The sequence below is a fragment of the Citrobacter sp. R4 genome, assembly GCF_026719175.1.
GTDB classification, from domain to species: domain Bacteria; phylum Pseudomonadota; class Gammaproteobacteria; order Enterobacterales; family Enterobacteriaceae; genus Citrobacter_A; species Citrobacter_A sedlakii.
Genome location: NZ_JAPPSU010000001.1, coordinates 461,374 through 692,059, shown reverse-complemented (window position 1 = coordinate 692,059; position 230,686 = coordinate 461,374). Strand labels below are relative to the sequence as shown.

Annotated in this window: 210 protein-coding genes, 2 tRNA genes, 4 pseudogenes and 1 riboswitch (2 of these 217 running past the window's edge); of the genes and pseudogenes, 94 read left to right on the top strand and 122 right to left on the bottom strand. The window is 54.0% G+C overall.

Annotated features, from left to right (window positions below; all coding sequences use genetic code 11):
- The 4 genes from OOJ60_RS03205 to OOJ60_RS03190 form a co-directional block, all read right to left on the bottom strand.
- Nucleotides 1–496, bottom strand: partial view of a Y-family DNA polymerase gene (locus OOJ60_RS03205; RefSeq protein WP_042287622.1) — the 5' portion only. Its footprint begins 770 nt before the window's first position; the window shows 496 of its 1,266 coding nt (coding positions 1–496); the start codon lies at nt 494–496; its stop codon lies beyond the left edge, outside the window.
- Nucleotides 497–498: 2 nt separating this feature from the next.
- Entirely contained in the window at nt 499–918 is a 420-nt protein-coding gene (locus OOJ60_RS03200; RefSeq protein WP_042287741.1) for a translesion error-prone DNA polymerase V autoproteolytic subunit, read from the bottom strand.
- A gap of 209 nt (nt 919–1,127) precedes the next feature.
- Entirely contained in the window at nt 1,128–1,778 is a 651-nt protein-coding gene (gene zinT, locus OOJ60_RS03195) for a metal-binding protein ZinT (RefSeq protein ID WP_042287624.1), read from the bottom strand.
- A 141-nt stretch (nt 1,779–1,919) separates the two neighbouring features.
- Entirely contained in the window at nt 1,920–2,246 is a 327-nt protein-coding gene (locus tag OOJ60_RS03190; protein ID WP_042287626.1) for a four-helix bundle copper-binding protein, read from the bottom strand.
- Between the two features lie 230 nt (nt 2,247–2,476).
- On the opposite strand from OOJ60_RS03190, the gene uspF reads away from it, so the two are divergent.
- Complete coding sequence (gene uspF / locus OOJ60_RS03185) at nt 2,477–2,905, top strand: universal stress protein UspF (protein WP_042287629.1); 429 nt, start codon at nt 2,477–2,479, stop codon at nt 2,903–2,905.
- A gap of 29 nt (nt 2,906–2,934) precedes the next feature.
- On the opposite strand, the gene sedR is transcribed toward uspF, so the two are convergent.
- A complete protein-coding gene (gene sedR / locus OOJ60_RS03180; RefSeq protein WP_205611922.1) occupies nt 2,935–3,795 on the bottom strand; it encodes a beta-lactamase transcriptional regulator SedR in 861 nt (286 codons plus the stop codon).
- A gap of 197 nt (nt 3,796–3,992) precedes the next feature.
- Here sedR and blaSED point away from each other — a divergent pair, with 197 nt between their 5' ends.
- Complete coding sequence (gene blaSED, locus OOJ60_RS03175) at nt 3,993–4,880, top strand: SED family class A beta-lactamase (protein ID WP_060569629.1); 888 nt, start codon at nt 3,993–3,995, stop codon at nt 4,878–4,880.
- 132 nt (nt 4,881–5,012) lie between these two features.
- Nucleotides 5,013–5,303 carry a DUF1471 domain-containing protein gene (locus OOJ60_RS03170; protein ID WP_181821452.1) on the top strand — a complete coding sequence of 97 codons (291 nt, stop codon included), beginning with the start codon at nt 5,013–5,015 and terminating at the stop codon, nt 5,301–5,303.
- A 76-nt stretch (nt 5,304–5,379) separates the two neighbouring features.
- On the opposite strand, the gene OOJ60_RS03165 is transcribed toward OOJ60_RS03170, so the two are convergent.
- The 5 genes and pseudogenes from OOJ60_RS03165 to OOJ60_RS03145 form a co-directional block, all read right to left on the bottom strand.
- Nucleotides 5,380–5,454 (bottom strand) — tRNA-OTHER (locus OOJ60_RS03165).
- Nucleotides 5,455–5,604: 150 nt separating this feature from the next.
- Complete coding sequence (locus OOJ60_RS03160) at nt 5,605–7,968, bottom strand: autotransporter outer membrane beta-barrel domain-containing protein (RefSeq protein ID WP_181821453.1); 2,364 nt, start codon at nt 7,966–7,968, stop codon at nt 5,605–5,607.
- Between the two features lie 586 nt (nt 7,969–8,554).
- A complete protein-coding gene (locus OOJ60_RS03155; RefSeq protein WP_181821454.1) occupies nt 8,555–8,728 on the bottom strand; it encodes a hypothetical protein in 174 nt (57 codons plus the stop codon).
- A 22-nt stretch (nt 8,729–8,750) separates the two neighbouring features.
- Entirely contained in the window at nt 8,751–8,939 is a 189-nt protein-coding gene (gene ymcF, locus OOJ60_RS03150; RefSeq protein ID WP_042287743.1) for a cold shock small protein YmcF, read from the bottom strand.
- A gap of 18 nt (nt 8,940–8,957) precedes the next feature.
- A pseudogene (locus tag OOJ60_RS03145) lies at nt 8,958–9,143 on the bottom strand (cold shock domain-containing protein); the annotation flags it as partial.
- A 293-nt stretch (nt 9,144–9,436) separates the two neighbouring features.
- Between OOJ60_RS03145 and cspF the strand changes: the two are divergent.
- The gene (cspF, locus tag OOJ60_RS03140; RefSeq protein ID WP_042287635.1) at nt 9,437–9,649 is read left to right on the top strand and encodes a cold shock-like protein CspF; all 213 of its coding nucleotides are present in this window, start codon (nt 9,437–9,439) and stop codon (nt 9,647–9,649) included.
- Between the two features lie 152 nt (nt 9,650–9,801).
- On the opposite strand, the gene icd is transcribed toward cspF, so the two are convergent.
- The gene (gene icd, locus OOJ60_RS03135; RefSeq protein ID WP_042287636.1) at nt 9,802–11,052 is read right to left on the bottom strand and encodes an NADP-dependent isocitrate dehydrogenase; all 1,251 of its coding nucleotides are present in this window, start codon (nt 11,050–11,052) and stop codon (nt 9,802–9,804) included.
- 201 nt (nt 11,053–11,253) lie between these two features.
- On the opposite strand from icd, the gene rluE reads away from it, so the two are divergent.
- The 8 genes from rluE (at nt 11,254) to roxA (ending at nt 19,107) form a co-directional block, all read left to right on the top strand.
- Nucleotides 11,254–11,889: a 23S rRNA pseudouridine(2457) synthase RluE gene (gene rluE, locus OOJ60_RS03130; protein WP_205611921.1), complete on the top strand. Its 636-nt coding sequence runs from the start codon at nt 11,254–11,256 to the stop codon at nt 11,887–11,889.
- 3 nt (nt 11,890–11,892) lie between these two features.
- Complete coding sequence (locus OOJ60_RS03125; protein WP_042287638.1) at nt 11,893–12,354, top strand: NUDIX domain-containing protein; 462 nt, start codon at nt 11,893–11,895, stop codon at nt 12,352–12,354.
- A gap of 54 nt (nt 12,355–12,408) precedes the next feature.
- Nucleotides 12,409–13,515, top strand: coding sequence for a tRNA 2-thiouridine(34) synthase MnmA (gene mnmA / locus OOJ60_RS03120; protein WP_060569624.1), 1,107 nt, complete (start codon nt 12,409–12,411; stop codon nt 13,513–13,515).
- A gap of 33 nt (nt 13,516–13,548) precedes the next feature.
- Nucleotides 13,549–14,190: a high frequency lysogenization protein HflD gene (gene hflD / locus OOJ60_RS03115; protein WP_042287747.1), complete on the top strand. Its 642-nt coding sequence runs from the start codon at nt 13,549–13,551 to the stop codon at nt 14,188–14,190.
- Between the two features lie 3 nt (nt 14,191–14,193).
- Nucleotides 14,194–15,564, top strand: coding sequence for an adenylosuccinate lyase (gene purB / locus OOJ60_RS03110; protein ID WP_205611920.1), 1,371 nt, complete (start codon nt 14,194–14,196; stop codon nt 15,562–15,564).
- A gap of 181 nt (nt 15,565–15,745) precedes the next feature.
- Nucleotides 15,746–16,417, top strand: coding sequence for a two-component system response regulator PhoP (gene phoP / locus OOJ60_RS03105; RefSeq protein WP_042287748.1), 672 nt, complete (start codon nt 15,746–15,748; stop codon nt 16,415–16,417).
- Nucleotides 16,417–17,880, top strand: a complete 1,464-nt coding sequence (gene phoQ, locus OOJ60_RS03100; protein WP_042287641.1) for a two-component system sensor histidine kinase PhoQ — start codon at nt 16,417–16,419, stop codon at nt 17,878–17,880. Before phoP ends, phoQ begins: the two co-directional genes overlap by 1 nt.
- Before the next feature lie 105 nt (nt 17,881–17,985).
- On the top strand, nt 17,986–19,107 hold the full coding sequence (roxA, locus tag OOJ60_RS03095) for a [50S ribosomal protein L16]-arginine 3-hydroxylase (protein WP_042287642.1): 1,122 nt from the start codon (nt 17,986–17,988) through the stop codon (nt 19,105–19,107).
- A gap of 69 nt (nt 19,108–19,176) precedes the next feature.
- On the opposite strand, the gene pepT is transcribed toward roxA, so the two are convergent.
- Nucleotides 19,177–20,412, bottom strand: a complete 1,236-nt coding sequence (gene pepT, locus OOJ60_RS03090) for a peptidase T (protein WP_042287643.1) — start codon at nt 20,410–20,412, stop codon at nt 19,177–19,179.
- A gap of 228 nt (nt 20,413–20,640) precedes the next feature.
- Between pepT and potA the strand changes: the two genes are divergently transcribed.
- Genes potA through potD form a run of 4 tightly spaced genes read left to right on the top strand, consistent with a single transcriptional unit; the run spans nt 20,641 to nt 24,504 of the window.
- Nucleotides 20,641–21,777 (top strand): spermidine/putrescine ABC transporter ATP-binding protein PotA, encoded by a 1,137-nt coding sequence (gene potA / locus OOJ60_RS03085; RefSeq protein ID WP_205611919.1) that lies wholly within the window; start codon nt 20,641–20,643, stop codon nt 21,775–21,777.
- A complete protein-coding gene (gene potB, locus OOJ60_RS03080) occupies nt 21,761–22,618 on the top strand; it encodes a spermidine/putrescine ABC transporter permease PotB (RefSeq protein ID WP_060569621.1) in 858 nt (285 codons plus the stop codon). Before potA ends, potB begins: the two co-directional genes overlap by 17 nt.
- Nucleotides 22,615–23,406 (top strand): spermidine/putrescine ABC transporter permease PotC, encoded by a 792-nt coding sequence (gene potC / locus OOJ60_RS03075; protein WP_042287646.1) that lies wholly within the window; start codon nt 22,615–22,617, stop codon nt 23,404–23,406. Before potB ends, potC begins: the two co-directional genes overlap by 4 nt.
- A gap of 51 nt (nt 23,407–23,457) precedes the next feature.
- Nucleotides 23,458–24,504 carry a spermidine/putrescine ABC transporter substrate-binding protein PotD gene (gene potD, locus OOJ60_RS03070; RefSeq protein WP_042287648.1) on the top strand — a complete coding sequence of 349 codons (1,047 nt, stop codon included), beginning with the start codon at nt 23,458–23,460 and terminating at the stop codon, nt 24,502–24,504.
- Nucleotides 24,505–24,546: 42 nt separating this feature from the next.
- Here potD and OOJ60_RS03065 read toward each other — a convergent pair whose 3' ends face one another.
- Genes OOJ60_RS03065 through OOJ60_RS03040 form a run of 6 tightly spaced genes read right to left on the bottom strand, consistent with a single transcriptional unit; the run spans nt 24,547 to nt 30,494 of the window.
- On the bottom strand, nt 24,547–25,176 hold the full coding sequence (locus OOJ60_RS03065) for a helix-turn-helix transcriptional regulator (RefSeq protein WP_205611918.1): 630 nt from the start codon (nt 25,174–25,176) through the stop codon (nt 24,547–24,549).
- An 18-nt stretch (nt 25,177–25,194) separates the two neighbouring features.
- Nucleotides 25,195–25,710 (bottom strand): fimbrial protein, encoded by a 516-nt coding sequence (locus OOJ60_RS03060; protein ID WP_052406284.1) that lies wholly within the window; start codon nt 25,708–25,710, stop codon nt 25,195–25,197.
- A 12-nt stretch (nt 25,711–25,722) separates the two neighbouring features.
- Nucleotides 25,723–26,802, bottom strand: a complete 1,080-nt coding sequence (locus OOJ60_RS03055) for a fimbrial protein (RefSeq protein ID WP_233470870.1) — start codon at nt 26,800–26,802, stop codon at nt 25,723–25,725.
- Entirely contained in the window at nt 26,696–29,206 is a 2,511-nt protein-coding gene (locus OOJ60_RS03050; protein WP_205611917.1) for a fimbria/pilus outer membrane usher protein, read from the bottom strand. Before OOJ60_RS03050 ends, OOJ60_RS03055 begins: the two co-directional genes overlap by 107 nt.
- Nucleotides 29,207–29,235: 29 nt before the next feature.
- On the bottom strand, nt 29,236–29,913 hold the full coding sequence (locus tag OOJ60_RS03045) for a fimbria/pilus periplasmic chaperone (RefSeq protein WP_205611916.1): 678 nt from the start codon (nt 29,911–29,913) through the stop codon (nt 29,236–29,238).
- Between the two features lie 50 nt (nt 29,914–29,963).
- A complete protein-coding gene (locus tag OOJ60_RS03040) occupies nt 29,964–30,494 on the bottom strand; it encodes a fimbrial protein (RefSeq protein WP_205612145.1) in 531 nt (176 codons plus the stop codon).
- Between the two features lie 349 nt (nt 30,495–30,843).
- Here OOJ60_RS03040 and OOJ60_RS03035 point away from each other — a divergent pair, with 349 nt between their 5' ends.
- Both OOJ60_RS03035 and OOJ60_RS03030 read left to right on the top strand, forming a co-directional pair.
- Nucleotides 30,844–31,506: a winged helix-turn-helix transcriptional regulator gene (locus OOJ60_RS03035; protein ID WP_205612144.1), complete on the top strand. Its 663-nt coding sequence runs from the start codon at nt 30,844–30,846 to the stop codon at nt 31,504–31,506.
- Nucleotides 31,507–31,582: 76 nt separating this feature from the next.
- A complete protein-coding gene (locus tag OOJ60_RS03030; RefSeq protein ID WP_060569617.1) occupies nt 31,583–32,215 on the top strand; it encodes a winged helix-turn-helix transcriptional regulator in 633 nt (210 codons plus the stop codon).
- Here OOJ60_RS03030 and dhaR read toward each other — a convergent pair.
- On the bottom strand, nt 32,212–34,122 hold the full coding sequence (dhaR, locus tag OOJ60_RS03025; RefSeq protein ID WP_205611915.1) for a dihydroxyacetone kinase operon transcriptional regulator DhaR: 1,911 nt from the start codon (nt 34,120–34,122) through the stop codon (nt 32,212–32,214). The two genes, OOJ60_RS03030 and dhaR, sit on opposite strands and share 4 nt — an antisense overlap.
- 221 nt (nt 34,123–34,343) lie before the next feature.
- On the opposite strand from dhaR, the gene dhaK reads away from it, so the two are divergent.
- Genes dhaK through dhaM form a run of 3 tightly spaced genes read left to right on the top strand, consistent with a single transcriptional unit; the run spans nt 34,344 to nt 37,483 of the window.
- Nucleotides 34,344–35,414 carry a dihydroxyacetone kinase subunit DhaK gene (dhaK, locus tag OOJ60_RS03020; protein WP_181821462.1) on the top strand — a complete coding sequence of 357 codons (1,071 nt, stop codon included), beginning with the start codon at nt 34,344–34,346 and terminating at the stop codon, nt 35,412–35,414.
- Between the two features lie 10 nt (nt 35,415–35,424).
- Entirely contained in the window at nt 35,425–36,057 is a 633-nt protein-coding gene (gene dhaL, locus OOJ60_RS03015) for a dihydroxyacetone kinase subunit DhaL (protein ID WP_042287666.1), read from the top strand.
- A gap of 10 nt (nt 36,058–36,067) precedes the next feature.
- Nucleotides 36,068–37,483: a dihydroxyacetone kinase phosphoryl donor subunit DhaM gene (dhaM, locus tag OOJ60_RS03010; protein ID WP_205611914.1), complete on the top strand. Its 1,416-nt coding sequence runs from the start codon at nt 36,068–36,070 to the stop codon at nt 37,481–37,483.
- A 57-nt stretch (nt 37,484–37,540) separates the two neighbouring features.
- On the opposite strand, the gene OOJ60_RS03005 is transcribed toward dhaM, so the two are convergent.
- Nucleotides 37,541–38,896, bottom strand: a complete 1,356-nt coding sequence (locus tag OOJ60_RS03005) for a glycoside-pentoside-hexuronide (GPH):cation symporter (RefSeq protein ID WP_205611913.1) — start codon at nt 38,894–38,896, stop codon at nt 37,541–37,543.
- Between the two features lie 324 nt (nt 38,897–39,220).
- Here OOJ60_RS03005 and OOJ60_RS03000 point away from each other — a divergent pair, with 324 nt between their 5' ends.
- Nucleotides 39,221–40,927: an alpha,alpha-trehalase gene (locus OOJ60_RS03000; protein ID WP_205611912.1), complete on the top strand. Its 1,707-nt coding sequence runs from the start codon at nt 39,221–39,223 to the stop codon at nt 40,925–40,927.
- 48 nt (nt 40,928–40,975) lie between these two features.
- Here OOJ60_RS03000 and OOJ60_RS02995 read toward each other — a convergent pair whose 3' ends face one another.
- From OOJ60_RS02995 to emtA, 3 genes are all read right to left on the bottom strand, one after another.
- Nucleotides 40,976–43,087, bottom strand: coding sequence for a TonB-dependent siderophore receptor (locus OOJ60_RS02995; RefSeq protein ID WP_233470876.1), 2,112 nt, complete (start codon nt 43,085–43,087; stop codon nt 40,976–40,978).
- Nucleotides 43,088–43,222: 135 nt separating this feature from the next.
- A complete protein-coding gene (locus OOJ60_RS02990) occupies nt 43,223–43,477 on the bottom strand; it encodes a GlsB/YeaQ/YmgE family stress response membrane protein (RefSeq protein ID WP_042287677.1) in 255 nt (84 codons plus the stop codon).
- A gap of 188 nt (nt 43,478–43,665) precedes the next feature.
- Nucleotides 43,666–44,277, bottom strand: a complete 612-nt coding sequence (emtA, locus tag OOJ60_RS02985; RefSeq protein WP_205611911.1) for a membrane-bound lytic murein transglycosylase EmtA — start codon at nt 44,275–44,277, stop codon at nt 43,666–43,668.
- Nucleotides 44,278–44,424: 147 nt separating this feature from the next.
- On the opposite strand from emtA, the gene ldcA reads away from it, so the two are divergent.
- Both ldcA and OOJ60_RS02975 read left to right on the top strand, forming a co-directional pair.
- The gene (gene ldcA, locus OOJ60_RS02980; RefSeq protein ID WP_205611910.1) at nt 44,425–45,339 is read left to right on the top strand and encodes a muramoyltetrapeptide carboxypeptidase; all 915 of its coding nucleotides are present in this window, start codon (nt 44,425–44,427) and stop codon (nt 45,337–45,339) included.
- Nucleotides 45,340–45,417: 78 nt separating this feature from the next.
- Nucleotides 45,418–47,154: pseudogene (locus OOJ60_RS02975) on the top strand (potassium/proton antiporter); the annotation flags it as partial.
- Here the strand turns inward: OOJ60_RS02975 and OOJ60_RS24815 are convergent.
- The 3 genes and pseudogenes from OOJ60_RS24815 to OOJ60_RS02965 form a co-directional block, all read right to left on the bottom strand.
- Nucleotides 47,122–47,211, bottom strand: a pseudogene (locus OOJ60_RS24815) (hypothetical protein); the annotation flags it as partial. The pseudogenes OOJ60_RS02975 and OOJ60_RS24815 overlap by 33 nt on opposite strands.
- A gap of 11 nt (nt 47,212–47,222) precedes the next feature.
- Complete coding sequence (dadX, locus tag OOJ60_RS02970) at nt 47,223–48,293, bottom strand: catabolic alanine racemase DadX (RefSeq protein WP_205611909.1); 1,071 nt, start codon at nt 48,291–48,293, stop codon at nt 47,223–47,225.
- Nucleotides 48,294–48,305: 12 nt separating this feature from the next.
- Nucleotides 48,306–49,604 (bottom strand): D-amino acid dehydrogenase, encoded by a 1,299-nt coding sequence (locus tag OOJ60_RS02965; protein WP_042287690.1) that lies wholly within the window; start codon nt 49,602–49,604, stop codon nt 48,306–48,308.
- A gap of 322 nt (nt 49,605–49,926) precedes the next feature.
- Between OOJ60_RS02965 and OOJ60_RS02960 the strand changes: the two genes are divergently transcribed.
- A complete protein-coding gene (locus OOJ60_RS02960; protein ID WP_205611908.1) occupies nt 49,927–51,459 on the top strand; it encodes a SpoVR family protein in 1,533 nt (510 codons plus the stop codon).
- Nucleotides 51,460–51,540: 81 nt separating this feature from the next.
- On the opposite strand, the gene fadR is transcribed toward OOJ60_RS02960, so the two are convergent.
- Nucleotides 51,541–52,260 carry a fatty acid metabolism transcriptional regulator FadR gene (gene fadR / locus OOJ60_RS02955; RefSeq protein ID WP_042287694.1) on the bottom strand — a complete coding sequence of 240 codons (720 nt, stop codon included), beginning with the start codon at nt 52,258–52,260 and terminating at the stop codon, nt 51,541–51,543.
- Between the two features lie 226 nt (nt 52,261–52,486).
- Here fadR and nhaB point away from each other — a divergent pair, with 226 nt between their 5' ends.
- The 3 genes from nhaB (at nt 52,487) to OOJ60_RS02940 (ending at nt 55,155) form a co-directional block, all read left to right on the top strand.
- Nucleotides 52,487–54,031 carry a Na(+)/H(+) antiporter NhaB gene (gene nhaB / locus OOJ60_RS02950; RefSeq protein WP_205611907.1) on the top strand — a complete coding sequence of 515 codons (1,545 nt, stop codon included), beginning with the start codon at nt 52,487–52,489 and terminating at the stop codon, nt 54,029–54,031.
- Nucleotides 54,032–54,172: 141 nt separating this feature from the next.
- Nucleotides 54,173–54,703, top strand: a complete 531-nt coding sequence (gene dsbB, locus OOJ60_RS02945; RefSeq protein WP_205611906.1) for a disulfide bond formation protein DsbB — start codon at nt 54,173–54,175, stop codon at nt 54,701–54,703.
- Between the two features lie 110 nt (nt 54,704–54,813).
- Entirely contained in the window at nt 54,814–55,155 is a 342-nt protein-coding gene (locus tag OOJ60_RS02940; RefSeq protein WP_042287700.1) for a DUF1971 domain-containing protein, read from the top strand.
- Nucleotides 55,156–55,178: 23 nt separating this feature from the next.
- Here the strand turns inward: OOJ60_RS02940 and OOJ60_RS02935 are convergent, their stop codons facing one another.
- From OOJ60_RS02935 to OOJ60_RS02925, 3 genes are all read right to left on the bottom strand, one after another.
- The gene (locus tag OOJ60_RS02935) at nt 55,179–55,625 is read right to left on the bottom strand and encodes a YcgN family cysteine cluster protein (protein ID WP_060569797.1); all 447 of its coding nucleotides are present in this window, start codon (nt 55,623–55,625) and stop codon (nt 55,179–55,181) included.
- Between the two features lie 93 nt (nt 55,626–55,718).
- On the bottom strand, nt 55,719–56,378 hold the full coding sequence (locus OOJ60_RS02930; protein ID WP_042287702.1) for a fumarylacetoacetate hydrolase family protein: 660 nt from the start codon (nt 56,376–56,378) through the stop codon (nt 55,719–55,721).
- 69 nt (nt 56,379–56,447) lie between these two features.
- Complete coding sequence (locus OOJ60_RS02925) at nt 56,448–56,741, bottom strand: YcgL domain-containing protein (RefSeq protein WP_042287705.1); 294 nt, start codon at nt 56,739–56,741, stop codon at nt 56,448–56,450.
- Between the two features lie 126 nt (nt 56,742–56,867).
- Between OOJ60_RS02925 and minC the strand changes: the two genes are divergently transcribed.
- The 3 genes from minC to minE are packed head-to-tail and all read left to right on the top strand — an operon-like array spanning nt 56,868 to nt 58,681.
- Nucleotides 56,868–57,575 (top strand): septum site-determining protein MinC, encoded by a 708-nt coding sequence (gene minC, locus OOJ60_RS02920; RefSeq protein ID WP_042287708.1) that lies wholly within the window; start codon nt 56,868–56,870, stop codon nt 57,573–57,575.
- A 23-nt stretch (nt 57,576–57,598) separates the two neighbouring features.
- The gene (gene minD / locus OOJ60_RS02915) at nt 57,599–58,411 is read left to right on the top strand and encodes a septum site-determining protein MinD (protein WP_042287710.1); all 813 of its coding nucleotides are present in this window, start codon (nt 57,599–57,601) and stop codon (nt 58,409–58,411) included.
- A 3-nt stretch (nt 58,412–58,414) separates the two neighbouring features.
- Complete coding sequence (minE, locus tag OOJ60_RS02910; RefSeq protein ID WP_001185666.1) at nt 58,415–58,681, top strand: cell division topological specificity factor MinE; 267 nt, start codon at nt 58,415–58,417, stop codon at nt 58,679–58,681.
- 127 nt (nt 58,682–58,808) lie between these two features.
- Here the strand turns inward: minE and OOJ60_RS02905 are convergent, their stop codons facing one another.
- On the bottom strand, nt 58,809–59,726 hold the full coding sequence (locus OOJ60_RS02905) for a LysR substrate-binding domain-containing protein (protein WP_199957401.1): 918 nt from the start codon (nt 59,724–59,726) through the stop codon (nt 58,809–58,811).
- 103 nt (nt 59,727–59,829) lie between these two features.
- On the opposite strand from OOJ60_RS02905, the gene OOJ60_RS02900 reads away from it, so the two are divergent.
- Nucleotides 59,830–60,921, top strand: a complete 1,092-nt coding sequence (locus tag OOJ60_RS02900) for a tartrate dehydrogenase (RefSeq protein ID WP_205611905.1) — start codon at nt 59,830–59,832, stop codon at nt 60,919–60,921.
- A 65-nt stretch (nt 60,922–60,986) separates the two neighbouring features.
- Here the strand turns inward: OOJ60_RS02900 and rnd are convergent, their stop codons facing one another.
- The 5 genes from rnd to OOJ60_RS02875 all read right to left on the bottom strand — a co-directional run bounded on the left by rnd (nt 60,987) and on the right by OOJ60_RS02875 (nt 67,397).
- The gene (gene rnd, locus OOJ60_RS02895; protein WP_205611904.1) at nt 60,987–62,120 is read right to left on the bottom strand and encodes a ribonuclease D; all 1,134 of its coding nucleotides are present in this window, start codon (nt 62,118–62,120) and stop codon (nt 60,987–60,989) included.
- Between the two features lie 69 nt (nt 62,121–62,189).
- Complete coding sequence (fadD, locus tag OOJ60_RS02890; protein ID WP_060569607.1) at nt 62,190–63,875, bottom strand: long-chain-fatty-acid--CoA ligase FadD; 1,686 nt, start codon at nt 63,873–63,875, stop codon at nt 62,190–62,192.
- A gap of 204 nt (nt 63,876–64,079) precedes the next feature.
- The gene (locus OOJ60_RS02885) at nt 64,080–64,661 is read right to left on the bottom strand and encodes a Slp family lipoprotein (protein ID WP_205611903.1); all 582 of its coding nucleotides are present in this window, start codon (nt 64,659–64,661) and stop codon (nt 64,080–64,082) included.
- A gap of 72 nt (nt 64,662–64,733) precedes the next feature.
- Nucleotides 64,734–65,429 carry a tRNA (adenosine(37)-N6)-threonylcarbamoyltransferase complex dimerization subunit type 1 TsaB gene (gene tsaB / locus OOJ60_RS02880; RefSeq protein WP_205611902.1) on the bottom strand — a complete coding sequence of 232 codons (696 nt, stop codon included), beginning with the start codon at nt 65,427–65,429 and terminating at the stop codon, nt 64,734–64,736.
- A 57-nt stretch (nt 65,430–65,486) separates the two neighbouring features.
- Nucleotides 65,487–67,397 carry an ATP-dependent DNA helicase gene (locus OOJ60_RS02875; protein WP_200033016.1) on the bottom strand — a complete coding sequence of 637 codons (1,911 nt, stop codon included), beginning with the start codon at nt 67,395–67,397 and terminating at the stop codon, nt 65,487–65,489.
- A gap of 128 nt (nt 67,398–67,525) precedes the next feature.
- Between OOJ60_RS02875 and OOJ60_RS02870 the strand changes: the two genes are divergently transcribed.
- Complete coding sequence (locus OOJ60_RS02870; RefSeq protein ID WP_060569604.1) at nt 67,526–67,870, top strand: RidA family protein; 345 nt, start codon at nt 67,526–67,528, stop codon at nt 67,868–67,870.
- A 4-nt stretch (nt 67,871–67,874) separates the two neighbouring features.
- On the opposite strand, the gene OOJ60_RS02865 is transcribed toward OOJ60_RS02870, so the two are convergent.
- On the bottom strand, nt 67,875–68,054 hold the full coding sequence (locus OOJ60_RS02865) for a YoaH family protein (RefSeq protein WP_042287725.1): 180 nt from the start codon (nt 68,052–68,054) through the stop codon (nt 67,875–67,877).
- A 73-nt stretch (nt 68,055–68,127) separates the two neighbouring features.
- On the opposite strand from OOJ60_RS02865, the gene pabB reads away from it, so the two are divergent.
- The 4 genes from pabB (at nt 68,128) to OOJ60_RS02845 (ending at nt 74,186) form a co-directional block, all read left to right on the top strand.
- Nucleotides 68,128–69,489 carry an aminodeoxychorismate synthase component 1 gene (gene pabB, locus OOJ60_RS02860; RefSeq protein WP_205611901.1) on the top strand — a complete coding sequence of 454 codons (1,362 nt, stop codon included), beginning with the start codon at nt 68,128–68,130 and terminating at the stop codon, nt 69,487–69,489.
- Between the two features lie 3 nt (nt 69,490–69,492).
- Nucleotides 69,493–70,071 carry a CoA pyrophosphatase gene (locus OOJ60_RS02855; protein WP_205611900.1) on the top strand — a complete coding sequence of 193 codons (579 nt, stop codon included), beginning with the start codon at nt 69,493–69,495 and terminating at the stop codon, nt 70,069–70,071.
- Between the two features lie 1,002 nt (nt 70,072–71,073).
- Nucleotides 71,074–72,438, top strand: a complete 1,365-nt coding sequence (gene sdaA / locus OOJ60_RS02850) for an L-serine ammonia-lyase (protein WP_042287775.1) — start codon at nt 71,074–71,076, stop codon at nt 72,436–72,438.
- Nucleotides 72,439–72,587: 149 nt separating this feature from the next.
- Entirely contained in the window at nt 72,588–74,186 is a 1,599-nt protein-coding gene (locus OOJ60_RS02845; protein ID WP_205611899.1) for an EAL domain-containing protein, read from the top strand.
- A gap of 6 nt (nt 74,187–74,192) precedes the next feature.
- Here the strand turns inward: OOJ60_RS02845 and yoaE are convergent, their stop codons facing one another.
- Both yoaE and OOJ60_RS24810 read right to left on the bottom strand, forming a co-directional pair.
- Nucleotides 74,193–75,752, bottom strand: a complete 1,560-nt coding sequence (yoaE, locus tag OOJ60_RS02840; RefSeq protein ID WP_042287780.1) for a CNNM family cation transport protein YoaE — start codon at nt 75,750–75,752, stop codon at nt 74,193–74,195.
- Nucleotides 75,740–75,880, bottom strand: coding sequence for a protein YoaL (locus tag OOJ60_RS24810; protein WP_373887566.1), 141 nt, complete (start codon nt 75,878–75,880; stop codon nt 75,740–75,742). The genes yoaE and OOJ60_RS24810 overlap by 13 nt, the downstream gene beginning before the upstream one ends.
- A 314-nt stretch (nt 75,881–76,194) precedes the next feature.
- On the opposite strand from OOJ60_RS24810, the gene manX reads away from it, so the two are divergent.
- From manX to mntP, 5 genes are all read left to right on the top strand, one after another.
- A complete protein-coding gene (manX, locus tag OOJ60_RS02835) occupies nt 76,195–77,163 on the top strand; it encodes a PTS mannose transporter subunit IIAB (RefSeq protein ID WP_205611898.1) in 969 nt (322 codons plus the stop codon).
- A 57-nt stretch (nt 77,164–77,220) separates the two neighbouring features.
- Complete coding sequence (locus OOJ60_RS02830) at nt 77,221–78,021, top strand: PTS mannose/fructose/sorbose transporter subunit IIC (protein ID WP_042287787.1); 801 nt, start codon at nt 77,221–77,223, stop codon at nt 78,019–78,021.
- A gap of 12 nt (nt 78,022–78,033) precedes the next feature.
- A complete protein-coding gene (locus tag OOJ60_RS02825) occupies nt 78,034–78,885 on the top strand; it encodes a PTS mannose transporter subunit IID (protein ID WP_024132703.1) in 852 nt (283 codons plus the stop codon).
- 57 nt (nt 78,886–78,942) lie between these two features.
- Complete coding sequence (locus OOJ60_RS02820) at nt 78,943–79,401, top strand: DUF986 family protein (protein ID WP_042287791.1); 459 nt, start codon at nt 78,943–78,945, stop codon at nt 79,399–79,401.
- Nucleotides 79,402–79,597: 196 nt separating this feature from the next.
- Nucleotides 79,598–79,700: riboswitch (yybP-ykoY riboswitch) on the top strand.
- Between the two features lie 113 nt (nt 79,701–79,813).
- Nucleotides 79,814–80,380, top strand: coding sequence for a manganese efflux pump MntP (gene mntP / locus OOJ60_RS02815; RefSeq protein WP_060569600.1), 567 nt, complete (start codon nt 79,814–79,816; stop codon nt 80,378–80,380).
- On the opposite strand, the gene rlmA is transcribed toward mntP, so the two are convergent.
- The 6 genes from rlmA to mgrB form a co-directional block, all read right to left on the bottom strand.
- On the bottom strand, nt 80,377–81,186 hold the full coding sequence (gene rlmA / locus OOJ60_RS02810) for a 23S rRNA (guanine(745)-N(1))-methyltransferase (RefSeq protein WP_205611897.1): 810 nt from the start codon (nt 81,184–81,186) through the stop codon (nt 80,377–80,379). The genes mntP and rlmA overlap by 4 nt on opposite strands.
- 63 nt (nt 81,187–81,249) lie before the next feature.
- Nucleotides 81,250–82,995 carry a peptidoglycan glycosyltransferase FtsI gene (gene ftsI, locus OOJ60_RS02805; protein ID WP_205611896.1) on the bottom strand — a complete coding sequence of 582 codons (1,746 nt, stop codon included), beginning with the start codon at nt 82,993–82,995 and terminating at the stop codon, nt 81,250–81,252.
- Between the two features lie 219 nt (nt 82,996–83,214).
- A complete protein-coding gene (gene cspE, locus OOJ60_RS02800; RefSeq protein ID WP_001062678.1) occupies nt 83,215–83,424 on the bottom strand; it encodes a transcription antiterminator/RNA stability regulator CspE in 210 nt (69 codons plus the stop codon).
- A gap of 39 nt (nt 83,425–83,463) precedes the next feature.
- Entirely contained in the window at nt 83,464–83,580 is a 117-nt protein-coding gene (locus tag OOJ60_RS02795) for a DUF2627 domain-containing protein (protein WP_042287799.1), read from the bottom strand.
- 655 nt (nt 83,581–84,235) lie between these two features.
- Nucleotides 84,236–84,523: a YebO family protein gene (locus OOJ60_RS02790; RefSeq protein ID WP_042287801.1), complete on the bottom strand. Its 288-nt coding sequence runs from the start codon at nt 84,521–84,523 to the stop codon at nt 84,236–84,238.
- A gap of 74 nt (nt 84,524–84,597) precedes the next feature.
- Complete coding sequence (mgrB, locus tag OOJ60_RS02785; RefSeq protein ID WP_042287804.1) at nt 84,598–84,741, bottom strand: PhoP/PhoQ regulator MgrB; 144 nt, start codon at nt 84,739–84,741, stop codon at nt 84,598–84,600.
- A gap of 158 nt (nt 84,742–84,899) precedes the next feature.
- On the opposite strand from mgrB, the gene OOJ60_RS02780 reads away from it, so the two are divergent.
- On the top strand, nt 84,900–85,139 hold the full coding sequence (locus OOJ60_RS02780) for a YobH family protein (RefSeq protein WP_181821474.1): 240 nt from the start codon (nt 84,900–84,902) through the stop codon (nt 85,137–85,139).
- Nucleotides 85,140–85,250: 111 nt separating this feature from the next.
- Here OOJ60_RS02780 and kdgR read toward each other — a convergent pair whose 3' ends face one another.
- The gene (gene kdgR / locus OOJ60_RS02775) at nt 85,251–86,042 is read right to left on the bottom strand and encodes a DNA-binding transcriptional regulator KdgR (protein WP_042287810.1); all 792 of its coding nucleotides are present in this window, start codon (nt 86,040–86,042) and stop codon (nt 85,251–85,253) included.
- Nucleotides 86,043–86,218: 176 nt separating this feature from the next.
- Here kdgR and OOJ60_RS02770 point away from each other — a divergent pair, with 176 nt between their 5' ends.
- On the top strand, nt 86,219–87,592 hold the full coding sequence (locus OOJ60_RS02770; protein WP_042287812.1) for an MFS transporter: 1,374 nt from the start codon (nt 86,219–86,221) through the stop codon (nt 87,590–87,592).
- 77 nt (nt 87,593–87,669) lie between these two features.
- Here the strand turns inward: OOJ60_RS02770 and htpX are convergent, their stop codons facing one another.
- From htpX to OOJ60_RS02750, 4 genes are all read right to left on the bottom strand, one after another.
- On the bottom strand, nt 87,670–88,551 hold the full coding sequence (htpX, locus tag OOJ60_RS02765; protein WP_042287815.1) for a protease HtpX: 882 nt from the start codon (nt 88,549–88,551) through the stop codon (nt 87,670–87,672).
- Between the two features lie 192 nt (nt 88,552–88,743).
- Nucleotides 88,744–90,792: a carboxy terminal-processing peptidase gene (gene prc, locus OOJ60_RS02760; RefSeq protein ID WP_199956043.1), complete on the bottom strand. Its 2,049-nt coding sequence runs from the start codon at nt 90,790–90,792 to the stop codon at nt 88,744–88,746.
- 19 nt (nt 90,793–90,811) lie between these two features.
- A complete protein-coding gene (proQ, locus tag OOJ60_RS02755) occupies nt 90,812–91,498 on the bottom strand; it encodes an RNA chaperone ProQ (protein ID WP_060569596.1) in 687 nt (228 codons plus the stop codon).
- A 97-nt stretch (nt 91,499–91,595) separates the two neighbouring features.
- Entirely contained in the window at nt 91,596–92,093 is a 498-nt protein-coding gene (locus tag OOJ60_RS02750; RefSeq protein ID WP_042287822.1) for a GAF domain-containing protein, read from the bottom strand.
- A 128-nt stretch (nt 92,094–92,221) separates the two neighbouring features.
- Here OOJ60_RS02750 and yebS point away from each other — a divergent pair, with 128 nt between their 5' ends.
- The 5 genes from yebS (at nt 92,222) to OOJ60_RS02725 (ending at nt 98,270) form a co-directional block, all read left to right on the top strand.
- Nucleotides 92,222–93,505: a membrane integrity lipid transport subunit YebS gene (gene yebS / locus OOJ60_RS02745; protein ID WP_042287824.1), complete on the top strand. Its 1,284-nt coding sequence runs from the start codon at nt 92,222–92,224 to the stop codon at nt 93,503–93,505.
- Nucleotides 93,474–96,107 (top strand): PqiB family protein, encoded by a 2,634-nt coding sequence (locus tag OOJ60_RS02740; RefSeq protein WP_181821478.1) that lies wholly within the window; start codon nt 93,474–93,476, stop codon nt 96,105–96,107. Before yebS ends, OOJ60_RS02740 begins: the two co-directional genes overlap by 32 nt.
- Before the next feature lie 78 nt (nt 96,108–96,185).
- Entirely contained in the window at nt 96,186–97,634 is a 1,449-nt protein-coding gene (rsmF, locus tag OOJ60_RS02735; protein ID WP_205611895.1) for a 16S rRNA (cytosine(1407)-C(5))-methyltransferase RsmF, read from the top strand.
- A gap of 105 nt (nt 97,635–97,739) precedes the next feature.
- Nucleotides 97,740–97,976: a YebV family protein gene (locus OOJ60_RS02730; RefSeq protein ID WP_167333858.1), complete on the top strand. Its 237-nt coding sequence runs from the start codon at nt 97,740–97,742 to the stop codon at nt 97,974–97,976.
- A gap of 102 nt (nt 97,977–98,078) precedes the next feature.
- Nucleotides 98,079–98,270: a YebW family protein gene (locus OOJ60_RS02725; protein ID WP_042287832.1), complete on the top strand. Its 192-nt coding sequence runs from the start codon at nt 98,079–98,081 to the stop codon at nt 98,268–98,270.
- Between the two features lie 71 nt (nt 98,271–98,341).
- On the opposite strand, the gene OOJ60_RS02720 is transcribed toward OOJ60_RS02725, so the two are convergent.
- The 4 genes from OOJ60_RS02720 to OOJ60_RS02705 all read right to left on the bottom strand — a co-directional run bounded on the left by OOJ60_RS02720 (nt 98,342) and on the right by OOJ60_RS02705 (nt 103,570).
- Nucleotides 98,342–99,610 carry a fimbrial protein gene (locus OOJ60_RS02720; RefSeq protein ID WP_205611894.1) on the bottom strand — a complete coding sequence of 423 codons (1,269 nt, stop codon included), beginning with the start codon at nt 99,608–99,610 and terminating at the stop codon, nt 98,342–98,344.
- 37 nt (nt 99,611–99,647) lie between these two features.
- Nucleotides 99,648–102,197 (bottom strand): fimbria/pilus outer membrane usher protein, encoded by a 2,550-nt coding sequence (locus OOJ60_RS02715; RefSeq protein WP_205611893.1) that lies wholly within the window; start codon nt 102,195–102,197, stop codon nt 99,648–99,650.
- Between the two features lie 42 nt (nt 102,198–102,239).
- A complete protein-coding gene (locus OOJ60_RS02710; protein WP_233467609.1) occupies nt 102,240–102,941 on the bottom strand; it encodes a fimbrial biogenesis chaperone in 702 nt (233 codons plus the stop codon).
- Nucleotides 102,942–103,012: 71 nt separating this feature from the next.
- Nucleotides 103,013–103,570, bottom strand: coding sequence for a fimbrial protein (locus tag OOJ60_RS02705; RefSeq protein ID WP_082636783.1), 558 nt, complete (start codon nt 103,568–103,570; stop codon nt 103,013–103,015).
- A gap of 1,002 nt (nt 103,571–104,572) precedes the next feature.
- Between OOJ60_RS02705 and OOJ60_RS02700 the strand changes: the two genes are divergently transcribed.
- Entirely contained in the window at nt 104,573–105,226 is a 654-nt protein-coding gene (locus OOJ60_RS02700; RefSeq protein WP_205611892.1) for a helix-turn-helix transcriptional regulator, read from the top strand.
- Nucleotides 105,227–105,676: 450 nt separating this feature from the next.
- Here OOJ60_RS02700 and OOJ60_RS02695 read toward each other — a convergent pair whose 3' ends face one another.
- From OOJ60_RS02695 to yobA, 3 genes are read right to left on the bottom strand one after another with little or no spacing between them, the layout of a single operon-like run.
- On the bottom strand, nt 105,677–106,015 hold the full coding sequence (locus OOJ60_RS02695; RefSeq protein WP_060569589.1) for a YebY family protein: 339 nt from the start codon (nt 106,013–106,015) through the stop codon (nt 105,677–105,679).
- A 16-nt stretch (nt 106,016–106,031) separates the two neighbouring features.
- Nucleotides 106,032–106,904 (bottom strand): copper homeostasis membrane protein CopD, encoded by an 873-nt coding sequence (gene copD, locus OOJ60_RS02690; protein ID WP_205611891.1) that lies wholly within the window; start codon nt 106,902–106,904, stop codon nt 106,032–106,034.
- Between the two features lie 2 nt (nt 106,905–106,906).
- Nucleotides 106,907–107,269 carry a CopC domain-containing protein YobA gene (yobA, locus tag OOJ60_RS02685; protein ID WP_042287846.1) on the bottom strand — a complete coding sequence of 121 codons (363 nt, stop codon included), beginning with the start codon at nt 107,267–107,269 and terminating at the stop codon, nt 106,907–106,909.
- Between the two features lie 137 nt (nt 107,270–107,406).
- On the opposite strand from yobA, the gene OOJ60_RS02680 reads away from it, so the two are divergent.
- The 3 genes from OOJ60_RS02680 (at nt 107,407) to exoX (ending at nt 109,088) form a co-directional block, all read left to right on the top strand.
- A complete protein-coding gene (locus tag OOJ60_RS02680; RefSeq protein WP_042287849.1) occupies nt 107,407–107,637 on the top strand; it encodes a DNA polymerase III subunit theta in 231 nt (76 codons plus the stop codon).
- Between the two features lie 108 nt (nt 107,638–107,745).
- Nucleotides 107,746–108,402 carry a carbon-nitrogen hydrolase family protein gene (locus tag OOJ60_RS02675; protein ID WP_205611890.1) on the top strand — a complete coding sequence of 219 codons (657 nt, stop codon included), beginning with the start codon at nt 107,746–107,748 and terminating at the stop codon, nt 108,400–108,402.
- A gap of 23 nt (nt 108,403–108,425) precedes the next feature.
- The gene (gene exoX / locus OOJ60_RS02670) at nt 108,426–109,088 is read left to right on the top strand and encodes an exodeoxyribonuclease X (protein ID WP_042287853.1); all 663 of its coding nucleotides are present in this window, start codon (nt 108,426–108,428) and stop codon (nt 109,086–109,088) included.
- Here exoX and ptrB read toward each other — a convergent pair.
- The 4 genes from ptrB to yebG form a co-directional block, all read right to left on the bottom strand.
- On the bottom strand, nt 109,085–111,145 hold the full coding sequence (gene ptrB, locus OOJ60_RS02665) for an oligopeptidase B (RefSeq protein ID WP_205611889.1): 2,061 nt from the start codon (nt 111,143–111,145) through the stop codon (nt 109,085–109,087). The two genes, exoX and ptrB, sit on opposite strands and share 4 nt — an antisense overlap.
- An 83-nt stretch (nt 111,146–111,228) precedes the next feature.
- The gene (locus tag OOJ60_RS02660) at nt 111,229–111,894 is read right to left on the bottom strand and encodes a tellurite resistance TerB family protein (protein ID WP_042287858.1); all 666 of its coding nucleotides are present in this window, start codon (nt 111,892–111,894) and stop codon (nt 111,229–111,231) included.
- Nucleotides 111,895–111,989: 95 nt separating this feature from the next.
- Nucleotides 111,990–112,340 (bottom strand): protein YebF, encoded by a 351-nt coding sequence (yebF, locus tag OOJ60_RS02655; RefSeq protein ID WP_181821529.1) that lies wholly within the window; start codon nt 112,338–112,340, stop codon nt 111,990–111,992.
- A 72-nt stretch (nt 112,341–112,412) separates the two neighbouring features.
- Nucleotides 112,413–112,694 carry a DNA damage-inducible protein YebG gene (gene yebG, locus OOJ60_RS02650; protein ID WP_042287862.1) on the bottom strand — a complete coding sequence of 94 codons (282 nt, stop codon included), beginning with the start codon at nt 112,692–112,694 and terminating at the stop codon, nt 112,413–112,415.
- Nucleotides 112,695–112,826: 132 nt separating this feature from the next.
- Between yebG and purT the strand changes: the two genes are divergently transcribed.
- Entirely contained in the window at nt 112,827–114,005 is a 1,179-nt protein-coding gene (purT, locus tag OOJ60_RS02645) for a formate-dependent phosphoribosylglycinamide formyltransferase (protein ID WP_199956137.1), read from the top strand.
- A 54-nt stretch (nt 114,006–114,059) separates the two neighbouring features.
- Here purT and kdgA read toward each other — a convergent pair whose 3' ends face one another.
- The 3 genes from kdgA to zwf form a co-directional block, all read right to left on the bottom strand.
- Entirely contained in the window at nt 114,060–114,701 is a 642-nt protein-coding gene (gene kdgA / locus OOJ60_RS02640) for a bifunctional 4-hydroxy-2-oxoglutarate aldolase/2-dehydro-3-deoxy-phosphogluconate aldolase (RefSeq protein WP_042287867.1), read from the bottom strand.
- 35 nt (nt 114,702–114,736) lie between these two features.
- Entirely contained in the window at nt 114,737–116,548 is a 1,812-nt protein-coding gene (gene edd / locus OOJ60_RS02635; protein WP_042287869.1) for a phosphogluconate dehydratase, read from the bottom strand.
- Between the two features lie 234 nt (nt 116,549–116,782).
- Nucleotides 116,783–118,258 carry a glucose-6-phosphate dehydrogenase gene (gene zwf / locus OOJ60_RS02630; RefSeq protein ID WP_060569584.1) on the bottom strand — a complete coding sequence of 492 codons (1,476 nt, stop codon included), beginning with the start codon at nt 118,256–118,258 and terminating at the stop codon, nt 116,783–116,785.
- 350 nt (nt 118,259–118,608) lie between these two features.
- Between zwf and OOJ60_RS02625 the strand changes: the two genes are divergently transcribed.
- Both OOJ60_RS02625 and pyk read left to right on the top strand, forming a co-directional pair.
- Nucleotides 118,609–119,478, top strand: a complete 870-nt coding sequence (locus tag OOJ60_RS02625; protein WP_042287873.1) for a MurR/RpiR family transcriptional regulator — start codon at nt 118,609–118,611, stop codon at nt 119,476–119,478.
- Nucleotides 119,479–119,602: 124 nt separating this feature from the next.
- Entirely contained in the window at nt 119,603–121,045 is a 1,443-nt protein-coding gene (gene pyk / locus OOJ60_RS02620) for a pyruvate kinase (protein WP_042287875.1), read from the top strand.
- A gap of 105 nt (nt 121,046–121,150) precedes the next feature.
- Here the strand turns inward: pyk and lpxM are convergent, their stop codons facing one another.
- The 3 genes from lpxM to znuA form a co-directional block, all read right to left on the bottom strand.
- The gene (lpxM, locus tag OOJ60_RS02615) at nt 121,151–122,122 is read right to left on the bottom strand and encodes a lauroyl-Kdo(2)-lipid IV(A) myristoyltransferase (protein WP_042287878.1); all 972 of its coding nucleotides are present in this window, start codon (nt 122,120–122,122) and stop codon (nt 121,151–121,153) included.
- Nucleotides 122,123–122,242: 120 nt separating this feature from the next.
- Nucleotides 122,243–123,565, bottom strand: coding sequence for a murein DD-endopeptidase MepM (gene mepM, locus OOJ60_RS02610; protein WP_042287880.1), 1,323 nt, complete (start codon nt 123,563–123,565; stop codon nt 122,243–122,245).
- A 15-nt stretch (nt 123,566–123,580) separates the two neighbouring features.
- Nucleotides 123,581–124,513, bottom strand: coding sequence for a zinc ABC transporter substrate-binding protein ZnuA (gene znuA / locus OOJ60_RS02605; protein ID WP_205612142.1), 933 nt, complete (start codon nt 124,511–124,513; stop codon nt 123,581–123,583).
- Nucleotides 124,514–124,591: 78 nt separating this feature from the next.
- On the opposite strand from znuA, the gene znuC reads away from it, so the two are divergent.
- Nucleotides 124,592–125,347 carry a zinc ABC transporter ATP-binding protein ZnuC gene (gene znuC, locus OOJ60_RS02600; protein ID WP_042287883.1) on the top strand — a complete coding sequence of 252 codons (756 nt, stop codon included), beginning with the start codon at nt 124,592–124,594 and terminating at the stop codon, nt 125,345–125,347.
- Complete coding sequence (gene znuB / locus OOJ60_RS02595) at nt 125,344–126,129, top strand: zinc ABC transporter permease subunit ZnuB (protein ID WP_042287886.1); 786 nt, start codon at nt 125,344–125,346, stop codon at nt 126,127–126,129. Before znuC ends, znuB begins: the two co-directional genes overlap by 4 nt.
- Nucleotides 126,130–126,197: 68 nt before the next feature.
- On the opposite strand, the gene phoH is transcribed toward znuB, so the two are convergent.
- From phoH to putP, 5 genes are all read right to left on the bottom strand, one after another.
- Nucleotides 126,198–126,986 carry a phosphate starvation-inducible protein PhoH gene (gene phoH / locus OOJ60_RS02590; RefSeq protein WP_042287889.1) on the bottom strand — a complete coding sequence of 263 codons (789 nt, stop codon included), beginning with the start codon at nt 126,984–126,986 and terminating at the stop codon, nt 126,198–126,200.
- Nucleotides 126,987–127,499: 513 nt separating this feature from the next.
- Entirely contained in the window at nt 127,500–128,783 is a 1,284-nt protein-coding gene (gene efeB, locus OOJ60_RS02585) for an iron uptake transporter deferrochelatase/peroxidase subunit (RefSeq protein WP_205611888.1), read from the bottom strand.
- Between the two features lie 5 nt (nt 128,784–128,788).
- The gene (efeO, locus tag OOJ60_RS02580; RefSeq protein ID WP_205611887.1) at nt 128,789–129,916 is read right to left on the bottom strand and encodes an iron uptake system protein EfeO; all 1,128 of its coding nucleotides are present in this window, start codon (nt 129,914–129,916) and stop codon (nt 128,789–128,791) included.
- Nucleotides 129,917–129,969: 53 nt separating this feature from the next.
- Nucleotides 129,970–130,803, bottom strand: coding sequence for an iron uptake transporter permease EfeU (efeU, locus tag OOJ60_RS02575; RefSeq protein ID WP_205611886.1), 834 nt, complete (start codon nt 130,801–130,803; stop codon nt 129,970–129,972).
- A gap of 254 nt (nt 130,804–131,057) precedes the next feature.
- On the bottom strand, nt 131,058–132,566 hold the full coding sequence (gene putP, locus OOJ60_RS02570) for a sodium/proline symporter PutP (RefSeq protein WP_042287900.1): 1,509 nt from the start codon (nt 132,564–132,566) through the stop codon (nt 131,058–131,060).
- A 397-nt stretch (nt 132,567–132,963) separates the two neighbouring features.
- Between putP and putA the strand changes: the two genes are divergently transcribed.
- A complete protein-coding gene (gene putA / locus OOJ60_RS02565; protein WP_205611885.1) occupies nt 132,964–136,926 on the top strand; it encodes a trifunctional transcriptional regulator/proline dehydrogenase/L-glutamate gamma-semialdehyde dehydrogenase in 3,963 nt (1,320 codons plus the stop codon).
- A gap of 101 nt (nt 136,927–137,027) precedes the next feature.
- Entirely contained in the window at nt 137,028–137,423 is a 396-nt protein-coding gene (locus OOJ60_RS02560) for a lysozyme inhibitor LprI family protein (protein ID WP_060569578.1), read from the top strand.
- Here the strand turns inward: OOJ60_RS02560 and rutR are convergent.
- Both rutR and OOJ60_RS02550 read right to left on the bottom strand, forming a co-directional pair.
- Complete coding sequence (gene rutR, locus OOJ60_RS02555) at nt 137,420–138,058, bottom strand: HTH-type transcriptional regulator RutR (protein WP_042287908.1); 639 nt, start codon at nt 138,056–138,058, stop codon at nt 137,420–137,422. The two genes, OOJ60_RS02560 and rutR, sit on opposite strands and share 4 nt — an antisense overlap.
- A 202-nt stretch (nt 138,059–138,260) precedes the next feature.
- On the bottom strand, nt 138,261–138,434 hold the full coding sequence (locus tag OOJ60_RS02550; RefSeq protein ID WP_042287910.1) for a general stress protein: 174 nt from the start codon (nt 138,432–138,434) through the stop codon (nt 138,261–138,263).
- Nucleotides 138,435–138,816: 382 nt separating this feature from the next.
- Here OOJ60_RS02550 and wrbA point away from each other — a divergent pair, with 382 nt between their 5' ends.
- Both wrbA and OOJ60_RS02540 read left to right on the top strand, forming a co-directional pair.
- Nucleotides 138,817–139,413 (top strand): NAD(P)H:quinone oxidoreductase, encoded by a 597-nt coding sequence (gene wrbA, locus OOJ60_RS02545; protein ID WP_042287913.1) that lies wholly within the window; start codon nt 138,817–138,819, stop codon nt 139,411–139,413.
- A 20-nt stretch (nt 139,414–139,433) separates the two neighbouring features.
- Nucleotides 139,434–139,661: a YccJ family protein gene (locus tag OOJ60_RS02540; protein ID WP_205611884.1), complete on the top strand. Its 228-nt coding sequence runs from the start codon at nt 139,434–139,436 to the stop codon at nt 139,659–139,661.
- 34 nt (nt 139,662–139,695) lie between these two features.
- On the opposite strand, the gene agp is transcribed toward OOJ60_RS02540, so the two are convergent.
- The 5 genes from agp to OOJ60_RS02515 all read right to left on the bottom strand — a co-directional run bounded on the left by agp (nt 139,696) and on the right by OOJ60_RS02515 (nt 144,677).
- Entirely contained in the window at nt 139,696–140,937 is a 1,242-nt protein-coding gene (gene agp, locus OOJ60_RS02535; RefSeq protein WP_060569577.1) for a bifunctional glucose-1-phosphatase/inositol phosphatase, read from the bottom strand.
- Between the two features lie 326 nt (nt 140,938–141,263).
- The gene (locus OOJ60_RS02530; protein WP_205611883.1) at nt 141,264–141,773 is read right to left on the bottom strand and encodes a protein disulfide oxidoreductase; all 510 of its coding nucleotides are present in this window, start codon (nt 141,771–141,773) and stop codon (nt 141,264–141,266) included.
- The gene (locus tag OOJ60_RS02525; protein ID WP_181821539.1) at nt 141,763–142,386 is read right to left on the bottom strand and encodes a DsbA family protein; all 624 of its coding nucleotides are present in this window, start codon (nt 142,384–142,386) and stop codon (nt 141,763–141,765) included. The genes OOJ60_RS02530 and OOJ60_RS02525 overlap by 11 nt, the downstream gene beginning before the upstream one ends.
- On the bottom strand, nt 142,383–144,263 hold the full coding sequence (locus OOJ60_RS02520) for a cytochrome c biogenesis protein CcdA (RefSeq protein WP_205611882.1): 1,881 nt from the start codon (nt 144,261–144,263) through the stop codon (nt 142,383–142,385). The genes OOJ60_RS02525 and OOJ60_RS02520 overlap by 4 nt, the downstream gene beginning before the upstream one ends.
- Before the next feature lie 48 nt (nt 144,264–144,311).
- The gene (locus OOJ60_RS02515) at nt 144,312–144,677 is read right to left on the bottom strand and encodes a hypothetical protein (RefSeq protein WP_042288212.1); all 366 of its coding nucleotides are present in this window, start codon (nt 144,675–144,677) and stop codon (nt 144,312–144,314) included.
- Between the two features lie 181 nt (nt 144,678–144,858).
- Here OOJ60_RS02515 and cbpA point away from each other — a divergent pair, with 181 nt between their 5' ends.
- The 3 genes from cbpA (at nt 144,859) to OOJ60_RS02500 (ending at nt 147,281) form a co-directional block, all read left to right on the top strand.
- Nucleotides 144,859–145,779, top strand: a complete 921-nt coding sequence (gene cbpA, locus OOJ60_RS02510; RefSeq protein ID WP_199956152.1) for a curved DNA-binding protein — start codon at nt 144,859–144,861, stop codon at nt 145,777–145,779.
- On the top strand, nt 145,779–146,084 hold the full coding sequence (gene cbpM, locus OOJ60_RS02505) for a chaperone modulator CbpM (protein WP_042287937.1): 306 nt from the start codon (nt 145,779–145,781) through the stop codon (nt 146,082–146,084). The genes cbpA and cbpM overlap by 1 nt, the downstream gene beginning before the upstream one ends.
- 117 nt (nt 146,085–146,201) lie before the next feature.
- Nucleotides 146,202–147,281, top strand: coding sequence for a 4Fe-4S binding protein (locus OOJ60_RS02500; RefSeq protein WP_205611881.1), 1,080 nt, complete (start codon nt 146,202–146,204; stop codon nt 147,279–147,281).
- A 38-nt stretch (nt 147,282–147,319) separates the two neighbouring features.
- Here the strand turns inward: OOJ60_RS02500 and OOJ60_RS02495 are convergent, their stop codons facing one another.
- Complete coding sequence (locus tag OOJ60_RS02495) at nt 147,320–148,435, bottom strand: AI-2E family transporter (RefSeq protein ID WP_205611880.1); 1,116 nt, start codon at nt 148,433–148,435, stop codon at nt 147,320–147,322.
- A 568-nt stretch (nt 148,436–149,003) separates the two neighbouring features.
- Between OOJ60_RS02495 and iraM the strand changes: the two genes are divergently transcribed.
- The gene (gene iraM, locus OOJ60_RS02490; RefSeq protein ID WP_205611879.1) at nt 149,004–149,360 is read left to right on the top strand and encodes an anti-adapter protein IraM; all 357 of its coding nucleotides are present in this window, start codon (nt 149,004–149,006) and stop codon (nt 149,358–149,360) included.
- 383 nt (nt 149,361–149,743) lie between these two features.
- Here the strand turns inward: iraM and OOJ60_RS02485 are convergent, their stop codons facing one another.
- From OOJ60_RS02485 to OOJ60_RS02475, 3 genes are all read right to left on the bottom strand, one after another.
- A complete protein-coding gene (locus OOJ60_RS02485) occupies nt 149,744–150,241 on the bottom strand; it encodes a GNAT family N-acetyltransferase (protein WP_205611878.1) in 498 nt (165 codons plus the stop codon).
- Between the two features lie 16 nt (nt 150,242–150,257).
- Complete coding sequence (locus OOJ60_RS02480) at nt 150,258–151,172, bottom strand: hypothetical protein (protein WP_205611877.1); 915 nt, start codon at nt 151,170–151,172, stop codon at nt 150,258–150,260.
- An 86-nt stretch (nt 151,173–151,258) separates the two neighbouring features.
- Nucleotides 151,259–151,879 (bottom strand): Crp/Fnr family transcriptional regulator, encoded by a 621-nt coding sequence (locus OOJ60_RS02475; RefSeq protein ID WP_042287957.1) that lies wholly within the window; start codon nt 151,877–151,879, stop codon nt 151,259–151,261.
- Between the two features lie 226 nt (nt 151,880–152,105).
- Between OOJ60_RS02475 and OOJ60_RS02470 the strand changes: the two are divergent.
- Nucleotides 152,106–152,417, top strand: a pseudogene (locus OOJ60_RS02470) (tyrosine-type recombinase/integrase); the annotation flags it as partial.
- A gap of 105 nt (nt 152,418–152,522) precedes the next feature.
- On the opposite strand, the gene OOJ60_RS02465 reads toward OOJ60_RS02470, so the two are convergent.
- Both OOJ60_RS02465 and OOJ60_RS02460 read right to left on the bottom strand, forming a co-directional pair.
- Nucleotides 152,523–152,610 (bottom strand) — tRNA-Ser (locus OOJ60_RS02465).
- Between the two features lie 13 nt (nt 152,611–152,623).
- Nucleotides 152,624–152,854, bottom strand: coding sequence for a hypothetical protein (locus OOJ60_RS02460; RefSeq protein ID WP_205611876.1), 231 nt, complete (start codon nt 152,852–152,854; stop codon nt 152,624–152,626).
- A 32-nt stretch (nt 152,855–152,886) separates the two neighbouring features.
- Here OOJ60_RS02460 and yccA point away from each other — a divergent pair, with 32 nt between their 5' ends.
- Nucleotides 152,887–153,546, top strand: coding sequence for an FtsH protease modulator YccA (yccA, locus tag OOJ60_RS02455; RefSeq protein WP_012905355.1), 660 nt, complete (start codon nt 152,887–152,889; stop codon nt 153,544–153,546).
- A 49-nt stretch (nt 153,547–153,595) separates the two neighbouring features.
- On the opposite strand, the gene OOJ60_RS02450 is transcribed toward yccA, so the two are convergent.
- Nucleotides 153,596–153,922 carry a hypothetical protein gene (locus OOJ60_RS02450; protein WP_233470868.1) on the bottom strand — a complete coding sequence of 109 codons (327 nt, stop codon included), beginning with the start codon at nt 153,920–153,922 and terminating at the stop codon, nt 153,596–153,598.
- A gap of 180 nt (nt 153,923–154,102) precedes the next feature.
- Here OOJ60_RS02450 and OOJ60_RS02445 point away from each other — a divergent pair, with 180 nt between their 5' ends.
- Nucleotides 154,103–154,366 (top strand): helix-turn-helix domain-containing protein, encoded by a 264-nt coding sequence (locus tag OOJ60_RS02445; RefSeq protein WP_205611875.1) that lies wholly within the window; start codon nt 154,103–154,105, stop codon nt 154,364–154,366.
- 66 nt (nt 154,367–154,432) lie between these two features.
- Nucleotides 154,433–154,762, top strand: coding sequence for a sulfurtransferase TusE (gene tusE, locus OOJ60_RS02440; protein ID WP_181821550.1), 330 nt, complete (start codon nt 154,433–154,435; stop codon nt 154,760–154,762).
- On the opposite strand, the gene yccX is transcribed toward tusE, so the two are convergent.
- Nucleotides 154,759–155,040 (bottom strand): acylphosphatase, encoded by a 282-nt coding sequence (gene yccX, locus OOJ60_RS02435; protein WP_205611874.1) that lies wholly within the window; start codon nt 155,038–155,040, stop codon nt 154,759–154,761. The two genes, tusE and yccX, sit on opposite strands and share 4 nt — an antisense overlap.
- A gap of 94 nt (nt 155,041–155,134) precedes the next feature.
- On the opposite strand from yccX, the gene rlmI reads away from it, so the two are divergent.
- Together rlmI and hspQ are read left to right on the top strand one after the other, a co-directional pair.
- Nucleotides 155,135–156,325, top strand: a complete 1,191-nt coding sequence (gene rlmI, locus OOJ60_RS02430; protein WP_042287985.1) for a 23S rRNA (cytosine(1962)-C(5))-methyltransferase RlmI — start codon at nt 155,135–155,137, stop codon at nt 156,323–156,325.
- Nucleotides 156,326–156,382: 57 nt separating this feature from the next.
- Nucleotides 156,383–156,700, top strand: a complete 318-nt coding sequence (hspQ, locus tag OOJ60_RS02425; protein WP_042287987.1) for a heat shock protein HspQ — start codon at nt 156,383–156,385, stop codon at nt 156,698–156,700.
- A gap of 40 nt (nt 156,701–156,740) precedes the next feature.
- Here hspQ and OOJ60_RS02420 read toward each other — a convergent pair whose 3' ends face one another.
- Nucleotides 156,741–157,160, bottom strand: a complete 420-nt coding sequence (locus OOJ60_RS02420; protein ID WP_205611873.1) for a CoA-binding protein — start codon at nt 157,158–157,160, stop codon at nt 156,741–156,743.
- 171 nt (nt 157,161–157,331) lie between these two features.
- Here OOJ60_RS02420 and csgI point away from each other — a divergent pair, with 171 nt between their 5' ends.
- Nucleotides 157,332–157,994, top strand: coding sequence for a curli synthesis inhibitor (csgI, locus tag OOJ60_RS02415; RefSeq protein ID WP_205611872.1), 663 nt, complete (start codon nt 157,332–157,334; stop codon nt 157,992–157,994).
- A gap of 93 nt (nt 157,995–158,087) precedes the next feature.
- Nucleotides 158,088–158,546, top strand: a complete 459-nt coding sequence (gene mgsA, locus OOJ60_RS02410; RefSeq protein WP_042287996.1) for a methylglyoxal synthase — start codon at nt 158,088–158,090, stop codon at nt 158,544–158,546.
- Between the two features lie 30 nt (nt 158,547–158,576).
- On the opposite strand, the gene helD is transcribed toward mgsA, so the two are convergent.
- A complete protein-coding gene (helD, locus tag OOJ60_RS02405; RefSeq protein ID WP_205611871.1) occupies nt 158,577–160,631 on the bottom strand; it encodes a DNA helicase IV in 2,055 nt (684 codons plus the stop codon).
- 123 nt (nt 160,632–160,754) lie between these two features.
- Here helD and OOJ60_RS02400 point away from each other — a divergent pair, with 123 nt between their 5' ends.
- Both OOJ60_RS02400 and yccS read left to right on the top strand, forming a co-directional pair.
- The gene (locus tag OOJ60_RS02400) at nt 160,755–161,201 is read left to right on the top strand and encodes a YccF domain-containing protein (protein WP_042288001.1); all 447 of its coding nucleotides are present in this window, start codon (nt 160,755–160,757) and stop codon (nt 161,199–161,201) included.
- An 18-nt stretch (nt 161,202–161,219) separates the two neighbouring features.
- The gene (gene yccS, locus OOJ60_RS02395; protein ID WP_205611870.1) at nt 161,220–163,382 is read left to right on the top strand and encodes a YccS family putative transporter; all 2,163 of its coding nucleotides are present in this window, start codon (nt 161,220–161,222) and stop codon (nt 163,380–163,382) included.
- On the opposite strand, the gene OOJ60_RS02390 is transcribed toward yccS, so the two are convergent.
- Nucleotides 163,336–163,965 carry a TfoX/Sxy family DNA transformation protein gene (locus OOJ60_RS02390; protein WP_042288007.1) on the bottom strand — a complete coding sequence of 210 codons (630 nt, stop codon included), beginning with the start codon at nt 163,963–163,965 and terminating at the stop codon, nt 163,336–163,338. The two genes, yccS and OOJ60_RS02390, sit on opposite strands and share 47 nt — an antisense overlap.
- 217 nt (nt 163,966–164,182) lie before the next feature.
- Between OOJ60_RS02390 and sulA the strand changes: the two genes are divergently transcribed.
- Both sulA and ompA read left to right on the top strand, forming a co-directional pair.
- A complete protein-coding gene (sulA, locus tag OOJ60_RS02385; RefSeq protein ID WP_042288011.1) occupies nt 164,183–164,692 on the top strand; it encodes an SOS-induced cell division inhibitor SulA in 510 nt (169 codons plus the stop codon).
- Between the two features lie 355 nt (nt 164,693–165,047).
- Nucleotides 165,048–166,100 carry a porin OmpA gene (gene ompA / locus OOJ60_RS02380; protein ID WP_042288222.1) on the top strand — a complete coding sequence of 351 codons (1,053 nt, stop codon included), beginning with the start codon at nt 165,048–165,050 and terminating at the stop codon, nt 166,098–166,100.
- A 78-nt stretch (nt 166,101–166,178) separates the two neighbouring features.
- On the opposite strand, the gene matP is transcribed toward ompA, so the two are convergent.
- Nucleotides 166,179–166,631 carry a macrodomain Ter protein MatP gene (gene matP / locus OOJ60_RS02375; protein ID WP_042288017.1) on the bottom strand — a complete coding sequence of 151 codons (453 nt, stop codon included), beginning with the start codon at nt 166,629–166,631 and terminating at the stop codon, nt 166,179–166,181.
- 186 nt (nt 166,632–166,817) lie between these two features.
- On the opposite strand from matP, the gene OOJ60_RS02370 reads away from it, so the two are divergent.
- Both OOJ60_RS02370 and fabA read left to right on the top strand, forming a co-directional pair.
- Complete coding sequence (locus OOJ60_RS02370; RefSeq protein WP_205611869.1) at nt 166,818–168,578, top strand: AAA family ATPase; 1,761 nt, start codon at nt 166,818–166,820, stop codon at nt 168,576–168,578.
- A 68-nt stretch (nt 168,579–168,646) separates the two neighbouring features.
- Complete coding sequence (fabA, locus tag OOJ60_RS02365; RefSeq protein ID WP_000227926.1) at nt 168,647–169,165, top strand: bifunctional 3-hydroxydecanoyl-ACP dehydratase/trans-2-decenoyl-ACP isomerase; 519 nt, start codon at nt 168,647–168,649, stop codon at nt 169,163–169,165.
- 96 nt (nt 169,166–169,261) lie between these two features.
- Here fabA and rmf read toward each other — a convergent pair whose 3' ends face one another.
- The 6 genes from rmf to rlmKL form a co-directional block, all read right to left on the bottom strand.
- A complete protein-coding gene (gene rmf / locus OOJ60_RS02360) occupies nt 169,262–169,429 on the bottom strand; it encodes a ribosome modulation factor (RefSeq protein WP_012905338.1) in 168 nt (55 codons plus the stop codon).
- 256 nt (nt 169,430–169,685) lie between these two features.
- Entirely contained in the window at nt 169,686–170,249 is a 564-nt protein-coding gene (pqiC, locus tag OOJ60_RS02355) for a membrane integrity-associated transporter subunit PqiC (protein ID WP_042288025.1), read from the bottom strand.
- Nucleotides 170,246–171,886 (bottom strand): intermembrane transport protein PqiB, encoded by a 1,641-nt coding sequence (gene pqiB / locus OOJ60_RS02350; RefSeq protein WP_060569555.1) that lies wholly within the window; start codon nt 171,884–171,886, stop codon nt 170,246–170,248. Before pqiB ends, pqiC begins: the two co-directional genes overlap by 4 nt.
- Nucleotides 171,876–173,138, bottom strand: coding sequence for a membrane integrity-associated transporter subunit PqiA (gene pqiA, locus OOJ60_RS02345; protein ID WP_205611868.1), 1,263 nt, complete (start codon nt 173,136–173,138; stop codon nt 171,876–171,878). The genes pqiB and pqiA overlap by 11 nt, the downstream gene beginning before the upstream one ends.
- 14 nt (nt 173,139–173,152) lie before the next feature.
- Nucleotides 173,153–175,060: an ABC transporter ATP-binding protein gene (locus OOJ60_RS02340; protein WP_205611867.1), complete on the bottom strand. Its 1,908-nt coding sequence runs from the start codon at nt 175,058–175,060 to the stop codon at nt 173,153–173,155.
- 12 nt (nt 175,061–175,072) lie between these two features.
- Nucleotides 175,073–177,181 (bottom strand): bifunctional 23S rRNA (guanine(2069)-N(7))-methyltransferase RlmK/23S rRNA (guanine(2445)-N(2))-methyltransferase RlmL, encoded by a 2,109-nt coding sequence (gene rlmKL, locus OOJ60_RS02335; RefSeq protein WP_042288037.1) that lies wholly within the window; start codon nt 177,179–177,181, stop codon nt 175,073–175,075.
- A gap of 97 nt (nt 177,182–177,278) precedes the next feature.
- On the opposite strand from rlmKL, the gene OOJ60_RS02330 reads away from it, so the two are divergent.
- Nucleotides 177,279–178,388 (top strand): YcbX family protein, encoded by a 1,110-nt coding sequence (locus OOJ60_RS02330; protein ID WP_205611866.1) that lies wholly within the window; start codon nt 177,279–177,281, stop codon nt 178,386–178,388.
- Here the strand turns inward: OOJ60_RS02330 and zapC are convergent.
- Both zapC and pyrD read right to left on the bottom strand, forming a co-directional pair.
- The gene (gene zapC / locus OOJ60_RS02325) at nt 178,385–178,927 is read right to left on the bottom strand and encodes a cell division protein ZapC (RefSeq protein WP_042288043.1); all 543 of its coding nucleotides are present in this window, start codon (nt 178,925–178,927) and stop codon (nt 178,385–178,387) included. The two genes, OOJ60_RS02330 and zapC, sit on opposite strands and share 4 nt — an antisense overlap.
- Before the next feature lie 179 nt (nt 178,928–179,106).
- Nucleotides 179,107–180,117, bottom strand: a complete 1,011-nt coding sequence (pyrD, locus tag OOJ60_RS02320; protein ID WP_060569551.1) for a quinone-dependent dihydroorotate dehydrogenase — start codon at nt 180,115–180,117, stop codon at nt 179,107–179,109.
- Nucleotides 180,118–180,359: 242 nt separating this feature from the next.
- Between pyrD and ssuE the strand changes: the two genes are divergently transcribed.
- From ssuE to ssuB, 5 genes are read left to right on the top strand one after another with little or no spacing between them, the layout of a single operon-like run.
- Nucleotides 180,360–180,935, top strand: coding sequence for an NADPH-dependent FMN reductase (ssuE, locus tag OOJ60_RS02315; RefSeq protein ID WP_042288049.1), 576 nt, complete (start codon nt 180,360–180,362; stop codon nt 180,933–180,935).
- Nucleotides 180,928–181,896, top strand: a complete 969-nt coding sequence (locus OOJ60_RS02310) for a sulfonate ABC transporter substrate-binding protein (protein WP_060569549.1) — start codon at nt 180,928–180,930, stop codon at nt 181,894–181,896. The genes ssuE and OOJ60_RS02310 overlap by 8 nt, the downstream gene beginning before the upstream one ends.
- Entirely contained in the window at nt 181,893–183,038 is a 1,146-nt protein-coding gene (ssuD, locus tag OOJ60_RS02305; protein WP_060569548.1) for an FMNH2-dependent alkanesulfonate monooxygenase, read from the top strand. Before OOJ60_RS02310 ends, ssuD begins: the two co-directional genes overlap by 4 nt.
- Nucleotides 183,039–183,049: 11 nt before the next feature.
- Nucleotides 183,050–183,841, top strand: a complete 792-nt coding sequence (gene ssuC / locus OOJ60_RS02300; RefSeq protein ID WP_042288057.1) for an aliphatic sulfonate ABC transporter permease SsuC — start codon at nt 183,050–183,052, stop codon at nt 183,839–183,841.
- Nucleotides 183,838–184,605, top strand: a complete 768-nt coding sequence (ssuB, locus tag OOJ60_RS02295) for an aliphatic sulfonates ABC transporter ATP-binding protein (RefSeq protein WP_205611865.1) — start codon at nt 183,838–183,840, stop codon at nt 184,603–184,605. The genes ssuC and ssuB overlap by 4 nt, the downstream gene beginning before the upstream one ends.
- A gap of 98 nt (nt 184,606–184,703) precedes the next feature.
- Here ssuB and pepN read toward each other — a convergent pair whose 3' ends face one another.
- A complete protein-coding gene (pepN, locus tag OOJ60_RS02290; protein WP_205611864.1) occupies nt 184,704–187,316 on the bottom strand; it encodes an aminopeptidase N in 2,613 nt (870 codons plus the stop codon).
- A gap of 266 nt (nt 187,317–187,582) precedes the next feature.
- Between pepN and pncB the strand changes: the two genes are divergently transcribed.
- The 4 genes from pncB (at nt 187,583) to aspC (ending at nt 193,436) form a co-directional block, all read left to right on the top strand.
- Nucleotides 187,583–188,785: a nicotinate phosphoribosyltransferase gene (gene pncB / locus OOJ60_RS02285; RefSeq protein WP_205611863.1), complete on the top strand. Its 1,203-nt coding sequence runs from the start codon at nt 187,583–187,585 to the stop codon at nt 188,783–188,785.
- A gap of 161 nt (nt 188,786–188,946) precedes the next feature.
- On the top strand, nt 188,947–190,347 hold the full coding sequence (gene asnS / locus OOJ60_RS02280; RefSeq protein WP_042288071.1) for an asparagine--tRNA ligase: 1,401 nt from the start codon (nt 188,947–188,949) through the stop codon (nt 190,345–190,347).
- Between the two features lie 599 nt (nt 190,348–190,946).
- On the top strand, nt 190,947–192,062 hold the full coding sequence (gene ompF / locus OOJ60_RS02275) for a porin OmpF (RefSeq protein WP_269468253.1): 1,116 nt from the start codon (nt 190,947–190,949) through the stop codon (nt 192,060–192,062).
- Nucleotides 192,063–192,245: 183 nt separating this feature from the next.
- On the top strand, nt 192,246–193,436 hold the full coding sequence (gene aspC, locus OOJ60_RS02270; RefSeq protein ID WP_060569544.1) for an aspartate transaminase: 1,191 nt from the start codon (nt 192,246–192,248) through the stop codon (nt 193,434–193,436).
- An 84-nt stretch (nt 193,437–193,520) separates the two neighbouring features.
- Here the strand turns inward: aspC and OOJ60_RS02265 are convergent, their stop codons facing one another.
- From OOJ60_RS02265 to cmoM, 8 genes are all read right to left on the bottom strand, one after another.
- Nucleotides 193,521–194,168, bottom strand: coding sequence for an MBL fold metallo-hydrolase (locus OOJ60_RS02265; RefSeq protein ID WP_205611862.1), 648 nt, complete (start codon nt 194,166–194,168; stop codon nt 193,521–193,523).
- 19 nt (nt 194,169–194,187) lie between these two features.
- Nucleotides 194,188–194,736, bottom strand: coding sequence for a YcbK family protein (locus OOJ60_RS02260; protein ID WP_042288084.1), 549 nt, complete (start codon nt 194,734–194,736; stop codon nt 194,188–194,190).
- 178 nt (nt 194,737–194,914) lie between these two features.
- Nucleotides 194,915–196,765 carry a L,D-transpeptidase gene (ldtD, locus tag OOJ60_RS02255; protein WP_205611861.1) on the bottom strand — a complete coding sequence of 617 codons (1,851 nt, stop codon included), beginning with the start codon at nt 196,763–196,765 and terminating at the stop codon, nt 194,915–194,917.
- Between the two features lie 187 nt (nt 196,766–196,952).
- Nucleotides 196,953–200,996, bottom strand: a complete 4,044-nt coding sequence (locus tag OOJ60_RS02250; protein ID WP_233470867.1) for an Ig-like domain-containing protein — start codon at nt 200,994–200,996, stop codon at nt 196,953–196,955.
- A gap of 511 nt (nt 200,997–201,507) precedes the next feature.
- Nucleotides 201,508–205,956 (bottom strand): chromosome partition protein MukB, encoded by a 4,449-nt coding sequence (gene mukB, locus OOJ60_RS02245; protein ID WP_060569540.1) that lies wholly within the window; start codon nt 205,954–205,956, stop codon nt 201,508–201,510.
- Nucleotides 205,956–206,660, bottom strand: a complete 705-nt coding sequence (gene mukE / locus OOJ60_RS02240; protein WP_042288098.1) for a chromosome partition protein MukE — start codon at nt 206,658–206,660, stop codon at nt 205,956–205,958. The genes mukB and mukE overlap by 1 nt, the downstream gene beginning before the upstream one ends.
- A complete protein-coding gene (mukF, locus tag OOJ60_RS02235) occupies nt 206,641–207,963 on the bottom strand; it encodes a chromosome partition protein MukF (RefSeq protein WP_042288102.1) in 1,323 nt (440 codons plus the stop codon). The genes mukE and mukF overlap by 20 nt, the downstream gene beginning before the upstream one ends.
- On the bottom strand, nt 207,956–208,768 hold the full coding sequence (gene cmoM / locus OOJ60_RS02230; RefSeq protein ID WP_060569539.1) for a tRNA uridine 5-oxyacetic acid(34) methyltransferase CmoM: 813 nt from the start codon (nt 208,766–208,768) through the stop codon (nt 207,956–207,958). Before cmoM ends, mukF begins: the two co-directional genes overlap by 8 nt.
- Nucleotides 208,769–208,901: 133 nt before the next feature.
- On the opposite strand from cmoM, the gene elyC reads away from it, so the two are divergent.
- A complete protein-coding gene (gene elyC / locus OOJ60_RS02225) occupies nt 208,902–209,681 on the top strand; it encodes an envelope biogenesis factor ElyC (protein WP_205611859.1) in 780 nt (259 codons plus the stop codon).
- On the opposite strand, the gene OOJ60_RS02220 is transcribed toward elyC, so the two are convergent.
- From OOJ60_RS02220 to OOJ60_RS02155, 14 genes are all read right to left on the bottom strand, one after another.
- Entirely contained in the window at nt 209,658–210,551 is an 894-nt protein-coding gene (locus tag OOJ60_RS02220; protein WP_205611858.1) for a YcbJ family phosphotransferase, read from the bottom strand. The genes elyC and OOJ60_RS02220 overlap by 24 nt on opposite strands.
- Before the next feature lie 153 nt (nt 210,552–210,704).
- Nucleotides 210,705–211,451, bottom strand: a complete 747-nt coding sequence (gene kdsB / locus OOJ60_RS02215) for a 3-deoxy-manno-octulosonate cytidylyltransferase (RefSeq protein ID WP_181821570.1) — start codon at nt 211,449–211,451, stop codon at nt 210,705–210,707.
- A complete protein-coding gene (ycaR, locus tag OOJ60_RS02210; protein ID WP_042288120.1) occupies nt 211,448–211,630 on the bottom strand; it encodes a protein YcaR in 183 nt (60 codons plus the stop codon). Before ycaR ends, kdsB begins: the two co-directional genes overlap by 4 nt.
- A 51-nt stretch (nt 211,631–211,681) precedes the next feature.
- Nucleotides 211,682–212,914 carry a winged helix-turn-helix domain-containing protein gene (locus tag OOJ60_RS02205; protein ID WP_205611857.1) on the bottom strand — a complete coding sequence of 411 codons (1,233 nt, stop codon included), beginning with the start codon at nt 212,912–212,914 and terminating at the stop codon, nt 211,682–211,684.
- A 41-nt stretch (nt 212,915–212,955) separates the two neighbouring features.
- Nucleotides 212,956–213,933 (bottom strand): tetraacyldisaccharide 4'-kinase, encoded by a 978-nt coding sequence (lpxK, locus tag OOJ60_RS02200; protein WP_205611856.1) that lies wholly within the window; start codon nt 213,931–213,933, stop codon nt 212,956–212,958.
- The gene (gene msbA / locus OOJ60_RS02195; RefSeq protein ID WP_042288128.1) at nt 213,930–215,678 is read right to left on the bottom strand and encodes a lipid A ABC transporter ATP-binding protein/permease MsbA; all 1,749 of its coding nucleotides are present in this window, start codon (nt 215,676–215,678) and stop codon (nt 213,930–213,932) included. Before msbA ends, lpxK begins: the two co-directional genes overlap by 4 nt.
- Nucleotides 215,679–215,714: 36 nt before the next feature.
- Entirely contained in the window at nt 215,715–217,979 is a 2,265-nt protein-coding gene (locus OOJ60_RS02190) for a ComEC family protein (protein WP_205611855.1), read from the bottom strand.
- Between the two features lie 204 nt (nt 217,980–218,183).
- Nucleotides 218,184–218,468, bottom strand: coding sequence for an integration host factor subunit beta (ihfB, locus tag OOJ60_RS02185; RefSeq protein ID WP_000167332.1), 285 nt, complete (start codon nt 218,466–218,468; stop codon nt 218,184–218,186).
- Between the two features lie 155 nt (nt 218,469–218,623).
- The gene (rpsA, locus tag OOJ60_RS02180) at nt 218,624–220,297 is read right to left on the bottom strand and encodes a 30S ribosomal protein S1 (RefSeq protein WP_042288135.1); all 1,674 of its coding nucleotides are present in this window, start codon (nt 220,295–220,297) and stop codon (nt 218,624–218,626) included.
- A 113-nt stretch (nt 220,298–220,410) separates the two neighbouring features.
- Nucleotides 220,411–221,094, bottom strand: coding sequence for a (d)CMP kinase (gene cmk / locus OOJ60_RS02175; protein ID WP_042288138.1), 684 nt, complete (start codon nt 221,092–221,094; stop codon nt 220,411–220,413).
- A 172-nt stretch (nt 221,095–221,266) separates the two neighbouring features.
- Nucleotides 221,267–222,028: a M48 family metallopeptidase gene (locus OOJ60_RS02170; protein WP_060569532.1), complete on the bottom strand. Its 762-nt coding sequence runs from the start codon at nt 222,026–222,028 to the stop codon at nt 221,267–221,269.
- A gap of 141 nt (nt 222,029–222,169) precedes the next feature.
- The gene (aroA, locus tag OOJ60_RS02165; protein ID WP_042288144.1) at nt 222,170–223,453 is read right to left on the bottom strand and encodes a 3-phosphoshikimate 1-carboxyvinyltransferase; all 1,284 of its coding nucleotides are present in this window, start codon (nt 223,451–223,453) and stop codon (nt 222,170–222,172) included.
- Nucleotides 223,454–223,524: 71 nt separating this feature from the next.
- The gene (serC, locus tag OOJ60_RS02160) at nt 223,525–224,613 is read right to left on the bottom strand and encodes a 3-phosphoserine/phosphohydroxythreonine transaminase (protein WP_060569530.1); all 1,089 of its coding nucleotides are present in this window, start codon (nt 224,611–224,613) and stop codon (nt 223,525–223,527) included.
- Between the two features lie 199 nt (nt 224,614–224,812).
- Nucleotides 224,813–225,505 carry a DUF421 domain-containing protein gene (locus OOJ60_RS02155; RefSeq protein ID WP_205611854.1) on the bottom strand — a complete coding sequence of 231 codons (693 nt, stop codon included), beginning with the start codon at nt 225,503–225,505 and terminating at the stop codon, nt 224,813–224,815.
- Nucleotides 225,506–225,641: 136 nt separating this feature from the next.
- On the opposite strand from OOJ60_RS02155, the gene ycaO reads away from it, so the two are divergent.
- From ycaO to pflB, 3 genes are all read left to right on the top strand, one after another.
- Nucleotides 225,642–227,402, top strand: a complete 1,761-nt coding sequence (gene ycaO, locus OOJ60_RS02150) for a 30S ribosomal protein S12 methylthiotransferase accessory factor YcaO (RefSeq protein WP_205611853.1) — start codon at nt 225,642–225,644, stop codon at nt 227,400–227,402.
- A gap of 405 nt (nt 227,403–227,807) precedes the next feature.
- Nucleotides 227,808–228,665 carry a formate transporter FocA gene (focA, locus tag OOJ60_RS02145; RefSeq protein ID WP_042288150.1) on the top strand — a complete coding sequence of 286 codons (858 nt, stop codon included), beginning with the start codon at nt 227,808–227,810 and terminating at the stop codon, nt 228,663–228,665.
- A gap of 57 nt (nt 228,666–228,722) precedes the next feature.
- On the top strand, nt 228,723–230,686 hold the 5' portion of the coding sequence (pflB, locus tag OOJ60_RS02140) for a formate C-acetyltransferase (protein ID WP_042288152.1). The gene runs 319 nt beyond the window's last position; 1,964 of the gene's 2,283 nt are visible here — the first part of the coding sequence; it begins with the start codon at nt 228,723–228,725; its stop codon lies beyond the right edge, outside the window.

The window sequence follows — 230,686 nt, the reverse complement described above, 5'->3', positions numbered from 1 at the left end:
ACAGATCCACCACCCCGCCTGTCTGCGGCCACTGCTTTGCCGCGTGGTTCGCCAGCTTCGCCAGCGTCTTGGTTGGGGCGATCCCGACACCAACCAGCAGATGCGTGCGCTGCAGCAGCGTGCGGCGAATCTCCATGCCGAAATCGGTCAGATCCCGGCAATGACGTACCCCCGTCAGATCGCAAAACGCTTCATCGATACTGTATATTTCCACGCGCGGCGTCAGCTCTTCCAGCGTGGTCATTACCCGGTTAGACATATCGGCGTACAGTTCGTAGTTGCTGCTGAAGCAGACGACGCCATAGCGACGAAACAGATCTTTTTGCTTAAAGTAGGGATCGCCCATTTTCACGCCCAGCCGCTTTGCTTCTGCGCTTCGGGCGATGACGCAACCATCGTTGTTTGATAACACGGCCACTGGCTTACCTTTCAGATCCGGCCGGAAGGCGGTTTCGCAGGATGCGTAAAAGGAATTCACATCCACCAGCGCAAACATGATTACTTTGTCGCTTTGATGATGTGCGTAACCACGCCGAAAATATCCAGCGTATCCTCACTGCTCACGCGGATAGGCGACCAGGCGCTGTTCATCGGGTTTAACTGCACCGTGGGCCGCAGCTGTAGCTGCTTTACCGTAAACTCCCCTTCAACTGCCGCAATCACAATGTCACCGTGCGTCGCCTGAAGCGCGCTGTCCACCACCAGCAAATCCCCGTCGCCAATACCGCCCTCAATCATCGAGTCGCCAGCGGCGCGGACAAAATAGGTTGAACTGGGATGCTGAATAAGCAGTTCGTTAAGGTCGATCCGTTGTTCCACATAATCTTGCGCGGGAGAGGGAAATCCGCACTGAACGATATCGGCAAAAAGCGGAGTCGTTACAATCTGGCGCAAGTCAACGGGTCTGTAGAACATCATCATCACACATCCATATATTTACTGTATTTATATACAGTAGATTTAAACAAAGGCGAGATCAAGCGGCGAACAGCGCGTGTTGGCGGGCGTTAAACTGCAGCATGTTGATTTTATTTATTTACGGGGAGAAAAAAATTTTGTGCGGCTCATTCGAATGATTATAAAAGCGCCAACTGAAAACCCGTCGGCATGCGACGGGTTCACAGGATTTAATGATGCAGCATTTCATCCACCACGGCCTGGGCCTTAAGCTGGTAAGGATAATAGGTTGGCCAGTTATCCATCTCTTCCAGCAGCGCCTGCTGTGAGGTATTGCCCATAAAGATATGGAAATGGCTCGACTTGCGCGGAGCGATGATATGATCGCTAAACTGCACATATTTCGGCGCGTTGCTGTTCGCCTCTTTGCACTCAAACAGATAACGGACGCCTTTCTTACCCGAGGTATAGGTGAGGATCTTGTGTCCAGCATAGTCATATTTACAGGAGGCGACCTGATCGCCGGTATGGAACTCCATCACGCCGTTTTCAATACCGATCGTTTCGACATCCGTTGCATATCCTTTGCGGTAATATGCTTTTATTTCCTCTGCTGATTTACGCTTATCTTTCTCTGCTTTCTGCGTAAACACCGGATCCAGTTCGCCGCTGACCAGATACGGGTAAACGGATTGCCACATACCGTCCCAGTCGGTCAACGCCCTGTCCCGAACGTTTTTATCGTCGAATACGCCTTCGGCCGCTTTCTGTTCCACCTCTGTCAGCGGAGCGCCATGTGAATGGTGACCGTGTGCGAAGGCATAACCGCTCGCCAGCAGCATTCCCAGAAACAGCGATAGTTTTTTAAAACGAATAACCACAATTGCACCCTCAGTTCATCCATAAAGATGCAATGTTATATTATAACAAAAGAAGATATTCAACTGTCCCGATGAAAACAACGAGGAAAAGCAGACCGAAAATCAACGGCCACCGCGCGGGTGGCCAATGGCAGGAGGCTGTCAGGCAGCCATCTTCAGGCAGGCGTCGGCGCACGCATTGCAGGCCTGGGCGCACGCCTGACAGTGTTGGTGCTCATGTCGGGCACATTCCTCGGCGCAGGCTTTGCACAGGTCCACGCAAAGACGACACGCCTGACTGAGATAATCGCTGTCCAGGGCCATAAATTGCGCCGCCAGACGGCACATTGCGGCACACTGGGTATCCAGACGGATACACGCTCTCATCATATCGATATCTTGTTCATTCAGGCATGACGCAGCACAGTGATCGCATGCTGCCGCACACGCATAACACATATCAATACATTCACGGTGTTCTTGCTGCATAACTCACTCCTTATTTTTGTCAGAGGAGTAGATAAGTCTGCACAAAATTTCCCACCTCGCCAGGCGGTAAGGCGCATTCACTTTTTTCCGAATAGCAGAATCCTTTTCCATTTCGTGTCGGCAATCACATATTCCACGCCCCGTTGTCCAGAACTTTGATCGGGTCACTTTTTCTACAAAAACCGAATTCGGTATGATGGAGGCGGACATAAAAAACAGGAGGTAATACTATGTATCGTTCTGTTCTGGTTCCAATTGATATCTCTGAATCCGATCTGACCCGCCAGCTCATCCCCCAGGTTGAGGCGCACACCAAAGCGGCAAAAGTCCACTTCCTGGCGGTGATCCCGTCAGTCCCCTTCTATGCTTCCATGGGACTTGCCTACTCCGGCGAATTACCGGACAGGAACGGTTTACAGGCCAAAGCCTTGCAGAAGCTGGAAGAGATCGTGAAGCAATTCACTATCCCTGAAGGCAGAGTGCAAACGCACGTGGTGTATGGTCCACCTAAAGATCAAATCCTGAAGGTGGCGGAGGCGGTGAGCGCCGATCTGGTGATTATTGCCTCGCACCAGCCAGGCATTTCAACCTATCTGCTGGGCTCAACCGCTGCGGCCGTGGTTCGCCACGCGCACTGCCCGGTGTTAGTGGTACGCTGATCCCCGAACGGGAGTCCGCTGGCTCCCGTTTATTCTGCCTTTACAATCCAGTCCCGAAAGATTTCCATTGCCGGGGTCACTGGCTTCGATTTCAGGTGCGTGAGCCAGTAGCTGCCCATATCGACTTCATTAGCAAAAGGACGCGCAAGCTGCCCGCTCGCCAGCTCACGGCTGAACATTTTTGCCGGAACCAGTGCCGCGCCGCCGCTCTGGATGACCGTTTCAACCATCAGGCGCGATGAGTCGAACATTGCGCCATTGATTCGCTCAGCGCTAACCCCTGCGGCCGCAAACCAGGCATCCCACTCATCTGCCCGGTAAGAGCGTAAAAGATTCTCTTGCAGGAGATCGGCGGGATGCGACAGTCGTTGCGCGGTATCGGGCGAACAAAGCACCGTCAGCGGCGCCTCGCACAGCATTTCGTTATGGGTGGCGGGCCACTGACCGCTACCAAAGCGGATGGCGAAATCCAGCCCTTCTGCGGCCAGGTTTACCACGTTGTTATTGGTGCGCAAACGCAGATCGACAAACGGATGCGCTTGCCGGAATTGTTCAATGCGCGGTAGCAGCCAGCCAACAGCGAAAGTCCCAACCGCCGCGACGGTGAGCACCTCACGGTATTCTCCTCCTTCAAACTGGCGGAAAATGGTGTCGATTTGCCCAAACGCATCGGTCAGCACCGCAAACAGCGCCTGCGCCTCATCCGTCATCTCCAGCCCTCTGGGCAGACGCTTAAACAGCACCCGGTTCAGGCGATCTTCAAGTATTCGTACCTGTTGGCTGACCGCCGCCTGCGTTACGCAAAGTTCAAGCGCGGCGCGCGTAAAGCTCAAATGACGGGCGGAAGCTTCAAAGGCGCGTAGCGCATTGAGAGGAAGATGAGAACGCATCGAAAAGACTCATAAGATTTTCTTTTATCCAGGGTAAATTCTTCTCGCTTGTTAAGCAAGCGCTGAATGGAGATAGTGCATCACGCCGGCAATCGGGAAACATTTTATTTTTATTGATGTCTCTGGCCTGGATATTTCTGCACCAAAAACAAAAGTGCCCTTATTTACCCATTCATTGACGATTAAGAAGGTTTTGTATGCTTAAAGAACGGTTTCGCCAGACGGTATTTATCGCTGCCGCTGTTATGCCCTTCATTTTTAGTAGCACTTCACTGCATGCGCAGGCGACGTCAGACGTGCAGCAGGTTCAGAAAAAGCTGGCGGCGCTGGAAAAGCAATCTGGCGGACGCCTGGGCGTGGCGCTGATTAATACCGCGGATAATTCGCAGGTGTTGTACCGCGCAGACGAGCGTTTTGCGATGTGCAGCACCAGTAAGGTCATGACCGCCGCCGCGGTATTAAAACAGAGTGAAACCCATGACGGTATTTTGCAGCAAAAAATGACCATTAAAAAAGCCGATCTGACCAACTGGAATCCCGTAACAGAGAAATATGTGGGTAATACGATGACATTAGCTGAGCTAAGCGCAGCGACGTTACAGTACAGCGATAATACCGCCATGAATAAACTGCTGGCGCATCTTGGCGGCCCCGGCAACGTCACGGCGTTTGCACGTTCCATTGGCGACACGACGTTTCGTCTCGATCGTAAAGAGCCGGAATTAAACACCGCCATTCCCGGCGATGAGCGCGACACAACATCGCCGCTGGCCATGGCCAAAAGTCTGCGTAAACTCACGCTGGGCGACGCGCTGGCAGGTCCCCAGCGCGCGCAGCTTGTCGACTGGCTGAAAGGCAACACCACCGGGGGCCAGAGCATTCGTGCCGGCCTTCCTGCACGCTGGGTGGTGGGCGATAAAACCGGGGCGGGTGATTACGGCACCACGAATGACATCGCGGTGATCTGGCCGGAAGACCGCGCCCCGCTGGTGCTGGTAACCTATTTCACACAGCCACGGCAGGATGCGAAATGGCGTAAAGATGTCCTGGCCGCGGCGGCGAAAATTGTGACGGAAGGAAAGTAATTTCTCTGAACAGAACCCTGCGCAGACACCTGACGGTGTCTGTGCGGAAAACAGCGCTTCGCTGGAAAATTGGTCTACACTAAAAAATGTGTGAATTCACTCTCACCAATCAACCTAACAAGGATGCGCGATATGAAAAAAATTGCTTTCGCTACCACACTGCTTGTCTCAGCCTTCTCTTTCAGCGCCATTGCCGCTGACCAGGTTTCAAAAGAAGAAGTTGATCATTTTAAACTGGAAAAAGTGGGGACGGTAAACGTTTCGCAGAGCGGCGGAGCCATCTCCTCACCAAGCGATCTGCGTGAAGAACTGTCGAAACTGACGGATGAAAAAGGCGCCAAATATTATCACATCGTCGCTGCCCGTCAGCATGGCCCGAATTTTGAAGCGGTCGCCGACATTTATAAAGATGCGAATAAATAAGCCCGTCGTGAACAGTATTCACCTGCTGGTCTGACAAAAGAAAAAGGCCCGGACAAATGTCCAGGCCTTTAAAATTTGGGCCGCCATCGAGGCCTCGAACCCCGTTCCCTACAACAAAAGTCGTTCGCTCTTCCAGATGAGCTAATGGCGGTTAGCCGTTTATCATTATCTGATTGAGAATTTACTCATCAGTGATAACGGGCTGAATAATACATAACTCAAATTAACCCTGCAAGAGCTAAAGTCCTTTTGAAACACCTTTAATTCACTGTTTGCTTATTATTTGCGCGCCGATAGCAAATCAAAAGCGCATCCGTATCCCAACAACACCCTGAATGGGTTCCTCAATATGGCGACCCTGTCGGTAATTCATTTCACCATACAGCGTGGCGGTGCGAGTTACGTCGGCAGACAGACCCAGGCCATACTTACCGGAGGTACCGTTAAGATTATTATCAAAATGATTCACATTATTGATTACCGTGCGATTCGATTTTGCTAATTCCTGTTCAACCTCCACCTGAATGTATGGCGCAATAACAGTGTCATGGCTGGAAAAATGGCCTCCCGTGCGTATACCCATCCCGGCAATAAGAGAACGCGCCGCGCCTGTCTTCGCCCTCATCCCGTTTGACAAACGAATATCCGCATCATTAATTTGCGTCCCGGTAAGGCGAAAAAATGGCTCAACAGTGATGGTATCATCCGGCTGGAAAAGTATTCCGCTTTCAGTCGCGGCGCTCAGACCATATTGATGCCATTCTCCCGTTGCATTACCACCATTGGTCATACGCACCCTGAGGTTATTATTTAATCTATTCGCTTTAACCACGCCATCAATATAAACGCCGTTGTGATGATACCAGGTGGCGTAGCCGCCAATACCGTAACTGTCCACATGGCTTTTTCCGCCCCGGGCGTGCAGGACATGATTTTTGGTCAGCGTGATAAACGCGCCGCTGACAAGCGTTCCATCCTGATATTCCGCCATTCGGTCTCCGCCCAGTTCCAAACCGTTTTGGTGCAGCGTATATTCAGCACCGCTACTGACCGAAACGTGGCTCTTTTTACCCAGATAATGGCCCCAGACATTCCCCTCGCCCGCCTTTCGCTCACGGCCTGAGTGATTACGGTAACTGCGCAGGCCGTCCATTTCTGAACGCATAACATTCAGGCCGACGGTCGCCAGGCTCAGGACTGCATCCGTAGAGGGGGTCGTAATCAGCGAACCGCCGCCATTGCCATTGTTATTCCCATTATCTCCTTCGCTGCCGCCGTCGCCCTCGTTGCCCTCGTTATCTTCATTATCTTCATCGCCTTCGTTACCTTCATTGCCATCGGTCATCGCGCCGAGATACCAGACATTGCCGCTGTAGCCATCCTTATTCTGTTGATGATACAGCGTATAAAGATACGTACCGCCATCAATCGCGGCTGAGCGATGATAATTAGCGCTCACCAGAGAAAATTCCGCTTCACCGCGTTGATCGTGAATAAGATTCACCGTAAGGTCCCTGTCGTCGGCGATTTCATGCCCCGAGTCAAAAACCATGATAGTAAAGCTGCCAGCGCCCTGACCTATCTCGACAAAATTCGCGTTCTTTTTAGCCAGCGATGAGTTAAATAAAAAGTGACCTGAGCCGCTAAGATTATCAATGGTCAGAGCCGCATATTCGCCGTAACTGTCGAGCAGAAAACTTACGTTTCCTCCCTGGAGAATGAGATTGCCGACATAAGCCGGGTCCAGATCCGCGGTGTCGTTATCAATGTCGGTAATGTACAGCGTCCCGGCTAGCGTGATGTTATCGGCTACCGCACCGGCATCCATATAGACGCCTCCCGCCTGCCCGACATTCATAAAACCAGTCGCGCGTGCGCCATCATATAAATAAGAACGACCGCCATTGATTGTGGTGTCATTAATAATGGCATTATTCGCCACCGACTGGATCCCGGCGTCAATCCTCGTTCTGTCCGCATAACCTTCGCTATAAACGATCTGATGGCCGCCGTTAATATGCGTGTCTTCGGCCTGCGAGCCGAAATAAATATACTGGCGCGACGTATCATTAAGCTGCGTTTTTTTCGCCGTGGAGGCGGAAAAGTAAACATACTGAACGCTGTTATCATTCAGTATCGTATTTTCCACGAAGCCCGGCGCCCAGGTCTGGAATTGAAGCGTCTGAACACTGTTTCCGTTGAGAGTGGTATTCACCGCCAAACCACCGGTAAGCTGCTGACGAGCCGTTCCATTAAGGGTTGTACCTTCTGCAACCGCATTTAAGCCAGAAATATACTGCGCGCCGTGATTAATCGTGGTGTCTGTCACCCGCGCGCTGTCACTCAGGTATTGTGAAGAGCCTTCCTCTATCGTTGTGTTTTTTGCATGCGCGTTATCCTTGAGCCATTGCTGCCCGCCGTTATTGAGCTGAGTGCCGGTGATTAGCGCATTTTCATAACCATACTGGCGTCCGCCGCTCCCCTGAACAACGGTATCCACCGCTTCAGAATAAACGTTTTGCGTACCATTGCTGTTGATAATCGTCCCCCTGGCAACGGCGTTATCTCTGACATTTTCAAAACCTTTATCGTTAAGAACCGTACCGTAAGACGTGGCGTTATCCTGTAATTCTAAAACACCACTAATTTTTTGCGGAACAGACATTTCGACAACAATATTTTTTACGACAGCATCTCCATTGTATATTACTGTCTCGCCAGAAATGAGGCAGTTAATATTACAACGCTCATTCGTCGTTTCTGTTTCTACAGGAATTAATGATACCGCCCCGACAGCGGGCGACAACACCGCAAAACCGCAGGCCAGCGTAGAGGCAACAACATGATGAATAAGAGTGCTTGCGGAGGTATTTGCTGACCATCCTTGTGTGCTCATTTAATTTCTCACTTCAGGGACGCCACGGCAAAACCTGATATAACAACAGTAAACCAGACGTATCCTTTCATTAAAAGACAATTGACCTGCTGCGCATAATCACGCACGGGAGGGAATAAAAACCAATGACAGGCTTAAATCAAACGCGTCCATCTAAACACAGATAATGTAAACCAACAGTAAACCGGGACCTGCGCAACAAGGCAAAATAATACGGAAATTCCTTATTAACACAGCAACATTTCTCGAATTATGTTGCTTATAGCGTATTCGCGACAATAAAAAACGAGAACCTTTTGGCTCTCGCTCTTATTAATTCCAGAAAGTAAGGTAGCGTAAAATGTGAAGACGCCGTTTACAGCGCCTGCGTCATCGGACGGAAAATAATCTCGTTCACACCGACATCTTCCGGCTCGCTGATAACAAATGCCACCCTGCGCGCAGAGGTGTCCGGAGGGATACCGACTTGAGTACCATAATCCTGATTAGCGCGTTTCATCACAAAAAGGAAGGGAGATAAAAATGCCAAAAGGCTCCCGGCGGAGCCTCAATTATTTTCGGTAGTCTACCGGTGTCTGACCGGAACGAATGTACTGTGTAATATTGTCAAATGTCACCATGACAGATTTGCAAAAAATGCATTTTGCGCCGAAAGGGTTTTTCTCGGTAACATCAAAAGCAGAGGTTCTGTACTGAGAACCATGACAACATGGACATCTGAAGTGGATATGAGGAGTCATAACGGTCACCTTAAAGTGCGGGCCTCTGGGGCCCTGGTCTACGCTAAATTCGACGTCCTGATCCTCATTTAACGTTTTAAAATTGTCGCTCTGAATTGCAGAAGAAGGGACAAACACATCTTTGCTGCCATCAGCCGGAGCAATAAAACCGAAACTTTTTTCAGCGTTGAATTCTTTTACTAAGCCTGTCTTTTTAATTGACATGATCGATACCTTAATTTGAGCCTTCCGGCGTAGGGTTTTTACAGAAACGACGAAGTGAATAGTGGGAAGACTCAAAGAAGGGACAAAGAGAATATACCTGAAATGAGAACTGCTTGAGTAAACAACTTTATAGATCGTTTGTTCTTAAACCGATGATGTCATTAACGCATGGACGTATCCGTTAAGCAATGTTTATTTTAGCCATCCGGATATCCTTATAGCCAGAAAATAACTCTGGCGTTCTCTTTAAGCACGTGTATAGTGCACCCTGTAATTAGCATTAAGGAATTTGTTTGTCCCGTAAAATGACAGGAATTGTCAAAACCTTTGACTGCAAAAGCGGTAAAGGTCTAATCAGCCCCTCCGATGGCCGCAAAGATGTTCAGCTTCACATTTCCGCACTCAGCCTTCGCGATTCAGAAGTACTGACCCCTGGGTTACGCGTTGAGTTTTGTCGAATAAACGGTCTGCATGGCCCTTCAGCAGCGAATGTTTATCTTTCGTAATCTGTATTAACACCTTTCGCCCAGGAAAAACCGTGGTGCATCATTAGCCATTCGCTAACAGCCCGCAGTCAGTCTATACCTGGCAGACGTTATCGGAAAAAATAAAAAACGGGAACCACTGGCTCCCGTTATGGTGTAACCCAGAATCTGAATTACATATTGGCGATGATCGCGTCACCAAACTCTGAACATTTCAGCAGCTTAGCGCCTTCCATCAGACGTTCGAAGTCATAGGTCACGGTCTTCGCGGCGATCGCCCCTTCCATGCCTTTAACAATCAGGTCTGCGGCTTCGAACCACTGCATGTGGCGCAGCATCATTTCAGCAGAAAGGATGATGGAGCCCGGGTTCACTTTATCCTGACCTGCGTACTTCGGCGCGGTGCCGTGAGTCGCTTCAAACAACGCGCACTCGTCGCCAATGTTCGCGCCCGGGGCGATACCGATGCCGCCAACCTGCGCAGCCAGCGCATCGGAAATATAGTCGCCGTTCAGGTTCATACAGGCGATAACGTCGTATTCCGCCGGACGCAGCAGGATTTGTTGCAGGAACGCATCGGCAATGACGTCTTTAATGACAATCTCTTTGCCGGTGTTCGGGTTCTTGATTTTCACCCACGGACCGCCATCGATCAGCTCGCCGCCGAACTCATCGCGCGCCAGCTGGTAACCCCAGTCTTTAAACGCGCCTTCGGTGAACTTCATGATGTTGCCTTTATGGACCAGGGTCACGGAGTCACGATCGTTAGTGATCGCGTACTCGATTGCCGCGCGCACCAGACGTTTGGTTCCTTCTTCAGAACACGGCTTGATACCGATACCGCAGTGCTCAGGGAAGCGGATTTTTTTCACGCCCATCTCTTCGCGCAGGAATTTAATCACTTTCTCAGCGTCCGCTGAGTCCGCTTTCCATTCAATACCTGCGTAGATGTCTTCAGAGTTTTCACGGAAGATAACCATGTCGGTCAGTTCCGGGTGTTTAACCGGGCTTGGGGTGCCCTGGTAATAACGCACCGGACGCAGGCAAACGTACAGGTCAAGTTCCTGACGCAGCGCAACGTTCAGAGAGCGGATACCGCCACCAACCGGGGTAGTCAGCGGGCCTTTAATCGCCACGCGGTATTCACGAATCAGATCCAGGGTTTCAGGGGGCAGCCAGACGTCCTGACCATAAACCTGGGTGGATTTTTCACCGGTGTAAATTTCCATCCAGGAGATTTTACGCTCACCTTTATAGGCTTTCTCGACCGCGGCATCGACCACTTTGAGCATGGCAGGGGTTACATCAACACCGATACCGTCGCCTTCGATAAACGGGATAATCGGATTCTCAGGAACGTTGAGTTTGCCGTTTTGCAGGGTGATCTTCTTACCTTCCGCCGGAACAACTACTTTGCTTTCCATTCACCTCTCCTTCGAGCGCTTCTGGTTTGCTCGTCTGTCATCGCGCTGCATGTGCCATTGCGTCCTGCTGCACGAATGCGTTAGAGCAATTTTTTGTTAATGTTTTGTAATGAGCATGTCAATACTACCCTAATGTTCGCCGCCATGAAAGACGCTCGTGATTAGGCTATAATGCGGCAATTGCTATAATCTGAAAATACCATGCAGAAAACTTCTTTTAGAAATCACCGGGTTGAGCGATTCAGCTCGCGACAAGCCACTAAGCGGCGCAAAGAAAACCAGCCAAAACGCGTGGTTTTATTCAATAAACCTTACGATGTTTTGCCACAATTTACTGACGAGGCCGGACGGCGCACCTTAAAAGATTTTATCCCCGTACAGGGGATTTATGCCGCAGGCCGTCTGGACCGGGACAGCGAAGGACTGCTGGTGCTGACCAACGACGGCGCGCTACAGGCGCGCCTGACGCAGCCGGGCAAACGCACCGGCAAAATCTATTTTGTGCAGGTTGAAGGCGACCCTACGGCGCAAGCGCTGAACGCGCTGCGCGATGGCGTCACGCTGAACGATGGCCCCACCCTGCCCGCCGGCGTCGAGCTTGTCGCGGAGCCTGACTGGCTGTGGCCGCGCAACCCGCCGATTCGTGAGCGGAAAAACATCCCCACCCGCTGGCTGAAGATCACCTTATATGAAGGGCGTAACCGGCAGGTGCGGCGTATGACCGCGCACGTCGGGTTTCCGACGCTGCGCCTGATTCGCTATGCCATGGGGGATTACACGCTGGATAATCTCGCTAACGGCGAGTGGCGAGACGTCACCAATGCAAATAAAGGATAAAGTATGTTCAAACCACACGTCACGGTTGCCTGCATCGTCCATGCAGAAGACAAATTTTTGGTGGTCGAAGAAACGATAAACGGCAAAGCGTTGTGGAATCAGCCTGCCGGACATCTGGAAGCCGACGAAACGCTGGTGCAAGCGGCGGCACGCGAGCTGTGGGAAGAAACCGGGATTAAGGCGCAACCTCAATACTTTATTCGTATGCATCAATGGATTGCGCCCGACAAAACGCCCTTTCTCCGCTTTCTGTTCTCTATTGAACTTGCCAATATGTGCGACACTGAACCGCATGACAGCGATATCGATTGCTGCCGCTGGGTCAGCGCAGAAGAGATTCTTCGCGCCCCGAACCTGCGTTCGCCGCTGGTGGCCGAAAGTATTCGCAGCTATCAGCGGCCAGAGCGTTATCCACTGGACATGGTCGGTGAATTTAACTGGCCGTTTACTGAGGGTGTCAACTAAAAGGGGTGCGTGATAGAATACGCCGCCTTGAAGTTCAATGTCGTGAGTATTCCAATGTCAGAAAGCCCAAAAAAAGTGATCGTCGGGATGTCCGGCGGTGTCGACTCTTCCGTTTCCGCCTGGCTGTTGCAACAACAGGGTTACCAGGTAGAAGGCCTGTTCATGAAGAACTGGGAGGAAGACGACGGTGAGGAATACTGCACCGCGGCGGCCGATCTGGCTGACGCGCAGGCCGTCTGCGATAAGCTCGGCATTGAACTGCACACCGTTAACTTTGCCGCAGAATACTGGGATAACGTCTTTGAGCTGTTCCTTGAGGAGTACAGAGCCGGACGTACGCCAAACCCGGATATTCTGTGCAATAAAGAGATCAAGTTTAAAGCGTTCCTCGAATTCGCCGCAGAAGATTTAGGTGCTGACTTTATCGCCACCGGCCACTACGTGCGCCGCGCTGATGTGGACGGCAAAAGCCGTCTGCTGCGCGGGCTCGATGGCAATAAAGACCAGAGCTACTTCCTGTATACCCTCAGCCATGAACAAATCGCGCAAAGCCTGTTCCCGGTAGGCGAACTGGCCAAGCCGCAGGTGCGTAAAATAGCCGAAGATCTGGGCCTGGTGACGGCAAAGAAAAAAGACTCCACCGGCATCTGTTTTATCGGCGAACGTAAGTTCCGCGAGTTTCTTGGCCGTTACCTGCCGGCACAGCCGGGCAAAATCGTTACCGTAGACGGCGAAGAGATTGGCCAGCACCAGGGGTTGATGTATCACACGCTGGGTCAACGTAAAGGACTCGGCATCGGCGGCACCAAAGAAGGGACCGACGATCCCTGGTACGTGGTCGATAAAGACGTTGAGAACAACATCCTGGTTGTCGCGCAGGGCCATGAACACCCGCGCCTGATGTCCGTCGGCCTGGTGGCGCAACAGTTGCACTGGGTCGATCGCGAGCCGTTCACCGGCACAATGCGCTGCACGGTGAAAACACGCTATCGCCAGACTGACATTCCGTGCACCGTGAACGCGCTGGATGACGAACGCATCGAAGTGATCTTTGACGAACCGGTTGCTGCGGTCACGCCGGGCCAGTCGGCGGTCTTTTACCGTGGCGAAGTGTGCCTCGGCGGCGGCATTATCGAACAGCGCCTGCCGTTGCCGGTCTAATTTTTACCTCTTAAATACAAGGAAGCAGTGAACGTGGCAAAAAATTACTATGACATCACCCTCGCCCTGGCAGGTATTTGCCAGTCGGCACGCCTGGTGCAACAACTGGCGCACCAGGGACATTGTGATGCCGATGCGCTCCACGTCTCACTGAACAGCGTCATTGATATGAACCCCAGCTCAACGCTGGGGGTGTTCGGCGGTAGCGAAGCCAATCTGCGCCTCGGCCTGGAGACCCTGCTCGGCGTGCTCAACGCCAGCAGTCGCCAGGGGCTAAACGCAGAGCTAACCCGCTATACCCTGAGCCTGATGGTGCTGGAGCGCAAACTCTCCGCCGCCAAAGGCGCGCTGGATACCCTGGGCGATCGTATTAATGGCCTGCAGCGCCAGCTGGAACACTTCGATCTTCAATCGGAAACGCTGATGAGCGCCATGGCCGGCATTTATGTCGACGTCATCAGCCCGCTGGGACCGCGTATTCAGGTGACGGGTTCCCCCGCCGTACTGCAAAGCCCGCAGGTGCAGGCCAAAGTGCGCGCCTCGCTGCTGGCAGGGATTCGCGCCGCCGTGCTCTGGCATCAGGTTGGCGGAGGCCGCCTGCAGCTCATGTTTTCCCGTAATCGCCTGACCACTCAGGCAAAACAAATTCTTGCTCATTTAACCCCGGAGTTGTGATCTATGGAATTATCCTCACTGACCGCCGTTTCCCCTGTCGATGGACGCTACGGCGATAAAGTCAGCGCGCTGCGCGGGATTTTCAGCGAATACGGTTTGCTGAAATTCCGCGTACAGGTAGAAGTACGCTGGCTGCAAAAACTGGCCGCGCACGCAGCGATCAAGGAAGTTCCTGCTTTTGCTGCCGACGCAAACGGTTTCCTCGACGCTATCGTGGCAAACTTCAATGAAGAAGACGCCGCGCGCATTAAAACCATCGAGCGCACCACCAACCACGACGTCAAAGCAGTCGAGTATTTCCTGAAAGAGAAAGTGGCGGAGGTGCCTGAGCTGCACGCGGTTTCCGAATTCATTCACTTTGCCTGCACCTCAGAAGATATTAATAACCTGTCACATGCGCTGATGCTGAAAACCGCGCGCGACGAAGTGATCCTGCCGTACTGGCGCAAAATGATCGACGCGGTAAAAGATCTTTCCGTTCAGTATCGCGATATCCCCCTTCTCTCCCGTACTCACGGTCAACCGGCAACACCGTCGACCATGGGCAAAGAGATGGCAAACGTGGCCTACCGCATGGAGCGCCAGTTCCGCCAGCTGAACCAGGTAGAAATCCTGGGTAAAATCAACGGCGCGGTCGGTAACTATAACGCACACATCGCCGCGTATCCGGAGGTTGACTGGCACCAGTTCAGCGAAGAATTTGTCGCCTCGCTGGGCATTCAGTGGAACCCGTACACCACCCAGATTGAGCCGCACGACTACATCGCCGAACTGTTCGACTGTATCGCCCGTTTCAACACCATTCTGATCGACTTCGATCGTGACGTCTGGGGTTACATCGCGCTGAACCACTTCAGGCAAAAAACCATTGCGGGCGAAATCGGGTCTTCCACCATGCCGCATAAAGTAAACCCGATCGACTTTGAAAATTCCGAAGGTAACCTGGGCCTGTCAAATGCGGTTCTGCAACATCTGGCCAGCAAACTGCCCGTGTCCCGCTGGCAGCGCGACCTGACGGATTCAACCGTGCTGCGTAACCTGGGCGTGGGCATTGGTTACGCGCTGATCGCCTATCAGTCCACCCTGAAAGGGGTAAGCAAACTGGAAGTGAACCGCGATCGTCTGTTGGACGAACTGGATCACAACTGGGAAGTATTGGCAGAGCCGATCCAAACCGTAATGCGTCGCTATGGCATTGAAAAACCGTATGAAAAGCTGAAAGAGCTGACCCGCGGCAAACGCGTTGACGCTGAAGGGATGAAGCAGTTTATCGACGGTCTGGCGCTGCCGGAAGACGAAAAAACGCGGCTGAAAGCGATGACCCCGGCGAATTACATTGGTCGCGCCGTGACAATGGTTGATGAGCTAAAATAAGCCACCCGCCTGTGCCGGATAATGATGCAACGGCATCTTATCCGGCCTGCAATGGCCAGACGTGTTTTCCGTGCCGGTGCGCTTCCGGCATTTCCCCTTCCCCGGTTTATTAAATGTTTATCCCCACAGCAACATAATCAGCGTTAAACTATTCATACCGTATATATAGGGAGAAATGATGATGCGCGTACTGGTTGTTGAGGATAATGCGTTGTTACGCCACCACCTGAAGGTGCAACTTCAGGATGCAGGACATCAGGTTGATGACGCCGAAGATGCCAAAGAGGCCGACTATTATCTTAACGAACACGTGCCAGATATCGCGATCGTCGATCTCGGACTACCCGATGAAGACGGGCTGTCGCTGATCCGTCGCTGGCGCGGGAATGACGTTTCCCTACCGGTTCTGGTGCTGACTGCGCGCGAAGGCTGGCAGGACAAAGTGGAGGTGCTGAGCGCGGGGGCGGATGACTATGTCACCAAACCGTTTCACATTGAGGAAGTGGTGGCACGCATGCAGGCGTTGATGCGGCGTAACAGCGGCCATGCCTCACAGATTATCTCCATTCCCCCTTTCCAGGTCGATCTTTCTCGCCGTGAACTGTCGGTGAACGATGAAGTCATTAAGCTGACCGCCTTTGAATACACCATTATGGAAACGCTGATCCGTAATAACGGCAAAGTGGTCAGTAAAGATGCGCTGATGTTACAGCTCTATCCGGATGCTGAACTGCGTGAAAGTCATACCATTGACGTCTTGATGGGCCGTCTGCGCAAGAAGATTCAGGCGCTGTATCCCCATGACGTGATTACCACCGTCCGTGGTCAGGGATATCTGTTCGAACTGCGCTAATGAATAAACTGCTGCGTCACCTTTTTCCGCTGTCTCTGCGGCTACGCTTTTTACTGGCGACTGCAGGGGTGGTACTGGTGCTGTCTCTGGCCTATGGCGCAGTCGCGCTGGTGGGCTATAGCGTCAGCTTTGACAAAACGACCTTCCGCCTGCTGCGCGGCGAGAGCAATCTTTTCTACACGCTCGCCAGGTGGGAGGACAACAAGATCCATGTCGAGATCCCGGAACATCTCGATATGCAAAGCCCCACTATCTCGTTGATTTATGATGAAAACGGCAAGCTGCTCTGGGCGCAGCGTAATGTGCCGTGGCTGGTAAAACTTATTCATCCCGACTGGCTGAAAACCAACGGTTTTCACGAAATCGAAGCCGATATTGACGCCACCAGCACGCTGGTAAACGAAGACCACTCGGTGCAGGCGCAACTGAAAGAGGTACGGGAAGACGATGACGACGCGGAAATGACCCACTCGGTCGCGGTAAACGTCTACCCGGCGACGGCGCGTATGCCGCAGTTGACGATTGTGGTGGTCGACACGATCCCCATTGAGCTTAAACGCTCTTATATGGTCTGGAGCTGGTTTATTTACGTGCTGGCAGCCAACCTGCTGCTGGTGATTCCGTTGCTCTGGGTGGCGGCCTGGTGGAGCCTGCGCCCTATCGAGGCGCTGGCGCGCGAAGTCCGGGAACTGGAGGAACACCATCGCGAACAGTTAAACCCGGAAACCACGCGCGAACTGACCAGTCTGGTGCGCAACCTTAATCGTCTGCTGAAAAGCGAACGCGAACGCTACGATAAGTACCGAACCACGTTGACCGACCTGACCCATAGCCTGAAGACGCCGCTGGCCGTGCTGCAAAGTACGCTGCGTTCAATGCGCAGTGAAAAGCTGAGCGTTAGCGACGCCGAGCCGGTGATGCTTGAACAAATCAGCCGTATCTCTCAGCAGATTGGCTATTACCTGCATCGCGCCAGTATGCGCGGCGGTGGCGTATTGCTCAGCCGGGAACTGCATCCGGTGGCCCCTTTACTGGATAACCTGACCTCGGCGCTCAATAAGGTTTATCAGCGTAAAGGCGTCACTATCAGCCTCGATATTTCACCGGAAGTGAGTTTTGTCGGTGAACAGAACGACTTTGTCGAAGTGATGGGCAACGTGCTGGATAACGCCTGCAAATATTGCCTCGAATTTGTCGAAATTTCCGCCCGCCAGACCGACGACCATCTGCATATTGTGGTGGAAGATGACGGTCCCGGCATCCCGCAGAGCAAGCGCGATCTGGTGTTTGATCGCGGTCAGCGGGTGGATACACTGCGTCCGGGCCAAGGCGTGGGACTGGCGGTCGCCCGTGAAATTACCGAGCAATACGACGGCAAGATTATCGCCAGCGACAGTCTGTTGGGCGGCGCCCGAATGGAGGTGATTTTTGGTCACCAGCAGCCGGGGCAAAAAGACGATTAACGCCGAAAATCACGGGACCTTCGCTAATAAATATGCGCTCACTACATTCATCCTGTTACGCATCCGTTATAATCGGTTGCAACGAACAGCCTGTGGATGCGCAATATGGAATACCAATTAACTCTCAACTGGCCCGACTTTCTTGAACGCCACTGGCAAAAACGCCCGGTGGTGTTGAAACGCGGCTTTAATAACTTCATCGATCCGCTCTCTCCTGACGAACTGGCGGGGCTGGCGATGGAAAGCGAAGTCGACAGCCGTCTGGTAAGCCATCAGGATGGCAAATGGCAGGTCAGCCACGGTCCGTTTGAAAGCTACGATCATCTCGGCGAGAACAACTGGTCGCTGCTGGTTCAGGCCGTTAACCACTGGCACGAGCCCACCGCCGCGCTCATGCGCCCTTTCCGCGCCCTGCCGGACTGGCGTATTGACGACCTGATGATCTCGTTCTCGGTACCCGGCGGCGGCGTGGGTCCGCATCTGGATCAGTACGATGTCTTTATCATTCAGGGGACTGGCCGCCGTCGCTGGCGCGTCGGTGAAAAGTTGCAAATGAAGCAGCATTGCCCGCATCCGGACCTTTTACAGGTCGATCCGTTTGAGGCGATCATTGATGAAGAACTGGAGCCGGGCGACATCCTGTACATCCCGCCGGGATTCCCGCACGAAGGCTATGCGCTGGAAAACGCAATGAACTATTCCGTCGGCTTCCGCGCACCGAATACCCGCGAACTGATCAGCGGGTTTGCCGACTATGTGCTACAACGCGAACTGGGCAGCACGTATTACAGCGACCCGGACGTTCCCCCACGTGAGCACCCGGCTGACGTGCTACCGCAGGAAATGGACAAACTGCGCACGATGATGCTCGATCTGATTAACCAACCGGAACACTTTAAGCAATGGTTTGGGGAATTTATCTCCCAGTCTCGCCACGAGCTGGATATCGCCCCGCCGGAGCCGCCGTATCAGCCCGACGAAATCTACGATGCCCTGAAGCAGGGCGACGTGCTGGTACGCCTGGGTGGTCTGCGCGTTCTGCGCGTGGACGGTGAGGTTTACGCCAACGGCGAGAAGATCGACTCTCCGCATCGTCCGGCGCTGGAAGCGCTTGCCAGCCACATCGTGCTCACCGCCGAAAACTTTGGCGATGCGCTGGACGATCCGTCCTTCCTGGCGATGCTGGCCGCGCTGGTCAACAGCGGCTACTGGTTCTTCGAAGGGTAAGTCGGCGCTTCGCTTATCCGGCCTGCAGGATCACCTCCCGTAGGCCGGACAATACGGCGCCATCCGATCTCAACAAGACGACGGCTGCTTCGCCGTCAGCTCAGCGATACGCACAATCACCTGTACCGCTTTTTCCATGCCTTCCAGCGTCACAAACTCATGTTTGCCATGATAGTTGTAGCCGCCGGTGAACAAGTTCGGGCACGGCAATCCCATAAACGACAGCTGCGCGCCGTCGGTGCCGCCGCGGATCGGCTTCATATCCGGTTCAATATCGCAGTCGCGCATGGCCTGCTGGGCGATGTCGAGGATATGCGGGTACTCAGCCACTTTCTCTCGCATATTGTAATAACTGTCCTCGATCACCAGTTCGATATAGCAGTCCGGGTGTAGCCCTTTGCCCACCTTTTTGGCGATCTCCATCATCTTGCGCTTCCGCGCTTCAAACTGTTTGCGGTCGAAGTCGCGAATGATGTAGTGCATATCGGCGCGATCGACGGTGCCTTTCATGCTCGCCAGGTGATAAAAGCCTTCGTAGCCGTCGGTGGTTTCCGGGCTTTCATCAGCGGGCACCTCGTTATGAATACGCGCCGCCAGCGACAGGGCGTTCACCATCACCCCTTTCGCGGTGCCGGGATGAACGTTATTGCCGACAATCTTGATGTTCACGGACGCCGCGTTGAAGTTCTCAAACTCCAGTTCGCCGACGCCGCCACCGTCAACGGTGTAAGCCCACTTCGCGTTAAACGCCGCGACATCAAAGTGCTTCGCCCCCTTGCCCACTTCTTCATCCGGGGTAAAGGCCACCCGAATATCGCCATGGGGGATGTTTTTCTCTTTCAGTACCGCCAGCGCGGTCATGATTTCCGCCACGCCCGCTTTATCGTCCGCGCCAAGCAGCGTTTTACCGTCTGTGGTGATCAGCGTTTGTCCCAGCAACTGATGCAGCACCGGGAACATGACCGGCGACAGCACCTCATCGCCAATGCCGAGCGCAATATCACCGCCGCGATAATTTTCAACAATTTGCGGATTCACGTTTTTGCCGCTGAAATCTGGTGAGGTATCCACATGTGAAATGAAACCGATAGCAGGGATATCGCCGGGGATATTCGCCGGCAGCGTCGCCATCAGCGTCCCTTTATCGCTTAACGTCACATTGACCAGCCCCATCTCTTCGAGCTGTTGTTTGAGCAAATGTAATAGCTTCCACTGTCCCTCTGTACTGGGAACCTGTCTCACACCCGCTTTCGACTGGGTATCCAACGAAACGTAGTGTAGAAAACGCTCAAGTAGTTTATCCATGCAGTCATCCTCACTATTTGTGACAACATTATCAGGAAGCCACAAAAGACAAATATTGCGTCAGGTCACTTTTATCCCCGCAAACGAGAATATTTCTCTTCAGACCCCTACTGACTATAACAAGGATTGGCGATTACAGTGGTTTGCCGTAGAATGACCGCCCTCTTTAAGAGTCACCAAGGTGGTCAACCACAAACCCCGTATCGGTCAGCCATCCGATACGTCTACATGGGACAGAGAAAAAAATTGAATAAACAACCGCGTTCGCTTTCACCGCTGGTTCTTTTATCAGGTATCAGCAAAAGCTTCGATGGCAAAGAGGTCATTTCCCAGTTGGATCTGACTATCAATAATGGCGAGTTCCTCACGCTGCTGGGTCCTTCAGGCTGCGGTAAAACAACCGTGCTTCGCCTGATAGCCGGTCTGGAAACCGTGGATTCCGGTCAGATTATGCTGGATAACCAGGACATCACCCACGTTCCGGCAGAAAACCGCTACGTAAACACCGTTTTCCAGAGCTATGCGTTATTCCCCCACATGACCGTTTTTGAAAATGTGGCCTTTGGGTTACGTATGCAAAAAAACCCGGCGGCGGAAATTGCCCCGCGCGTAACTGAAGCGCTGCGGATGGTGCAACTGGAAGAGTTCGCACAGCGCAAACCGCATCAGCTTTCCGGCGGTCAGCAGCAGCGCGTGGCCATCGCCCGGGCAGTCGTCAATAAACCGCGTCTTTTGCTGTTGGATGAGTCCCTCTCGGCGCTGGACTATAAACTGCGAAAGCAGATGCAGAACGAACTGAAAGCCTTGCAGCGTAAGCTCGGCATCACGTTCGTCTTCGTCACCCACGACCAGGAAGAAGCGCTCACCATGTCCGACCGCATTGTGGTCATGCGCGACGGACGCATTGAGCAGGACGGCACGCCGCGTGAAATTTACGAAGAGCCGAAAAACCTGTTCGTTGCCGGATTCATTGGCGAAATTAATATGTTCAATGCGACGGTCATTGAACGGTTAGACGAACAGCGGGTACGCGCGAACGTTGAAGGCCGCGAGTGCAATATCTACGTGAATTTTGCCGTTGAGCCAGGGCAACAACTGCACGTTCTCCTGCGCCCGGAAGATTTGCGCGTGGAAGAAATTAACGACGATTCGCCTGGCGAAGGGCTTATCGGCTACGTGCGCGAGCGCAACTACAAGGGGATGACCCTTGAGTCGGTTGTCGAACTGGAAAATGGTAAGATGGTGATGGTCAGTGAATTCTTCAATGAAGACGATCCCGACTTTGACCACTCGCTCGACCAGAAAATGGCCGTTAACTGGGTAGAAAGCTGGGAGGTCGTACTGGCTGATGAAGAACACAAGTAAATTCCAGAATGTGGTGATTATCACTATCGTCGGTTGGCTTGTGTTGTTTGTCTTTCTGCCCAACCTGATGATCATTGGCACCAGCTTTTTGACCCGTGACGATGCAAATTTCGTCAAAATGGTCTTTACGTTGGACAACTACACGCGTCTGCTCGATCCGCTCTATTTCGACGTGCTGCTGCACTCGCTGAATATGGCGCTGATTGCCACCCTCGCCTGTCTGGCGCTGGGTTATCCGTTTGCCTGGTTTCTGGCGAAACTGCCGCAAAAAGTGCGTCCGCTGCTGCTGTTTCTGCTGATCGTCCCCTTCTGGACTAACTCGCTGATCCGCATTTACGGGCTGAAAATTTTCCTTAGCACCAAAGGCTACCTTAACGAGTTTCTGCTGTGGCTGGGAGTCATCGACACGCCTATTCGCATTATGTTTACGCCGGGGGCGGTGATTATCGGTCTGGTCTATATCCTGCTGCCATTTATGGTTATGCCGCTTTATTCCAGCATCGAAAAGCTCGATAAACCGCTGCTGGAAGCGGCGAAAGATCTCGGCGCCAGCAAGCTGCAAACCTTTATCCGCATTATCATTCCGCTGACCATGCCAGGCATTATCGCGGGCTGTCTGCTGGTGATGCTGCCGGCGATGGGACTGTTTTACGTCTCCGATCTGATGGGCGGCGCGAAAAACCTGCTGATCGGTAACGTGATTAAGGTACAGTTCCTGAACATCCGCGACTGGCCGTTCGGCGCAGCGACCAGCATTACGCTGACCATCGTGATGGGCCTGATGCTGCTGGTTTACTGGCGCGCGTCGCGACTGCTGAATAAGAAGGTGGAACTCGAATGATCGGTCGACTGCTCCGCGGCGGTTTTATGACCGCTATCTACGCGTACCTGTATATTCCCATCATTATTTTGATTGTGAATTCCTTTAACAGCTCGCGATTCGGCATTAACTGGCAGGGATTTACCACAAAATGGTATGGCCTGTTGATGAATAATGACAGCCTGCTGCAGGCCGCTCAGCACTCGCTGACGATGGCGATCTTTTCGGCTACTTTCGCCACGCTGATCGGTTCGCTGACCGCGGTAGCGCTGTATCGTTACCGTTTTCGCGGGAAACCGTTCGTCAGCGGTATGCTGTTTGTGGTGATGATGTCGCCGGATATCGTGATGGCGATTTCGCTGCTGGTCCTGTTTATGCTGCTTGGCATCCAGCTCGGCTTCTGGTCGCTGCTGTTCTCGCATATCACGTTCTGTCTGCCTTTCGTGGTGGTGACGGTCTACTCGCGTCTGAAAGGGTTTGACGTGCGAATGCTGGAAGCGGCAAAAGATCTGGGCGCCAGCGAACTGACTATTCTGCGTAAAATCATCCTGCCGCTGGCAATGCCGGCGGTGGCGGCAGGCTGGCTACTGAGCTTTACCCTGTCGATGGACGATGTGGTGGTCTCGTCGTTCGTCACCGGACCGGGTTATGAAATTCTGCCATTGAAAATATACTCCATGGTGAAAGTCGGCGTCTCACCGGAGGTGAATGCGCTGGCGACAATCCTGTTGGTTCTGTCGCTGGTGATGGTGATTGCCAGCCAGCTGATCGCTCGCGATAAAACGAAGAGCCTGTCTCGTCAGGCGTAAGTGTTGTTCAATCCGCCTGGAGAGTCAGGCGTTAATCTCAGGGGACGTTAAATGAAAAAATGGTCACGCCACCTGCTCGCGGCAGGCGCTCTCGCTATCGGTATGAGCGCCGCGCACGCGGACGACAGTAAAACGCTCTATTTCTACAACTGGACCGAGTATGTTCCGCCAGGGCTGCTGGAACAGTTCACCAAAGAGACCGGCATTAAGGTTATCTATTCGACCTATGAGTCGAATGAAACCATGTACGCCAAGCTCAAAACCTATAAAGAAGGCGCGTACGATCTGGTGGTTCCGTCCACCTATTACGTGGATAAAATGCGCAAAGAAGGCATGATCCAGAAGATCGACAAGTCGACGTTGACCAACTTCAGCAACCTTGACCCTGACATGCTGAACAAGCCCTTTGATCCAAACAACGACTACTCCATTCCGTATATCTGGGGGGCGACGGCTATTGGCGTCAACAGCGACAGCATTGACCCGAAAACCGTCATCAGCTGGGCCGATTTGTGGAAACCGGAATACAAAGGCAGCCTTCTGTTGACCGACGATGCGCGAGAAGTGTTCCAGATGGCGCTGCGCAAACTGGGTTATTCCGGCAACACCACCGATCCGAAAGAGATTGAAGCGGCGTACAACGAGCTGAAAAAACTGATGCCAAACGTGGCGGCTTTTAATTCCGACAACCCGGCAAATCCGTACATGGAGGGTGAAGTCAACCTCGGGATGGTATGGAACGGTTCTGCGTTCGTGGCGCGCCAGGCGGGTACGCCGCTGGAAGTCGTCTGGCCGAAAGAAGGCGGTATTTTCTGGATGGACAGCCTCGCCATTCCGGCAAACGCGAAAAATAAAGAAGGCGCGCTTAAGCTGATCAATTTCCTGCTGCGCCCGGATGTGGCGAAAGAAGTGGCGGAAACCATCGGTTACCCGACGCCAAACCTGGCGGCGCGTAAGCTACTCAGCCCGGAAGTCGCCAATGACAAATCGCTCTACCCGGATGCGGAAACCGTCAGCAAAGGGGAATGGCAGAACGACGTAGGCGCGGCCAGCGCAATCTACGAAGAGTATTATCAGAAGCTGAAAGCAGGACGCTGATCCTGCCCTGCGCCGGGCGGCGGCCTCCCCTGCCCGGCCAGATCATCGTCCTCCTTCTTCCCCGCCCCGGTGCGGATATTTTTCCTCCTTCGCCACCAGAAACTGCATCAGTTCACAGTCCGACCTGAGCCTGAATTTATGCATGAGCGCATGGCGATGGGCCAGTACGGTTTTCTGACCAATGTTCATCTGTGCGCCGATCTGCCGGGACGTCAGGCCGGAGAGCAACAGGCGTATCAGATGCTGCTGCTTATCTGAAACGCGCTTATGGGAACAGCTGACGCAGGAGCGTTTAACGTCCTCATCTTTATCTTGCCGGGTTAACGGCCAGTGATGTGCTATCGTATTGCGCAGATGGTCAACCGTGGCGTTATGGGCCATCAACACAATTTGGTGCAGGCAATCCGGCAGTTCGCCGCGAGCGGGAACGTGACGCTGTTCGACAATGCCAATCATCAACCCGGCCTTACAATGTAATAATTCCGGATGGCACAGATAGGCCTCTCCCGGACGCAGAACAGCAACGAGAATATCCGCCGTCCTGATTTTATCTGGATGATAATCAGCAAAAATGACCGTCTGCTGTTCGTCTTCCTGCTGGAATATTTCCGCCAGCAGCGCGGTCAGCCCAAATTTATAAAAGCTATCATCACAGCGGATAATGATATTCATAAAGCGCCTGTCAACGTTTTACTGATAGGTCATTGAAACGGTTACGACAGCATTAACGGTGCCCGGCATGACATGTCCCTGCTGGCTCACGATGCGGGCGCGCAGTTGCCATGTATAACGCTGACTTTCCACCTGACCGCTAAGTGATTTTCCATCCCCAAGCGGCTGTCCATCGCGGCTCTGAAGCTGTACCGCCACCGGCGTCGCCGTTCCGACGTTTTGATATCGGTCCTGCGGTTGGTTTTGATCCGGACTGCCATTAAACATGACGGTTACCTGGGTAGTGCCAGCGGGACAGTTTTCCACACTCAAATCGAACGCCACCCATGGCGTGGTTGAGCCCGGGGTGTACATGGACGACGCGGTAACCGACTGATCGGCGGTAAGGTCGACCGTTTTCGTTACGCTGTCGCTGCTGATCTGACACGGCGCCGCTTTTACGTTGCCGGTGACGTACAGCGCCACCGGATCGCCAATGCTCCACGCCGGCGCAGAAAATAACATCGCTATTGCCAGTCCTTGTTTACCGGGCATTTTCATCACCTGCTATTGATACGTTACATTCAGCGTTGCCGTGGCATTCGCACTGCCCGGCTTAACAACAGCCCGGGTCTGGTAATAACGCGCCGTCAGGGGAAACGCTTCCTGCCCACCCGCCGATTGTTTCAGCAGGATGCGGTTGTTCAGCTGCAGCGGAATCGTGTTGTAAACCAGTTGCACCCCAACACCTTCCGCCGTGCCGGGCATCCCCTGCCCGTTGAGCGCCAGAACGCCGGAATCGCCGCTGACATCCGGGTTTGGCGTTCCGCTCAGTTCAATGTTGATATTGGTTGAAGGATCGCAATTCAATCCCAGGGTTTGCGTATCGCCGCGCGAGGGGATAAATCCTGGTCGGTCTGAAAATGCGCTGGCATTAATATCGCCGAGGTTAAAATTAATCACCTGGCTGGAAAGCGAACAGGCTAATACCGTGACCTGACTTGCGGCGTCCAGCGAAATTTGCACAAAGTGATTGTCCGGCGCGCCATACCAGCCCTGCGCAATTAATCCAGGGGTTAAGGGGCCAGAGGTGATATTTCCGGTTTTATAAAAAATGACGTCATAATTACCGAGGTAATAGAGCGTCTTAATATTCGCGCCATAAGATGGCAGCATGAAATTACCGGCGTCGAACGACGTGCGGATCCCGACGCCGTCGAGGTTAGTGTTATACACTCCGCTCATGGACGCGGGCGTGGCGGATAAGTAATTAAACGTATAGCCGCCATTGCAACTCGCGACGCCAGTGGATGAAAACGACGCCAGTTCAACAAATCCGGAGACCCGGACGCGGGCAATTTCCGCGCCTGCGCCTGTATCACGCTGCACCAGAATATTGCCTGTCGACACGGTTCGAATCAGCGGCGCCGTTATTTCGCACACGTCGGCGGAACACAGACCGGAAAAGACCAGGATTAACGCGCCGAATAAAAAATGAATTTGCCGCACGGTATTGTTCTCATTGCCGTAAGTGAAGTATTCAGCGACAAAGGCTGTTGGCGACGTTGACGCCGGAATACTGTTCTGTCGCATCCAGCGAATAAGCGGCGCGACAGCGCTGTCGCGGGCCGTCTCCCCAGACGACATCCAGCGTGCCCTGCCGTTCCATTCCGCTGAGATAAACCTGTCCGTCATCGCCCACAATAAACCCCGGCCCCTTTGCGCCACTAACGCTGGCAACGGAACCAAACGGCACCGGTAGCCCGTTATCACGGCGTAAATTCAGCAACAGGCGCTGCCCGACGCTGGCGATAAACTCCGCACGCACGACGGCGCCGCGCGTCGGCACAACGTTTTTATTGGTCAACGCCAGTTCCACGTTGTCGGGAACGGTTAGCGTATCCAGTCCGATATCGTTTTTACGATACGGCGATACGTTACTGGCCAGGGTATAGCCGCGAAAATCGGTTTTGACGCCGCTCTGATTTTTCACCCCGACACCGCCTGCGCCCGGCGCTTTAATTAACACGTTAGTTTCTCCCAGCGGCTGGGACAGCGTAACGCCGTCAGCGTGCGCCAATACGCCGCCGGCCAGGGCATAGTTCACCCGCTGGCTCGCGCGGTCGTAGCTGTAGCCGCCGCTCAGTTCCCCATAGGTTCCCTTATAATCGGCGTTCAGACTGCCGGTATAGCCCACGTCATCCGAACCGTATCCACGCTGGATATTCCAGCTCAGGGCATTTCCTGCCAGCGCCATACCGCTGACTCCGATGCTTTGGGTCGTGCCGCCGCTGCGGCTGTGATTCAGGCCAGAATGAGCCCAGGTATTTGCCATAAACGCCGTCAGCGGCATGCTGACGTTAAGGGCTAACTGGCGATCGCTCTCCGCATGACCGTGATTGCCTGACTGACTGTTTTGACTCTGCGTCCAGCTAATTCCGTAGCTGAGTTGCTTCCAGGTGTTGTTATAGCTGACACTCAGCGACTGCATGGGTTTACCTGAATGCCAGTAATCTTCCCGCACCGCAGTGAGCGACAGCGAACCTGCGCCTGCGCCAAGACTCTGGCTGACGTTAGCCTCCATGCGATTACGCCGCTTCTGCGACAGCACGTTACCGCCACCGTAGGTATCAAACACGTCCTGCATGGCGTAATAACCGCGTGTTGAGTAGCGATAACCGGCAATCGCGAAATTCGTTCCGGTCGCCACGCTGTTTTTGCTGTAGCGAATGCGCCAGGACTGTCCCTGCGCCTTCCCGGCCTCATGTGGTCGGGCCCATGACTGAATCACATCGCCAGAAACCGCCCCTACGACACCGAGGTTTTTGCCCACCCCTATCGCCATCGCGCGGTAGCGTTCAGCGATCTGTATTCCCCCGTAAACGGTAAACGCGTGGGGTAAACCATACATCGCCGTCCCCTGGGAAAATGGAGCGCGCTCCACCCGGCTGTCGTAAGTACGGTAGCGGCCCGCGGTGAGCGAAAATTTGAAGCGTCCTTCACGCTGGAGTACCGGTAATGAGGCAAACGGCACGGTGAAATGCTGCTCGCTGCCGTCGGCTTCTTTGAGGGTCACCTCAAGATCGCCGGCCCCGCCAGTCGGGTACATATCGCTGATCTCAAACGCGCCGGGCGCGACGTAACTTTGATAAATCTGATAGCCGTTTTGCCGGATAATAATTTGCGCATGCGTACGGGCGATCCCCCGGACCACCGGCGCATAACCTTTCAGCGAATCCGGCAGCATGTCGTCATCTGACGCAAGCTGACCGCCGCGAAACGGAATGCTGTCAAAAACATCGGCGGGCGAGGCGCTGTCGCCCAGAACAACTTGCGCTTTCAAGGGAATAATGTTGCGCTGCAGATAGGTGTAAACCGTATCCCAGCGATCGTTGCCCTCGCTGTCGCGATTCCAGGTGGTGTAGTTACGCAGACGCCAGGGGCCGATATTCATGCCCGGTCGCAGATTGGCGTACTGACTGTTGCGGGTTAAGCCGGTATTTTTTTCCCGGCTATTGTCCCCGCTCAGGCTGTAATTCAGCATTGCCGCGGTTATCCCTTCGTCCCACAGTTCCGGCGCGACATAGCCCCGCGCGTGGGCGGAAAGCGCAGCCTGTGGCATACTTAGCATCAGTTTCTGGGAGGAAAATGACAGTTCACTGGATGCCTGAGGGATCGCTGACAGCTCCGCACAGTCGCCTTTCGCCATTAACCCCGGATAGACGTCAGTTCTCACCCCGTAGCGCTGTAAAATAACGTCGCTCAGGCAGGGTTGAAGGTTTCCGTCATCATCCCTGACAAAGGCGACCTCCCGGGTCTCCCGGAGCTCTCCATTAAGGAGAATATCGACCCGATAGGTTCCTTCTGCCTGCTGACCCGTTTCAAAACCAGAAAGGTCAATTTTCCCGGATGCGCTTTGGGTTCGTTCAAGTAACGCCGGGTTGAAATAATCTCTTCCCTTCGCCTCATTCAGCACAGCTGAAATCATTAATGAGATAAACATCGCCAGTCGGATCGGGGGAAGGTGATTTCTGTAATTTGCTATCATCATTGACTTTATTCCCCGACAGCCATCCCTGGCTATATTGCAGCGCGATGCGCGTCGCCTGTCCCGCCATAATCGTTAATGATTTTAAAGGTGACGTCGCCGCCACTGACGCCGGACGGCAGCGCGAAACGGGCGGTACTTTCCGGCGCAACGAATGTCACATCGTTCACTTTTTTACCTGCCACGGTAATTTCATTAAAATTAATAAAGTATGCGGAAGGATTTTTTACCTGAATAAACTTTCCGTCCAGCCGCCAGATTAATTTCTCTGCCTGCGCTTCCGGCGTCGACTGACGCAGTTGACCGGGACGATAAATGAGCTTTATTCGTGTCTTTACGGCGATTTGCAACGTATTGTCCTTTCGCGCTGCCGACGGGATTGACTTAATGTTCAACCAGAACAACGATTCTTTATTTTCCGGCAAACTTCCGCTGCGGATAATTCGCATTACGTTTTGCTGTCCGTTATCCAGACGATAAAGCGGCGGCGTAATAATAAACGGGGCTTTTGTTCGAGCCGCATCCGGTAATTCAATCCACGATTGAATTAAATACGGGATGGTATCGGGATTACTGACGCTCAGAGAGGCCTCTTTTTTTTCACCATCATAAATAACGCGCGTACCGCCAACGGAAACGCCAGCGTGAGTCATCGAAATACCCATCGCGAAAAACACGGGGAACAGGACGCAACAACGTAATGCATTCATACTAAACCTCTGAAAGGGCCAAATACTGGCCCTTAAACGGCGCAGGTAAATCAGTTATAGTTAACGGTAAAATTGGCGACAGCGTTAGCCGGCCCCGCCATCACCGTGGCGCTGGTGGCGACATAAGCCGCGTAAAAATCCAGATTATTATCCGTGGTACTGGATAACGGATACGAATAGCCGTTCACCTCGTTCAGCCCAAGGTTGCTTTTATCCGCTGTTTTCAGTCGAATCGCCACGCCACTCGCCGCACCCGGATCCGGGTTTATCGCCAGTAAACTGTTGTCAAACGCATCAACTAAGCCATCAAACTTAACCTTTGCCGACGTCACGCTGACCGGACAATTGATCAATCTTAAGGTGAATTTCGTTGTCGAAGCCTCATCGCCAACGCTGACAAAAGCCGTTTTGGAAACGCTGCCCATATCCACCATCAGGGTATTATTGGAACCAATATCCACGGTACATGCGGTATCGAGAATTTGTCCCATAAAATTAACCGTGCCGTCATAGGCGATGGCATTTGAAATAGTCAAAAGACCTGCGACGGATAACGCCATCACTACGCTATTTTTTTTCATCATTGCTATCCTTAACTTTTGTTTATTTATAATCCGGTTAATTTACCGGTGCGAAAACCGCCTCTTTAGCGAGAACATTTCCGCTATGTCTTTGAAAAATGCCAGGCCATAAGTCAAAACCACGTTATCGGGTTACACGTCATTCCGCTTTCTGCAAGCAGCAACCAAATACGTTGTCATATTGCTTAATGATGATTTTCATATAGCTGCATATATTCGCTCAAGTGATTTTTTGGTGTAATTTTACACTTTATTCCAGATTCACTTATTAATTTGCACTCCCCATAATTACTAAATCAAGCAGTAAGTTACGTTATTCCAATTATGATAATGCCATGGGAGAGCAATGATGCCTGCACGCAAAATAGCTACTGAATCAACTGCATATAAAGACCTGCCGATAAAACCGGTAAAACACATTGAGCGGATAATAGATAAACTTCTGCCACACGCTAACATATACGAAACAAAACCAAGACAAATAATTAACTATAAAAACAATAACTCCCATCAATGCTTACTCCTGCTGAAAGGAACCATTTCAATATTCAGAACGCGGGATAGCTTTATGTTTAATTCCGAAGTCGCGCCGTTTGTCTTTGGCTTAAGTAATCAGCTCTGTGATGCCAGTTATCTTTTTATGCGCAGTGAGGAGTGTTCGCGGGTGGCGGTATTACCCCTGACAAAAGTCAATGAGGTCATTACGAAAGAGAATCTGTGGGAAAGCCTGGCGTCGCTGTTGGTTTACACCGCAGGACGGGTTTACGATCATTGTACCCGTATTACCGCGCCCAGTTCCTACGATATTATTCGCTCACAACTTTATGAGTTAATGAAGGAATCTGTTGAGTTCCGCCGCAACATTACCGCAGCGAACTACATTCAGAGCCGAACCTTTTTGTCACGCAGCAGCATTATGAAAATTCTTGCCGACCTTAAAAAAGGTGGCTATATCATCACGGAACGTGGCGTACTTCTCCAGATACAGCAAAATATTCCCCTGAAATATTAGCCGTAGACTATGCTCGTCAAAGTAAGAACCTGATACCGCAGGTTCTCAATGCGTTAATCATGACCGGACCGCCATCATGTCGCAGCAATCATCGTTTAATCTTCTCAAGCAGCCTTCCGTTTATGCCCCGGAACTGCTAAAGCAGTTGACGCAGGAGCAGGAATTTCGCTGCTATCCTAAAGGCAGTCGGTTTGTTTTTATTCGCGCGGGCGAGCACTGCTGTCAGTTTATCCGTAGCGGTGTGGTCAGCATTGAAAACCAGGAAAATCACCTGGCGCTCGGCATTGCATCCGCCCCTGTCTCGCTGGGTTTTACCAGCGCCTTATCCGAAAAGCTGCTGCTGCGTGCGCTGGAGCCGTGTGAGGTCGCCACCGTGCCCCTCGATACCGTCATGGCGCGCATTGAGGAGAAACAGCTCTGGGAAATCATGGCGAAGCATATGATCGTCGTGATGAATAAGCTGTTTATACAAAATGAGATGGCGACCGCGCCAACCGCCTATGATCTTCTTTGTAAGCAGTTGCTGGCGCTGAATCAGGAGCCGGACAGTATCCGGGAAAGCGTGGCCGCTTATCAGTTTATTCTCGACAGAACGCATATCTCACGCAGCAGCGTCATGAAAATTCTCTCGGCGCTGAAAAAAGGGGGCTATATCGAACTGAGTCAGGGCAAGCTGATCGCGATTAACCATCTGCCATCACGCTTCTAATCGTTATCGCGCAGCGATTTATACTGGCCGACGTCAATGCCATAGACCTTCATTTTTCGCCAAAGCGTCGTCCGGCCAATTTTTAACAGCGCGGACATCTCCTGTACCCGTCCGCCGGTGAGTCTGGCGGCGTGTATAATCGCCTCTTTCCCGGCATCCGCGAACGATAAGCTGGCAGACCGCCGCTCTTCCGCCAGAGGCGCATTTCGCCGTTCGTTGAAGACATAGTCCGGCAGGTGGCTGAGGTGAATGCGCCCTTTTTCACTGCGCAGCGCCGTATTCTCAATGACGCTGTTCAGTTCAAAATCATTTCCTGGCCAGTCGCAGGCGACCAGCTGCGCCAGCACGTCATCGTCCATCCTGAGCCGCGTGGAAAAGCGTTTCTCAAGACGGCGTAACCGGTGATCGACCAGCGAAGGAATGCTGCTGCGACGCATCCGCAGCGGCGGAATAGTGATCTCAAAAGCATGTAGCGCATAGTAAAGCTGACGGCTGAAGCGGTTTTGTTCCACCAGCAGCGCCAGATCCGCCGTGGTGGCGGCGATAACCTTCACATCGACCGGCACTACGCGCCTGGCATCGAGACGGGTAATCACGCCCTGTTTGATGACCTGCAGCAGCGCCGACTGCAGTGCCGGGGCGAGATATTCGATTTTTTCCAGATACAGCGTTCCACCGTTCGCCAGTTCCAGCCGACTCAGGCGTCCTTCGCCCTCCTCACCCGCCGTCGTTGACGCAAAATCCAGTGCCCGTTCGGCATACAGTTGACAGTTTACCGCAATGTACGGCCCTTCCGCGCGCTCGCTGTCATTGTGGATCGCCTGGCTCAGCAACTCCTTACCCACGCCTTCCTCGCCGCGCAATAGCACCGGAAAAGCGCCGCGCGCCGCCTGGCGGCCAAAGTGGACGAGCCGCTGGGTTTGCGGATCGTTCTGCGCCATTTGCGCAAAGGTAAAATTCACTTTGCCCAACTGACTGGTCATGAGCTGGCGCATTTTTTCCACCGGGTGCAACAATAAAATAAAGCCGGTGCCCTGTGCGTCCTGGATCGGTTTCAGGGTGATCACCGCATCCACAAACTGATGCTGGCTTTCGAACGTTGCCTCGACATGATGAAGTGGACGGTGTTGCCGGACGGCCCGCACCAGCACTGCGGGCAACGTGAATAACTCCGTCAGGTTTTTCCCCTGGGCTGCCGCTACGTCAAGGTGCAGCAACCGCGCCGCCCTTGCGTTGATAAACTGCACGTGGCCCTGGGCATTCCAGGTCATCACGCCATCGTCCATGCTTTCTAACAGACCATTCAGATGGTTAAGGTGACGGTTGGATTCCGCCAGCAGACTGTCGGTGAGCAGAGAATTAGCCACCTCGCGGGCTATCGCCAGCGTGAGCGGCAGATCGGATGAGGTATCGTCGCCCGCCCGGCAAACCAGCGCGATCGAACCGGTAAGACGTCCGTGATTATCAAAAACCGGCGTCGCGCAGACGCACCACGGGCGCAACGCGTGCCGGTAATGATGGGAACCCCGGGTTTTTACCGGCTGCCCAAGCAGAGCGGCCAGAGACAGCGCACAGGTGCCAATAATGCTTTCCGCACAGTAGGTCCCCTCAACAAACCCAAGCGCCGCAAGCTGCTCAAGCGTCCCGGCATCGCCGCAGCAGCTCAACACGCAGGCGCTTTCATCAAGAATAAACAGCCCGCACCGACGCGGCATCATGTACTCCCACGCATCTTCCAGCGCCGCCTGTCCCAGCGTCAGCAGCGCCGCTTTACGCCGGCAAATGGTGTCAAAGGTCAGCCCCTGCGCCCGGTGCGGCCTCGACCAGAAATCAGGGCGCATAATACTGGCGCAGCGCAACCATGAAGCACGCAGAAACGCAGGAATCTCATCATCAGGTGAAGCCATTGCCGGTTATCTCCAGTCAGGGTGCGCTCGCTCGCATTTTTGCTTGTTTTCCGTCAAATACGTTCCAGAATGAAACATTTCTGCTCAGTTTGGTTCCATTATGAAACATAACACCGGTGAATTTTCTTTTTCGCGCGCTGGGGCACAATTGCGCTATCGGCAGCGCGCGGTCGCCGTGATGTTGAACACGTCCTGTCCCTGGAGATAACCCGGAGCAAAAAATGAAAAAGCTAATTAACCGTGTGGAAGACGTACTGAGTGAACAACTGGCGGGTCTGGCGAAAGCCTACCCTACGCTGACCCTGCATCAGGATCCGGTGTATGTCACCCGCGCGGATGCCCCCGTTCAGGGCAAAGTGGCGCTGCTGTCCGGCGGCGGAAGCGGACATGAGCCGATGCACTGTGGCTATATTGGGCGGGGAATGCTCTCCGGCGCCTGCCCCGGCGAAATATTCACCTCGCCGACGCCGGATAAAATGTTTGAGTGCGCCATGCAGATTGACGGCGGCGAAGGCGTGCTGCTGATTATTAAAAACTACACTGGCGATATCCTCAACTTTGAAACCGCCACCGAACTGCTCCACGACAGCGGCGTGAAGGTCACCACCGTTGTGGTTGACGACGACGTGGCGGTCAAAGACAGCCTGTATACCGCCGGACGTCGCGGCGTCGCCAATACGGTCCTGATAGAAAAGCTGGTCGGCGCGGCGGCAGAGCGCGGCGACTCGCTGGAAGCCTGCGCTGAGCTGGGTCGCAGACTGAATAATCACGGTCATTCAATTGGCGTCGCTCTTGCGGCCTGCACGGTTCCCGCCGCCGGTAAACCATCTTTCACCCTGAACGACAACGAAATGGAGTTCGGCGTGGGTATTCACGGTGAGCCAGGTATCGACCGTCGCGCCTTTTCCTCGCTGGATGAGACCGTGGATCAGATGTTCGATACGCTGCTGGAAAACGGTGCCTATAGCCGTACGCTGCGCCACTGGGATCCACAGCAGGGCGTCTGGCTGGAAGACAAACAAAGCAAGCAGCCTTTACAGCGCGGCGATCGGGTAATTGCGCTGGTCAATAATCTCGGCGCGACGCCGCTTTCGGAACTCTACGGCGTCTACAATCGCCTGGAAACGCGCTGCCAGGAGGCAGGAATGATTATCGAGCGCAATCTGATCGGCGCCTACTGCACGTCGCTCGATATGTCCGGCTTTTCCATCACCCTGTTGAAAGTGGACGACGACACCCTCGCATTATGGGACGCCCCGGTTCACACCCCGGCCCTGAACTGGGGAAACTAAGGAGAACGTTATGTCACTGACCAGAACGCAAATCGTCAACTGGCTCTATCGCTGCGGCGACATTTTCAACCAGCAAAGCGATTATCTCACCGGGCTGGATCGCGAAATAGGCGACGCCGACCACGGTCTGAATATGCATCGCGGTTTTAGCAAGGTGGTAGAAAAATTACCCGCTATTGCCGACAAAGATATCGGTTTTATTTTGAAAAATACCGGCATGACGCTGCTTTCCAGCGTCGGCGGCGCCAGCGGCCCGCTGTTTGGTACCTTTTTTATCCGCGCCGCCCAGGTGACACAAGCCCATCAGAGTCTGTCGCTGGAAGAACTTTATCAGATGATGCGCGAAGGCGCAGATGGCGTCATCAGCCGGGGCAAAGCGGAACCGGGGGATAAAACAATGTGCGACGTTTGGCTGCCGGTAGTCGAGTCGTTGCGTCTGGCCTGCGAACAAAATCTGTCCATACCCGCCGCCCTGGACGCCGCCGCCGCGCAGGCGGAAGCCGCCGCGCAAAGTACGATTACGATGCAGGCACGCAAAGGGCGCGCCAGCTATCTGGGCGAGCGCAGCATTGGGCATCAGGATCCTGGCGCAACCTCGGTCATGTTTATTACCCAGATGCTGAGCGCAGCGGCAAAAGAGTAAGGACGGTGTGATGGTAAACCTGGTAATTGTTTCTCATAGCGCCCGGCTGGGTGAAGGGGTCGGCGAGTTAGCGCGGCAAATGTTAATGGGCGAAGATTGTAAGATCGCCATTGCCGCCGGGATCGACGATCCGCAAAACCCTATCGGTACCGACCCGATAAAAGTGATGGCGGCTATCGAGTCTGTTGCCGATGCCGACAACGTGCTGGTGATGATGGATATCGGCAGCGCGTTGCTGAGCGCGGAAACAGCGCTGGAACTGCTCGAACCGGCTGTTGCCGCGAAAGTTCGCCTGTGCGCCGCGCCGCTGGTGGAGGGCACGCTGGCGGCCACGGTGAGTGCTGCGGCAGGCGCGGATATCGATAAAGTCGTTGCTGATGCGATGAATGCGCTGGAGGCGAAACGTGAGCAATTAGGTTTACCTTCCCCAGCCGCCCAGACGCAGGCCGCGCCCTCGCTTACGGACGGCGAAGCGAAGTCGGTTTCGGTGGTGGTAAAGAATCACAACGGGCTGCATGTCCGTCCGGCGTCGCGGCTGGTTTCGACGCTGTCCGGCTTTAACGCCGCCCTTCTGCTGGAAAAGAACGGCAAATGCGTGACCCCGGACAGCCTGAATCAGATTGCGCTGTTGCAGATACGTTGTAATGACACTATTCGCCTGTTAGCCCGTGGCGAGCAGGCGGATGACGCGCTGGCGGCGTTCAGCCAACTGGCGGCCGCGAATTTTGGCGAGTCGGCAGCAGCGTCGGCAATGCAGACTGCGACGGCGGCGGTAACGGGAAAAGCATACCGCTATGCGCCGACGCTGCCCCCCGTCGTTAAAAAGAGCGAATTGAGCGTCACGGCAGAACAGTCACGCCTGCGCAACGCGTTGGATCTCACCCTGCTGGATTTGATGTCACTGGTAACCCGCGTCGAGGCGAGCTGGCCGGGCGATCTGGCGGCGATCTTCTCCGGCCACCATATGCTGCTCGACGACCCGGAGCTGTTTACCCGCGCCTGTGAATTACTGCGAAGCGAGCACTGTACCGCAGAGTACGCATGGCAGCAGGTATTAACGGAGATGAGCGCGCAGTATCGCCAGCTTGATGACGCTTATCTGCGGGCGCGCGATATCGACATTGACGATCTGTTGCAGCGTAGTCTGCGTCATCTGCAACAATGCCCGCTTACGTTGCCTGAGTTTACTGCTCCGGCGATTCTGGTGGCGGACGATCTCTGCCCTTCCACCGTGGTGGCGCTTGACCCTGCGGTGGTGAAAGGCATTTGTCTGCGTGGCGGAAGCCCGCTTGCGCACGGCGCGCTTATCGCCCGTGAAATGGGCATCGCCTGGGTTTGTCAGCAGGGCCATGCGCTGGATGCAGTACAAACCGGCGAGGCGCTGACGCTCGACGTCGCGGGGCAGCGCGTCTTACGACAGAAATGACCCTGCCGGTATCCGGTCCGCAGTGTTCAGTGGGCCGGATACACGCTTATTCTACCGTTAGCCCGCAAACTGACCTTTTTGCAGATCCTGAACCACAGCATGCATTTTGTCGGCAGTGAGCTGGTAAAACTTAATCGACACCGCGGTGAGTAAATAAAACAGCGCGGGCAGTAGCGTAAACAGCATTATCACGCCATCCACGGCGCCGTCCGGCTGGGTGTCGCTGTTGGTGGCGTAACCGTAAAACGCCAGTACCCAACCGATAATCGCACCACCAACCGCAACGCCAAGTTTGATGACAAAAATGTTCGCCGCGACGTTCATTCCGGTGATTCGCCGACGGGTTTTCCATTCACCGTAGTTATTAGCATCAGTGATCATCGACCATTGAATCGCGCCATTGCCGCCCTGAATAATCTGGATCGCCAGATGCGCCAGCAGCGGGACAATCCACCATTCTACCGGCAGGAAATAACAGGCTACGCCGAGCGCGGCGTTGAGAATATTGATCCAGAAAGAGAGCTTAATTTTGCAAAAGCGGGTGCCAAACGGTTTCGCCAGCACCGAACCGAGCATTGATGCAAACATCCCGCCAAGCATAAACCAGGTGATCACATCCGCACCTTTGTTCAGCACCGTGTTAACGTAATACACCACTGCGCCGCCGCGGATCACTACCGCCACCAGCATCATAAAGTTATAGACTGACAAAATACGCCACTGCTCGTTTTGAAAAAGGATTTTCACATCGCGGGCGATGTTCATATTCTCCTCTTTAATCGGCTGAACGCGTTCTTTGGTGGTCAGGAAGCAGATCAAAAACATAACGCAGCCAATCGCGCCAAACAGCGCCATCGCCAGTTGAATACCGCTCGCTCTGTCGCCCGGCGAGAGGTAATCCGCCACCGGCAGAATAAAGGCGGTGCCTAACGCGCCGCCAATCGGCGTAATGGCGAACCGCCAGGATTGCAGCGATAAATTCTCATTGGGATCGGCGGTTAATGCCGCGCCTAACGAGCAGTAAGGAATATTAATGGCGGTATACATTAATGTCATAAATATATAAGCCGCGACGGCATAGGCTATTTTACCGCTGTCGCTAAAATCTGGCGTGGAATAGACCAGTACGCAGCTCACGGCAAAAGGGATACAGATTGCCAGCAGCCACGGACGAAAGCGGCCCCAGCGCGTCGCGGTCGCATCGGCAATTGCGCCCATCACCGGATCGGTAATGGCGTCCAGCAGACGGACCAGCAAAAACATGGTCCCCATTACGGCGGGCGGCAGGCCATAAATATCGGTATAAAAATAGGCCAGAATGGCAACGGAAGAGTCAAAGACAATATGGCTTGCGGCGTCGCCCAGGCTATAACCTATTTTTTCTTTTATGGGTAATTGTTCCACTTCAGACATAATTTATCCTTAATAAAATAATAAAAGCAGCACACAACATCCCGGTGCGTGCATTTCTTCACAGATGCTTTTTTCGGTCTATTATGTTTTTTGATTCATTTCTTATGTTTTTTATCTTCTGTGATCGCTCTTCATAACCTGCGTGCGCTTCGGCTGTTATTATTATTTTGGTGAATATATTTCCCGCCATTACGTCATACCCGGATAACAAAAATGTCTGTAGCTTCGCAAAATGCGGCTTCAACGACGCGCAGCAGGCGATCCTGAACTACGATTTTCTCATGATAAATGCCGTAATCCGGTACGCACTAAGGAGATTATTCAATGCTTACCCCTGCTGTTCGCCATACAGGCGCGCTATCCTGGGCCATTAAACTGGCGCTGACCGGCACCCTTCTCACCTTTGCCTCATTGTCGGCCAATGCAGAAGAATCGATGGCCAACCCGCCGCAGCCGCCCGACATTTTGCTCGGTCCCCTGTTTAATGATGTGCAAAACGCAAAATTGTTTCCCGATCAGAAAACCTTTGCTGACGCCGTACCGAATAACGATCCGCTGACCATCCTTGCGGACTATCGGATGCAGAAAAACCAGTCCAGCTTTGACCTGCGCCACTTCGTCAACGTCAACTTCACCTTACCGAAAGAAGGGGAAAAATATGTCCCGCCAGCGGGGCAGTCGCTGCGCGAACATATTGACGGACTGTGGCCGGTACTGACCCGTTCAACCGAAAGCGCGGGTAAATGGGATTCCCTGTTGCCGCTGCCTGAACCCTATGTAGTGCCCGGCGGGCGCTTTCGCGAGATCTACTACTGGGACAGCTATTTCACCATGTTGGGGCTGGCCGAAAGCGGTCACTGGGACAAAATTGCCGATATGGTGGCGAACTTCGCCTGGGAAATTGACGCCTTCGGGCATATCCCGAACGGTAACCGCACCTATTATTTGAGCCGCTCGCAACCGCCCTTCTTTTCTTTGATGGTCGAATTACTGGCGCAGCATGAAGGCGATGACACGCTGAAAAAATATTTGCCGCAGTTACAAAAAGAGTACAGCTACTGGATGGAAGGCGTCGACACGTTACAGCCAGGCCAACAGCATAAGCGGGTGGTGAAACTTGATGACGGTGCCGTACTCAATCGCTACTGGGACGAACGGGATACGCCGCGCCCCGAATCCTGGGTGGAGGATATCGCCACCGCGAAAAGCAACCCCAATCGTCCGGCCACGGAAATCTACCGCGATCTGCGTTCGGCTGCGGCCTCTGGCTGGGATTTCAGCTCGCGCTGGATGGATGATCCGCAGCAGCTCGGTACGATTCGGACCACCAGCATTGTGCCCGTGGATCTCAACTCCCTGCTTTACAAGATGGAAAAAATCCTCGCCCGCGCCAGCAAAGCAGCAGGCGACGACGCACAGGCCAGTCATTATGATCGGTTAGCGAACGAACGTCAGAAAGCCATCGAACATTACCTGTGGAACGACAAAGAGGGCTGGTACGCCGACTACGATCTTAAGAGCAAACAGGTACGTAATCCGCTTACCGCCGCCGCGCTGTTCCCGCTGTACGTCAATGCCGCCGCGAAAGATCGCGCCCACAAAATGGCCGTCGCTACCCAGGCGCACCTGCTCCAGCCTGGCGGCCTTGCCACTACGTCGGTGAAAAGCGGTCAGCAATGGGATGCGCCAAACGGCTGGGCGCCGCTCCAGTGGGTCGCCACCGAAGGATTGCAGAACTACGGGCAGGAAAAAGTGGCGATGGAGGTGACCTGGCGTTTCCTGACTAACGTTCAGCACACCTACGATCGGGAACAGAAGCTGGTAGAGAAGTATGATGTCAGCAGCACTGGCACCGGCGGTGGCGGCGGTGAATATCCGCTGCAGGATGGGTTTGGCTGGACGAACGGCGTCACGCTGAAAATGCTCGACCTGATCTGTCCGCAGGAAAAACCCTGCGACAGCGTCCCCTCCACCCGGCCTGCCGTTCAGCCGACAAGCGCTGAAAACGCGCAAACACAAGCCACGCCGTAATCATGGCGCTAACCGGCCTGGGGCGCCAGGCCGGTTCGCAGATCTCTGTCAGAAACTGTAGCTGGCGCCAACCTGAACAGTCCGGTCGCGCCCGATCCAACAGTTGGTGCTGTCGTAGCAACTGAAGGTCTCTTTATTGGTGACATTCTGCGCGCTGGCCTTTAGCGTCACGCCGCTGAGCGAAGGTAACGCTTCGCCCAGGCGGTAAGACATTGCCAGATCGTACTGCGTCGTGCCGCCCAGCTTCCCGGCTGTGTTATCCGGCGAAATCTCCATCGGTCCGGTGTAGCGCGCGCCAGCGCCCAGCGTGAGCCCGCGTAGCGCAGTGCTATCGAAGGTGTAATCGCCCCACAGCGTAAAGGCGTTTTCCGGTACCTGAGTGGGCCGTTTTCCTTCGTAGTTTTCATCTTTCGTATTAATCGCATGGGTGTAGGCGTAGTTGGCGATCAGCGTGACGTTGTCAGCAGGACGACTGATGAGGGACAGCTCAGCGCCTTTTGACTCAATTTCGCCAGTCTGGCGGTAATCCCACGTTGGCGTCGCCGAAAGGACATTTTTCTGACGAATAGTGAATACCGAAGCGGTAAAGGTGGTGGCATAGTCAGCCAGCAGATACTTCACCCCGCCCTCCACCTGTTTGCTGGTGGTCGGCTTCACGTCTTTGGTCGTCAGCGTGCCCTGCGGCGAAATCGGCCTGAAGCCTTCAGAATAGCTGATAAACGGGGATAGTCCGTTAGCAAAAGCGTACAGCGCGCCAATACGTTTGGTCACCCGATCCTGGGAGATCCACGTTTTCTCGCCGTTCTGCAGCGCGTCAGTGGTCGTCGAGCGATAGTCATCGTAGCGGATACTGGCCAGCAGGTTTACGCCGCCAAAGACGATCTGGTCCTGGAGATAGTAACCATTTTGTTGGTAAGAAAGACGATTTTTTTGCGCGGTGTACAGGCCGAGATCGTCAGTATGAATCTGGTGGAAATCCGGATGGCGCATGTCAATGCCCGGCGTGGCGCTGGCATAACGATAGAAATAATGGCTGTCGAGTTTCTGGTAGTCGAAACCGGCCAGCAGGTGATGCTGCCAGTCGCCCAACAGCACCGTTTTGGTTAACTGGTTATCAATGTTAACGCTCTTAAGATCTTCATCAGTGGTGTAGGCAAAGCGATCGAGCATCCAGACCGGGTTGACGCCATTGCCGGTGGCATAGACGCTGCGCTGGTGGGTATCGACGTCAAAATACCGCGCTTTCTGGCTGAATCCCCAGCCGCTCTCGAACGCATGTTCGAGATGGTAGCCCAGCATCCACTGACGTTGTTTGAAGCCGCTCCACTTATCGCCTGCAAAGTCCCGACGGTCGGCATAACCGGAGCGCAGATATGCGATGGGCAATGGATTCGACGGCGACAGCGACGGCGTATTTTGTACCAGCGCATCCAGCGTCAGACGCGTTCTGCCGTCCGGCTGCCAGCTCACGGAGGGTGCAAGCAGGTAATCTTCATAGCGCGTGGTATATGGCTGATCGTTCCCTTCCGTCGCTTTCCCGAGCAGGCGATAATTCCAGTCGCTGTCACGGATCTTTCCCGTTGCGTCCAGATACCCTTCTTTCAGGTTGCGCGTACCGGTCATAACACCCAACTCCGTTTTCTGCTCCGCCTGCGGCGTCTTGCCCTGAATATTCACCAGCCCGCCCGGCGAGCCGTTGCCGTACAGCACCGACGCGGGGCCTTTGAGAATATCGACATGTTCAATGAGCAGCGGATCGATGCGCGCTTTAGTGTTGCCCGTGACGTTATACGGCAACTGTAAGCCGTTGTAGTACTCTTGATCGACGGTGAAACCGCGGATTTTGTACTCGCTCATGTAGGTCGTATTGCCGCGCATTTCCGTTGACACGCCCGGTGCGTAGCGCAATATCTCGTTAACCGACGTTGCATGGCGCAGCGTGATTTCTTTTTTATCGAGAGTATTAATCACCTGCGGCGTCTTACTTTCAGGCACTGCGGATTTGGTCGCGCTGTTGGTCCAGGCAGGCAGCAAGCTCTCCTGCCCCGACGCGGACACCACGATAGTGGCTTCGTCTGCCTCTGCGGCATAACAGGAAGTGGTCAGAGCCAGTGAGATACAGCCAGAGAGCGCGCGCAAGCGAAAGCGTGAAGGGGTTATCATCATGAGAATCGTTATAATATGAAATAGGAATAGCAATTATTCTCATTTTTATTTGCAAATCAACAACACCCTTTCTACGGTATATTTTTTCGCATAAAACAACGGCTCCCGCAGGAGCCGTTGTGCCGAAGGTTAGTCGCGCCGTACAAGCCGGAAAACGCCCAGCACCACAACGGCGCCCACCACCGCGACGAGGAAACTGTGCAGATTGAAACCGCTGATGCTGCCGCCAATGCCGAACATGGTCGCCAGCCAGCCCCCCACTACCGCCCCCACAATACCGAGTATGCAGGTGAGAATAAACCCGCCGCCGTCGCGCCCCGGCATCAGCAGTTTGGCAATAACACCGGCAATCAGACCGAAAACAATCCAGGCAATGATCCCCATGTTGAGGCCCTCTGTTCAGTGAAACCACACGCAACACCTTCTTGCGCCCGTAAGCTAAGTATAGGCAAGTCGTTGATCCACGCCGAACCGGGCAGTGCAATTATTCCTTGTGGTGTAGATAAGGATTGTCTTAGGTTCTGCCGTGCCCTGCCGATAACCCCTCGAAAACCTGCAACCTGGACACATAATTACATCGCGTCCAGCGCGCGTTGTAGCTTCCAGATATAGCGCGGCGCCTGCGGCGCGGGATGGTTATCGACGACATGCTCAAAAAATTCGTCCGCATCCAGATCGTTAATTTTTTCGATCGCCTTTTTACGGTCGGAGGAGAAAGTACGCAGCAGCGCACCCGCGCCGTTCGCATACGAAACCACCAGCGCGTACTGCATCACCTGCGGGTCTTCGATGCCTGCGAGCGGACCGTTTTCCAGAATGTTCAGGTAAGCGGCGCCCATCGAAATGTTACGCTCCGGGTTTTTCAGTTCGCTGGTGGAAGGCTCGCCGCTCCAGCCCATACGGCGGTACACATCGCGCCCGGAGGTGGACGCCTTAAGCTGCATCAGCCCGACGGCGTTGGATTTGCTTACCACGCTGGGGTTGCCGCCGGATTCAATGGCGATAATCGCGGTAATCAGCTTCGGGCTGACACCCCAGGCTGCGCCGGCTTTCTCACTGATCGGCATCCACTGCATTGCCCGTTTTACCGGCACTTCCGGGTTCCACGGCGGATTTTTATAATCGGGTTTTGAACTACAGCCAGCAAGCAGCACAATCAAAAAAGCAAACCATCTCAATTTCACGTCATCTGTCCTTATGGCCGACGCATCGGGCGTTTATTCGGCGTCAATACAACAATGCAGGCCGGATAAGCCAGGCGTTATCCGGCAAAACGTTCTACTATAGGCGGCATGATATACATTAGGTTTCTGTTGTAGCAAGGAATTGCCATGTCCCGGTTTCACTTAATTGCCCCTTCGGGCTATTGCATTAATCAGCAAGCGGCTTCACTGGGTATTCAACGTCTGGAACAGGCTGGTCACCAGGTAGAAAATACCGCCGTGGTTGGACGACGTTATCAGCGTTTTGCCGGTACCGAAGCGGAGCGCCTGGCGGATATCACTGAACTGGTTAACCTGACGATGCCTGGTACTATCGTCATGCCGGTGCGCGGCGGGTACGGCGCGAGCCGTCTGCTGGCGCATATCGACTGGCAGGCGCTGGCCGCGCGTCAGCAGCAGGATCCGCTGCTTATATGCGGACACAGCGATTTTACGGCGATCCAGTGCGGTTTGCTGGCGTTGGGTAAGGTCATTACCTTCAGCGGTCCGATGCTGGCAGGCAATTTTGGCGCGCCGGAGCTGGACCGTTTTACGGAAGATCATTTCTGGCGGGCGCTACGTAACGCGGTGTATTCAGTGGCGTGGCGCAGCGAAGGCCCGGCGTGTCATACCGAAGGCACTCTCTGGGGCGGTAACCTGGCGATGCTGATTTCCCTCATCGGCACGCCGTGGATGCCGAAAATTGAAAACGGTATTCTGGTGCTGGAAGATATCAACGAGCACCCCTTCCGCGTTGAGCGTATGCTACTGCAACTCTTTGACGCGGGCATCCTCAACCGTCAGAACGCCATTGTGCTGGGGAGCTTTAGCGGTAGCGCGCCAAATGAGTATGACGCGGGATACGATCTCAGCGCCGTCTATGCGTTCTTACGCGAACGCCTCGCTATTCCACTCATCACCGGGCTTGATTTTGGCCACGAACAACGCACCGTGACGCTGCCGCTGGGTGCGCATGCGGTTTTGCGTAATGACGCCAATGGCGCTCAGCTTACGCTGTCCGGTCATCCGGTGTTGAAATCTTAAAAAAAAGCGCTGGCGAGGGCTAACTAATCCGCGGGAACGGTCGTTAATATGTTAGGCTTAATGAATAAAAAAGCATAATTGAGGAGAATACGACCGTTGGACGCCACTGCAATAATCAGTCTTTTTATCCTGGGGTCCGTCCTCGTCACCAGCAGTATCTTACTCAGTTCATTTTCGTCACGTCTCGGTATCCCCATTCTGGTTATTTTCCTCGCCATCGGCATGCTGGCAGGCGTTGATGGCGTGGGCGGTATACCGTTCGACAACTATCCGTTTGCATATATGGTCAGTAACCTGGCGCTGGCGATTATCCTGCTGGATGGCGGGATGCGTACGCAGGCCAGTTCCTTTCGCGTCGCGCTGGGTCCGGCGCTGTCGCTGGCGACCGTCGGCGTGCTGATCACCTCTGGCTTGACCGGCATGATGGCGGCGTGGCTGTTTAAGCTGGACCTGATCGAAGGCTTGCTGATTGGCGCGATTGTCGGCTCTACCGACGCCGCAGCGGTTTTTTCGCTGCTCGGCGGCAAGGGGCTGAACGAACGCGTGGGCTCAACGCTGGAAATCGAATCCGGCAGTAACGATCCGATGGCGGTATTCCTCACCATTACCCTGATTGAGATGATCCAGCAGCATGAGACCGGCCTGAGCTGGATGTTCGCGGTCCATATCATTCAGCAGTTTGGTCTCGGGATCGCGCTTGGCTTAGGCGGCGGCTACCTGCTTCAACAGATGATCAACCGCATCTCCCTGCCCGGCGGACTGTATCCGCTGCTGGCCCTGAGCGGCGGGATCCTGATTTTCGCCTTAACCACCGCGCTGGACGGCAGCGGGATCCTGGCGGTGTACCTGTGCGGCTTTTTGCTGGGCAACCGCCCGATCCGCAACCGTTACGCGATACTGCAAAACTTCGATGGGCTGGCCTGGCTGGCGCAAATTGCCATGTTCCTCGTACTGGGACTGCTCGTTACGCCGTCTGACCTGCTGCCCATAGCCGTCCCGGCGCTGATGCTGTCGGCGTGGATGATTTTCTTTGCCCGTCCCATTTCGGTTTTTGCCGGGTTACTGCCGTTCCGCGGCTTTAACCTGCGCGAGCGGGTATTCATCAGTTGGGTTGGACTGCGCGGCGCGGTTCCCATCATTCTTGCGGTGTTTCCGATGATGGCCGGTCTGGACAACGCGCGCCTGTTTTTCAACGTCGCCTTCTTCGTGGTGCTGATCTCGTTGCTGTTTCAGGGCACCTCGCTCTCGTGGGCGGCGAAAAAAGCGAAGGTCGTGGTGCCGCCCGTGGGTTGGCCGGTTTCCCGGGTGGGACTGGATATTCATCCGGAAAACCCCTGGGAGCAGTTTGTCTACCAGCTCAGCGCCGACAAATGGTGTGTGGGCGCGGCCCTTCGCGATCTGCATATGCCGCAGGAGACGCGCATTGCAGCGCTGTTCCGCAACAATGAGCTGTTTCACCCAACCGGCAGCACCCGTTTACAGGAAGGCGATGTGCTCTGCGTGATAGGACGCGAACGCGATTTGCCTGCGCTGGGCAAACTGTTCAGCCAGTCACCGCCGGTGGCGCTGGACCAGCGTTTCTTCGGTGATTTCATTCTGGAAGCGAGCGCGAAATTCGCCGATGTGGCGCTGATTTACGGGCTGGAAGACGGAACCGAGTATCGTGACAAACAGCAGACGCTGGGTGAAATTGTCCAGCAGTTGCTCGGCGCCGCGCCAGTCGTGGGCGACCAGGTTGAATTTGCCGGCATGATCTGGACGGTCGCCGAAAAAGAAGATAACGCAGTGCGCAAAGTCGGGGTGCGCGTGGCGGGAGAAGAAGACGAAGAATAACGATGGCGATGCCGGACACGCGTAGCCGTCGCCCGGCATCGTTCAATAAGTTACACCGTCACAACCGGCACGCGCAGCGCCAGAGCGCACATTAGCTCATAACCGACTGTGCCGGCGGCAGCGGCGACGTCGTCAATCTTAATCTCTTTGCCCCAAAGCTCAACCGGCGTGCCAATCCCCGCCTGCGGACAGGGCGTTAAATCCACCGCCAGCATATCCATAGAGACCGTACCCACCGTCATCGTGCGCACGCCGTCAACCAGAACCGGCGTTCCCGTTGGGGCGTGGCGCGGATAGCCGTCGGCATACCCCGCCGCGACAATACCGATCCGCTGTTCGTGCTGGGCTGTGAAACGCCCGCCGTAACCAACCCGGTCGCCGGCTTTCAACGTCTGTACGCCGATGATTTCGCTGCAAAGGGACATGACGGGTTTCAGCCCGGTATTGGCGATATCACGCCACTGGCCGGAAGGCGACGCTCCGTACAGAATAATCCCCGGTCGCACCCAGTCGCCGTGGGCCTCCGGATGCCACAAGGTTGCCGCAGAATTCGCCAGCGAACGGCGGCATTCCAGCCCTTCCGCCGCCTGCGCAATCCGCGCCATCGCCTCATTGATGCCGTCAGGGTGTTCAGCATCGGCAAAATGCGACATCAGCGTCATCTCGCCGACGTTCGGCATGGCCCGCAGTTGTTGCCAGACTGTCTGCAACCGTTCCGGTAGAAAACCAAGACGGTTCATCCCGGAATTCACTTTCACGTACACGTCCAGCGGCGCGTTGAGTTTCGCGTTCTGGATTGCCTTCAACTGCCAGTTGCTGTGTACGCACGTTGTCAGCCTCCAGGTATCGTATACGTTCAGATCGTCTGCATGAAAGAAGCCTTCAAGCATCAGGATCGGTCCTTTCCAGCCGCGCTCTCGCAGGGTTATCGCTTCTTCTAAATTGAGCAGCGCAAACCCATCGGTGCCGCCTAACGCATTCCAGATACGTTCAATGCCATGTCCGTAGGCGTTGGCTTTAACCACTGACCAGACGCGGGCGTCCGGTGCAGCCTGACGGACAATACTCAAATTCTGCTTCATCGCCTGCAGGTCAAGGCTGGCCAGTATAGGGCGGGTCATTTCGCATCCTTATCAGTGATGTGCGCCATGAAGTTGCTGTGGCCGGGATGGCGTATACCCCGGGCTGTAACGCGCCACGCTCAAATCCTCATACGGGATCGCGGGCGTGCGGCCAGAGAGGATATCGCTCAGGAGCTGTCCGGAGCCGCAGGCCATGGTCCACCCCAGCGTCCCGTGTCCGGTATTCAGCAGCAGATTTTTAAAGCGGGTTCGCCCCACGACCGGCGTACCATCCGGCGTCATTGGGCGCAGCCCGGTCCAGAATGTGGCCTGTTCAATGCGTCCACCGCGCGGGTAGAGATCGCGCACCACCATCTCCAGCGTTTCCCGACGCGGCTGGAGCAGTTCGGTATTAAAGCCGACGATTTCCGCCATGCCCCCGACACGAATGCGCTGATCGAAACGGGTAATGGCGATTTTGTAAGTTTCATCAAGGATAGTCGAAACAGGCGCGCCGTCCTCTTCCGCCACAGGGATCGTCAGCGAATAGCCTTTCAGCGGATACACCGGAATATCGACAATGCCTTTCAGCATCGCCGTGGAATAGGAGCCAAAGGCCATCACATACGCATCGGCTTTGATGATTTCGTCGCCGCACTTCACGCCATAGATACGCTCGCCTTCACAGAGCAGCTTGTCCACCGGCGTGTTGAAACGGAACGTGACGCCAGCCTGTTCAGCCATTTGCGCCAGTCGCTGGGTAAAAAGCTGGCAGTCGCCCGTTTCGTCGTTCGGCAACCGCAGCCCGCCGGTCAGCTTATGCGCCACTTCCGCCAGCGCCGGTTCCACTTCCGCCAGCCGGGCAGATTCCAGCAACTGGTACGGCACGCCCGCGTCTTCCAGCACCGCGATGTCCCGGGTGGCGTTTTCATACTGCTGTTCGGTGCGGAAGAGTTGTAGCGTCCCGCCCTGACGTCCTTCGTACTGAATGCCGGTTGACGCACGCAGCGCTTTCAGACAGTCGCGGCTGTACTCCGCGAGACGCACCATGCGGCCTTTGTTTTCCATGTAGTGGCGGGTGTCGCAGTTCCGCAGCATTTGCCACATCCATTTAAGTTGAAACGGCGAACCGTCCAGACGCACGGCCAGCGGCGCGTGGCGCTGGAACATCCATTTAATTGCCTTTAAAGGAACGCCTGGCGCCGCCCAGGGGGCGGCATAGCCTGGTGAAATCTGTCCAGCGTTCGCGGCACTGGTTTCCAGCGCCGGACCGGGTTCACGATCGATGACGGTCACCTCATGCCCGGCCTGACATAAATACCAGGCGCTGGTCACGCCAACGACGCCACTTCCCAGTATGACAACTCGCATAGCCACTCCGTTAACAGTAAAAGAACAATCTTCTAATTACATCTTGATAACCCAGATGAAAATATTATTCAACATATGGCTTTTTTATGGTGACCTGCCTCACAGATAGCCGATTGCAGGGTAATAGCGATTGTTTGGCATCTCCTGCTATGCCGCATTTTTATCCAGCATAAAATAGCGTAGCGATGGCAATTTCTGGCGGGATAACCAGCAGAAATCGCGAAGAAAAGATCGCATCGCCAACACGGTTTTTAACAGGGTGTTCTATGCTTGAAATGACGTGCTCCACACAGAGAGCGCCGCCAACAATGAGGGTGCGCGAATGGCTACGATTGATTCCATGAACAAGGACACCACACGGTTGAGCGATGGACCCGACTGGACGTTTGATCTGCTGGATGTTTACCTGGCAGAAATAGACCGCGTGGCAAAACTCTACAGACTGGACACCTATCCGCACCAGATTGAGGTCATCACCTCCGAGCAGATGATGGACGCCTATTCCAGCGTCGGGATGCCGATCAATTATCCGCACTGGTCATTTGGCAAAAAGTTTATCGAAACCGAAAGATTGTATAAACACGGGCAGCAGGGTCTGGCCTATGAGATTGTCATTAACTCGAACCCGTGTATCGCTTATCTTATGGAAGAGAACACCATTACCATGCAGGCGCTGGTAATGGCTCACGCCTGCTACGGGCATAACTCTTTCTTCAAAAACAATTATCTGTTCCGCAGTTGGACCGACGCCAGCTCGATTGTTGATTATCTGATTTTTGCCCGCAATTACATCACTCAGTGCGAAGAGCGTTACGGCGTTGATGAGGTGGAAAAATTGCTGGACTCCTGTCATGCGCTGATGAATTACGGGGTTGATCGCTACAAGCGTCCGCAAAAAATCTCTTTGCAGGAGGAGAAAGCCCGTCAGAAAAGCCGTGAAGAATATCTGCAAAGCCAGGTAAACATGCTGTGGCGTACACTGCCGAAGAAAGAGGAAGAAAAAACGGTGGCCGAGGCGCGACGTTATCCGTCGGAGCCGCAGGAGAACTTGCTCTACTTTATGGAGAAGAACGCGCCACTGCTGGAGTCCTGGCAGCGTGAGATCCTGCGTATCGTGCGCAAAGTGAGCCAGTATTTCTATCCGCAGAAGCAGACCCAGGTGATGAACGAAGGCTGGGCCACCTTCTGGCACTATACGATCCTGAATCATCTTTACGACGAAGGCAAAGTCACCGAGCGCTTTATGCTGGAATTTTTGCACAGCCACACTAACGTGGTGTTCCAGCCGCCCTATAACAGCCCGTGGTACAGCGGCATTAATCCTTATGCGCTGGGCTTTGCGATGTTCCAGGACATCAAGCGCATCTGTCAGTCGCCAACGGAAGAAGATCGCTACTGGTTCCCCGATATGGCGGGCTCAAACTGGCTGGAGACGCTGCATTTCGCGATGCGCGACTTTAAAGATGAAAGCTTCATTAGCCAGTTCCTGTCGCCGAAGGTGATGCGTGATTTCCGCTTCTTTACGGTGCTGGACGACGATCGGCATAACTATCTGGAAATCTCTGCGATTCATAACGAGGAAGGCTACCGTGAAATCCGCAATCGCCTGTCGTCACAATATAACCTGAGCAATCTTGAGCCAAATATCCAGGTGTGGAATGTCGATCTGCGCGGCGATCGCTCTCTGACGCTACGCTACATTCCGCACAACCGCGCGCCGCTGGACAAGGGTCGTAAAGAGGTGCTGAAGCACGTGCATCGGCTATGGGGATTTGACGTAACGCTGGAACAGCAGAACGAAGACGGCAGCGTTGAGCTACTGGAACGCTGCCCGGCGAGGGTGAACAGTTTATAATCGCCCTGTCGCCCGCAGGGGAAACCGCCGGGTTGGATAAACGCAAAAAACCTCTCTGCAGAGAGGTTTTTCTTTTATGTCCTATCGCCCCTGAATCGCGAGATCGCCCGGCAGGTTTTTCTGCATCCGGTGCCAGATCTCGCCGCTGTCGTGACCGTAGCGGCGTACCGTTTCATACACCTGATCGTGCGCGCCTTGCAGGCAAAGTTGCGACAGCTTGTGATAGAACCCCAGCGCCAGGCTGCGCGCTTCCGGATTAGCGAAATAGTGACGCCCGATACGGGTGTACAGCCCTTTCATGCCGTTGAGGATCAGGCCGTAAATCGGGTTGCCGGAGGCAAACGCCAGGCCGCGGAAAATGTTGTAATCAAGTTCCGCAAAGGCGTCGGCGTGGTCGGCAACTTCCTGCGCTGTCGCCAGCACTTCCTGAGCTTTGTCAGGATGCTGACGAAATGCGGTGCGGATAAAGATCGTTGAGATATTGGTTCGCACCGACAGCAGATTATCAATCAGTTGCGGAACGCTTTCATGATCGAGACGCGCCAGGGTTTCAAGAATGTTCAGCCCGGACGTTTCCCAGAAATTATTCACCTTCGTCGGTTTGCCGTGCTGAATGGTCAACCAACCATCACGCGCCAGACGCTGAAGCACTTCACGTAAAGTGGTACGCGTCACCCCGATCAGCTCGGAGAGTTCACGTTCAGCAGGCAGAATAGTGCCCGGAGGGAAGCGGTTATTCCAGATACTTTCAATGATGTACTCTTCCGCGAAACCCGCCGGGCTCTGCGCCTTAATGACCATAGTGAGATTTCCATTACACAGCAAAACATAGTTACACTCATCATACCAGACGGGTTACAACCCCGATAGCGCAGGCAACAAAGAAAAAGGGGATCAAGGCTTCATTTTCCGGATAACGCCGCGCCGGTATATAAGGTTAAGGACTTGCCTGGTTTACCGCTGACCGCTAAGCTTTGCGGCTAAACATAAAAACATCATTTCATTTAATTAGGTAAGGGAAACCGCCATGGAGATCTCCTGGGGTCGCGCATTCTGGCGCAACTTTTTAGGCCAGTCGCCAGACTGGTACAAACTCGCTCTACTAATATTTCTGATCGTTAACCCGCTGATTTTCATGATCAACCCCTTCGTAGCGGGATGGTTGCTGGTGGCGGAATTTATCTTCACGCTGGCCATGGCGCTGAAATGCTACCCGCTGCTGCCGGGCGGACTGCTGGCGATTGAAGCGGTGATGATCGGCATGACCAGCGCCGCCCATGTGCGCGAAGAAGTCGCGGCCAATCTGGAAGTCCTGCTGCTGCTGATGTTTATGGTGGCGGGCATCTACTTTATGAAGCAGTTACTGCTGTTTATTTTTACCCGCCTGCTGTTGAGTATTCGCTCCAAAATCATGCTATCGCTGGCCTTCTGCATTGCCGCCGCCTTTCTTTCGGCTTTCCTTGATGCGCTTACCGTGGTTGCTGTCGTGATCAGCGTTGCCGTTGGCTTTTACGGTATTTATCACCGTGTGGCCTCCGCGCGCGGTGAAGATAACGATATTCTGGACGACAGCCATATCGATCAGCATTACAAAACGGTGCTGGAGCAGTTCCGCGGCTTTTTACGCAGCCTGATGATGCATGCAGGCGTTGGGACCGCGCTTGGCGGCGTGATGACCATGGTGGGCGAACCGCAGAACCTGATTATTGCAAAAGCCGCCGGCTGGCACTTTGGCGACTTCTTTCTGCGCATGTCGCCTGTCACCCTCCCCGTGCTGATTTGCGGCCTGCTGACCTGCGTATTGGTAGAGAAAATGCGCTGGTTTGGTTATGGCGAAACGCTGCCGGAAAAAGTGCGTGAAGTCTTGCAGCAGTTTGACGATCAAAACCGCCATCAGCGCACCCGTCAGGACCGACTGAAACTGGTGGTGCAGGCGATTATCGGCGTCTGGCTGGTGGTTGCCCTGGCGCTGCATCTGGCGGAAGTGGGGCTGATTGGCCTGTCGGTCATTATTTTAGCGACCTCGCTAACCGGCGTTACTGACGAGCACGCCATCGGCAAAGCGTTTACCGAGTCACTGCCCTTTACCGCCCTGCTGACCGTGTTTTTCTCGATTGTCGCCGTGATCATTGACCAGCATCTGTTTACGCCTATCATCCAGTATGTCCTGCAGGCGTCGGAGCATGCCCAGTTAACGCTGTTTTATCTGTTTAACGGGCTGCTCTCTTCGATCTCCGATAACGTCTTCGTCGGCACGATTTACATCAACGAAGCCAAAGCGGCGATGGAAAGCGGCGCGATCTCACTGCAACAGTTTGAACTGCTGGCGGTGGCCATTAATACCGGCACCAACCTGCCGTCCGTCGCCACACCAAATGGCCAGGCGGCCTTCCTGTTCCTGTTGACTTCTGCCCTTGCGCCATTGATTCGCCTCTCTTATGGTCGGATGGTGTGGATGGCGCTGCCTTATACCGTTGTTCTGACGCTGGTGGGTCTGCTGTGCGTGGAGTTCACTCTCGCCCCGTACACCGAATGGATGACCCGGATCGGCCTTTTAGCTACACTTCCATAACAACTTACCGGGCATTTCACTGCCCGGTTTGCCTTTTTGCGTGATAATTATCCAATTACACAATATTTCATTTTCTCCTGGTGGCGCAGTTATTGAATTGGTTTACACTGCCGTGTCTACGCATATTGCAGGGAAATAACTATGTTGCGATTTTTGAACCAGTGCTCACGGGGTCGGGGCGCATGGTTACTGATGGCATTGACTGCCCTGGCGCTCGAACTGGTCGCGCTGTGGTTTCAGCATGTCATGCTACTTAAACCGTGTGTGTTGTGCATTTACGAACGCTGCGCGCTGTTTGGCATCATGGGCGCCGGGTTAGTCGGCGCCATCGCGCCGAAAACGCCGTTACGCTATGTCGCGCTGGTGATTTGGATCTACAGCGCCTTCCGCGGCGTTCAACTGGCATGGGAACACACCATGATTCAGTTACATCCTTCCCCCTTCATGACCTGTGATTTTATGGCGCGCTTCCCGGGCTGGCTGCCGCTGGATAAATGGTTGCCGCAAGTGTTTGTTGCCTCTGGCGACTGTGCGGAACGTCAGTGGGAATTTTTAAGCCTCGAAATGCCGCAGTGGTTGTTGGGCATTTTTGCCGCTTATCTGGTGGTGGCGATTCTGGTGTTAATCGCGCAGCCGTTTAAGCCGAAAAGACGCGATCTGTTTGGTCGTTAATCCGTAACGCTCCCACCCGGGGGCGTTTTTTTGCCGGAAAATCATTGCGTGCGACGCTTTATAAGATGTATATTAAATGCATCTTATAAAGCCCACCAGGGGGAGTCCTTATGTCACATCTACGCATCCCGGCAAACTGGAAAATCAAACGTTCAACCCCATTTTTCACCAAAGATAACGTCCCCGCAGCGCTTCTCTCCCACCACAACACTGCCGCCGGCGTTTTCGGTCAATTGTGTGTCATGGAAGGGACGGTCACCTATTACGGTTTCGCTAACGAAGAAGCAAAAGAACCGGAAGTGAAAGTGGTGATCAACGCCGGCCAGTTCGCCACCAGCCCACCGCAGTACTGGCACCGGGTCGAGTTGAGCGATGACGCTCAGTTTAATATCAACTTCTGGGTCGACGAAGATCACGAAGGCGAGCAGATGTATCAGGCGAAAAACGCATAACATCCGCTCTCAGCATGGGCGGCTCAGTCCGCCCATTCAGGTTTATTCAGAATATGGTCCTGCCAGTCGCGGACTTCTGACTCTTTTACCGCAATATGGCGCACCGAGATGCGTTCGCCGTGCATCGCCGCTTTTGACCCCGTCAGCAGCGGGTGCCACGCGGGTAACCCTTTCCCTTCCGCCAGTAAACGATACGCACAGGTCATTGGCAGCCATTCAAAAGTCGGCAAATTATCACGCGTGAGTTTGATGCAGTCAGGCTCGTATTCGAAACGGCGTTCGTAGTTGCGACACTGGCAGGTTTTGATGTTTAACTGTCGGCAGGCGACATTGGTAAAATAGATTTCGTCAGTGTCTTCGTCCATCAGCTTATGCAGACAGCACTGACCACAGCCATCACAGAGCGACTCCCATTCGGCATCGGTCATTTCATCCAGGGTTTTACTTTGCCAGAAAGGTAAATCGCTCATCAGGGTATCCGCCATTGCTGTAAAGCTGCACCTTATAACCAGTCTGGCACGCTGATGCAAGTTTTGCCGCCCAAAAAAGGCGGCAAAGGGCTTTTACAGAACGCGAGTCGTAAGGGAATGGCCGTTGAAATGAATCTCCAGCTCGTCGCCGCTGGCAAGCGGCCCGACGCCTTCCGGGGTACCGGTCAACACAACGTCTCCGGCCTTCAGGGTAAAGAATTTACTCATATACGCAATCAGCGGCACGATTTTATGGATCATGTCGGCGGTCGTGCCCTGCTGGCGAACCTCGCCGTTTACCGTCAGGCTAAGCGGCGTATCCTGCGGATCGCCGTTAAATTCAGCAGCCGGAATAAACCCCGACAACGGGCAGGAATTATCGAAGCCTTTGGCTTTTTCCCATGGCTGCCCCGCCTTCTTCATTTTGCCCTGAATGTCGCGCAGCGTCAGATCGAGCGCCACACCGTAACCGGCAATGGCTTTACGCACATGATCTTCCGTCGCCTGGCGTAACGTAGCGCCAATCAGAACCGCCAGTTCGACTTCATGATGCACCGCGCCCATCGCCGTTGGAATCGCCAACGGCTGGCGCAGATCGCAAAGCGCTGTTTCCGGTTTGATAAACAGCACCGGCTCATCCGGCGTCGCGCTTCCCATCTCTTTAATATGCTTTGCGTAGTTGCTGCCTACGCAAACCACTTTGCTTGCCGGGAAGTCGAGCAGCGCGCCCTGCCAGTTATGATGTTGATACATGCTTTTCCCCTAATCTGTCATCCTGGATGGTCAGTAATGGCACCGGCAAGGCTTAACGCCGGATACCGTTTATTTATCCGTTTCTGGAGCGTGCTGCGAGGAGGCTGAAAGATGTTGCTTCAATAAATCTTCCGGCGGCGGAGGCAATTGTAAATAATATCCCTGCTCCGCTAAGGCTTGCTTTACTTTATCCAGATCGGCGTTGACTAACTTCTTACGACCATCCAGCGGCAATATCATTGCCAGTTTTGGCTGGCCAAATCCTTTCATCAGCTCTTCAGGTACGCGTGAAAAATCGTCTTTTTTTTCGACATATAAATAGGTCTGGTCACGTCGGGTACTTCTGTAGATCACACAAAACATACATTTTACTCTGAATTAAACGGTTGGCGACTTGCCTCAATATAATAGTGACTATAACATGCCTTCTGGACTTCGGAATATCATCCCATATCGGGGATGATAAATAGCAAATTGAGTAAGGCCAGGATGTCAAACACGCCCATCGAACTTAAAGGCAGTAGCTTCACCTTATCAGTGGTTCATTTGCATGAAGCCGAACCCGAGGTTATTCGTCAGGCGTTAGAAGACAAAATCGCTCAGGCTCCCGCTTTTTTAAAACACGCCCCGGTGGTGATTAACGTCAGCGGTCTGGACGCGCCGGTAAACTGGCCGGTTCTGCAGGAGGTGGTGACCTCCACAGGACTGCGGATTATCGGGGTCAGCGGCTGCAAAGACGCCCGTTTAAAAGCGGAAATCGACCAGATGGGCCTTCCCTTATTGACTGAAGGGAAAGAAAAAGCCGCGCGTTCCGCGCCAGCTGAACCCGTCGCCCCTGTCGCCCCGGCGCAAAACGCTGGTTCCGTCACAAAAACGCGATTTATTGATGTGCCGGTTCGTTCCGGTCAGCGCATTTATGCACCACAATGTGATCTGATTGTTACAAGTCACGTCAGCGCTGGCGCAGAGCTTATCGCTGACGGCAATATTCATGTCTACGGCATGATGAGAGGCCGCGCGCTGGCGGGCGCAAGCGGCGATCGGGAAGCGCAAATTTTTTGTACCCATCTGACGGCAGAACTGGTCTCTATCGCAGGTGTTTACTGGCTGAGTGATAAAATCCCAGCAGAATTTTATGGCAAAGCGGCCCGTTTGCAGTTAGCAGACAACGCTTTGACAGTTCAACCGTTGAATTGATCCCTTTTTAACAAGGAATTTCTATGGCACGCATTATTGTAGTTACTTCGGGTAAAGGGGGCGTTGGCAAAACCACCTCCAGCGCGGCCATCGCTACTGGTTTGGCCCAGAAGGGAAAGAAAACTGTCGTTATTGATTTTGATATCGGCCTGCGTAACCTCGATCTTATCATGGGGTGTGAACGCCGGGTCGTTTACGATTTCGTCAACGTCATTCAGGGCGATGCGACGCTGAATCAGGCGTTGATCAAGGACAAACGTACTGAAAACCTCTTTATTCTTCCTGCCTCTCAGACGCGCGATAAAGACGCCCTGACCCGCGAAGGCGTCGCGAAAGTCCTCGACGATCTGAAAGCGATGGATTTCGACTTCATTGTCTGCGACTCCCCGGCGGGGATTGAAACCGGCGCGCTGATGGCGCTCTACTTCGCCGATGAAGCGATCATCACCACGAACCCGGAAGTCTCCTCGGTTCGTGACTCTGACCGCATTCTGGGGATTCTGGCGTCGAAATCCCGCCGCGCCGAAAATGGCGAAGAACCGATCAAAGAACATCTGCTGCTGACGCGCTACAACCCTGGCCGGGTGAATAAAGGCGATATGCTCAGCATGGAAGATGTGCTGGAAATCCTGCGCATTAAGCTTGTCGGGGTGATCCCGGAAGATCAGTCTGTACTGCGCGCCTCTAACCAGGGCGAGCCGGTCATTCTGGATATCAATGCAGACGCGGGTAAAGCGTATGCCGATACGGTAGATCGTCTGTTGGGAGAAGAACGTCCTTTCCGCTTCATTGAAGAAGAGAAGAAAGGTTTCCTCAAACGCCTGTTCGGAGGATAAGTTATGGCATTACTGGATTTTTTTCTCTCGCGGAAAAAGAGTACAGCCAACATCGCGAAAGAGCGATTACAGATTATTGTCGCAGAGCGTCGTCGTAGCGACGCCGAGCCGCATTATTTACCGCAGTTACGCAAAGATATTCTTGAGGTCATTTGTAAATACGTACAAATCGATCCTGAAATGGTCACCGTTCAGCTTGAACAAAAAGACGGCGACATTTCTATTCTCGAACTTAACGTGACATTGCCAGAAGCGGAAGAGTCGAAATAACGCTTTCGCTCAGAAAAATCCTGGAAAAAAAGGCGGAACTTTCTGCCTTTTTTTATTTGTATAAGAAAATCGTAATAAACATTTTTTCTGCTCAAAATATTGGTTATTTATACAGTATGACCTGAATTCATTTCACGGAAAATGTCGGATAGCGGTCGGCGAAATAATCCCGCAAAAACTCAACCGTAATTCGTACCTTCGCGGAGTTCGCCAGCCGGGAGACATAAACGGCCCAGATGTTTGCTGGTTGATAATACTCCGGCAGAACCTGCACCAGTTGACCGCTGGCAATATTGTCACAGACATCCCACCATGAGCGTAACGCAATCCCCTGGCCGTCCAGGCACCACTGGTGAACGATCTCCCCATGGTTCGACGACAGCGCGCCTGTCACTTTGATGGCATGCTGCCCCTCTTTATTCTGGAGTTGCCAAACGCCAAATGGGTGATCGCGCTCTTTTATTACCAGACAGGAACAGGCGGACAGCTCCGTCAGTTGCTTTGGCGTGCCGTGCTGCGCTAAAAATGACGGCGAGGCGCAAAGAATACGATAGTTCGTACCCAGTTTGCGGGCGATAAGATTCGGCGCGATATCATCGCCAATGCGAATATCCAGATCGACGCCTTCATTTGCCAGATCCACCAGCCGATCTTCGACATCAAAGCGCAATTCCAACTGGGGATACTGCTTCGCCAGCGCTGAAAGCGCGGGCGCTACCACGCGCCGGCCAAAGCCAAAGCTACTGATGATCCGCAGCATCCCTTGCGGCACCTGACGTACGTCAGAAAGCTCGTCCATCATCTGATCCACATCATACAAAATACGCTGCGCCCAGGCGTAGATGCGCTCGCCCTCTTCGGTCATGCTCACCCGCCGGGTGGTGCGATGCAGCAGAACCACGTTGAGCGTGTGTTCCAGTAGGGCGATACGTTTGCTGACGAAGGCAGGCGATACGCCCATCTCCTGCGCCACCGCGGCAAATCCCGAGCGCCGGGCAACCTGCATAAAGACGCGTAAGTCATTTAACAACGGCAGATTATTCATGATCTGTGTTTTATGTTTCACCAGTTGGTCTCATTAACTGCCGTTCAGTCAATTATAGGATAGCGGTGAAGTCAATTTTCTGAGCCGATAAGTGAGATCTGAAATGAACAAAACCTGTCGCATTGCCGCCATCCCCGGAGACGGCATTGGTAAAGAGGTTCTGCCGGAAGGGCTACGGGTGTTAAAGGCCGCCAGCGAGCGCTGGGGGCTGTCTCTGAGTATTGAAACCTTTGAATGGGCCAGTTGTGAGTACTACCAGCAACACGGTAAGATGATGCCGGATGACTGGCACAAACAGTTGTCATCGTTTGATGCCATCTATTTTGGCGCGGTTGGCTGGCCGGACACCGTGCCGGATCATATCTCCCTGTGGGGATCGCTACTGAAGTTCCGCCGTGAATTCGATCAGTACGTTAACCTGCGACCGGTACGCCTCTTTCCGGGAGTGCCCTGCCCGCTCGCGGGCAAGCAGCCTGGCGATATTGATTTCTACGTGGTGCGAGAAAATACTGAAGGCGAATATTCGGCGTTGGGTGGACGGGTTAATCCGGGCACCGAACATGAACTGGTGATCCAGGAGTCGGTGTTTACCCGCCGCGGCGTGGATCGCATTTTGCGCTATGCGTTCGAACTGGCGCAAAGTCGCCCGCGTAAAACGCTGACCTCCGCCACCAAATCTAACGGGCTGGCGATCAGTATGCCATTCTGGGATGAACGCGTGGAAGCAATGGCGCAGCACTTTCCCGCTATTCGCTGGGATAAGCAGCACATCGATATTCTGTGCGCCCGGTTTGTCATGCAGCCGGAACGCTTTGACGTAGTGGTCGCCTCAAACCTGTTTGGCGATATTCTGTCTGACCTCGGTCCGGCGTGTACGGGTACCATTGGCATCGCGCCTTCCGCCAACCTGAACCCGGAGCGCACTTTCCCCTCCCTGTTCGAACCGGTCCACGGTTCCGCGCCGGACATATACGGCCAGAACATTGCCAACCCGGTCGCCACTATCTGGGCAGGCGCGATGATGCTCGATTTCCTCGGGGAAGGCGATGCGCGCTATACCGCTGCCCATGACGGTATCCTGGCGGCGATCGAGCAAGTGATTGCCAGCGGACCGAAAACGCCTGATATGAAGGGGAACGCCTCAACCCGGCAGGTGGGCGAGGCTGTCTGCGAACGGATACGGTCCATGCAGTAAGCGAAGACCGTACAGTACAGTACAACGCGACCGGCTGGCGGATGTCCAGCCGGAGCGGGCTGACATTAGCCCTGACGCGGATACTCTGCCAGCAGCGCATGAAGCTGCGCGGCCATCAACTCGCCGCGCCAACCGGAGATCAGTTCTGGCTCGCCGTTTTGCGGTTTGAGCTGCCAGTGCCAGTTAAGCAACTGGTTGATCTGGCGGCGTGACGCCAGCAGTTCGGCGCTGACGTTATGCCCGGCGCTCACTCCGGCAATCAGCGCTTTAATATCTTTAAACGCTTTCCGATAGCCAGGCATGTCGATCAGGTTAAGCAGCGGCGCTGGCAGCGCCTCCTCGGGTAACGCCTGCGCTTTGGCAACCAGCGCGAGCAGCGTCTTGCCATGGAAGCGAATTTCGCTGCCGGAAAGCCCGAGGCTGTCGAGTTCCCCCATGCTGCCGGGCATATAGCGCGCCACCGACCACAGATGTTCTTCACGCACCACGAAGTTCACCGCCAGATCGCGCTCGCGCGCCTTGCGCAACCGCCAGTCGGCAAGCAGTTGCAGACAGGCCAACTGGCGGGTACGCAGTTGCCAGGCATTGGCGATATCACGCCACGCCTCTTCCGGCGCCAGAATCTCCTGACGACGTTGCTGCATCAGACGGCATTCGTCCAGCGCTGCGGGCAGCCAACCAGCAGCTTCGGTTTCCGCCATCAGTTTTCCGGCGATCGGCAACAGATACCATACGTCCGCCGCCGCATATTCACACTGGCGTTCCGTCAGTGGACGCGCCAGCCAGTCGGTCCGCGATTCGCTTTTGTCGAGCGCCACGCCGCTAAACTCTTCGACCATTGAGGCAAAACCCCACGACAGCGGGCGACCGCAGAAAGCCGCCAGAATTTGCGTGTCGATCAGCGGCTGCGGCAGCTCGCCAAAGGCATTCAGAAACACTTCCAGATCTTCACTGCCTGCGTGCAGATATTTCGTGATAGCGGTATCGCGTAGAATCGCCTTCAGCGGCGACCAGTCGGTGATGCCATGCGGATCGATTAGCGCAACATGTTCGCCGTCGAACAACTGGATAAGCCCTAACTGCGGGTAATAGGTGCGCGTACGAACGAATTCGGTATCAAGGGCGATGGCAGGAAACGCGCGAACCGCCTCACAGAGGGTCGCCAGCGCGTCGTCAGTGGTGATCATTTGGTAATTCAAAATGCTTTCTCTTTGTTTTACGCCAAAAAAAACGCCGGATTATCCGGCGTTTGACGTGTTGCTTAACGCTCAGCCTTTATTGTCTACTTTGGCGCGGGCTTCGTCACGCAATTCTCGACGTAAAATTTTCCCGACGTTGGATTTTGGCAATTCATCGCGGAACTCCACCAGCTTCGGCACTTTATAGCCGGTTAACTGGCGGCGGCAGAAAGTCACCAGCGCCTCGTCCGTTAATGACGGATCTTTTTTCACCACGAAAATCTTCACCGCTTCGCCGCTGCTGCCGGACGGCACGCCGACGGCCGCGACCTCGAGTACTCCCGGATGCTGCATCACAACATCTTCGATCTCGTTTGGATAAACGTTGAAACCTGAGACCAGAATCATGTCTTTCTTACGGTCGACAATGCGCAAAAAACCCTCATCGTCCATCACCGCGATATCACCCGTATGCAGCCAGCCGTCCTTGATGATCTCGTCGGTCGCATCCGGACGCTGCCAGTAACCGAGCATCACCTGCGGACCTTTGACGCACAGTTCGCCAGGTTGATCCGGCGGCACTTCGTTATCATCATCGTCCACCAGCTTAGCTTCGGTAGACGGCACCGGCAACCCAATGCTGCCGCTGTGATAGTCAATATCATGCGGGTTCACGCTGACCAGCGGCGCGCATTCAGTCAGGCCATAGCCTTCCAGCAGATACTGTCCGGTCAGTTTCACCCAGCGTTCAGCTACCGCCTGCTGCACCGGCATACCCCCGCCTGCGGAAAGATGCAGGGAGGAGAAATCCAGTTGCTGGAACTCTTTATTGTTCAGCAATGCGTTAAACAGGGTGTTCACGCCGGTCATGGCGGTAAACGGGTATTTTGCCAGCTCTTTCACCAGCCCCGGAATATCGCGTGGGTTGGTAATCAGCAGGTTCTGTCCACCCAGTTCGATAAACAGCAGGCAGTTCATGGTCAACGCGAATATGTGGTACAGCGGCAGTGCGGTCACCACCAGCTCTTTCCCCGGATGCAGGAGCGGTCCATAGGTCGCTTTCACCTGCTCAAGGTTAGCCAGCATATTGCGATGGGTGAGCATCGCGCCTTTCGCCACGCCGGTCGTGCCGCCGGTATATTGCAGGAAAGCCAAATCCTCAGACACCACTTCCGGCTTCACGTACTGCATGCGGTAGCCCGCATGTAGCGCGCTGCGAAACGAGATGGCATCCGGCAGATGGTACTTTGGCACCAGACGTTTGATGTATTTGACCACAAAGTTCACCAGCGTCCCTTTCGCCGTCGACAGCTGGTCGCCCATGCGGGTCAGAATAACGTGTTGAACCTGGGTTTTCTCAACCACTTTTTCCAGGGTGTGGGCGAAGTTCGAGACAATGACGATCGCCGCCGCGCCGCTGTCGTTGAGCTGATGCTCCAGCTCGCGCGGCGTGTATAGCGGGTTGACGTTCACCACGATCATCCCGGCACGCAGAATGCCAAACAGCGCGACGGGATACTGCAACAGGTTTGGCATCATTAGCGCGACGCGATCGCCCTTTTTCAGACCCAGCCCTTCCTGCAAATAGGCCGCAAACGCCCTGCTCCGCTCTTCCAGCTTGCGGAAGGTCATCACCTCACCCATATTAACGAACGCGGGCTGATCGGCGTAACGCGCGACAGCATGCTCAAACAGTTCTACCAGGGATTGATAACGGTCAGGATTGATCTCCGCAGGCACATCCGCGGGATAACGGTTTAACCAAACCTTCTTCACTGCATCACCTCTAAAATGAGTGTTCGTCGTCATCGCAACCCCAGATAATAAACAAGTCGTTAACATAATATTAACTCAGCGTACCAGTTTATTAATTACTCAACGAAAAGGTTGCGAAGCGCGTCACTATTTATTTTTCTTATGACATGACTAACGCAGAAACAGCGGACGTGCCGCTGTTTCTTTTACTGATAATACAAAGGGTTACTCTTTGACTATCGTCTGAACCTGAGCAGGCCCAGGGTTATACCACCCCCAGCCGCCGTAGCCATAGGGCCAGCCTCGTCCGCCATAGAACCAGGGGTCGATAGGCTGCGGCGGCATGACGACCTGTTGAGCGATACGCCAGCGCTTGTAGCCCGTCACGTCCATGGTCATGAAGTTATACGGCGTGTTGCCGACTTTCCCCGCCACGCTGCCGGTGATCGGCCCGACGACCGTCACTAACTGACCGCGAAAATCGACCGGATCAAGAAAGCCGTTCACGTTAGCATAAATACGTCCGCGTGACGGCTCGCCAAGGATCGGGCGCGCGCCGCTGTCCAGCGGGACGGTAGCGATTTCCAGTCGGGTTTTGCCCTGCTGGTTTTGTATATCCACCACCTTACCGCCAAATCGCGCTTCCTGACCAACGTACAGCTGCGGGGCATTCATCACCCGCATCAGATCGTCCTGCGGCGTCGGGCTGGTGCCTTTGATGGCATCCGGAACGGTCACACACCCGCTGAGCATCAGCACGATCGCGCCCGCCAGCAGATTTTTAACAACTTGTTTTTGAACCGCCATACTGCGACTCCTTTTCTCAGCGCACTGCCCCGAAGTTCCAGTGCATTTCCAGGGCATACATACTACTGAGATTCATTCTTTGCCCGGAAGTTTCTTCCAGGCCACGTTGTTACGTAAATAAACCGGTTCGGCGTGTTCAACGGCGACCATTTTTCCTGCCGCCAACAATTGGCGGGCAACAGGAAGCATGTCTTCCGCTGCGGGCAGCAAAATGCCGCCGTCACGCAGCGCCAGAGCGCTCTGTTTACCGAGATCGGGCCACGCAGGCCAGCCGGTTCCCACGGTAACCCATTCGCCGTCGAGCTGCTGCAGCCGTCCTTCCACCTGCTCCGGTTTGAGCACCGCTTCCGTTTCTTCGCCGTGCCAGAGGCCGTTTTCGTCACGCTGATACTCAGCCCAGTAGACTTCGCCCATGCGCGCGTCAATGGCCGCCAGTACGCGGGTTGCGCCGCTTTTGCGCCAGGCGCCCTGCGCCATTGTCGCCAGCGTGGAGACGCCAATCATCGGCAGTTCCGCCCCCAGGGCCAGCCCCTGCGCAATGCCAATACCAATACGCACGCCGGTAAAACTGCCCGGCCCGCGTCCAAAGGCCAGCGCGTCAAGTTCAGTGAGTGAAAGGCCGCTTCGGGTCAGGATGTCCTGCACCATGGGCAGGATACGTTGCGTATGTTCGCGTGGACAAAGCTCAAAATGAGCCGTGAGGGAACCGTCGTTCCACAGAGCGACAGAACAGGCTTCTGTGGCGGTATCGATAGCCAGAATTCGCATGGGTTTTCGTGCTTAGATCAATAAAATGGCCCGCATCTTACCATACTCCAGCGTAAATTACTCCGCTGAAGGCATGGCGAGAAAACGGACCGCGCGGGCGATATCCCGGGTACGCGGCGCGGGCGGCAGACTGGCCAGAAACGTCGCGCCATAGGGGCGCATTACCAGCCGGTTGTCGCAAATCACCAGCACGCCGCGATCGTCGGCATCGCGGATCAGGCGGCCTACGCCCTGTTTCAGGGTGATCACCGCATCGGGTAATTGCACCTCGTCAAACGGATCGCCGCCACGCAGTCGACAGTCTTCCATTCGCGCTTTCAGCAGCGGATCGTCCGGCGAGGTAAACGGCAGCTTGTCGATAATCACCAACGACAGCGTATCGCCGCGCACATCCACCCCTTCCCAGAAACTGCTGGTCGCCACCAGCAGGGCATTACCGGCGCTGACGAACTGCTGTAACAGCTGGCCTTTACTGGTTTCGCCTTGCAGCAGTACCGGCAGCGTCATGGTCGCGCGAAATTGCTCCGCCAGGTCGCGCATCATGGCGTGAGAAGTACAGAGCATAAAACAGCGCCCATTATTGGCTTCGATGATCGGTCTTAACATTGCCGCCAGTTGGCGCGCCGCGCCTGGCTGGTTGGTTTGCGGCAGATTGCGCGGCACGCACAGCAATGCCTGACGGCTGTAGTCAAATGGGCTGGGCAGCAGCATCGATTCCGCCTGCTCAATACCCAGACGTGCGGTAAAATGGTGGAGGTCGTCGTTCACCGACAGCGTGGCGGAGGTGAAGATCCAACTCCCCGGCTTCTGCTCCATCACCTCTTTGAATTTGTCCGCCACGGTCAACGGGGTCAGCGCAAGGGTAAAATTGCGCGACGTGCATTCGTACCAGTAGCTGTAACCGGGTTGATTGATCTCTTTCAGCCGCTTCAGGCGCGCCCGGTAGAGGGTGGCGCGCTCAAAGGCGGCGTCAAGCAGCGCCGAGCGGCCAAGCGACAACTTCGCCACGTCATAACATAACTCGAGGGTGTCATCGAGCAGTAAAAAGGCACGCTGCACGCGCGGATCTGCCAGCAATTCGCGCAGATTGCCGCGATACCCCGGTTCGCCCAGCTGCAGGCGAAAATCCTGCGCGCTTTGCGCCAGACGGTCGGCACATTTTTGCAACTGCTGGGTGTCTTTCAGCTCGGTACGATAGGCAATGGTAATATCTTTCGCCAGATCCATCAGTTGGCGACTGGAAAGCGATTGTCCGAAATACTGGCTGGCAATGTCCGGAAGCTGGTGGGCTTCGTCGAAAATCATCACTTCCGCCTCCGGGATCAGTTCGCCAAAACCGCTCTCTTTGACCACCATGTCAGCGAGAAACAGATGATGGTTCACCACCACGACATCCGCCTCCATCGCTTTTTTACGCGCTTTTACCACGAAGCAGTCTTTATACAGAGGACAGTCGCTACCGAGGCAGTTATCGTTAGTGCTGGTGACCAACGGCCAGGCCTGGGAATCTTCGGCTACGCTGACGCAGGTACTGATATCGCCATCTTCGGTCTGGTTCGACCAGGAGCGCAGCAGGATCACATCGCTTAAGGTCTGCACCGGCAGGTCTCCCCCCGCCAGCGCCTGTTGCTCCAGGCGTTCGAGGCAAAGATAGTTTGAACGCCCTTTCAGCAGAGCCAGTTTGCCGCTGTACTGTAGCGCTTTTGCTACCGTCGGCAGATCGCGGCTGTACAGCTGATCCTGCAAGGCCTTCGACCCCGTAGAGATAATCACTTTCTTTTTCGCGCGCAATGCTGGCGCGAGGTAGGCGTAGGTTTTCCCCGTCCCCGTCCCGGCTTCCACCACCAGCGGCTGCGCACGTTTAATGGCCTGTGTGACGGCTACCGCCATCTGTCGCTGTGGTTCGCGCGGTTTAAAACCCGGTATCGCTTTAGCCAGCTGACCTTCTGGTGCAAAATCGTCCGTCACACTACCCCCTGTTAATTTGAACAGGGATTATGTCAGGCCGGAGAGTCTTACGCCAGTTGAAGAAATGTCGACGCCCTGACAATATGGCAGTTTGCCCGCGTATGCAGAACGTTAAAGAGGAAGAATGTATGACGATTATTCGTATTGATGCCGAAGACCGCTGGTCCGACGTGGTGATCCACAACAACACGCTGTACTACACCGGCGTGCCGTCGAATCTGGACGCCGATGCGTTTGAACAGACGGCCAATACGCTGGCGCAGATCGACGCCGCCCTGGCGCAGCAGGGCAGCAGCAAGTCACGTATTCTTGATGCAACCATTTTCCTGGCGGATAAAAGCGATTTTGCGGCGATGAACAAAGCCTGGGACGCCTGGGTCGTTGCCGGACACGCCCCGGTGCGCTGCACGGTGCAGGCTGGATTAATGAACCCGAAATATAAAGTTGAGATAAAGATTATCGCGGCGGTCTGAGTCGCTATTCGTCTTCATCGTCAAAACGCGCCACGATCCGTTCGCCGGTATGCGTGGCGCGTAGTTCTTCCGCCACCAGCGCAATCGCCTGACCGCTGCTCATGCCCTGGGACATCAGTTCCTGGATTCGTTCAACCGCTTTCTGCTGCTGCTCGTGGCTGAGTGAAGGTAAACCTGCAAACATCGTCAACTCCTGCTAAATTGTCTGCGCTAATTATTTCATGCAACCCGTCACATAGCCAGTACAGTCAGGATCAATGAAGACGTTATCTCCCGCGATTATTACGCTCCCCTGGCGTCAGGACGCCGCCGAATACTATTTTGCCCCGCTAAGCCATTTACCCTGGGCGATGCTGCTGCATTCCGGCCATGCGAATCATCCGTACAGCCGTTTTGATATCGTGGTGGCCGATCCATGCTGTACGCTCACCACCCAGGGCGACGCAACCCAAATCCGCGACGCGGATGGCGTTCGCGACAGCCACGACGATCCGCTGGCGTTGCTGCAAACGGCGCTGGATACGCTGCAGCTTCATCCGTCGCCTAATGACGCGCTTCCGTTTCAGGGCGGCGCGCTGGGATTATTCGGCTACGACCTTGGGCGCCGTTTTGAGTCATTGCCGTCTATTGCGCAGCAGGATATTCCTCTTGCGGAAATGGCGATTGGCATTTACGACTGGACGCTGATTGTCGATCATCACCGCCACATGGTGACGCTGCTCAGCCATACCGACGTACAGGCACGCTACGACTGGCTGAAAAGCCAGCATTCCCCCGCCCGGACGCCGTTTGCGCTGACCTCCGGCTGGCAGTCGAATATGAGCCGCGAACAGTATGGGGAAAAATTCCGTCAGGTGCAGGCGTACCTGCACAGCGGCGATTGTTATCAGGTGAATCTGGCGCAGCGTTTTCAGGCAGCGTATCAGGGGGATGAATGGTTGGCCTTTACGCAGCTTAATCAGGCCAACCGCGCGCCGTTCAGCGCCTTTATACGTCTTGACGAAGGGGCGATTCTGAGCCTGTCGCCGGAACGCTTTATATTGCTGGATAAGAGCGAAATTCAGACCCGGCCGATCAAGGGAACCCTGCCACGACTGTCGGACGCGCAGGCCGACCGCCAACAGGCGCAAAGACTGGCGCATTCGGCAAAAGATCGCGCCGAAAATCTGATGATCGTCGACCTGATGCGTAATGACATCGGCCGCGTGGCGATTCCCGGCACGGTGAAAGTGCCGGAACTGTTTGTCGTTGAACCGTTTCCGGCGGTGCATCACCTGGTCAGCACCATCACCGCGCAACTGCCCGCGACGCGCCACGCCACGGATCTCCTTCGCGCTGCGTTCCCGGGCGGCTCCATTACCGGCGCGCCAAAAGTGCGGGCGATGGAGATTATCGATGAACTGGAACCCCATCGCCGCAACGCCTGGTGCGGCAGTATCGGCTACCTGAGCGTGTGCGGCAATATGGACACCAGCATTACTATTCGCACCCTCACAGCGGTTAACGGTCAGCTATACTGCTCTGCCGGAGGCGGCATTGTGGCCGATAGCGAGGAACAGGCGGAATATCAGGAAACGTTTGATAAAGTGAACCGTATTTTGCATCAACTGGAGAACTAACCCGTGGAAAACACAGGCCTGACGCTGGATGATTTTTTATCACGCTTCCAACTTTTGCGACCGCAGATCAATCGTGCGTCGCTCAATCAGCGCCAGGCTGCGGTTCTCATTCCGGTGGTGCGTCGTCCTCAGCCCGGGCTGCTACTGACCCAGCGTTCCGTGCATCTGCGCAAGCATGCCGGACAGGTGGCCTTTCCCGGCGGCGCGGTAGACAGTACTGATGTGTCGCTTATCGCCGCCGCTCTGCGTGAAGCGCAGGAAGAGGTGGCTATTCCGCCGGAAGTGGTGGACGTGATTGGCGTTTTGCCGCCCGTGGATAGCGTCACCGGGTACCAGGTGACGCCAGTGGTGGGCGTGATCCCGCCAAACCTACCTTATCGCGCCAGTGAGGATGAGGTATCCGCTGTGTTTGAAATGCCGCTGGCACAGGCGCTGCATCTGGGGCGCTACCATCCGTTGGACGTTTACCGTCGAGGCGATTCTCACCGCGTATGGCTGTCATGGTATGAGCATTATTTCGTCTGGGGTATGACCGCGGGCATCATTCGTGAACTGGCATTGCAGATTGGCGTGAAGCCGTAGGGTTATGGCGCAAGGCCAAACGGAAAATATAGCCTGCGCTCTGAAAAGGATATCTGTCACACCGGCAACAGGTTGCATGATGAGACATCCTGCGATCTGAACAGGGTATCTGTCACACCGGCAACAGGTTGCATGAAGAGACATCCTGCGATCTGAAAAGGATATCTGTTACACCGGCAACAGGTTGCATGATGAGATATCCTGCGATCTGAAAAGGATATCTGTTACACCGGCAACAGGTTGCATGATGAGATATCCTGCGATCTGAAAAGGATATCTGTTACACCGGCAACAGGTTGCATGATGAGACATCCTGCGATCTGAAAAGGATATCTGTCACACCGGCAACAGGTTGCGTTCACCATACGGGCAGTGCTTCTCTGAACTTTCAGCACCCGTGAACGCGCAAGGGAGGCTCGCCGCCGCCTCCCTTGCAACCCAGGCTCCCGGCAGGGAAAATCGCCACTGCGTGGTGCATTCGCCTTTTGCCGTCTGCCTGTCGGGTCGGGGGCGAGCCTGCCTCCCCGCAGGCCGCCCCCTCCGCCCGCTTCCCTGCGGGCGGCCCCGGTCAGCCGTCAACGGCTCATCGATTTTCACGCCGGACCGGATCATCGCTGCCACGCTCTGCTTTTCAGGGAGATGAGTTTCGCTGTGATGGGTTGAGCATCTGCCCGCCGCTGCGGAGGTCAGATGCCCTGAGAGGCACAGAACATGGGGCGAACGGAACCTTTCTGCGGGGTTACATGGAGAGACATCCTGCGATCTGAAAAGGGTATCTGTTACACCGGCAGGGAAATTCCCCCTCAAGTCCCGCAAGCTATACTTATCTTTACGCGCAAACAACACAACCTGAAACTCCCGTCACAACATTAGTAAAAACGCGGTTACTCATTAGTTTAATTCATGTGAATAGTTAAGCTGATGCCGACGTTCCCTCTTACACTATGCGCAGTTATTACATCGTTTCTGGAAGTTTCCAGTCACCCTGTCAGGAGTATTATCGTGATTAGTCTATTCGACATGTTTAAGGTGGGGATTGGTCCCTCATCTTCCCATACTGTAGGGCCTATGAAGGCGGGTAAACAGTTCGTCGATGACCTGGTCGAAAAAGGATTACTGGATAGCGTTACCCGTGTTGCCGTCGACGTGTATGGTTCACTGTCGCTCACGGGTAAAGGTCACCACACCGATATCGCCATTATTATGGGCCTGGCAGGCAACGAACCTGCCACCGTAGATATTGACAGCATTCCGGGTTTCATCCGCGATGTTGAAAATCGCGGTCGCCTGCTGCTGGCGCAGGGCCAGCATGAAGTCGATTTCCCGCAAAATGACGGGATGCGTTTTCACAATGGCAACCTGCCGCTGCATGAAAACGGCATGCAGATCCACGCCTACAGCGGGGATAACGTTGTCTATAGCAAAACGTATTATTCTATCGGCGGGGGATTTATCGTCGATGAAGAACATTTCGGTCAGGACGCCGCTGGTGAAGTCAGTGTGCCGTATCCGTTCAAATCGGCTACCGAACTGCTGGGCTTTTGCAACAGCACCGGTCTGTCGCTTTCAGGGCTGGCCATGCAAAACGAACTGGCGCTGCACAGCAAGAAAGAGATCGAAGACTATTTTGGTCACGTCTGGCAGACCATGCAGGCCTGTATCGATCGCGGGATGAACACCGAAGGCGTGCTGCCGGGGCCGTTACGCGTACCGCGCCGTGCTTCCGCGCTGCGCCGGATGCTGGTTTCCAGCGACAAGCTGTCCAGCGATCCGATGAACGTGATTGACTGGGTGAACATGTTTGCTCTCGCGGTCAACGAAGAAAACGCTGCCGGTGGGCGCGTGGTTACCGCGCCGACAAACGGGGCGTGCGGGATCGTGCCTGCTGTGCTGGCCTATTACGATCACTTTATTGAATCCGTCAGCCCGGATATCTATACCCGCTACTTCCTGGCGGCCGGGGCGATCGGCGCGCTGTATAAAATGAACGCCTCCATTTCCGGCGCGGAAGTGGGCTGTCAGGGTGAAGTCGGCGTGGCGTGTTCAATGGCTGCCGCAGGCCTGGCGGAACTGCTGGGCGCCAGTCCGGAGCAGGTATGCGTTGCCGCGGAAATCGGCATGGAGCATAACCTGGGGCTGACCTGCGATCCGGTTGCCGGTCAGGTTCAGGTTCCGTGCATCGAGCGGAACGCCATTGCCTCGGTCAAAGCGATCAACGCTGCGCGGATGGCCATGCGCCGTACCAGCGCGCCCCGCGTCTCGCTGGATAAAGTCATCGAAACGATGTACGAAACCGGTAAAGACATGAACGCGAAATACCGGGAAACGTCTCGCGGCGGTCTGGCGATCAAAGTGCAGTGTGACTAAGCCCGCCCACTCACACGCATAATTTTCCTTTCGCCCATCTGCCACGGATGGGCGAAATTTTTTGCCCTCTCTCGTCGGCCCGCATTTTCCCCACTACACTTGCTCTGTTACGGTTGGCTTTTGTGGCCGACGGTTTTCGGGTGGCCTGCATGCAGACAGCACAACGGATCATAAAAAAATATCGCCGCAGACGTTTTATTCTTTGCACGCTTTGTGCGCTGGTGACACTCATTCTGACGCTGAGCGTTCGATTTATTTCGGAGCGGAATTTAAATCAGCAGCGCACCGCCACCTTTGCCTCCCGCGCGGTGGCCTCACTGGATGAGATCCTCCGTCCCTTGCAAAACGGACGCGACAATCTACTGCCTTTAATTGGGCTTCCCTGCGCCTCGGCGCACCTGCCTTTACGTAAAGAGGTCGCCAGGCTGCAAACGGTACGGGCTATCGCGCTGGTGCGAAACGGCGTGCTGTATTGCTCCAGCGTGCTTGGCCTGCGCGATGTTCCGATCCGCCAGCTTCAGCCCGATCTCCCAGTTGCGGATGCCAGGCTGTTGCTTTCCACAGACGCGGTACTTATTGCTGGCACCCCTATTCTGATCCAGTGGTATCCCGCTTCGCCCGATGGCAAAGACGGTCTGCTGGAGGTGATAAACATCGACCTGCTCATCTCTTTATTGCTGGAGCCGCGAAAACCGCAAATTACCCACGCCAGTCTGACGGTCGGCAACCGCCATCTCCTTTACGGTAAGGGTGTCGTCGCTACTCTGCCTCCTCTCGATGGAGATGAGCGCTATCAACATCACTCGCAGCACTTTCCCTTTACCATCAGCGTCACCGGCCCGGGTGCAGAGGCACTGGCGTTGAGGACGTTACCGACCCAGTTGCCGCTGGCCCTCCTGCTAAGCCTGCTGGTGGGGTATCTCATGTGGCTGGTCACCGCCAACCGGGTGAGTTTCTCCTGGGAAATTAACCTCGCCATCGCCCAGCGGGAGTTTGAACTGTTCTGCCAGCCGCTACTGGACGCGCACACGCAGCAGTGTACAGGGGTGGAAATCTTGCTGCGCTGGAATAACCCGCGTCAGGGCTGGATCTCACCGGACGTGTTTATTCCTATCGCGGAAGAACATCATCTCATCGCGCCGTTGACCCGGTATGTGATAGCGGAAACCATTCGGCAACGGCATTTTTTCCCGATGAGCCACCAGTTTCATATCGGCATCAACGTTGCCGCCAGCCACTTTCATAAGGGTGAGCTACTGAGGGATCTGGACCAGTACTGGTTCAGCGCACAGCCTGTGCAGCAACTGGTTATTGAACTAACGGAACGCGATGCCCTGCGGGATGTGGACTATCGTACCGTTCGCGAAATGCAGCGCCAGCATATCAAACTGGCGATCGATGATTTCGGCACCGGTAATAGCTCGCTGTCATGGCTGGAAAAGCTGCGCCCGGACGTGCTGAAAATTGATAAGTCGTTCACCCATGCCATTGGCACCGACGCCGTTAACTCGACGGTGACCGACATTATTATCGCCCTCGGGCAACGACTGAACATTGAACTGGTCGCGGAAGGAGTGGAAACGCAGGAACAGGCGCAGTATTTGCGCCGTCATGGCGTGCATTTGCTGCAAGGCTATCTTTATGCGAAACCCATGCCGCTGCGTGATTTTCCGCAGTGGCTGGCGGGAAGCCTGCCGCCTCCCGCCAGGCATAACGGGCGCATGACGCCCGTGATACCGCTGCGCTAGAGGCGATTACTCCTCTTCATCGTGCGCAGGCTGCTCTTTAACAATTCGCACCAGATCCACGCGATAGTCGTTAGCGTCGACAATGGTAATGCTGAGCGGGGCGACCTCAACCACCTCTCCAACATGGGGGATGTGTCCCTTCGCAGCAATCACCAGACCGGCCACCGTCGCGATATCTTCATCCTCATTAACCAAATTGTCCACCGCCAGCGCCTGTTGCAACGCGTGGAGATCGGTGCCGCCTTTCACTAACCAGCCGTTACCGTCAGCGGTGATTTCCGGCGTTTCGTCAGCATCCGGGAACTCTCCGGCGATAGCTTCCAGCACGTCCAGCGGCGTCACCAGCCCCTGTACGACGCCAAACTCGTTGGTGACGATCACAAAACTGCCGCGGGCGCGGCGCAGTACGCCGAGCAGGTTGATAGGATCCAGCGTTTCCGGGACCACTATCGCAGGCGAAGCCGAGGCGATCGCCGCCACGTCAACGCCCTCTTCCAGCGCCACCAACAGTTCTTTCGCCCGCACGATACCAATGATCTCATCCAGTTCGCCACGGCACACCGGGAACAGACTATGCGGCGAAGAAAGCAGTTGCTCGCGAATTTCATTCACGCTCAGGTTCGCGTCCACCCAACTGATTTCCCCGCGCGGTGTCATGATACCGCGCAGCGAGCGCTGGGCCAGGGTCAGGACGCCGTTAATCATATAGCGTTCTTCTTCCGCAAATGCGCCTTCCGGAATGGGCACCGCTGTCTGGCTGTCCGGCTCATGGGCCACGGCAGCCTGGCGTTTACCGCCCATCAAACGCAGGATGGCGTCGGCGGTACGGGCGCGCAGCGGTAACGTTGACTGATGGCGAATGAAGTTGCGACGCGCAATCTGATTAAACACCTCAATGATGATCGAGAAACCAATCGCCGCGTACAGATACCCTTTCGGTATATGGAAACCAAAACCTTCCGCCACGAGGCTAAGACCGATCATCAGCAGGAAGCTGAGACAGAGCACCACCACCGTTGGGTGCTGGTTGACGAAACGGGTCAGCGGCTTCGACGCCAGCAGCATTACCGCCATGGCGATCACCACGGCCGCCATCATCACCGGCAGATGGTTCACCATACCGACCGCAGTAATCACCGCATCAAGTGAGAACACGGCGTCAAGAATAACGATCTGCGTGACCACCACCCAGAAACTGGCGTAGCCTTTTCCATGCCCTGAATCGTGCTCACGGTTTTCCAGCCGTTCATGCAGTTCTGTTGTCGCCTTGAACAGCAGGAATATCCCCCCCAGCAGCATAATCAGGTCGCGGCCAGAGAAGGTGAAATCCATAACGGAGAACAGCGGTTTGGTCAGGGTCACCATCCAGGAAATGATGGACAGTAGCGCCAGGCGCATAATCAGCGCGAGCGATAAACCGATAAGGCGCGCTTTGTCACGCTGCTTTGGCGGCAGCTTATCCGCAAGAATTGCAATAAAGACCAGGTTATCGATACCCAGAACAATTTCAAGAACGACGAGCGTGAGCAAACCCGCCCAAATTGAAGGGTCCATTAAGAATTCCATGACAAGCTCCTGCTTAAGGAATGGTTAACAGGCGATACGGCAATATGCAGACGAAAAGTGTGACACGAAATGCCAGACTGGCAGGCGCGTTGCGGCCTGAAAGTGAAATGACGTCGGTGACGATCCATATAGCGGGCTGGTGCCCTATACTCCTGATAAGTTAAACGGACGTTAAACATAACAGAGAGAATGCATTTTTGGCAAAGATTTACCTTCCTTTGCAAAGAAATGTAACAGGGATATTTTACTCTACGAAATTTCTCATCGGCGAAAGCTAAATTACGGATCTTCATCACATAAAATATTTTTTTCGATATCTAAAATAATTCACGAAACTCATTGCTTTTTCATTGTAACCCTTATCTGAATCGATTCGATTGCGGACGACGATTCAAATACATCTTACTGAATGATGTGTTAACGATAATAAAGGAGGTAGCAAGTGACCATTGCTATTGTGATAGGCACACATGGTTGGGCTGCAGAGCAGTTACTCAAAACAGCAGAGATGTTGTTAGGCGAGCAGGAAAACGTCGGCTGGATCGATTTCGTTCCTGGTGAAAACGCTGAGACACTGATCGAAAAGTACAACGCTCAGCTAGCAAAACTCGACACCAGCAACGGCGTGCTGTTTCTCGTCGATACGTGGGGTGGCAGTCCGTTTAACGCTGCCAGCCGCATTGTCGTCGACAAAGAGCATTACGAAGTGATCGCTGGCGTCAATATTCCTATGCTGGTTGAAACCTTTATGGCGCGAGACGACAACCCGAGCTTTGACGAGCTGGTGCAGCTTGCTGTCGAAACCGGTCGCGAAGGCGTGAAAGCGCTGAAAGCGAAACCGGTTGAAACGGCGGCGCCTGCGCCTATCGCCGCTGCGCCTAAAGCGGCGGCCCCCGCGAAGCCGATGGGACCGAATGATTATATGGTGATTGGCCTTGCGCGCATCGATGACCGTTTAATCCACGGTCAGGTGGCGACCCGCTGGACTAAAGAAACGAACGTGACCCGCATTATCGTCGTCAGCGACGAAGTGGCTGCGGATACCGTGCGTAAAACACTGTTAACCCAGGTCGCACCGCCCGGCGTGACGGCCCATGTGGTTGACGTCGCCAAGATGATTCGCGTTTACAACAACCCGAAATATGCCGGCGAGCGTGTGATGCTGCTGTTCACTAACCCGACCGACGTCGAACGTATTGTGGAAGGCGGCGTGAAGATCACCTCTGTCAACATTGGCGGTATGGCTTTCCGTCAGGGTAAAACCCAGGTGAACAACGCAATCTCCGTCGATGCGAAAGATATCGAAGCCTTCAATAAACTCAACGCGCGCGGGATTGAACTTGAAGCGCGGAAAGTTTCCACCGATCCAAAACTGAAAATGATGGATTTGATCGCCAAAGTGGGCAAGTAACCACCGGCATTTAATTAGCTTTCACACATATGTCTGTATAGCAATAGGAGAAGTACAATGGAGATTACCACTCTTCAGATTGTGCTGGTGTTCATCGTCGCATGTATCGCGGGTATGGAGTCGGTACTTGATGAATTTCAGTTCCACCGCCCACTGGTGGCCTGTACGCTCATTGGCGCCGTTCTCGGGGATATGAAAACCGGTATTATCATCGGTGGTACCCTGGAAATGATCGCGCTGGGCTGGATGAACATCGGTGCTGCGGTCGCACCGGATGCCGCACTGGCCTCTATTATCTCGACCGTTCTGGTTATCGCGGGTCATCAAAGCATTGGCGCCGGTATTGCGCTGGCGATCCCGCTGGCCGCGGCAGGCCAGGTGCTGACCATTATCGTTCGTACCATCACTGTCGCATTCCAGCACGCTGCGGATAAAGCCGCGGAAAGCGGCAACCTGACGGCGCTCTCCTGGCTACACGTTTCCTCCCTGTTCCTGCAGGCGATGCGTATCGCTATCCCGGCGGTGATCGTGGCGATCTCCGTAGGCACCAGCGAAGTTCAGGGCATGCTGAACGCGATTCCGGAAGTGGTGACAGGCGGTCTGAACATCGCCGGCGGCATGATTGTGGTCGTCGGTTACGCGATGGTCATCAATATGATGCGCGCAGGCTATCTGATGCCGTTCTTCTACCTCGGCTTCGTCACTGCGGCGTTTACTAACTTCAACCTGGTTGCTCTGGGTGTGATTGGCGCGGTCATGGCCATCCTCTACATTCAGTTGAGCCCGAAATATAACCGTGTCGCAGGTGCGCCAGTACAGGCCGCGGGTAACAACGATCTCGATAACGAACTGGACTAACAGGTGAACGAAATGGTTGATATGACTAAAACTACCACCGAGAAAAAACTCACTCAGAGTGACATTCGTGGCGTGTTCATCCGTTCTAACCTGTTTCAGGGTTCATGGAACTTCGAACGTATGCAGGCGCTGGGTTTCTGCTTCTCCATGGTACCGGCCATTCGCCGTCTGTATCCGGAGAACAACGATGCGCGTAAGCAGGCCATCAAACGTCACCTGGAATTCTTTAATACCCATCCGTACGTTGCCGCACCGGTTCTCGGCGTCACGCTGGCGATGGAAGAACAGCGCGCCAACGGCGCAGAGATTGACGATGGCGCGATCAACGGTATCAAAGTCGGTCTGATGGGACCGCTGGCGGGCGTCGGCGACCCGATTTTCTGGGGTACCGTACGTCCAGTATTCGCGGCATTAGGCGCCGGGATCGCGATGAGCGGTAGCCTGCTTGGTCCGCTGCTGTTCTTCATTCTGTTTAACCTGGTGCGCCTGGCGACCCGCTACTACGGCGTGGCCTACGGTTATCGCAAAGGCGTCGATATCGTTAAGGATATGGGCGGCGGCTTCCTGCAAAAACTGACTGAGGGGGCGTCAATCCTCGGCCTGTTTGTCATGGGGGCGTTGGTGAACAAGTGGACGCACGTCAATATTCCACTGGTGGTTTCCACGATCACCGGTCAGGACGGACAGACCCGCGTCACCACAGTTCAGACCATCCTCGACCAGTTGATGCCGGGCCTGGTGCCGCTGCTGCTGACCTTCGCCTGTATGTGGCTGCTGCGTAAGAAAGTTAACCCGCTGTGGATTATCGTTGGCTTCTTCGTCATCGGTATCGCAGGTTACGCCGTCGGCCTGCTGGGCCAGTAAGACTGTTGTACACTACCGGGGCCAAACGGCCCCGTTTTTATTTTCTCTGGAGGACAGATGTCGATCACGGACCTGGTGCTGGTTTTCTTTATCGCCGCGTTACTGGCATACGCGATTTACGATCAGTTCATCATGCCCCGCCGCAACGGCCCCACTCTGCTTGCTATCCCCCTGCTACGTCGGGGACGCGTGGACAGCGTTATTTTCATCGGTTTACTCGCCATTCTGATCTACAACAACGTCACCAGCCATGGGGCAATTCTGACCACCTGGTTATTATGTGCGCTGGCGTTGATGGGCTTTTATATTTTCTGGATCCGCGCGCCCAGAATCATCTTCAAGCAGCAAGGCTTTTTCTTCGCCAATGTGTGGATAGAATATAACCGGATTAAAGAGATGAATTTATCGGAAGATGGCGTTCTGGTGATGCAATTAGAGCAACGGCGTTTACTCATTCGCGTTCGGAATATCGATGACCTCGAAAAAATATATAAACTTCTTGTTTCCTCTCAGTGAGTTACAGTTATAGCCTGGGCAATGTTTTACTGTTTTTTTCGGTAACAAAAACATAGCTCAGGCTATATATCCGCTTCGGAAATGTTATTTATTTTAACGTTTTTTCAATAATTAAAGCCAAATGAAAATCGTTTTCAATTAGAAGTCAAATAATATTCCCCCGCAGTTGTTTTATATTCTCAAAATATGTTAAGGTTGCGCCGTCATTGGGGAGTAGCCGATTTCCAGACTCCGGAAATGTACGTGTCAACATACTCGTTGCAAAACGTGGCGCGTACGGACTCATCGTCAGTTGAGTCAGGCGAGACCATAGGCGCATCAACTGCTGTGCAGGCCACAGAACATTGTTCCGGCATGCATGTTTACTGGGGGCAGTGGTGTGTTTTATGGAAACCCCGGTCAGGACGCTGTCATGAATATCACCGCCACAATTATTCTCGCTTTCGGTATGTCAATGGATGCATTTGCCGCATCCATTGGTAAAGGCGCCACGCTGCACAAACCTAAATTTTCTGAAGCCCTGCGCACGGGACTGATTTTCGGCGCGGTCGAAACCCTGACGCCGCTGATCGGCTGGGGGCTGGGGATGCTGGCAAGTAAGTTCGTGCTGGAGTGGAACCACTGGATCGCCTTTATCCTGCTGGTTTTTCTTGGCGGCAGGATGATGATTGAAGGCATTCGCGGCGGTAACGACGAGGATGAAGAACCCCTGCGCCGTCATGGTTTCTGGTTGCTGGTGACCACCGCCATCGCCACCAGCCTCGACGCGATGGCCGTTGGCGTAGGTCTGGCGTTCCTGCAGGTCAATATCATTGCCACCGCGCTGGCTATCGGCTGCGCGACTCTGATCATGTCAACGACGGGTATGATGGTCGGCCGTTTTATCGGTCCCCTGCTCGGTAAACGGGCCGAAATACTTGGCGGGTTGGTCCTGATTGGCATTGGCGTCCAGATCCTCTGGACGCACTTTCACGGTTAAGCCGCGCGTTGCCAGATGTGCAGACTAAAGTCCGTCTGGCAATCAAAGGTCTCTCTGTCGGCCAGCGCCGTCCACACTTCCGCTTTCGCCCGCCAGGCGAATGGCGTCATCTGCAACAACGCCACCGCTGCCTGCCCACTCAGGGACATGGGGTAAGCGAGAGAAACCGACTCGACTAAAGTGAATCCTTCCAGCTGTTCCGCATGCGGCGCATGAAGGCGCACGTCATCATAGATCAGCCCTTTCAGCTCCATTAAATGACGCGGCCCTGGCGTGGCGGTGATCACCCATCCGCCGGGTTTAACCACCCGCGCCAGTTCGGCGGCCTTACACGGTGCGTAAATCCTGACAATGGCGTTCAGGCTGGCGTCGGCAAACGGCAGGCGATGGCTGGATGCCACACAAAACGTGACCTGCGGATAGCGTTTTGCGGCGGCTTTAATGGCCACCTTCGCGACGTCCAGTCCATAAAGGGTAGCCGCAGGGAGAGCGTCAGCAAAGGCATGGGTGTAGTACCCCTCCCCGCAGCCGATATCCAGAATCGACGGGGCCGGAACGTCCAGACGCCCATAGAGTTGCGCCACCACGGCGTCACGCAGCGGTTGATAATGCCCCGCGTCCAGAAAGGCGCGTCGCGCCTGCATCATTTCGGCACTGTCACCCGGATCGCGTGAACGTTTGTGTTGTACCGGCAGCAGATTCACATACCCCTCTTTCGCCACGTCAAACTGATGACGCTGTGGACAGAGATAGCTGTTCTTCACCTGTTTAAGCGGCAGGTGACATAGGGGGCAGGAAAACGACATAGTAACTCCGGCAGGCTGCTAAAGGGCGCAAGTGTAGCGCGATTTGCGCCCCGGGAGAATATGTCACCACGTGGTCTCAGGCGCCTGCGCGCCATGCATTACCAGCAGATGACTGGAATCGGCAGGCATGCCGTCCGGTTTTACATTTTCCAGACGCAGCACATCCCCCATTATCTGGCTGAAAACGGGCGCGGACACCGCACCGCCATAATACGAACCGTTTTGCGGATCGTTGATCACCACCACCAGCGCAAATTTCGGCGCGCTTGCTGGCGCGACACCGGCGGTATAGGCCACATATTTATCAACATATTTCCCGTCAGCGCCAATCTTCTTGGCGGTACCGGTTTTCACCGCCACCCGGTAATCCCGCACGGCGGCCTTCGTCCCGCCGCCTCCCGGCAAGGCGACGCTTTCCATCATATGTTCTACCTGTTTAACCAGCGCTTGGGGCATCACCCGTTTTCCCATCACCGGCGGGTCTATGCGGGTAATAGAGAGTGGTCGGTAGATACCGAAACTGCCAATCGTGGCGTAAACGTGCGCCAGTTGTAACGGTGTGACCATCAGCCCGTAGCCAAAGGCAAACGTCGCCCGATCGAGATCGCTCCAGTAGCGGCGCTGCGGCATCAGCCCGCGACTTTCGCCGGTAAGCCCCAGCCCTGTCGGTTGACCGAAGCCAAAGTTTTTATAGGTATCGATCAGCCTCTGAACCGGCATCGCCAATGACAAATGCGACACGCCGGTATCACTCGACTTCTGTAAAATACCGGTCAGCGTAAGCTCCGGATAAAATCCCACGTCGCGTATGCGATGTCCATCGAGGGTAAACGGATGGGTATCAATGACACTGTCCGGCTGCACTATGCCCTGCTGCAACGCCGTCATAATGACCAGCGGCTTCACCGTCGACCCCGGCTCAAAGGTGTCGCTGATGGCACGATTACGGAAATCATCCAGCACCGCGCCGTCACGATTGTTCGGGTTAAAGTCCGGGTAGTTCGCCATCGCCAGCACCTCGCCGGTGGCAATGCTCACTAGAATAGCGGCCCCCGACTCCGCTTTGTTCCAGGTGACGGCGTTATCCAGCGCGTCTTCCGTTATGGTTTGCAACCGCTCATCAATACTGAGCTGCAAATTGTGCGCCGGGACTGGACTGACTTCAGTAATGTTCTCAATCACATGACCAAACTTATCTTTTCGCACCAGGCGCGACCCCGGTTTGCCCATCAGTTGCGCGTTAAAACTTTTCTCCACGCCTTCGATGCCCTGGCCGTCGATATTGGTAAAGCCGATGAGATTCGCCGCGACGTGACCTGCGGGATAAAAACGACGGGATTCTTCGCGCAAATTGATCCCTGGCAGATTAAGCTTATCGATCCACTGCGCCTGCTGCGGCGAGACCTGACGGGCGAGATAAAGAAAGCGGCTGGACGGATCGCGATTGACCCGGGCCGCCAGCGTACTCAGCGAAAGATGCAGCGTTTTTGCCAGCGCCTGCCAGCGTTCGTTATATCCTACCCCACCCTTGCCGATCAGCGTTTTCGGATCCGCCCAGACGGCGTTGACCGGAACGCTGACCGCCAGCGGACGACCTTCCCGGTCGGTTATCATCCCGCGCGGCGAAGCCGTGGTCACATGGCGTAACGAACGCATATCTTCTTGTTTTACCAGCGTGTCGGGCGTCACAATTTGTAGCCATGCCACCCGCCCCAGCAGCAGCCCAAGACTGAGCAATATGGCGAGACAGAGGAGCGCGAAGCGCGCTGGCGTGAAGTTTCTCGCCGCCCCTTCATTTTTCTTTTTCACCTGTACTCCGGCTTTCATTCTTTTCAGGTGATTGATTTAACGAGAAATCCGGCAGGAATGCGGGGGGAACAATGCTAATAATGTCGCGGCTTTGCAACAAACCACTAACGGATGAGGGTTTTGAAATATTTTGAAGGATTATGAATTAAAAAGCCCCGCATTCGCGAGGCTTTAAATCTGAGTGTGATGCGCGCGAGCGCTTCAAATCAGTGGTGTCGATCAGATAGCGGTTACGTTAACAGCAGCCGGGCCTTTCTGGCCGTCCTGAATTTCGAACTCAACGTTCTGGCCTTCAGCCAGAGTTTTGAAGCCATTACCCTGGATAGCGGAGAAGTGTACAAACACATCTTTGCTGCCGTCTGCCGGAGTAATAAAGCCAAAACCTTTAGACTCGTTGAACCACTTAACTTGACCTTTAATCTTTGCCATTTGCAAAATTCCTTAGAGTGTTTTCTTTGCCCGCAGGCATTACCTAGATGAAACTGAGACATTACTGCATGAGGCACTAATATAAGGTTCGGCAGAGAAGCGGTATTCAACGACAACGTGTTTACTCAGGACTTCTTTACTGAAAATGCCACACATAAACAGAACTGTACCTCGTTTAACCCAAAACGTGTTATCACATACAACGTTAATTATGGCAAGCCATTTTTAAACGTGTCTCGATCCGTCGCACAAATCTCACGAGACGATAAGGTGTATCTGCACAGTTATGCGTCAACACGCGTATCGTTATATTCCCGCGGCGTTCCAGCACCTTCGCCGGATCGGTTGCGCAACAAGGACTTGTTAACCATAGACCAGGAGTTTCAGAACCGCCAGCTTATCCCCGATCATTTTGTTGGTTTACGGCGTTTTCACAAATTCTGCTTTGTTATGCATAAATTGTTTCAACGCAAAAATGTCGGGTTGCATAAATTCCAAAACATTTTACCCTGCCGGGTTTTCTTCTCTTCTTATGCACTAATTTAATGAAAGAATGATGACAATGCACAAAAAAAGGGAGAGAAACGTTTCGATAAAAATAAAAACGATCGTTATCACATAACGAAAACCAACGCGTTATTCCCGGTTAAGAAAATATAATACCGAGACAGCGCACGTTAACAGTTTAATAGAACGAGGAAAAAGGGATATAACGAAGCGGTGAGGAATGCACAAATAAAGTGCGCCTGCAAAAGCGACATGCAGGAGTGACGCGATGGCAGGCAACGTCACTCCCGTTCTTACCGCTGGATTAACGCTCTGCAACAAGACGGATGATGCCATCATCCTCTTTTGCGTCATTCACTGCTTTTGGCGCTTCCGTGGTTTTCTCCGGTTCGTTGGCTTCACAGAGGCGGCGCAGCAATGCATTTTGCCGCTTCTGTTGTTCCAGTAACGCTTCAAGCAGTTCTATCTGCTCGTTCGTTCGAGAGCTGGCGCGGTTAACGAAGAACCACAGCACCAGACCGACAACCAGAACCCCCACCGATACAATCAATGACGCAAAATTAAGCACGCCAGAATTTACAACTTCGTTCATTTCACCACCTCACAATAGACGCGCTATTCTACCACCGCGCCAGAGGAAGGAAATCAACGGATGCGAAAATGGCATCACCAGGGGATAAATTTATTGATGGCGCAAATTCCATTGAAGAATTGAACATCCTGATCGCACATGAGGTTGAACACCTGAGCCCACAGCAGCAGGCACACGAGTACAACAACAACCAGAATGACCCATCGAAACTTTTTCACTCCACTCTCCGCTTCAACACCTTATGGCGCTAAATTACCATGCGCTACTTAAACCGGGGCTAACTGTAGCGACAATAGCATCTTTTAGGAATCATTCACTTGTTTCAATAGTTGTAGCCGTTAAGCTCAGTCTCACCAACAAAAGAAAAGAGGTCATAATGCGTTTGATTATTCGCGCTATTGTTTTGCTTGCGCTGGTCTGGATTGGCCTGTTACTGAGTGGGTATGGTGTGCTGATCGGCAGCCAGGAGAACGCAGCCGGATTGGGCCTGCAGTGTAAATACTTAACGGCCCGCGGCACGGCGACTGCGCAATATATTCATTCTGATAGCGGCATCATTGGTTTAACGAACTGCCCGCTGCTACGCAAAAGCGCAGTGGTGGTGGATAATAATTGATCTTCTGCCGAAGCGGGAGAGGAAGCAAATAAGAAATACAGGAACGATTTGCCCCTGTATTTCTTGTCACGCCTCGCGTTGCGTTAACGCGTCATCTCATTCCGTAGATTGTCAAAACGGATAGTCGTTATAGCCCATTTGCTCAGAGATTTTACGTGCGGCGGTATGCAGCATTTCAACATACTCGTGCAAGCGTTCTTCAGAGAAACGTAGGGTCGGGAAAGAAATGCTGAGACCGGCGATCACTACGCCAAAACGGTCGAATACCGGCACCCCGATGCAGCGCAATCCCTCTTCCTGTTCTTCATTGTCTTCGCCGTAGCCCTGCTCGCGCACCTTATCCAGCAGCGGCAGCAACGCTTCCGTGGTGGTGATGGTACGTTCGGTGCTGCGTTTATACTCAACGCCGTCAAGAATTTGCTTCACTTCCTCACGGTCGCGCCAGGCCAGCAGGACTTTACCAATCGCGGTACTGTACAGCGGGTTACGGCGGCCAATTCGGGAGTACATGCGCAGATTGTACATGGAGTCGATTTTATGGATGTAAACGATGCTGTCTTCATCCAGCGCCCCCAGGTGCACCGTCTCTTTGGTCAGACGGGAAAGTTCTCGCATCTGGATATCGGCGCTGCGGATAAGATCGACGTTTTGCAACGCACGCGCGCCCAGTTCAAACAGTTTGAGCGTCAGAGAATACTTCTCTGATTCGCCTTCCTGCGCCACATAGCCCAGGGTTTTCATGGTCTGCAAAAAGCGATAAACGGTGCTCTTTGACATCATGACGCGCTGAGACAGCTCGGTAATCCCTATTTCACGCTCTTCTCCCAGCGCCTGCAAAATGCCAAAAACCTTTAGCACGGAAGATACAGAATCGGGCTGTTTATCCAGATCTGCGTTAGCCATTTATCACCTCATTACGAGTGTTTTATAAAAATCAGAACGAGTTTTTATTATAATTTCAGCGCCAGGCGGCCGCAATCCATCTTTGCTTACTTCGTTACAAATCTGCGACATAAGGCCTGAATATCAGTGCTAAAATCGCTACCCTGATCATACTCCTCGCAAAAACTATCAACCATATGAATAAATCACAGGCCGACGGTCTGCCGCTTCCGCAGCGCTACGGTGCTATTTTCACCATCGTCATCGGGATCTCAATGGCCGTGCTTGATGGCGCGATCGCTAATGTGGCGTTGCCCACCATCGCCACCGATCTCCAGGCTTCTGCCGCCAGCTCTATCTGGGTGGTTAACGCTTACCAAATCGCGATTGTCGTTTCGTTACTGTCACTGTCTTTTCTTGGCGATATGTTTGGCTATCGCCGTATTTACAAATGCGGACTGGTGGTCTTTCTGCTGGCTTCGCTTTTCTGCGCGCTTTCCGACTCGTTACAGATGCTCACCGTGGCGCGTGTGGCGCAGGGTTTCGGTGGCGCGGCGTTAATGAGCGTCAATACGGCGCTCATCCGTCTGATCTACCCCCAGCGCCATCTGGGACGCGGAATGGGGATTAACTCGTTTATTGTCGCCGTCTCGTCTGCCGCTGGCCCCACCATTGCCGCCGCCATCCTCTCCATCTCATCATGGAAGTGGCTGTTTTTAATTAATGTCCCGCTGGGCATTATCGCCCTGCTGCTGGCAATCCGCTATCTGCCGCCCAACGCGCCGCGGGAGAATAAACCACGCTTCGATCTCCCGAGCGCGATCATGAATGCCTTGACGTTTGGTCTGTTAATCACGGCCCTCAGTGGTTTTGCGCAAGGACAATCGCTGACGTTAATTACCGCGGAGCTGGTGGCGCTGATGATAGTAGGTTACTTATTTATCCGCCGACAGTTGGCCCTTCCTGTGCCGCTGTTGCCGGTCGATCTGCTGCGTATTCCGCTTTTTTCCCTGTCGATTGGCACATCCATCTGCTCTTTCTGCGCTCAAATGCTGGCAATGGTCTCCCTGCCTTTTTATCTGCAAACGGTTCTGGGACGTAGTGAAGTGGAAACCGGCTTGCTGTTGACCCCCTGGCCGCTGGCCACAATGGTGATGGCCCCGCTGGCGGGGTATCTGATCGAGCGTGTTCACGCCGGATTACTTGGCGCGATGGGCATGGTGGTGATGGCATGCGGCCTGTTCGCGCTGGTGTTGCTGCCTTCTGCGCCGTCCGACTTTAATATCATCTGGCCGATGATTTTATGCGGGGCGGGTTTTGGACTGTTCCAGTCGCCAAACAATCACACCATTATCACGTCAGCCCCGCGCGAACGCAGCGGCGGCGCGAGCGGTATGCTGGGAACAGCACGTCTGCTGGGACAAAGTACGGGCGCGGCATTGGTTGCCCTTATGCTCAACCATTTCGGTGATAACGGCACGCACGTTTCCCTGCTGGCAGCCGGTATTCTGGCGTCGGTGGCGGCCGTGGTGAGTGGATTACGCATCACTCAACCTCGTTCGCAGGCGTAAAAAATGCGCGTCAAAAGACGCGCATTCAGATTCAACCATGATGTCCGGGAAGCGTCAGCGCCACCGGACATCATGTCTTACTTCAGGTATGCGCCACTGCGCAGCGCTTCGATACGTTTATCCAGCGGCGGGTGCGTCATAAACAGTTCGCTCAGGGACTTGCCCTTACCGTTAATGCAAAACGCCATCATGCTGGATGCTTCCTGCGGTTCATAGCTGGTTTTCAGACGCTGTAATGCGGCAATCATTTTTTCACGCCCGACCAGCTTCGCAGAGCCCGCGTCGGCATGGAATTCACGGTGACGGGAGAACCACATGGTGATAATGCTTGCCAGAATGCCGAAGACCAGCTCCAGAACCATCGCCACCACGAAGTAGATCATCGGGTTGCCGTTGCTGCCCTCACCCTCGTCGCGGTTGCCGCCAAGAAAACCTGCGGCGATCTGCGCCAGAATACGCGAAATAAAGATAACAAAGGTGTTCACGACCCCCTGAATCAGGGTCATTGTCACCATGTCACCATTGGCGATATGGCTAATTTCGTGCGCAATAACCGCTTCGGCTTCGTCCGGACTCATGTTTTGCAGCAGACCAGTACTGACCGCCACCAGCGACGCGTCACGGCGCGCACCGGTCGCAAAGGCGTTAATATCCGGCGCATGGTAAATAGCCACCTGCGGCATGGCGATACCCGCCTGACGCGCCTGCGTTTCGACGGTGTTTAACAGCCAGCGTTCTCTTTCATTGCGCGGTTGCTCAATCACTTCTCCGCCCACGGAACGCAACGCCATCCATTTGGACATCAGCAGAGAGATGAAGGAACCACCAAAACCGAACAGCAGCGCCATGATCATCAGGCCCTGTACGCTGCTCGACTGAATTCCTGTCAGACTTAACACCAGACCGAACACAACCATGACGGCCAGGTTCGTTAACAGGAAGAGCGCGATTCGCATCATAATTTTCTTTTAACCTCAACTTAACAAAACGCACTATGCGATTACCCACATCGTATGGGTCGTATGGTTATTTTCAAGCATCAGCGGGCGGTAAGTCACCAGAAAGACACAACTTTACATTTTGTTGCCGTTGGCTGACGTCCTGCTGCGAGTGTTAAAAAAACAGGCACAATTTCTTGTGCCTGTGTGGGGTTATTTGGCGGGAGCGGGCTGTTCTGCGGGCTTCTCTTTTTCGAGGCGCGCCAGATCCAGCGCGATTTTCACGGTTTCATCAAGATACGGATCCGGTTCCTGGTAATCTTTCGGCAGATCGTCCAGTTTCTTCAACACCGGTTTGCCTTCACGCGTAAACCGATCGTTGATCCGCGCCAGACGCAACGCATCATCTTCATTATTCTCTTTTTCACGCTGAGCATAATTGAGAGAAACGATATTGCGTTTATCCTTCATAGCATTGAAACGGGCAATGTCCTTCATGATGTACTGGAACTCAGGATCGCTGGCGATACGGGCATTGTGCGCTTTCAGCAACGCGGGTCCGAACGGTTTGAGATCGTCTGACTTCACATAAGTTGCCGCATCAATGCTATCCCACGGCAGTGCGTTATCTTCGAATTTCTCACCGGTTTCCGTCTCTTCATTACCTGTCGGCATGATGATATCCGGCGTTACCCCTTTGCGCTGGGTACTGCCGCCGTTCACGCGGTAGAATTTCTGGATCGTATACTGCACCGAGCCCAGCGCGGGCCATTCCGGACGCAGCATTTGATCGTAAATACGGTTCAGGGAACGATATTGCTGAACGGTACCTTTGCCGAAGGTCGGTTCGCCAACGATTAACGCACGACCGTAGTCCTGCATCGCCGCGGCGAATATTTCCGACGCCGATGCGCTAAAGCGATCGACCATTACCACCAGCGGCCCTTTATAGTACACAACGCCATCGGTATCGCTGTCTTCACGGACTTTACCGTTATTGTCGCGCACCTGGACCACCGGACCTGAAGGGATAAACAGACCAGAGAGCGAAACCGCCTCGGTCAATGCCCCGCCGCCGTTGGTACGCAGATCGATAATGACGCTGCTGACATTCTGTTTTTCCAGCTTCTGCAACTGGACTTTCACATCGTCAGTCAGACCGACGTAGAAGCCCGGAATGTCCAACACGCCGACCTTCTCTTTGCCGACGGTTTTAACGGTCATTTTAACCGCGCGATCTTCAAGACGAATACGTTCACGGGTCAGCGTCACAATGCGGGTTTTTGTCCCCTTACCGGCAGGCAAAATTTCCAGGCGAACCTTACTGCCCTTTGGACCTTTGATAAGCGCAACCACGTCATCAAGACGCCAGCCAATCACATCCACCATGCTCTTGCCGGTCTGTCCTACGCCGACAATGCGATCGCCAACGCTAATCGCTTTACTTTTCGCCGCCGGACCGCCCGCGACCATGGAGTTAATAACCGTATAGTCGTCATCCATCTGCAACACCGCGCCAATGCCTTCCAGAGACAGGCTCATTTCAGTATTAAACTGCTCGGTGTTGCGCGGCGAGAGGTAGTTGGTATGGGGGTCGATTTCGCGGGCGAATGCCGTCATCGCCAGGGAAAAAACGTCTTCACTGTTGGTCTGAGTCAAACGGCGAATCGCTGATTTATAGCGGCGCGTCAGCGTTTCGCGAATTTCTTTGTCGGTTTTGCCGGTCAGCTTGAGGCTAAGCTCATCAAATTTCACTTTGCTGTCCCACAGCACATTCAGCTCAGCCTCATTTTTCGGCCAGGGCGCTTTGCTGCGGTCCAGGTTGAAATTATCGTTGCCGGTAAAATCCATCGGACGTTCCAGCACCGTTAACGCGTACTGATACCGTTCGAAGCGGCGCTTTTGCGCCAGATTGTAGAGATCGTAGAAAACGTCAAGCTTTCCCGAACGTAGCTCGTCACCTATTTGGCCTTTCTTCTTCGCGTACTGTTCTACGTCGCCAGCCAGCAATACGTTATGGCTATAGTCGAGAAGATTTAAATAACGGTCGAAAATTTTGGCGGAAAAAGCCTCGTCAAGATCGAACTGACGATAATGCGAACGCGTGAAGCGCGACGTAACGCGCTCACTGACGGTCGCATGTTGCGTTTCTTCCTTAAGGACGGGAATTTGATCGGCACGCGTAATGTCGTCTACAGCGAAGGTCTGGCCTGCTAATGCAAGCAGGCCAGCTAACGCGGTAAGCCTAAAAATTCTGTTCATGCCAGGCCTGGCCTCCGTTTCAGAACACCAGGTGTTCTGCGCGTACAATCAAAGACATACCCGAATTCAGCTGTACACGGACACCATCTTTGGTGATTTCTAATACCGTGGCATCCATCGCATCGTTACCCGCTTTCACCTTCAGAGACTGGCCTACGCTCAGGACGGAAATATCCGAAACCGGAGTCAGCTTCTCTTCACGAGGGGCGCGCGGCGCTTTTGCAGCCGGTTTTTCTCCACGCGGTTTACGTTCGGTCGCGTCTTTACGGCGCGGAGCTGGACGCGGCTTGCGCTCGCGGCGTGGCGCGTCGGAGGTTTCCCCTGCGGCAGCGGCAGCTTCGCGTTTTTTCGCTTGCTGTTCCGCACGCTGCGCCTGAACGCGTGCTTTCGCTTCTTCAAGCTGCTTACGCGCGTGTTCAACATGCTGCTCATCCAGCTCACCGCACGGGTTGCCGTCGAGATCAACACGCGTCGCGCCCGGCTTCACGCCGTACAGGTAACGCCAGCTGGAAGTATAAAGACGTAAAGCGGAACGAAGTTGCGTTTTGCTGAGGTTCATTTCACCCTCAATACGCTCCACCAGATCCTGAAAAATACCAATTTTCAGCGGGCGCGCTTCGCCTTCCGCACTAAAGCACTGCGGAAAACGCTCGGCCAAAAACGCGATAACTTCTTTACTGCTATTCAACTTAGGTTGATTTTCCATGAAATTTCCTGATTACAACGGACGTAGCCAACAAGCCGCAGGCATGAACAGGCGTCATTATAATGACGCCATCAGTAATTGCTACGTTATCCGTTGATTATCCTGCGACGCTCGCAAAGAATTTTTTGTAATCCGACGTTGCAAGCACGGTCTGGAGCTGTTCTACCAGCTCACGAAGTCCGGCTTCGTCCTCTTCAGTGAAACGTCCGAACACCGTACTGTCGATATCCAGCACGCCGATTTGCTGCGCGTTTACCGTAACCGGCAGCACGATTTCCGCATTGCTCGCGGCATCGCAGGCTATGTGTCCATCAAACGCGTGAACGTCTTCAATACGCTGAACCTGATTTTGCGCGATGGCGGTACCGCATACGCCGCGCCCCACCGGGATCCGCACGCAGGCGATTTTGCCCTGAAACGGGCCCAGCACCAACGTGTCGTTTTCCAGCAGGTAAAAACCCGCCCAGTTCACGTCAGCCAGACGTTCGTACAGCAGCGCGCTGGTATTCGCCAGCGTTGCCAAAAAACTGGTCTCCCCTGCCATCAATGCCTGAAAATCGCGGTTCAGATCCGCATACAGCTCGGTCTTGTTCATTATTTAATCACTTGGTTGTCTTACGCTTACTGCCGGACTATTAAAATAAGCATTAAATGCGTTATTGCTCAAGATCATTCCCGTCATGAGTTAATATTACATTAATCTAACACTTTGAATCGCGATACATGGCTCTCAAGACTCAACACATTACGCCAACCAAAAAAATAGCGATCTGGTCCATCAGCGAAGCTCTTCCCCGTGCACACTATCAGCGCTGCCCTCAGTGCGACCTGCTGTTTAGTCTGCCGAAAATGCGTTCTCACCAGAGCGCCTATTGCCCCCGCTGCCAGGCGAAAATACGCGACGGTCGCGACTGGTCGTTAACCCGTCTCGCGGCGATGGCGGTTACCATGATGCTGCTGATGCCCTTTGCCTGGGGCGAGCCGCTGCTGCACATCTATCTGCTCGGCATCCGCATTGACGCCAACGTTATGCAGGGGATCTGGCAGATGACCAAACAGGGCGATCCTGTCACCGCCGCGATGGTGTTCTTTTGCGTCGCCGGCGCGCCGCTGATCCTTGTCACCGCAATAGCCTATCTGTGGTTTGGCAATATCCTCGGCATGAACCTGCGCCCAGTCCTGCTGATGCTGGAAAGACTGAAAGAGTGGGTGATGCTGGACATTTACCTGGTCGGCATTGGCGTCGCGTCAATTAAGGTTCAGGATTACGCCTTCTTACAGCCGGGCGTCGGCCTTTTCGCTTTCGTGGCGTTAGTCATCCTGAGCATCCTGACGCTCTCGCACCTCAACGTCGAGCAGCTGTGGGAGCGTTTTTATCCGCAGCGGCCAGCAAATCGACCGGACGAAAAGCTCCGCGTCTGCCTCGGCTGCCATTTTACCGGCTACCCGGATCGCCGGGGACGCTGCCCGCGCTGTCACATTCCGCTGCGCGAACGTCGAAACCAGAGCATACAAAAATGTTGGGCGGCGCTGCTGGCGTCAATTGTCTTTCTGCTGCCCGCGAACCTGTTGCCTATCTCGGTGATCTACGTCAACGGCGGGCGTCAGGAAGACACCATCATGTCCGGTATTATGTCGCTCGCCAGCAGCAATATCGCCGTTGCCGCCGTGGTCTTTATCGCCAGTATTCTGGTGCCCTTTACCAAAGTGATCGTCATGTTTACCCTGCTGCTCAGCATTCATTTCAAATGTGAGCAGGGGCTGCGGACGCGCATCCAATTGCTGCGGATGGTGACCTGGATCGGCCGTTGGTCGATGCTGGATCTGTTTGTCATTTCGTTAACCATGTCGCTCATTAACCGCGACCAGATTCTTGCTTTTACTATGGGACCGGCTGCGTTTTATTTCGGCGCAGCGGTAATTTTGACTATTCTTGCTGTTGAATGGCTGGACAGCCGCTTACTTTGGGATGCACATGAGTCAGGAAACGCCCGCTTCGCAGACTGAAGCGCAAATTAAAACAAAACGCCGTATCTCGCCTTTCTGGCTATTGCCGCTCATTGCTTTAATGATTGCGGGCTGGCTGATATGGAACAGCTACGAGGATCGTGGAAACACCGTTACCATCGACTTTCAGTCGGCGGACGGTATTGTGCCGGGGCGAACGCCCGTCCGTTATCAGGGCGTCGAAGTCGGTACTGTCCAGGATATCAGCCTGAGTAAAGACCTGCGCAAAATTGAAGTGCGGGTCAGCATTAAATCAGACATGAAGGATGCCCTGCGCGAAGAAACCCAGTTCTGGCTGGTCACGCCCAAAGCCTCGCTTGCGGGCGTCTCCGGGCTTGACGCGCTGGTCGGCGGCAACTATATCGGCATGATGCCCGGCAAGGGCGCCGAAAAGGATCACTTTGTCGCTCTCGACACCCAGCCGAAATATCGTCTTGATAATGGCGATTTAATGATTCATCTGCATGCTCCGGATCTCGGTTCGCTGAACAGCGGCTCACTGGTCTATTTCCGTAAGATCCCGGTCGGCAAAGTGTATGACTACAGCATCAATCCTAATAAACAGGGCGTCACTATCGACGTGCTGATCGAACGCCGATTCACCAACCTGGTGAAAAAAGGCAGTCGCTTCTGGAACGTGTCGGGCATCGACGCAGACGTCAGCCTGAGCGGGGCGAAAGTGAAGCTCGAAAGCCTGGCCGCACTGGTTAACGGCGCTATCGCCTTTGACTCGCCGGAGTCGTCAAAACCGGCGGAGCAAGAAGATTCCTTCGGGCTGTATGAAGATCTGGCCCACAGCCAGCGTGGCGTTATTGTGAAGCTGCAACTGCCGAGCGGCGAAGGGCTGAAGGCGGACTCCACCCCGCTGATGTATCAGGGGCTTGAGGTTGGCGAACTCACCAAACTGGTATTACAACCGGGTGGTAAAGTCACCGGCGAAATGACCGTCGATCCCAGCGTGGTCACGTTATTGCGTGAGAATACCCGCATTGAACTGCGCAGTCCTAAACTCTCGCTTAGCGACGCCAATATAAGCTCGCTGCTGACGGGCAAAACCTTTGAGCTGGTACCCGGCGACGGCGAACCGCGTAGCGAGTTTGTGGTCGTTCCCGGCGAAGAAGCGCTTTTGCACGAGCCTGACGTTCTGACCCTGACTCTCACCGCGCCGGAAAGCTACGGCATTGACGCGGGGCAGCCGCTGATCCTGCATGGCGTTCAGGTCGGCCAGGTTATCGACCGCAAACTGACCCCCAAAGGCGTGACTTTTACCGTCGCCATCGATCCGCAACATCGCGATCTGGTGAAAGGCGACAGCAAATTTGTCGTCAATAGTCGGGTCGACGTCAAAGTCGGACTTGACGGCGTGGAGTTTCTCGGCGCCAGCGCCAGCGAATGGATCAACGGCGGTATTCGCATTCTGCCCGGTAATAAAGGCGAAATGAAATCCAGCTATCCGCTGTATGCCAATCTGGAAAAAGCGGTGGAAAATAGCCTCAGCGATCTGCCTACGACCACCCTGACGCTCAGCGCGGAAACGCTGCCTGACGTGCAGGCGGGTTCGGTCGTGCTGTATCGAAAATTTGAGGTGGGTGAAGTGATCACGGTGCGTCCGCGCGCCAACGCGTTTGATATCGACCTGCATATCAAACCGGAATACCGTAACCTGCTGACCAGCAACAGCGTGTTCTGGGCGGAAGGCGGCGCGAAAGTGCAGCTCAACGGCAGCGGGTTGACCGTTCAGGCCTCTCCCCTGTCGCGGGCGCTGAAAGGCGCGATCAGCTTCGATAACCTGAGCGGCGCGAGCGCCAGCCAGCGTAAAGGCGACAAACGCATTCTGTACGCCTCGGAAACCGCCGCCCGCGCCGTTGGCGGCCAGATTACCCTTCACGCTTTTGATGCCGGGAAGCTGGCTGCCGGCATGCCGATCCGCTACCTCGGGATTGATATCGGGCAAATCCAGACCCTGGAACTGATCACCGCCCGCAACGAAGTTCAGGCGAAAGCGGTGTTATACCCGGAATACGTGCAGACCTTTGCCCGCGCGGGCACCCGTTTCTCGGTGATCACCCCGCAAATCTCGGCGGCAGGCGTGGAGCATCTGGACACCATCCTGCAACCTTATATCAACGTGGAGCCGGGGCGCGGGAATCCTCGTCGCAACTTTGAACTTCAGGAAGCCACCATCACCGATTCTCGCTATCTCGACGGTTTAAGTATTGTGGTGGAAGCGCCGGAGGCCGGTTCGCTGGCTATCGGTACGCCGGTCCTGTTCCGCGGGATAGAGGTCGGAACGGTGACCGGCATGACGCTGGGTTCGCTGTCGGACCGCGTGATGATTGCCCTGCGCATCAGCCAACGTTATCAACATCTGGTGCGCAATAATTCGGTCTTCTGGCTGGCCTCCGGCTACAGTCTGGACTTCGGCCTGACGGGCGGCGTCGTGAAAACCGGCACCTTTAATCAGTTCATTCGCGGCGGCATTGCCTTTGCTACCCCGCCAGGCATACCGCTGGCGCCGAAAGCGCAGGCAGGCAAACACTTCCTGTTGCAGGAAAGCGAACCGAAAGAGTGGCGCGAATGGGGAACGGCTCTGCCGCGCTAATACCATTGCTCCGGCGTGCTCGCGCCGGAGCCTTTATGCTACACTGCGCGCCTGTTTTACTGCCGCTGGTGCCGCTCCGTGACTCAACACGCTGTTTATTTTCCTGAAGCTTTTCTCACGCAAATGCGCGAGGCGATGCCCGCCTCCCTCTCTTTCGACGATTTTCTCGCCGCCTGCCAGCGTCCGCTGCGTCGCAGCATTCGCGTCAACACCTTGAAAATCACGGTCGCCGACTTCCTTACCCTGACCGCGCCTTACGGCTGGTCGCTTACGCCGGTGCCGTGGTGCGAGGAAGGATTCTGGATCGCGCGGGATGACGAAGACTCACTGCCGCTGGGCAGTACCGCAGAGCATCTGAGCGGGCTGTTTTACATTCAGGAAGCCAGTTCGATGCTGCCGGTCGCCGCACTGTTTGCCGACGGGAATATGCCGGAACGCGTTATGGACGTTGCCGCCGCGCCAGGTTCAAAGACGACGCAAATCGCTGCGCGGATGGGGAACCGGGGAGCGATTCTGGCGAACGAATACGCCGCCAGCCGGGTAAAAGTGCTTCACGCTAACATCAGCCGCTGCGGGATCGGTAACGTGGCGCTCACCCACTTTGATGGCCGCGTCTTCGGCGCGGCGCTGCCGGAAATGTTCGACGCCATTCTGCTTGATGCGCCCTGCTCAGGCGAAGGCGTCGTGCGTAAAGATCCCGATGCGCTGAAAAACTGGTCCGTTGAGAGCAATCATGCGATCGCCGCAACACAACGAGAACTGATCGACAGCGCGTTCCATGCGCTGCGCCCTGGCGGCACGCTGGTCTATTCAACCTGTACGCTGAACCGTGAAGAAAATGAAGCCGTCGTACACTGGCTGAAAGGACAGTATGGCGATGCCGTCGAATTTCTGCCGCTCGCCGACCTCTTTCCACAAGCAAAACAAGCGCTCACGGTAGAGGGTTTTCTGCATGTTTTCCCGCAGATTTATGATTGCGAAGGCTTCTTTGTGGCGCGTCTGCGCAAAACGGCGTCGATCCCGCCATTGCCGGCCCCAACATACAAGGTAGGCAATTTTCCTTTTGCACCCGTAAAAGACCGCGACGCGACAAAGATTGTCCAGGCCGCGAACGCCCTCGGTCTGAAATGGGACAACGGCATGCGTCTGTGGCAACGCGATAAAGAGCTATGGCTTTTCCCGGCGGAGATCGAACCCGTGATCGGAAAAGTCCGTTTCTCACGTCTGGGCATTAAGCTCGCTGAGACCCATAACAAAGGTTTCCGCTGGCAGCACGAAGCGGTGATTGCGCTTGCCGATGTCACCCATCGTACGGCCTTTGAACTTACCCCAGAGGAAGCCGAAGCGTGGTATCGCGGGCGTGATGTCTACCCACAGCACACGCCTGATACGGATGACGTTCTGGTCACTTTTCAGCATCAGCCGATTGGTCTGGCGAAACGCATCGGTTCGCGTTTGAAAAACAGCTATCCGCGCGAGCTGGTTCGCGACGGCAAATTGTTTACCGGTAACGCGCAAAAGAACTAATTTTGCGCATTTTTTGACTGGCGCTTTTGCCTGCGTTGACTACGCTGAAAAATGGACGGCTAAACTGGTCGTACCACAAACAGTGAACCAACGGAGAGCACGATGATGAAAACCAGTGTGCGCATTGGCGCCTTTGAAATCGACGATGCCGAATTACACGGCGAGTCGCCAGGAGACCGAACGTTAACCATTCCGTGTAAATCCGACCCGGATTTATGTATGCAACTGGATGCCTGGGACGACGAAACCAGCATTCCTGCCATCCTCAACGGGGAACATTCGGTGCTGTTCCGCAACCATTACGATCAACAGTCTGATGCCTGGATCATGCGCCTTGCCTGATTCAAAAAGAACCCGTCGGCCTGGCGGGTTATTTACTTCCCCTTTCCCGCTTCCGTAAATTCCTCCTACACTATTGATACGGCTGTACAAATAGAGGATGGAATGTTCGCACTGGTTCTGTTTGTGTGTTATCTGGATGGCGGTTGTGACGATATCGTGGTGGATGTATACGATACTGAGCAACAATGCCTGTATTCGATGGACGATCAGCGGATTCGCCACGGCGGCTGCTTTCCGGTCGAAGATTTTATTGATGGATTCTGGATGCCCGCGCAGCAGTACAGCGACTTTTAGCCATGACAGCACTCGCCTGGCGGGAAGAAAGCTACGCAGCCGCCAGGGGCTGCGTATTAATGAACGATTGTTTACTCGTAGAAGATGGTAAATTCCACGGCTGCATTTGCCGTGCCGGCTTTTACTGGAAGCACAGTGCCGCCGGTAGCTTCGCGAAGGCGGGAATAGCGCGCACGCAGCGGAATTGTATAACTTGTCGCGTTACTGCCCAGGTAATACTGATTCAAAAAAGCCTTACCTCGCCAATCGAAACTGCTGGATGCTAACGCGCTTGTATGATTTGGCAGTATCGGATCCTCGATCTCAATACAGAGCCCCTCTGAACCATTCGGCTCAGGATCGGTTTTAACACAGGGTGTACCAATGTAGGTTACCCCCACTTCGTTAATCGGATCGAGGCGATAGGCGATGACGCTGGGATACCAGGGGTCCTCAACAAAGGTATTGCTGCTGCCTTCACCGGCCCAACTGCTGCTGGGACTCAAATAATTAAAAGCATTCTCATAGCGTCCGGCCATCACCGGGCAATTGATCAATTGAATGTTGAAATCTTTCCACGGCGAATACCAGTTAGATCGGTTCATCGCATCAGTTATCTCGTATTCCCCTAACTGCACATGCACATCCGGTGTCTGACAACTGCCAGCGACGACATTAAGGTTACCGCTAATACGAATACGTTGACCCTTTACCTGAAAGTCCGCCGCCATATTTTGGCCGGGAAAAGCGTAAGTAATAATAGGGGGAATAGTGACAGGCAGTGTCCATGTCCCTGCAGGAATATCCCCCGTTTTGACCAGCACAAACATGATATAACCGGCACCTGGCGCGACAGAGTTGGCGAAGGGCATGTCTAACGAGTTCGGCGACGAGATATTTTCGACAGGAAGAGAACGGTTGACGGTATTGTCGCGCCAGACCAGTGAAAAACCGACACCAGGTGTTCCCGTTTCATAAATGTCAAACCCCTGATACTGACCGACGGTCGCCGGTCCGCCATTTTCAAATTCCAGTCTACCGTTTACGTAAAAAGTTTCATTGCTACCCGTACTTGATGTGCAATCACTGTATCCTAAGCCCACAGCGCCCGTGTTTATTATCCGCTGCGAAAATAACTCAGAGCCAAAAGGGAGATCGCGAAGGGCACTTACCGTGACGCGATCGGAAAGAATAGGAACGTTGAGTTCGACGTAATCCTGAGGAATGATTTCACTGTCGACATTATTTATTCTTGTCCCTGAACAGGTCACCAGGGCGTTTGCCGGATGGCTATACAGCATGGCGCAGCACAGAAAACCAGTGGCGCCAACATAGCGCCAAAAGGCGGGTTTGATTTGCATGACGTTTTTCCTTAAATCACATGGCCGGTTCGCGGGGTCACTGCGACACACAGCGACCATTGATGGTCAGCATGCCGCGGCTGTCCGTTTTATCGCGAGACGGTAATTGGTAGTTGAGCAGGCACTGTTGATGCGCCGACTCTCCCCAGCGCACGTTCAGTTGACCACTCTGCTCTGCCAGGCGAGCAAAAATACGTCTTCCCTGACCCACAACGCCGACAGAATTTTGACTGCTGTCATAGACGTCCGCGCCGAACGGTACTTTGCTGTTTTCGTCCAGGACAATCAGCACCGGTGTTCCCACTGTGGTGCCATACTGAAGCTTAACGACCGCACCGCTGTAGGGTGCCACTTTCTGGCTGGTCAGGTTTAACTCAATGTCGTCGGGTAAGCCTTTCGGATCGAGGCTGACTTCGTTCATTTGCCAGGCGTTCAGATAAGGCACGACGGCATAGCCAAAACGATCGATGCTGACCCCCGGATAGCTGCTGACAGCCGCCCCTTTCGCCCCCTTCGCTTCGACCAGCGCCACGGTATCGGCGGTGTATGGCGACAGGGTTAGACCGCCGCTGTGCAGGACAGCCGTACCGTTCACGCCCAGTGAATAGTTGTGGTAGTTTTTGCCTGCCCCTGCTGCGGTCTGTAGCGTGGTGTACGGGGTGCGCAACGAACTGTTAAAGGCCGCGCTGCGGGTTCCGCCTTTATTGGCGTTGGCGGCGCTGACGCTGTAGCTGAAGGCATTGTTGTCCAGCGCCGTCCCGCTTACCCCAATCTGTTCGCGCATGCGCCCATCGTTGTCGCGGTTGAGGTTGACGGACATCTGGCTAAACGGACTCTCGCTTGAGAAAGGAATACTCAGGCTAAGCATATAACGGGTCTCATAGTCACCCTCGCCATTGCGGTTACGGCTGGCGCTCAGGCTATAGTTAACCCGGCCGATGTGATTGTTATAGCCAAGCTGATACTGGCGATCCTGCCCATGCTGTTTCCAGTAATTCTGTTGGTAAATACTGGCATAAAAATTCCCCCAACCATCAGGCAGTCGCTGGTTAGCCGTGATCCCCAGACGGCTCTTGGGACGATATACCTCGTGCCGGCTATCATAATGATTCAGCGCCTCTCGCAGTTGCATCGCCGTCATAAAGTCCATGTAGCCTTCGGTAGAAAACCGGTAGGCCGCCACGCTGATATTGCTGCCGGTTTGAACAATAGAATGGCTGTATTTCAGCTGATAGCTTTCCCCGGACATCGTTTTGCCAAAGCGGTCATACTCTTTCGGTAATGTGCTCCTGGCATGGGTCACATCGAATGAAAAGGCGCCAACATGGGTCCCCATGGCCAACCCCACTTGCCCGGCTTTGTAGTCCTCGTTACCCTGAATACCGGTATACGCGGTGAATCGATTGGACAGCCCCCGACGCCAGGTGAACTCGGCGAGAAAAGGTTCATCCTCGACCCAGCCTTTACGCAACGTACCGAGGGTAGCGCTGTAGTGCGTGATGCCAGGGCGCAAGAGATTACTGGTGGAGGCAAACGGCACGAGCTGACGCTGTACTGAACCGTCGGCTTCTTCCACAATGACTTCAAGTTCACCACCGTAACCCGTGGAAAAGAGATCGTTAATTTCGAACGCGCCAGGCGCAACCGTCGTCTCGTACAACAAACGGTTCTGCTGCATCACTTTTACCCTGGCGTTGGTTCTGGCAATACCGGTAATTAACGGCGCATAGCCACGCTGGGAATTAGGCAGCATCTGCTCCGCGTTCGCGAGTTGAATACCGCGAAACGCCAGGGTATCAAACTGTTCGCCCGTGGTGTGGGCATCGCCCAGCGTTAATTTACTGCTTATCTCTGGAATATGACGCTGCACGTAGGTATCCAGGGCCTGGTAATGACGGCCAAAGTCTTCCTGCCAGCTCAGACTGCCGTTATGGCGAAAATGCCAGCCTAACAGGTTAAAACCGCTGTTAATCCCGGCATAAATCGCATCGCTTTCGTTATGCGAGGTTACGTTGCGGTAAAAGTTCGCATTGTAGTTCAGAATACCGGCGGTGATCCCCTGATCCCATAATGCCGGGTTAACGTAACCACGCGGGCGCTTAATTAAGTAGATATCGGCAATCGCGAGACTAAGCGTTTGTTCACCGGTATCCAACTCGAACGATGCTTCGGGCAGGATCTGATTTATCGGTAAACAGTCATTATCCTCCGCGCGGTTGAGGAGCGTGAGCGATTCCCTTGAGAGTTTCTCGGTATTAAATTCAAGATTGATAAATGTTTTTTTCGACAGACATATGTCACCGTCGACATTCTGACCTGATCCATTTGATACCTGCAGGTCATACTGCCCCATGGCAACGTCGTTGATAATCACTTCAACGTTATATTTCCCGGGGATCGGGATACCTTTCTGAAAACGAGCGATATCAATACGGTTTTTGCTATCAGGACTAATAAAATTGGTATTGAATTCAACGAAAGAAGTATCAGCCGCACAGGCAACAGAAAAACAGGCCGTAGCAATGGCAATCGCCAGAGGACAAAGCGTCATTGTGCCGGTGATGGTTAAATTAAGGTTCCGTTCCATGATATCTTCCTGTAACTGCACTTTATAATTTTGTATTCGGCATTACTTTTTTTCAGTTTCAATAAGACGCATAGCGCCATAGTCGTTAATGATGAAGGGATAGTAATTACCCGCAGCACGGCTGAGCTGAAAGGTTTTTACCTCGCCAGGCGCCAGCATCCCGCCGTTGCCAATACTGACTTTCCCGTCACGCTCCTCAGAAAAGTAAGCGACATTAATAAAATATGGGGTGGGATTATTGGCGGTTACCGTCGTGCCCTGACGCGTCCATTTCACCTGCTGCTGGGCATCACTGGCGGTCATCGCCAGCCCGGACGGTCGATAAAAAAGCTTCAGACGAGAACGAAAAGCCATTTGCAGCATGCTTTTATCCTCGGCGTTTTTCACCTTTGCCGGGATTTCCAGTACATTGAGATAGAAGATAGACTCTTTATCTTTTGGCAAGGTCTCGCCGGTATAACGTATCCGCAATGACTGCCCTTTTCCGGGATCGACGCGGTTAATAGGAGGCGTCAACGTAAAGGGAGCCCTGGCATTATCCGGACGGGAATGACGATCGCCGGAATCTATCCACGACTGGATTAATACCGGTGATTTGCCATTATTGGTCATCTTGATGGAAACTTCTTTATCCTTTTCTGGATACACGACGCGAGTGCCAGCAATAATAACCGCACTGTTTGCGGAAAAGACCACAAGCGTGGAAAACAAGGCAAAGATAAGGGGCAGTAATTTCATTTTCATCGCTCAAGTCCTTTTTTCAGGCGAGCATTACGCTCGCCTGCAGTCATAATGAAAATTTCTTTCCGTTATGATTATTCGTAATCGATACTGAAGTTAACCTGGCTTTTCACTGTTCCAGGCGTTGTCGCGCCCATTGCGTAATAACGCACGGTGTAAGGCAGGCTGGCTGCGCCGCTGCTCATATCAATGCGTGAAGTGGTCGTGGTCTGGTTGGTGTGGCCCACCTGCAGCGGCAGGTCTGTCAGTTTGTCAACCAACTGCAACTGAACATTGGTCGCGCCATCAGGCACACTTTCGTCAGTGTTCAGCAAGTTAAAGGTAGTCGTGTCAACCGTAGAACCGTTTTCGAAGAATGCCGCCGCCGTTGATGTGCTGGTGACGCCCGTGCAGTTAGCAAGCTGGATATTAAAACCGGTATCCGCCGTTGTCTGACCTTCAGTCTGCAGCAGAGAGGTGCTGACTTCCGGCAGAACGACTGTTGCAGGTGAAGCCTGGCCGTCAACGGTGATATCACAGGTAGTGCCGGTCAGTTTACCTTCAAAATAAATCGTACCATCAGCGGCCTGTGCCTGCGTGCCAAATCCTCCAGCAATTAAAGCGGCAGCCAGAAACGTTTTTTTGATGCTCATTGTACAAACTCCATGTATATTAAAATATTCACGCGGAATAAATTGCAGTAGCACGAGTATTAAACCACTTCTATTAATACTCTTTTCTTTGCGAAGGATGATATAAGCCCAGACCACATATCACAGCGGCTGAACGTAGATGTACCCTAAGTTTTATTAGGCCTTCGACAAATAAATACTAAAGCAGCAAATTATCTCAGTAAAGGTCGATTAAGACCTTAGCTTAAAAATAGGACAAAATTCTTTATTTTGAATTTAAATAAAAATGCAGATTAAGAAATTAGTCTGATAATCAATTTCGAACGCGTTGAACGATAAATCTTTGAAAATGATTTATCTGCACACATTTTAATTGCCAGAAAGAACGCAACACCGCACAAAAAATTAAGAAAAAAATCCTAATACCCCTATTGATGACATGGTCAAGGGGCATTTCTACGTACGCGGAATTTGACCAGGCAAGTTTCCGTTTACTGTCAATAAAAAAGAAACCTATCCCACCCGACAATGTTAACAAAATGATATCAAAAAGTAATGTATTAGATAATTTTTCACAAATGATGCTTTCAAAAGAAAGTAAGTCCGCCGTATTGATGTTTTTACATACAATTTAAACCCGTTTATGGCACATGCAGGCATGAAAAACGCGCATAAAATAAGAATTTTCTTAATGCAGACACAGTCAGTAGATTCTGTGATAGTTAATAAAAGATAATTAATCTACATAATAGTAATCAGTTTGTTAAAAGACCAACATAAAATTCCCATTAAATTCATATAATTATACGTAAAAGAAATTGGCAGTGTAAATATTTTTCTTTTCGCGTAAAAGTCGAAAAGCTAGTCGCCGCATTGCATTAAACTGTAAATACCCAGAAATCGTTATCTTTTTATGCCAGGATTTTTCCCGCAAAAACAAACATTGATTCTCTATACGTGGTGATTAATCATGCGAATGGAGTAAAGGTAATAAAAGGATATGGCCCCGTTATGGAGAGTAAAATGGGTAAGAAATTGAGCCCTGTCGCTGAACGCTTATGTCATGAGTCAACAATTACTGTTATTACGACTGACCGCTACTTCTTTATGGCGATAAAGCATATCATCCATTCAATGCTGCCAGAGATCCTGAGCGAAAAAGGAGTGCTTTATAACGTCGTACATTGTGAGAGTGTATTTCACATGAACTTTCAGGATATGATTCAAAATGAAGACAGACTGCTTATCGCAGATTACGATGTGCGGCTGATCGGCAATTCCCAGGTGCTTAACTTAATTCAGGGAATGAAAATTTTCGGTTCGATGATGCTTGTTATCCATAAGGAATTGCCTATTGCCGAGGTTGACTGTTGCTTAGCTAAAGGCGCGCCAGTGGCAGAGATCAAAAAAAATTTGCGAGACTTTATTTTGCAAAAACGCGCGTCACAAAATATCAACATCACCAGCAATCAGCTATTGTCGCGTTTCACCCGACGCGAGCATCAGATCATTCGTATGATTCTGAAAGGTAAACGTGTTGACAGCATCGCGAAAGCCCTTAACGTAAGCCCTAAAACCATATATGCGCATCGATCGCGCATCTATCAGAAAGTCGGTGTACGTAACCTGCAGGGACTTTTTCACAATGGAGGCTTGCTCACTTCGCAACACAAGTGAGTTCGGCCGTTGACGCCCCACTCCATGACAACTCTGCTTCCAGCGTCGCCGACTGGACGTGATAGAAGCACTGATTTTTCGTAAAAGAAATGTTAAACCGTTTTTTGCTGTGGTATAACAAAACTGACCGTAACGCCAGCTTACTGGTGATGACGGGCCTGCCTTTCACGCGATATCGCCTAAAGGCAGATAAAAAGAGACCGAATACGATTCCTGTATTCGGTCCAGGGAAATGGCTCTTGGGAGAGAGCCGTGCGCTAAAAGTTGGCATTAATGCAGGCTAAGTCGCCTTGCCTTATAAGAATAGATGACGACGCCAGGTTTTCCAGTCCATGGCGAAAGTGGTTGGAAAAAACAGGCATCCGTCATGTGCTAAAAAGCAAAAACCGCAAGCGCGTTTCGACGATACTTGCGGTTTTTTATTGGAAATCAGAAAGATATTTTTGGTAATTAGCAGAGTTTTTCGGCGCGTTCGATAAAGGGCGCAAGACTCATTTTTTCCCCTGGCTTTGCCGGATCGTCTATTTGAATAACGTGAATAGGCTGAGCGTTGGTTTTTCCGCTGGCCACCTGCTGCTGCGCCACGTCATTAAGCGGATACTGGACCAGCGTACTCGGGTTGATCACATACAGCGCGTTTCCCGGTCGGCATGTCAGCATCACTTCTTCCCGATTGAACGCCCACTTATCTTTACCCACTTCAAAACGGCTAACGGTAATGACCTGCGGTGCCGCCAGCGCCGCGCCGGAGCTGACCAACAGCAGCAAAGAAAGAATCATTTTTTTCATGAATTTTGCCTGTCCTTCAGAACGGTTCCAGAGTCGCGAACAGACTGACAATCGCCAGAACCGCCGCTCCCATACCCCATTCAATTTTTGTCATCCAGATAAAATACTGATTGATACGGCAATGTCCCAACCGCATCCGTGGTACGAGAACATACCGATTCAGCAACGCGATTGCCACCATTAGCACCACAAGTGCACATTTTAACAAAAGCAACTGGCCCCAGCCGCTTCGCCAGGGGAGGGAGAATCCCTGAATAAATATGACATTCGCGATCCCGGTGATCAACACGCCCGCCACGGCGAGATGACCATATTGCGAGAAACGCATCATGGCGGCGATGGCCTGCTGACGCCAGCGGCCTTTTGCCAGGCGCATACAGTAGAGGACTGGCATCAGACCGCCAAACCAGGCCGCAGCACAGAGCAAATGCAGCGCGTGATTGCTCCGCTGTAGCGCGCCAGAAATGCCTGTATGCAGCGTGGCATGGCCGACGCCCGCCAGCAATGCAAACTGGGCAAACGCTAAAATCAGCAGCAGTCGCGGTAAATTTCGCGGAACGAGAAGCGCTGCCACCAGCGTCACAAGGGCGAGAATAATTTGCCATAGCCAGACACCGCCGAACTGGGTTTGCAGAACCGCGCGCCAGATTGACACAGAGAATACATCCTGCCACCCGGAGCCCATCAATCCGCCCTGCACTGCCAGCATCAGCGCCGCAGTCAGAAAACTCGCGCCAGCAGCGTACTGTTGCAAACGTAAAAACCGGCAGTTCATCAGACGACGAAGCGCCACCGGCGCCAGCCACGCACCGTAAAGCGCGCTGCCAAATATCAGCATCAGCGCGGTAAAATGAATAAAACGAAGCGTGACCCAGGTGAACGAGAGCATACTTATTTCACGCTAAACGTGTACTGCCCTTTGGTTTTATGGCCATCAACGGACACAACGTGCCAGTTAACCGTATACGTCCCCGGCGGCAGTGCGTCATCAAGGGGCACAATCAGTTGCGTTTTATCCTGTTCGTTGCGCCTGGCGGGCCGTGTTTTGATAGCCTCCTGCTTTGGACCGGTAATTGTCACACCGCTGAAACCTTGCTCAATCCCTTCAGAAAAGTTAAGGGTGAGCGCCTGCGGCGCGGCGGTTACATTGGCATTGGCAGCCGGATACTGATGCGTCAGATGCGCATGCGACCAGACTACGGGCGTCGTCAGCATGGCGGTCAGAAACAGGAGCGTACGTGCAGGAGTGACCATATCAACTATTCCTTTTTGTTATGTCTTATCTTCAAAGGATAACCCTCTATAATGTTTGAGTCGAGACGCATCAATTGCGACTTGCCATCGCGGCGGTCTCTTAGTAACTTTTGCGCGCAATACCTAAGGAGAAGACCATGCAAAAAAATCTCGCTCAGCTTGAACAAGCTGAAATGGATAAAGTGAATGTCGATCTGGCGGCTGCTGGCGTGGCGTTTAAAGAACGCTATAACATGCCCGTCGTCGCCGAGGTTGTGGAGCGCGAACAGCCAGAGCATCTACGCGACTGGTTCCGCGAGCGTCTTATCGCCCACCGCCTGACGTCTGTGACGTTGTCACGTTTACCGTATGAGCCAAAAGTAAAATAACGTTTTGCTTTAAAGTTACACATCCTTACATATTGCCTGCTACAGTATAAGTCTATTCTTAATCTATCATTTAAGAACGCTTGTAGACACTATGAAAAGGAAGTCATTATGTCGAACTGGAAAATCGCTGCCGCGCAGTATGAACCCCTAAAAACACCTGTCCGCGAACGCGTTGCTCAGCATCTCGCCTTTATTGAAGCGGCGGCCCAACAACACTGTAATTTGCTGGTCTTTCCATCCCTTTCATTGTCCGGCTGCGTTGACGACCGAAAGGCGTTACCTGCGCCGCCGGATGCCAGTCTGCTCCAACCGCTGTCCTGGGCCGCAGCGCATCATCGTATGACAATCATTGCCGGCCTGCCCGTGGAGTATAATGAGCGCTTTGTCAAAGGCATGGCCGTTTTTGCGCCGTGGATGACCGCGCCGCGTACCTATCATCACAGTCTTGGCGCTTGCCTTGGCAACGATCTTAAAACGATACGCGTGGTGGATGATCAACCGGAAGGCATGGATCTGGACCCGGCGTTTTCACTGTTCACCACCAGCCAGAGCGTCGGCGAGCCAGAATTACTCTCCTCAACATCACGGTTGCAAAACTTTTCTCATAAATTTTCGATTGCCGTACTGATGGCCAATGCGCGTGGCAACAGCGCATTATGGGATGAAAGTGGTCGACTTATCGTTCGCGCTGACCGCGGTCCGCTGTTATTAACGGGACAGCGCACACCACGGGGTTGGCAAGGTGATATCATTCCATTACGCTAGTCGTTTTCGGTCAGGAGTGTTACATGCTACGCATCATCGATACAGAAACCTGTGGCTTACAGGGCGGGATTGTCGAGATCGCCTCTGTCGACGTAATTGATGGTCAGATCGTCAACCCGATGAGCCACCTGGTGCGTCCTGACCGCCCTATTTCCCCTCAGGCGATGGCGATCCACCGTATTACCGAAGCGATGGTGGCCGATAAGCCCTGGATTGAAGAGATTATTCCGCACTATTACGGAAGCGAGTGGTACGTTGCGCATAACGCCAGCTTCGACCGCCGCGTGCTCCCGGATATGCCGGGTGAGTGGATTTGCACCATGAAGCTGTCGCGTCGGCTGTGGCCCGGCATCAAATACAGCAATATGGCGCTGTATAAATCCCGTAAGCTGAACGTGCAAACCCCGGCCGGCCTGCACCACCACCGCGCATTATATGATTGCTATATTACGGCGGCCTTGCTGATCGATATCATGAACAGTTCAGGCTGGACGCCAGAGCAGATGGTCGAGATTACCGGACGTCCGGCGCTGCTCACCACCTTCACCTTTGGCAAATACCGCGGTAAACCGGTGTCTGAGATCGCAGAGCGCGATCCGGGCTATCTGCGCTGGCTGTTTAATAATCTCGACAGCATGAGCCCGGAGCTGCGCTTAACATTAAAGCACTATCTGGAAAACGCTTAATGCTCGCCTTGCCCCGGTAACGTCCCCTGGGCCAGGCCAATCAGAAAAGCGAATTCCAGCGCCACGCCTTCATACGATTTAAAGCGACCTGACTTCCCGCCGTGTCCCGAATCCATGTCAGTGCAGAGCAGCAACAAGCGATCGTCGGTTTTCAACTCACGCAGTTTTGCCACCCATTTCGCCGGCTCCCAGTATTGCACCTGCGAGTCATGTAACCCGGTCGTGACCAGCATGTGAGGGTAAGCCTGTGCGGTGACGTTATCGTAAGGGCTGTAGCTTTTCATATACGCGTAATACTGAGGATCTTTCGGGTTTCCCCACTCCTCAAATTCCCCGGTCGTCAGCGGGATCGACTCATCCAGCATCGTCGTGACCACATCAACAAAAGGCACCTGGGCAATCACACCATGAAAAAGCTCGGGACGTTCGTTAATGGCAACCCCCATCAACATACCACCGGCGCTGCCGCCCATAGCGTAACAGTGCGAAGGCGAGCCGAAACCCAACGCGAGCAGCGCGTCGCACGCATCTAGATAATCATTGAACGTATTGCGCTTCTTAAGAAATTTACCGTCTTCGTACCACTGCTGTCCCAACTCACCGCCGCCTCGCACATGGACAATGGCATAGACGAAGCCGCGATCCAGCAGGCTTAAGCGGCTACTGCTGAAATCGGCATCCATACAGGAGCCATACGACCCGTAGCCGTAGACCAGCAGCGGATTTTGCCCCTTACGAAAATACTTTTGGTTGTAGACCAACGATACCGGCACTTCGACGCCGTCGCGCGCGGTTATCCACACGTGCTCGCTTCGGTAGTTTGCGGCGTCGAAACCGGGCACTTCCGTTTGCTTAATCACCCGACGCTCACCGGTGTCCATGTCCAGTTCAAACAGCGTGTCGGGCGTGGTCATGGAAGAGTAGCCGTAACGCAGCCGTGAGGTTTCCGGCTCCGGGTTATAAGCAAGCCAGGTGACATAAGCCGGATCATCAAAGGCGATGCCTATGACTTCTCGCGTTTTACGGTTAATTTGCCGCAGGCTGGTCAGTCCGCGCTGCCGCTCTTCCACAACCAGCCAGTCAGTAAACAGGGTAAAGCCTTCCAGCATGATAGCGTCCCGCGGCGGGATCAGCGTTTCCCATTTTTTTTCGTCACGGACACGAGTGCGATACAGACCGAAGTTTTTGCCGTCACAGTTCGAACGCAGGTAGAACTTGTGCTGGTAATGATCAAGGCTGTACTCGTGATCTTTACGACGCGGCAAAAAGACGAACGGTTCAGCGTCGGCCAACTCGGCATCCAGCAGCCGCACTTCGCTGGTCGTCGCGCTACCAAGATGGATCACAATGTAATGCTGCGAGGTTGTTTTATGCAGGCTGACGTAAAACGTATCGTCTTTTTCTTCGTAGATCAGTTCGTCGTGATTCGACGGCGTGCCAACGGTATGGCGCCAGACCTGATAAGGCAACAGCGTTGTGGCATGCTTGCGCACATAATAGAAGGTCAGAGAATCATTCGCCCAGACAAACTCGGGGGCGACGTTATCGAGCATTTCCGGATACCAGTTGCCGCTGTCAAGATTACGGAAACGAATCCCGTACTGACGGCGGGACAGGTAATCTTCCGCTATCGCCATAATCGAGTTGTCAGGAGTAATAGCCAGCCCGCCAAGGGTGTAAAACTCGCTATGCGCCGCCCGTTTGTTGCCGTCAAGTAGCGTGACCCATTCATCCCATTCTTCACTGAGCGCCGACTGACGCTGATAAATGGCGTACTCGCAGCCCGGTTCGTAAATATGGCGATAGCGATAACCGTTCTTCACATAAGGCGCGGAGACTTCGCGCGGGGGAATGCGATCGATTATTTCTTTCAGTACGCGGTCCTGCAATGCCTGCTGGGTGGACATGACCTGATGCCCGTAGGCGTTTTCCTGGCGCAGGTAGTCAAGGACTTCCGGCTGCGAGCGGCTATCGTCCCGCAGCCAGTAATAATTATCGATGCGTGTATCGCCATGGACCGTCATGGCGTAGGGAATACGATTGGCTTTCGGCAGCATGTCACTGTTCTTTCGTGATTATACATCCTCTAAGGGTGGCAAAACTCACGAATGATGCAAGCGAAACATGCTGCATTCAGCGGTTAGCCGGGTAACGCCAGCTTTTGCTGTTTGAGATCCTGTTCAATACCTTCGCGGACATCCTGCGGGATTTTCAACGCATCGCCCAGCGCGTTAAGGTAGCTGCGCTCCATAAAGTGATCAATATCAATGGCCGCACAGCTCAGGAAGTAAACCTCAAGCGCTTCTTCTTCGTTGCGAACGCCCTCGGCCAGACGCTGCGGATCGAGCGGTTGCTCAATAGCCTTCTCGATGAACACGCGCCCCTGCTCTTCCACGCCCGCTTCACGCAACTGCTGCTCGATAGCGGCGCGCTCTTTCGCATCAATATGACCATCGCTTTTTGCAGCGAAAACCAGCGCCAGGATCAAACGCTCGGTGCGCACATCCAGCGGCGAACTCTGCGCGCCAAATTGCGGCTCGTCCTGATGGGCGGCACGCACTCTGTCTTTGTACTTGTTCCATAATACTGTGCCAGCAATCGCGCCACCGCCCGCGAGCAGCGCGCCAGTGCCATATTTGCTGAGTAATTTACGGGAAGATTTATTTGCGACCAGTAAACCTGCCAGACCACCCAGCGCGCCGGGAACCAACAGTTTACTTAATCCTTGCTGACCGGAAGAGGAAGACGACGAAGACGCTCCGCTCTGTCCGAGCAAAGATTGTAATTGATTTAGCCAGTTAGCCATTTTTGCCCCTCAAGTACTGACAATGAATCTTCAAATCGTACCCGAGGGGATGTCAGGAAATGTATTTTCCTGCAAAAGATGCGCAAATTATGACGTTACTGCGGCTGATACTCCGCCTTGCCGGCTTTGCAATCGACGCTGACGTTATAGTGTATATCCGCGCTTTTGCCGCGTACGGTCAGCGGCACCTGCCATTTTCCATCCTGGCCGGTAATTTCTTTCGGGTTAACCCAGGCAACAGGATCGGCCTGACCAACATGCTTTTGATCGTCAGGCCAGCGCGCAATGCGATTTTGTTGATAATCGCGCTTAACGCTCGCCGCAATGCCCGCGGCATCCAGTCCTTCACACTGAGGAAATTTGACCGTTTTGCTGTCTGTACTGGCTGCATACGCCGATGCGCTGGCAACCAGCAGCAGGCTCAGCAGCGCGCCCGTTTTGTTCATGTTTTTCTCCATAGCCCATTGCGTTGACTCAGAAAAAAGCATGGTACAAAACGGCAGGAGCGCAAGTCAGACTCAGGCGGCCTGGGTGTCGTCTTCCGCGGACTCAACCACCTGCGGCGATGGCAATTTGCCGGTTCTGAGAATAGTGCTCAGGACATCTTTCTGTTCTGCCAGCCACAGGGAAAGCGCTTCACGCTGTTCGTCTTCCAGCGCTAACGGCGACTGTTCAAGCCAGGTGTCAAGCAGATCCGCCGTGTCCAGCATCTTGTCATACGCATCGGCTTCCTTTTTGCTGGTAAATGACATTTTTTCCTCACCTTCACGAATGACTACGTATTTAACTTCAACCGCCATTTTGCAGCCTCTCAATATTACTGTATTTATATACAGTATATTCCATTTACGACCTGAAATCAACCTGGTAATAAAGACAGACGCAAACGTTTTCGTATATACTGCGGCCAATTTTAATCGGGGGATATTTGTATGACGTTATTAGGTACAGCGCTGCGTCCGGCAGCCACTCGGGTGATGTTGTTAGGTTCCGGCGAGCTGGGTAAAGAAGTGGCGATAGAGTGCCAGCGCCTCGGCATTGAGGTTATCGCGGTCGATCGCTATGCCGACGCGCCAGCGATGCATGTCGCGCACCGTTCTCACGTCATCAATATGCTGGACGGGAACGCCCTGCGACGTGTGGTTGAACAGGAGAAACCGCATTTTATCGTACCGGAAATCGAAGCTATCGCCACTGACATGCTGGTACAACTGGAGCAGGAGGGTCTGAACGTTGTCCCCTGCGCCCGCGCGACACAACTGACGATGAACCGTGAAGGTATTCGCCGCCTGGCGGCGGAGGCGCTGGCGCTGCCCACGTCCCCTTTCCGTTTTGCCGACAGCGAAGCCAGCTTTCGTGAGGCCGTAAGCGAAATTGGCTATCCCTGCATTGTGAAACCGGTGATGAGCTCCTCCGGCAAAGGACAAAGTTTTATCCGTTCCGATGAACAATTAGCCCAGGCCTGGGCGTATGCGCAGCAAGGCGGTCGCGCGGGGGCCGGGCGAGTGATAGTGGAAGGCGTGGTGAATTTCGACTTCGAAATTACCCTGTTGACCGTTAGCGCCGTCGACGGCGTGCATTTCTGCGCGCCGGTGGGCCATCGTCAGGAAGATGGCGACTACCGTGAATCCTGGCAGCCGCAGCAGATGAGCGCGCTGGCCCTCGAACGCGCCCAGGAGATTGCACGTAAAGTGGTGCTGGCATTAGGCGGCCACGGGCTGTTTGGCGTTGAGCTGTTTGTCTGCGGCGATGAGGTCATTTTTAGCGAAGTTTCCCCTCGTCCACACGACACCGGAATGGTGACACTGATTTCGCAGGATCTGTCCGAGTTTGCCCTTCACGTACGCGCCTTTCTCGGTCTGCCGGTGGGCGCTATCCGCCAGTACGGGCCGTCAGCTTCAGCGGTGATTTTACCGTCATTGTCCAGCCAGAACGTCACGTTTGACCAGGTGCAGAATGCGGTTGGCGCAGGCTTGCAGATACGCTTATTCGGTAAGCCGGAAATCGATGGAACCCGTCGTCTGGGGGTCGTCCTGGCGACAGGAGAAAACGTTGACGCGGCAGTGATGAGCGCAAAAGACGCGGCCCGTCAGGTGATTGTCAAAGGTTGAATCGCCATCAGGCCTACAGCCGCGCGTAGGCCTGATAAACGACATAACCGCTAATTACTGCTTCGCGCCTTCTACTGCTTCGCGCGCCAGGCGGGTAATACGGTCGTAGTCACCCGCTTCCAGCGCATCGTTCGGCACCAGCCAGGAACCGCCGATACACAGCACGCTTTTCAGCGCCAGGTAATCACGGTAGTTGGCCGGAGAAATGCCGCCGGTCGGGCAGAAACGTACCTGTGAGAACGGACCCGCAATCGCCTGCAGCGCTTTGGTGCCGCCGTTGGCTTCCGCCGGGAAGAATTTAAACTCTTTCAGGCCGTAGTCCATTCCCAGCATCAGTTCAGAAACCGTGCTGATCCCCGGAATAAGCGGGATCGTACCTTCCGTTGCCGCTTTCAGTAACGGCTCGGTCAGACCCGGGCTGATGGCGAACTGCGCGCCGGCAGCAGTGACGTCCGCCAGTTGCTGCGGGTTGAGTACGGTACCCGCGCCGACAATGGCTTCCGGCACCTCTTTGGCGATAGCGCGGATAGCATCCATCGCACAGGCGGTACGTAACGTGACTTCCAGTACGCGCACACCACCGGCAACTAACGCTTTTGCCATCGGCACAGCGTGTTCCAGTTTATTCACCACGATCACCGGGACAACCGGGCCGGTGGTCAGGATTGCTTCTGCACTTGTTTTCCAGTTTTTCATCAGAGTTTTTCTCTCGCCTGATTACAAAATGAGTCTTAAAAAGTGATACAGGTTGCGCCCTGCTCCGCGCCGGAAAGTTTTTCACGCAGCGCGCTAAACATCTCACGACCGGTACCGATACGCGAAGCGCTCAGATCCGGAATGTGAGGCTGGCGGGCGGCAAGTTCCGCGTCATCAACCAGCAGCGTTAATTCCCCTGTCTGTCCGTTCACCCGAATAAGGTCGCCATCGCGCACTTTCGCCAGCAGGCCGCCGTCGTAGGCTTCCGGGGTGACATGGATGGCTGAAGGCACTTTACCTGAAGCACCCGAAAGCCGTCCATCGGTAACTAACGCAATTTTGAAACAGCGGTCCAATAATACACCAAGTGGCGGCATGAGTTTATGTAATTCTGGCATTCCGTTCGCCTTTGGTCCCTGATGACGCACAACCACGACGCAATCTTTGTCCAGCAGACCTGCTTCAAAGGCCGGTAAAACGTCATGTTGGCTTTCGAAGACCACGGCGGGGGCTTCGATAATCTGATTCTCAACCGGCACCGCAGACGTTTTCATGACTGCGCGACCCAAATTCCCGCTCAGTACCTTCGTTCCACCGTGATGGGAAAACGGTTGATCAAAAGCGGCAATGACATTGTTGTCCAGTGATTTCTGTGCGCCATCACGCCAGTCAAGCTCGCCGTTATTCAGCCACGGTTCCAGGGTGTAGCGCTTCAGACCGAAGCCCGCCACGGTATTGACGTCTTCATGCAGCAGGCCCGCATTCAGCAGTTCGCGCATCAGCACCGGTACGCCACCCGCCGCCTGGAAGTGGTTAATGTCTGCCGGACCGTTCGGGTACAGGCGCGCCATCAGCGGCACGACGTCCGACAGGTCCGAGAAGTCATCCCAGTTAATCTGAATGCCCGCCGCACGCGCCATTGCCACCAGGTGCATTGTGTGGTTGGTGGAACCTCCGGTTGCCAGCAGCGCGACAATCCCGTTTACCACCACTTTTTCATCGATCATTTTACCGATCGGCATCCAGTCGTTGCCGTTGCCGGTCAGACGCGTCACCTGACGCGCCGCCGCCACGGTCAGCGCTTCACGCAGCGGCGCATCCGGATGCACAAAAGAGGATCCCGGCAGCTGCATGCCCATAAATTCCACCACCATCTGGTTGGTGTTGGCCGTTCCGTAGAAGGTACAGGTGCCTGGCGCATGGTAAGAGGCCGCTTCCGACTCCAGCAGCGCCATCCGATCCACTTTCCCTTCAGCGTACAGCTGACGAATACGCACCTTTTCTTTATTCGCTAAACCACTGGCCATCGGGCCTGATGGGATAAAGATTGACGGCAGGTGACCAAACGACAGCGCAGCCATCACCAGACCCGGTACAATTTTGTCGCACACGCCGAGGAACAGCGCACCGTCAAACATGTTGTGCGACAGTCCAACCGCCGCCGACATCGCGATCACTTCACGGCTCAGCAGGGAAAGTTCCATACCGTCCTGCCCCTGCGTTACGCCATCACACATTGCCGGAACGCCGCCCGCCACCTGTCCGACCGCATTCGCCGAGTGCAGCGCTTTACGAATAATATCCGGATAGTGTTCATAAGGCTGATGCGCCGAGAGCATGTCGTTGTATGAGGTGATGATCGCGATATTGTTACGCAACATGCTTTTCAGGGAGGCTTTATCTTCCGGCTGGCAGGCGGCAAAGCCATGCGCCAGGTTGCCGCACGCCAGCTGCGAGCGGTGAACGGTTGAAGATTTGGCCTGCTCGATACGAGCGAGGTAGGCAGAACGGGTCTCGCGAGAACGTTCAATAATGCGCTGTGTTACGCGTAACAAATTCGGATTCATAACGGCTCCTGAAATTTATTTGTCAGAGCGACCGGTTTTGCAACATTCATCAATGGGTCCCGGGACCCGGAAAACGCTGGCAAGCAGTAGCTCAGGGGCAAAATCGTTTCAGGCAGTGTAATAAAAAAAGCCCCGCGGGTGAATCCACGCGAGGCTTAAAAGTGCAAAAATTGTTCTACAATCTGTGTTAGATCATGTTACCGGTAAAATAACACCTTAGTAGCAGGGACGCTTTTACTCGAATTCATTCCAGGAACGCCCGTCGCGGGTGATCATCGCCACCGAGGCGACAGGTCCCCAGGTCCCGGCCTGATACGGTTTCGGCGCGTCATTGTCCATTGCCCATGCTTCGGTAATTGAGTCCACCCACTTCCATGCTTCTTCCACTTCGTCGCGACGCACGAACAGCGCCTGAATGCCGCGCATGGTTTCCAGCAGCAACCGTTCGTAAGCGTCCGCCAGATGCGTCTGATTGAAGGTTTCGGAGTAGCTCAGATCGAGCTTGGTAATTTGCAGGTTGTGCTTGTGATCGAGGCCCGGCACCTTGTTCAATACCTGAATATCCACCCCTTCATCCGGCTGCAGACGGATGGTCAGTTTGTTCTGCGGCAGATCCTGCCATGACTCTTTGAACAGGTTGAGTTCAGGCGTCTTGAAGTACACCACCACCTCGGAGCATTTGGTCGGCAAACGCTTGCCGGTACGCAGGTAGAACGGCACGCCCGCCCAGCGCCAGTTGTCGATGTCCACGCGAATCGCCACAAACGTTTCAGTGTTACTGCTCTTATTCGCGCCTTCTTCTTCCAGATAACCCGGTACTTTTTTACCCTGGGCAAAGCCGGTGGTGTACTGGCCGCGGACCGTTTTTTCACGCACGTTGGAACGATCAATGCGACGCAGCGACTTTAACACTTTCACTTTTTCGTCACGAATACTGTCTGCGGTGAGATCGGACGGCGGAGACATCGCAATCATGCACAGGATTTGCAACAGATGGTTCTGGATCATATCGCGCATCTGGCCTGCCTGGTCAAAGTAGCCCCAGCGGCCTTCGATCCCCACTTCCTCGGCAACGGTAATTTCCACATGATCAATCGTGCGGTTATCCCAGTTGTTGACGAACAGCGAGTTGGCAAAACGCAACGCCAGCAGGTTTAAAACCGTCTCTTTCCCCAGATAGTGGTCAATACGGTAAACCTGGCACTCTTCAAAATACTCGCCAACCTGATCGTTGATCTCGCGCGATGTCGCCAGCGATGTTCCCAGCGGTTTTTCCATCACCACGCGCGCCGGTTTGGCGTTCAGTTTGGCTTCGCCCAGACCTTTGCAAATCGCGCCAAAGGTGCTTGGCGGCATAGCGAAGTAGTTAATGGTGGTACGGTTTTTCTGATCCAGCATGTCGCCCAGACGGGTAAACGCCGCGGTGTCATTGACGTCCAGATTACAAAAATCCAGACGACCGCTCAGGGTGTCCCATAAACTTTCGTCGATCTTCTCTTTCATGAAGGTTTCGAGGGCTTCACGAACAACCCGGGTATAGGCTTCTTTATCCCAGTCCGCGCGCCCTACCCCGATAATGCGGGTCTCCGGGTTGATCTGACCGGCTTTTTCCAACTGATACAGGGAAGGCAGCAATTTACGACGCGCAAGGTCGCCTTTCGCGCCGAAAATGACCAGGTCACAGGCCTGGGCTGTTTGCGTTACCGCCATGTCATTCTCCTTAGTTAGCTATCCTGGTGCGTTGCCAGGCATTACTTGTAATTTTATTACAGTGCACTGTACTGCTTTTACGTGAATCCTGAAACCGTAAACGGTTAACCACCCGTGCGGTTGGCGATCGTCGCGCCGTTTTGTTGTTGAGTGGCGCGATCGTGTAAAAAGGGGTGTCGTTTTTGTAAGCATGACATCAGGACAAAATAAGATGCTGATCATGTTATGAAAAAAAACAACAACTATACTGACCATTTTCCCCCCTTCATGGGCCAGCAGGGGTACTATCTACCAAAATCGCCGCTCGATTTCCTGTATTACTGAAATCGTCATATCCTTGAGTTTACATCATGAATATGCTGGAAAAAATCCAGTCTCAACTGGAACATTTAAGCAAATCTGAACGCAAAGTCGCCGATGTCATTCTTGCCTCGCCAGAACGGGCGATTCACTGCAGTATCGCGACCCTTGCTCAGGAAGCCAACGTCAGCGAACCTACCGTCAACCGCTTCTGCCGCAGTATGGAGACCCGGGGGTTTCCGGATTTTAAACTGCATCTGGCGCAAAGTCTGGCAAATGGCACTCCGTATGTAAATCGCAATGTCGATGAAGATGACAGCGTAGAGTCATATACGGGAAAAATTTTTGAATCCGCGATGGCAAGCCTCGATCATGTTCGCCAGTCACTGGACAAGTCGGCGGTTAACCGCGCGGTAGATCTCCTCACTCAGGCGAAAAAAATCGCATTTTTCGGCCTCGGTTCCTCTGCCGCCGTCGCTCATGACGCGATGAATAAGTTTTTCCGCTTCAACGTCCCGGTGATCTATTCGGACGATATCGTGCTGCAACGGATGAGCTGTATGAATTGTAGCGACGATGATGTGGTCGTACTGATCTCTCACACCGGGCGAACCAAAAGTCTGGTTGAGCTGGCGCAACTGGCGCGCGAAAACGATGCGATGGTCATTGCTCTCACCTCCGCCGGTACGCCGCTGGCCCGAGAAGCGACTCTGGCGATTACCCTGGATGTACCGGAAGATACTGACATTTATATGCCCATGGTCTCTCGACTTGCGCAGTTGACCGTGATAGATGTGCTGGCAACAGGATTTACTTTGCGTCGTGGGGCAAAATTCAGAGATAACTTGAAGCGTGTCAAGGAAGCGCTTAAGGAATCGCGTTTTGATAAAGAATTACTCATCAAGAGTGATAACCGCTAACAGCAATAATAAGTACGACCTTTTTTCGTCATCCGGTTTTGTTCGCTATGCTATGTAAAGGTTTTCAGAACCGCCGGATCAATATTCACGCAACACCAAGTTGTTTTAGTTAACGGAGTATTACATGTCCAGAAGGCTTCGCAGAACCAAGATCGTCACCACCTTAGGCCCGGCTACTGACCGCGATAACAATCTTGAGAAGATTATCGCCGCGGGCGCCAACGTGGTGCGCATGAATTTCTCTCACGGCTCGCCAGAAGATCATAAAATGCGCGCGGATAAAGTTCGTGAGATTGCCGCCAAACTGGGACGCCACGTGGCGATTCTGGGAGACCTCCAGGGGCCAAAAATTCGTGTTTCAACCTTCAAAGAAGGCAAGGTTTTCCTCAACATCGGCGATAAATTCCTGTTAGACGCCAACCTCGGCAAAGGCGAAGGCGACAAAGAGAAAGTCGGCATCGATTATAAAGGACTGCCGGCGGACGTCGTGCCTGGCGACATTCTGCTGCTCGACGACGGACGCGTTCAGTTGAAAGTGCTGGAAGTTCAGGGCATGAAAGTGTTCACCGAGGTAACCGTCGGTGGACCGCTTTCCAATAATAAAGGCATTAACAAGCTGGGCGGCGGTCTGTCTGCGGAAGCGCTGACCGAAAAAGACAAAGCGGATATCGTTACTGCCGCGCTGATCGGCGTTGATTATCTCGCCGTCTCCTTCCCGCGCTGCGGCGAAGATCTGAACTACGCGCGTCGCCTGGCGCGTGACGCGGGCTGTGATGCGAAAATCGTTGCCAAAGTGGAACGTGCTGAAGCGGTGTGCGATCAGAACGCGATGGATGACATCATTCTGGCCTCCGATGTGGTGATGGTTGCCCGTGGCGACCTCGGCGTTGAGATTGGCGACCCGGAGCTGGTCGGTATTCAGAAAGCACTGATTCGTCGCGCGCGTCAGCTGAACCGCGCGGTGATTACCGCCACCCAGATGATGGAGTCGATGATCACCAACCCTATGCCTACCCGCGCGGAAGTTATGGACGTGGCTAACGCCGTGCTGGATGGGACCGATGCGGTCATGCTGTCAGCAGAAACAGCCGCGGGCCAGTACCCTGCGGAAACCGTCGCCGCAATGGCGCGCGTATGCCTCGGCGCGGAAAAAATCCCGAGCATCAACGTCTCTAAACACCGTCTGGACGTTCAGTTCGACAACGTGGAAGAGGCCATTGCAATGTCCGCCATGTACGCCGCGAACCATCTGAAGGGCGTGACTGCGATCATCACCATGACCGAGTCTGGTCGTACTGCGCTGATGACCTCTCGCATCAGTTCCGGTCTGCCGATCTTCGCCATGTCCCGCCATGAGCGCACGCTGAACCTGACGTCTCTGTATCGTGGCGTTACGCCGGTACATTTTGACAGCGCGGCTGACGGTGTGGTGGCTGCAAGCGAAGCGGTAAACCTGCTGCGCGACAAAGGCTATCTGGTCTCCGGCGATCTGGTGATCGTGACCCAGGGTGATGTGATGAGCACCATCGGATCTACCAATACCACACGCATTCTGACCGTAGAGTAACGTGATGTTTGCCCGGTTTCTCCGGCCCATGCCCGTACAGGCATGGGCAGATGAAGCCGCCGTCCTCTGCTGTGAGTAAAAAACCTCTCTGACGAGAGGTTTTTTTTATTTGATGGGATACAGCTCTTTGCGCTTGTATGGCTGGATTTCACCCGGCTTGCGTGTTTTCAGCAGCTTCAGGATCCAGGTATATTGCTCAGGGTGCGGGCCGACAAAGATTTCCACTTCCTCGTTCATCCGACGGGCAATGGTGTTGTCGTCAGCGGTCAACAGATCGTCCATCGGCGGGCGAACCTGAATAGTCAGGCGATGGGTTTTACCGTCATAGACCGGGAACAGGGGGATGACGCGCGCGCGGCACACTTTCATCAGGCGGCCAATCGCTGGCAGCGTCGCTTTGTACGTTGCAAAGAAATCCACAAACTCGCTGTGTTCCGGACCGTGATCCTGATCGGGAAGGTAGTAGCCCCAGTACCCCTGGCGCACCGACTGTATAAACGGCTTGATGCCGTCGTTACGCGCATGGAGACGACCGCCGAAACGACGACGCACCGTGTTCCAGACATAATCAAACACCGGATTTCCCTGGTTATGGAACATCGCCGCCATTTTCTGCCCCTGCGAAGCCATCAGCATCGCCGGAATATCCACACCCCAGCCGTGCGGCACCAGAAATATCACCTTTTCGTCATTACGACGCATCTCGTCGATGATCTCCAGCCCTTCCCAGTCAACACGTGACTGTATTTTTTCAGGGCCGCGTATCGCCAGCTCCGCCATCATTGCCATCGCCTGCGGCGCGGTGGCGAACATCTCATCAACAATGGCCTCGCGTTGCGCTTCGCTTCGTTCGGGAAAGCACAACGATAAATTGATCAGCGCACGACGACGCGAGCTTTTGCCCATGCGTCCGGCAAAACGCCCCAGCTTTGCGAGCAGCGGGTCGCGAAAAGAGGCTGGCGTTAAGGCGATGCCCGCCATTGCCGCGACGCCCAACCAGGCGCCCCAGTAACGGGGATGGCGAAAGGATTTTTCAAATTCAGGGATGTACTCAATATTATTTTTTTTTGTTTCCATGCTCGTCCAGTGCCTGATGACGCAAACAATAAATCTGATGATAGTGTAGCGGCGCACCCTGCCGCGCACAAAATAAAAAAGCCGGCACACCATTGCGTACCGGCTTTCTGCGCGTAAGGGTTAATCGAAACGTAACTGTGGCAGAACTTCTTTCACCTGCGCCAGGTAATCCGTACGATCTTTACCGGTCAGCCCTTCCGTACGCGGCAGTTTCGCCGTCAGAGGGTTCACCGCCTGCTGGTTAATCCACACTTCATAGTGCAGATGCGGCCCCGTAGAGCGTCCGGTATTACCGGAAAGCGCGATACGATCGCCACGTTTCACTTTCTGCCCAGGTTTAACCAGCAGTTTACGCAGGTGCATATAGCGAGTGGTATAGGTACGACCATGACGCACCGCCACGTAGTAACCCGCCGCGCCGCTGCGCTTCGCCACGACCACTTCGCCGTCACCGACAGAAAGCACTGGCGTACCCTGCGGCATGGCGAAATCAACGCCACGGTGCGGCGCAACGCGTCCCGTAACCGGGTTAGTACGACGCGGATTAAAGTTAGAGGAGACGCGGAACTGTTTGGCCGTCGGGAAACGCAGGAAGCCTTTCGCCAGGCCGGTACCGTTGCGGTCGTAGAACTTCCCGTCTTCAGCGCGGATCGCATAATAATCCTTGCCCGCAGAACGCAGACGCACGCCCAGCAGTTGGCTCTGTTCACGCTTGCCGTCAAGCATTTCACGCGACATCAGCACCGCAAACTCATCGCCTTTCTTCAGCTTGCGGAAGTCCATCTGCCACTGCATAGCTTTAATAACCGCGCTAATTTCTGAACTGGTCAACCCGGCGTTTCTGGCGCTGGCGACAAAGCTGCCGCCGACGGTGCCTTTCAGCAGGCTGTTGACCCAGTCGCCCTGTTGCGTTTCCGCCGTCATTTTAAAACCGTTTGCCGCCGTCCGATCGTAGGTACGGGTTTCACGACGCGACATTTCCCAGGTCAGGCGCTGTAAATCGCCATCGGCTGTCAGCGTCCACGAAAGCTGCTGACCGATTTTCAGGTTACGCAGTTCTTTATCCGACGCGGCAAGCTGAGTGATATCGCTCATATCAATGCCGTACTGATTCAGGATACTGCTCAGCGTATCGCCAGTGGAGACAACATATTCATGAACGCCCGCTTCGCTCGAAATTTTATCGTCCAGCTCATCCTGCGGAATAGCTTCATCTTCCTGCGCAGCCTGATCGATAGGCTCGCTGGCCTCAGGAAGCAGAGAACGAATTTCGCTTTTTTCCAGTTCGATGGTTTTAACGATGGGGGCGGAATCGGGGTGGTAAACATAGGGCCGCCATACAGCGACGGCCAACGTAAGAACGGTAAGTGACCCCAGCATAACGCGATGGGGTCTTGGCAGATTATTAAATGCCAGAGCGACAGAGCGGGCTATCTGTTGCACGTATTCACTTCCTCATTAATCTCCTTTCAGGCAGCTCGCATACTGGTTCGCTAATTGGCTTAAGAACGCGGAATAGCTCGTTTTACCCAGTTTGATATTCGTCCCGAGCGGATCCAGCGTTCCCATTCGAACGGATGTCCCTCTCGCAACGGCTTCGACGACCGCTGGCCTGAACTGCGGCTCAGCAAAAACGCAGGTTGCTTTTTGCTCAACCAACTGTGTTCGTATTTCATGTAAACGCTGCGCACCAGGTTGTATCTCAGGGTTTACGGTAAAGTGACCCAGCGGAGTCAGCCCGTAGTGTTTTTCGTAATAGCCATAGGCGTCATGAAAAACAAAATAACCTTTACCCTTGAGCGGTGCCAGCTCGTTACCGACCTGCTTATCGGTTGCGGCTAATTGTGCCTCAAAATCTTTCAGGTTGGCGTCAAGTTTGGCTCGACTTTGCGGCATAAGTTCCACTAATTTTTCATGGATTGCAACCGCTGTAGACCGCGCTATCTCTGGGGAAAGCCAAAGATGCATGTTGTACTCGCCATGATGGTGATGCGCATCACCTTTTTCACCGTGCGCAGGGTCATGATCGTGTTCATCCTCGCCTTTCATGAGCAACGGTTTCACGTCATTCAGGTGCGCAATCGTTACCTGTTTCGCCTGCGGGATTTTACTCACCGGTTTTTCCATGAACGCTTCCATTTCCGGACCAATCCAGACGACTAAGTCCGCGCCCTGTAAGCGTTTTACATCCGATGGACGCAGTGAATAATCATGCTCGGATGCCCCGTCCGGAAGTAATACCTCCGTCTCCGTCACGCCGTCGGCAATCGCCGACGCGATAAAACCTACTGGCTTAAGCGAGGCAACAACGGCGGCGTTTGCAGCCTGGGTTGCACCACCCCAAAGAGCGGCGGATAATGCAGCGAAAAGAAGCGTATTTTTATGTAACATAATGCGACCAATCATCGTAACGTTTGTGTGAATTGTGATATTATAACATTCCACGACATCTGCAAGACTAAAATTGACATGACGACTTTGGTATCACTGGAAAATGTCTCGGTCTCTTTCGGGCAGCGCCGCGTGCTCTCTGACGTGTCGCTTGAGCTCAGACCCGGCAAAATTTTAACGCTTCTTGGGCCTAACGGCGCCGGTAAATCGACCCTGGTCCGGGTTGTGCTCGGTCTGGTAGCGCCGGACGAAGGGGTGATCAAGCGCAACGGAAAATTGCGTATCGGTTACGTCCCACAAAAATTATATCTCGACACCACCTTGCCGCTCACGGTCAATCGTTTTTTACGCCTGCGTCCCGCGACCCGCAAAGAAGATATCCTGCCAGCGCTGAAGCGCGTGCAGGCAGGACATCTTATCGACGCGCCGATGCAAAAGCTGTCCGGCGGCGAAACCCAGCGCGTTCTGCTGGCCCGCGCGTTGCTGAACCAGCCGCAGCTCTTGGTGCTGGACGAGCCGACACAAGGCGTGGACGTCAATGGTCAGGTCGCGCTGTACGATCTTATCGACCAATTGCGTCGTGAATTGGATTGCGCAGTGCTGATGGTCTCCCATGACCTGCATCTGGTGATGGCGAAAACCGACGAAGTGCTGTGCCTTAACCACCACATCTGCTGTTCAGGAACGCCTGAAATCGTTTCCATGCACCCGGAATTTATCTCGATGTTTGGCCCTCGTGGCGCTGAACAGTTAGGAATTTACCGTCATCACCATAATCATCGCCACGACTTACAGGGTCGTATTGTGCTGCGCCGGGGAAATGGTCACTCATGATTGAATTGTTATTGCCCGGCTGGCTGGCCGGGATCATGCTGGCTTGTGCGGCTGGCCCGTTAGGTTCGTTTGTTGTCTGGCGCCGGATGTCCTATTTCGGCGATACGCTGGCCCACGCGTCGCTGTTGGGCGTGGCCTTCGGGCTTCTGCTGAATGTTAATCCGTTCTACGCGGTTATTGTTGTAACCCTGATGCTGGCGGCAGGCCTGGTGTGGCTGGAAAAACGCCCTCACCTCGCCATCGACACACTGCTTGGCATTATGGCCCACAGCGCGTTGTCGCTTGGCCTGGTGGTGGTCAGTCTGATGTCAAATATTCGCGTTGACCTGATGGCTTATCTGTTTGGCGACCTGCTGGCCGTGACGCCGGAGGATTTGCTTTCCATCGCCATTGGCGTGGTGATTGTGTTGGGGATCCTCGGCTGGCAGTGGCGGAATTTATTGTCGATGACCATCAGTCCCGACCTGGCGTTCGTCGATGGCGTGAAGTTGCAGCGCGTGAAGTTGCTGCTGATGCTGGTCACCGCGCTAACCATCGGCGTGGCGATGAAGTTCGTGGGTGCGCTGATAATTACGTCCTTATTGATTATTCCCGCCGCCACCGCGCGACGGTTTGCCCGTACGCCGGAACAAATGGCCGCGGTAGCAGTGGTAGCAGGCATGATCGCGGTGACAGGCGGCCTGACCTTCTCCGCGCTCTACGATACTCCCGCCGGTCCGTCAGTGGTGTTATGCGCCGCGCTGCTTTTTATCCTCAGCATGATGAAAAAGCAGGCGAACTGATATGCGCACGTCGCATGCGATGAAAAACAAAGCCCGGTTTCCCCGGGCTCTGAACACAACATACTTTTTCAACTGTAAGCATTGAGTGTTCGCTGGCACAGCGCCGAGCGCACACAATCCTCTTTGCCAAAGCGGACAATGCCGACCATTTCATCTTCACTGAAGCGCGCCAGCGCATCGCTTAATCCAGACTGAACGTGCGCGGGTAAATCGCATTGGGTGATATCCCCATTCACAATGACCGTCACGTTCTCCCCGAGGCGAGTTAAAAACATTTTCATTTGCGCAGCAGTGACATTCTGAGCCTCGTCGAGAATGACCACCGCATTTTCAAATGTACGTCCGCGCATATAGGCGAACGGCGCGATTTCTACCTTACCGATTTCAGGTCGCAGGCAATATTGCATAAAGGATGCCCCGAGCCGTTTAACCAGCACGTCGTAAACAGGCCGGAAATACGGGGCAAACTTCTCCGCTACATCCCCAGGTAAGAAGCCGAGATCTTCGTCGGCCTGCAGAACTGGACGGGTTACGATGATCCTGTCAACATCCTTATGTATCAGGGCCTCTGCTGCTTTTGCCGCGCTGATCCAGGTTTTACCGCACCCGGCTTCGCCCGTGGCGAAAATCAGTTGTTTACTCTCGATAGCATTCAGGTACTGCGACTGAGCGTCATTACGCGCCTTGATTGGCGTGGTGTCGCGACTGTCGCGCGCCATGCCGATCGCTTCTACGCCACTCATCTGCACAAGCGAGGTGACCGATTCTTCTTCACGCTGTTTATGACTGCGCGAGTCCCGTCTCAGCACACGTTTTGCCTCACGACGAGCTTTGATCACTGCTTTTTGTCTTCCCATGGATAGCACCTTGAGTTGTTGGTATTCATCACACGCGCCGTTGGCAGCGCGATTATGCGCACAAACATCTGAGGGTTGGCTTCCTTGTAAGCCATGACTTGCCTTTCGAAAAGACGCCACGCACGGCTACGCGCACCGACAATGGCGTCCGTATGACATCGTAAAAGGAGGGGGGAGAGAAATTTAGCGGTGACGAGGGGGCAACCGGATGAAAGACGTCCGCGAAAGAGAGTGCATTGATGTTCAACAAGCTGTCCAGTACAGGACCTTACCATCCGCGATCTCCATAGTGAATGTTCATCACCGCCGGGAACTACCGCTCTTACTTTTAAGTACATCAGAATTTAGTAATATTGCAACAATATATTTACACAATATTAACTGAATTCACTTTTGATGTTGGCAACAGTCTCTTACAAGCATATTACAAAATTATTTCAAAAATCGGATCATACAAAAAAACTATTTTTTTAAGCCGCGCCGTCAGCCCTGTCCGTGGACAGGGTGACAGTATCAGGCTTCAAGGAGCGACTGGCCAAGATAATGATCCGGATCCTTCACGCCAGGAAAAACAAAGAAGTAGCCTCCACCAATCGGCTTTATGTACTCCTCCAGCGCTTCCCCATTCAGACGCTTTTGCACTGCCAGAAAACCTTTTTCGAGATCGTGCTGATAGCAGACAAACAAGAGCCCCATATCAAGTTGACCGGAAGGCGTCACCCCGAGGGAATAGCTGTAGCCACGGCGCAACATCAGACTGGACTGGGTTTCCGGCGTGCGTGGATTGGCAAGACGTATATGGCTGTCCAGCGCAATCACATTCCCGTCCGGATCGCTGGCATAGTCGGGCACGTCATGCTCGTGCCGCATTCCCAGCGGCGCTCCCGTCTGCTTGTCGCGACCAAAAATTGTCTGCTGCTCTTTAAGCGGCGTCCGGTCCCAGAACTCTACGCGGAACTGAATCAGACGCACCGCCTGATAAGTGCCGCCAGTCGCCCACGCAGGTTCATTTTGATCTGAGGTAATCCATACCACCGCCTGCATAAGTTTGTCATTGCGGCTGTCCGGGTTTGCCGTACCGTCCTTGAAACCCAGTAAATTGACAGGCGTCTCTTTCCCTTTGCTCCGCGCCGCGTGGTCGGATATAAACCCTTCCCGCTTCCAGCGAATGCTCAGCAGATCCGGCGTGTGCTTAATGATATCGCGCAGGGCATGTATCACCGTATCCTGAGTATTGGCGCAAATCTGCAACAGCAAATCGCCATGACACAGCGCGGCGTCCAGCGAGTCATTGGGGAAACGGGTCATCTTTTGTAGCGATGTCGGCATGTGTGGCTGCAAGCCGAAACGCGCATCAAACAGCGAATAACCCGCCGACAAGGTCATGGTGAGGTTATCCGGAGCAATGTAGGCCCCAAGAATGCCCGAGTCCATTGGCGGCAGACGGGGGTTAGGCGTATCCGGCGCAGGACCGCCGTGAGTCAGAAAGGCAATGCGCTTTGTCAGCAGACGGAACAAACGTTCGAGATCGGCCCTTTCACTCGCCAGGACGTCAAAAGCCACCAGCATCATCGACGCCTGCTGTGGCGTCAGGATCCCGGCCTGATGCGCACCATAAAACGGCTGCCTCTCGTTGCGGGCATCCGGCGCTAACGTCCCCGGGGCGCTGCGCGTTTTTTGCGCATGAGCGACCGGACACCCGCCGGCCAGCGCCAGTGTGCCGCCAAGAGCGCCCATCCCTTTCAGTAAACGTCGGCGTGACGGCTCGCTCACGCCGGTTTTGTCATCGTCCTGCATCGCGGTTAATCCAGTCCCAGTACGCCGCGTAGCTGCGCGAGATCTTCCGCGAGCGCGGTAATTGGTCCCTTCAGGGCGTTACGGTCAACCCCGGTCAGCTTGTCGTAGGTTTCAAAGCCGTCCGGGGTGCGGTATTTCGCGAGGATGGTATCGACTTTTTTAAATTTAGCATCCACCTTCGCCAGCAGTTCGGCGTTTGCATCCTGCAACTGCGGACGCAACAGGTTGACAATTTTCTGCGCGCCATCAACGTTGGCCTGGAAATCCCACAGATCGGTGCGGCTGTAGCGTTCTTCTTCGCCACTGATTTTGGTGGCGGCCACTTCTTCAATCAGCGCCGCAGCCCCACCCACCACTTTGGACGGCGGGAACGCTAGTTCACTGATGCGTTTTTGCAGATCCTGCACGTCCGTATACAGCCCGTCGGCGTACTGCGCCATACCTTTATTGCTATTGTCGCTGAACAGTGCCTTTTCCAGACGGTGAAAACCGGTGAATTTCGGGTCAGCGGCTTTCTGTTCGTAGTCGTCTTCGCGGGCATCAATGCTGCCGTCGAGATCGGAGAACAGTTCGGCAATCGGTTCAATACGTTCATAATGTTGCCGCGTCGGCGCATACAGCGACTTCGCTTTATTCATGTCGCCTGCCTTCACCGCATCGGTAAAGGCTTTTGTCCCGGACACCAGTTGCGCGGTTTCGGCGGTGACATAGGCTTTGTATTCGCTAATGGCGTCGCTCAGACGTAACAGCGCGTCGCTTTGCGCTCCTTCAACGCTAGCGGCGCCTTTAACAACCAGCTTCCCTTTGGGATTGGTCAGCAGGCCGCAGGTCATTTCATATTCGCCCGGCTGCAGATTGGCGGTCATTTTCTGGCTGAAACCGGGCGCGATATTTTCGCGCTCTTCAACCACCATCACCCCTTTAAGGATTTCCCATTCCAGCGCTTTCTGACTGTGGTTTCGAATGATAAATTGTGTCTTACCGGCGTTCACCGTAAGCGTCAACGGCTCGCACCGTTTATCGGTTACCGTCACATTCACTTGCGGCACGTCGGCGGCATGCGCCGACAAGGTGGAAGCGAAAAGCGCGGCCATGCCAGGCAGCAGCGCACTCATGTGGAAGTTTTTCGTCATGACCATCCCTTTAAAGTATGTTGTAACTAATTAAAAATTTGCGTCGCACTGCCTTATGGCGTGATGCCTGACGCGGTTGCGCCTGCACGCGGCGGCAATACAAACAGCACCAGCGCCGGTATCAGGTAGATAAACCAGACCGCCACCTCGCTAACGCTTGGCGCTTCCTGGTAACCAAAAATGCCTTCCATCAGGGTGCCAAACAATGAATGTGTCGACAGAACGGCGCTCATATCAAACGCAACTTCCTGGAAGTGATTCCACAGCCCCGCCTCGTGGAAGGCGCGGATCGCGCCCGCCGCCAGACCTGCCGCCACCAGTAAAATGAACAGGCTGGTCCATTTAAAGAAGGCTGCCAGATTCAGACGAATACCGCCCCAATAAAGTAAGAAGCCCAGGATCACGGCAGTGGCCAGCCCCAGTAGCGCCCCTACCGGCGGCCAGATACCCACGTCCTGTTGAAACGCGGCCAGCAGAAAAAAGACCGACTCCAACCCTTCCCTCGCTACTGCAAAAAACACCATCAGGATCAGCGCCCAGCCCTGGTGATTGCCGCGTTGCAGCGCATTGTCCACCGCCTGTTCAAGCGCCACCTTGACGTTGCGCGATACTCTCCGCATCCAGAACACCATCCAGGTGAGGATCGCGACCGCAATCACCGCCACTATCCCCTCGAACAGTTCCTGCTCTTTTTGTGGAAACTCGCCGGTTGTCTCGTTAATCACGATCCCAAGCCCAAGACAAAGCGCGGCGGCGAGAATAACCCCAACCCACATTGCACGGATCCAACGCCCCCGCTGGGTTCGCTTCAGGTAACTGGCTATCAGGCTGACAATCAGCGCAGCTTCCAGCCCTTCACGCAACATAATCAGAAACGGAACAAACATGCCGGACACCCTTAACGTTATTGTCAGTCAATTAATGCAAAGAAAAGTAAATTAGAGTGATAGTGATTATCATTACGCAAAATAAAAATTCAAGCGGAATGTCATGAGAATGATGTCTGAATGTAAACACTTAGCGAGGTAAGAATACGTGCCGTTGGGTAAATGGGCGGTGATAAAAAGGCCCGCTTTGAGCGGGCCTGGAAAGTCGTTGGACGGAACCTGCAGAAGGTCTCGCGGCAAAGAATGTCTAACGATTAATTTTCCTGCAAACGCGACGGCGGCGCAGAGTGATAGTGCGCATCCGCCTCAGCGAAGCGTTGTAGCATGGCAGACGACGGCGCTTTCCCCAGCAGACTGAAGATAACTATCCCGATACTGCCAAAGATAAAGCCAGGAATGATTTCGTACAGATCCAGCCAGCCAAAGTGTTTCCAGACAATAACGGTGGCTGCGCCGATAATCATCCCCGCCAGCGCGCCGTTGCGGGTCATTCGCGGCCACAAGACGGAGAACAGCACGACCGGACCAAACGCGGCGCCAAAACCGGCCCAGGCGTAGCTCACCAGACCCAACACGCGGTTGTCCGGATTGGCAGCCAGGGCGATCGCCACCAGCGCCACCACCAACACCATCACGCGCCCGACCCACACCAGTTCCTGCTGACTTGCCCCTTTGCGTAGAAACGCCTTGTACAAATCTTCCGTAATCGCGCTGGAACAGACCAACAGTTGGCAGCTGAGCGTGGACATTACCGCCGCCAGAATCGCGGACAGCAGAATACCGGCAATCCACGGATTAAACAGGATTTGCGCCAGCTCAATGAACACTCGCTCAGCGTTTTGATCCACCGCGCCCGCCAGCGCCGGATTGTTAGTAAAGTATGCGATGCCAAAGAAGCCGACCGCTACCGCTCCCGCCAGGCAGAGGATCATCCAGGCCATACTGATGCGCCGTGCGTGGACGATACTGTGGTGGGAATCCGCCGCCATAAAACGCGCCAGAATATGCGGCTGGCCGAAGTAGCCCAGCCCCCAGCCCATCAGGGAAATAATGGCCACAACATTCAGTCCTTTAAGCATGTCGACATTTTCAATGCTCTTTTGCTTGATCACTTCCAGCGACTCGCCAAAGCCGCCAACACCGATAATCACCATTACCGGGGTCAGGATCAGTGCGAAAATCATCAGGCTGGCCTGTACAGTGTCGGTCCAGCTTACTGCCAGGAATCCGCCAATAAAGGTGTACAGGATGGTCGCCGCCGCGCCTGCCCACAGAGCGGTTTCATAGCTCATGCCAAATGTGCTTTCAAACAGACGCGCGCCGGCCACAATCCCGGACGCGCAGTAAATCGTAAAGAACAGCAGGATCACCAGCGCGGAGATAATGCGCAGGATCCGGCTTTTATCTTCAAAGCGACCGGTGAAATAATCCGGCAGCGTCAGGGCGTTATTGTTGTATTCCGTGTGTACGCGCAGGCGTCCGGCAACCAGCTTCCAGTTAATCCATGCGCCTAATGTCAAACCGATAGCAATCCAGCTTTCCGAAATACCGGAAAGAAAAATCGCGCCAGGTAAGCCCATCAGCAGCCAGCCGCTCATATCCGAAGCGCCTGCGGATAACGCCGTGACGAAGGGGCCGAGGCTGCGACCACCCAAAATATAATCATCAAAGTTCTTGGTTGAACGCCAGGCGATAAAGCCAATCAATATCATGCCAAAAATATATACGCAGAATGTCACCAGCATCGGTGTGCTAATTGCCATAAATTCTCCAAACTTTACTGTTTTATTGCTCTGCCGGAACGTGACAGAGCATGTTGTATTTGCCAGGCGACCGTATCCTGCCGGAAGCGCGGGTTATTCACAATCGATTTAACACACCATTTACATCAATTTTTATTGCAGATGAATACTATTTTCTTGCAGGTTGCACTCTCTCACATTTTTTACGGTTGCACCTTTTAAAAGTGTTAAGTGCCGCAGAGAAAAAGATACCGTTATTCTTTTCGCTGCGGTCATAGCGCTTTCTTTTATTAACAATTCATTCATTTTTAAGCTTGTTATGCAGGTCACATTTAACGTGGTTGCACAAAGTTGCAACATAGTGGATATTTCTCGATAACTAATCGCAGGACATTACCGAATAACAGGAGCAGACGGCATGGGAACCACCACGATGGGGGTTAAACTGGACGACGCCACGCGTGAACGAATTAAGCTGGCGGCCACGCGCATTGATCGCACCCCGCACTGGCTGATCAAGCAGGCCATTTTTAATTATCTGGAAAAGCTGGAAAATGAAGACGCGTTACCGGAGCTTCCGGCGTTGCTGGCAGGCGCGGCAAACGAAGGCGATGAACCGTCTGCCGCGCAGGAAGACGTCCATCAGCCGTTCCTCGAATTTGCCGAGCAGATCCTGCCGCAGTCGGTTTCGCGCGCCGCCATTACCGCAGCGTACCGTCGTTCAGAAACCGACGCCGTTTCCATGCTGATGGAACAAGCGCGTTTGCCGCAGCCGGTTGCCGAACAAGCGCACAAGCTGGCATATCAGTTGGCGGATAAACTGCGCAACCAGAAAACCGCCAGCGGTCGCGCCGGGATGGTCCAGGGATTGTTGCAGGAATTTTCCCTCTCTTCACAGGAAGGCGTGGCCCTGATGTGTCTGGCGGAAGCGCTACTGCGTATTCCGGACAAAGCAACGCGTGACGCCCTGATCCGTGACAAGATCAGCAACGGAAACTGGCATTCACACATTGGTCGTAGCCCGTCGCTGTTTGTCAACGCCGCCACCTGGGGGTTGCTGTTCACGGGCAAACTGGTTTCCACCCATAACGAAGCCAATCTTTCTCGCTCGCTGAACCGCATAATCGGCAAAAGCGGGGAACCGTTGATCCGCAAAGGCGTGGATATGGCGATGCGTCTGATGGGCGAGCAGTTCGTGACCGGTGAAACCATCGCCGAAGCCCTGGCGAACGCCCGCAAGCTGGAGGAGAAAGGTTTCCGCTATTCTTACGATATGCTCGGCGAAGCCGCGCTGACCGCTGCCGATGCGCAGGCTTATATGGTTTCTTACCAGCAGGCGATCCACGCGATTGGTAAAGCGTCCAATGGTCGCGGCATCTATGAAGGACCGGGGATCTCCATCAAGCTCTCCGCCCTGCACCCGCGCTACAGCCGCGCGCAATACGATCGGGTGATGGAAGAACTCTATCCGCGGCTGAAGTCCCTGACGCTGCTGGCGCGTCAGTACGATATTGGGATCAATATTGACGCAGAAGAAGCCGACCGTCTGGAAATCTCCTTAGACCTGCTGGAAAAACTGTGTTTTGAACCAGAGCTGGCGGGCTGGAACGGGATTGGCTTTGTGATTCAGGCTTACCAGAAGCGCTGTCCGTTTGTGATTGATTACCTGATCGATTTGGCCACCCGCAGCCGCCGTCGCCTGATGATCCGCCTGGTGAAAGGCGCTTACTGGGACAGCGAGATCAAGCGCGCGCAGATGGAAGGTCTGGAAGGCTATCCGGTCTATACCCGTAAGGTGTACACCGATGTTTCTTACCTGGCCTGCGCGAAAAAGCTGCTGGCGGTGCCTAATCTTATCTACCCGCAGTTTGCGACGCATAACGCCCACACGCTGGCGGCCATCTATCAGCTTGCGGGACAGAACTATTATCCGGGCCAGTATGAGTTCCAGTGCCTGCATGGCATGGGCGAACCCCTGTATGAACAGGTCACCGGAAAAGTGGCCGACGGCAAATTGAATCGTCCTTGCCGCATTTATGCGCCGGTGGGCACCCATGAAACACTGCTGGCGTATCTGGTGCGTCGTCTGCTGGAAAACGGCGCGAATACGTCGTTTGTTAATCGCATTGCCGACACCACCTTGCCGCTGGATGAGCTGGTGGCCGATCCGGTAGAAGCCGTGGAGAAGCTGGCGCAGCAGGAAGGCCAAACCGGGTTGCCGCATCCGAAAATTCCGCTGCCGCGCGATCTCTACGGCAAAGGCCGCGACAACTCCGCCGGTCTGGATCTCGCCAATGAACACCGTCTGGCGTCCCTCTCCTCTTCCCTGCTCAACAGCGCATTGCAGAAATGGCAGGCGAAGCCGATGCTCGAAGATGCGGTTGCTGAAGGGGAAATGCGCCCGGTAATTAACCCTGCCGAACCGAAGGACATCGTCGGCTATGTGCGTGAAGCGAATGAGGCGGAAGTGGAGCTGGCGTTGCAAAGCGCGGTTAACAACGCGCCCATCTGGTTCGCGACCCCGCCGGAAGAACGCGCGGCGATCCTGCATCGTGCCGCAGTGCTGATGGAAGGCCAGATGCAGCACTTAATTGGCATTCTGGTGCGCGAAGCCGGGAAAACGTTCAGCAACGCGATCGCTGAGGTCCGCGAAGCGGTGGACTTCCTGCATTACTATGCCGGTCAGGTACGCGATGATTTCGACAACGAAACGCACCGTCCGCTGGGTCCGGTGGTCTGTATTAGCCCGTGGAACTTCCCGTTGGCGATCTTCACCGGACAAATCGCCGCCGCGCTGGCCGCGGGCAACAGCGTGCTGGCGAAACCCGCCGAGCAGACCCCGCTGATTGCCGCCCAGGGCGTCGCAATTCTGTTGGAAGCGGGCGTACCGCCGGGCGTGGTACAACTGCTGCCAGGACGCGGGGAAACCGTGGGGGCATCGTTGACCGCTGACAGCCGCGTGCGCGGCGTGATGTTTACCGGCTCAACGGAAGTGGCGACACTGCTGCAACGCACTCTCGCCACCCGACTGGACTCGCAGGGACGCCCGGTTCCGCTGATCGCCGAAACCGGCGGCATGAACGCGATGATCGTGGACTCCTCGGCGCTCACCGAACAGGTGGTCGTCGACGTGCTGGCCTCGGCGTTTGACAGCGCCGGTCAGCGCTGTTCTGCACTGCGTGTACTATGCCTGCAGGATGACATTGCTGACCATACGTTGAAAATGCTGCGCGGCGCGATGGCCGAATGCCGGATGGGCAACCCTGGCCGTCTGACCACGGACATCGGTCCGGTGATTGACGAAGAAGCAAAAAACAACATTGAACGTCACATCCAGACAATGCGTGCAAAAGGCCGTCCGGTGTTCCAGGCGGTGCGTGAAAACAGCGATGACGCCCGCGAGTGGCAGAGCGGTACTTTTGTGATGCCCACGCTTATCGAGCTTGAAAGTTTTGACGAACTGGAAAAAGAGGTCTTCGGCCCGGTACTGCACGTGGTGCGTTACAACCGCAATAACCTGGAGGCCTTGATTAAACAGATTAACGCTTCCGGCTATGGCCTGACACTGGGCGTCCATACTCGCATTGATGAAACTATCGCCCAGGTTACCGGCTCAGCGCATGTGGGCAACCTGTATGTCAACCGTAACATGGTGGGCGCGGTGGTCGGGGTTCAGCCGTTCGGCGGCGAAGGCTTGTCCGGCACCGGCCCCAAAGCGGGTGGACCGTTGTACCTGTATCGCCTGCTGGCCCACCGTCCGGAAAACGCGCTGTCGATCACCCTGGCGCGTCAGGATGCGGAGTACCCGGTTGACGCTCAGCTTAAGGCCGTGCTAACGGAGCCGCTGACGGCGCTACGCGACTGGGCGCGCGATCGCCCCGAGTTGCATCAGCTTTGCCAGCAATTTGGCGAACTGGCGCAGGCGGGAACACAGCGTCTGCTGCCGGGTCCCACCGGCGAGCGCAATACCTGGACGCTGCTGCCGCGCGAACGGGTATTATGTATTGCCGATGAGGAACAGGACGCACTGGCGCAACTGGCGGCGGTCATCTCGGTTGGCAGTCTGATCCTGTGGCCAGACGATGCGTTCCACCGCGAGCTGGCAAAACGGCTTCCCGCAGCGGTTACCGCCCGCATTCAGTTTGCGAAAGCCGACAGCCTGACTTCGCAGCCATTTGACGCGGTGATCTTCCATGGCGATTCCGATCAGCTTCGCGCACTGTGTGAAGCGGTCGCCGCCCGCGAAGGCGCGATTATCTCCGTGCAGGGCTTTGCCCGTGGCGAAAGCAATATCCTGCTGGAACGGCTGTATATCGAACGGTCGCTAAGCGTGAATACCGCCGCCGCAGGCGGTAACGCCAGCCTGATGACAATCGGTTAATCGTGTAGAATCCCCCCGGTGGCGCTACGCTTACCGGGGCTATGTCTCAACCGTAGGCCGGATATGCACAGCGCATCCGGCTTTTTAATACGGAGGAAAGGATGAAAAGAATCGTTATCGCAGGCGCGACGCTGCTGCTGTGCGCAAACGCGCTGGCCGATGAGTGTGCGAACGCCACAACCCAGGCCGACATGAACGCCTGTGCTATTACGCAATATCAGACGGCGGATAAAAAGCTCAACGATACTTACCAGCACGCGCTTAAACGCGCGGCGCCCGCGCAACAAGCGCTGCTGAAAAAGGCGCAAACCGCGTGGATTGCGGTGCGGGACGCCGACTGCGCGCTGATCAGTTCCGGTACCGAAGGCGGCAGCGCCCAGGTGATGATCGCTAATCAGTGTCTGGCGGATAAAACCACCGAGCGCGAAGCGTTTCTCGCCTCGCTGCTGCAATGTGAAGAAGGTGACATGAGCTGCCCGTTGCCGCCAGCAGGCTAACGAACGCGGATCCCTTCGATGATCATGCGCTGGACGTTCGCCACCGTCCGATCAAAAAAGGCCTCATCACGCAGCGTTGCGCCCGTTACTGCTTCAACCTGCGGCGCGAAGTCGGCGTAATGCTGGGTCGAGGCCCAAATCATAAAGATCAGATGATGCGGATCGATCGGCGCCAGTTTGCCGCTGTTGACCCATCCGGCAATCAGCGCGGATTTGTCATCAATTAACGCTTTCAGATCCCCGGTCAGTTCGGCCATCAATAGCGGCGCGCCCGCCAGCATCTCCATACAGAATAACCGCGACGCCTGTGGGTAATCGCGGGAAACTTCCAGCTTCAGGCGAATGTATTCGCTTATGGCCTCCAGCGGTGCGAAATCCTCGCGAAACGCTTTGAGCGGCGCCAGCCAGATGTCGAGGATCTGCCGCAGCACGGCGACATAAAGCGCCTCTTTAGACGGGTAGTAATAAAGCAAATTGGTTTTCGATACCCGGGCCTGCTCGGCGATCTGCTCAAGGCGCGTGCCATGAAAACCATACTGGGAAAAGGTGTTTAACGCCGCCGTTAAGATAGCCTGACGTTTCGCGCTAACCGCCCGCGAGCGTTTACCACTTTTGTTTACAGCCCCCTGCGCCATGCCCCTCTCCTGTCCGTTCGTTCCGGGTGTTATTCACCTGCCGAATAAAAATAATGGCGCTTAGTCTGCGGGGGGTTAAGAGACAGTTCAACCGTACCGGCAAAAAAAACCGCCGGAAAATTCCGGCGGCGGTGGTTTCATCACCTCGGCGTTAGTCATGTTCATTAACGCGTTGCATGATGGTCTTCAGGGTGGGGTCACGCTAGCTTTTGCGGTTACCGCCGCTGCTCTTGCCCCCTTTCTTACCTGCTTCAGATGCACGCTGCGGGTCATTTTTAAAATTCCCCCCGCTGTGCTGACCACCTTTACGACCTGCTTCTGATGCTCTTTCACGGTCTTCGGCAAAATTACCGGAACCGCCTCGATGGTTTGCCATTACTGACCTCCGTCATTGATTAGACATCATATTGCATAGGTTTTGAGGAGTGATTCCTCACGCAACGTATGACCGGTGACATCATTTTCGCTACGTGATACTAAGCTTAGGCAATACGGGCGGTTCAGCCAGCGTATCGTAATATCCTGCAACAGCTATCTGCCGTTATCGGCAATAATCGCCGCGAACAATCAATAAGCCATTCTTATGATTAAAAAAACTCACCGGCAGAAAATGTATCATTTTGCTACAAAAGCCATTTCAGTGAAAATTGTTATAAATCAAAGAAATGGTGGCGATATTTGCACTCTGGGCGTGACGGCATATCTTTATACAGGGTAGCGAATCGCTACAGACACGGTTAACGCGAGGAGTAGGACAAATGGCTAAAGTTCTGGTGCTTTATTATTCCATGTACGGACACATCGAAACAATGGCGCACGCGGTTGCAGAAGGCGCAAACAAAGTCGACGGCGCTGAAGTGGTGGTTAAGCGTGTGCCAGAAACCATGCAACCTGAAATTTTCGCCAAAGCAGGCGGCAAAGCCCAAAACGCCCCCGTCGCCACGCCGCAGGAGCTGGCTGATTATGATGCCATTATTTTTGGTACCCCAACGCGCTTTGGCAATATGTCGGGACAAATGCGCACCTTCCTCGATCAGACGGGCGGCCTTTGGGCTTCTGGCGCGCTGTACGGCAAACTCGCCAGCGTGTTCAGCTCCACCGGTACCGGCGGTGGCCAGGAACAGACCATTACCTCCACATGGACTACACTTGCCCATCATGGGATGGTCATTGTGCCTATCGGCTATGCCGCCCAGGAACTGTTTGATGTTTCGCAGGTTCGTGGCGGAACGCCGTACGGCGCGACGACTATCGCCGGCGGTGACGGCTCTCGTCAGCCAAGCCAGGAAGAACTTTCAATCGCTCGCTATCAGGGTGAATACGTTGCCGGTCTGGCCGTTAAGCTCAACGGCTAGTCTTCAACAGGAGGATAAGCATGCCAACTCAAGAAGCAAAAGCGCACCGCGTCGGTGAATGGGCAAGTCTGCGCAATACGTCGCCGGAAATAGCCGAGGCCATCTTTGAAGTGGCCGGATACGATGAGAAACTGGCCGAGAAAATTTGGGAAGAAGGCAGTGATGAAGTCCTGATCAAAGCCTTTGATAAAACGAATAAAGATTCGCTCTTCTGGGGCGAGCAAACCATCGAACGCAAAAACGTCTGACCCCACTTCCCCCGCATTCGCGGGGGAACCTCTCTTATTTTGCTGCCGCATTCATAACCGCGTCGAATTTATCGATCGGGCAAAACCCGTTGGCGTCCACCGGACAGCCTTTCAGTTCCAGCGTCACACGCTGCGGTGGGGATTTCAGCGTCAGGACATCCGCGTTACGCAGTTGCTCACTGCTTTGATAGACGTATTCGATTTTCATCAGATCGCGTCTGGCGCGGCTGTCATGCCAGCGCTGGAAGACAATTTTGCCGCCAATCGGCGTACGCTCGTACTGGTTATGCAACTGGTATGGCTTGAAGTCGAGCGCCGTCAATAGCGAAGCGATATTCGAGTCATGCCCTACCAACACGGTAATTTTCGGCGCGTTAACGCGATCGGTCACCAGCGTCTTGTCGATATAGTTCACCAGGGGCGCTGCCACATTGCGCGCCACGTCCGCAGAGGTGAACAGGCTGTCCTGATAGCCATTTTTCAGTTTCGACAGCACCTTCCACTGCTGATCGGTTTTGATTTCGCCCCATGCGACCTGATCCATCGGAAAGCCTTCGTAGTACTGCAGGGTGAACGCGTCCACCAGCGAGTTACCGACCTTCAACGGCCCGGAAACGCCCGGCTCCTTCTGGTACGTCGCGCTGAACGTATCTTTTTCGTCCGTCAGTGAACAACGTTGTTTTTCTTTACATGACGGAGACGTATTGTAACGGGTGATCTGCTCAAGCAGTTTATAACTCTCGTCGAGATGCATGCCTGCGCGCTCTTTTTGCATCGCCTGGATGGCTTTCTCGCTGAACGCGGCGGCGTCGTCGGTGATCACCGGGTTGAAGGTCGGGTCCATCGTGCCCATTTTTTCCTGATGATGTACCGGCACATCGCAGCCGGGGAATGCGCCGGTTATAAAGAATTGGGCAGTGGCGACGGTGCGTTGCAGACTGTTAGCATAGGCATAAACCGCGTCAGACGCCGGACATTCGCCGGACTTTACCATCCCCTGCGCGGCCAGCCATTCGCGCATATAGTGCCCCATATACACCTCGAGCACGCCGCCTTTCGTGGTGAGCTGTCCGCCCGGTACGTCCCATTCAGGCCACTTATTCGGCGTCGACTGTTCCAGTACGCTGCCGTTATTCGCCAGCGGCGCGCGCAGGTTGTGTCGGCTCATCATCAGCACTTGCTGTAGCTGATAACCTTCCGGTGTGGTTTGCGCCTGCGCGCCAACAGACACCAACATGCCCCCAGCCACTGCAGCGGCAATTAACGTTTTTTTCATCCCTATGCCTCTTGTTGTTATTTACGCGCCATCAGTGTGACAGAGTGTTGATAAATTTCCGGGAAGGTATCCGCAAAAACAGCGGAAAAAGATTGACTTCGACGCTGCCGCTTATTCTGGCAGAAACGCGTGAAGGCCGTATAAGGGCCTTCGCAGAAGGCTTCCGTTCGCCTCATGTTCTGTGCTTCTCCGGACGCCCGGATAGCAAGGGAGGCGGCGATCCTCCCTTGCGCGTTCACGGGTGCTGAACGTTCAGAGACGCACTGTCCGTAAGGTAAACGCAACCTGATGTCGGTGTGACATATTTGCCCCTTCCCCGGGTACGTCTACGAACCCATTCCCGCCCACCACAGGCGTAATTTCATTCCCCAGTAGCTGGTCCAGCCGCTGGTGGTCGAGACAACCTGCCCTTTCGACAGCACCACCAGCGTCGGCGTCACGCTAACCGCCCAGCGGGTGGAAAGCGTGCCGTTAGCATCGTTGACGACCGGAAATGAGACCCCTTTGCGCGCCAGCCACCGGGCGACCAGCGGGTCGTCGCCAGAGCGGAGTGCCACCGTGAGCACATTCTTTCCTTCAGCCTGAAGCCGCGCGACATAGGGGGTTGTAAAACGACAAACGCCGCACCAGCTTGCCCAGAAATACACCAGCAGCGGCTGCTCCTCGCTCAGTGCGGCCAGGGTGACGCTTTCGCCATCCAGCGTCCTCAGCGGCATACTGTCAAAAGACGGCGGGGCCTGCGGAGCGCGCCAGGCGTCAAGCAGTAACGTGCCGCCAGCCAGCAGCACCAGCAGGATAATCCCCTCCCGCAACCAGCGTCGCAGTTTACTGACCATGCGCCACCGCCAGTTTCTCTTTGACCACCTCGTTCAGCACCTCCCAGGAGACCGCCCCCGGGATCAGCTCATCGCCAATGATTGTCGCTGGCGTCCCTTGTACGCCAATCAACCGCGCCAGTTGCAGGTTAGTGCTCAGCGTCTCCTGACTTTTTACCTCCAGCGTGACCGGACTCGCCCCCGACTTCGCTTGCGCCTGACGGATGCTGGCGTCGGTATGATACCCCCGCTTCTGCATCAACTTTTCATGCAACGCCGGAAACTGTTCCGGATGCTCACGCCACGTCGTCAGCGCAGTACGCGCCGCCAGCACCGAGCTTTCACCTTTAAACGGCAGCGGTTTCACGATCACCGCCACGTCGGGATAGGTCTTTACGATTTTTTCCAGCAACGGGTCAAGCTGTTTGCAGTAGGGACAGTTGTAGTCGGTAAAATTCACCAGCGTCAGCTTCGCCTGTTTTGCGCCAATGCGCGGACTGCCCGGATCGTTAAACAGCGCCTCATCAATCAACGCTTCAATTTGCCTTTCCTGTTCAGGCGTAAACGGCGCCGCTTCTTTCGCCACACTGACAGCGCTGAATAGCGACAAAAAAAGTATTAACAGATAGTTCATGGCGTCTCTCCTTTCGCTTCTGCCAGCGTTTTCAGCAGGTTGTCGCGGGTTAAAAGGGTTGGCAGCGTCTGCCCTTGAGGCAGGCCGGGGCCATAGATTTGGTTATACGGCACGGCGACCTGACCGCGTGCGTTGAGAAAGGCGGTGATCTCATCAGACGGCAACGTCCAGTCTCCCCGCAGCGCAACCACATCCGGTTGCCCCAGCGCCTCCTGCACGGACGGCGTTGTGAGAACATTGTATTTATTGACCTTGCAGGTAATACACCACTCGGCGGTGACGTCGATAAACACGCGCTTATGCTGCGCGAGCGCATCGGTAATGGCCTGCTCGCTCAGTGGTTGCCAGTTAACGCGCTCTTCTTCTGCGGGCGTCGATGAGAAGCCCAGATGCGGCAGCAGCAGCGTTGCCAGCCAGATTGCCGACCCCAGCATCATCAGACCGAGCAGTCGACGCAGCCCATTCATCCAGCGCCCCGGACGCGGCAGACGCTGCGCCAGACCGGGCCGCATCGCCACCAGCAGCCACGGCAGGCTCATCCCCACGCCAAGCGCGAGGAAAAGCCCCCACAGCGTCGGTAACGAGGCGGTCAGCGCCACCGCCACTGCGGTGCCGAGGAACGGCGCGCTGCAAGGTGTCGCCAACAGCGTGGCGAAAGCGCCTTGCCAGAAATGCCCGGCCAGGCCGTTGCCGCCCTGGGTCGCCAGTTTTGTCGTCAGGGAGGCAGGCAAGCGAAAGGTGAACAGGCCAAACAGGCTGGCGCTGAAGGCTAACATGACCAGCATCATCACGCCGATAAACCACGGGTTCTGGAACTGTATTCCCCACCCCAGTGCCTGGTTGCTCAGGCGCAGAATGGTCATTAACAGCGCCAGCGCCATGAACGACGCCAGTATGCCAACCACCGAAGCAAGGAACTGGCGACGGACCTGCCGGCGACTTTTATCTTCCACCAGCAATACCGAACCCAGCTTCATAGCCAGTACCGGCAGCACGCAGGGCATAAGATTCAGGATCAAACCGCCCGCCAGCGCCATCAGCACGACCTGCCAGAGCGGTAACCCGCCGCCGACCGCGGCGGGCGCATCGCCAGGCGTAAGTTCACTCTCCTGCGCAACCTCGTTATCCGCCAGCACCAGCGTCAACGGTTGGCCGCGCAGATCGGGCGCGCCTTCTCCCCAACTGTCGTGAACCGGAACCGTCGCCCGCATCGTGTCACCGTCAACACGAATATGCGGTTTGCCAAAATCCACCTCCCCGACGCTATCGAGAAACAACGCGGGATCCGTCCAGCCTGCGCTCCGCTGCGCCGTCACGATCAGTTCGCCGGGACGCGCGTCGGCCTGAAGCGTATCCGTCAGCCCTTGCGCCAGCGGAATGCGCCCCATCGCCTGAGCGTAATCGTGGGCAAAGCCAGCATCCCGGGAAGATGGCGTGACGGAAAAGGGATAATCGGTGAGCAGACACACGTTGCTACAGGTAGAAAGCGTCAGCACGCCAGCAAGCGTGGCGGGCGCTTTCCCCTGAACGCGCAACGGAAACGTGACGCGCTGGTGATAGCCCTGGGTGGTGATACCGGCAACGTCAAAACGCGCGGGCGTCGGCCAGAACCAGTTGACGGCTGGCGAGTTCTCTTTCCACGCGATGGACGGCGCAATGCCGCCTTCGCCGGGCGAACGCCAGTAGGTTTTCCAGCCGTCTTCCAGCTTGACGTCTATGAGCAGGCGCGTTTCACCCTGCGCAGTGGTGTCCGCACGAACCCGTACGCTGGCATGATCGTTCTGCGGGGAACGCAACCAGCCGCTCTCTGCCGCCCAGGATACGGGCAGCCAGAGGAATAACAGACAGATCAGCGCCTGCCTGAATGCAAGAATCATAATTTTTCTCCATGAATGATTAACTAACTGTGCAGCACAGCCGGTCTGTCATTCACGGAAGACGCAGAATCGGAGATGGACCCGTAGTCCGGGCGGAGAAATAACGCGTTGCGGAAAGAACGGTAAACGCACCGTCCGTCGCGGGGTTAGCAGGGCAAGGAGTAGACAAAACGCCAGTATCGCGCCTTCGAAAACCACCGGCGGCGCGGCAAGCAACGATTTTGCACTGAGCTCACACGGCGTGACGGGCGTTGCGTCATCCGGTGCCGACGAGGGCGCAGAAACGACCGTCGTCGCCGTGGCCGTGTCCATCTGCAACGCATGCAGGCCCGCCATGCGCTGCGCGGTACAAACTATTACCACGACACATGCCAGGCAGAGAAACCACCATCCCATCCGTTGACGTTTCGCCATTACACCCTCACTCATTGACGCGAGTTATCTTAGCCACTGTCGGGGAATAAGCAACTGTTGGGCTGTAAAGTTATGTGGGTCATGAGGTTGGCATACGGCGACGGGAGGATTACCCTACACTTAACGGTGACACCTTTTCAGGGATCCCTTCAGCCTGTATTGATTAACCCGAGAGAACGCTATGGAATTAAAGGATTATTACGCCATCATGGGCGTGAAGCCGACGGACGATCTCAAGACGATCAAGACCGCTTACCGCCGACTGGCCCGCAAGTACCATCCTGATGTCAGCAAAGAAACCGACGCCGAGGCCCGCTTTAAAGAAATTGCCGAGGCGTGGGAAGTGTTGAGCGACGAGCAGCGCCGCGCTGAATACGATCAGCTGTGGCAGCACCGTAACGACCCGCAGTTTAACCGTCAGTTTCAGCAGGGCGAAAACCCGCGCTACAACGCCGAAGATTTTGACGATATTTTTTCCTCCATTTTTGGTCAGCAAGCGCGGCATACGCGTCAGCGTCACGCCAGCCGCGGCCATGATATCGAAATCGACGTTGCGGTCTTTCTTGAAGAAACGCTGGCGGAACATAACCGCACCATCAGCTATAACCTGCCGGTATATAACGCGTTTGGCATGGTAGAGCGCGAAATGCCTAAAACGCTGAACGTAAAAATCCCGGCGGGTGTGGGCAACGGTCAGCGGATCCGCTTAAAAGGCCAGGGAACCCCGGGCGAAAACGGCGGGCCGAACGGCGACCTGTGGCTGGTGATTCATATCGCGCCCCATCCGCTGTTTGACATAGTGAATCAGGATCTGGAGATCGTGGTGCCACTGGCGCCATGGGAAGCCGCGCTGGGTGCGAAAATTGCGGTGCCTACGCTGAAAGAGAGCATTCTGGTGACCGTTCCCCCCGGCAGCCAGTCCGGGCAGCGCTTGCGCATTAAAGGCAAAGGCCTGGTAAGCAAAAAACAGACCGGTGATTTATACGTGGTCATCAAAATTGTGATGCCGCCGAAACCTGACGAACGCGCACGCGCGCTGTGGCAGCAGTTGGCGGAGGCGCAGTCGGGGTTTGATCCGCGCAAAGACTGGGGGAAAGCATAATGGCTAATGTCACCATCACCTTCACGGTTACTGAATTTTGTCTGCATACCGGCGTCACGGAAGAGGAACTGAATGAGCTGGTCGGGTTGGGTGTGATTGAACCGTATGACGATACCGCTCCCGGCTGGCAGTTTGACGATCGCGCCGCAGCGGTGGTGCAGCGCGCACTCCGGCTGCGTCAGGAACTGGCGCTGGACTGGCCGGGTATCGCCGTTGCCCTTACTCTACTGGAAGACAATACGCGTTTGCGCCAGGAAAATCGCCTGCTGCGCCAGCGGCTTTCGCGCTTTATTGCCCATCCATAAATTCCGGGCGGCGAAAGCTGCCCTTTTCTCCAGCAATGATATAAATCAACGCTGACGCTGTCGGATCACCGTAGGATAGTGGCATCTAAAATACCACTTTACGGGAAGCAGTGGGCCATGAGCGATAAGAAACGAACGCGCTGGCAGCGCCGTCCGGGAACGACAGGCGGTAAACTCCCCTGGCATGACTGGCGCAACGCCACCAGTTGGCGTAAAGCGACGCAGTTTCTGATGTTGGGGATCAATGGGTATATTGGCGTGACCTTTTATTACTGGGTGCGCTATTACGAAACCGGCGGAGCCAGCCTGTATCTGCCCCGCCCTGGCGGAATTGAAGGCTGGCTACCTATCGCCGGTCTGATGAATCTGCGCTACACGCTGGAAACCGGATTTCTGCCGCCAATTCATGCTGCCGCCATGCTGTTACTGGTGGCCTTTATGCTAACCAGCCTGCTGCTGAAAAAATCTTTCTGTTCGTGGCTGTGTCCTGTCGGTACGCTGTCGGAACTTATCGCCAATCTTGGGAAACGGCTCTTTGGCCGTCATTTCAGTCTTCCCCGGTTTCTGGATATTCCCTTGCGGGGACTAAAGTATCTTTTGCTGGTCTTTTTTCTCTCTATTTCGTTGTCGATGCCTGCGCAGGGTATACAGTATTTTCTGATGTCCGCCTACGGCATTATTATCGATGTCAAAATGCTCGATTTCTTTCGCCATATCGGCACGATAACGCTCCTCAGCGTCGCGCTGCTGGTGGTCCTGAGCTTATTTATTCGTCACGCCTGGTGTCGCTATCTGTGTCCTTACGGCGCATTGCTGGGGCTGTTATCTCTGCTTTCACCGTTCAAAATCCGCCGTAATGCCCGTCGCTGTATTGACTGTGGTAAATGCGCGAAAAACTGCCCGTCGCGTATTCCGGTAGATAAGCTGATCCAGGTGCGCACCGTGGAATGTACGGGCTGTATGACCTGCGTGGAGTCCTGCCCGGTCGCCCAGACCCTGAGTTTTTCTCTGCGCACGCCTGGTGGAGAGACAGGGAAACGGCACGGCGCGCTGTCCGGGGTGACGATGACGCTGCTGGTGTTAGGGATTATGTTCGCCAGCGTGGCGTTCGCGATGCTGGCAGGCGTGTGGGAAAGCCCGGTGCCAGAACATCTCTATTTTCGCCTGATTCCGCAGGCAGGCGCCATTGGGCATTAAATCCGAGCCGGATGAGGACGTCATCCGGCACGAAAGATTTATTCCGGCTTCTGGTCGTCGGCGATACCATCCTCGATAAAATCTTTATCCAGTTCTTCCGCGTTGCCTTCATGATCGCGCCCGGAAAGAATGTTCCAGCAGGCGATAAACAACGCGGCGACCAACGGACCAATCACAAAGCCGTTAATGCCGTAGATTTCCATGCCGCCCAGCGTGGTGATCAGGATCAGGTAGTCCGGCATCTTCGTGTCTTTGCCGACCAGAATCGGTCGCAGAATGTTATCCACCAGACCGACAATCACCATAAAGAAACCGACGATAAAAAAGCCCTGCCACAGCTGCTGCGTCGCAAACAGATAAATGGCCGCAGGCACCCAGACAATAGCAGAGCCTACCGCCGGAATAAGCGACAGGAACGCCATCAGCGCGCCCCATAAAATACTGCCTTCGATTCCGGCAATATAAAACGCAATCCCGCCCAGCGTCCCCTGCACTATCGCCACCACAACCGTACCTTTTACCGTCGCGCGGGAAACGCCGGCAAATTTCGCAAACAGATGCTGCTTCACAAAGTCTGACAGGGGAAGCGAATCGAGGATCTGACGCACCAGAAAAGGCCCGTCTTTTAGCAGGAAGAACAGCAGATACAGCATTACGCCGAAACTGATGGCAAAGCCAAAGGTTCCTTTGCCAATCAGAAACGCGCTACCTGCCAGATACTGGCCCCCTTTCAGGGCCACCTCAGAGAGTTTTTGTTGGATTTCCGCAGCGCTGTCGAGATTGTGATCGGCAAGAAACGTTCGCGCCCAGTCAGGCATATGGGCAAATAAACTCGCGATCACCTCCGGAAACTGGGCGTTATTATTCTGTAGCTTGACGTAAACGACGTTCAGTTCGAAGGCCAGCGAGGAGAGGATGAGTGTCAGCGGAATGAAGACGATCAGACAGATAATCCCCAGCGTCAGCAGTGACGCCAGACCATTGCGTTCTCCCAGCGCGACGCGCAATTTGTTCTTTATGGGATAAAAAATAACCGTAAGGATCGCAGCCCAAAGGATAGCGGAGAAGTACGGTGACAAAACATCGAAGAACGCCCATGTCACCATAACCAGCAGGAAAAGGAAAAATCCTTTTGTCAGTCCGTTAAAACGCATTAGTCAGTCCTGTAAACAAAACAACTCTTTGGACTATAGGTCTGATTGGGAATTTTACAATCCCGGAGAGCAGGAAAAATGCGGCAACAAAGGCGCCCCTTTCCATCGTGCGTTGCGGAAATGGCCACTCAAGAGCCAGAACAGGCATAATTATTACTCTCCCTCTGGCAAAACCACCCAATCTGTCATAATTTTAGGTGTTAATATTTTATAGCCAATAGTTCTCGCCGATATTTTTCTTGCCAGAATCATCTGAGGCGAGGTAAATCAGAACCAACAAAATATTACTGTCGGCATTTCTATTTTGCAGCTTACCGCTTCGCTTTATTTGATCAAAAAATGATCGCATTTTAATTAGTAACGTAAAGTTATGTATAGCTTTCAATAAGATTTTTACCGCTTACCTGCTGAATTAAAAAGAAAAATAAAAAGAGATAACAAAAACGATCGTTTTTCAAGGACTTACATCACCTTGAAACATAGTGAAACGTTGTTTACTTTTAGAAACAAGCCTACACCAGCCTATTTCAAATGATATCAAGAAGTGCGTAACTTAAAGGAGTTAAGTGTGAAGTGGACAGTAATTGACACAATTGCATGCCCTAATACTGGTATTGCGTTTTCCAGCATCGTCAGCCTAAAAATGCTCAAACTGGTAATTTGGTATGAGGGAGATGTCATTATTCCAGCCGGATCAACAATTGAACCTTTTGCAGAAGGCATAAAAATTGATGGAGAATATCATCCACTAAAAGTCTACAATATCACGACGCTTAAACTTTCTGTCTGGCGCGAAATGAAAGAGAAAATTAAATGTCCGGAAAGCAGTCGCGACGACGATGAACTCTGCCTTACCCCCTTCAAATGCGCACTCAAAGTTTGCCCTTACGGTAAAAAACGCCCACAACATTCATTGGTGTCCTGAAGGACTCTTTCAACAAGGATGTGCTTACGCGCGCGTCTGTTAGGTATAACGAGCAAGCATCGCTTCCGGGATGGGGCACAGCGCGGAGTCCACTCGATAGACGGGTTGCGATGCCTATTCGCCCGCGACGCAAAAGGTGACGCGTTTTTTATCGCCGACCAGTTTACCCTGTACTTCCATTCTGACGACTGGAGGTTTCCTGTGTGTGGACGCTTGCACAAGCTCAAACCTGTGAAGAGCATCTTGCCTACCAGGCAGACGAAGCCTGTCGTGACATAACATACGACCCGGTATAGCCGGAGAGTAACTCCGGCTGAATTTATCCGAAGTATCCAAAAAGACGAAGATCTCTGATTTAGCATTGCACTGATTTTGGACCAGGGTCACCGCAACAAAGCATATAGTTTGCTGTCATAGAGGTTACCGTTCTTATATGCTGCCTTTTTTAACACGCCCTCTAATTCAAAACCGTTTTTTTCAAGAAGCCTGCATGATCCCAAATTATGAGAAAAGACGGTCGCATATAATCGGATGATATTGCGATTCTGGAATGAAAGCTGCACCATCTGTTTTACAGCTTTTGTCATGATCCCTTTTCCCCAGTGATCTTCTCCAAGCCAGTATCCAAGTTCTGCGCTTTTCTCATACATATCACATCCTACTGTAATACCGATACCGCCCACCGCTTGACCGTCAATGACGATTGCAAGGTTGCGAGTTTTCTTTAAATCTTGCGTTTGGCAAAATTTAATAAAGCGCACAGCATCTTCTTCCGTATAGGGGTAGGGAAAGATATTTCTCAAATTTCGGGCAATGTTCCGGTTATTTGCATGATGTACCAGGTCGTGAACATAGTCTAAAGACCATTCTTTTAATTCCATAAATTTTCTCCTAAAGCTATAACAACCTTTCCAAACCAAGACCACTTATTAAACACCGATTCTTTTTACTCCCGGTCATTTTGCTAATCCAATCAACAAAACCACCATCGCCGATCTCAATTTGCTCGTTATCTTTTTGTACATAAATCTTAAAGTTGATTCCTTTGTAGTAGTTGTTGTTCTCACTTTTTAGATCAACAGAAACAGGAGTATCAGGAAACATCTCTTTTACAGCAGAGTACATTTCTTCAAAAAAGTCCTCATAGGCTGTATACCCAGTTCGCCGTCTTAGCACAATCGTCATTTTACGATGGTATCTTGTCTGTACTAAATGATCATAGAATTGAAGATGGTGCTTTAACAGCTCCTTTTCGCACAGATAAGAGCCCTTATCCTTTGCGGCGGATACAATGCAAAAAATCCCAAAATGTGCATATAAATTTTCGCCTTCCCACTTCTGACCTCTGACTACGCGTGACGTCGTCGCATAATGTGTACAGCGGGTATGGTCAATTTGGTTGTTCAATATATCATTGGAAAGCATGATTGCCAGAATATTAGACGGGTCGGAAAGCACCTCAACATTCCGTACCGCACTTAATACATTGTTTTGGTTTACACAGCCAAACACACTACAACTGCCAATCGGTGCAACCGGGGACAACAGTTTGTTTGTAATTCCGGCTTTTGATGTCATTGATAATAGTTCAAGCTCCAACTGGTGCAATTTAATCGGATCAAAGCTGCCGGGAGCAACAAAGCGATTTTCCCTGAAAACATGCAGGACTTTTTGTGGTGAGGATTTCGCTGTACTTAGTAAAAAAAGTTTCAATAAAAGAGAATTGAAGTCTGCTGTATTCAAAGAACATATTCTGTCGAAAATGTCCTGTACTTCTATTTTTTCTAATATTCTCTTGCAAATTTTGTCCATGAAAATCTCTCTTTTTTACAGCATAGTAAAAGTGTTTTTCAGCATAGTAAAAGTGGGAAATCCTATCAAGGTCAATTGACCCGACATTATAAATATGGCACACTTTTTTGGAGTTGTGTCATATCCTTAATCAAAAACGTGTTGTTACTATATGAAATTATCCCCTCGTTCTCACAAGTGCTGATAGCCCTATTCAAACTCCGAATGGGGGTGTTAATTTCCTTTGATAAATTTGCTTTTGTGAGATTTTGCAAAGTGTCTCGTCGATAATGCATCAGAATACTTCTCAAAAGTCTTTCTTTCACGGTAAGGCTTAGTATATGTTCTACCAATTCAGCGTTTATTATCAATTTATTTGCTAATTCTTTAATTAAAAATTTAGTAGCTTCAAAATCAGATTGTAACCATGACAGAAAGTCTGTTTTATAAAGACGTTTGGCAATACATGATGTAATGGCTGTAATTTCAACGGGTTTCCTTCCATCGTAGAATGGTTCTATTTCACCGAAAAAGCTTCCTTTTTCATACAAATGCAGAGTAGCAAATGTTCCGTGAGGACTTTGAATATACGCCTCAGCTGTGCCCTCCATCAGGAAATAAATGTAGTTATTCTCCCGCTCTGCAAATAATATTGTTTCATTGGGATTATATATTTTAGTTTCCAGCTTCTCTTTCATACGGTTAGGTATAATATCATAAAAGAACATTGCACTCTCCTCTTGTTATTCAAAACTATTACCATAAATATTGTTGTAGAGAAAACGCCTAAATTAACTTCAGGCAACCAATATTTTATTCGTACTTTAACTTTTTTCTTCTTCCAACACTAAGCTTTTCCAGAGTGTGCGGTTTATCGCTTTCGCCCACCTCACGTACCCAGACATATTCAGCCCGGCCAAAAATCTGTTGGCTGGCGCAAAATTGATTTGAATAACGGCACAGAAAGAATGCCCGAGACTGTCACCTGACGCGCTGGTGCTTTTCAACAACGATCGTGGTCAGTTCATCCGCAAGATATTTAATTACCGCTGGCTTAAGGCTGTACGTGCAGTACAAAGCGAACTGGGCCGTGAAGTGGATTACACGTTTCATGTTATTAAGGCAGAAGCTATTTCAGATTTTGAGGGTAGCAACAGGGATAAGCAGCTTTTCAGCGGTCACAAAACAGAAAGCCAGGTGCTCATCTACGACAGGAAGGTACAAATTAACCCGACGCTGAATCGTCCGGTTATTGAGGAAAAGTGAATGTTTATGCAAATGGAGGAGTGGGATATTCTTCGAGAATATTCTTTTTTTATTGTTCGCCCTGAAAAACAAAGGGGCTACCTTTCGGTAACCCCTTGTTTAATCTGGCGGAAGCGCAGAGATTCGAACTCTGGAACCCTTTCGGGTCGCCGGTTTTCAAGACCGGTGCCTTCAACCGCTCGGCCACACTTCCGGAATGAGGCGCACTATAAACATCCCGGTGCGCCGTGTAAAGCCCGAATGTGTTTGTTTGCCTGAAAAACAGTCAAAATGCTGTTAATCGACTGAAATAACAACACATTGACCATTTTAACAGCACAATCTTCAGCCTTTGAGCGTGCAGGCGCTTTATGACCGTGAAACCTGATGAAGATCAAATGAGTAAAGATGGGTAAAACCGCTATGTCATCGCCTGGGATTTCATTATCTTCTGTCATTAATTACATCTGTCATCATAAGAGAGTGACTCATGGATCGTATTGTTAGTTCTTCACATGACCGTACATCGCTACTCAGCACCCATAAAGTGTTGCGCAATACCTATTTTCTGCTGAGCCTGACGCTGGCGTTTTCTGCGATCACAGCGACAGCCAGTACCGTATTGATGCTACCTTCTCCGGGTCTGATTCTGACGCTGGTCGGTATGTATGGTCTGATGTTCCTGACGTATAAAACCGCGAACAAGCCAAGTGGTATTATCTCCGCGTTTGCCTTTACCGGCTTCCTTGGCTATATCCTTGGCCCGATTCTGAACGCTTACCTTTCCGCGGGGATGGGTGATGTGATCGGCATGGCGCTGGGCGGCACCGCACTGGTGTTCTTCTGCTGTTCAGCCTACGTACTGACTACGCGCAAAGATATGTCCTTCCTCGGCGGTATGCTGATGGCAGGTATTGTGGTGGTGCTGATCGGTATGGTTGCAAATATCTTCCTGCAACTGCCAGCGCTGCATCTGGCGATTAGCGCGGTATTTATCCTGATTTCTTCAGGCGCCATTCTGTTCGAAACCAGTAATATCATCCGTGGTGGTGAGACCAACTATATTCGTGCGACGGTTAGCCTCTACGTTTCGCTGTACAATATCTTTGTCAGCCTGCTCAGTATTCTGGGTTTCGCCAGCCGCGACTAAGCTGAGGGTATAAACACGAACGGAGAATGCTTGCGCATTCTCCGTTTTTTTATGCCTGATTCCCGCGACAGAGGTATGTCGGATAGAGGCGATCCTGGATTAACCAGACTGAAGGCGCCACTTCCGCAATGGTCAGATAATAACGCGCGTCGGCGTGCGCGAAACTTCCCCACTGCGCGTCCGGCGTGTCATCATTGTGCCGCCGCCAGGTCTTCGTATAGGTCAGTACAATGACGTTATTATCCTCTCTCGGCGTCCAGGTAAAATTCATGTCGCGATCGATAATCATGTCACGTCCACCAGCCTTCGCCGCACCTTTATAGGTGGTAAGCCCCGTACCGTCACGATGAAAATAAAACTGTGCAACCGCGTTCACCCTGACTTCACTCTCTTTGCCCTGGTTGCGGGTGAAATTAAACTCCGTTGTGCAGGCAATGACGTCATGGCTTCTCGACCACGACGGGTAAAAATATGTCGCCAGCGCGCCGCCAGTTTCGCGATGACCAACGGGCGCCCGTGATCGTTAATTAACCAGATACGGCAACGCTTCACGACGTTGCAGATCCATATCCTTAACGATCGTCTGGCGATGCGCGACATTGTCTGCCTGCTTACGAAAGCACCGCGTCGTTCAGCCTGTTGGCGTACTGAATTTGGCCTAACCGTCAGAGAACTCACGGTACTGTGTCTGCTCATTAAAGGCCTGCCTGTCCATCGCGTCGCCCGCGCGACGCAGATGTCCGAGAAGCAGGTTTCAACGCACAAATGCAATGCGCTAAAGAAGCTCAATGCCAGCAATCTGCTGCAATTACTCATCTGAGCAGTCTTATCGGCTGCGCGGATATTTGCTACACTGCGACCTGTTTTATGATAACGACAGACTGCTATGTTGATTTTTGAAGGCAACGAAATAGAAACCGATAGCGAAGGCTATTTGAAAGACACCACCCAGTGGAGCGAACCGCTGGCGACAGTCATTGCTGAAAACGAAGGCATTACCCTCTCGCCTGAACACTGGGAAGTGGTGCGTTTCGTCCGCGACTTTTACCTGGAATTTAATACCTCACCGGCCATTCGCATGCTGGTCAAAGCGATGGCGAATAAATTCGGCGAAGAAAAAGGCAACAGTCGCTACTTGTATCGCCTGTTTCCGAAAGGGCCGGCGAAGCAGGCTACCAAAATCGCCGGCCTGCCCAAACCGGTAAAATGCATTTAATAGCGAATACTGAATCCGGTGAGTTCTTCGCGCGAACGGTGCGGTTCACTTAGCACTCTGTCAACCCGGGCAGAGCGTGGACCGCCGTCTTTCAGCCACCTCATTAGTTTTTCAACCTGTTCGGCTTCGCCGCAAGCCACCACTTCTACACTGTCATCGTCCATGTTTTTCGCATAGCCGGTCACCCCCAGCCGCCGCGCTTCCTGCTGGGTGGTATAGCGAAACCCCACGCCCTGCACCCGGCCATGTACCCACGCGATTATGCAGACTCTCGACATTGCTCTTCTCCTTCTCTTGCCCGGGCGCGTTGCAAATCCACGAAAAACTCAGGACAATGGCGCCCATTTCTTTGAATCGACAGAATTGTAAATTATGAGTGTACGTTTAGTGTTAGCCAAAGGGCGCGAAAAATCTTTGCTTCGTCGCCATCCGTGGGTCTTTTCCGGTGCCGTTGCCCGAATGGAAGGTAAAGCCAGCCTCGGCGAAACCATCGATATTGTTGACCATCAGGGTAAATGGTTAGCCCGCGGCGCGTATTCTCCGGCGTCGCAGATCCGCGCGCGCGTCTGGACGTTCGACCCGTCTGAATCTGTCGATATCGCCTTCTTTACCCGTCGACTGCAACAGGCGCAGCAGTGGCGCGACTGGCTGGCCGAAAAAGATGGCCTTGACAGCTATCGTTTGATCGCCGGTGAATCCGATGGCTTGCCAGGCGTGACCATCGACCGCTTTGGCTCATTTCTGGTACTGCAATTACTGAGCGCTGGCGCTGAATATCAGCGTGCCGCATTGATTAGCGCGCTGCAAGCGCTGTACCCGGAATGTGCGATTTATGACCGTAGCGATGTCGCGGTACGTAAAAAAGAGGGAATGGAACTGACGCACGGCCCGGTAACCGGCGAGCTTCCGCCTGCCCTGTTGCCGATTGAAGAACACGGTATGAAACTGCTGGTGGATATTCAGGGCGGCCATAAAACCGGGTATTACCTGGACCAGCGCGACAGCCGACTGGCGACGCGGCGCTATGTGGAGGATCAGCGTGTTCTGAACTGTTTCTCTTATACCGGCGGTTTTGCCGTTTCTGCACTGATGGGCGGTTGCCGTCAGGTGATCAGCGTCGATACGTCACAGGAAGCACTGGACATTGCAAAGCAAAACGTGGAACTGAACAAACTGGATCTGCGCAAAGCTGAATTTGTCCGCGACGACGTTTTCAAACTGTTGCGAACCTATCGCGATCGCGGCGAGAAGTTTGATGTGATCGTGATGGATCCACCGAAGTTTGTCGAAAATAAAAGCCAACTGATGGGGGCCTGCCGGGGTTACAAAGACATCAATATGCTGGCAATTCAGTTACTGAATCCGGGTGGCGTACTGCTGACCTTCTCCTGTTCTGGCCTGATGACCACGGATTTATTTCAGAAAATCATCGCAGATGCGGCAATAGATGCTGGTCGTGATGTACAATTTATAGAGCAGTTCCGTCAGGCCGCCGATCATCCCGTGATCGCCACCTACCCGGAAGGGCTGTATCTGAAAGGGTTTGCCTGTCGCGTCATGTAACTTGAAAAGTGGAATGTTACCCTCATATAAAAGGTAATGATTTCCCGGGAGGTGACTATGATTGCCAGCAAATTCGGTATCGGCCAGCAGGTCCGCCATTCCCTGTTAGGTTATCTCGGAGTGGTCGTGGATATCGACCCGGTCTATTCGCTCGAAGAGCCGTCGCCTGATGAGCTGGCGGTTAACGACGAGCTTCGTGCCGCTCCGTGGTATCACGTGGTAATGGAAGATGATGACGGTCAGCCGGTGCATACCTATCTGGCCGAAGCGCAGTTAAGCAGCGAGACGCAGGATGAACATCCTGAGCAGCCATCCATGGATGAGCTTGCTCAAACCATCCGCAAGCAACTGCAGGCGCCTCGTCTGCGCAACTAAGATTGTAAGGCCCGACAGCGTTTCGCTATCGGGCCTTATGCTATACGTGCTTTGCCAGTCCCAGACGCGGGATCTCAATGGCCGGGCAACGATCCATCACGACCTTCATCCCGGCCTCTTGCGCCAGCACCGCGGCCTGCTCGTTAATCACGCCCAGTTGCATCCACAACGTTTTCGCGCCAATCGCGATGGCTTCCTGCGCAACGCCCCAGGCCGCTTCAGAGTTGCGAAACACATCGACCATATCCACCTTTTCCGGAACCTCCGCTAGCGTCGCGTAGCCCTGTTGACCAAGTAACGTTCTCCCTGCCACCTTTGGTGAAACGGGAATGACGTGATACCCCTTGTCGAGGAGATACTTCATTACCCGGTAGCTGGGACGGTCGGGTTTGTCGCTTGCCCCCACCAGCGCAATTGTGCGGGTAGAGTTCAAAATATCAGCAATATCACTCTCTTTCATCGTCTTTCTCCAGGCTGTTTAGCCAAGTGTACGACAATCCTGCCAACCCAACCACGTGCGCCATACGCAAGTATGAGAGCAAAAGTCGAAAATATGTCTATATGTTAGTGAACATGATTTTCGAAAAATCTTGATACATTCTTACCGGCGGTTTGTGGACAGGAGGATCTTATGAAAACCGGCACCGTGACTGTAATACTCGCCTTATGTTTGCCGGTAACCGTCCTCGCCACGACGCTTCGTCTGTCAAATGATATCGATCTGCTGGTACTGGACGGCAAAAAGGTCTCCAGTTCTCTGCTGCGCGGCGCAGACAGTATTCAACTGGACAATGGTCCTCATCAGATTGTTTTCCGGGTTGAGAAAACCCTGCGGTTTAACAACCAGGAAGAGCGGCTGTATATTTCCCCACCGCTGGTGATGAGCTTTGATACGCAACAGGTCGGTCAGGTTAATTTTCACCTGCCACGTCTGGAAAACGAACGCGACGCGGGCCATTTTGACGCCGCGCCGCGTCTGGAACTTCTGGACGGCGACGCCATGCCTATCCCGGTAAAACTCGATATTCTTTCCCTGACCACACGAACAAAAATCGTTGATTTTGAAGCCGAAACTGAGCGCTATAACAAAGCAGCGAAACCCGCGTCGCTGCGCCAGTTTGCCACGATGATGGCGGACGACAGCACGTTGCTTTCGGACGTTTCGGAGCTGGACACCGCTGTGCCGCAGTCGCAAACGCTCACCGAGCAACGGCTGAAATACTGGTTTCGTCAGGCCGATCCCCAAACCCGAAGCCGTTTTTTACGCTGGGCAGAAAAACAACCCTCTTCATGAGGTTGTTGTGCCGTGCGGCATTTTTTTTCTCTTTCTCTTGCAGCGTCAGTCACTTCCAGTACTCTGTAGCAAAGCCAACAACGGAATAAAAATATGGAACTGACAACCCGTACATTACCGGCGCGCAAACATATTGCGCTGGTCGCTCACGATCACTGCAAACAAATGCTGATGAACTGGGTGGAACGGCACCAGCCGCTGCTGGAAAAGCACGTTCTCTATGCCACCGGCACGACCGGGAACCTGATCCAGCGCGCAACAGGCCTGGACGTCAACGCAATGCTGAGCGGCCCAATGGGGGGCGATCAGCAGGTTGGCGCGCTGATCTCGGAAGGAAAAATTGATGTCCTGATCTTTTTCTGGGATCCGTTGAACGCGGTACCGCACGATCCGGACGTGAAAGCGCTGCTGCGTCTGGCGACTGTCTGGAATATTCCGGTCGCCACGAACGTCGCTACGGCGGATTTCATCATCCAGTCGCCTCACTTTAATGACGATATAGACGTCCTGATCCCGGACTACCCGCGCTATCTGGCGGAGCGTCTGAAGTAAACGGATTGAGGCGGCAACTGCCGCCTGATGTCAGGGCTTTCTGGCGACCGGCACATCAAGCGCTTTCAGGTCCGCAACAAAGCGTGACGGATTCTCTTTGTTATAAAGTAACCAGACGCGATGCCGTGCGCGCGTTAACGCAACGTAAAACAGGCGTCGCTCCTCGGCATCCGGGAAATCTTCCATCTGCGGCAGCAGCGCTTCTTCCATGATCGATTCCCGCGCCGGAGCCGGAAATCCATCGCTGCCCTCCTGCAAACCCACGACGATAACGTAATCTGCCTGCTGACCTTTACTGGCGTGGACAGTCATAAAATCAAGCTGCAGCTTCGGCCAGCGGGTCGCCGCTTTCTCCAGACTTTCCGGCCTGAGATGATGATAACGCGCCAGCACGAGGATCCGTTCATCCGCTTTTGCATAGCCGGAAAGCTTATCCAGCAGCGCGTCAAGCTGGGTTTCATCCAGCAGCGTCACCGCCTTTTTATCCCCTGTTGTCAGACTGTTCAACGGTTTGTTTAGCTGATGGGGATTCTGCTGGATAAAACGGTTCGCGACTTCGCCTATCCGGTTGTTGAAGCGATACGTAGTGTCTAGATCGCAGCGGTCTCCTTCGCCGAAGGTTTGATGGAAAGCGGTGGTTAATGAAAGCTGAGCGCCGCTGAATCGGTAAATAGCCTGCCAGTCATCGCCGACGGCAAACAGGGTGGTATGGCTGTTTTGCTTACGCAAGGCGGCCAGCAACGCCGCACGCTGTGGAGAGATATCCTGAAACTCATCCACCAGTATGTGCTTCCACGGGCTGATGAAGCGCCCTTTCTCCAGAATCACTATCGCCTGATGGATGAGTCCGGAAAAATCAACCGCGTTTTCAGCTTTCAGCGCGCTCTTCCAGGCCTTCAGCAACGGCGCCATCAATTTGATACGCTTGCTGAACAGATCGCGGATCTCCTCGGGTACACTGGCGATCATTTCCGCCTGAGCGCCGCCGTGCATGCGCATCAGGCTGACCCAGCGATCCAGACGTGGCGCCAGACGGCGCTGTAACGTCTTATCATCCCAGAAGTTTCCTTCGGCCACCGTCCACTGCATTTCCTCTTCCAGCCACTGTCGCCAGCCCTTCGCCTGCGCCTTTTTCTCGCTGCACTGCTGACGCCACGTATTGATAAACAGCGTATTTCGCGCCGCGGCGTCATTTTCCAGTTTGCTGATGGTTGGCACTTTTTTACTGCCCTGCTGAATAATATGCAGCGCAAGGGCATGAAATGTGCGTGCGGTAATCTCATCGGTATGCAGACGCTCGCGGATACGCTCATCCATCTCCTGCGCCGCTTTACGCCCAAACGCCAAGAGCAGAATTTGCTCAGCGGCCGCGTCACCTCGCGCGAGCAGCCAGCCCGCCCGCGCCACCAGCACGGAGGTTTTACCGCTTCCCGCACCGGCCAGCACCAGCAGAGACTGTTCGCCATTTACCACCGCCCGCGCCTGAGCCGGATTTAACGGCGAGGATTCCACCTGCTGAAAGAACGCCGCATGTTCGCTCAGCATCGTTTCGGTATAAGCCTGGTTATGCCGCAGACGACAACCTTCGATATCATTAAGCCATGCCTGGCACTGCTGCAGCGCCTCGCGACAGTTATCGAACGCGTCAAGTCGGCTGACGGGCAACGGCAAGGCGGCAAACGCGCGCAGGATCTGCTGTCGTAAACCGGCGGTCTGCTCACGCGTTAGCCAGGCGTTTTGCCCCGTACGCGCGGCGATAGAGGCAAGCTGTTCCTGAAGTACACCTGCGGCAACTTCACTCATCTCCTGGCTCCACTGCTGCCAGCGGGCATTGAGGTGATGGTGAAAACGCTGGGTTTCCGCCCATTCGGTTCCGTGTAGACGCACCACTTTTTCATCCGGGAGAACAAATTCCAGTTCACCCCACACCAGACCGCGCTTACAGTGAATAGCCATTAACTGATTGAACGGAATAAGGTATTCATGGCGATCGCCCGACACTTTTATCCCGGCATTAAGAATCACCGCCCGATCGTAGGGGTGTTGCGCCAGACGTTTTCCCAAAGAAGTTGCTTTCAGTTCCATGACTCAGTCGATCCAGACAAAGAGGATTTCTTCTCAGTGTAACCGCCAGAGAATACGTGCTCCAGCCCAAAAAAACGTTACAATTGCCGACAATAACCAAAAACCAGAAGCAACCGAGGGTTTATGCGTACCGTTCTGAATATTTTGAATTTTGTGTTGGGTGGTTTTGCGACAACGCTGGCCTGGTTACTGGCGACGCTGGTCAGTATCGTTCTGATCTTCACTCTGCCCCTGACTCGTTCATGCTGGGAAATTACGAAACTGTCGCTGCTGCCTTATGGCAACGAAGCGATTCATGTTGATGAACTGAATCCGGCGGGCAAAAGCGCGCTGATGAATACCGGCGGGACGCTGTTGAATATTTTCTGGCTGGTTTGCTTTGGCTGGTGGCTGTGTCTGATGCACATCGCTTCCGGTATCGCCCAGTGCATCACCCTCATCGGTATCCCGGTTGGGATCGCAAACTTTAAAATTGCCGCTATTGCTCTGTGGCCGGTAGGACGGCGTGTTGTCTCGGTGGAAACCGCGCAGGCTGCGCGTGAAGCCAACGCGCGTCGCCGTTTTGAGTAATCAGGACTGAAAGCCGTTATGTTGAGTCCCCTGCTTCGCCGTTATACCTGGAACAGCACCTGGCTGTATTACGTGCGGATTTTTATCGCCCTGTGCGGCACGACCGCCCTTCCCTGGTGGCTGGGCGATGTTAAGCTGACTATCCCGTTGACTCTGGGGATGGTTGCCGCCGCGCTGACCGATCTCGACGATCGGCTTGCCGGGCGGTTGCGCAATCTGATCATCACGTTAATTTGTTTTTTCATTGCTTCCGCTTCAGTAGAACTGCTGTTTCCTTATCCCTGGCTGTTTGCTATTGGCCTGACGCTGTCGACCAGCGGGTTTATTCTGCTCGGCGGGCTTGGCCAGCGCTACGCCACAATTGCCTTTGGCGCGCTCCTGATCGCCATTTACACCATGCTGGGAACGTCGTTGTATGCCGACTGGTATCAGCAGCCCGTTCTGCTGCTAGCGGGCGCTATCTGGTACAACGGGCTGACGCTCATTGGCCATCTCCTGTTTCCCATTCGCCCCCTGCAGGATAACCTGGCGCGTAGCTACGAGCAGTTAGCACACTATCTGGAACTGAAATCGCGACTGTTTGACCCGGACATAGAAGATGAAAGCCAGGCGCCGTTATACGACCTTGCGCTGGCTAACGGCCAACTGATGGCGACGCTGAACCAGACTAAAGTCTCCCTGCTGAGTCGACTGCGCGGCGATCGCGGCCAGCGGGGAACGCGCCGTACTTTGCATTATTACTTCGTGGCTCAGGATATCCACGAACGCGCGAGTTCATCGCACATTCAGTATCAGACGCTGCGTGAGCATTTTCGCCACAGTGACGTCATGTTCCGCTTCCAGCGTCTGATGTCGATGCAGGGCCAGGCCTGCCTGCAGTTGTCACGCTCAATTTTGCTGCGTACGCCGTATCAGCACGACCCGCATTTTGAACGCGCCTTCACCCACCTGGATGCCGCGCTTGAGCGGATGCGCTCCAGCGGCGCGTCGGCTGATTTGCTGAAAACGCTGGGCTTTTTGCTGGCGAACCTGCGAGCTATTGATGCGCAACTGGCGACCATAGAATCAGAGCAGGCGCAGGCCATGCCGCGCGCGGAAACAGAAAATCAGCTCGCCGATGACAGTCCGCACGGACTCAGCGATGTCTGGTTGCGCCTGAGCCGCAACTTCACGCCGGAATCCGCCCTGTTCCGCCATGCGGTGAGGATGTCGTTAGTGCTCTGCGTCGGTTACGCCATTATTCAGGTCACCGGTATGCATCATGGCTACTGGATCCTGTTGACCAGCCTGTTCGTTTGTCAGCCCAACTATAATGCGACCCGACACCGTCTGGCCTTGAGGATTATCGGTACGCTGGTCGGGGTGGCTATTGGCATTCCTGTCCTGTGGTTTGTGCCTTCGCTGGAAGGGCAACTTATCTTACTGGTCATCACCGGCGTCCTGTTTTTTGCCTTCCGTAACGTACAGTACGCCCACGCCACGATGTTTATTACCCTGCTGGTGCTGTTGTGCTTTAATCTGCTTGGCGAAGGTTTCGAGGTCGCGCTGCCGAGGGTCATAGACACGCTGATCGGTTGCGCCATCGCCTGGGCGGCGGTCAGCTTTATCTGGCCGGACTGGCGTTTTCGCAACCTGCCGCGGGTATTACAACGCGCAACCGATGCCAACTGCCGCTATCTTGACGCGATTCTTGAGCAATATCATCAGGGGCGCGACAATCGCCTGGCCTATCGCATTGCGCGACGAGATGCGCATAATCGCGATGCCGAACTGGCTTCCGTGGTGTCGAATATGTCGAGCGAACCGGACGTAACCGCCCAAACGCGTGAGGCAGCGTTCCGTTTACTCTGCCTCAACCATACGTTCACCAGCTACATTTCCGCGCTGGGGGCGCATCGTGAGCAACTGACCAACCCCGAGGTGCTGGCATTACTGGATGACGCCGTGTGCTACGTTGATGATGCCTTACATCATCTCCCGGCTGATGAACAGCGCGTACAGCTGGCGTTGGCCGAACTCAAACACCGTATCCAGCAGCTTGAACCGCGTCCGGACAGCAAAGAGCCTCTGGTGGTTCAGCAGGTAGGATTGCTGGTGACGCTGCTGCCGGAAATTGGCCGATTGCAGCGCCAGATCACTCAATCTTCACCGGAAACAGCGGCTCCTTTGTCAGCGTCTTAACCCACGCCGCAAGCTCCTGGCGACGCGTCGCCGGGAGTGCCGCTTCATGAATGCCATAAATTGCCCCTTCCAGAATGTAGAGGATTTTGTCGGTAATCGACTTGTTGATTTGTCTTAACCGAAGCCAGCACATTTTGGCGCCCAAAACACGGAGCGTACTGACATCATAAACGCCCGCTTCGTTAAGCAGACTCTCAAGATGAAAGGTCATATTTGGCAGATCCTTGAGTCGTTGCGTTGCCCCCCGCAGGTGTTTTTCTTTCAACGCCGCATCCAGGGAATATTTCGACAAGCGGATGAGTTTTTGCTGATCGCGCCAGAGACTTTCATCAACCTGATAGTAATTGAGCATGACGGGGCGTCCGCGCTTCATAAAGGTCAGCCAGACAGGTGAGTGCTTTACGCAGTACTGTACGCTTTGTTCACAGGCACGGAGATAAAGCTCGCCATCGGCGACCATGGCAAACACCGTGTCGTTGATGGTCAGGCTGTAGCTGCCAAACAGCGATCGATAACGGACAGTCCCCAGAGAAGATAAATATTCCTGTGATTTATTGATCCTGTCATAGGAGTGTACTTTCATAAAATTCCCTTTTAAATCATAAACTAAATAAATGATTTGCCGTCACGGATCCGTTAACGACGAAAATAGGCAACTTATTCTCAGGGGGCAAGTTGTATTTCGTTTTTACCGCAACGATGAATAAAAATTGCGAGTTTGTTTCCGAAAATAAAGTTGATCTTTCACGGCATCAGGGTTACTGTACATCCATACAGTAACTCACAGGGCTGGATTGATTATGTACACTTCAGGCTACGCAAATCGTTCTTCGTCATTCTCCTCAACAGCGAACAAAATGGCGCGCGTTTCAACCGAGAAAGCCACTGCCGGGCTTATCAGTGAAGTGGTCTATCGTGAAGACCAGCCCATGATGACGCAGTTACTGCTGTTACCGCTTCTTCAGCAGTTAGGGCAGCAGTCTCGCTGGCAGCTGTGGCTGACGCCGCAGCAAAAATTGAGCCGCGAATGGGTTCAGTCGGCCGGGTTGCCGCTCTCTAAGGTCATGCAGATTCGTCAGCTCTCTCCCTGCCACACGCTGGAATCGATGGTTCGCGCATTACGCACAGGCAACTACAGCGTGGTCATTGGCTGGCTGGCCGACGAGTTAACGGAAGAGGAGCATGCCGAATTGGTTAAAGCCGCTGATGAAGGAAATGCGATGGGGTTTATCATGCGCCCGGTTAGCGCGCATACCCATCCGACGAGACACCAAACTGGGCTAAAAATTCATTCAAATTTGTATCACTGAGTAAAATTAGGATTTATCCTGGAATTTTTTTTCGCCTTGTCCACTTTTTTTAAGGCGTATTGAATTTTTTGCGCGAACGCTTGTCGGAAGCGGTTTCCGCGTATTTTTCCTCGTAATTTCGACATCCAAAATGTTAAATATTTTGTATACAAGCGTTTTTTTTTCATATGCCTGACGGAGTTCACACTTGTAAGTTTCCAACTACGTTGTAGACTTTACATCGCCAGGGGTGCTCGGCATAAGCCGCAGATATCGGTAGAGTAACTATTGAGCAAGGCCCCCGGTGAAGGATTTAACCGTGTTATCTCGTTGGAGATATTCATGGCGTATTTTGGATGATAACGAGGCGCAAAAAATGAAAAAGACAGCTATCGCGATTGCAGTGGCACTGGCTGGTTTCGCTACCGTAGCGCAGGCCGCTCCGAAAGATAACACCTGGTACACTGGTGCTAAACTGGGCTGGTCTCAGTACCACGACACTGGTTTCATCAACAACAATGGCCCGACCCACGAAAACCAACTGGGCGCAGGTGCTTTTGGTGGTTATCAGGTTAACCCGTATGTTGGCTTTGAAATGGGTTACGACTGGTTAGGTCGTATGCCGTACAAAGGCGACAACATCAACGGCGCTTACAAAGCTCAGGGCGTTCAGCTGACCGCTAAACTGGGTTACCCAATCACTGACGATCTGGACATCTACACTCGTCTGGGTGGTATGGTATGGCGTGCAGACACCAAGGCTAACGTACCTGGTGGCGCATCCTTCAAAGATCACGACACGGGTGTTTCCCCAGTATTCGCAGGTGGTATCGAGTGGGCTATGACTCGCGACATCGCTACCCGTCTGGAATACCAGTGGACCAACAACATCGGTGACGCTAACACCATCGGTACTCGTCCAGACAACGGTCTGCTGAGCGTGGGTGTTTCTTACCGTTTCGGTCAGCAGGAAGAAGCTGCGCCGATCGCTCCGGCACCGGCTCCGGCTCCAGAAGTACAGACCAAGCACTTCACTCTGAAGTCTGACGTTCTGTTCAACTTCAACAAAGCTACCCTGAAACCAGAAGGCCAGCAGGCTCTGGATCAGATGTACAGCCAACTGAGCAACCTGGATCCGAAAGACGGTTCCGTAGTGGTTCTGGGCTTCACTGACCGTATCGGTTCTGACGCTTACAACCAGGGTCTGTCCGAGAAACGTGCTCAGTCTGTTGTTGATTACCTGATCTCTAAAGGTATCCCGGCTGACAAAATCTCCGCACGTGGTATGGGCGAATCCAACCCGGTTACTGGCAACACCTGTGACAACGTGAAAGCTCGCGCTGCCCTGATCGACTGCCTGGCCCCGGATCGTCGCGTTGAGATCGAAGTTAAAGGCGTTAAAGACGTTGTAACTCAGCCTCAGGCTTAAGTTTCCGTCTACAAAAAACCCCGCTTTGCGGGGTTTTTTTATGCCATTTTTCAGCCGACACGCTATCAGTATGGACAGCTATTCCTTGCCCAACAGCGCCTGCAAATCCTGCTTTAGCGAGGACATTTTGCTGGCATACTTTTCTTTATTCTCGGCGTCTTCAATCAGTTGCACGATCGTCTCTGACAGAGTTTTACCACGCCGTTGCGCCAACCCCGCCAGTCTCTGCCAGACCATAAACTCCAGATCGATTGATTTTTTGCGCGTGTGCTGATGTTCAGCATTAAAGTGCCGTTTACGTCTTGCGCGTATTGTCTGCTTCATTCGGTTAAACAGCGCCGGATTCATATGCTCTTCAATCCAGACGTTCACCCGCACAGGTTCATTTTCGAGGGTAAGCAACATCTCCACGGCGTCCTGGGCAGCACTGGCTTCCACATAGCGGGTGATCAATTCTCCCTCGCGATGCTTCTTCACCAGATACTTCCACTTCCAACCGCTTTCAAGATTCTCAAGTTGTTGATATTTCATAGCGATCTCAATGTTACCGTGTCACTCTTATCAGAATATCAGCTTTTTCGCCTTTCGAAGAAAAGAATCTTCACGCTGTGAGCGACGCGACACCTGCCACGACGTTTTGCTCTCGCTTTCCCTGTGTGAAGCGGTGAGGTTTGCGGTATAATCGCGTCTTTTACAACAGACTAAAAAACATCAACTTTGACCATTACGAAACTTGCATGGCGTGATCTGGTTCCTGATACAGAAAGTTATCAGGAAATATTTGCACAGCCACACGTCATTGACGAAACCGACACGTTACTCAGTGATACTCAACCACGCTTACAGTTTGCCCTGGAGCAGTTATTACAGCCCAGAGCCTCTTCTCCTTTTATGTTGGCGAAAGCCCCCGAGGAGCTTGAGTATCTCAATCTTCTTGCAGAGGCTGCGCGCACGCTGCAACACAATGCCGGTCGCCTGACGGGCGGCCACTACGAGGTTTCCGGGCATACCATCCGTTATCGTGCGGCAGAACGCGCGGAAGATAATTTTGCGACCACTTCACAGGTGGTGATTGCCGACTGGGTAGAAGCGGAGCAGCTATTTGGCTGCCTGCGTCAGTTTAACGGCGACATCACTCTGCAGCCGGGTCTGGTGCATCAGGCCAACGGCGGCGTGCTGGTGATCTCGCTGCGTACCCTGCTCGCCCAGCCGCTGCTGTGGATGCGTCTGAAAGCCATTGTCAGCCGCGAGCGCTTCGATTGGGTCGCCTTTGATGAATCTCGCCCACTGCCGGTTTCTGTGCCTTCAATGCCGTTGAAGCTCAGCGTGTTGCTGGTGGGCGAGCGCGAATCGCTGGCCGATTTCCAGGAGATGGAGCCGGAGCTTGCGGAACAGGCTATCTACAGCGAATTTGAAGATAACCTGCAAATTGTGGATGCAGAGTCCATGATACAGTGGTGCCAGTGGGTGACCTGGATCGCAAAGCGTAACCAGTTGCCGGTGCCTGCCCCTGACGCCTGGGAAGTGCTGGTGCGTGAAGCCGTGCGCTATACCGGCGAGCAGGATACGCTGCCGCTGAATCCGCTGTGGATCATCAGGCAGTTCACTGAAGTGGCTCCGCTCTGCCAGAATGATCTTTGCAGCGGTGAGCAACTAAGCCTGATGCTGGCGCAGCGCGAATGGCGCGAAGGTTTTCTCGCGGAGCGCATGCAGGATGAAATCCTCCAGGAACAAATCCTGATTGAAACGGAAGGGGAACGCATCGGCCAAATCAACGCCCTGTCGGTGATTGAATTTCCGGGCCATCCGCGCGCTTTTGGCGAGCCTTCGCGCATCAGTTGCGTGGTACATATCGGCGACGGCGAATTCACCGATATTGAACGTAAAGCCGAGCTGGGCGGTAATATCCATGCGAAAGGCATGATGATCATGCAGGCGTTCCTGATGTCGGAACTTCAGCTTGAACAACAGCTTCCCTTCTCAGCTTCGCTGACATTCGAGCAGTCCTACAGTGAAGTGGACGGCGACAGCGCCTCGATGGCTGAACTTTGCGCCCTCATCAGCGCGCTGGCGGACGTGCCGGTTAATCAGAATATTGCGATTACCGGTTCCGTGGACCAGTTTGGCCGCGCTCAGCCGGTCGGCGGGTTAAACGAGAAAATCGAAGGTTTCTTCACCATCTGCCAGCAGCGTGAGCTGACCGGCAAGCAGGGCGTCATTATTCCAGCGGCCAACGTCAGGCATCTCAGTCTGCCACCCGCGCTACTGAAGGCTGTAGAAGAAGAAAAATTCACTATCTGGGCGGTGGATGACGTGACCGACGCGCTACCGCTGCTGTTAAATCTGGTGTGGGATGGCGAAGGCCAGACGACGCTGATGCAAACTATCCAGGAGCGTATCGCCCAGGCGACGCAACAGGAAGGGCGTCATCGTTTTCCCTGGCCGCTGCGCTGGCTGAACTGGTTTGTTCCGAACTGATCGGACTTGTTCAGCGTACACGTGTTAGCTATCCTGCGTGCTTCACTAAAATAAGGCTTACAGAGAACATGGTAGATAAACGCGAATCCTATACAAAAGAAGACCTTCTTGCCTCTGGTCGCGGTGAACTGTTTGGCGCAAAAGGCCCACAATTGCCAGCGCCGAACATGCTGATGATGGACCGTGTCGTCAAAATGACCGAAACCGGCGGCAACTTCGACAAAGGTTATGTTGAAGCAGAACTGGATATCAATCCGGATCTTTGGTTCTTCGGATGCCACTTCATCGGCGATCCGGTTATGCCGGGCTGTCTGGGTCTGGACGCAATGTGGCAGTTGGTTGGATTCTATCTCGGCTGGCTCGGTGGCGAAGGTAAAGGCCGCGCTCTCGGCGTAGGCGAAGTGAAGTTTACCGGACAGGTTCTGCCTACGGCGAAAAAAGTCACCTACCGTATCCACTTCAAGCGTATCGTTAACCGTCGCTTAATCATGGGTCTGGCTGATGGCGAAGTGCTGGTAGACGGTCGTCTGATCTACACCGCGAACGATCTGAAAGTCGGCCTGTTCCAGGACACATCCGCATTCTGATTTAGCCGCTGCAGCACTGTCAATGCACAGTAAATTGCGCGCTTAATAAGGCGAAACCTCCGCAACGCGGAGGTTTCTTTTTCTAAAGAGACAGAATCAGGCCATTACCACCCTGTCAGCCATGGCTTCTCGCCAACCTCCCAGCCAGTGCGACCTCTGATTCAGCGTCTGATAGGGACACATTTCTTTTGAGCGTCCGGCAATGCCGGCCTGATAACCACGTTGATGTGCCCGTTCCAGGCGATCTCGTTTTTGTCTCTTCATGCCTCGTTTCCCTCATACTTGTATCTGGTGGAAAAGAAAACAGTGATTACGAAATGTGCAATCACACTAAACGAATACAGCGAAACCCTTCTTGCGTCAATGCGCAAAATTCACACCAATGTCATATTTGTGAGCTACTGAATAACTCAGTTGTACAAAAAATGTGAGACGGAACAACTTCCTGTTTCCCGCGTCGGGCATAAAAAAACCGCCGTAAACGAGGGGTTCACGGCGGTAAGATTTACAAAAGTTTAAACTAGCGAAGCTGCTTCAGTTCCTGTGCGATAGCGGCGGCCTCCTCACTCCACGCAGTTGCCAGCACTTTCACCATTTCATCGTAACCGTCTTTGGTCTGCACGGCTTCAATGTGGAAAGGACGCTTAATCAGCTGTCCCTGATGGTTCAGCAGCCATTCGCCGCTCACAATCACCTTGCCATCGTAGCGACCGTGAAAACCAGTGACCGTCACATTAAGCGTGTCCTGCATCGTTCCCAGCGGCTGAGAGGCGACTACCCATCCGGGCAACTGCGTACTCAGGTTGGCGACCAGCGTATTGCGTAGCTGTTGATCCAGCGGGCTGGCCCACAGGTTATTGTTGGCAATGACGTACTGGACGTCGCTGGTCTGATAAACCACTCCGTTTCCGGCGAGATAATCCGGCACCGCAACCTGCTCCACCCACAGCAGACGGTTGCTCTGACTCACCGTACTTTGCGCGCCGCTATGGGCAACCGGAAGCTGGTAATAGCTCTTATTTTCTCCACCTGAGCTGCATGACGTCAGCCAGAACGCCATCATCGCCACTAGCCACTTTTTCATTGTTTCGCCCTCTTAGGCTCTGGATCTTTCTTGTCCTTCGCTTCAAACACCAGCGCGTTGCTCTTTTCATTCAGGGTTTTCAGCACCGGTTGCAGCTCACGAAGCACCTGATCGAGACGCTGCATATCCGCAACCATCTTGTTGTAGGCGGCGGACCCCGGCTGGAAGCCCTGCATACTGCGGTTCAGTTCACGTAAGGTGTTCTGCATATCCGCTGGCAGCTGTTGCATCGACTGGCTGGAGGTAATCTTGTTCATATTGTCCAGCGTCGTTTGCAGATGCTTCATTGTGCGCTGGCTTTCCGACAGCGTATTGGTCGCCTGCTGGATCATCGGATTCAGCGGCAGGTTGTTGATCTTATCCAGCGCTTCCATCAGTCGCTGCTGGATCTGCGCCAGTCCCCCGCTTACCGTCGGGATGATTTGATAACCGTTAAATTCGCGAATACCGGTTAACGGCGGCTCTTTCGGATAGAAGTCGAGATCGACATACAACGCGCCGGTCACCAGATTGCCGGTTTTCAGCGAGCCACGCAGACCCCGTTTGAGCAGATCGGCCAGATGCGCACCGACGTCTGTCTCTTCACCCAGCTGCGCTTTCAGGCGTTCAGGTTCAATGCGCACCAGCACCGGAATGCGGTAATCGTTATTAAACACCTGACGCATGTTCGGCATAAAGAATGGCACCTTGCTCACGGTCCCCAGACGAATACCGCGGAACTCGAGCGGTGCGCCCGGCTGCAAACCGCGAATCGAATCTTTAAAGAACATCAGATAGTCGATATGGTCGGTATACAGCGAATCCTGAATGCTTCGTTGATCGTCATAAAGCCTGAATGCGCTCTTTTCGGCTACCGGTTGGCCCTGTTCAAGCCCTTCCGGCACGTCAAAGCTAACACCGCCGCCAAACAGCGTACTGAGGGAGCCCATCTCAACGCGCATCCCCGCGGAGGTCAAATCCACCGCTATCCCACTGTCCTTCCAGAAACGCACATTGCTGGTGACCAGGCGATCGTTTGGCGCATTGATGAACAGCTGGTAGCTAATGGTGCGCCGCTGCGCATCGAAAGTGCTGGTTTCAACGGAACCGACGCGATACCCGCGAAACAGTACCGGATCGCCCGGACTCAGCTGTCCGGCTTTTTTGCTGTCCAGCACAACACGGATACCTTTCGCATCGGGCGGCGCCAGCGGTGGGGAATCCAGCAACTGATAATTTTCCGGCTGGCTGCCTTTACGACCCGGCTGCAACTCAATATAAGCGCCGGAAAGCAGCGTACCCAGACCGCTGATCCCTTCTCGGCCCACCTGCGGCTTCACCACCCAGAAGACCGAGTCCTCATGCAGCAACTTTTCCATTCCGGAATTGAGGCGCGCTTTAATTTCTACATGTGTAAGATCGTCAGTCAGCGTCGCGCTTTCCACCACCCCGACGTCCACGCTTCGGCTCTTGATGGTGGTTTTCCCCCCTTCAATCCCCTCAGCGTTGGTGGTGATCAGGGTCACTTCCGGCCCCTGATGACTGTAGTGATAAAACAGGACCCATGCCCCAATGAGTGCGGTGACGATGGGGAAAATCCACACGGGAGACCAGTTTTTCACCTTCTGAACTTTGGCTTCCCCATTTTTAGATTCCATGCTGTCCGGACTCCTCATGGTCTGGTTCACGATCCCACGTCAGACGCGGATCAAATGTCATCGCAGAAAACATTGTCATTATGACGACTAAAGCAAACATCAATGCACCCATCGCAGGATAAATATTCATTAGCCCTCCCATACGCACCAGCGCGGAGAGTACGGCAATCACAAACACGTCGATCATCGACCAGCGGCCGACAAATTCCACTACCTCATAAATCAGGTGCATGCGCTCGCTGTCGCGTCGGCCATGGCCTTTGGCATCCCAGCACAGCCAGGCTATCGCGATCATTTTCAGCGTCGGCACCATAATACTGGCGATAAAAATCACCGCCGCGACCGGGTAAGAGCCTTCGCTCCACAGCAACACCACCCCGGCCAGAATGGTCGAGGGCATTTTGGAGCCTAACAAATCAGTGATCATGATCGGCAGGATATTGGCCGGAAGATAGAGCATGATTGAAGTAAACAGTAACGCCAGCGTCCATTGCAGGCTGTTTCTGCGGCGCACGTAGCCCGTCGTCTGACAGCGCGGACAAACATGCTGCTCAGCTGGCAGGATTGCCGTACAACACGGACAGGAGCGCAGCCCCTGACGGATACCCGGCACGCCAGGTTTCAGGGGTTGCCGGATAGCGGGCATCGGGGCAATATCGTCCCACAGCCAGCGGCGGTCGACGCACTGGAACGCGCGCAATTGCAGCACGCAAAACAGGCACCACGGAACAAAACTGCTGCCCACGCCAATATCGCCATATGCCATCAGCTTAACAAAGCTCACCAGCACGCCCGCGAGAAAGATCTCCGCCATCCCCCAGCTTTTCAACTGAAACAGGATACGCGCAAGCCATGCCTTAATCCGTCCAGGCATCTCTACCCTGTTCACCAGCAGCAAAATGGTCAATAAACAAAATGCCGGAACGAGTTGAACAAATAAGATAAAGAAGGTGCCGAGGCTGGCGTAATTTTCAGAAAAGAGTACGCCGGGAATTTCCAGCAGTTTAACTTCACTGTTCACCCCGGCGACATTCATGTTCACAAATGGGAACAAGTTTGACAAAAGCAGCATAAACAGCGCCGCTAATACGTAGGCAGTGGGACGCTGCCTCGGCGCGTCCCATTCTGTCGTCAACGTTGTGCCACATCGCGGACATGCCGCTTTCTGCCCATGCTCAAGGTGGGGCAAAGCCACCAGCATGTCACACTGCGGGCACAATATGTGCTTTGCGGCATGGTGATGTTCGCACATATGCGCTCCTTTCATTACGCGCCGTTTTTCAACGCTTCAAGGTATTCCCAGCGCTCGAAGGCCTGTTCAAGTTCCTGCTCCGCTTGCGCTAAGTCGCCGAGAACCTGCTGCGTTTGTTCATGTGGCTGGCTAAAAAAGGACGCATCCGCAACCTGCGCCTGTAACGCCTCCAGTTTCGCCTCCAGTTCTTCCAGCAACTGAGGCAACTGTTCCAGCTCGCGCTGCAGTTTATAGCTTAGTTTGCTACTGCCGCGTTTTACAATTTCTGCTTTTGGGGCAACCACTTCTTGCGATTTCTTCACCGCTGACTGCGTAAACGCCAGATGCTGTTCCTGCTGCCCGCGCGCGTCGTGGTAACCGCCGACATAGCGGCCAATTTTGCCATTGCCTTCAAAGATCCAGCATTCGGTCACGGTATTGTCGACAAACTGACGATCGTGACTAACCAGCAAAACGGTGCCCTGGTAACCGTCGATCAGTTCCTCCAGTAGCTCCAGCGTTTCGACGTCCAGATCGTTGGTTGGTTCATCGAGAATCAATAAATTGCTGGGCTTAAGGAACAGCCGCGCCAGCAACAGTCGGTTGCGTTCACCGCCGGACAGCGCGCGCACTGGCGTCATCGCCCGCTTAGGATGGAACAGGAAGTCCTGCAGATAGCCCAGTACATGGCGTGGCTTGCCATTCACCATCACTTCCTGCTTACCTTCCGCCAGGTTATCCATGACCGTTTTATCCGGGTCCAGCTCAGCGCGGTGCTGATCGAAATAGGCCACTTCCAGCTTTGTGCCGACGTGGATACGCCCGCTGTCCGCCTTAAGCTGGCCCAGCATCAGTTTAAGCAACGTGGTTTTACCGCAGCCGTTGGGGCCAATCAGCGCAATTTTGTCGCCGCGCTGCACCTGGGCGGAAAAATCGTTAACCAGCTGTTTGCCGTCGATCTGATAATTGACGTTTTCCATTTCAAAAACGATCTTGCCTGAGCGGGTTGCTTCTTCAACCTGCATCTTCGCGGTGCCCATCACTTCGCGGCGTTCGCTGCGTTCGCGTCGCATCGCTTTGAGCGCGCGCACGCGACCTTCATTACGGGTACGGCGGGCCTTGATCCCCTGGCGGATCCACACCTCTTCCTGCGCCAGTTTGCGGTCGAACTCGGCGTTCTGTAACTCTTCCACGCGCAACGCTTCTTCTTTTTCCAGCAGATAGTGATCGTAATTACCCGAATAGGTCACCAGCTTGCCGCGATCAAGATCGACAATACGGGTCGCCATGTTGCGAATAAAAGAGCGGTCGTGGGAGATGAAAATAATCGTCCCGTTGAACGACTTCAGGAAGCCCTCCAGCCAGTCGATGGTTTCAATATCGAGATGGTTAGTTGGTTCGTCCAGCAGCAGTACGCGCGGATTACTGACGAGCGCCCGGCCCAGCGCCGCCTTACGCAGCCAGCCACCGGAAAGCGCAGACAGCGCGGCGTTAGGATCGAGCCCCAACTGCGCCAATACTTCGTTGATCCGGTTTTCCAGTTGCCAAAGATTGTGGTGGTCGAGTTGCTCCTGCACCTTCGCCAGTTCGTTAAGGTTTCGCTCGCTCGGATCGGTCATCACCAGCCGGGAAACGTCATGGTAACGCTTGAGGTATTCCGCCTGCTCCTCAATGCCTTCCGCGACAAAGTCGTACACGGTGCCTTCGACGTTACGCGGCGGATCCTGCTGCAACCGCGCGACGATCAGATCCTGTTCATAAATAATGCGACCGTCGTCCAGGCCCTGCTCACGGTTAAGGATCTTCATCAGCGTTGATTTTCCGGCGCCGTTGCGGCCCACCAGACAGACGCGTTCGTTATCTTCGATATGCAGTTCTGCGTTATCAAGAAGCGGCGCGTCGCTGAACGACAGCCATGCGCCATGCATACTGATCAATGACATTTACTTATCCTTTCAGGCTGCGGTAATCAGCCAGCAGTTGTGGATCTGGCGGTTGCGGGCAAAGTCCTGGGAAAGCGTTTTTTGGGTGATTTCTTGTGCTTTCAGCCCCAGCGCCGCCAGACCGTCGAGATCCATACGGAATCCGCGTTTATTGTTGGAGAACATGATCGTGCCGCCTTTACGCAGCAGACGCTTTAAATCTTTCATCAGCGCCAGGTGATCGCGCTGAACGTCAAACGCGTCCTCCATCCGCTTCGAGTTGGAGAACGTGGGCGGGTCGATAAAAATCAGGTCAAACTGTTCCGTCGCTTCGCGCAGCCAGGCGAGACAGTCGGCCTGAATCAGACGATGCGCGCGGCCACTTAAGCCATTCAGACGCAGGTTACGTTCCGCCCACTCCAGATAGGTTCGCGACATATCGACTGTCGTCGTACTACGCGCCCCGCCCAGGCCCGCATGGACGCTGGCGCTGCCGGTGTAAGAGAACAGGTTAAGGAAGTCTTTCCCTTTGCTCATCTGCCCCAGCATTCGACGGGCAATACGGTGATCAAGGAACAGGCCGGTATCAAGGTAGTCGGTGAGATTTACCCACAGACGGGCGTTGTACTCACCGACTTCAATGAATTCGCCCTTCTCGTTCATCTTCTGATACTGGTTTTTCCCCTTTTGCCGTTCACGGGTTTTCAGCACCAGCTTGTTTGGCGCAATGTCGAGTACCGACAGCGTTGCCGCAATAATGTCAAACAGCCGCTGACGCGCCTTTTGCGCATCCACGGTTTTCGGCGGCGCGTATTCCTGGATAACCACCCAGTCAGCGTAACGATCCACCGCGACGTTATATTCCGGCAGGTCGGCATCGTACAGGCGATAGCACTCAATGCCTTCCTGACGGGCCCATTTATCCAGCTTTTTGATGTTTTTACGCAGACGGTTAGCGTAATCTTCCGCCACCGTGGCCGGTTTGCTGTCCGGCGTGGTTTCGGCGATATGATAATTTTTCTGCACACAGTCCAACGGGCCGTTTTTCGCTTTGAACTGCTTGTCAGCGCGCAGTTGCAGGCTGCTGAGCAGATCCGGTGAGGCGCTGAACAACGACAGATTCCAGCCGCCAAACTGGTTCTTCATCGTGCGCCCAAGCAGGCTGTGCAGCGCAATCAGCGCCGGCTCGCTGTCCAGACGCTCACCGTACGGCGGGTTGCTGATCACCGTCCCGTACGGTCCTGTCGGCAGCGGGTTGCTCAGTTGCGCTACGTCTTTCACCTCAAACGAGATCAGCTCGCCGATCCCCGCGCGACGGGCGTTGCTGCGCGCGCGTTCGATCACCCGCGCGTCGCTATCGGAGCCGTAAAAACGCGAACCATAATCCGCCAGACCTTTGCGCGCTCGGGTTTGCGCGTCGGCTTTCACTTCCTGCCAGATGGCTTCGTCGTGTTGCGCCCAGCCACTAAAGCCCCAGCGCCCACGGTGCAGACCCGGCGCGCGATCGGTGGCCCACATTGCCGCTTCAATCAGCAACGTGCCGGAACCACACATCGGATCAAGCAGCGGCGTCCCCGGTTGCCAGCCGGAACGCATCACAATCGCCGCCGCCAGCGTCTCTTTGATGGGCGCAAGACCGGTTCGGTCGCGATAGCCGCGCAGATGCAGACCGTCACCGCTTAAGTCCAGCGCGATACTGGCGGTGTCTTTATTCAGCCAGACGTTAACGCGGATATCCGGCGATTCACGGTCCACATTCGGACGCGGTAAATTCTTACGGGTAAAGGAATCCACAATCGCGTCTTTTACCTTCAGCGCGCCGTACTGGCTGTTGCGGATGGTGTCGTTCAGGCCGCTAAAGTGAACAGCAAAGGTGGCGTCCGGGGAAAACATCGCCGTCCAGTCGATCGCCATAACCCCCAGATAGAGATCTAAGTCACTGTAAACTTTGCACTCACTCAACGGTAAAATAATGCGCGAGGCCAGGCGACTCCACATCAGGCTCTGGTAAACAAGCCGGGTGTCGCCCTTGAAATGGACACCACCCTGAACAACCTGACACTCTACGGCGCCGAGGCTTTCCAGTTCAGTTTTTAACAGCTCTTCCAGCCCACGGGCCGTACTGGCAAACAAAGAATTCATATCGTCACTTATACTCGAAGAAAATTGCTGCGCATTATAGCTAAACTGACGCCTATGTCATAAAGTTGAAGGCTTATTTCTTTCGAGGGACTGTACCGTGTTGACGTTAACCCGCCTATTCATTCACCCCGTCAAATCCATGCGCGGCATTGGACTGACCCATGCACTGGCAGACGTCAGCGGACTGGCTTTCGATCGGATTTTTATGATAACCGAAGCGGACGGCACCTTCATTACCGCCCGTCAGTTTCCGCTGATGGTACGTTTTATCCCCTCTCCTCTGCATGATGGCCTGCATCTGACCGCGCCGGATGGCAGTTCCGCCATCGTACGGTTTAACGATTTCGCCGCACAGGACGCGCCAACAGAAGTATGGGGGAATCATTTTACCGCTCGCATCGCACCGGAGGCCATCAACCAGTGGCTGAGCGGCTTCTTTTCCCGCGCCGTGCAGTTGCGCTGGGTCGGGCCTCAACTCACCCGCCGGGTTAAGCGCCATGCGAGCGTCCCACTCTCCTTTGCCGATGGCTATCCTTATCTGCTGGTGAATGACGCCTCGCTGCGCGATCTTCAGCAGCGTTGCCCGGCAGGGGTTCAGGTTGAACAGTTCCGCCCGAATCTGGTGGTTTCTGGTGCCAGCGCGTGGGAAGAGGATACCTGGAAAGTGATTCGCATCGGCGACGTTATCTTTGACGTGGCGAAACCCTGCAGTCGCTGCATTTTTACCACCGTCAGTCCGGAAAAAGGGCAGAAACACCCGTCGGGTGAGCCGCTGGCGACGCTTCAGACCTTCCGCACCGCGTCGGATAATGGCGATGTGGATTTCGGACAGAATTTGATCGCCCGAAACAGCGGCGTCGTCCGGGTCGGCGATGAGGTGGAGATTTTGTCAACCGGCCCCGCGCGCGTCTATGGCGCGGCCGATACGGATGACATCCCCGACGCCGCGCCGCAGGCAGACGCCTCGGTCAGCATTGACTGGCAGGGGCAGGCATTTCGGGGTAATAATCAGCAGGTGCTGCTTGAACAACTGGAAAACCAGGGAATTCGCATACCCTATTCTTGTCGGGCGGGGATTTGCGGCTGCTGTCGTATCACATTGCTGGAAGGCGAAGTGACTCCGCTGAAAAAGTCCGCGCTGGGCCCGGACGACACAATTCTGAGCTGTAGCTGTGTGCCAAAAAGCGCGCTGAAGCTGGCGCGTTAAACCGCCTGTTCCAGACTGTAGCTGCTGGCGGTCAACTGCGGCTTCAGTCTGTCGTTCATGATCTTTATCGCATCGCCAAGCTGCATCGTTCGTCCCGCCACCACGACGCCGGGCTGAGCAAGTAAGCACAGCGCGGCGTTGTCGCCAGGTTCCACCACCAGCAAATTGACCTGCTCCTGGGTATCGCTTAACCAGACGCAGGCGGTATCGCCTGTCGTCGGCGACCAGTTATCATTATGCGCCACAAAGTGCCAGCTTTTCGGCATTTGCGGCTTCAGATAACGAATCGCCACCAGCGCATTGAGCACCAGTTCCGCTTTTTGTTCCCGGGAAAGCTCCAGGTCACGGCATTTTTCTTCAAAGGAGAAGTAAAGCGCTGCGTCATCGACGCAGAAACCAGACGGCGAAAATGCATCCGGGGTGAGCATTTTGCGGGCAAAACGCGAGCGAAATAACATGCCATTGGCTAAATCGAGCATCATACGGTCATGCTCTTCGTCATAATACCAGCGCCAGTTATCGTCAGGTTTAATTCGCATTTTTCTCTCCCCTCTCCATTGACCTGTTGCAAAATTGTCCCTTTTTGCCGCTTCGCTTATTGCTTTTATAAGCAAAGCTTAAAATGTCTAAATAAGCAACAGTGAAAGAATATAAAACAACCAGGCGCGGAAATAAACCCCTGGTTGTCTGATATTCTGATATAGCGCGGGAAAAAAAATCAAATATGGGTAACGATTTCTTTAATCAGCGGCGGACCTTTAAAAATAAAACCGGAATAAATCTGTACCAGTGTTGCCCCGGCGGCCATCTTCTCGCGGGCGGCGATGACCGAGTCGATCCCACCTACGCCAATAATGGGCAGTTGGCCTTTTAATTCCTGGGAAAGTCGACGGATAATTTCTGTGCTTTTTAATTGCAGCGGACGACCACTTAAACCGCCCGTTTGATCGCAATTTTTCATTCCCTGGACCAGAGAACGATCGAGTGTTGTATTGGTCGCAATAACACCATCAATATTATGGCGAACTAAACTGTCGGCAACCTGGATCAGTTCTTCTTCTGAAAGATCCGGCGCGATCTTTACGGCGATCGGAACATATTTTTGATGGATCGTTTGCAGATCGTTTTGTTTATTTTTAATTGCGCTTAGCAGATCGTCCAACGCGTCGCCATATTGTAAGGTACGTAATCCCGGTGTATTTGGCGAGGAGATATTAATCGCGATGTAACCGGCATAAGCGTAGATTTTTTCCATACAAATCAGATAGTCATCTTTACCCTGCTCGACCGGTGTGTCTTTATTTTTACCGATATTAATGCCGAGCACGCCGTCATAATGGGCCTTTTTAACATTCTCAACCAGGTTATCCACCCCGTGATTATTAAAGCCCATGCGGTTGATCAACCCTTCAGCATCAACCAGGCGAAAGAGCCGCGGCTTATCGTTGCCCGGCTGCGGTCGTGGAGTAACGGTGCCGATCTCGATCGAACCAAACCCCATCGCGCCCAGGGCGTCGATACATTCGCCGTCTTTATCCAGACCGGCAGCCAGTCCAAGGGGATTCTTAAAGGTTAACCCCATGCAAGTGACCGGCCTGGCTGGTACTTTCTGGCGGACTAACGCTTCAAAAGGCGTACCCTTAATGCGGCGTAATTGCTGAAACGTAAACTCATGAGCGCGCTCTGGATCGAGCTGAAAAAGGGCTTTACGAACGAAGGGGTAGTACATGAACTCTCCTGGATTCCCGGTGTGCAGACCGGGGGCGTATTATGGGTGATATCGCACAAAAAGGGAATTGACCTGCGGCAATAAAAAGCAATCGTTTCCCCCGCAGTGCCCTTTTTATGCTTTTTTCACATTTTCTATCCCGCATAAATCATTTCGGTTCCCGCCTCTCCTCTGACAGACTGCAAAAAATGTTATCAATGTTACTTAAAAGCAAACATTAAGTTATAAGGGAGAAGGCAACTATGCGCGTCATCACTCTGGCGGGAAGCCCACGCTTCCCCTCTCGCTCCAGTGCGTTACTGGAATACGCCCGTGAAAAGCTTAACGCGCTGGACGTGGAGGTTTGGCACTGGAATCTGCACAACTTCGAACCGGCAGATCTGTTATATGCGCGCTTCGACAGCCCGGCGTTGCACATCCTGACGGAACAGCTTAAGCAAGCGGATGGCCTGATCGTCGCCACACCGGTCTATAAAGCAGCCTATTCCGGCGCCCTGAAAACACTGCTTGATATGCTTCCGGAGCGGGCGCTGGAAGGCAAAGTGGTGTTACCTGTGGCCACGGGGGGTACCGTTGCGCATCTGCTTGCCGTTGACTATGCGCTAAAGCCGGTGCTTAGCGCCCTCAAGGCGCAAGAAATCCTGCACGGGGTCTTTGCCGACGATACCCAGATCATTGAGTATCAACATGCCCCTCGCTTCACCCCCAATTTACAGTTGCGGCTCGACGACGCGCTGGAAACCTTCTGGCAAGCACTGCATCGCCGCGAGGTTCCCGCCCCAGCCTTCACGGTTCAGCGAGGCGCGGCTCATGCTTAATTTATTAAAACAACCTTTACTGGCATTCGGCGGCCTGCTGGCGCTTTCAGCCGCAACCTTCGCTGCGCCTTCGTCACCAGACGCGCTACGCATTGGTTATCAGAAAGGCAGCATCAGTATGGTTCTTGCCAAAAGCCATCAACTTCTGGAAAAGCGCTATCCGCAGACCCGTATTTCCTGGGTCGAATTCCCGGCCGGACCGCAGATGCTTGAAGCCCTTAACGTGGGCAGTATCGATCTGGGCAGCACCGGCGATATTCCGCCGATTTTCGCTCAGGCCGCCGGCGCGGATCTGGTCTATGTCGGCGTTGAACCGGCGAAACCGAAAGCGGAAGTGATACTGGTGCCGGAATCCAGCCCCATCCGGACGGTGGCGGAGCTGAAAGGGCATAAAGTGGCGCTTCAGAAAGGTTCCAGCTCGCACAATCTGCTGTTACGCGCACTGCAGCAAGCTGGATTGAAATTTACCGATATCCAGCCAACGTGGCTAACGCCTGCCGACGCCCGCGCCGCTTTTCAGCAGGGTAACGTAGATGCCTGGGCGATTTGGGATCCTTACTATTCTGCGGCGCTGTTGCAGGGTGGCGTGCGCGTGCTTAAGGACGGTAGCGACCTGAAACAAACCGGTTCGTTCTATCTCGCCTCACGTCCCTACGCAGAGAAGAACGGCGTGTTTATTCAGGGCGTGCTGGACACCTTTAGCCAGGCCGACGCGCTGACGATTTCGCAACGCCCGGAAAGCATTACCTTGCTGGCGAAAACCATGGGATTACCGGAACCGGTGATCGCCGCCTATCTCGATCATCGCCCGCCGACCACCATTTCCCCGGTCAGCGCTGCCGTTGCGGCGCTGCAACAACAAACGGCAGACCTGTTTTACGACAACCGTCTGGTGCCAAAAAAGATTGATATTCGCCAGCGCATCTGGCAACCCACTCAACAGGAAGGAAAACAGCTATGAGCCTGAATATGTTCTGGTTTTTACCGACTCACGGTGACGGTCACTTTCTGGGAACGGATCAGGGTTCTCGTCCGGTGGATCACGGTTATCTCCAGCAGATCGCGCAGACGGCCGATCGTCTGGGATTCACTGGCGTACTGATCCCGACCGGGCGTTCCTGTGAAGATGCCTGGCTGGTCGCCGCCTCGATGATCCCGGTCACCCAGCGTCTTAAGTTCCTGGTGGCATTACGGCCAAGCGTCACGTCGCCCACGGTGGCGGCACGCCAGGCGGCGACGCTTGACCGGCTCTCTAACGGTCGGGCGCTGTTCAACCTGGTGACCGGTAGCGATCCACAGGAACTGGCGGGCGATGGGGTCTTTCTCGATCACACCGAGCGCTATGAAGCCTCCGCCGAGTTCACCCAAGTCTGGCGACGGTTATTGCAGGGTGAAACGGTTGATTTTAACGGCAAGCATATTCATGTAAACGGCGCGAAACTGTTTTTCCCGCCGGTTCAGCAACCGTATCCACCGCTCTATTTTGGCGGTTCCTCCGAGGTTGCGCAGGAACTTGCTGCGGAGCAGGTCGATCTGTATCTGACCTGGGGTGAACCGCCCGATCAGGTAAGAGAGAAAATCGCCCAGGTGCGCGCTAAAGCAGCGGCTCGCGGTCGCACCTTGCGCTTTGGTATTCGTTTGCATGTGATTGTGCGCGAAACCAACGAAGAGGCCTGGCGCGCGGCGGACCGGCTAATCGCGCATCTCGATGACGAAACCATCGCGAAAGCGCAGGCCGCTTTCGCCAGGACGGACTCCGTGGGGCAGCAACGGATGGCGTCACTGCATAACGGCAAACGCGATAATCTGGAAATCAGCCCTAACCTGTGGGCAGGCGTGGGGCTGGTGCGTGGCGGCGCAGGCACAGCGCTGGTGGGAGACGGCCCAACGGTGGCGGCGCGTATTCAGGAATATGCCGCGCTGGGTATCGACAGTTTTGTGTTATCTGGCTATCCGCATCTGGAAGAGGCCTGGAAGGTCGGCGAACTACTCTTCCCGCACCTTGACGTTGCTATACCGGACGTTCCGCAGCCGCAGCATCTGCATTTGCAGGGAGAAGCCGTGGCGAATGACTTCATTCCGCGTAAAGCCGCCCAAAGCTAAGGAGGATGAACATGGCTACGCCCCTTGAAAAAAGATTGCTGCACGCTGCCCCCTGGTTTTTGCCGGTGGGTATTGTGGCGGTCTGGCAACTTGCTTCCTCCCTGGGCTGGCTTTCCGGTCGCATTTTTCCGTCGCCGGAAGGGGTGATCGCCGCGTTCTGGACGCTTTCCGCCAGTGGTGAGCTTTGGCAGCATCTGGCGATCAGCGCCTGGCGCGCGCTGATCGGCTTTTCGATCGGCGGTTCGCTCGGCCTGGCGCTGGGCCTGGTCAGCGGCCTGTCGCACTGGGGAGAACGCCTGCTGGATACGTCCATTCAGATGTTGCGCAACGTACCGCATCTGGCGCTAATTCCACTCGTCATCCTGTGGTTTGGCATTGACGAAACCGCGAAGATCTTTCTGGTGGCGCTGGGTACGCTGTTTCCGATTTACATCAACACCTGGCATGGGATCCGCAATATCGATCGCGGACTGGTGGAGATGGCGCGCAGTTATGGGCTTTCCGGTTTGTCGCTGTTTTTGCATGTGATTTTACCCGGCGCCCTGCCCTCGATCATGGTTGGGGTTCGTTTTTCACTTGGACTAATGTGGCTGACGCTCATCGTGGCAGAGACCATCTCGGCCAATTCCGGTATCGGCTACCTGGCAATGAACGCCCGGGAATTTCTGCAAACGGATATCGTCGTCGTCGCCATTATTCTTTACGCCCTGCTCGGCAAGCTCGCCGATGTCAGCGCGCAACTGCTGGAGCGCCTCTGGCTGCGCTGGCATCCCGCTTATCAATTGAAAAAGGCCGCTGTATGAATACCGCCCGACTGAACCAGGGTACGCCGCTCCTGCTGAATGCGGTGACAAAGCGATATGCGCGAAACACGGTGCTGAACGGGTTGGATCTGCATATTCCGGCCGGTCAGTTTGTCGCGGTGGTCGGACGTAGCGGTGGCGGTAAAAGCACGCTGCTGCGCTTGCTCGCCGGGCTGGAGGCGCCCACCGACGGCGCGTTACTGGCAGGTACTACGCCGCTGACGGAGATGCAGGGGGACATCCGCATGATGTTTCAGGATGCGCGCCTGTTGCCGTGGAAGTCGGTGATGGATAATGTCGGTCTGGGACTGAAAAGCGACTGGCGGAACGCCGCACGTCAGGCGCTGTCTGCAGTAGGGCTGGAAAACCGGGCGGAGGAATGGCCCGCAGCGCTTTCCGGTGGACAAAAGCAGCGAGTGGCGCTGGCACGCGCGCTTATCCATCGTCCCGGGTTGCTGTTACTTGACGAGCCGCTCGGGGCGCTGGATGCGCTGACCCGACTGGAGATGCAGGATCTTATCGTATCACTGTGGCAGGAACATGGCTTCACGGTGCTGCTGGTGACCCACGACGTCAGCGAGGCTGTGGCAATGGCCGATCGCGTACTGCTGATCGAAGCGGGCAAGATCGGGTTGGATCTTACGGTGGATATTGCGCGACCACGTCGTCGGGGGTCCGTGCGTTTAGCGGAGCTGGAAACGGAGGTGCTGCAACGGGTGATGCAGCGAGGCGAAACGACGCAACCGGTGCGTCGGCATGGCTGATTAACCGCATGCTGTCGCCTGGTCAAATCAGCGCCACCCGGTAAATTACCCGGTGGCGCTGATTATTTATCGCCCCTAAGAAACGGCAGGTCGACGCATCAGGCAAGCGCTTTCGCGATCTTCTCGAACAGATCGCCGGACAGATTCTCCAGCCCTTTTAACTGTTCAAGCGCGGCGCGCATTTTTTCCTGGCGCGGCTGGTCATAACGCTTCAGACGAATCAGCGGTTCTATCAGCCGCGACGCCACCTGCGGGTTACGGCTGTTCAGCTCGGTTAACATGTCAACCAGGAACTGGTAGCCACTGCCGTCCTCGGCGTGGAAAGCCGCCGGATTACTGCCTGCGAAGGCGCCAATCAGCGAACGCACGCGGTTCGGGTTGCTCATACTGAACGAACGGTGCTTCAGCAAGCCGCGCACCGTTTCCAGCACATTTTCCGCAGGGCTGGTGGATTGCAGGATAAACCATTTATCCATCACCAGACCATCCTGATGCCACTTATCATCATACTCCTGCATCAGCGCGTCGCGGCACGGTAGCTGTGCGGCCACCGCCGCAGAGAGCGCGGCCAGCGCATCGGTCATATTGTTGGCTGTATGGTATTGCTTGCTCACCAGCGTATCGGCAAGCTGCGTTTCGCCAAAGGCGAGGAAACGCAGGCAAGTATTGCGCAAGGTGCGCTTACCGATATCCCCGTGCTCCACACGATACGTGTCCAGATGATTCGCGTTATAGATCGCGAGGAATTCATCCGCCAGTTCTGTCGCCAGCGTCCGGGTCAGGGCTTCGCGTACCTGGGCAATCGCCAGCGGGTCGATAATCTCAAACAGTTCAGCCATTTCATTTGCAGAAGGCAGCGTCAAAATTTCCGCCGCCAGCGCCGGATCAATCGTCTCATCCAGCAGCACCGCGCGGAAGGCGTCGGCAACATGCACCGGCAGCGAGAGCGGTTGCCCCTGCTGAACGCGCGCGACGTTCAGTTTGATCCAGGTCGCCAGCAGGCTCTGCGCCGCATCCCAGCGCGAAAAGTCGTTACGCGCGTGACGCATCAGGAAGGTCAGCTGCTGATCGCTCCATTTATATTCCAGTTTCACTGGCGCGGAAAACTCGCACAGCAGCGCCGGAACGGGCTGGAAATAGACGTTATCAAAAACAAACGTTTGTTCCGCCTGCGTGACGTTGAGCACCGGATTCACCGGATGGCCCCCCTTGCGCAGCGGGATCACTTTACCTTCGTTGTCATATAATTCAATGGCAAACGGGATGTGCAGCGGCAGTTTTTCCGCCTGATCCGGCGTGGGTGGCGTGCGCTGGCTGATGGTCAGCGTGTACTGTTCGGTTTCCGGATTGTAGTCATCTTTAACCGTCACAATCGGGGTGCCGGACTGGCTGTACCAGCGACGGAAATGGGAGAGATCGATATTGGACGCGTCCTCCATCGCCTGGACAAAGTCGTCGCAGGTAGCGGCGCTGCCGTCATGACGCTCAAAATAGAGCTGCATTCCCTTCTGGAAGTTTTCTTCTCCCAGCAGCGTGTGGATCATACGGATCACTTCCGCCCCCTTTTCGTAAACCGTCAGGGTATAGAAGTTATTCATCTCGATGACTTTGTCCGGGCGGATGGGGTGCGCCATCGGACTGGCGTCCTCCGCAAACTGTAACCCACGCATCGTACGCACGTTACTAATGCGATTCACCGCGCGGGAACCGAGATCGGAGCTGAACTCCTGGTCGCGGAACACGGTTAAGCCTTCTTTCAGGCTCAACTGGAACCAGTCGCGGCAGGTGACGCGGTTACCGGTCCAGTTGTGGAAATATTCATGACCGATCACCCGTTCAATATCGAGGTAGTCTTTGTCGGTGGCGGTGTCGGTTCGCGCCAGCACGTATTTGGAGTTAAAGATGTTGAGGCCTTTGTTCTCCATCGCGCCCATATTAAAGAAGTCGACGGCGACAATCATATAAATGTCGAGATCGTATTCCAGACCAAAGCGCTCTTCGTCCCACTTCATGGAGTTTTGCAGCGAAGTCATCGCCCATGGCGCGCGGTCCAGATTGCCGCGGTCAACGTACAATTCCAGCGCCACTTCCCGGCCTGAACGGGTGGTAAACGTATCGCGCAGCACGTCGAAATCGCCAGCCACCAGCGCAAACAGGTAGCACGGTTTCGGGAACGGATCCTGCCACTGAACCCAGTGGCGACCGTTATCCAGGTCGCCCTCTGCAACGCGGTTGCCGTTAGACAGCAGGAACGGATATTTGGCTTTATCGGCGATAATTTTGGTGGTAAAGCGCGCCAGCACGTCTGGTCTGTCGAGATACCAGGTGATATGGCGAAAGCCTTCCGCTTCGCACTGAGTACACAGCGCGTCGCCGGACTGGTACAGCCCTTCCAGCGCGGTATTTGCCGCGGGGCTGATCGCATTAACAATGCGCAGGGTAAAACGCTCGGGCAAATTGCTGAGGACCAGTTGGCCCTCGTCTTCTTTATAGTCCGTCCACGGTTCATCGTTAACATGGACGGAGATCAGCGTCAGCGCTTCGCCATCGAGTTTAAGCGGGGCATCGGATGCGCCATGACGAACAGCCTGGCTCACTGCCGTGACCAGGGTTTTTTCAGCATCCAGGTCAAAGGTCAAGTCAATATCAGTAATCTGGTAATCCGGCGCACGGTAGTCGTGGCGGTATTTGGCTTGTGGCTGTTGTGTCATAAAAAAACCTTTCGCATCTTTTATAGAGTCTCGACTCCAGTCTATTCCTGTTGCGCAAATCGCGCTACGCAGAATGTTCATCTTTTCAGGCACAAAGCCTCTTGTTGCTACATTTTTATAACACGAGGCACGAAATGCACTCGACCCGAAAGTCAGCTTATGGTGTGATCGGGGTTCAATAAATCGCTAAACAAGGTATACTCCAGCGGTTTTCTTAGTTGTTTATTGTACTAAACGCTCCCGTGAGAGGATGCTACTGCGCACCTATGACACAATTCGCTTCTTCTGTTCTGCACTCGTTGCTGGATACAGACGCTTATAAGTTGCATATGCAGCAAGCCGTATATCACCACTACTATGATGTGCAGGTAGCGGCGGAATTTCGTTGCCGTGGCGACGATCTGCTGGGTATTTATGCTGACGCCATTCGCGAGCAGGTCAACGCCATGCAGCATCTTCGCCTTCAGGAAGATGAGCATCAGTGGCTCTCTGGACTGCCTTTCTTTAAAGCGGATTACCTGAACTGGTTGCGCGATTTTCGCTATAACCCGGAGCAGGTCTCGGTCAGCAATGATAACGGTAAGCTCAATATCCGCTTAACCGGCCCGTGGCGTGAAGTCATCATGTGGGAAGTTCCCCTGCTGGCGGTGATAAGCGAGCTGGTGCATCGTTATCGTTCTCCGGAAGCGGGCGTCTCTCAGGCGCTTGATACGCTCGAAAGTAAACTTGTCGATTTCTCTGCGTTAACCGCCGATCTCGATATGTCTCACTTCCACCTGATGGATTTCGGCACCCGCCGCCGTTTTTCCCGCGAAGTGCAGCAGGCCATTGTCCAGCGCCTGCAGCAGGAGCCGTGGTTTGTCGGCACCAGCAACTACGATCTCGCTCGTCGTCTCTCCCTGACGCCGATGGGAACCCAGGCCCACGAATGGTTTCAGGCGCATCAGCAAATCAGCCCGGAACTGGCGACCAGTCAGCGTGCGGCGCTTGCAGCGTGGTTGCATGAATACCCTGACCAGTTGGGGATCGCCCTGACCGACTGTATTACCATGGATGCGTTCTTGCGCGACTTCGGCGTCGAGTTCGCCAGTCGTTATCAGGGGTTGCGGCATGACTCCGGCGATCCGGTGGAATGGGGTGAGAAAGCTATCGCCCACTTTGAAAAACTGGGCATCGACCCGCAGAGTAAAACCCTGGTCTTTTCCGATAATCTCGATCTGCGCAAAGCGGTCGATCTGTATCGCCACTTCTCTTCACGGGTGCGGCTGAGCTTCGGCATCGGTACGCGCCTGACCTGCGATATTCCGCAGGTGAAGCCGTTGAACATTGTTATCAAGCTGGTGGAGTGTAACGGCAAGCCCGTTGCCAAGCTATCCGACAGCCCAGGCAAAACCATTTGTCACGACAAAGCGTTTGTTCGCGCATTGCGCAAAGCCTTCGATTTACCGCATATCAAAAAAGCCAGTTAACAGCTTAAGGGAGCCGCTACGGCTCCCTTTTCACGTTTATTTCCGAAATCTTCTTATTTGCTAACGAATTCTGCTTGTCTGATGGCAGATGCCAGGTAACATAGGTATTCCCCCGTTTCGGGGACGTGTTTTTATATTGGACTACTAACAGAGAGAATATTATGAGCGTTGTGCCTGTAGCCGACGTACTCCAGGGCCGCGTAGACGTTGACAGCGAAGTCACCGTGCGCGGATGGGTACGTACCCGCCGAGATTCAAAAGCTGGCATCTCCTTCCTCGCCGTTTATGACGGTTCCTGCTTTGATCCTGTACAGGCCGTCATTAATCATTCTCTGCCCAATTACAATGAAGAAGTGCTGCGTCTGACCACCGGTTGCTCGGTTATCGTTACGGGTAAGGTAGTGGCCTCACCGGGACAAGGGCAAAGTTTCGAGATTCAGGCGACGAACGTGGAAGTCACCGGCTGGGTGGAAGATCCGGACACTTACCCGATGGCGGCGAAACGCCACAGCATTGAATACCTGCGTGAAGTGGCGCATCTGCGTCCGCGCACCAACATGATTGGCGCGGTCGCCCGCGTTCGCCATACCCTGGCGCAGGCGCTGCATCGTTTCTTCGACGAACAGGGCTTCTTCTGGGTGTCCACTCCCCTTATTACCGCGTCCGATACCGAAGGCGCGGGCGAAATGTTCCGTGTGTCGACGCTGGATCTGGAAAACCTGCCGCGTAACGAGCAGGGCAAAGTCGATTTCGATAAAGACTTCTTTGGTAAAGAGTCATTCCTGACCGTATCCGGCCAGTTGAACGGCGAAACTTACGCCTGCGCACTGTCGAAGATCTACACCTTCGGCCCAACCTTCCGTGCCGAAAATTCCAACACCAGCCGTCACCTGGCTGAATTTTGGATGCTGGAGCCGGAAGTCGCGTTTGCTAACCTGAACGACGTCGCCGGACTGGCGGAAGCCATGCTGAAATATGCCTTCAACGCAGTGCTGACTGAACGTGCAGACGACATGAAGTTCTTCGCGGAGCGCGTAGACAAAGAAGCGATTTCACGTCTGGAACGCTTCATTGAAGCTGACTTCGCCCAGGTGGACTACACCGATGCGGTCACGATCCTGGAAAACTGCGGTAAGAAATTTGAGAACCCGGTGTACTGGGGCGTCGATCTCTCCTCAGAGCATGAGCGTTATCTGGCGGAAGAGCACTTTAAAGCGCCGGTCGTGGTGAAAAACTATCCCAAGGACATTAAAGCGTTCTATATGCGCCTTAACGACGACGGGAAAACCGTTGCCGCGATGGATGTTCTGGCGCCGGGCATTGGCGAGATTATCGGTGGTTCCCAGCGTGAAGAACGTCTGGATGTGCTGGATGCCCGAATGCTGGAAATGGGCCTGAATAAAGAAGATTACTGGTGGTATCGCGATCTGCGTCGCTACGGTACGGTTCCGCATTCTGGCTTTGGCCTCGGCTTCGAACGTCTGATCGCCTACGTCACCGGCGTGCAGAACGTACGTGACGTGATCCCGTTCCCGCGCACACCGCGCAACGCGAGTTTCTAATCTCGACGTCAAAAGGCCAGCGCTGCTGGCCTTTTTGTGATATCAACTGTCAGTTTCTGTGAATAATTTGGCAGCAATGTAAAGATCAACCGCCTTCCTCTTCCGTCCTGTTACGTCATATTTCAGCGTCACATTTCGTACAAACCAAAATCCCTGATATCACTACGGATTAGTTTATTCTCATCCATTAGTACTTTTTTTAAACAATTGCACAGCATTCCAGACGGCTACAACACGGCATACGCGAAAACAAAGGTGCCGATTTTCTGTTCGATTTTTTACACTTATCTGAATTAAAGATAAGAAAATCATATATATAGATATGACTGCCGATATTTGAAGCGGAAACAGGTTCGAAACTTGATATCGTTCACAAAGTTCCAAAAATGAAACACATAGTTACATATTTTTTCTTTTTGAAACCAAATCTTTATCTTTGTAGCACTTTGACGGTAGCGGAACGCTGGTTTGAATGAAAAGATGCCTGTCAGACACATAAAGACACCAAACTCTCATCAATAGTTCCGTAAATTTTTATTTACAGAAATTATTGGCGGCAGTGGCAGGTGTCATAAAAAAACCAATGAGGGTAATAAATAATGATGAAGCGCAATATTCTGGCAGTGGTGATCCCTGCCCTGCTGGCTGCCGGTGCGGCAAACGCTGCAGAAGTCTATAACAAAGACGGCAACAAACTGGATCTGTACGGTAAAGCGGTAGGTCTGCATTATTTTTCTAAAGGCAACGGAGAGAATAGCTACGGTGGCGATGGCGACCAGACCTATGCCCGTCTTGGTTTCAAAGGGGAAACACAGATTAATGACCAACTGACCGGTTACGGTCAGTGGGAGTATCAATTCCAGGGTAACAACTCTGAAGGGGGTTCTGACGCGCAGAGCGGCAACAAAACCCGTCTGGCGTTCGCGGGTCTGAAATTCGGCGACGCGGGCTCCTTCGACTACGGTCGTAACTACGGTATCGTTTACGATGCGCTGGGCTACACCGATATGCTGCCTGAATTTGGCGGCGATACCGCCTACACCGATAACTTCTTTGTGGGTCGCGTGGGCGGCGTTGCGACTTACCGTAACTCCAACTTCTTTGGTCTGGTTGAAGGCCTGAACTTCGGCGTTCAGTACCTGGGCAAAAATGAGCGCGCAAGCACCTATGAGGTTGACGGCGATGACAACAACTTCAGCGACGTGCGTCGTTCTAACGGCGACGGCTGGGGTGGCTCTCTGAGCTATGAGTTCGAAGGCTTCGGCATCGTCGGTGCTTACGGCTCCGCCGATCGTACCAATGCGCAGACTAACCCGGCTCTGCGTGGCCAGGGTGATAAAGCTGAGCAGTGGGCAACCGGTCTGAAATATGATGCGAACAACCTCTATCTGGCGGCAAACTACGGTGAAACCCGTAACGCAACGCCAATTAGCGGCGGTTTTGCTAACAAAACCCAGGACATCCTGTTAGTCGCACAGTACCAGTTCGACTTTGGTCTGCGTCCGTCCATCGCCTACACCAAATCTAAAGCGAAAGACGTAGAAGGTATTGGTAATGAAGATCTGGTGAACTACGTGGAAGTTGGCGCCACTTACTACTTCAACAAAAACATGTCCACCTACGTTGACTACATCATCAACCAGATTGATTCTGACAACAAACTGGGCGTAGGCTCCGACGACACCGTCGCAGTCGGTATTGTTTACCAGTTCTAATAGCAGACCCCTTTGTTAAATGCCTCAAAAACAGGACTTCGGTCCTGTTTTTTTATGCCTGTCAGCGGAATCTCGCGACTTCACAAAACCTTGAGAGTTTTCACGTCTAACGGTTGGCATTTTGTAAATCTCCCGTTAACCTGATAGCGGAATTCCCTTCTGTAACCACAATGGAACCTCGTCATGTTTGAGAACATTACCGCCGCCCCTGCCGACCCTATTCTGGGCCTGGCCGATCTGTTTCGTGCTGATGACCGCCCTGGGAAAATTAACCTCGGGATCGGTGTCTATAAAGATGAAACTGGCAAAACGCCGGTGCTGACCAGCGTTAAAAAAGCCGAGCAGTATTTACTCGAAAATGAAACAACAAAAAACTACCTCGGCATTGACGGTATTCCGGAATTTGGCCGTTGCACCCAGGAACTGCTGTTCGGGAAAGGCAGCGCGCTGATTAACGACAAGCGCGCGCGGACGGCGCAAACACCAGGCGGCACCGGGGCGCTACGCGTCGCGGCAGACTTCCTGGCGAAAAACACGGCGGTAAAACGCGTATGGGTGAGCAACCCGAGCTGGCCGAACCATAAGAGCGTCTTTGGCTCTGCGGGTCTGGAAGTCCGTGAGTATGCGTATTACGACGCAGAAAACCATGCGCTCGACTTCGACGCGCTGCTGAACAGCCTCAGCGAAGCCCAGGCAGGCGATGTGGTGCTGTTCCACGGCTGCTGCCACAACCCAACCGGCATTGATCCGACGCTTGAGCAGTGGCAAACGCTGGCTCAGCTTTCTGTCGATAAAGGCTGGCTGCCGCTGTTTGACTTCGCATACCAGGGATTTGCCCGTGGTCTGGAAGAGGACGCTGAAGGGCTGCGCGCTTTCGCCGCGCTGCATAAGGAGCTGATTGTTGCCAGCTCCTACTCAAAAAACTTTGGTCTGTACAACGAACGCGTGGGCGCCTGTACGTTGGTCGCCGCCGATGCGGAAACCGTTGACCGCGCGTTCAGCCAGATGAAGTCTGTCATTCGCGCCAACTACTCTAACCCACCAGCCCACGGCGCTTCCGTTGTCGCCACCATTCTGAGCAACGACGCGCTGCGCGCGATTTGGGAGCAAGAACTGACCGACATGCGTCAGCGCATTCAGCGCATGCGTCTGCTGTTCGTGAATACCCTGCAGGAAAAAGGGGCAAACCGAGATTTCAGCTTCATTATTAAGCAGAACGGCATGTTCTCCTTCAGCGGCCTGACCAAGGAACAGGTGCTGCGTCTGCGCGAGGAGTTCGGTGTTTACGCCGTCGCCTCCGGTCGGGTTAACGTTGCCGGAATGACGCCAGACAACATGGCGCCGCTGTGCGAAGCCATCGTCGCGGTTCTGTAAGCGACCCGGAAAACAAAAAGCCCGCTGAAACAGCGGGCTTTTTTACTGGCGCGTGGCACCGGCCTGGAGCCTGGCTACATACCGTTACCAGACAGGCATTTCATCCTGGAGGAAAGGATTATGTAGACGTTCGTACCCCAGCGTCGACAGCGGCCCATGCCCCGGAATAAAGGTCACCTCATCGCCTAACGGCAGCAGCTTACGCTTAATGGAGTCAATTAACTGACTATGGTCACCGCGTGGAAAATCGCTGCGCCCCACCCCGCCTTTGAAAATCACGTCCCCGGATATGAGCAACTGAGATGATTTATCAAAAAAGACGATGTGTCCTGGCGTGTGGCCCGGGCAATGTAACACCTGTAAAGTCACATTCCCTACGCTGACAGTCTCTCCTTCATTCAACCAGCAGTCAGGCGTCAAAGGCTGACACTCGTCGAGGCCGAACATGCGACTCTGGGCAGGCAGTCCCTCAAGCCAGAACTGATCTTCTTTTTCCGGACCGATAATCGGGACGCCGTAGTGCTGCGCCAGCTCTGCCGCCGCTCCCACGTGATCGAGATGTCCGTGAGTGAGCAGGATCTGCATCAGCGTTACGCCGCTGGCGTCCACTTCCTGTTTGATTTTCCCGGCATCGCCACCAGGATCGACCAGCGCTGCCAGACGGGTTTGCTCACACCAGATCAAGGAACAGTTCTGGGAGAACGCGGTGACCGGAATAATACGATAGTTCATACTTCCCCTGTTTCGTTAATCACCAGTGCCGTACGGGACCGGTGTCAATATGCACAAAGTTACTGCGTGGGTAGTATCCTACACCACCAGCGCGCATAGATAACGCGGCTTTGCGAATATTGCTTAACGAAACGCCTTCAATATGGAAATCCATTGCCTGGCCTTTGGTGTGGTAGCTTTTTTTAGCGACTCCACGACTGTGGGCGCGCAATTCATTATTGGTATCGAGCGAACGATAACCGGAAATCAACTGGACGGGTTTACGGGAGCCGAGTAGCCCTTGCAGGCGGAAAAGCTGGTCAAACAGTCCTGGATCGATGGACTTCACCTTGTTTGCGCGGTAGTCGCGGAAAAAATGGTTAAGTTTGGCTAATTCATCCTGAATGTAAGCTCTGCCATCAAAAAATTCCGCTTTGATTGACTCACCGGTATGAAGATTATTGAGAGTCAAAATACGCGGACGCGGGGTAGAGAGAGTGGCAAACGCAGGCACGGGCAAGATGGCAGCTCCCAGGGCAGCACCACCTAACGCCAGCAGTTTGCGGCGATTAGCGTCAAAATTGTCCATGGTAATAAGGTCTACAGGTAAAAGGTCATCAACAATATGCTTTAGCGCACGAAGGGCACCTTAACTGGCAAAAAAGCCGCCGTCAAGATGGCCCAAGCCCAGCAGTGGCGGGGCTTCTGGCCGGCTGGCCCCGTGACTGCCAAATATTACGACAACAGATTTATCAGAACTTCTTCATTTACCTGATTAATTGTTCCGCTTTTGCCACAATTTGTGCGCTGGATCGCGCTATCTGGTCATAATTGTAAATATCTGTGCGATATTCCGTTCTTCCATCGGCTCCCACGAACGCGGTCAGATAATAAAGATTGACCGGAATCGTCTGGCGAATATTGACGTAGCGGGTATCCCCCTGCTTCAGAGCGTCAGAGATGCGGCTATTATTCCAGCCAGCATCCTGTAGCAACATATTGGCAAGCTCAGAGGCCTTGTTTACGCGCACGCAGCCGGAGCTTAACGCCCGGGAGTCCCGTTTGAACAGATTATGGTTCGGCGTATCATGCAAATAAATAGCATCTGAACTGGGCATGTTAAATTTATACCGTCCCAGCGAGTTATGCGCGCCGGGTGCCTGCTGGAAACGAAACGGCAGATTCGACGGCGTAATGGTGGACCAGTCGACCTGCCACGGATCAATCGCCTCCCTGCTGTTCCAGCCACGCATCACCGTATAGCCGTGACGTTCCAGATAGCCCGGATCATTCCAGACCTTCGGCAGGATGTCTTTTCTCGCCAGCGTCGGCGGGACGTTCCACGGCGGGTTGACCACCACATTATTCAGGGCGCTGCTCATCATCGGCGTTTTACGATCGGGACGCCCTACGATAACCCTCGACGCCAGCACCTGGTTGCCGTTCTGATAATAGACCAACGAGTAGGCCGGGATATTAACCATGATCCCCGTCGACAGGTCAGCCGGAAGTAAGCGCAGACGCTGGGTGTTCAATGCCAGCACCCCTGCGCGCTGTGCCGGGGTGACGTTCAGCCAGTCGCGGGTCGCAGGGCCAATCGCCCCGTCCGCGCCCAGTCCCTGCCAGGTCTGGAAGCGTTTGACCGCCGCGACAAGCTCTTTATCATAAGCCGCGCGTACGGCTGGCGCTGGCTTGCTGCGCGGCGCGCTCTGCGGCGAGGACTTCGCGTCGGGTGCGTCAACGGCGACGGCTGACGGACTGACCACTGCCTCTGATGGCGTTTCATCGCCGGGTAGCGCGATCTTCGGTCCTCCTTCCAGCATCCCGGTACGCTGGAGGATTTCGCGCAGCGCCGGAACATCATTACTCCACTGTCCCGGCCGCAGCGTCGCTTTCCCGGTCAACTGCGGCCATGGACGGGAATCGCTGACCAACTCCAGCAGCGACGCATGCATCGACGCGTATTGCGGATGTTGCGGCGCCAGCCCGGCGATAAAAGCAGGCAGTTGACCGTTATCCATCGCGACCTGCCACTGGTTAATCACCGACAGCGGCGGCGTCGTCATTGCGTACGGCTTGCTGCTGTAGAGCCAGCGGTTGCCTTTGACCGGAATATTGGCGATAAAGTGCAGGTACCCCATCATCGCGTCAGACAGAACGACATCGCGCGTTAATCCGCTGACGGACGGATCGGTGAGTAGCGCCACCCAGTGGGTGAACTGTGGCTGGAAGCCCGCGATCGCCACCTCAGCCAGTTGCTGCTGGAAGGCTTTCACCGCATCACGGTTCTCCCACATCGGCCGCATATCACGCGCCGCATACAGCAATTCCAGTTGATTCATATAGACAGGGGCGTACCCCGCAGGCAACCGGGACTGAAGCTCCGCGCGCGCTTTCTCCGCCGCGCCTTCAGGAAGGGGCTGGAGACCCGCCATCACAGCCGTTGCGGCGGACTGCGCCTGCGGCTGGGCGAGACTTTGTTCATTGGCGACGACAGGACTGCCGCCAGCGATAACCTCAGGCTCATCAGCCTGAACATTGAAGTGTGGAGCGAATGTTACAGCCAGGCACAAACTGAATGCCGAAAGCCGACGACCACCAAATTGATTAAGCAACATCCCTTGCCCCCTGGTTGCTATACGACATGCCCGCACATCCGGGGCTTTTTCCTATTATAGAAAGGCTGACAGGCGTTTACCTAACCTTATGTAAAGGAATTTAAAGATAACTCAGTATGAGAAGGTTGTTAAGTGGGCAGAAAAAATCCCCGTGTTTTAAGCACGGGGAAAGAACGAAAAGGACGCCTTACTCGGTAATGGTTAATGTGGTCTCGACATCATACTTGTAAGACCATTGCGTGCCTTTACTTTTGCCTAAAAGCTGTATCGTGCCGTGATACACCCCCGCAGGCAAAGACGTGTTTGTTGTGGAAGAATACACGAGATTCGCCCAGACAGGTGCGATGGCCTCGTAACACGCTTGCCCATAAGAGTTCAGTTGGAAGACATTACAGGCCGTGGCGCGACGTCCTTGAACGATCACATTCCACGTTTTCCCGTTCTGATCGGTCATTGGCACCGTGAGCGGGCTGGAGCCCTTCGCGTCGGAAATCAGCGAACCTGGCCCTTGTGTATCGCCAGTCGTCACGAATGCCATATCAGGGATGCCTTCAATATGCTGTGAGTCCCAGTTATCGCCTTGTACGGTGGAGCCGACAACCGAGATGTTCCAGCTCCCCCGGTAATCATCAATGAAGGTGACCGCTTTATTGGTTAACTCTGAGTTGCCAATGGTGGCCTTTACCGTGACCTGCCCTACTGTAGAGCCCGACAGTTTAACCGTAGCGATACCCCCGCTATCGGACTGCGTTTCAGTAGCAGAAAGCGAATTCAGCGTCGTGCTCCAGGAAACCGTCGCGGAAGGCAAGGGATTATTATTACCGTCGACCACTTCAGCACGGTAAGTGACTTCGCCCTTCCCGACATAGGCTGAGTCAGCGCTTGGGGTTAATTTTGCCAGCGTTGCCGTCTTCGCATCCGCAGTAAAGGTAACACTATTGCCCGAATTTGATCCTGAAGGATTAGCGTCTGGCGTTGCAGTAACCGTTACCACGCCTGATTTCACAGAGGTCCCCTCCGTTGTGGCGCTGCCGCTGCTGTCAGTTTGACTGCTTTGCGGGGACAGTGTGACGCCGTCCAGGTCAGCACGCCAGTTTACCGATGCACCCGTTAAGACGTTGCCATTTTCATCCGCAACTGTCGCTGTCCAGCTGATTTTTTCCTGACCATCGGCAACCGCCGTCGCGGTGTTTGCTTTTACATCCGTCACCTGCGCGGTTGCCACATTCCCGATGACCTGGAGTTGTGCCGTCTGGCTGCTGGCGCCTGCCGCTGCAGTCACCTCGATATTCCCCGCCTTCAGGCTTGAGAATTGGGTCTTCGCGATCCCCTGAGCATCCGTCGTTGATGCACTTTCACTAAAGCGGCTGCTCGTTTCACTGCTACTCCAGTTTACGATTACGCCTGAAATTGGGTTCTGGTTGGCATCAATAACCTTCGCTGTTAGCGTCACGTTATCTTTATCCGCAATAATTCCCGACATTTTATCCGCGCTGAGTGACGATACAGTCGCCGTTCCTGGATCGCCAGTAAACGTTAAATCGCCTAACGTTTTTGTGCTTCCATTGATGCTGGCTTCGACGCTGTAGCGGTCCACCGTGGTCGTTGTCAGCAGCACATCCGCAACCCCATCGGCCTGCGTGGTGGAGCTTGTCGCAGACAACTGACCTGTAGAGGGCGAAACAGCCCATTTTACTTCAGCGGCGGACAGCGGGTTTTCATTTGCATCCACAACCGTTGCGCTAACTTTTATTGCCGCAGTTCCATTGGCTAGCGCACGTTGTTTGTCGCTACTTAACGCTCCAACGCGTGCAGTCGTTGGATCAGCCGTAAAAATCGCGGCTTCAGCCTGGAAAGGCGCGCTCTCACTGGTTTGCGCAGTGACAATCACGCTACCCGCTTTCTTCGAGCTTACAGTCATTGCAGCGACGCCATTCGCATCACTGATCGTCTGATTCTGGCTTAATGTGACATTACTGTTGTCCGCTGACCAGTTAACGGTAATATCCGGTAAAGGAAGACCTTCCGCATTTCTGACCGTCGCTTCATAACGGATAGTGCTGGCGCCATCGGCAACTTGTTTTGTGGTGCTTACCGTAATACCGTCAATTTTCTGCGTACTACTATCCGCAACAAAGGTGATGGGATCTGTGGTTTGCGCCTTGCCATTGTTAACGCTTGCGCTCACCGTCACTGTTCCCGTCTTCGCTGACTTCAGACTCAATGTTGCCTTACCCTGTACGTCCGACACCGACGTCTTTTCAGTGATTTTTGTGCCGTCCGTTTTATTAACGACCCAGTTAACCGTCACTCCGCCCAGCGGATGATTGGCATTATCCGTCACCTGGGCGGTAATGATGTCGGTATCATTATTGTTTGCCACGACCTGCTTCTTCGCGGCAGAAATAGCGCTGACCTCTGCGCGGGTTATATCTGCGGTGAAACTCAGCGAAGGGGTGCTAATCGCGTTGCCCTGCAGCAACTGAGCTGTCACAACTGTGGTGATCACTGCCGTACTGCTTACCTGAATTTGCGCGGTACCGTTAGCATCTGTCAGCGTAGTGTTCGCGGACAATTTTGCCTGCGGATTATCGGCCGACCAGTCTACTGTCGCGTCTTTCACGACATTACCGTTTTGATCGGTGACATGCGCGGTCAGGGTTAGGGGCGTGACGCCGTTCGCCAGGGCGCTGGTTGCGGGGACATCCACAGCGGTGAGTTGCGCAGCGCTTTGCGTAGCCTCTTCAGTCAGCTTCGCGCTGGCCAGCTTCACGTTTCCGTCAATCAGTGGTTGAATCGTCAGTGTTTCAGCCTGTGTGCCCGCCGTCACGGTAGCAACGTATACGCCAGTTGACGTCTCGTTAAAGTGACCAATCGTCGCGTTCTTCTCTGCTACCTCACCGCTCACCTGCGCGGTGTTCATTTTCGCAGCGCTTAGCGTAGCCGTCAGTCGTGCCGCCAGTCCGCTCGCATTTTCGCCAGACGTTGTTTTGAGACTGACAGTAACATTGGCCGTTGAAGCGCCATCAGCAGGAATGCTGGCGGGTGAGACCACCGTTGTCGACTGCAGCGTAGTGACATTAATGCCGCTCACGTTGACCTTCATTTCGCTGGCGTCAGAAGCGTTGCCTTTTTTATCCCACGCAATAGCTTTGAGGGTGTAGCTATTAACGCCACTTCCCTGCCAGGCGGGTAAGGTGAAAACAAATTGCTCCGCACTTCCGCCGGAACTGATCTTGCCGCCGTTGCTGAGAAATGAAGCCGCCTGCCATTCAATGCGTTCAAGACCATATTTGGTTTTTACTTTCGCTGTCACGGATTGTTTAGTCTGTTCTTCCCCCTGAATCGCCGTGGGTAATGACAGTGAAATGAGTTCCTGTTTGCGGTATTCAAGTACAATATTATTGTTACGGTCGACGAGATCCTGACGGCTTCCCATCAGAGAGCGACGCTGAGCCAGCGCGGAAGGATCGAGCTGATCGCGCAAAGGCACGCCAGGCGACCAGTTTACGCTGAGATTGAGCTGCGTATCATTTTGGCCGCTTTTGCCCATTTTTTGATTTGCACCGAGGGTAATCAACGGTACAGGGGTATAGTTGAGGCCTAAGGTGACGGCGTAAGGATTTTTCTGTCGATCGTCTTCATCGTCACCGAATAACCCCACGCTGTCGCCATAATATTTTTCATAAATTATATTGGCGCCTAACTGAGGATAAGCAGGCAAATACCCCGTCGCGCGAACATCAAAACCATTCGCCGCGCGCTCGTCATAATCCCGATACTGAGAAGACGCCATCCAGTCACTGAGGCGAAAATAGCCATTAGCGGCAAGTTTGACGTAATCCCAACCTAACTCAGCGCCCACGCCGAGACGTTCGTGATGGTTATCCGAAACTTGCCGATCGTAAAAAAGATTTGTGCCCCACATCCAGTCATCAGAAAAATGGCGATACCCCAGTCCTGTATTGATAACATTTCTGTCATCATGCCGTCTGCCGCCTAACTGAGTAAAAAACAGATGTTCTTTTTCGTTATACAACGGAAGCAGGAGATCAAGTTCAGAATCAGAAAGCGTAAAATGTTCATCAGTACTGATATTCACCCGCGCCGTACCAAACTGATTCAACCACTTTTGCACGGCGGAGGAGGCTTCGCCTGTCGCCGTCGAGATAACCGTAGTGCTTAATGCGGTCGCTGCGTCATCACTACTCAGTAACGATCCCGCTTGCACGGCCGCTTGCGCAACACGATTTGCGTCCTGCCCTTCGCGATTATTCGTATCGTTGGCTGATAAAACAGAGGACTTGTCCTGTGCGCTCTCAGCATAACTCGGTGAAAAATAGACCAGGCTTGAGGAGGAAAATAACTGAAGCGCTATTTGCAAACAGGCTAAAGACTTCCTTGTCGATAAATTCATATAATTTGTCCCTGGTTTATCCATAGGGAAAGTTAAAACCTTATTTTATGGTAAACAGCACAACACCTTCAATTACGCCAATAATTAACAAGATTAAATTACCCGGATAAAAAATGAAATTACATTCTTGAAAGAAATTAATATAAACCCGCCAGTCAGTTCTTTTGAATAAAAATTAACACCTTATAAAGATAAGCGGAATGAATATTATAATTTTGAGTTATATATTTAATTTTATATAAATATAAATTTAGAATTTTTCAGGTATCACGCGTAAAAAAGCCGTAATCACTGGATTACGGCTTTTGCAATATTGCAAACCGGGTTACGACGCTTCAGTCACGCCCGGCACACCTTCCGGAGGCTGTGGCGCAAAGCCGCGCAGCCCTACCACGTGTACGTGTTCCGTATTCTGGAAGACTTTACGCACCAGTTTATAAGTGGTGCCTTTTTCCGGACTGATGTTTTCCGGCGCCGCGATGATGAGCTGCATCTGCAGGCGTTCGCACAGCTCAAACAGCGTGGCGATGGAACGCGCATCGAGACGCGCCGCTTCATCAAGGAACAGCAGGCGGCACGGTGAGATATCTTTGCCGCGCAGGCGACGCGCTTCATCTTCCCAGCTCTGTACCACCATCACCAGAATAGACATACCGGTACCGATCGCCTCACCGGTAGACAGCGCGCCGGACTCTGCGCGCAGCCAGCCGTCGGAACCACGGTTAACCTCAACTTCCATTTCCAGGTAGTTACGGTAATCCAGCAATTCCTCGCCAATGGTCTGCGGCGTGCGCTGCCCCATGTCAATTTGCGGATTCAGTCGCTGATACAGCTTCGCCAGCGCTTCCGAGAAGGTGAGGCGATTGCTGTTGAACAGATCCTGATGCTGCTCGTGCTGTTCAGACAACACCTCCAGCAGCGTCGCGTGGGTTTCACGCACGTTGACATTCAACCGTACGCTATTGACCTGGCCGAAGGAAACGCTCTGCAAGCCCTGGTTGAGCTGACGGATACGGTTCTGTTCACGCTGGATAGTTTTACGAATGATGTTCGCCACGCTACGGGAGCTGATCGCCAGTTTCTGTTCGCGGGACGTCAGCTCTTCGGTCAGGCGGCCCAGTTCGATCTCCATCTGTTCGATCGCTTCCACCGGATCGTCGGTACGAATAATATCCTGACGGATACGTTCACGCAGATGCTGATACACCGCGACGAAGAACTGAATTTTACGCTCCGGACGTTTTGGATCTTCCGACAAGCGCAGGACGTCACGCAGATGCTCGTTATCCGCAACGGCCAGACGCAGCGCGCCGAGCGCCTTATCCGACATGGAACGCAGATCGTCCCCGGAAAGATAGGCCAGCTCGCGGCGGTGCAGGCGGCGCTCCACGCCGCTGTCTTTCACCAGCCGCATCACTGCACACCACCCGGCTTTCGCCGTGACAACCTGCTCACGCATTTCAAAGTAATCGCGTTCCAGACGGCGCAGTTTACGGGTCAGGTTATCCATTTCCGCTTCACAGAAGGTGAGCGCTTTCTCAAGCTGGTTGCGGCGCGAACGGTTATTGCTGAGCTGGGCATGCAGTTCATCACGACGCATCCGCGCGCGCTCTTCCGCCCCGCTGTCGGCGCGCACGCCGATATCCTGCAGCTCGCGTTGCAGGTCGTTGAGCAACTCTTTCTTGGTGTCATAGGAACTTTTCAGCGACGCCAGCACCTGGTTGTACTGGCTCAATTGCGCAGCATGACCACGCAGCGCTTCGCGGGCGCGGGTGCGTTCCGCTTCCGCCTGTTCCAGACGTTGACGCAGCTTTTCGTTCAGATCGCTGTTGCCGCTGAGCATTTCCGCTGAGTCGGAGTAACCGAAGTGGGCACGACGCTGCACCACTTCCGTCAGCGCAAACGCCTGTTGACGGGCATCGCGCTGCACTTGTTGGGCATAGGCGAAATCGTCTTTCAGTTGTTCAAACTGTTCCGGGTCGCTCTGCAATACCGAGACGACCGGTTCCAGTTTGGCAAGCTGGTTGCCGTGCTGCTGAATAAAGCGCGCGGCTTCCTGCGCGTCGTCCAGCCGTTCGCGGATCTCATCCACGCGATCCGCCAGACTGTCGTCCGCCAGCAGATTGAGACGCGGCAGCAGGCGGTTCAGGGCAGAAACGCCCTCTTTCGCCTGTTCGTACTGGAGACGCTGCTGCTGGTTGTCGCTTTCATGGGCGGTCAGCGCGCGCTCGAGCTCAACGCGGCGGGCGTTCAACTGGCGAATTTCGGCTTCCGGATCGGACTCAAACGCCACCGAAAGATGGCTACCGATGAAGCGGCTAAAAGCCTGATGCAGACGCTGGGTTTTCTGGACGTCAAAAGAGAGCGTGGCGAAACGTTCCGACAGACCTTCACGCTCAGCGTGCAGGCTTTCGATACGGCTTTCACGCGCAGCGCGGCCAAACAGCGGCACCGACGGGAAACGGGAGTAACGCCACTGGCGATCGGCAATTTTGACCACCACCGCTTTTTCCAGTTCGTCGACGCTGAAAACGCTGTCATCGAAAGACTGCGGGTCCCCTTCAATCAGATACAAATCTTCCGGGCAATCCGTTAAGCCTTCCAGTTGCTCGGCGATCTGCGAAAGATCCGGAACCACGATAGCATGGCGCGACGGGCCGTACAGCGCGGAGAAGTACGGGGCATCTTCCAGACTGACGTCGTCATAGATTTCCGACAGCAGGACGCCGCCAAACCGTTCCGCCAACGCGTTAAGCCGTTGATCTTCCGCACCGCCAGGCTGACTTAAGCGTTCAATTTCTTCGTCAACGGCGTTCTTACGCGCGCCGACTTCATCACGCTCAACAATCGCTTCACGTTCGCGTTCCAGCAACTGTTGCAGATATCCGGTCACATCCTGGCTGGAGGTGAACTCCTCGCCACACTGCTCGCTGAGCTGACTCAGGCTGTTCTGCGCCGCCAGCCACACCGGCGCGCGCTGCATTAAGTGCTGAATGCGCGACTGAAGCTGCTCCTGTTCCTGACGCAGCGCCATCCGCTGTTCGTGAGCGTTAGAGACGCTATCAGAGAGCGACGCGATGCGCGCTTCCAGTTCCTGATGCAGTGCCTCCAGTTCATCAATGTCGAACTGTTTACCCTGCCGTTTGCAGAACTCCGCCAGCAGACGCTCCGCATCTTGCTGTTCGCGCAGGCGCTGCTCCAGCTCGCTCAGGCGCATCCGCAACGGCTGAACCTGTTCAGCCAGGTGGCGTTGATCGACGCCTTCGCGCAGCAGTTCGCGCGCCACGTCCCATGCTTCGTTACGCGCCAGCGGGCCGTTAATCGCCACCACCAGTTGATACGCCTGCTCAAACTGGCTGTGCGCCGTTTGCGCCACACTCATTTTCTGCTCGAGAGAGAGCATTTTTTCGGTGGCTTCCTGCTCTTTCGCCTGGAAGGTGTCCAGCCACTCGGCGGCGCTGTCTGCGGTGAGATCCGGCAAATGGCAAAGTTCTTTAGCGCGCTGTAACGCGGAAATCGCCTGGTTGTATTGAATCGCGCGGGTCTGCTGAACGTCCAGCGCCTGCTGGTAGTCGGCGAGCTGGCTTTTCAGCTCATCCACTTCCAGTTCGGCGGCTTCGGCGCGCGCCTCGTTATCTTCCTGCCGTTCGGCGGCTTCCGCCACCACTTCGTTTTGCTCTTCGAGACGGATCTGCAGCTCGTCGAGATCCGCTTCGTAGCGCTCAATTTTTTCCTGCTGACGGAGCGCGGTTTGCACCAGATTCAGGTGATCGCTCGCGGCCTGATAGTCGGCCTCAAGATCCCCTTCCGCGCCGTTGTGCTCGGCAAGTTCGCGCGCCATATCGACATGTTTATACTGCTCAGCCGCAAGCTGTTTACGCGAGGCGTAAAGTTCACGACGGAACTCAAGCGCTTTGTCCAGGTGAATGCGACGCTCGTTGGCGTGGCGCATGTAGTCCGCCGCCACATAGTTGGTGGCTTCGCTGATCAGGTGCTTAAACAGATCGCGGTCAGACTGGGTGACGCGGATCGCTTCCAGGGTCATGCGGTTTTCACGCAGCGCCGCTTCCATATCCTGGAATGCCTTGCGCACACCGCTGTTTTCCGGCAGCAGGTAGTCGCGTAAAGAGCGGGTGATGGCGCTGGAGATGCCGCCGTACAGCGACGCTTCAATCAGGCGATAGAATTTACTGCGGTCGGAAGCCGAGCGCAGACGACGGGCAATGATGCCCAAATCAAACATCAACGAGTGGTAATCAGTTATGGAGTTGAACTGCTTAAACTGTACGCCTTCCATTTCATCAAGCTTGTCTTTCAGCTCGTTGAGCGTGAGCACACGCGCCTGACGTTCGTTGAGGGTTTCCGTCACCAGTTGCGTCGGCTGAACCGACATCGGCAGTCCCTGAATGGCAAAGGGTTTAATGTCAACTTTCCGGTCGCGACCGGCGACCTGTTGCAGACGCACGCCGACCACCACCCGCTGATGGCGTGAGTTGATGGTATCGAGCATCGAATAACACACGCCCGCCTTCAGCTTACCGTGCAGGCCTTTATCGCGTGACCCGCTGGTCGCCCCCGCTTCGGTTGTGTTACGGAAGTGCAGCAGGGTTAAGTCCGGGATCAACGCCGTGACGAAGGCCGCCATGGTGGTCGATTTCCCCGCCCCGTTACCGCCGGAAAGCGTGGTGACTAATTCATCAAGGTCAAAGGTACGGGCAAAGAAACCGTTCCAGTTAATCAGCGTAAGTGAGCGAAATTTACCGCGTTCAATCATTATTCTTCTTCTCCACTGTCCGGCTGATTCTCTTCGGTCTCATCGTTGAGCTGTAAGTGGTTTTCGACCGGCATCGCCTCTCCGTCGCGAATTAAGCGGCGCTGGGCTTCGCGCGGGTCGTCGCCAGTACGAACATCCGCGCCAAAGCGGAATACCGATTCCGTAATGCGGAATTTGCTGCTGTCGTGCCCCATAAACCACACCATGCCTAAGCGACGCAGGCGGTTTAAGGACGAGCGCATTTTTTCCTGCAACTTTTGCCGGTCCACGTCGGAGCCGGTTGAGCGGTTATTCACCAGCTTCAACAGTTTAGCTTCGTCGGCCAGCGTTAACAGTTCGTCGTACAGCTCCTGTTGGGTGAAAATCCCTTCATTCGCCAGCCGCTCCGGGCTGAGATAGAGGTAGCAGAGGATTTTCCCGACCATCATATCCAGTTCGGAAAGAACAGAACGCGGGATCAGCGTCGTGGAACGCGGACGCAGGTAGAAAAACCCTTCCGGCGCGCGGATCAGCTCGACGTTATAGCGGCTGTAAAACTCTTCCAGATAGTCCTGAAAATCCATCAAAAAGGCATGATTATCCAGTTCGTCCAGTCCAATATGACGGCCTGAGCGTAACGCGCTGTCCAGCGCCGGAAATAACGGATTCGCCAGCGCCTGCGCCAGCTTAACCGGCATCACTTGTTCAATATTTGTCAATGACATGCGCCTGTACCTTGGCTCCGTAATCATTAATCGGCTGCCATTTGGCTGGCAGTCCGGTGAAGTCTGCTTGCGCTACGCCAAGACGTACCGCCTGATCGATAACAATACGCGCCACGTCGAAATGACGCGCACGCGGGTACTGCGACAGATATTCGCGTACCACGAGACCGAGATCCAGCGGCGTCTCTTTGGTTTTGTAGACAGCCAACTGTTCTTCGATGATCGCCGCCAGTTGCTCGCGGATCTCGTTAAATTCTTCGTACTCTAAATCCGGTGGAAGTTCCCCGGTCACCTCTTCGTCTCGCAGCGCCATTTCCTCGTCACGCATATCCAGCAGACGATCGGCGTTCGCATAGGTCAGCGCCCACGGCTCGTCGAAATAGGTCTGGACAGACTGGCGCAGACGCTGGGCAAAAACGCGATTTTTATCCATGTCGATAGCGGTACGGATAAATTTATGCACGTGGCGGTCATAGCCGATCCACAGATCGATAGACTGCTGACCCCAACTGATAATACGGTCAAGCTTACTTTGCAGATCAAATACCAGACGATCGACGAAATGCAGATCGTCATGCGCCAGCGTCGCATCCTGGATGCGCAGCAGGTTGGCCTGCAGCTTATCACCCGCCGCCTCCAGCGTATCCTGCAGTTCGCGCAGGGTGCCCGACGTTTCCGAGAGCAAGAGTTCGCAGCTGGAAATTGCCGCCCGCCAGTCTTTATTCAGCAGTTGCGCGATGTCGTCTTTAACCTGCTGTTGCTGCTCATCCATAATGCGCTGGGTGAGATCGATGCTGTCGAAAATTTCCGCCACCGAGTATTTCAGCGGCGCATAGACGTTTCGGTGCCAGTGGAACTCGTCGCCGCCTTCATCCGCGGCATCCGCTGCGCGCTTCAGTTCCCCTGCGACGATCGACAACTGCATTGACAGACGCAGCGTGGAGAACTCGCGCTGGCGGATATAATAATCGGTAATCCCGATGCCAAGCGGGGTAAGACGGTAAATGGCGTTCCCTTCCGCCTGCTCGCTGGTAAAGCGGTTCAGCAGACGTTGACGCACCATGTCGTTAATCGCATTGTTTGCGCGTACGCCAATGGTTTCGCTGGTTTGCTCAAACGCATCACTGACATGGCGAAACGCATCCACCAGTTCGCCTTCACTCATCTCGCCGTCGAGTCGCTCACCGTTCAGCGTGGCCACGGCCAACAGAAACGAAAGTCGGTCTACCGGCAGCGAGATAGAAAAATCATTTTTTCTGGCCCAGGCAACCAGTTCGGGGACTGTCTGGGAAAATTCACTCATAGGTTATCCTTGCATCTGCGGGTAAAGCCTCATGGGACAGGCGTTTCAGCGCGGTGACGTGTATATACCGGCCAAGGCTTATCCAGGGTTCCTGTCGGCAATAACGCGTTTCAAGTTCAAGCAGCATCTCATAGCAGTCCCGCTGCTGGTGCTTTTCACGCAGATAATCATGAAAGACGCGCACCCCGGTTTTTCCGGTAATTTGCCAGCCAATCTGTTCCAGCCACTGATAAACCTGCCCTGGCTCACGGGGATAGTCCGGTGAAAGCGTGCGCTTTTTACGCTTTGGCATCCCCACCTGCACGTAATCGAAATTCCCGGCCACCATATTGTGCATCAACAGGCCGTTGGCATTGTAGAACATTAACGACAGTGCGCCACCGGGGCGCAATACCGACCACAGCGTCTCTAATACGCAGACCGGTTCTGCAACCCATTCCAGCACCGCATGAAACAATATCAGATCAACCGGGCTTTCCAAATGCGAAGCTACGTCCTGAGCGGCGCATTGTATAAAATGCATGTTATCGCTCACACCTTTTGCGTCCGCCGCCTGCTGCGCGCGGGCGATCATTTCCGCGGAAAGGTCACATAAGGTGACGTGGTGGCCCCGCTCTGCCATTTTGATCGCGGTCTGGCCTTCGCCGCCGCCGGCATCCAGCACGCGCAGTTTTTGCGTACCGTATTGCGCCAGCAGGCCATCGAGATCCTGCCAGAGGATCGCCTGGCGCAACTGGCCTTTGGTGGTGCCGTAAATGTTACGGGAAAACTTTTCCGCGATGTCATCAAAATTGCGATCCCGCATCGGGCTCTCCACTGACGGCTTGGGGTTCTTAATCAAAACCGCTATTTTGTCACACCCGAGCGGAGAATGAACCTGTCTGGTGTAATATCCTGATTATTCTTCTGCTGTATGGTTAAAAAAGGAACCAAAAAGAATGCTTTTTACACTAAAGAAAGTGATTGGCGGCATGCTGCTGCCTCTCCCTTTCCTGTTGTTAGCGATCGGCGCAGGGTTGATGTTACTGTGGTTTAGCCGGTTTCAGAAAACCGGGAAGGTGATGATCAGCGCAGGCTGGCTGGCGCTGTTTCTGCTTAGCCTGCAGCCCGTTGCGGACGGACTGCTTCGGCCGATAGAAAGCCGGTATCCCACCTGGCAGGAGACACGAAAAGTGGACTACATCGTCGTGCTGGGCGGCGGTTATACCTGGAATCCCGAGTGGGCGCCCAGCTCCAACCTGATCAGTAACAGCCTGCCGCGCCTTAATGAGGGCATTCGCTTATGGCGGGCGAATCCGGGTTCGAAGCTGATCTTTACCGGCGCGCCCGCGCAGACGAATCCGGTCAGTACCGCGGAAGTCGGCGCGCGCGTCGCCGAATCGTTAGGCGTGCCTCGCGCAGATATTATTACCCTGGAGCAGCCGAAAGATACTGAGGAAGAAGCGCTGGCGGTGAAGCGGGCCATTGGCAACGCGCCGTTCCTGTTAGTGACGTCCGCCTCGCACCTGCCGCGGGCGATGATTTTCTTTCAACGCGTCGGGCTGGATCCACTGCCTGCACCGGCAAATCAATTGGCAATTGATTCACCGCTGAATCCGTGGGAATACGCGCTCCCCTCGCCGGTCTGGCTGATGCACAGCGATCGCGTGGGTTATGAGACGCTGGGGCGTATCTGGCAGTGGCTGAAAGGACTATCAGGCGAGCCAGGGCAGGAGTGATTTCGCCGCAAGATCGACGTTAGCGCGGCTAAAGCGCCCGGTATTGACCAACTGGGCCACTTCGTCCCATAAGACATAAAGCCAGCGCCGACAGATAAACGACTCTGCCACAGGCGCGCGGCGCAGGTAATGCCAGAGCAGATCTTCCGCCAGCGCGTTATCCTTCAGACGGAACAGTTCATATTCCCGCGGCGCCCAGAGCATAATGCCCGGCCCCACCATCGCCAGAAGCTGATCGCTTCTGGCATCTTTTAACATACTGCGCAGGCTGAAATTGCCATGCACCAGCACGCAATTATCATTGAACCCCTCGAATAACGCAGGGAGGCATTCCCGCGTTCGAAACAGGATCCTTTTGTCCTGCATCGTCAGCCCGGTGTTGTTGAACTGATTGAGCGTACTCCATAGCACTTCAACACGCTGGCGATACCAGGAGGGCCAGATGTTTTCCTGGGTATTATCCACCGCGCCGACGCAGCCCCGGCTGTCCTGACGATGCCAGGCGAGCAGACCTTCGACGATCTGATCTTTAAGCTGCTCCCAACGCTCCGGGGTGCGGGCTGGCGCTTCGACAGACACGCCCCGCAGGCGTTCCAGCAGCAACACGTCGGGGCCGGGGTGCTCGTCGTGGGTCATTACGCCATACACGACCGGCATCCGGACGGTACCGCTGCGCGCCAGCATAGTGATTTTCCACGCCAGCTGCTGCGCGACGCCGGGAGTGGTGAAACTTCTGGCCATCAGCGGCATCGGATTGCCATGGCTGTCATACAGTGACCACAGCGCCGTATCGGCTTTTTCATTCACGCATTCAATACGGCTCAGTTTTTCGCCCAGTAAATGGCTTAATTCGGCACGCAGCTGTTCCATTCAGTTTACCCTTATAAACGCTACTGCTTTTATAATGAGCGCCAGAGGGGCAGATGTCACCCGGATGAGATCAATTGTTGACAAGAAAATGTGAGGAAAATCGTAACGGTACGACGCGCCGCCCGGGATCGGACGACGCGTCGTAAGGGAACATTAACGCATTTCGGCGCGGACGCGCTCAAGATCTTCGGCGGTATCCACCCCGGTACCGGGAACTTCTTTCGCCACCGCGACGTGGATCTTTTCGCCGTACCACAGCACACGGAGCTGCTCCAGCATCTCGATGTTCTCCAGCGGGCTGGGCTGCCAGCTCACGTAACGGCGAATGAAACCGGCACGGTAGCCGTAAATCCCCAGATGGCGCAGGAAGGTATCGCCAACGGTTTCCAGGCTTTTGGCGAATCGGTCACGATCCCAGGGGATTGTCGCGCGCGAGAAGTAAAGCGCATAGCCTTCCGCATCCAGCACAACTTTGACCGCGTTGGGATTAAAGGCTTCTTCCGCGCCGTGGATCGGTGCCGCCAGCGTAGCCATGCCGACCTGACGCTGCGCCAGGTTTTCTGCGACCTGACGAATAATGACCGCCGGGATCATCGGCTCGTCACCCTGAACGTTAACAATCACGGTGTCATCGCTAAACCCGCACTTCTCGACGACTTCCGCCAGACGTTCCGTGCCAGACTGGTGGTCAGCGCGGGTCATGCAGACTTCGCCGCCCGCAGCCTCAACGGCGCGCGCGACATCGTCGTGATCGGTTGCGACGATAATACGCTCGGCGCCGGATTCACGGGCGCGCTCCAGGACGTGCACTATCATCGGCTTGCCATTAATGTCCAGCAGCGGTTTGCCAGGCAGGCGCGTTGACGCATAGCGCGCGGGGATGATGACCACGAAACTCATGATTTCCCCTCGTCAGCCGCCAGCACGCGGGCTTCTGTTTCCAGCAGGACGGGAATGCCGTCACGCAGGGGAAACGCAAGGTTATCCAGTTTGCAGATCAGTTCTTGTTTTTCCTGGTTAAACCAGAGTTTCCCGTTACAAACCGGGCAGGCGATGATTTCAAGCAGACGATGATCCATAGTTCCTCCAGATGGACCGGACAGTGAATCGGTAAATCTTATCATAATCGTTCACGCGTCTGCGTCTAATTCCCAGCCCTGCCGACATTCCGTGAACAGTCCCGGCGGGCAGTGGCCTAACGTCACGCGCGTGGCCTGCTGCCACCGGGCAAAATCGCCTATCGCCTGTTTTAAGCCGTTCTGTAGCGAAATCCCGGACGTGACGCCCTTTTCCAGGTGCAGCGAAATGATCTCCAGCACCGCTGTTTTACGGTGCATTTTGGCGTCCATCCGACCAACCAGCTGTCCCCGGTGAAGCAACGGCAGGACAAAATAACCAAACTGCCGTTTCGGCGCGGGGGTGTAGCATTCCAGCCGATAACTGAAACCGAAGAGTTGTTCCGCGCGTTTACGATCCCAAACCACCGGGTCAAACGGCGACAGAACCGCGCTGTGCGTCGCGCTCAACTTTTTTGCCTGCGCCTGTTCAAGCAGCGGCAGGAGCTCAGCGTGTAGCCACAGCGTACCGAGCGTGTCGACTTCAACGGGAATAATTTGCTGTTGCTCCGCGCGCGTCTCTCGCCAGCGCTGTAGATCGGGTCGCTTTAGCCGATAGTAATCCGCCAGCCATTGCTCGCGAAAAATGCCAAGGCTGCGGGCGCTGTTGTCCAGCATGAACAGCTCAGCCTGCGCGCGCGGTAGCAGGTCGCGCTCATCATCCCAGTGCGGCATCACGCGATGGGTTAAATCATAAACGCGCTGAAAGTTGCGCCGTTCAACCACCATCAGTTTCCCGGCGGTGAACAGCCCTTCCAGGTGGCGCTTATGCGGCTTCCACTCCCACCATCCGCTGGTTCCCTTACGTGGATGCGCAAAATCCGCCGACCGCACCGGGCCGCTATGCTGAATATGCTGTATGAGTTGTTCAATTTCCCCGGCATGGTCGTTCATCCACGCCGCTTTGTACTTCCAGCCCATGTTTTCCGGGGTCAACATCCGGTGACGTATGAGCTTAAAGTCGCTGCGCGGCAAAAAGCAGGCTTCGTGCGCCCAGTACTCCATTAGCTCGCCGCGAGTCAGCGCGGCGTCAAGCCACTGCGAGGGATAATCCCCCAGACGGCTGAACAACACCAGATAAGGGCTGCGCGCGACAATATTGATGGTGTCGATTTGCAACAGCGACATGCGGGTTATGGTTGCGAGAATATCGGACTCACGGGCTCGACGGCGTGGCTTGCGCAGTAAGCCCTGTGCAGCGAGGTGGAGAAGACGGGCCTCTTTAAGAGAAAGGGACGGCAACGACATTGATGACTCCATCATTCATTCGCTGCCCTCGTGTCAGAATGCTAACGCGCCAGCGAGATCAGCTTTTCAAGTAACGCTTCAGGTTTGTTCCCCGACAAATGCGCATCGACAGGGAGATACCACCAGTTATCTTCAGCAAACGCGCGACACTTCACGGCATCTTTTTCCGTCATGATCAGCGTTTGCTCTGCATTCAGCAATGCCTGTACGTCACGCGCGCGCAACGCCTGGTGATCCGCCAGTGCGACACACTTTTGCGGCTGCACGCCGCAGGCTTCAAGCGTGGCGAAAAAACGTGGCGGATGACCAATGCCTGCCATCGCAACGACATTGTGTAACTGCGCGACGTTACGCCGCTCGCCAGTGCGCAAATTTACCGCCAGTCCCGGCTCCAGACGCATTGGAATTTCTCCCGGCTGCGGCACACCGCCATTAACAATCATCGCATCAACGGTTTTCAGACGGCCTGCACGTTCACGCATCGGCCCTGCCGGTAGCCACCAGCCGTTACCGAAGCGACGAACGCCGTCAATCACCACGATCTCAACATCGCGCGCCAGACGGTAGTGCTGCAAACCATCGTCAGTCACGATAATCTGGACGTCATGCTGCGCCAGTATCGCCTGAACCGCCTCCGGGCGATGAGGCGATACGGCAACCGGCGCCCCGGTACGCTGATAAATCAGCACGGGTTCATCACCCGCCTCGGCCGTAGTGGTTTCAGCGCTCAACAACAGGGGATAGGCAGCCGCTTTGCCGCCGTAGCCTCGCGAAACAACGCCAACGCGCAGTCCACGTCGCTGAAGCTGCTCCACCAGCCAGATCACCACCGGCGTTTTGCCGTTACCGCCTGCCGTCAGGTTTCCCACCACAACAACCGGCACCGGGGCGCGCCAGGCGCGTTTGATGCCCAGCCGATAGCACAGACGAATCGCCCCGCTCACCAGGCCATACAGCCAGGAGAGCGGCAGGAGTAGCCGCCACAGAGGCGATTCACCGGACCAGATGCGTGCGATCATTGACCAAACTGCATTTTGTGTAGCTGCGCATAGACGCCATGGTGCGCCAGCAGTTCGCTATGCGTCCCGCGTTCTACGATCACGCCGTCTTCCACCACCACAATTTCATCAGCCTGTTCAATGGTAGAAAGGCGATGCGCAATCACCAGCGATGTGCGGTTTTTCTGCAACTCGTCCAGCGCCGCCTGGATGGCGCGCTCAGATTCGGTATCAAGCGCCGACGTCGCTTCATCCAGAATCAGGATTGGGCTGTCACGCAACAGCGCACGCGCAATGGCGATACGCTGACGTTGACCGCCGGAGAGCAGCACGCCGTTTTCCCCGATGATGGTATCGAGGCCATTATCCATCTTATTGATGAAATCCATTGCGTAAGCCATGCGAGCAGCCTCTTCGATCTGCTCACGGGTGTAATGCTCGTTACGCGCATAGGCAATATTGTTGGCTACCGTATCGTTGAACAGATGCACATTCTGCGACACCAGCGCAACCTGATTACGCAGGGACGCCAGCGTATAGTCACGCAGATCGTGACCATCCATCAGGATTTCGCCTTCATCGATGTCGTAGAAACGCGTAATCAGACTGGCGATCGTCGACTTACCGGAGCCAGAGCGCCCCACCAGCGCGACCGTCTTACCCGCCGGAATTTTCAGGTTGATGTTGCGCAGCGCAGGCACTTCGCGTCCCGGATAGGTAAAGGTAACATTGCGGAATTCCAGATCGCCGCTGGCGCGTTCAATAACGCGTTTACCGTCATCTTTTTCCTGTTCACTGTCGAGAATCGCAAACAGAGTCTGACACGCCGCCATACCGCGCTGGAACTGGGCGTTGACGTTAGTCAGAGATTTCAGCGGACGCATCAGGGCGATCATTGCCGAAAAGACAACGGTAATGGTCCCCGCCGTCAGGCTCTCCATAACGCTCGGGAAGCTAGCCGCATACAACACAAACGCCAGCGCCAGCGAGGCGATAAGCTGGATGATGGGGTCAGAAATAGACGACGCGGAGACCATTTTCATCCCCTGCAGACGCATTTTGTTGCTCACCTTGTCAAAGCGTTTGGTCTCAACTTCCTGGCCGCCAAAGATCAGGACTTCTTTGTGTCCCTTCAGCATTTGCTCGGCGCTGGTCGTGACCTGCCCCATCGTGTTCTGCATGTTTTTACTGATGGCGCGAAAACGCTTTGACACCACGCGGATCGCAATCGACACAATCGGCGCCAGCACCACGAGGATAATCGACAGTTGCCAGCTGTAATAGAACATCATGGCAAACAGGCCGATTATCGACGCGCCTTCGCGCACAACGGTAATCAACGCGCTGGAGGACGAGGAAGCCACTTGTTCAGAATCATAGGTGATGCGGGAGAGCAGTGTCCCGGTAGATTGCTTATCGAAGAAGGCGACGGGCATCCCCATCATATGACCAAACAAACGGCGACGCATGGTCATCACCACTTTGCCCGATACCCAGGAGATGCAGTAACTGGAGATATAGCTGGTAATACCACGTAATATCATCAGCCCAATGACCACCAGCGGCATCCAGAGCAGCACTGAGCGATCGGTTTTACCAAAACCTTCATCAAGTAAAGGTTTGAGGAGCGATAACATGAAGGTATCGCTGGCCGCGTTGAGGATTAACGCCACACCCGCCACGATCAGACCCGCTTTGAAAGGCGCAATGGTAGGCCACAGTCGGCGAAACGTCTGCCACGTAGAGAGATCTTTATCGTTATGCATTCAAAAAACCAGCATTTGTTGAAATAGCCGCATATTCTACCCGTTATCGTCTGACACGCCAAACCACTGATGATACCAACGCGGTAAAATTTGCTCCCGTAGGCTGCTTATGCGCCAGCCCTGTGCGGAGAAATCCAGCGAAATTTGCCCCTGATGCGGGGTATCGCGCCACTGGTACCCCTGCTGCTGATAGCGCTGTCTGACCTTCCATGACGGTAACCGCCAGGCGTTATAACGCGATGCTGAGGCCAGCGCCATCTCGCCATTAACCCGCTGTATGAGTGCCAGCGAAGAGGACGTATTGCTGCCATGATGCGGCACCTGAATAATCGTAGCCGACAGATGCTGCCAGTAATGACTCAGCATCCGTTGCTCAGCTGGCGCCTCTATGTCGCCCGTCAACAGTAGGCTGTGGCGACCATCGTCGATCTTCACCACACAGGAGTGATTATTGCCCTTTCCGCGATCGCCTTTTAACGGCCAGTGCGCGCTGAAACGCAATCCCTGCCAGTACCAGACCTCACCGCGATAACACGGTAAATGATTTCGCCAGCCTAACGGACTGCGGACCCAAAGCCCCGGCCAGGCGCTCAGCATAGAGTCTAGCCCACCCCGGTGATCAAGATGTTCATGGCTGAGAATAATCCCTTCTGGCTCCAGATGATGCCAGCGTAGCCACGGAATAATAATGTGTTGCGCGCTGTCCCCTTCAGGCCAGGCCAGCCCGGTGTCGTACAACAGTGCTTTGCCGTTACGCGCGATAACTACCGACAATCCTTGTCCAACATCCAGCATATGCGCCTGCCACGTATCGGTACGCGGCGGGCTCCAGAAAGGCCAACTGAGCAGGGCAAGCGTTGCCAGGCAGAGTCCGGGTAGCACCCGTAAGGCATTAAACCGCCAGCCAACAAGCATCAGCCAGGGAGCGAAAACCAGCCACTGCCAGCGCGCATCTACCGCTATCCATCCTTTCGGCAATTGGGTTAACGCCCAGAACACGGCGGCAAGCGAGCGATCGGCCAGATACCACAGTACAGACTCAACCACTAACGGCCCGCTGACGTGCGCCACCATTCCTGCGAGGATCAGCGGTACGCTAATAAACGTTACCAGCGGCACGGCGAATAAATTCGCCGCAAAAGAGGTCAGGCTAAGGCCGTGAAACAACGCGATTTGCAGCGGCAAAAGCAACAGCGTCATCCCCAACTGTAAATGGGCCAGCTCGACCAATAAACGCCCTGCCCGCGGTAACGTCCACTCCGGACAGGGAAACCATTGATACCAGAACAGCAGGGCCGCAACGGCGAAAGCGGAAAGCCACAGGCTCTGGGAGAGCACCGCCAACGGATCGCAAATAACAATCGCCGCCAGACAACAGCACCAGACGGCCCATCCGCTCCACTGCCGTCCACTCAGCTTTAGCGCCGTCCAGACAAATAGCGCAATGATCGTACGCAGCGCGGGTGGCTGAAGACCGGTTAGCCAGGCATAGAATATGGCGCCGAGCAGCCCGCCGATAAGCGGATGCTGCCAGTGGATCCAGCGCACCGGCAGCAGAAACTGAACGCCACGAAGCAATCCACTGACGAGCAGAGCCATTAAGGCAATATGCAGCCCGGAAATCGCCATCAGATGGGCGGTGCCGGTATCGCGCAGGATGTTTTTCACCTCTTTCGTTATCGCCAGACGTTCCCCCATCCCCAGACCGACTATCACCTGCTGCCACGGATACTCAGCCAGCCTGGCTTTCAGTGATGCGAGATATCTGGCTCGCCAACTGCATTCCCCGTCCAGGATTTTTGCCTGCAGAAAACGGCCTGTGAGCGGTTGATGCTGTGTCAGGGCGTAGCGCTGGCTGTCAAATCCCCCGTCATTTAACTGCCCGTGAACAGCCCTGATCCTAATCGTCATCGCCCAGCGCTGCCCTGCACAGGGTTCGGACGGCAAATACTGCCCATAAAGAACGATACCCACCGCAGGAAAAAGACGACGCCCTGCCAGATGAGTGATGCGTCCGGCGTGTGTCGTGATGTTATCCGTCGCGGTCAGCTCGATAATGGCGTCCTGATTTTTTACCGGCAGCGTGTTTCCGGCCCAAAGCGACTGTTTAGCTGCGAAAACGCCCCACAGAAAAAACAACAGAACCAGCCCGGCAAGCTGCATCCATTTGCCGGAGAAAAGCGTTAGCGAACAGGCCAGCGCGAAAAGACTGACAAGCCAAAGCGTATCAGGCAAAGCCGGTAAGAAAAGCAAAGGGAAAATACCGCATAGCGCGCACAGGCTGACCGTCGTGATTTTCATGAACACCTCCGTGTGAGCGGAAGTGTGCAGGTTAGCCAACAGTCTGTCAGGCGGTAATGGCAGGCTTTACGATGCGGTTTCCAGCGTTTTTATCACCGTGTTGTAAACCGCCAAATTTATTGCGGGGCGTCTTCCAGAATGGAGCGTCAGAAATGAAAAAAGCACCAGAAAGGTGCTTTTTCGCAGGTTACGTTTTGAGGAAACTTAACCGTAAATATTGGCGCGATCGCGCAGTTCTTTACCTGGCTTAAAGTGCGGAACGTATTTTCCTTCCAGCTCGACTTTATCGCCAGTCTTCGGGTTACGCCCGGTTCGTGGTGCGCGATAGTGCAAAGAGAAGCTGCCGAAACCGCGGATTTCAATACGCTCGCCCTGCGCAAGAGTCGAGGCCATATGTTCCAGCATCTCTTTAACTGCATCTTCAACCGCTTTTGCGGGAATATGAGATTGCTGGGTTGCAAGTCTTTCAATCAATTCTGACTTGGTCATGATTCCTCCGGTTCCTATAAGGCATATAAGCGCTGCTGTTGCATTGATTAAGGGCGGCCGTAGCCGCCCTTTGTCATTGATTACAGAACGAATCCTGTAATCTGTCAAGTAATCTCATCTGACTTCGCGATGAAACATCCCGAAGTTTCAAAGAATTACTCGCCTTTAGCTGCTTTAAATGCTTCAGCCATTGCGTTGTTAGAGAAGTTTGCATCTTCCTGTTTGTTAACAGTTGCGATGGCATCTTTCTCATCAGCTTCGTCTTTCGCACGAACAGACAGGCTGATTGCACGGTTCTTACGGTCAACGCCGGTGAATTTCGCTTCAACGTCGTCACCTACGCTCAGAACCAGTGTTGCATCTTCAACGCGGTCACGGGAAGCTTCAGAAGCGCGCAGGTAACCTTCAACGCCGTCAGCCAGTTCTACGGTTGCGCCTTTCGCGTCAACTGCAGTCACTTTACCGTTTACGATTGCGCCTTTCTTGTTCAGTGCAACCCAGTTGTTGAACGGATCTTCTGCCAGCTGTTTAACGCCCAGAGAGATACGCTCGCGCTCTGCGTCAACCTGCAGAACAACGGCTGCGATTTCGTCGCCTTTTTTGTATTCACGTACTGCTTCTTCGCCTGCAACGTTCCAGGAGATGTCAGACAGGTGAACCAGGCCGTCGATGCCGCCGTCCAGGCCGATGAAGATACCGAAGTCAGTGATAGACTTGATTTTACCTTCAACACGGTCGCCCTTGTTGTGGGTTTCCGCAAACTGCTGCCACGGGTTAGATTTGCACTGCTTCAGACCCAGGGAGATACGACGACGTTCTTCGTCGATATCCAGAACCATCACTTCCACTACGTCGCCAACGTTAACAACTTTGGACGGGTGGATGTTTTTGTTGGTCCAGTCCATTTCGGAAACGTGTACCAGGCCTTCAACGCCTTCTTCGATTTCAACGAAGCAACCGTAGTCGGTCAGGTTGGTCACGCGACCGGTCAGTTTGGTACCTTCCGGGTAACGCTTAGCGATAGCAACCCACGGATCTTCGCCCAGCTGTTTCAGGCCCAGGGATACACGGGTACGCTCGCGGTCGAACTTCAGCACTTTAACAGTGATTTCGTCGCCAACGTTTACGATTTCGCTCGGATGCTTAACGCGTTTCCAGGCCATATCGGTGATGTGCAGCAGGCCGTCAACGCCACCCAGATCAACGAATGCACCGTAGTCAGTGAGGTTCTTAACGATACCTTTAACTTCCATGCCTTCCTGCAGGTTTTCCAGCAGCTGATCGCGCTCTGCGCTGTTTTCGGATTCGATAACGGCACGACGAGAAACAACAACGTTGTTGCGCTTCTGATCCAGCTTGATGACTTTGAACTCAAGCTCTTTGCCTTCCAGGTGCAGCGTGTCGCGCACCGGACGAACGTCTACCAGGGAACCTGGCAGGAACGCACGAATACCGTTCAGCTCAACAGTGAAGCCGCCCTTAACTTTGCCGTTGATAACACCGGTAACAGTTTCAGCATCTTCGTAAGCTTTTTCCAGCGTGATCCATGCTTCGTGACGTTTAGCTTTCTCACGGGACAGCAGGGTTTCACCGAAGCCGTCTTCTACTGCATCCAGAGCAACGTCAACTTCGTCACCCACCTGGATTTCCAGCTCGCCCTGGGCGTTTTTGAACTGCTCAGCCGGGATGGCGGACTCAGATTTCAGACCAGCGTCAACCAGTACTACGTCTTTGTCGATAGCAACAACAACACCGCGAACGATGGAACCCGGACGGGTTTCGATTTCTTTTAAGGATTCTTCAAACAGTTGAGCAAAAGATTCAGTCATGTTTAATCTTCAGGTTTCATATTTAACGTCCATCTGACTCCATGCCGGATGGGGTTGTTTAACATACCCGCTGTCATTCCATTGCAACGGGGGTACTGCAAATTCGGTCGCTTTTAAGCGAGTGCCAGTTTTTGGCGCGCGTATTGTAGCGCTTTTTCAATCACTTGCTCAATGCTTAATCGGGTTGAATCTAAAACTAAAGCATCAGCAGCGGGAACTAACGGCGCTACAGCACGGTTTCGGTCGCGATCGTCGCGTTCTTTGATCTCGGCCAAAAGGCGTTCAAAGTTAACACTAAAGCCCTTTTCCTGCAACTGTAGCATACGGCGATGCGCACGTTCTTCAGAGGAGGCGTCAAGGAAGATTTTCACCGGCGCGTCCGGAAAAACCACCGTCCCCATATCCCGTCCGTCCGCGATCAGGCCAGGCAACTCACGGAAGGCGCGTTGACGACGCAACAGCGCTTCACGTACGCGTGGAAAGGCGGCGACCTGTGACGCAGCGTTCGCCACTTCCTGCGTGCGAATTTCACCGCTCACATCTTCGCCTTCGAGAATCACTTCCAGATTTCCGTTGGTTGAGACAAAGCGCACATCAAGATGGGTCGCCAACGGAACCAGCGCATCTTCAGAGGCGACATCGACATGATGATGCAGCGCCGCCAGCGCTAACACGCGATAGATAGCACCAGAGTCCAGCAGATGCCATTGCAATGCTTCCGCCATTGCCTTGCACAAGGTGCCCTTTCCTGCACCACTTGGGCCATCAATGGTAATTACCGGGGCAATTGCCGTCATCTTTCTCTCCTTAAACAGGCACACCGTTAACGTAAACGCCGCGCATTATACGCGCCAACGCCCACAATCGTTAACGTTGTGTGCAAAAACCCGAATCGTCTGTATTCAGATGAAGAATAATTGCGCAATTATAGCGGGCTGGCGCATAACCAGCCCAAAAGATGACAATGTTTTACTTTTTGTCGGCGGCAATACGGTCGCGCATGTGCTGAGCGCGATCGGCTGAGGCGGGGTGGGAGTCCATCAATGATTTCGCATGCCCCGCGTCCATGGTGGCGAATTTATCGAATGCGGTGACCAGTCCCTGGGTATTTATGCCGCGTTTCTTCAGCAGGTCATAGGAGAAATCATCGGCATCCGATTCCTGGCTGCGGGAGAACGAAGAGTTGATTACCCCTTCGGCCAGGTCGCCGAGTTGAGACTGCGACAGTTTGGACGCCACTCCGCTGGTAGCGGAGAGGGCGTCACGGGCCGCCAACGTTGCATAGGCCGTTTGCATGGCCTTACGGGAATGCCCTAACGAGACGTGGCCTAACTCATGCCCCAGAACGCCTTCGATTTCGTTATCGGTCATCAGATCCATCAGGCCTGAATAGACGCGAACACAGCCGTTCGCCATTGCCCATGCGTTGATCTCACGGGTCATATATACCTTGTAAGATACCGGCGTGCCGTCAATGTTATTGCCCAGCGCTTTCGCGATTTTATTTAGCCGCTTCGTGTATTTGCTCTTAGAACCCGCCAGTTTATTTTCACTGTCCATCTGTTTGCAGGACTCAGCAGACAGCGCTTTGACGTCCGCATCCGAAAGCGTCGCCGCTTTGTAAGCAGCGACGCCGGAACTGGCGAGTAAATCGCCGTTGACGCCATTTTTACAGCCAGCCATTAACGTAGCGGAAATCGCTACCGCCAGCAGCAATGATTTATTTTTCATGCTAATCTTCCAATGATATTTATAATAAAAAGATATAAATCAGGAGGTTAAATCGAGAGGAAGGTAGCATTAGCGATAAGGGTAAATAAAGTACGAAAGCGGACGCAAGCGCGCCAGCGCAAAGGCTGGCGCGAAAGATAATCAGGCGGGAGTGCTAATACGCGCCAACTGCTCGAAATAATCCGGGAAGGTTTTAGCGGTACATTTCGGATCAAGAATGGTCACCGGCGTGTCGGATAACGCCACCAGCGAAAAACACATCGCCATACGGTGATCGTTATAGGTGCCAATTTCAGCAAACTGTAATTTCGCTGGCGGGGTGATGCGAATATAGTCGCGCCCCTCTTCCACTTCCGCCCCTACTTTACGCAACTCGGTCGCCATCGCAAACAGACGGTCGGTCTCTTTGACGCGCCAGTTATAGATGTTACGAAGCGTGGTCGTACCTTTAGCAAACAGCGCCGCCGTCGCAATGGTCATTGCCGCATCGGGAATGTGGTTCATGTCCATATCAACGGCATTTAGCTCACCGCGAGTACAGGCAATAAAATCATCGCCCCAGGTCAGTGTCGCCCCCATTTTTTCCAGCACATCCGCGAAGCGAATGTCCCCCTGCATACTTTTGCGGCCAATACCGGTCACCTTTACCGTCCCGCCTTTAATGGCTCCCGCGGCAAGGAAATAAGAGGCGGATGAAGCATCGCCTTCGACCAGGTAAACACCGGGAGACTGGTATTGCTGACGGCCCTTCACGACAAAACGCTGATAGTGATGGTTTTCAATTTCCACGCCGAAGGTTTTCATCAGATTTAACGTAATGTCGATATACGGCTTCGACACCAGCTCGCCTTTAATGCTGATGATGGTTTCCTGCGACGCCAGAGGGGCCGTCATTAACAGTGCGGTCAAAAACTGGCTGGAAACGCTGCCATCAACCTCAACCTGACCGCCGGTAAAGCCACCGCGCAGACGAAGCGGCGGATAGTTTTCCTGCTCCAGATAGTCAATACAGGCCCCGCCCTGACGCAGCGCATCAACCAGATGACCAATTGGTCGCTCTTTCATACGCGGCTCGCCGGTCAGCACAATGTCGTTTGTACCGAGGCAAAGCGCTGCGGCAAGCGGACGCATGGCCGTTCCGGCGTTGCCCAGAAACAGCTCCAGTGCGCCGGTAGCCTGTAGCGGACCACCGTTGCCGGTGATTTCGCAACGGGTACGATCCGCAGAAAGGGTGTAATTGATCCCCAACGCGCTCAGCGCATTGAGCATATGGCGCACATCATCGCTGTCTAACAGGTTGGTCAGAACGGTGGTGCCATGGGCTAACGCCGCCAGGAGCAAAGCGCGGTTAGACACGCTCTTAGAGCCAGGCAGATTAATGGTGCCATCGACCCGCGCGATGGGTTGTAACGTCAGGGATTCCATGTAATCAACTCTCAAAAAACAAAAATAAAAACCCCACAGACGACGCTGTGGGGATGAAACGCCACACTTATTTAGCCGTGACGACGTTCGAAATCGACCATAAAGTCGGTCAGGGCTTTGACGCCTTCCAGCGGCATCGCGTTATAAATGGACGCACGCATTCCCCCCACCACACGGTGGCCTTTCAGCGCGTGAAGACCTGCCGCAAAAGACTCTTCAAGGAACAGTTTGTCCAGCGCGCTGTCCGCCAACTGGAACGGTACGTTCATGCGGGAACGGTTGGCTTTCGCCACATCGTTGCGGTAGAAATCGCTGTTATCAATCACGCCATACAGCAGTTCGGCTTTCTGTTGATTGATTTTATGCATCGCGTCGACGCCGCCATTCGCCTTCAGCCATTTAAATACCAGGCCGGAAAGATACCAGGCAAAAGTTGGTGGCGTATTAAACATTGAGTCGTTATCGTTCAGAACGGTGTAGTCGAGAATCGACGGGCAACTGGTGTGCGCTTTTCCTAACAGGTCTTCGCGAACGATCACAATCGTCAACCCGGCAGGTCCGATGTTTTTCTGCGCGCCTGAATAGATAACGCCGTAGCGGGAAACGTCTAACGGCGCCGAAAGAATCGTTGAGGAGAAATCAGCCGTCACGACCACATCGGAGGCAAAATTCGGCGTTTCATTAATGGCAATGCCGTCAATGGTTTCATTCGGGCAGTAGTGCATATACGCCGCGTTATCCGAGAGTTGCCATTCGCTCATCGGCTTGACCGCGCGCAGTCCGTCCACGGTGACTTTGGCATCAATCACGTTTGGGGTGCAGTATTTTTTCGCTTCTTTTACCGCGCTGGCCGCCCAGTAACCGGCGTCCACGTAGTCTGCGGTGGTTTTATTTCCCAAAATATTCAGCGGAATAGCCGCAAACTGCCCACGTCCGCCGCCGTGACAGAACAGAACTTTATAATTGGAAGGGATGTTGAGGAGATCGCGAAAATCCTGTTCCGCTTCCGCTGCGACCTGGATAAATTCTTTACCGCGGTGGCTCACCTCCATGACGGAGGTGCCAAGACCGTTCCAGTCGCACAGTTCCTGTTGAGCCTGTTTGAGCACGTCTGCCGGTAACATTGCCGGGCCTGAACTAAAATTGAAAACCTGAGCCATTTCCCCTCACCACGTTGCATTGTTATTCACCCACGCTCTGACGAAGCGCAAAGAGTGGGTTTACGTTATTCCTGTGGATATTGGTTTTATCATTCAGTGATACGCGCCGCAACGGGTAATAATCGGCGCGGTGAAAATGAGTGTTCGCTCACACAACACAATCTGTCGGATTGATGGCGAATGACCGATATTTTTGCTGTCAGAGCACCCTTTTTGCCCGACTGGCCTTCGACCATTCTGGATTCTTGCAGCGCGGACATTCTTGCCTGTCGCCAGCGTTAAGGGTAATGACTTCGCTGCAACGAACGCAGGCGTAATCTCCCGTTTCGGGAACGACATGAAATCGCTCGGTGCAATATTTAGGCAAAATGCTCAGACCGGGTTTTATCTTTTCTTCTTCAAAGAAATAGACGCTGATTTGCCCGTTGGTTTCCAGTATCGCCAGCCGCACCTGACCAAGCTGCTCTACGCCATTCAGACGCAGTTCCATAAAGAACTCAAACTCCGTCATATTGGCATGATTCAGTTTGGACCATGCCAGCTCGCCATCTTCAATGATGACGACCGGTTTCCCCTCCAGTAAATCGCCAATCCTTTCACTACGCGCCATCAGCCACATCGCCAACCGGTAAAGCAGCGCAATTATGATAAAGACCACCAGCACCGGCAGCATTGGGACATCATCATAAAAAGCGACGTCCCCTGCCGCGGAGCCCAGCGTCAAAATAATCAACACTTCAAAAAGCGACATCTGGCGCACGCCGCGCCTTCCCGTCAGCTTAAGAAACAGATAGACCAGTACAAAGGTATAAAGACTACGTAACGCAACCTCGCCCAAAAATTCCAGTGGCACTTTGTCCAGTGCCATCCGTTGTAGATCAAACGCTTTCATTTCTCTGCTCTTATGGTGGTTTACTGCATAAAAGCATAGTCAAAACTTTTATTTCCGCCGCGTTCGTGGCGGCGATAGCGTCAGTCAGATAAAACCCGTATCATTGCGCGCTTTCCGTACGACAAAAGTGATTTTCATGACGCAAACATTTATTCCCGGCAAAGACGCCGCCCTGGAAGATTCCATCGCTCGCTTCCAGCAAAAATTGCTCGATCTCGGTTTCCATATTGAAGAAGCCTCATGGCTGAATCCGGTGCCAAACGTCTGGTCGGTGCACATCCGCGACAAAGAGTGCGCGCTGTGCTTTACCAACGGCAAAGGCGCGACGAAAAAAGCGGCGCTGGCCTCTGCGCTGGGCGAATATTTTGAGCGTCTGTCGACGAACTATTTCTTTGCCGATTTCTGGCTTGGCGATACCATCGCCAACGGCCCGTTTGTGCATTACCCTAACGAAAAATGGTTCCCGCTGAACGACAGTGACGACGTGCCGGAAGGGTTGCTCGACGCGCGTCTGCGCGCTTTCTACGATCCGGAAAACGAACTCACCGGCAGTATGTTGATCGATCTCCAGTCCGGCAACGAGGAACGCGGCGTGTGCGGCCTGCCTTTTACTCGCCAGTCAGATAACCAGACCGTCTATATTCCGATGAACATTATCGGCAATTTGTACGTCTCTAACGGTATGTCCGCCGGTAATACCCGTAATGAAGCGCGAGTCCAGGGACTGTCGGAAGTCTTTGAGCGTTATGTGAAAAATCGCATCATTGCCGAAAGTATCAGTCTGCCGGAGATCCCTGTCGATGTACTGGCGCGCTATCCGTCGGTGGTGGAATCCATTGCGACACTGGAAGCGGAAGGTTTCCCGATCTTTGCCTATGACGGATCGCTGGGCGGCAACTATCCGGTGATCTGCGTTGTCCTGTTCAACCCGGCTAACGGCACCTGTTTTGCCTCTTTTGGCGCCCATCCGGATTTCGGCGTCGCGCTGGAACGTACCGTGACCGAACTGCTGCAGGGCCGTGGACTGAAAGATCTCGATGTGTTTACCCCGCCCACCTTCGACGACGAAGAAGTGGCCGAGCACACTAATCTGGAAACCCACTTTATCGACTCCAGCGGCCTGATCTCGTGGGATCTGTTCAAGCAGGATGCCGACTATCCGTTCGTCGACTGGAACTTCTCTGGCACCACCGAAGAAGAGTTCGCAACGTTAATGGCCATCTTCAACGCCGAAGATAAAGAGGTCTACATCGCCGATTATGAACATCTTGGTGTGTACGCCTGTCGTATCATCGTACCGGGTATGTCTGACATCTATCCCGCCGAGGATCTGTGGCTCGCGAATAACAGCATGGGAACGCATCTTCGCGATACTCTGCTTTCGCTTCCGGGTAGCAACTGGGATAAAGAAGAGTATCTCCGTCTTATCGAGCAGTTAGATGATGAAGGGTTTGATGACTTTACCCGCGTGCGTGAACTGTTGGGCCTGGCGACGGGTCCGGATAACGGCTGGTATACCCTGCGTATTGGCGAGCTGAAAGCGATGCTGGCTCTGGCGGGCGGCGATCTGGAACAGGCGCTTATCTGGACCGAATGGACAATGGAGTTCAACGCGTCCGTCTTTACGCCGGCGCGAGCCAACTATTATCGTTGTCTGCAAACGCTGCTGCTGCTTTCCCAGGAAGAAGAGCGCGAACCGCTGCAATACCTGAACGCCTTTGTGCGTATGTATGGCGCGGATGCGGTAGAAGCGGCAAGCGCGGCGCTGAGCGGTGAAGCGGCCTTCTACGGCCTGCAGCCGGTGGATTGCGATCTTCATGCCTTCGCTTCACACCAGTCTCTGCTGAAAGCGTATGAAAAGCTGCAGCGCGCAAAAGCCGCACACTGGTCAAAATAAAGGCAATTGGCTTACTGACTGTAGGCGTTAATTATCGTCTGAGCTATATTACGGGGCGCTTTACGTGCCCCGTTTTACTTATTTTTGAAGAGCCAAATATAAATGTAATAACAAGGTTAAATATTGGTAGTTGATATTACTATTATTAACCGCTATTTGTTACTTTATTTGGCAATTACTCCATATTAATTAACCGCTCAACAGACCCAGGAAGGAAAAAATTCAACTCATTTGCTAAATTTTAAAATTTATTTTTATTAGGATAATCAATAAATTACACCGAAATCGCATAAAAACCATGCGCTTTACGGGCCTATAAGCCAGGCGAGATATGATCTGTATCAATTTCTCATCTATAATGCTTTGTTAGTATCTCGTCGCCGACTTAATAAAGAGAGAGTTAGTGTGAAAGCTGACAACCCTTTTGATCTTTTACTCCCTGCTGCAATGGCCAAAGTGGCCGAGGAAGCAGGTGTCTATAAAGCAACGAAACATCCGCTTAAGACTTTCTACCTGGCGATTACCGCCGGTGTATTTATCTCCATCGCCTTTGTTTTCTATATCACTGCGACGACCGGCACGGGTACGATGCCCTTTGGTATGGCGAAACTGATTGGCGGTATCTGCTTCTCTTTGGGGTTGATCCTTTGCGTAATTTGCGGCGCTGACCTCTTTACCTCCACCGTTTTGATTGTTGTTGCCAAAGCCAGTGGGCGTATTACCTGGGGCCAGTTAGCGAAAAACTGGCTGAATGTCTATTTTGGTAACCTGGTGGGTTGCCTGCTCTTTGTGCTATTGATGTGGCTTTCCGGCGAGTATATGACCGCCAATGGTCAATGGGGACTCAATGTTCTGCAAACCGCCGACCACAAAATGCACCATACTTTTATTGAAGCCGTCTGTCTCGGCATCCTCGCTAACCTGATGGTGTGCCTGGCCGTATGGATGAGCTATTCAGGTCGTAGCCTGATGGATAAAGCGTTTATCATGGTTTTACCGGTCGCCATGTTTGTTGCCAGCGGTTTTGAGCACAGTATCGCAAACATGTTTATGATCCCGATGGGTATTGTTATCCGTGATTTCGCCACACCGGAATTCTGGACCGCTGTTGGGTCTACTCCGGAAAGTTTTTCTCACCTGACCGTGATGAACTTCATCACTGATAACCTGATTCCGGTTACGATCGGTAACATTATCGGCGGCGGTTTGTTGGTCGGGTTGACATACTGGGTCATTTATCTGCGCGGCAACGATCATCATTAATTCTGATTTTCGCACTGCGCAGTAAATAAAAAATCCACTTAAGAAGGTAGGTGTTACATGTCCGAGCTTAATGAAAAGTTAGCCACAGCCTGGGAAGGTTTTACCAAAGGTGACTGGCAGAATGAAGTAAACGTCCGTGACTTCATCCAGAAAAACTACACTCCGTATGAGGGTGACGAGTCCTTCCTGGCTGGCGCGACTGAAGCCACCACAGCGCTGTGGGACAGCGTAATGGAAGGCGTTAAACAGGAAAACCGCACTCACGCGCCTGTTGACTTTGACACCTCTGTTGCTTCTACCATCACTTCTCACGACGCTGGCTACATTAACAAAGCTCTTGAGAAAATCGTTGGTCTGCAGACTGAAGCGCCGCTGAAACGTGCGATCATCCCGTTCGGCGGTATCAAAATGGTTGAAGGTTCCTGCAAAGCGTACAATCGCGAGCTGGACCCGATGCTGAAAAAAATCTTCACTGAATACCGTAAAACGCACAACCAGGGCGTGTTCGACGTTTATACTCCGGACATCCTGCGTTGCCGTAAATCCGGTGTTCTGACCGGTCTGCCAGACGCATATGGCCGTGGTCGTATCATCGGTGACTACCGTCGCGTTGCGCTGTACGGTATCGACTACCTGATGAAAGATAAATTCGCGCAGTTTACCTCTCTGCAGTCTGACCTGGAGAATGGCGTAAACCTGGAAGCGACGATTCGTCTGCGTGAAGAAATCGCTGAACAGCACCGCGCGCTGGGTCAGATCAAAGAGATGGCGGCGAAATACGGCTGCGATATCTCTGGTCCGGCTACCAACGCTCAGGAAGCTATCCAGTGGACCTACTTCGGCTACCTGGCTGCCGTTAAGTCTCAGAACGGCGCGGCAATGTCCTTCGGTCGTGTCTCCACCTTCCTGGATGCGTACATTGAACGTGACCTGAAAGCGGGCAAAATCACCGAGCAAGACGCTCAGGAAATGATTGACCACCTGGTCATGAAACTGCGTATGGTTCGCTTCCTGCGTACCCCGGAATATGATGAACTGTTCTCTGGCGACCCGATCTGGGCAACAGAATCTATCGGTGGTATGGGCGTAGATGGCCGTACTCTGGTTACCAAAAACAGCTTCCGCTTCCTGAACACCCTGTACACCATGGGTCCTTCTCCGGAGCCGAACATCACCGTTCTGTGGTCTGAAAAACTGCCGCTGAACTTCAAGAAATTCGCCGCTAAAGTGTCCATCGACACCTCTTCTCTGCAGTACGAGAACGATGACCTGATGCGTCCGGACTTCAACAACGACGACTACGCTATCGCATGCTGCGTAAGCCCGATGGTTGTGGGTAAACAAATGCAGTTCTTCGGTGCGCGTGCAAACCTGGCGAAAACCATGCTGTACGCAATCAACGGCGGCGTTGATGAAAAACTGAAAATGCAGGTGGGTCCGAAATCTGAACCGATCAAAGGCGATGTTCTGAACTTTGACGAAGTGATGGACCGTATGGATCACTTCATGGACTGGCTGGCTAAGCAGTATGTCACCGCGCTGAACGTAATCCACTACATGCACGACAAGTACAGCTACGAAGCCTCTCTGATGGCGCTGCACGACCGTGACGTGGTTCGCACCATGGCATGCGGTATCGCAGGTCTGTCCGTTGCGGCTGACTCCCTGTCTGCTATCAAATATGCGAAAGTGAAACCGATTCGTGACGAAGACGGTCTGGCTATCGACTTCGAAATCGAAGGCGAATACCCGCAGTTTGGTAACAACGACGCTCGCGTTGATGACATGGCGGTTGACCTGGTAGAACGTTTCATGAAGAAAATTCAGAAACTCACTACCTACCGTAACGCTATCCCGACTCAGTCTGTGCTGACCATCACCTCTAACGTTGTGTATGGTAAGAAAACCGGTAACACCCCAGACGGTCGTCGTGCTGGCGCGCCGTTCGGACCAGGTGCTAACCCGATGCACGGTCGTGACCAGAAAGGTGCGGTTGCCTCTCTGACCTCCGTGGCTAAACT

Excerpts from the sequence above, each read along its gene's own strand:
- OOJ60_RS03200 (WP_042287741.1), bottom strand. The coding sequence starts at position 918 with ATGATGTTCTACAGACCCGTTGACTTGCGCCAGATTGTAACGACTCCG.
- OOJ60_RS03190 (WP_042287626.1), bottom strand. The coding sequence starts at position 2,246 with ATGCAGCAAGAACACCGTGAATGTATTGATATGTGTTATGCGTGTGCG.
- uspF (WP_042287629.1), top strand. The coding sequence starts at position 2,477 with ATGTATCGTTCTGTTCTGGTTCCAATTGATATCTCTGAATCCGATCTG.
- sedR (WP_205611922.1), bottom strand. The coding sequence starts at position 3,795 with ATGCGTTCTCATCTTCCTCTCAATGCGCTACGCGCCTTTGAAGCTTCC.
- blaSED (WP_060569629.1), top strand. The coding sequence starts at position 3,993 with ATGCTTAAAGAACGGTTTCGCCAGACGGTATTTATCGCTGCCGCTGTT.
- OOJ60_RS03170 (WP_181821452.1), top strand. The coding sequence starts at position 5,013 with ATGAAAAAAATTGCTTTCGCTACCACACTGCTTGTCTCAGCCTTCTCT.
- OOJ60_RS03160 (WP_181821453.1), bottom strand. The coding sequence starts at position 7,968 with ATGTCTGTTCCGCAAAAAATTAGTGGTGTTTTAGAATTACAGGATAAC.
- ymcF (WP_042287743.1), bottom strand. The coding sequence starts at position 8,939 with ATGACTCCTCATATCCACTTCAGATGTCCATGTTGTCATGGTTCTCAG.
- icd (WP_042287636.1), bottom strand. The coding sequence starts at position 11,052 with ATGGAAAGCAAAGTAGTTGTTCCGGCGGAAGGTAAGAAGATCACCCTG.
- rluE (WP_205611921.1), top strand. The coding sequence starts at position 11,254 with ATGCAGAAAACTTCTTTTAGAAATCACCGGGTTGAGCGATTCAGCTCG.
- OOJ60_RS03125 (WP_042287638.1), top strand. The coding sequence starts at position 11,893 with ATGTTCAAACCACACGTCACGGTTGCCTGCATCGTCCATGCAGAAGAC.
- mnmA (WP_060569624.1), top strand. The coding sequence starts at position 12,409 with ATGTCAGAAAGCCCAAAAAAAGTGATCGTCGGGATGTCCGGCGGTGTC.
- purB (WP_205611920.1), top strand. The coding sequence starts at position 14,194 with ATGGAATTATCCTCACTGACCGCCGTTTCCCCTGTCGATGGACGCTAC.
- phoP (WP_042287748.1), top strand. The coding sequence starts at position 15,746 with ATGCGCGTACTGGTTGTTGAGGATAATGCGTTGTTACGCCACCACCTG.
- phoQ (WP_042287641.1), top strand. The coding sequence starts at position 16,417 with ATGAATAAACTGCTGCGTCACCTTTTTCCGCTGTCTCTGCGGCTACGC.
- roxA (WP_042287642.1), top strand. The coding sequence starts at position 17,986 with ATGGAATACCAATTAACTCTCAACTGGCCCGACTTTCTTGAACGCCAC.
- pepT (WP_042287643.1), bottom strand. The coding sequence starts at position 20,412 with ATGGATAAACTACTTGAGCGTTTTCTACACTACGTTTCGTTGGATACC.
- potA (WP_205611919.1), top strand. The coding sequence starts at position 20,641 with ATGGGACAGAGAAAAAAATTGAATAAACAACCGCGTTCGCTTTCACCG.
- potB (WP_060569621.1), top strand. The coding sequence starts at position 21,761 with ATGAAGAACACAAGTAAATTCCAGAATGTGGTGATTATCACTATCGTC.
- potC (WP_042287646.1), top strand. The coding sequence starts at position 22,615 with ATGATCGGTCGACTGCTCCGCGGCGGTTTTATGACCGCTATCTACGCG.
- potD (WP_042287648.1), top strand. The coding sequence starts at position 23,458 with ATGAAAAAATGGTCACGCCACCTGCTCGCGGCAGGCGCTCTCGCTATC.
- OOJ60_RS03065 (WP_205611918.1), bottom strand. The coding sequence starts at position 25,176 with ATGAATATCATTATCCGCTGTGATGATAGCTTTTATAAATTTGGGCTG.
- OOJ60_RS03060 (WP_052406284.1), bottom strand. The coding sequence starts at position 25,710 with ATGCCCGGTAAACAAGGACTGGCAATAGCGATGTTATTTTCTGCGCCG.
- OOJ60_RS03055 (WP_233470870.1), bottom strand. The coding sequence starts at position 26,802 with ATGTCGTCTGGGGAGACGGCCCGCGACAGCGCTGTCGCGCCGCTTATT.
- OOJ60_RS03050 (WP_205611917.1), bottom strand. The coding sequence starts at position 29,206 with ATGATGATAGCAAATTACAGAAATCACCTTCCCCCGATCCGACTGGCG.
- OOJ60_RS03045 (WP_205611916.1), bottom strand. The coding sequence starts at position 29,913 with ATGAATGCATTACGTTGTTGCGTCCTGTTCCCCGTGTTTTTCGCGATG.
- OOJ60_RS03040 (WP_205612145.1), bottom strand. The coding sequence starts at position 30,494 with ATGAAAAAAAATAGCGTAGTGATGGCGTTATCCGTCGCAGGTCTTTTG.
- OOJ60_RS03035 (WP_205612144.1), top strand. The coding sequence starts at position 30,844 with ATGCCTGCACGCAAAATAGCTACTGAATCAACTGCATATAAAGACCTG.
- OOJ60_RS03030 (WP_060569617.1), top strand. The coding sequence starts at position 31,583 with ATGTCGCAGCAATCATCGTTTAATCTTCTCAAGCAGCCTTCCGTTTAT.
- dhaR (WP_205611915.1), bottom strand. The coding sequence starts at position 34,122 with ATGGCTTCACCTGATGATGAGATTCCTGCGTTTCTGCGTGCTTCATGG.
- dhaK (WP_181821462.1), top strand. The coding sequence starts at position 34,344 with ATGAAAAAGCTAATTAACCGTGTGGAAGACGTACTGAGTGAACAACTG.
- dhaL (WP_042287666.1), top strand. The coding sequence starts at position 35,425 with ATGTCACTGACCAGAACGCAAATCGTCAACTGGCTCTATCGCTGCGGC.
- dhaM (WP_205611914.1), top strand. The coding sequence starts at position 36,068 with ATGGTAAACCTGGTAATTGTTTCTCATAGCGCCCGGCTGGGTGAAGGG.
- OOJ60_RS03005 (WP_205611913.1), bottom strand. The coding sequence starts at position 38,896 with ATGTCTGAAGTGGAACAATTACCCATAAAAGAAAAAATAGGTTATAGC.
- OOJ60_RS03000 (WP_205611912.1), top strand. The coding sequence starts at position 39,221 with ATGCTTACCCCTGCTGTTCGCCATACAGGCGCGCTATCCTGGGCCATT.
- OOJ60_RS02990 (WP_042287677.1), bottom strand. The coding sequence starts at position 43,477 with ATGGGGATCATTGCCTGGATTGTTTTCGGTCTGATTGCCGGTGTTATT.
- ldcA (WP_205611910.1), top strand. The coding sequence starts at position 44,425 with ATGTCCCGGTTTCACTTAATTGCCCCTTCGGGCTATTGCATTAATCAG.
- dadX (WP_205611909.1), bottom strand. The coding sequence starts at position 48,293 with ATGACCCGCCCTATACTGGCCAGCCTTGACCTGCAGGCGATGAAGCAG.
- OOJ60_RS02965 (WP_042287690.1), bottom strand. The coding sequence starts at position 49,604 with ATGCGAGTTGTCATACTGGGAAGTGGCGTCGTTGGCGTGACCAGCGCC.
- OOJ60_RS02960 (WP_205611908.1), top strand. The coding sequence starts at position 49,927 with ATGGCTACGATTGATTCCATGAACAAGGACACCACACGGTTGAGCGAT.
- fadR (WP_042287694.1), bottom strand. The coding sequence starts at position 52,260 with ATGGTCATTAAGGCGCAGAGCCCGGCGGGTTTCGCGGAAGAGTACATC.
- nhaB (WP_205611907.1), top strand. The coding sequence starts at position 52,487 with ATGGAGATCTCCTGGGGTCGCGCATTCTGGCGCAACTTTTTAGGCCAG.
- dsbB (WP_205611906.1), top strand. The coding sequence starts at position 54,173 with ATGTTGCGATTTTTGAACCAGTGCTCACGGGGTCGGGGCGCATGGTTA.
- OOJ60_RS02940 (WP_042287700.1), top strand. The coding sequence starts at position 54,814 with ATGTCACATCTACGCATCCCGGCAAACTGGAAAATCAAACGTTCAACC.
- OOJ60_RS02935 (WP_060569797.1), bottom strand. The coding sequence starts at position 55,625 with ATGAGCGATTTACCTTTCTGGCAAAGTAAAACCCTGGATGAAATGACC.
- OOJ60_RS02930 (WP_042287702.1), bottom strand. The coding sequence starts at position 56,378 with ATGTATCAACATCATAACTGGCAGGGCGCGCTGCTCGACTTCCCGGCA.
- OOJ60_RS02925 (WP_042287705.1), bottom strand. The coding sequence starts at position 56,741 with ATGTTTTGTGTGATCTACAGAAGTACCCGACGTGACCAGACCTATTTA.
- minC (WP_042287708.1), top strand. The coding sequence starts at position 56,868 with ATGTCAAACACGCCCATCGAACTTAAAGGCAGTAGCTTCACCTTATCA.
- minD (WP_042287710.1), top strand. The coding sequence starts at position 57,599 with ATGGCACGCATTATTGTAGTTACTTCGGGTAAAGGGGGCGTTGGCAAA.
- minE (WP_001185666.1), top strand. The coding sequence starts at position 58,415 with ATGGCATTACTGGATTTTTTTCTCTCGCGGAAAAAGAGTACAGCCAAC.
- OOJ60_RS02905 (WP_199957401.1), bottom strand. The coding sequence starts at position 59,726 with ATGAATAATCTGCCGTTGTTAAATGACTTACGCGTCTTTATGCAGGTT.
- OOJ60_RS02900 (WP_205611905.1), top strand. The coding sequence starts at position 59,830 with ATGAACAAAACCTGTCGCATTGCCGCCATCCCCGGAGACGGCATTGGT.
- OOJ60_RS02885 (WP_205611903.1), bottom strand. The coding sequence starts at position 64,661 with ATGGCGGTTCAAAAACAAGTTGTTAAAAATCTGCTGGCGGGCGCGATC.
- tsaB (WP_205611902.1), bottom strand. The coding sequence starts at position 65,429 with ATGCGAATTCTGGCTATCGATACCGCCACAGAAGCCTGTTCTGTCGCT.
- OOJ60_RS02870 (WP_060569604.1), top strand. The coding sequence starts at position 67,526 with ATGACGATTATTCGTATTGATGCCGAAGACCGCTGGTCCGACGTGGTG.
- OOJ60_RS02865 (WP_042287725.1), bottom strand. The coding sequence starts at position 68,054 with ATGTTTGCAGGTTTACCTTCACTCAGCCACGAGCAGCAGCAGAAAGCG.
- pabB (WP_205611901.1), top strand. The coding sequence starts at position 68,128 with ATGAAGACGTTATCTCCCGCGATTATTACGCTCCCCTGGCGTCAGGAC.
- OOJ60_RS02845 (WP_205611899.1), top strand. The coding sequence starts at position 72,588 with ATGCAGACAGCACAACGGATCATAAAAAAATATCGCCGCAGACGTTTT.
- yoaE (WP_042287780.1), bottom strand. The coding sequence starts at position 75,752 with ATGGAATTCTTAATGGACCCTTCAATTTGGGCGGGTTTGCTCACGCTC.
- OOJ60_RS24810 (WP_373887566.1), bottom strand. The coding sequence starts at position 75,880 with ATGGATCGTCACCGACGTCATTTCACTTTCAGGCCGCAACGCGCCTGC.
- OOJ60_RS02830 (WP_042287787.1), top strand. The coding sequence starts at position 77,221 with ATGGAGATTACCACTCTTCAGATTGTGCTGGTGTTCATCGTCGCATGT.
- OOJ60_RS02825 (WP_024132703.1), top strand. The coding sequence starts at position 78,034 with ATGGTTGATATGACTAAAACTACCACCGAGAAAAAACTCACTCAGAGT.
- OOJ60_RS02820 (WP_042287791.1), top strand. The coding sequence starts at position 78,943 with ATGTCGATCACGGACCTGGTGCTGGTTTTCTTTATCGCCGCGTTACTG.
- mntP (WP_060569600.1), top strand. The coding sequence starts at position 79,814 with ATGAATATCACCGCCACAATTATTCTCGCTTTCGGTATGTCAATGGAT.
- rlmA (WP_205611897.1), bottom strand. The coding sequence starts at position 81,186 with ATGTCGTTTTCCTGCCCCCTATGTCACCTGCCGCTTAAACAGGTGAAG.
- cspE (WP_001062678.1), bottom strand. The coding sequence starts at position 83,424 with ATGGCAAAGATTAAAGGTCAAGTTAAGTGGTTCAACGAGTCTAAAGGT.
- OOJ60_RS02795 (WP_042287799.1), bottom strand. The coding sequence starts at position 83,580 with ATGTGTGGCATTTTCAGTAAAGAAGTCCTGAGTAAACACGTTGTCGTT.
- OOJ60_RS02790 (WP_042287801.1), bottom strand. The coding sequence starts at position 84,523 with ATGAACGAAGTTGTAAATTCTGGCGTGCTTAATTTTGCGTCATTGATT.
- OOJ60_RS02780 (WP_181821474.1), top strand. The coding sequence starts at position 84,900 with ATGCGTTTGATTATTCGCGCTATTGTTTTGCTTGCGCTGGTCTGGATT.
- kdgR (WP_042287810.1), bottom strand. The coding sequence starts at position 86,042 with ATGGCTAACGCAGATCTGGATAAACAGCCCGATTCTGTATCTTCCGTG.
- OOJ60_RS02770 (WP_042287812.1), top strand. The coding sequence starts at position 86,219 with ATGAATAAATCACAGGCCGACGGTCTGCCGCTTCCGCAGCGCTACGGT.
- htpX (WP_042287815.1), bottom strand. The coding sequence starts at position 88,551 with ATGATGCGAATCGCGCTCTTCCTGTTAACGAACCTGGCCGTCATGGTT.
- prc (WP_199956043.1), bottom strand. The coding sequence starts at position 90,792 with ATGAACAGAATTTTTAGGCTTACCGCGTTAGCTGGCCTGCTTGCATTA.
- proQ (WP_060569596.1), bottom strand. The coding sequence starts at position 91,498 with ATGGAAAATCAACCTAAGTTGAATAGCAGTAAAGAAGTTATCGCGTTT.
- OOJ60_RS02750 (WP_042287822.1), bottom strand. The coding sequence starts at position 92,093 with ATGAACAAGACCGAGCTGTATGCGGATCTGAACCGCGATTTTCAGGCA.
- yebS (WP_042287824.1), top strand. The coding sequence starts at position 92,222 with ATGGCTCTCAAGACTCAACACATTACGCCAACCAAAAAAATAGCGATC.
- OOJ60_RS02740 (WP_181821478.1), top strand. The coding sequence starts at position 93,474 with ATGAGTCAGGAAACGCCCGCTTCGCAGACTGAAGCGCAAATTAAAACA.
- OOJ60_RS02730 (WP_167333858.1), top strand. The coding sequence starts at position 97,740 with ATGAAAACCAGTGTGCGCATTGGCGCCTTTGAAATCGACGATGCCGAA.
- OOJ60_RS02725 (WP_042287832.1), top strand. The coding sequence starts at position 98,079 with ATGTTCGCACTGGTTCTGTTTGTGTGTTATCTGGATGGCGGTTGTGAC.
- OOJ60_RS02720 (WP_205611894.1), bottom strand. The coding sequence starts at position 99,610 with ATGCAAATCAAACCCGCCTTTTGGCGCTATGTTGGCGCCACTGGTTTT.
- OOJ60_RS02715 (WP_205611893.1), bottom strand. The coding sequence starts at position 102,197 with ATGGAACGGAACCTTAATTTAACCATCACCGGCACAATGACGCTTTGT.
- OOJ60_RS02710 (WP_233467609.1), bottom strand. The coding sequence starts at position 102,941 with ATGAAAATGAAATTACTGCCCCTTATCTTTGCCTTGTTTTCCACGCTT.
- OOJ60_RS02705 (WP_082636783.1), bottom strand. The coding sequence starts at position 103,570 with ATGAGCATCAAAAAAACGTTTCTGGCTGCCGCTTTAATTGCTGGAGGA.
- OOJ60_RS02700 (WP_205611892.1), top strand. The coding sequence starts at position 104,573 with ATGGGTAAGAAATTGAGCCCTGTCGCTGAACGCTTATGTCATGAGTCA.
- OOJ60_RS02695 (WP_060569589.1), bottom strand. The coding sequence starts at position 106,015 with ATGAAAAAAATGATTCTTTCTTTGCTGCTGTTGGTCAGCTCCGGCGCG.
- copD (WP_205611891.1), bottom strand. The coding sequence starts at position 106,904 with ATGCTCTCGTTCACCTGGGTCACGCTTCGTTTTATTCATTTTACCGCG.
- yobA (WP_042287846.1), bottom strand. The coding sequence starts at position 107,269 with ATGGTCACTCCTGCACGTACGCTCCTGTTTCTGACCGCCATGCTGACG.
- OOJ60_RS02680 (WP_042287849.1), top strand. The coding sequence starts at position 107,407 with ATGCAAAAAAATCTCGCTCAGCTTGAACAAGCTGAAATGGATAAAGTG.
- OOJ60_RS02675 (WP_205611890.1), top strand. The coding sequence starts at position 107,746 with ATGTCGAACTGGAAAATCGCTGCCGCGCAGTATGAACCCCTAAAAACA.
- exoX (WP_042287853.1), top strand. The coding sequence starts at position 108,426 with ATGCTACGCATCATCGATACAGAAACCTGTGGCTTACAGGGCGGGATT.
- ptrB (WP_205611889.1), bottom strand. The coding sequence starts at position 111,145 with ATGCTGCCGAAAGCCAATCGTATTCCCTACGCCATGACGGTCCATGGC.
- OOJ60_RS02660 (WP_042287858.1), bottom strand. The coding sequence starts at position 111,894 with ATGGCTAACTGGCTAAATCAATTACAATCTTTGCTCGGACAGAGCGGA.
- yebF (WP_181821529.1), bottom strand. The coding sequence starts at position 112,340 with ATGAACAAAACGGGCGCGCTGCTGAGCCTGCTGCTGGTTGCCAGCGCA.
- yebG (WP_042287862.1), bottom strand. The coding sequence starts at position 112,694 with ATGGCGGTTGAAGTTAAATACGTAGTCATTCGTGAAGGTGAGGAAAAA.
- purT (WP_199956137.1), top strand. The coding sequence starts at position 112,827 with ATGACGTTATTAGGTACAGCGCTGCGTCCGGCAGCCACTCGGGTGATG.
- kdgA (WP_042287867.1), bottom strand. The coding sequence starts at position 114,701 with ATGAAAAACTGGAAAACAAGTGCAGAAGCAATCCTGACCACCGGCCCG.
- edd (WP_042287869.1), bottom strand. The coding sequence starts at position 116,548 with ATGAATCCGAATTTGTTACGCGTAACACAGCGCATTATTGAACGTTCT.
- zwf (WP_060569584.1), bottom strand. The coding sequence starts at position 118,258 with ATGGCGGTAACGCAAACAGCCCAGGCCTGTGACCTGGTCATTTTCGGC.
- OOJ60_RS02625 (WP_042287873.1), top strand. The coding sequence starts at position 118,609 with ATGAATATGCTGGAAAAAATCCAGTCTCAACTGGAACATTTAAGCAAA.
- pyk (WP_042287875.1), top strand. The coding sequence starts at position 119,603 with ATGTCCAGAAGGCTTCGCAGAACCAAGATCGTCACCACCTTAGGCCCG.
- lpxM (WP_042287878.1), bottom strand. The coding sequence starts at position 122,122 with ATGGAAACAAAAAAAAATAATATTGAGTACATCCCTGAATTTGAAAAA.
- znuA (WP_205612142.1), bottom strand. The coding sequence starts at position 124,513 with ATGTTACATAAAAATACGCTTCTTTTCGCTGCATTATCCGCCGCTCTT.
- znuC (WP_042287883.1), top strand. The coding sequence starts at position 124,592 with ATGACGACTTTGGTATCACTGGAAAATGTCTCGGTCTCTTTCGGGCAG.
- znuB (WP_042287886.1), top strand. The coding sequence starts at position 125,344 with ATGATTGAATTGTTATTGCCCGGCTGGCTGGCCGGGATCATGCTGGCT.
- phoH (WP_042287889.1), bottom strand. The coding sequence starts at position 126,986 with ATGGGAAGACAAAAAGCAGTGATCAAAGCTCGTCGTGAGGCAAAACGT.
- efeB (WP_205611888.1), bottom strand. The coding sequence starts at position 128,783 with ATGCAGGACGATGACAAAACCGGCGTGAGCGAGCCGTCACGCCGACGT.
- efeO (WP_205611887.1), bottom strand. The coding sequence starts at position 129,916 with ATGACGAAAAACTTCCACATGAGTGCGCTGCTGCCTGGCATGGCCGCG.
- efeU (WP_205611886.1), bottom strand. The coding sequence starts at position 130,803 with ATGTTTGTTCCGTTTCTGATTATGTTGCGTGAAGGGCTGGAAGCTGCG.
- putP (WP_042287900.1), bottom strand. The coding sequence starts at position 132,566 with ATGGCAATTAGCACACCGATGCTGGTGACATTCTGCGTATATATTTTT.
- putA (WP_205611885.1), top strand. The coding sequence starts at position 132,964 with ATGGGAACCACCACGATGGGGGTTAAACTGGACGACGCCACGCGTGAA.
- OOJ60_RS02560 (WP_060569578.1), top strand. The coding sequence starts at position 137,028 with ATGAAAAGAATCGTTATCGCAGGCGCGACGCTGCTGCTGTGCGCAAAC.
- rutR (WP_042287908.1), bottom strand. The coding sequence starts at position 138,058 with ATGGCGCAGGGGGCTGTAAACAAAAGTGGTAAACGCTCGCGGGCGGTT.
- OOJ60_RS02550 (WP_042287910.1), bottom strand. The coding sequence starts at position 138,434 with ATGGCAAACCATCGAGGCGGTTCCGGTAATTTTGCCGAAGACCGTGAA.
- wrbA (WP_042287913.1), top strand. The coding sequence starts at position 138,817 with ATGGCTAAAGTTCTGGTGCTTTATTATTCCATGTACGGACACATCGAA.
- OOJ60_RS02540 (WP_205611884.1), top strand. The coding sequence starts at position 139,434 with ATGCCAACTCAAGAAGCAAAAGCGCACCGCGTCGGTGAATGGGCAAGT.
- agp (WP_060569577.1), bottom strand. The coding sequence starts at position 140,937 with ATGAAAAAAACGTTAATTGCCGCTGCAGTGGCTGGGGGCATGTTGGTG.
- OOJ60_RS02530 (WP_205611883.1), bottom strand. The coding sequence starts at position 141,773 with ATGGTCAGTAAACTGCGACGCTGGTTGCGGGAGGGGATTATCCTGCTG.
- OOJ60_RS02525 (WP_181821539.1), bottom strand. The coding sequence starts at position 142,386 with ATGAACTATCTGTTAATACTTTTTTTGTCGCTATTCAGCGCTGTCAGT.
- OOJ60_RS02520 (WP_205611882.1), bottom strand. The coding sequence starts at position 144,263 with ATGATTCTTGCATTCAGGCAGGCGCTGATCTGTCTGTTATTCCTCTGG.
- OOJ60_RS02515 (WP_042288212.1), bottom strand. The coding sequence starts at position 144,677 with ATGGCGAAACGTCAACGGATGGGATGGTGGTTTCTCTGCCTGGCATGT.
- cbpA (WP_199956152.1), top strand. The coding sequence starts at position 144,859 with ATGGAATTAAAGGATTATTACGCCATCATGGGCGTGAAGCCGACGGAC.
- cbpM (WP_042287937.1), top strand. The coding sequence starts at position 145,779 with ATGGCTAATGTCACCATCACCTTCACGGTTACTGAATTTTGTCTGCAT.
- OOJ60_RS02500 (WP_205611881.1), top strand. The coding sequence starts at position 146,202 with ATGAGCGATAAGAAACGAACGCGCTGGCAGCGCCGTCCGGGAACGACA.
- OOJ60_RS02495 (WP_205611880.1), bottom strand. The coding sequence starts at position 148,435 with ATGCGTTTTAACGGACTGACAAAAGGATTTTTCCTTTTCCTGCTGGTT.
- OOJ60_RS02485 (WP_205611878.1), bottom strand. The coding sequence starts at position 150,241 with ATGGAATTAAAAGAATGGTCTTTAGACTATGTTCACGACCTGGTACAT.
- OOJ60_RS02480 (WP_205611877.1), bottom strand. The coding sequence starts at position 151,172 with ATGGACAAAATTTGCAAGAGAATATTAGAAAAAATAGAAGTACAGGAC.
- OOJ60_RS02475 (WP_042287957.1), bottom strand. The coding sequence starts at position 151,879 with ATGTTCTTTTATGATATTATACCTAACCGTATGAAAGAGAAGCTGGAA.
- OOJ60_RS02460 (WP_205611876.1), bottom strand. The coding sequence starts at position 152,854 with ATGACAGAAGATAATGAAATCCCAGGCGATGACATAGCGGTTTTACCC.
- yccA (WP_012905355.1), top strand. The coding sequence starts at position 152,887 with ATGGATCGTATTGTTAGTTCTTCACATGACCGTACATCGCTACTCAGC.
- tusE (WP_181821550.1), top strand. The coding sequence starts at position 154,433 with ATGTTGATTTTTGAAGGCAACGAAATAGAAACCGATAGCGAAGGCTAT.
- yccX (WP_205611874.1), bottom strand. The coding sequence starts at position 155,040 with ATGTCGAGAGTCTGCATAATCGCGTGGGTACATGGCCGGGTGCAGGGC.
- rlmI (WP_042287985.1), top strand. The coding sequence starts at position 155,135 with ATGAGTGTACGTTTAGTGTTAGCCAAAGGGCGCGAAAAATCTTTGCTT.
- hspQ (WP_042287987.1), top strand. The coding sequence starts at position 156,383 with ATGATTGCCAGCAAATTCGGTATCGGCCAGCAGGTCCGCCATTCCCTG.
- OOJ60_RS02420 (WP_205611873.1), bottom strand. The coding sequence starts at position 157,160 with ATGAAAGAGAGTGATATTGCTGATATTTTGAACTCTACCCGCACAATT.
- csgI (WP_205611872.1), top strand. The coding sequence starts at position 157,332 with ATGAAAACCGGCACCGTGACTGTAATACTCGCCTTATGTTTGCCGGTA.
- mgsA (WP_042287996.1), top strand. The coding sequence starts at position 158,088 with ATGGAACTGACAACCCGTACATTACCGGCGCGCAAACATATTGCGCTG.
- helD (WP_205611871.1), bottom strand. The coding sequence starts at position 160,631 with ATGGAACTGAAAGCAACTTCTTTGGGAAAACGTCTGGCGCAACACCCC.
- OOJ60_RS02400 (WP_042288001.1), top strand. The coding sequence starts at position 160,755 with ATGCGTACCGTTCTGAATATTTTGAATTTTGTGTTGGGTGGTTTTGCG.
- yccS (WP_205611870.1), top strand. The coding sequence starts at position 161,220 with ATGTTGAGTCCCCTGCTTCGCCGTTATACCTGGAACAGCACCTGGCTG.
- OOJ60_RS02390 (WP_042288007.1), bottom strand. The coding sequence starts at position 163,965 with ATGAAAGTACACTCCTATGACAGGATCAATAAATCACAGGAATATTTA.
- sulA (WP_042288011.1), top strand. The coding sequence starts at position 164,183 with ATGTACACTTCAGGCTACGCAAATCGTTCTTCGTCATTCTCCTCAACA.
- ompA (WP_042288222.1), top strand. The coding sequence starts at position 165,048 with ATGAAAAAGACAGCTATCGCGATTGCAGTGGCACTGGCTGGTTTCGCT.
- matP (WP_042288017.1), bottom strand. The coding sequence starts at position 166,631 with ATGAAATATCAACAACTTGAGAATCTTGAAAGCGGTTGGAAGTGGAAG.
- fabA (WP_000227926.1), top strand. The coding sequence starts at position 168,647 with ATGGTAGATAAACGCGAATCCTATACAAAAGAAGACCTTCTTGCCTCT.
- rmf (WP_012905338.1), bottom strand. The coding sequence starts at position 169,429 with ATGAAGAGACAAAAACGAGATCGCCTGGAACGGGCACATCAACGTGGT.
- pqiC (WP_042288025.1), bottom strand. The coding sequence starts at position 170,249 with ATGAAAAAGTGGCTAGTGGCGATGATGGCGTTCTGGCTGACGTCATGC.
- pqiB (WP_060569555.1), bottom strand. The coding sequence starts at position 171,886 with ATGGAATCTAAAAATGGGGAAGCCAAAGTTCAGAAGGTGAAAAACTGG.
- pqiA (WP_205611868.1), bottom strand. The coding sequence starts at position 173,138 with ATGTGCGAACATCACCATGCCGCAAAGCACATATTGTGCCCGCAGTGT.
- OOJ60_RS02340 (WP_205611867.1), bottom strand. The coding sequence starts at position 175,060 with ATGTCATTGATCAGTATGCATGGCGCATGGCTGTCGTTCAGCGACGCG.
- rlmKL (WP_042288037.1), bottom strand. The coding sequence starts at position 177,181 with ATGAATTCTTTGTTTGCCAGTACGGCCCGTGGGCTGGAAGAGCTGTTA.
- zapC (WP_042288043.1), bottom strand. The coding sequence starts at position 178,927 with ATGCGAATTAAACCTGACGATAACTGGCGCTGGTATTATGACGAAGAG.
- pyrD (WP_060569551.1), bottom strand. The coding sequence starts at position 180,117 with ATGTACTACCCCTTCGTTCGTAAAGCCCTTTTTCAGCTCGATCCAGAG.
- ssuE (WP_042288049.1), top strand. The coding sequence starts at position 180,360 with ATGCGCGTCATCACTCTGGCGGGAAGCCCACGCTTCCCCTCTCGCTCC.
- OOJ60_RS02310 (WP_060569549.1), top strand. The coding sequence starts at position 180,928 with ATGCTTAATTTATTAAAACAACCTTTACTGGCATTCGGCGGCCTGCTG.
- ssuD (WP_060569548.1), top strand. The coding sequence starts at position 181,893 with ATGAGCCTGAATATGTTCTGGTTTTTACCGACTCACGGTGACGGTCAC.
- ssuC (WP_042288057.1), top strand. The coding sequence starts at position 183,050 with ATGGCTACGCCCCTTGAAAAAAGATTGCTGCACGCTGCCCCCTGGTTT.
- ssuB (WP_205611865.1), top strand. The coding sequence starts at position 183,838 with ATGAATACCGCCCGACTGAACCAGGGTACGCCGCTCCTGCTGAATGCG.
- pepN (WP_205611864.1), bottom strand. The coding sequence starts at position 187,316 with ATGACACAACAGCCACAAGCCAAATACCGCCACGACTACCGTGCGCCG.
- pncB (WP_205611863.1), top strand. The coding sequence starts at position 187,583 with ATGACACAATTCGCTTCTTCTGTTCTGCACTCGTTGCTGGATACAGAC.
- asnS (WP_042288071.1), top strand. The coding sequence starts at position 188,947 with ATGAGCGTTGTGCCTGTAGCCGACGTACTCCAGGGCCGCGTAGACGTT.
- ompF (WP_269468253.1), top strand. The coding sequence starts at position 190,947 with ATGATGAAGCGCAATATTCTGGCAGTGGTGATCCCTGCCCTGCTGGCT.
- aspC (WP_060569544.1), top strand. The coding sequence starts at position 192,246 with ATGTTTGAGAACATTACCGCCGCCCCTGCCGACCCTATTCTGGGCCTG.
- OOJ60_RS02265 (WP_205611862.1), bottom strand. The coding sequence starts at position 194,168 with ATGAACTATCGTATTATTCCGGTCACCGCGTTCTCCCAGAACTGTTCC.
- OOJ60_RS02260 (WP_042288084.1), bottom strand. The coding sequence starts at position 194,736 with ATGGACAATTTTGACGCTAATCGCCGCAAACTGCTGGCGTTAGGTGGT.
- ldtD (WP_205611861.1), bottom strand. The coding sequence starts at position 196,765 with ATGTTGCTTAATCAATTTGGTGGTCGTCGGCTTTCGGCATTCAGTTTG.
- mukB (WP_060569540.1), bottom strand. The coding sequence starts at position 205,956 with ATGATTGAACGCGGTAAATTTCGCTCACTTACGCTGATTAACTGGAAC.
- mukE (WP_042288098.1), bottom strand. The coding sequence starts at position 206,660 with ATGTCATTGACAAATATTGAACAAGTGATGCCGGTTAAGCTGGCGCAG.
- mukF (WP_042288102.1), bottom strand. The coding sequence starts at position 207,963 with ATGAGTGAATTTTCCCAGACAGTCCCCGAACTGGTTGCCTGGGCCAGA.
- cmoM (WP_060569539.1), bottom strand. The coding sequence starts at position 208,768 with ATGCGGGATCGCAATTTTGATGACATCGCGGAAAAGTTTTCCCGTAAC.
- elyC (WP_205611859.1), top strand. The coding sequence starts at position 208,902 with ATGCTTTTTACACTAAAGAAAGTGATTGGCGGCATGCTGCTGCCTCTC.
- OOJ60_RS02220 (WP_205611858.1), bottom strand. The coding sequence starts at position 210,551 with ATGGAACAGCTGCGTGCCGAATTAAGCCATTTACTGGGCGAAAAACTG.
- kdsB (WP_181821570.1), bottom strand. The coding sequence starts at position 211,451 with ATGAGTTTCGTGGTCATCATCCCCGCGCGCTATGCGTCAACGCGCCTG.
- ycaR (WP_042288120.1), bottom strand. The coding sequence starts at position 211,630 with ATGGATCATCGTCTGCTTGAAATCATCGCCTGCCCGGTTTGTAACGGG.
- OOJ60_RS02205 (WP_205611857.1), bottom strand. The coding sequence starts at position 212,914 with ATGTCGTTGCCGTCCCTTTCTCTTAAAGAGGCCCGTCTTCTCCACCTC.
- lpxK (WP_205611856.1), bottom strand. The coding sequence starts at position 213,933 with ATGATCGCACGCATCTGGTCCGGTGAATCGCCTCTGTGGCGGCTACTC.
- msbA (WP_042288128.1), bottom strand. The coding sequence starts at position 215,678 with ATGCATAACGATAAAGATCTCTCTACGTGGCAGACGTTTCGCCGACTG.
- OOJ60_RS02190 (WP_205611855.1), bottom strand. The coding sequence starts at position 217,979 with ATGAAAATCACGACGGTCAGCCTGTGCGCGCTATGCGGTATTTTCCCT.
- ihfB (WP_000167332.1), bottom strand. The coding sequence starts at position 218,468 with ATGACCAAGTCAGAATTGATTGAAAGACTTGCAACCCAGCAATCTCAT.
- rpsA (WP_042288135.1), bottom strand. The coding sequence starts at position 220,297 with ATGACTGAATCTTTTGCTCAACTGTTTGAAGAATCCTTAAAAGAAATC.
- cmk (WP_042288138.1), bottom strand. The coding sequence starts at position 221,094 with ATGACGGCAATTGCCCCGGTAATTACCATTGATGGCCCAAGTGGTGCA.
- OOJ60_RS02170 (WP_060569532.1), bottom strand. The coding sequence starts at position 222,028 with ATGAAAAATAAATCATTGCTGCTGGCGGTAGCGATTTCCGCTACGTTA.
- aroA (WP_042288144.1), bottom strand. The coding sequence starts at position 223,453 with ATGGAATCCCTGACGTTACAACCCATCGCGCGGGTCGATGGCACCATT.
- serC (WP_060569530.1), bottom strand. The coding sequence starts at position 224,613 with ATGGCTCAGGTTTTCAATTTTAGTTCAGGCCCGGCAATGTTACCGGCA.
- OOJ60_RS02155 (WP_205611854.1), bottom strand. The coding sequence starts at position 225,505 with ATGAAAGCGTTTGATCTACAACGGATGGCACTGGACAAAGTGCCACTG.
- ycaO (WP_205611853.1), top strand. The coding sequence starts at position 225,642 with ATGACGCAAACATTTATTCCCGGCAAAGACGCCGCCCTGGAAGATTCC.